Below are 223,800 nucleotides of genomic sequence, written 5' to 3' on the forward strand. Positions count from 1 at the left end.
GCAGGTCAGCCGGCTGACCGGGATCTCCGAGGGCGTCGTCGAGACGGACGCCGGCGACACCGTCTACGTCGCCTTCGACGAGAACGAGCGGGGCTCTAAGGGCCCCTTCTACGTCGCCTACGCCGACCCCGACCGAGAGCAGCGGTACGGCTACTTCTGCGGGAACTGCGAGGGGACCGACATCGCCATCGACACGATGGACCGCATGGAGTGCACCGACTGCGGTAACCGGCGGAAGCCGTCGCGGTGGGACGCCGCCTACTGAGCCAGACGCTCAGTCGCCGAGCCGATTCATAAGGTGTCTTTCACGCCGAGCACCCGCTCCTCCGCCTCGCGGCCGGGGTCCCACTCGCTCCCGTCGCGCTCGGCCTCTCGGTGCTCGGCGACGGTCCGGGCCATCGCCTCCTCGATCGGGGTCGACTCCCAGCCGAGGTCGGCGAGCGCGCACGTGTCGAGCAGGTGCGGGTACTCGCGGTAGAGCGCGAACTCGTCAGGTTCGAGCCCGCCGGCCGCGAGGGCGTCGGCGCTCGCGGGCACGACCTCGCAGTCGGTACCGGCGACCTCGGCGATCGTCGTCACCGTCTCCTCGAGGGTGAGCGCCCGGCGGTCGCCGACGTTGTAGGCGGCCCCGGGCTCGCCGCGCTCGGCGACGATCCGGAGCGCGCTCGCGACGTCTTCGACGTACGCGCGGTGCCAGAGGTTCTGGCCGTCCCCGGGGACGACGACGCGGTCGTGCGAGAGCACGCGGTCGATCCAGTAGTCGAGCCGTTCCGTGTAGTCGTACGGGCCGTAGACGATACACGGGCGGACCGCAGTCGCGTTGACCCCGTTCTCGGCGGCGTCGAACACGACCCGGTCGCCCTCGGCCTTCCGGTTGCCGTACGTCTCCATGCTCTCGTCGGTCGCCTGTTCGGGCGTACACGGCTGGAGCGGCGTCTCCCACTCGCGCTTCGGGATCTCCTCTTCGGCGTAGCTCGACCCCGACGAGACGTACACGTAGCCGTCGACGTCGGCGAACACGTCGACCGCGGCCTCGACGTCGGCCGGATGGTAGGCGACGCAGTCGATCACGATGTCCGGCTCCGCCGAGAGCTTCGCCGTTCGGAGGTCGCGCTCGTTCGTCCGGTCGCCCTCGACGTGCGTCACGCGGTCGTCGCCCGCGAAGGGGTTCTCGTGAGTCCCGCGGTTCAGCATCGTCACGTCGTAGCCGTTCCCGAGCAGATCGGAGACGGTGTGTCTCCCGATGAACCGCGTGCCGCCGATAACGAGCGCCGTGTCGGTCATACCGATCCTCGGGCCAGCGCCCTCAAAAGCGTGACCGAAGCGGACCGGGACAGGCGAGTCGGCGGGAGGATCGGATCTCCGCCCCTCAGTCGTCGGCGCGCGGTCCGTCGCCGCGCCACCGCTTGTAGAGGAGGTACGCGATCCCGAGGCCGAGGACCCACGTTCCGACCCCCACCACCGCGAATCCGATCCCGACGAGAAAGTCGCCGGCCGGGATACCGAGCATACCACGACTCAGCGTCTCGGCCTCATAAACGCTCCGAGCGAGGGGCAGTTACACGGTCCCGGGGTCCGTAGCTCGCGCCATGACAGACCGCAGTCGCCGTCGACCGTGGCTCGCCGTGCTGTTGGCGCTCGTCGTCTCCGGGCTCGGACACGCGTACCTCCGCCGCTGGGCGCGTGCGTTCGGCTGGTACGTCGCGGTCACCGCGACGCTCGTCCTCGTCGTTCCCGACGCGGCGGTGGATCGGCTCGTCGCCGGCGACCCGCCGCCGATCGCCGATATCGCCCCGGCCGTGCTCGTCGTCGCCGCCAGCGTGATCGACGCGTACGTCCTCGCGCGCCGCAACAACCGCGAGTACGAACGCGACAAGCGGACGAAGGCGGGAGCGACCTCGGAGCGAGTGACCTCCGGAACCGCGCCGGAGCGGGCGGACACGGGAGCGTCGACGGGACAGACGGACCCGGGAGCGTCGACAGGCCGGACGGACACCGAGACGCTGACCGATCGCTCCGACCGGTCGACGGTCGACGACGGGGGCGACGTCGAGGCGGTGTCGTGTCCGCACTGCGGCCGCGAGACCGACCCGGCGTTCGATTTCTGTCAGTGGTGCGCCGAGCCGGTCGACGAGTGAGGACACGGGAGAGCGGCGCGGGGGCTAACGGGACGCGGCCAAAATACAAAAGAACCCGACAAAAACCGAATGCGGCGGCGAACGCCGCCTCAGAAGAGGTAGAACAGCGGGAAGATGAACACCCAGACGATGTCGACGAAGTGCCAGTAGAGGCCGAAGTACTCCACCGGCCGCTCGTCCTCCAGGTAGTGCCCCTGGTACGCCCGGACGAACAGGTAGCAGGCGATCAGGAGCCCGATGACGACGTGGAGCCCGTGGAGCCCCGTGGTGACGTAGTAGATCGACGCCTGAACCGGATCTCCGTGGGCGTTCGAGCCGATCATCACGCCGCGGTCGAACACCTCGTGGTGCCACTCCCACATCTTGATGCTGAGGAACGTGAGCGAGAGCAGAATCGTCGCCCCAAGCGAGGCCAGCAGCCCCTGCCGGCTCTTCCGGTGGGCGGCGACGAGCGCCAAGATCACGGTGAACGAGGAGGTGATCAGCACGAACGTGTTGATGAGGCCGGGGAGCGACTCCGTCAGCGGCTCCCACGTCATCCACCCGGCGTTGTACCGGACGAAGATGGCCGCCGAGAGGAACGCGCCGAAGACAATCACGTCGGACGCCAGGAAGAACCACATCCCCAGCTTCACCTTCTCGACGCCGTTGAACGGCCACCGCTCGGCGAACTCACTGGGCGGTGCGTAGAAGTCCTCTAACCCCCACTTCACGCCGCTCGCGATCAGCCCGACGAGTCCGACGACGATGAACACCGGGTACATCACGTTCGAGATCTCGACGCTCGTCGACGCGAGCGACTCGCCCACGATGAACGTGACCGAGTCGGCGAACCCGGAGAGCCCGAACAGGAAGAACCCGGTCATCAACGAGAGGGCGAACGGCCAGATGCTCGCGTGGCTCGGGTGTTTGTCCCAGTACGGGTACTCCTTGATGTGGTCGGAGTGCGTGTCGCCGCCGTCGGTCGCGGCGTTCCCGTCGCCGTCGGTCTTCACCGCCGGACCGCCGTCGGGAACGTAGTCTTTCACGAACTCGAGCTTGCCGGACGCGTACGATGGGCGGTTCGGCCAGTTCTCGAGCGGCGGCGGCGAGGAGACGGCCCACTCGGCGGTCCGCGAGTAGTCCCACGGATTATCGCCCGCCTCCGGTCCGGAGACGTACGACTTCGCGAAGTTGTAGAACATGATGAAGAAGGAGAACCCGAGGATGAACGCCCCGATCGTCCCGATCTGGTGGAAGGTCTGGAACTCGGGGTTGTACTCGAAGACGCGACGCGGGGTCTCCCAGCCGAGGAACATGGAGAAGTACACCATGTTGAAGCTGACGAAGAAGATCACGAAGTGGAGCTTCCCCAGCAGCTCGTTGTACATCTTCCCGGTCACCTTCGGGAACCAGTAGTAGGCGCCGCCGAACAGCGCCGTCGCGCCCCCGAACATCACGTAGTGGAAGTGCGCGACCACCCAGTAGGTGCCGCGGAACTCGTAGTCGAGGACGATGGCGCCGAGGAACACCCCGGTGATGCCGCCGAGGATGAAGAGTAGCAGCGCGCCGAACGCGAAGAGGAACGGCGTCGTGAACTGGATCCGTCCCTTGATCAGCGTGTAGATCAGCGAGAAGACGACCAGGTCGAAGGGGAGCGAGATACCGATGGTCGTCGCCATCATCAGCGTCTTGATCTCCAGGTTGATCGTCGTGAGGAACATGTGGTGCATCCACACGAGGAACGACTGGACGGAGATGAGACAGATGGCGATGATGACCCACTTCCGGCCGACGAGCCGGCGCCCGGAGAACGTCTGGAACAGCTCCAGCATGACCCCCAACGCCGGGAAGAAGACGATGTACACCTCCGGGTGACCGAAGAACCAGAACAGGTGCCCCCACAGGAGGGAGCCGCCCTCGGTCGCGGAGAAGTACACCGAGCCGAGCACGCGGTCGGAGGCGAGGATGAGCCCGACGGCGAGCAGCGCCGCGAACGCGAACAGCATCATCCACACGGTTGCGAGGATTCCCCAGGTGAACATCGGCATGTCCATGATCCCCATCCCCTCGGCCCGGGAGTGGTGGATCGACGTGAGGAAGTTCACCGTCGACGCCGTGATACCGATCGTGAACATCGCCAAGGCGAGCACCGCCCCGGTCGACCCGATGCTCGGCGTGTACATCGGGACGTTGAGCGGGGCGTACATCGTCCACCCCGCGCTCAGCGTACCGCCCTGGAAGAAGCTGATCCCCAGCAGCACGCCGGAGAACAGGTACATCCAGTACGAGAGCGCGTTCAGCCGCGGGAACGCGAGGTCGTCGGCGCCGATCTGGAGCGGAACGAAGTAGTTCGCGAACCCGAAGCCGAACGGCGAGAGGAACCAGAACACCATTATCAGCCCGTGGGCCGTGACCGCCTCGTTGTACGCGAGCCCGGAGAGCACCTGGTTCGCGGGGTCCCAGAGCTGGACGCGGATCAGCAGCGCGAGCACGCCGCCGAACAGCAGGAAGAACAGCGCCGTGATCGTGTATAAGATTCCGATGTCCTTGTGGTTGGTCGTGACGAGCCAGCGCTTGACGGACGTCGTCGGCGGGAGCTCGCTCATGCGGGGACACCTCCGACGGCGGCGGCGTCGATGCTCGCGCTGGAGGAGTTGCCGGACTCACCCTCCGTGTTCTCGTACCACTCCTCCCACTCGTCCTGCGGGATGACCGTGATCTGGCCTTTCATCGCCGAGTGTCCGGAGCCGCACAGCTCGAAGCACTCGACCCTGAACGTCGCCTCGCCGCCCTGCGCCTCGACCTCTTCGGAACTCACGGAGAACCAGTTACTGTTGGACTCTCCGGGGATGGCGTCGGATTTTATCCGTAACTCCGACGAGCCGAAGTTGTGCCACACGTCGCGTGAGGTCACCTCGATGTCGATCCGCTGGTCGGCCGGCACGATCATCTCTCCCGTCGTGGTGTGGCCGTTCGGGTACTCGTACTCCCAGCCGAACTGGTACCCCTCGACGAGGATCTCGATGTCGCCCTCGTCGCCCGTGTCGGGACCCTCCTCGACGTAGAGGAGAATTCCGTACGCGTACACGACGAGACTAATGACGACGATCGCGCTCAGACCGAACGACAGGAAGAGCTTCTTTGCTTTCGGACCGCCCTGTCCCGTCGGGAGCTCGCCGACGGTCGGCGCGTCGAAGTCCTTTCTCGGTTCGCCCCCGTCGTCGCGGTACTTGTACACGTTCCACAGCGTGTACGCGACGACTATCGTACCAACGAGCGTACCGAGCGCGAGGAAGACGAAGAAGATCTCGTCGAAGACCTCCGCCTGCGCGCGCCAGTCGCTCCCCTGTTGCAGGATAATTGGATCTATCATGTTCGTCTCTCTGCTCTTGTTCCTCCCTTGGCGATGGTACACTTAGCTCTTGTGTAGCGAGACCAGAAGCGCCGGTCCGAGCCACCGCGTGAGACGCGTCTGCGACGCCGCGGGCGCGGGGTCGACCGTCCACCGAACCGCACCGGATCGGACGTGTCTTTGAACCGGATCGGACGCGAATCGGGAGCCGAACCGGACGAGTATACGAAGGCTATTTGTACACGCGAACGGACCGGCTAATAACGAAACTCACCATGGTCACACTCTCGCTCTTGAGCACGGCACTAATGGGGCTGCTCGCCGCGGCCACCTTCCTCGCCGTCGCGCAGGTCGGCGCGCAGCGAACGGCGCCCGGAACGGACGAATCGCCCGACAGATACGCCGCGGTCGTCGGTGCGCTCGCCGACATCGTTCGGAAACCGGTCGTCTGGGCCGTCGCGTTCATCGTCATCGCGGTCGGCATCGGCGGCGTCGCGTTGCTCGCGGTCGGCGACTTCGGACTGCCGGAGGGGCTCTCCGGTAGCCTCCTCGGCGTCGCCTACGCCGCTGTCGGACTGCTGGTGACCGGGTTCGTCTTCCTCGGTGCGTACTTCGGCGCCCGCGGGCGCGGGCTGGGCAACGCGCACGGCGTCGCGGCCGGCTCGTTCGCCGCGGGACTCGTCTTCCTCGTTCTCATCGCGGTCCAGCTCCTCGTCGGCGTCGTCGGCTGAGACCGGTTCCGCGTCTCTTTTCTGCAGACCGGCTCGCGCCGACCGCAGGCTCTCCGGCCGTCTCGCGCCGATCGCGGGGGAAGCTCAGCGATTAAAAAAAAAATTCGCTACGCGACCGCGACGCCGTTCCGGGCGAGGAAGTCGCTTGCGGCCTTGATCTCGACGGGGCTGCCGATGATTCGGTAGTAGCCGTCGGCCTCGACGACGGTCACGGTGAACCGGTCCCGGAGCCGCTCTCCGATGCCCTCGAGGGCGTGACACGGGAGGACGATCTGGGTGCTGTCACGGAGGCTCGACGGATCGGGCATTCGACGTGCAGACGGATCGTGCGTCGCGGATATAACCGTGTCGAATCGTCAACACGATGGTGGAGATTCGCACGGTCCGCCGGGGCGTCGGAACCGCGGACGGACCGCCCGGCGGCCCGAAGGAACACCTTTAACGAGCCGAACGGCCGACTGTACGCTAATGGGACTGGAAGAGGAGATTGAGGACCTCCGCGAGGAGATCGCCAACACGCCCTACAACAAGGCCACGGAGGCCCACATCGGGCGCCTGAAGGCGAAGCTCGCGGAGAAAAAAGAGAAGCTGGAGAACCAGTCCTCCGCCGGCGGCGGTCACGGCTACGCGGTCGAGAAGCACGGCGACGCCACGGTCGCGCTGGTCGGGTTCCCGAGCGTGGGGAAGTCCACCCTCATCAACGCCCTCACCAACGCCGACAGCGAGGTCGGCTCCTACGAGTTCACGACGCTCGACGTCAACCCCGGCATGCTGAAGTATCGCGGCGCGAACATCCAGATCCTCGACGTGCCGGGCCTGATCGAGGGCGCCGCGGGCGGTCGCGGGGGCGGGAAGGAGGTCCTCTCGGTCGTCCGGACCGCGGACCTGGTCGTGTTCATGCTCTCCGTGTTCGAGATCGAGCAGTACGACCGCCTCCGCGAGGAGTTATACGAGACCAACATCCGGCTCGACACGGAGCCGCCGAACATCAACATCCGGAAGACCCACAAGGACGGGATCGGGGTGACGATGAGCGACGACGTGAGCCTCGACGAGGGGACGGTCAAGCAGGTGCTCCGCGAGTACGGCTACGTCAACGCCAAGGTGACGATCCCCCACGACCTCACGATCGACGAGCTCGTCGACGCGGTCATGGACAACCGGGAGTACCTCCCGTCGATGGTGACGGTGAACAAGGCCGACCTCATCGACAAGAGCTACCTCCCGACGGTCAAAGAGGAACTCCGCGAACGCGACCTCGACCCCGACGACGTCCTCTTCATCTCCGCGGAGAAGGAGCTCGGACTCGACGGGCTCAAAGACCGGCTCTGGGAGGAACTCGGCCTCATCCGCATTTATATGGACAAGCCCGGCCGCGGCGTCGACTACGAGGAGCCGCTGGTCTTATTCGAGGGCGACACGGTCGGCGACGCCTGCGAGAAGATCGGCGGCGAGTTCGACGAGCGGTTCAAGTTCGCGCGCGTGTCCGGTCAGAGCGCGAAACACGACGACCAGCAGGTCGGCAAGGGCCACGAGCTGGCGGACGAGGACGTGCTCCGGATCGTCGCGCGGAAGTGAGTCTGCGAGTTATCGCGTGAGTCCGTGAGTCAGAGCCCCAGCTCCCGGCCGAGCACGACGTGCTGTATCTCGCTGGTCCCCTCGCCGATCTCCATCAGCTTCGCGTCGCGGTAGAACCGCTGGGGAGCGAAGTCGGTCGTGTAGCCGTAGCCGCCGAGCGTCTGGACCGCCTCCTCGGCGACCTCGCGGGCGGCCTCGCTGGCGTCGAGCTTCGCCAGCGCCGACTCACGCGTCACCGACTCGCCGGCGTCGTACGTCGTCGCGGCCTTGTGCGTGAGCAGCCGCGCACGCTCGGTCTGCCGGTGCATGTGGACCACCTTGTCGCGGATCGCGTCGAACTTCGCGATCGGCTTGCCGAACTGCTCGCGCTCGCCGGCGTACTCCTTGGCGGCCTCGTAGGCGCCCTGCGCGAGCCCGACCGACAGCGCCGCGATGGAGATCCGCCCGCCGTCGAGCGTCTTCATCGTCTGCGTCCACCCGTCGCCCTCCTCGCCGAGCAGCCGGTCCTCGGGGATCCGGACGTCGTCCAACTGGATCTCGCAGGTCGGCGAGGAGTTGAGTCCCATCTTGTCCCAGACGGTCGTGACCTCGAACCCGTCGTCGTTCTCCGGGTCGACGATGAACGTCGAGATGCCGTCGTACCCCGCGCCGGGGTCGGTGACGGCCTTCACCAGCACGCTGTTGGCGACGTTGGCGTTCGTGATGAACTGCTTCGTCCCGTTCAGCACGTACTCGCCCGCGTCGGCGTCGAACTCGGCGGTCGTGTCCATGTCGGAGGCGTCGGAGCCGCTGCCGGGCTCGGTGAGCGCCCACGCGCCGATCCCGCCGCCCTCGGCGAGCGGGCGGAGCCACTCCTCCTTCTGTTCGGGCGTCCCGAACAGCTCGATAGGCTTCGCGCCCAGTGAGGTGTGGGCGGCGTACGAGAGCCCGATCCCGCCGGAGACGCGGCCCAGTTCCTCGGTGACGAGGGCGTACATGAGCTGATCGCCGCCGAGCCCGCCGTACTCCTCGCTCACCGGGACGCCCATCATATCGAGGGCGTTCAGCTCGGCGAACACCTCGTCGGGGAACCGGTGTTCGTCCTCGATCTCCTGGGCGATCGGCCGGATCTCCTCCTCGCAGAACTCCCGGACGGTGTCGCGTATCATCCGGTGTTCCGCGGGTAGCTCGAAGTCCATGGGCAAGAATTGCGACCGCTCGACATAAACGATGCGAACGTTCGTGAATGTTTGGCGGCCGTCTCGGCACGCGCACCGGCCGAACGGCGCTCTGGCCGTTCACCGAGGACGCCATTTAAGCGTCGGCGCCGCGTTCGGTTCCCACATGGAGCTCCGCCGGCTCGTGCGCGGTCGCGTGGACTGGCCCGACATCGAGCGGGTCGTCCGAGAGCTGGCGGACCGGTACGACCGCGACGAGATGCGGGTGCGCTTCCTCGACGCGGACAACTGGCTGTCGACGCCGATGGTCCTCGACGACGACCTGTTCGTGAAGGTGATCACGAGGCAGAACACGCTCGTCCACACGCTGTTCACCACCGGGCGCAACCTCGGCGCCGTCTCCGCCGGCACGGAGGGCTTCTTCGAGCGCTACGAGACCCCCTACGAGATGGCCCGTCACGAGCTGGAGGCGACGCGGAAGGTCCGCGAGCTCGGCGTCAACGCCCCGGAGCCGGTCGAGGCGCTGGAGGTCGGCGACCTCGGCGTCGTCGTGTTGGAGTACCTCCCCGAGTTTCGGACGCTCGACGAGCTCGACCGGGGGGCCGTCGGGGAGCTGGCGCCCGCGCTGTTCGAGACCCTCCGGACGATCCACGACGCCGGGCTCGCACACGGCGACCTCCGGGCGGAGAACGTCCTCGTGCGCGACGGCGACCTGTACGTCATCGACGCGACGAGCGTGAGCGAAGAGGGCCGCGAGTCGGCGCGGTCGTACGACCTCGCGAGCGCGCTCGCCGCGCTGGAACCCCTCATCGGCGCGCCGGACGCGATCGACGCCGCGCTGGAGAGCTACTCCGCCGCCGAGCTGCTCGCGGCCCGGCGGTTCCTCGACTTCGTCGCGATCCGCCCGGACCACGACTTCGAGGCCGCGGAGCTGAAAGGGGAACTGGAGAAGCGGACGACGTAGCGGGACCGCGGACCCGCCGGCCTCTCAGGCTTCTCCCGCGGCCGGCTCCGGCGAATCGTCGGGGGATGCGGCGCGCTCTCGGCTCACGATCCAGATGCCGACGGCCATCAGGGCGCCGCCCGCGAGGAAGCCCGACCCGAGCGCCTCCCCCAGCAGCGCGGCACCGAACGCTGCCCCGACGGCGGGCTGCGCGAAGAAGAAGACGGCGACGGTCCCCGCGGAGACGTACTCCAGGCCTTTGTACCAGAGGAACCACGCCGCCGCCGTCGACGCGAGCCCGAGGTACAACACGGCGCCGGCCGACTCGAGGGTCACCGGGAGGTCGGCCGGCGAGAGCCCGACGTACCACAGCTCGACGGCGGCGGCGACACCCAGCATCGGGACGCTCGCCAGCGACGAGTACGTCGCCGCGCGGAGCGCCCCGTGGCGCCTGACCGCGCGGAGCCCCCAGACGGTGTAGCCGGCCCACCCCGCGCTCCCGACGAGCAGGAGCGCTACGCCGACGAGGTTGCCGGCGGCGATAGACGCGATCTCGTACTGCCCCGCGATGACGACCGCGGTGCCGATCCCCGCGACGGCCATCCCGGCGGCCTTCGTCGCCGTGACCCGCTCGCCGAGCACGAGCGCGCCCAACGCGACGGTGAACACGGGCGTCAACACCGTCAGCAGCGATCCCTGACTGGCGTTCGTCAGCTCGGTGCCGACGAACTGGGTGGCGACCGTCAGCGTCACCCAGCCGCCGAGCGCCGCGAACGTCCGCCACTCCTCGCGCGCCGGTCCGGGACCGCCGCGGCCGGCGACGACGAGCCAGAGCGCTCCGGCTCCGAGCGCGACCCGGAGGAAGCCGAGCGTCATCGGCGGGACCAGCGTGAACCCCCACTTGCTGACGACGTACATCCCGCCCCACAGCGCCGCGGCTGCGAGGGGAGCGAGGGCGAACGCGTACCGTCCGAGCGTGGCTGGCATGGAGTGGAAGACGGGCCGAATCGCGGTCCGTTCGCGGGAGGGCGGCGGCACGTGTTGAATACGGCGATACGGGTCGAAGTCGGTGACGCGAGTCGAAACCGGGACGGGGAGACTCAGCCGCCCAGGTACAGCTGCGAGACCTCCTCGTCGTTCAGCAGCTCCTCGGGCGTTCCCTCGAACCGGACGGTCCCTTGGTCGAGGACGTAGCCGCGGTCGGAGATGCCGAGCCCCTTCGTCACGTTCTGCTCGACCATGAGGATCGCCGTGTCCATGTCGTTGACCTCCCGGACGTCCTCGAACACGTCGTCGGCGGTGTTGGGCGCGAGCCCCGCCGACGGCTCGTCGATGAGGAGCACGTCGGGCTCCATCACCAGGGCCCGGGCGAACGCGAGCACCTGCCGCTGACCGCCGGAGAGCGTCCGCGCCTTCGCGGTGCGCTTCTCCTCGATGATCGGGAACCGGTCGTACAGCGTCCCGATCACCTCGTCGAGGCCGCCGTCGCGGGCGACGCCGCCCATCCGGAGGTTCTCGTCGATCGTCAGCGAGCCGAACACGTTGTCGGTCTGGGGGACGTAGCCGATCCCCTCGCGGACGATCGCCTCTGGCGCCATCCCGCCGATGTCGCGGCCGTGGTACTCGACGGTCCCCGTCCACGGGGTCAACATCCCGAACGCCGTCTTGAGGACCGTCGACTTCCCGGCTCCGTTGGGGCCGACGAGACAGACGATCTCGCCCGGGTCGAGTCGGACCGAGCAGTCGTCGAGCACCTGTACCTCGCCGTACCCGCTGTCGACGCCCGACAGCGAGAGCACGGGGTCGGTTCCGCCGCGAGCCCCGTCCGCAGGCCCGGTTCCGTCGTGAGCCCCGTCCGCAGGCCCGGTTGTGTCGTCGCTCATGTCCCGCCTCCGAGGTACGCGTCGATGACGCGGTCGTCGTTACGGACCCCCTCCGGCGTCCCCTCGGTCAGGACGTGTCCCTGATCGAGGACGACGATCGGGTCCGCCAGGTCCATCACGAACTCCATGTCGTGCTCGATGAGCAGGAACGTCGTCCCCTGCTCGTTGAGCCGCCGGATCTGGTCCTTGAGCTTCTTCGCCAGCGTCGGGTTCACCCCCGCCACCGGCTCGTCGAGCAGCAGCACCTCCGGCTCGGCGAGCATCGCCCGCGCGAGCTCGACGAGCTTCATCTGCCCGCCGGAGATGTCGGTCGCGGGCTGGGCGGCGAGGTGGTCGATCTCGAAGTCCGCCAGTATCCGCTCCGCCTCGGCGAGGTTCTTCGACTCGCTCTCGTCGACCGACCCCGGCGAGGTGAACAGCGTGAGGAACGACTCGCCGGGCTGTTTCCGGGGGCCGACGAGCATCGCCTCGCGGACCGTCATCCCTTCGAGCTTGCGCGGGGTCTGGAACGTCCGAATGAGCCCGTGGTCGGCGACCTCGTACGGTTCCATCCCGGTCACGTCGGTCCCGTTCACCTCGACGGTCCCGCCGTCCGGTTCGTAGAAGCCGGAGATGAGGTTAAAGAGGGTCGACTTTCCGGCGCCGTTCGGGCCGATGAGTCCGGTGATCGTGCCGCGCTCGACCGCGAACGTCGCGTGGTCGGTCGCCGCGAGCCCGCCGAACGACTTCTGGAGGTCGTTGACGCGCAGGACGGCGTCCTTCTTGGGGAGGGCGCCCTCACTCATCGCCGCCACCTCCCTTCTGTTCTCGGACGCCGCTGTCGGGCGTCTCGGGCGTTCCGCCGCCCTCGACCGCGCTCGGCCAGATCAGCTCCCGCTGCGGCGGAAGGACGCCCTGCGGCCGGTAGCGCATCACGGCGACGATCACGACTCCGATCAGCAGCAGCCGCAGCGGTGCGGGGTCGATCGGCAGCGCCACATCGTTTAAGAATCGGGTCCCCTCGCGGATCGTGACGATCACGATGCCGCCGAACAGCGCTCCGCGGTTGGAGCCGCTACCGCCTAAGATTACGGCGACCCACGCGTAGAACGTCGTGATCGGGTCCAGATCGCCCGGCCCGACGTAGAGGTTCAGGTGTGCGTAGAACACGCCCGCCAGCGCCATGATCAGGCTGCCGAGGATGAACGACTGCATCTTGAACGAGTAGGTGTTCTTCCCGAGCGCCCGAGCGAGGTCCTCGTCGGAGCGGATCGTGCGCAGCACGCGCCCCCACGGCGACTGATGTGCGCGCCGAAGGACGAAGTACGCGGCCCCCGCGAACGCCAGCACCAACAGGACGTTCAGCGACGCCTGCCAGAACGCCGTCTCTAAGATTACCGGCGACCCGGGGATCACCTCCAGCCGGAGCCCCGGCATCGCCTCCGGGAACGTCGAGAGCACCGGCCACCCGACGAAGAAGCTCGGGATGCCGCGCAGCCCCGCGCTGCCGTTCGTCAGCCAGCGCTCGTTTAAGACGATCAGCCGCACGACCTCGGCGAGCCCGAGCGACGCGATGGCGAGGTAATCGGCGCGGAGCCGGAGCGTCGGGATACCGATGATCAGCGCCAGCGCGAGCGCGACGACGAGCGCGACGGCGAGTCCGACGAGCGGACTGAAGCCGCCGGCGATCGGCGAGCCGCTCGCGGTCATCAGCGCGGTGCCGTACGCGCCGATGCCGAAGAACGCGGCGACGCTGAAGTTGATCAGTCCCGTGAACCCCCACTGGGCGTTCAGCCCGAACGACAACAGCGAGTACATCCCCGCCAGTCCGACGAGGAACAGGAAGTACGTCGGACCGAGCGCGCCGGTGAGCATCGCGACGAAGAGGAACAGCACGAACGCGACGCTGACGCCGAGCACCCACTCCTCCGGGCGGCTCAGGTCGGCGACCGCCGCCCTCGGGTCGTCGAGGAGGCTCACGTCGCAGCCTCCCCGGCGATCCCGTTGGGCCGGACCAACAGCACGACGACCATGATCACGAACGCGATCGCGTTCGCGTACTCGATGGTGATCATGTTCTCGATCACGGTCGCGAGCCAGTTCGGACGGATCGGTAGCGCCTCGACCACGTTGGAGAAGAACGGCGTTAGCTGGTTTATCATGCCGATGAGGAATCCGCCCGCCATCGCGCCGTACACGGAGCCGATCCCGCCGAGGATCACCGCCGCGAAGATCACCAGCAGGAGGTTAAACCCCATCCGGGGCGCAAGCTGGTTGAAGAGTCCGAGGAACACGCCGCCCGCGCCGGCGAGCCCGGCGCCGATGACCCACGTCCACAGCTTGACCCGCTTCGTTCGGATACCGCTGACCCGCGCGAGGTCGGGGTTGTCCGCCATCGCGCGCATCTTCCGACCGAGGTCGGTGTACTGGAGCAAGACGTGGAGCCCGACCACGAGCACCACCGCCGATCCGAATATCGCGACGTCGTGGAGCGTTATCCGGACGCCGTACGGGACCAACGCCTCGATCGGCCGCAGCGGTTGGAGGTCGAACCGGGTGAAGTCGGAACCGAACCGGATCTGGATCACCGCGCGGTAGATGAACGCGATCCCGATCGACGTGATCAGCAGGCCGATCGAGTCGACGTCGAGCGGCTCGTAGATGAGCTTCTCGGTGGCGACCGCCACCACCGCCGCGGCGGCGATGCCGACGACCAAGGCCACGAAGAAGCCGTACGGGAGTCCCAGCACCGCGCCGCCGAGCCCGCCGACCGCGCCGAAGGTCACGAGCGCCGAGTACGCGCCGATCGTCATCGTGTCGCCGTGTGCGAAGTTCGCGAAGTCCGCGATGCTGTACACCAGCGACAGCCCGATGCTCCCGAGGACGATGATGCTGCTGAACACCAACCCGTTAGCCAGGTATCCGAGAACGGTCATCGGTCGGGATTACCCTTCGATGAAGTCGATGCCTTCGTACGCGTGGTCTTGGACCTCCAAGACCTGAAGGAAGCCGACCGGGTCCCCGTTCTCGTCGAAGTCGATGGGGCCGCTGACCCCCTGGTAATCGACGTCGTCGGGGCCGCCGCCGTCCGCGAGGATCTCGCTGGCGGCCTCGAACGAGGTCACCGTCTCGCCCTCGGGGCCCGAGACGCGCCGAACGGTGTCCTGGAGCGCCTCGCCGGTGAACTCGTCGGCGGCCTGAATCGCGAGCGCGGCGTTGATCACGCAGTCGTACGCGTACGCCGCCCACGAGGTCGGCTGCTGGCCGTACTCGGACTCGAAGGCGTCCGCGAACGACTGGTAGTTCTCCTCCTCGACGGGCGCGGACGGAACGACGATCTTCATCTCCTCGATGCTCCCCTCGGGGGTGTTCTCGAGGACGTTGTCGCCGGAGACGGAGTCGGCGCCGTAGAACTGCGCCTCGTACCCCGAGGAGTACACCTCGTTGACCATCGTCGCGAACTCGGCCTGATAGGTGATGAACAGCCACGCGTCGGCGCCGGAGCTGTTCATCTCCGAGATGACGCTGGAGTACGACTGCTGGTCCTGGTCGTGGGGCGTGTTGTAGACGATCTCGCCGTCGTACGCGTTGACGAACGCGTCGGTGAGGCTCTGGCCGTAGTCGTTGTTGACGTAGGTGATCGCCACCTCGTCGTAGCCGTCGTCGCTGATCAGGTTCGAGAGCGCGAGCGACTGGCTCCGTCCCGACGGCGACATCCGGAGCAGTCCCGGGAACTCGGTGAGGTTGAGGCCGGTGGAGTTCTGGCTCAGCTGGACGACGTCGGACCCCTCGACGACGCTCTCGTAGATGGCCAGCGAGACGCCGGAGCCGACCGCGCCGATCAGGAACGGGACGCCGTCCTGGTTGACGAGCTTCTGGGCGGCAGCGATCCCGCCCTGGTTTTCGCTTTCGGAGTCCTCGACGACGATATCGAGGTCTCGCCCGTTAATGCCGACCTCGTTGACGCGCGAGAGAGCGAGGTTGACGCCGCGCTGGTTCCGCTCGCCGAACGCCGACAGCGACCCGGTCTGCGAGTCGACCATCCCGACCTCGTAGGCCTCCGTGGAGTCGTCGCTGTCGCTTCCGTCGTCGGATCCGTCGCTCCCGTCGTCGCCGTCGCTTCCGTCGTCGCCGTCCGACCCGTCGCTCCCGTCTCCGCCGTCGTCGGTCGTGCTCAGACAGCCCGACAGGGCGACGAGCCCCGCACCGCCGGTCAGTTTCAGCAGCGTTCGCCGGTCCGCCAGATCCGTGGTATCTCGTGACATATGTGACCTGGTATCTCCGTGGACATCGGGGTATCTTAACCCCGGCCCGTCCATGGTCGGGCCGCCCGTACATGTTCCTCTCCGCCGCCGCGATAGGCGGTCGTGGCACGGGCGGGGGATTGGAGTGGAATATTTATTTGGTCTTTTAATACTCGTAATAATTGGTCGGGTGCCCATATATACCGATACGGATCCGCGGTGTGGATATGATACCGCCAATCGCGAGCAACTTCGTCGCAGGGGAGACTCCGGAGGCGGCGCTCGACCACGTCGAGGGGCTCAACGACCGCGGCGTGGCCGGCATCCTGAACCTGCTCGGCGAGCACTACGAGGAGCGACCGCCGGCCGACGCCGACGCCGACGCGTACGTCGACCTCGTCGGGGCGATCGCGGAGCGCGGCGTCGACGCCTGCGTCTCCGTGAAGTCGAGCCAGATCGGCCTCGACGTCGGCGACGACGTCTTCGAGGAGAACCTCGCGCGCATCGTCGAGGCGGCCAACGCCCCGGCGGCGACCGGTCCGGACGGGACGGGGCCGTTTGTCTGGATCGACATGGAGGACCACGAGACCACCGACGTGACGCTCGACGCGTTCGAGCGGCACGCGGTCGCGACCGACGGCAACGTCGGCGTCTGCGTGCAGGCGAACCTGAAGCGAACGCGGGACGACCTCGAGCGGCTCGCCGACCTCCCGGGGAAGGTCCGGCTCGTCAAGGGCGCGTACGACGAGCCAGCCGAACTCTCGTACAAGGAGAAGGCCCGCGTCGACGAGTCGTACCGCGACTGCCTCGCGTACATGTTCGAGGCGTTCGACGACGGGATCGCCGTCGGGAGCCACGACCCCGCGATGATCGAGCACGCGAAGGAACTGCACGCCGAGCACGGCACCCCCTACGAGGTGCAGATGCTGACCGGCGTCCGGGAGTCGGCGCAGTTCGAGCTCGCGGCCGAAGACGACGTGGCGGTCTACCAGTACATCCCGTACGGGACCAAGTGGTTCTCCTACTTCTACCGGCGGATCCGAGAGCGCAAGTCGAACGCGCTGTTCGCGCTGCGAGCGGTCGTGGGGAACTGATCCGAGTCGGCGGTCACGGATCGAGCAGCTTCGCCTCCGCCTTCCGGAGGTGTTCGAGCAGGGTCGTCTTCGAGACGTCCATGTCGTCGGCGAGCTCGCGGGTCGACGTCTCGCGCGGCCACTCGTAGTACCCCGCCTCGCGGGCGTGTTCGTACACGTCCCGCTGGGTTGGCGTCAGCGTGTCGAGCCGCTGCTCGCGGGGAGTCCGCCCCGCGTGCCCCGACGACGACATCGACTCCACGGTCACCTCGGCGCCGGAGTCCGCCTGGACCGCGTCGAGCGACTCCCGGATCTCGGTCCGCTCGCCGACGAAACACACCTGCCACTCCTCGCGGCCGTCCTCGATCCGGACCGGCGCGCTGTGGACGAACCCGTGTTCGAGCAGCGTCGGACACACCATGTCGGCCGGGTCGTACTCCAGGAAGAACTCGCGGACGACGTTGCCCGGGGCGTCCCTCGCGCGCCCGAATCGCTCCTGGAGCTCGAGCAGGTTCCCCGCCCGGTCGGACTCGCGGATCGCGTCGAGCAGCGCCTCGACCTCCTCGTTCGTGTCGGCGAACGCCGTGAACAGGCCGTTCACCGAGTTCGGCGCGTCGCGGTCGGTCCGCGGCGAGTTGTATATCGCGTGGGCGAGGACGCCGCCCGCGGTTCTGTTCGTCGCCTCGATCGCCCAGCAGTTCGGATGCCACAGGTCGAGCGTGAGCCGAGTCCCCGACCACTCGTCCGCCCCGGTCGCGTCTGTCGTCGCCATTACTACCTCTTCCGTGGTACCGCATCACAAAGACTCTGCCGCCCATGGTCGGGTGGGATATTTGGGCGCGGCGACGGTAAGCACCGTCCATGTCGGAGCCGTACCAACACTACATCGACGGCGAGTGGGTCTCGGGCGCGGGCTCGGAGACCTTCGAGAGCGAGAACCCGGCGACCGGGGAGTCACTCGGCGAGTTCCGGCAGGGGACCCCCGAGGACGTCGACCGCGCGGTCGACGCGGCCGACGAGGCGTTCGCGGAGTGGCGCGAGCTCTCCCGAATCGAGCGCGCCGAGTACCTCTGGGACGTGTACCACGAGCTGCGCGAGCGCACCGACGAGCTCGGACGGGTCGTCACCAAGGAGTGCGGGAAGGAGATCAGCGAGGGGAAGGCGGACGTCGTCGAGGCCGCCCACATGGTCGAGTGGGCCGCGGGCGACGCGCGTCACCCGAAGGGCGACATCGTCCCCTCCGAGATCCCGGCGAAGGACGCGTACATGCGCCGGAAGCCCCGCGGCGTCACGGGCTGTATCACCCCGTGGAACTTCCCCGTCGCGATCCCCTACTGGCACATGGCAATTGCCCTGGTGGAGGGGAACACCGTCGTCTTCAAGCCGGCCGAGCAGACCCCGTGGTGCGCGCAGATCATCGCGGAGATGTTCGACGACGCCGGGATCCCGGACGGCGTGTTCAACATGGTCCAGGGGTTCGGCGACGCCGGCAACGCGATCGTCGAGCACGACGACGTGGAGACGGTCATCTTCACCGGCTCGGCGGAGGTCGGCCACCTGATCCAGGACAAGCTCGGCGGGGTCCCCGGCAAGCGCGTCGCCTGCGAGATGGGCGGCAAGAACGCGATCGTCGTCACCGAGGCGGCCGACCTCGACGTCGCGGTCCACTCCGCGGTGATGTCCTCGTTTAAGACGACCGGGCAGCGCTGCGTCTCCTCCGAGCGCCTGATCGTCCACACCGACGTGTACGACGAGTTCAAGGAGCGGTTCGTCGAGATCGCCGAGGACGTCGCCGTCGGCGACCCGCTCGACGAAGACACGTTCATGGGGCCGCTCATCGAGGCCGAGCACTACGAGAAGGTCGCGGAGTACAACGAGCTCGCCCGCAGCGAGGGCGTGAACGTCCTCGTCGACCGCACCGACCTCGACGCCGACGAGGTCCCCGACGGCCACGAGGACGGCCACTGGATCGGCCCGTTCGTCTACGAGGCCGACCCCAGCGAGGACCTCCGGTGTACCCACGAGGAGGTGTTCGGGCCGCACGTCGCGCTGCTCGAGTACGACGGCGACATCGAGCGCGCGGTCGCGATCCAGAACGACACCGAGTACGGGCTCGCCGGCGCGATCGTCTCCGAGGACTACCGACAGATCAACTACTACCGCGACCGCGCCGAGCTCGGGCTCGCGTACGGGAACCTCCCCTGTATCGGCGCCGAGGTCCAGCTCCCGTTCGGCGGCGTCAAGAAGTCCGGCAACGGCTACCCCTCCGCCCGGGAGGCCATCGAGGCGGTCACCGACCGCACCGCGTGGACCCTGAACAACTCGACGGAGATCGAGATGGCGCAGGGGCTCTCGGCCGACATCAAGACGAAAGACGACTGAGGGCGGCCGCCCTCGCGGAGCCGTTTTTAAGTATCCCGCATCAGACCGCGTCCAGCGCCGCCGCGACCGCCTCTATCGGCCCGTCGGCGTCGGCGAGCCCGCCGCGGGCGACGAGCCGCTCTCGAGGGCGACCGACCCGCTGCGGGACCGACTCCGTCCCGAGCAGTCCCGCGTCGCGGAGCTCCCGCTTGATCCGCGTGAACGTCGCCGAGCTCCCGAGCCCGGCGTCCTCGCAGGCGCGACGCAGGTCGCGGTCGAGCGCGCCGCGCTGGACACCGACCACGTACGCGCGGCGGCGCGCGCCGGCCAGATCGAGGGCGTCGCCGTCGACGACTCCGGCGTCGAGCGCGCGGATCGCGTCGCCCGCGACGTCGAGGCCGCAGCGCTCCCGCAGCGCCTCGTACGCGCGACGGCGACTCGGCGTCCGCACGCCGCGCACCTCGGCCGCTTCGACGAGCGGGGCGTAGCGCTCCCGGAGCGTCGGGTCGTCGCCGACTCGACACCACGTCTCGGGACCGTCACCGGCGTCGGTGTTCTCGTGCTTCGAGCCCTCGGCCGGGACGAGCGCGAATCCCGTCGTTCGACCGACGAGAGCCGCGTTCGGCTGTGGCTCCGGCAGCGTCAGGAGGTCCCAGACCTCCGCCTCCACGAGCGCCGCGAGCCGGCTCGCGGGATGGAAGCGGTCGACGACGGCGTCGGCCGCGCGGTCGCTCGCGAGGACGGTGAGCGTCGGAAGCTCCGAGGGGAGCGTCTCCGATAACGCTGGCGAGTCCCCCTCCGCTTCGGCCCGAAGCGTCGACGGGTCTGGGTCGACGAGCCCCGGCGCCGCCTCGCGGTACGCCTCGACCGCCGCCGTCAACAGCGACGGCGACGGGTCCACGAGCACCGGATCGGCGTGGGTCCCGATCGCTCCCGGCCCGTCCGCGAACGGCAGGGTCGGATCGGGGGACACGGCCTCTTCTACGGGACGGACGGAATATAAATGGCAACGGGCGCAGCCGCTTGGCTGTCGGGGGAAGTACGGCGGTCGGTTGGGGGAAGGCCGCTCGTCCGTCCCGCGTTGGCCTTTTAAGAAACGTCCACGCGGGTGACGTGACCGCCGCAGCCGCACCGCTCGACGTACTCCGGGTCGAGGCCATCGCGTTCCTCGCGGAGCGCGTCGTAGAGGAACGCCTCTGGATGGCCGAGGTCGCCGTGGGTGACCAAGTTGACGTGGTTCCCCGGGGTCGTGTGGTCGACGGCCGCGAGCGCGTCGCGGACCGCCAGTTCCGGGTCGTTGGCGTACTTCGGCTCCTCCAAGTTCGCCGACCAGGAGTTGTCGTGGACTCGGTCGGTGATCGGTTCGGCGGTCTCGTCGTGGTCGTGGTCGTCGGTGGGTTCGGTCATGGGGGTCTCGTCGTGATCGAGTCGCGCTATCCGTCGGTCGCCGTTACGAGTCGACGGCCGCGATCTCCGGCTCGTCCTCGAGGGGGCGACTGGGCAGGTCGTCCACGAACTCCCGGATCACCGTTCGCTGGACGCGCTGGAGCGTCTCGCTGCAGGTCGATTTCGCGATCCCGACGTGGTCGGCGACCTCCGTCAGGGTGGCGCGACGCGGCACGTCGTAGTAGCCGAGGTCGACGGCCGCGAGCAGAAGTTCCCGCTGTCGGTCCGTCAGCAGGCGGGCGGGGTTGACGCGCTGACGCACGCGCTCGACCTCGAATTCGAGGCCGACCTCGCGCAGCCGTCGGCCCATCTCGGCGACGCGCTCGTGTTCGCCCGTGACTTCGACCTCCGCCACGCCGTCCTCGATGTCTAAGGGCATCTCGATCGGGAGTCCCGAGCGCTTCGCCGCCAGCAACAGCAGCGGCGCGTCCGTCTCCACCCGGGCCGTGACGACGCCGTCCTCCCGCGCCATCACCGACACGGCGGTCAGCGCGTCGTGGCCTTCCATCGCCGACAGTACCGCGTCGGCGTCGCGTGCGGTGACCCTGACCAGAGCGAAGCCGGCGCTCTCGCCGGGGACCGCGGCGAGCACGCGGAACCCCGTGTCGGGGAACTCGCGCGAGACGTCGGCTATCCACGGTCCGTCGGGCAGGTCGACGAGGAGGCGTGCTTGTGGCATCTGTGTGGGTCGGTGGTGATGTCAGTCGTCAGTCCGCTGCGGTCGGTGGTCGGGGCGGGTCTGGATCCAAATCGATCCTCGGACCATCAGTCGAGGTCGATCGTCGCGGCGTCACTCGACGTAGACGGCGCCCTTCATCCCGACCGCCTCGTGGGGGGTGCACACGTAGGTGTGGATCCCGGACTCCTCGAAGGTGTGCTCGAAGGTGTGCCCCTCCTCGCCGATGGTCTCGCTCTCGAAGTCGCCGTCGGACCCGGACACGTTGTGCTGGCCGCCCTCGCCGGTCCACTCCCACGTGACCGTCGTCCCGGACGACACCGCGACCGCCGCCGGACCGAACGCCAGCCCCTCGCCGGCGCCGACGTCGACGGTCACGGAGTCGGAGCCGGTCATGTCGACCGTCTGCTCGTAGTTGTTGGCGTCGTCGAACCAGCCGTCGTAGTCCGGCTCCTCCGAGAGGAACTGCTGGCCACCGCCGTCTCCGCTCCCGCCGTCGCCGCCGTCTCCGCTCCCGCCACAGCCGGCGAGCGCGGTGGCCGCGCCGAGCGCCGCGGTCGTTCGAACGAAGGTTCTCCGGTCGAGTGTGCGTCGGGTCATGCGCTTCGGCGTAGGGGAGTAGGGGGAATACCTTCGGCGCATATTCCCGGACTGCGGAGGAGTGGACCGAACTGTTCGGCTCGGTGTATATAAACGACGGCAGCGGGCCCGCGCTCGGCGCCGAGGACGCGAATCAGTCGTCCGCCGCGGCCCAGATTGCCGTGACGACGCCGTCGTCGGTCTCGACCGTGTCGTGCGCGTAGCCGCGGTCCGCGAGCTTCGGGAACAGGAACTGCGGAGCCCGGTCGTTGTGTTGCACGAGGACGGTTTCGTCCGGCAGGTCCGCGAGCAGTTCGAGCGTCTGCCGGAGCGGCTCCGGCGGGCCGAGATCGGCCACGTCGAGCGTCTCGACTTGGCGGTCGGTCGGCGCGTCCGTCTCTTCGAGGACCGACGTCTCCGGTGTCATGTCCGGGTATCCGCGCCCGACGGGCCCGTCAGTTATCCCGAACGTGTTCGGTTCCGCCGTCGCGCGCCTCCCGTCGCTCGCGATACCCGCCGAGCCGACGCGCGTCGCTGGCGATTCGCTCGGTGTCGGTTCGGATTGGAGTACAGGGGACGGTGGAGAACGGGAGAGCGGTGGAGTGCGGGAGAGCGGTGGAGAACTGGCGGGCGGTGGAGTGTGGGCCGGAGGTCAGAGCCGACGCCGGCGGACGAGTCGCGCCGCGACGGCGATCGGGGCGACACACCACGCGGCCAACGCGGCAGCGAGGGACGCCGTCGAGAGGCCGCTGCCGGCGAGGACGGCGGTGAACCCGCCGCCAGCGGTGGTCCCGAGCCCGCTCAACACGAGCACGCGGAACGCGCTCACCGGGTTCGAGAAGACGAGCGCGGAGAGGACGGCGTCGGGGAGCTCGAACGCGGCGACGACGCCGAGCGCGATCAGGTCGTGGACCAGGACGAACCAGACCCACACGAGCAGGGCCGCGCCGAGCGCGTGCGTCTTCTCGCGGGCGACGGTCGACAACAGCACCGCGATCGCCAGGAACGCGGCGCCGGCGCCGACGGCGCCGACGAGGAACCCGAGGAAGGACGGCCACTCGCCGAGCCCGAACTCGCGGACGATCAGCACGCCGCTGAACCCGAACCCGAGCACCGTCGCGCCCGCGAGCACCGTCAGCCGACCGAGGTACGTCCCGGCGACGACCTCGCTGCGCCGGACGGGCAGCGAGAACATCACCGCGAGCCATCCCTCGTCCTCGCGGCCGACGACGGCGTCGTACCCGAGCGCGAGCGCCGCGAGCGGGATCAGGTACGCGGCGAGGCTCGTCAGGGACGCCACGACGCGCTCGGCGCCCTCCGGCCCGACCGCCGAGCCGCTGAACGTCAGCATCATCCCGCCGAAGACGACGAACAGGCCGGTCAGCGCGAGCGCCCAGCGGCTCCGGACGGCGAGCCGGTACTCGGTCACGGCGACGACGAAGACGTGACGGAGCGCGCCCCGAACGCCCTCGACGGTCGGGTTTTCGGTCACCCCGGAGGTCGCCGACGGAGACGGGGGCGTCTCGCCGTCGTCGGTCGGCTCCTCGTCCCCCGCGCTGAACACCGCCGCGTCCGGGTGGAGAGCGTCCGAACGCGTCTCCGCGGAGTCCGTCTCGGTCATGACGTCACCTCCCCGCGGTCGGCCCGCGAATCCCCCGCCTGCTCGTCGGCGACCGCCGCTCGGAAGACCGCTCGGAGCCCGCGCTGACCGCGGCGCTCGCCCGTCGGCTCGTCGCCCGATTCCCCGATGTCGGCCGCGAGCTCCTCGATGGAGCCGGACGCGCGCACTCGACCGTCGTGGAGCACTGCCGCGCGGTCACAGAGCCGCTCGACCTCGGGGAGAACGTGCGAGCAGAAGACCACCGTCGCGTCCGTCTCGGCGGTGATCTCCTCGACGATGACGTGGAACTCGTCGACGCCGCGGGGGTCGAGCCCCGCGGTCGGCTCGTCCAGTATCAGAACGTCGGGGTCCGGAAGCAGCACCGTCGCCAGACCGAGTCGACGTTGCATCCCGTTCGAGTAGCCCGAGACGCGGCGGTCGGCCTCGTCCGGGGTCAGCCCGACGCGCTCGACGGTGCGAGCGACCCGTCCGTCCCCCGGGAGCCCGCGGATCGCCGAGTGGACGGCGAGCACCTCCCGCCCGGTGAGCCCGTCGGGGAATCCGACGTGTTCGGGGAGGTAGCCGACGCGCTCGCGGATCCGTCGCCCGTCCTCGGTCACGTCGGACCCGCCGACGGAGACCGTCCCCGCGTCCGGGCGGTCGTGACCCACGAGCAGTCGGAACAGGGTCGATTTCCCGGCCCCGTTGGTGCCCAGGATCCCGAACGTCGACCCGCTCGGGATCGAGAGCGAGAGCCCGTCGAGGGCGGTCACGTTTCCGTACGCCTTCCGAACGTCGCTCGCGTCGATTCTCATGATGTGGCCTCCGTGTCGGTCTCTCGGTCCGCGTCCGTCTCCCCCGTCTCGGTCGGTTCGTAGGCGCGCCAGTCGTGGTTCGGCTCGGTGAGCGGGCGGCGGTCGACGACGCCGGGCGCCTCGATGACGGGGAACGAGCTCTCGGCGAGCCGCACCGCCTCGAACGCCGGGCTGTTCGCGAACACCGCCGCCTGCGGCCGCTCGGCGACGATGTTCTCGACGAGTCCGACGGGGCGGTGGCGGATCTCGCTTATCCCGTCGCCGTCGCGGTCGGCGACGCGGGCGCCCGACCAGTAGTTGCCGCGGTCGGTGTCGTTCCACTCCACGAGCGTGGTTCGCGGCGTCTGGACCGCACGGTCGTTGCGGACGAGGCTGTTGCCCGCGACGACCTCGTTCTCGCTGCCGGCGGAGCTGTGGATCCCGATCGCGTTGCGGTACAACAGGTTGTCGAGGATCCGGTTGTCCTGTGCGTTGTAGATGTACAGCCCGTCGCGGTTGGCGACGAGGTGATTCCCGGCTATCGTCGACTCCTCGATGTCCTTCGCGAGGATGCCGTGGCCGCTGGTGCCCTCGCTCCGCAGGGCGGTGTTGTTCCGGACCGTCAGCCCCTCGCTCACCATGAGGGCGTAGCCGACGCCGTTGTCGGCGGCGACGTTGTCGACGAGGCGGTTGTCGTCCGAGTACATGTAGTGGACGCCGTACCGGGTGTGTCGAATCGTGTTGTTCTCGGCGAGGACGTCCGTCGCCCACGAGAAGTAGATCCCGTCCCGAGTGGCCGTGATCTCGCTGTCGCGGACGACGGTCCCGCTCGTCTCGAACAGGTGGATCCCGTTCCCGCGGTCGGTCACCGGGTAGACGTCCTCGCGGCCGTCGATACGCACGTCTTCGATCACGGCGTCGTCGACCCCGTCAACCCAGATCCCGTAGGCCGTGTCGGTGATCCGGACCGTCTCGATCCGGGCGTCCGCGCCGGCGACGAACACCCCGGCGTCCTCGGTGTCGAGGTCGCTGCCCGAGCCGCGGATCCAGACGCCGGAGACGGTGACGTTGTCGCCGCTCAGCGTGATCACGCGCCCCTCGCCGCCGCCGTCGATCACGGCGCCGTCCTCGCTCGCGACGATCTCGAGGTCGTCGACGCTCGCGTTCACGCGCTCCTCGAACCGGCCGTCGAGGACGACCGTGTCGCCCGGATCAGCGGCGTCGACCGCCGCTTGCGCCGACGCGAACGACTCGCCGTCGACGGCGGCGGTCCCGTCGCGCTCGGGCGCGGTCACCTCGGTCGCCGCGACGTCTGTCGCGACGTTGAGACCGGAGGCGCCGGAGTCGTTCGCCGGGATTCCGGCTCCGACGGCGTTCGTGTATCCGTCGGCGGCGGCGGCCGCGCTGCCGGGCGCCCCGGTCGCACCCGCGGCGAGCGGGAGCGCGAGCGCGATCACGGCGACGACGCAGGCGGCCACGAGGAAGCCGGTTTCGAGCCGGCCGACCGACAGGCCGAACCGGTCACCTGACATGGTCGCCACCACCGATCTCCGGGTTCCGGTCGGCGTCTCGGTCCCGCTCGGACTCATCGCTCGGTTCCTCGTCGCGGTCGCGGATCGCTCCGGGGAATGCGCGGGCCAGTTCCGGGAGCTCGTCGACCGTCGCGTCGAGGTCCCGCGCGAGGTACGCGACGGCGAGCAGCGCGACCGCGACGAGGGTCATGTAGCCGCCCGGTCCGAACCACGCGAAGCCGCTGATGTTGGCCACCGCGTAGGGGCCCAGAAGCGGCGGCGTGAACGATTCGATGCCGCGGAGCGGCGCGTTCGGGTCCAGCGAGTGACCGGCCTGGTAGAGCCGGTACTGGATGAACGCGAACATGCCGACGAAGACGGCGATCGTCCCGACGAGCTGCGCGGTGAGCCCGGCTTTGAGCTTGCGGACCGTCGGCGCGAACGCGACGAAGGCGCCGGTGAAGGCGAGCCCCGCGAACACGACCGGACCGAGCAGCCACTCGGGGACGTCTATCGCCGCCTCGCTGACGTCGTAGTTCGGCTCGATGTACACCGGGTCGGGGTAGTGGAACCCGGCGTACTTGTTGAGCCCCTGTACCTCGGCGAAGTCGCCGCCCAGACGCGGATACGCGTACAGCTCGATGAGCAGCTCCTGGCCGGGATACTGCGGCGCCGTGAGCGTGATCCGCCACATCGGGACCAGCAGCGCGCCGACGAGCAGCACCGCTGCCGCCAGCGGCAGCGCGCGTCGGATCTCGGTCAACCGCGTGAGCGACGATGACATGGCGTTATTCCTCCGGCTCGACGATGAGCCGCGAGCGCATCTCCAGGTGCAGCGCGCTACAGAAGTGCGCGCAGTAGACCCAGTAGACGCCCGGCTCGTCGGCGGTGAACGTCACCTTCCGCGTCTCCTGCGGGGCGACGCGCATGTGGACGTCGTGGTCGGGGATCGCCACCGAGTGGAGCATGTCGCTCGTCGTCTCGATGTTCGTCACCTGCATCTCGACGGTGTCGCCCTCCGTGACGGTCATCTCCTGGAACCCGTAGTGGTTCCGCGTCGAGTACATCTCGATCTCGACGCGGTCGTCGGCGACCCGCTCCATCGACTCCTCGCCCTCGTCGGTGTACTCGAGTTCGAGGTCGTCGGGGTCGTACGTCTTCGCGGGGTCGAGCTTCGAGCGGTGACAGATCGACGCGTCGTGCGGCTCCGCGTGTGCGGGCGAGTCCTTCACGTGTTCCATCCCGGCCTCGTCGTCGCCGATGTAGATCAGCTGGTCGTTCTCGGGGTGCTGCGGGCCGACCGGCAGGAACCGGTCTTTCGACAGCTTGTTGAGCGAGATGAGCCAGTCGCCGGCCGGGTCCTCCGTGTACGACTCCGAGGCGATCAGGTGACCGGGGTTGTAGTGGACGTCGATCTTCTCGATGACGGGGCTCTCGGACCGTGCATCGGCCTCGACGGCCTTCTCGATGTCCCACTTGACAACCTGCGAATCGATGAACAGCGACGTGTACGCGTGCCCGCGGCCGTCGTAGGCGGTGTGGAGCGGACCGAGCCCGAGCTTCGGCTGGCCGACGATGGCGTCGGTCGGATCGTCGACCTCGTCGATCTTGTCGATCTGGATGACCGACGCGGTCGGGTCGAGCTTCCCGCTCGCGATCGCGTACTTGTTATCCGGCGTGACGCTGATCCCGTGCGGGCTCTTCGGCGTCGGGATGTAGTGGACGACCGGGTCGTCGCCCTGGTTGAGCGGGCTGTCCTTTCGGCCGTCCACGACGGGGACCTCGTTTATCATCTCGTAGTCGCCCGCCTCGACGGCCGCCTCGATCCGCGGGATGTCGAACGCTTTGACGTTGTCGCGGTCCGACCGGGTCATCCCCTTCTCGGTGACGGCGCCCTCGCTGTTGTAGCCCGTGGTGAAGAAGTACCGCCCCTCCTTGCTCCCGTCCCCGTTGTCCATGTTGCCGTCGACGAGGACCTCCCACTCGACGTTCATCGACTCGGGTTCGATCGCGGCGAGGACGGCGCCGTACTCGTCGGGGTCGTGTAAGTCGCCCGTCCCGTCGTTGGGGATCGGCGTGCGGAACTCGCCGACGCCGAAGATGAGGTCCGTGTCGGGCAGCTGCGCGCAGGACCCGTGCGTCCCCTGCTGGTTCGGGATGTCGACGATGGCGTCGGTCTCGAAATACGTCAGGTCGATCCGGGCCATCCGGCCGTTCGCCTTGTCGTTGACGTACGCGAACCGGCCGTCGTAGTCGCCGTCGGTCTGGCTGATCCGCGGGTGGTGCGTGTCGCCCCAGGTGTAGCCGCCGGCCTCCTCGAGCATCTCGCGGCTCTCGTCGTCGTGCCCGTAGCCGCGCCCGCTGTCGCGCTGGAACACCGGGATACGGATGAGCTCGCGCATGGACGGGAGCCCGACGACGCGGACGTCCCCGGACTGACCGCCGCCGAGGAACGCGTAGTACTCGTCCATCTCGCCCGGCGGGACCGAGTGACCGGGGGCGGCCGAGACGGTCCCGTCGCCCTCGTCGCTGAGCAGGCTGGTACAGCCGGCGAGCCCGCTGAGGCCGCCGACCGCGGCCCCGGCCTTCATGAAGTCCCGTCGGCGGAGTCCGGGGAGCAGCGAATCGAACCCGTCCGGCGATTCGTTCTGCTGTTCGTCTGGTTCCTCCTCGTTCGCCGGCTGCTGAGTGTGTCGTGTCATGAGCGTTCGTCGATGTCGTCGTCACGCGCTGTTCGGACCGCGATCCGCTCGATCGCTCGATCGCCGAGAACGGCGCGGAGTTCGGCGACGAACTCCGGGATCAGTCGTCGTCGGGCGGCCTCGGCGTCGAACCGGTAGCGGTGCCGCGTCGCCCCGCGGTGGGACTCGGTCTCCCGTTCGACGAGCCCCTTCTCGACGAGGCGGTCGACGGTCCGCTTCACCGTCGTGTACGCGACGTCGTCGCCGCGGCGCGTGACCGCGTCGTGTAGGTCGCGGGCCGCGAGTGTGTCGTCGGCGCGCCGCAGGACGGCGAGAAGCTCGCGTTCCCGCGGTCCGAGCTGTGTCCACTGGGTCATGGGCGGTCGGAGCCGAAGCGATCGGTTCGACCCCGCTACTGATCAGTACGGTCGAACCGTCCGGGTACCTGCCGGCGAACTGTTCGGGGGTTTAAATACGGTCTCCGTTCCCGAACAGCTGCGAAAAGAGCGAAGTCGTCACCGCGCGGAGATGTTCGGAGACGGTCGACTTCGCGAGGTCGAACTCGGCCGCGATGTCGGCGGCCGAGGTGCCGCCGGCCTCGAAGTATCCCTTCTCGGCGGCGACCCTCGCGATCTCGACCTGGCGGTCCGTCATGCCGGCGAGGTCGACGGGGACCACATCGGGACAGCAGTCGTCCTCGTCGCTGCTGCCGCGGTCGACGCAGAGCCGACGGAGCTCCACGTCGAGCCCGGACGCCTCGCACTCGTCGACGATCGCCCGCAGCTCCTCGTGGCCGCTCAGGACGAACGAGACCTGGATCTCGCCGTCGACCATCTCGGTCCGCCGCGGCGAGACCGGGAAGTTCGCGAATGCCGCCGGGAGCCCGCCGCACGTACACCCCGCGCACACACCCTCGCCCTCGGTCGCTGGCGAGGGACCGGGGCCGTCGGTCTCCGACTCGGCGTCCGGCGCCGCTTCGACGACCGCGTCGCCGCCCGGCGGCCAAACGGCCACGCCGCCGTCGGTGGCCGCGTCGGTTATCCCGCGGATCTCGTCGGCGTCGGGGCGTTCGCAGGCGATCTCGTAGCGCCCGTGCGCCCGGCCGCCGAACTCGACGAGATCGAGGCCCGTCGGCGGGTCGGCGGGCGGGTCGGCGGCGACGAACTCGACGCGGTCCTCTCCCGAGTCGACTCGCATCTCCTCCACCGGGGTGCTCGACGAGAGCGCGGCCACGGGACAGCCGTCGCAGGCCGACATCGCTAATTCGACGTGGATCCCGTTGGTCATGAGGGAACGTATGTCAGCCACCGGTGATATAACGCCGAGCGGTTTCCAAGCCGATGAAAAACACCGGACACGCGCCCGTTGCCGGGGCTTCCCGCAGTATGCGGGCGGAACCCCGCGATCCGTTCCGGTGAGCGCGCCCTTTTAAATTCGGGGGCGGAATCGAGCGGCATGCCGCCACTGGAACTGCCGCTCGGACTCGGCACCTCCGGCCTCGACGACCCCGCGGAGTGCGCCGCCACGGTGACCGCCGCCTTGGAGGCCGGCTACCGCCACGTCGACACCGCGCAGATGTACGACAACGAGGCGGCGGTCGGCGAGGGGATCGCCGCCGCCGACGTCGACCGCGACGACGTCGTCGTCGCCACGAAGGTCCACCCGGAGAACCTCGCGCCCGAGGACGTCCGCGAGACGGCCCGCGAGAGCCTCGACCGGCTCGGACTCGACCGCGTCGACCTGCTGTACGTCCACTGGCCGATCCGGGCGTACGACGCCGCCGCGACGCTCCCGGTCTTCGACGAGCTTCGCGACGCGGGGCTCACCGACCACGTCGGCGTCTCGAACTTCACGCCCGAGCTGCTCCGCGAGGCCCGCGAGACGCTCGACGCGCCGATCGCCGCTCACCAGGTGGAGTGCCACCCGCGCTTTCAGCAGCCCGAGCTCCGCGAGCTCGCCGAGGAGTTCGACCACCGGCTCGTCGGCTACTCGCCGCTGGCGCGCGGGGACCTGTTCGACGACGACGAGTTCAAAGGCGTCGCCGATCGCAACGGGCTCTCGCCGGCCGTCCTCGCGCTCGGGTGGGCGCTCGCCCGCGGCGTGACGCCGATCCCGAAGGCGACGGGCGACCACGTCGCCGAGAACCTCCGGGCCGCCGCCGTCGATATCGACCCCTCCGTCCTCGAGGAGGTCGACGCGCTGGAGCCGGGCGACCGGCGGATCGACCCCGACGACGCGGCGTGGAACCGCTGACGGGCGTCCCCCGGAAACCGACCGCGCCTCTCAGACCGCCTCCGACCGCGCCTCTCAGACCGCCTCCGACCGCGCCTCTCAGACCGCCTCCGACCGCGCCTCTCAGACCGCCTCCGACCGCGCCTCTCAGACCGCCTCCAACCGCGCCGCCATCTCCGCCTCCGCCCTGTCGACGAGGGCGGCCAGCGGCTCGTCGAGGTAGGTCGTCCACTGGTCGATAAACCCCGAGCGGCCGAGCATCCGGACGACCTCGTATATCGGACGGCGGGCCGCGAACCCCTCCGGGAGCCCGCCGGCGCGCTCGCGGTACCCCGCGTACAGCGCCGCCGCGTACCGCTCCGGGCCGCGCTCGTCGAACCCGTTGAGGAGCTGGTCCTCCGCCCGGACGAGGTCGCGGGCGGGGTCGCCGACGTGGGCGAGCTCCCAGTCGATCGGGGCCACACCCTCCGGTCCGTCTCCCTCGCGGACGAACAGGTTCGGCATCGCGACGTCGCCGTGGAGGAGCGCGGCGGGGGCGCCGCGGAGGCGGTCGCGGTTCGCCTCCACGCAGTCGACGACGGCGTCGTAGTGGTCGGCGAGCCGCTCGGAGGTGCCGATCTCGCGGGTGCGCTCGACGGTTTTCAAGAGCACGTCGGGCCACGGCGCGCGGTCGAGGTCGAGCTCACCTGGCGCGTCGCTCCCGACGATGTCGCCGTGCGTCTCGAACCGCTCGGCGTGGAGGGTCGCGAGCGTCCTGCCGACGCGGCGGAGGAGCGCCTCCCGTTCGGCGTCCCCGTCTCCGCCCGACTCACCGCCGAGCTCCTCCCACACGCCGAGGAGCTCGCGGCCGGGAGCGGGTCCCGTGACGAGATACGGCGCGTCGGCGTCGGGGTCGGCGGCGAGCACCGCCGGGACGGCGACGGGTCGCTCGGCCGCCACGTACCGCAGCACCGCCAGCTCGCGGGCGATCCGGGTGCCGTCGGCGTCGACCGCCACCTTACAGAACGCCCGGCCGCCGTCGGCGAAGACGACGCCGACGGTCTCGTTGGCGCCGTTCCACGACGGTCCCACGTCGGCGAGCCGGCCGACGCTCCGCCCCGGGAACGCCTCGGCGAGGGCGGACGCCACGGTCTCGTCACGTCCGGACGCCGCGGCCTCGTCCATACCGTCGTGTCGCGTCCGGAAGCTGTTAAGACTGTGCCGTCACAGCTGTTACCACGAGACGGTGAAAAATCCGGTTGTAACGGGAGAGAGACTCCGAAAGGCGAGATTTTCCGACACCCTCATAACTGTTGGAGATGCATCAAACGACAGTGAGAGACGAGTCGTTCGGCGGGCGAGTGGGCTTCGAGGTCGACGGCGAGACCCTCCGCGTCCGCGACGCGCTGGAGGGCGAAGAACTCCGGCTCGTGCTGGACCGCGAACCCGAACCGCGGCCCGCGCTTCCGGAGCTGTTCCCCTTTCCGGTCGACGAGGCGGTCAGCTTCGAGGCGGAGTCGATCTCGGTCCCCGACTACTCTGTGGTGAGTGTCCGCAGAATCGACGGCGAGTTCGTCGCGCAGCTCAGCGAGCCGACGGAGCTCCCCCGGGGGTCGTACTGTTTCGACGTCACCGGCGTGACCAAGGCGCTGGTTCGCGCGCCCGACGTGGCGGTCTCGACGACCGGCATGAACGACGGCGGGGCGGTCGACATCGAGTTCGACCGGCCGGCGACCGTCACGGTCGGCGCACGGTCGCTCCACACCAGACCGGAGGCGACGATCACGGTCCCCGACGACCCGGCCGCGCTGGCCGAGGCGGTCTCTGTGCTCGGCTCGTCGATCAAGGAGTTCTCCCCCGAGCGCTCGTGGCCGACGCTCCGCGGCTACCCGCCGCTGATCGAGCGCGGCGACGAGCTCGACGTCCCGAGCCCGCTGACTCGGCCTGACACCGGCGTCGAGGTGGTCGTCCGACCCGAGTACGCGGACGTCTATCGGCTCTCGACGCTCTCGTACTACCTCGGCGCGGGGATGACCGTCGGCGACGCGCCCGCGATACGGCTCGACAACGGCTACGTCGAGTCGCTGCCGACCGAGGGGGCCGCGCTCGAGGCGCGCGCCGAGGAGCTGCTCCGGACGTGGTTCTTCCTCGACACGCTCGCCCGGACCGAGGGGTACGTCCCCTCGGACCGGTACGAGTACGAGCGGGTCGGCCCGGAGCTCCCCTTCTACCCGCCGAAGCTCGCGGACCGCTCGATGAGCGAGCGGCTGATGGAGTACCTCGAAGTCGACCCGGCGACGGTCGCTCCCTACGCCCCCGACTGGCCGACCGAGGCGGTGCTCCGACCGGATCCCGCCGGCGCCGAGCTGCTTCCCCACCTCGCGCACGTGCTGGCGCCGGTGCGGGTGCGCGGCGCGGCGGAGCCAGCGGACCCGGCGGCGCCGGCTGCGCTCGCGATGTCGCCGTGGTTCGCTCCGGCGGACGGGTCCCCCGACCCCGACGACGACCCGCTCCCCGCGGGCACGTCGGTGTTGACGCCCGCGGGCTACGAGAACCGACTCTCGCGAGAGACCACCGCTCGCGGCGAGATCCGCGTCGTCGCGATGGTCGACTCGGCGGCGCGCGCCGACGCGGTTCGGCGCGCCCTCGCAGAGCCGGCGGTCCCCGAAGGCGTCGGCGAGTGGGAGGTCCTCGATCGACCGGACGCGGACACCGTCGCGACGGCGCTCTCCGACCCCGTCGTCGACGTGGCGTACTGCGGGCTCCCGGTCGGAGACGGGGGCGTCGTCGCGACCGACGGGACGGTGGCGCTCGACGACCTCGAGGACGCGCCGGCGCTGGCGATCTTCGAGGGGACCGACGACGTGCGGGAAGGCCTCAGAGTCGTCGAAAACGGCGGCGTGGGGTCGATCGTTGCCGGGGAATCGTTGTCGTCCACGAGGCTCAGGTCGGCCGTGGCCCTGCTGGCGATGGGGGCGTCGACGAGCGCGAGCGTTTGGCTCTCCGATCTCGCCGACGAGAATCGGATTCGCCTCGTCGGGGACCCCGGCGTCTCGCTGGCTTCGAACGCCGCGTTGGCGACGCAGATGAACCTGGTGCGATCAGAGTCACCGATCTCACATCACGTCGAACGCGGATCCGTCCTCTCGCTGTCGGTTCGGCTCGGACAGGAGCAGAAACAGCTGTTCGAGGAGTTTGATCCCCTGAGCGAACTGGTCGGAACAACGCGGACGGACGGTCCCGTTCTCGACTGCTCAAGGGTCGTCACGATCCTCGATCAGGCCGACTCGATTGTCCGCCTCAACGGTCGCCTGCTGCTTCCGAGCGACGGCCTCACCGAAGCGGACATAGAACGGATGGCCCGGCGCCACCTCGCGGACGACGCGAACGAAATCGCGGGGCCGGACGGTCAACCGAGGCGACATCGCCAGGAGTGAGTCGGGGGTTGGATCTTCCGTCGGCGAAATCCACCGAGGCTTTTTATAACATAGCCGACGAATCTCCGCGTATGCCTCAGATCCACCTCGACGAGGAGACGGTCGAGCGGCTCGACTCGCTCCGCGTCGAAGACGAGGAGTACGACGAGATCGTCAGCGAGCTGATAAGCATCTACGAGGCCGAGGAGCTGACGCTCTTCCACGGCGGCGACATGGATTAGCGACCGGGGGACCGTCGACCGCGTCCGACCGTTTATTCCCGATACGCGAGCCTGACCTGTTCCCAGCGACCGTTGTCCTCGAGGTGCGCCTGCAGTTCGTCCGCGTACTCCTGAACGAGGCGCTCGGCGGCTTCGAGCTCCTCGTCGTCGACGCCGCCGTCGTCGCCGCCGCCGAGTCCGAGCGCGCCCTTGATCGAGTCGACGAGCCCGCCGCCGGAGCTACCGCCGTCGCCCTGCCCTCCCGCGCCGCCCATCGCGGCGACCTGTGACCGGACGTTCTCGAGCTCCGGCATGATCGCCGGGAGGCTGGAGGTGTCGGCGACGAGGCGGGCCTCGTCGGGGTCGGCGGGGTTCTCGATCTCGAACTCCGTCGCCGTCATGATCAGGCCCCACTCCTGGCTGGAGAACCGCGAGGCCGATACTCGGTCCGTGAACTGGTTGTCGACGGTCATGCGCTCGCCGACGATCGCGTCTGTCCACTCGCTCATACCGCTCAGTTCGGTCGCGGCCGTACAAGCCCCTTTCCCTCGTCGACTCGCTCGTCGCGCTCGGTCGTCGCCCTCGTCCGTCGCGCTCGGATCGTTTTATACCGTCCGGTCCGTCGTTCCGGCATGAACGCGCGAACGCGACGTCAGCTGCTCTCGGTCGCCGGTGCCGCCTCGCTCGCCGGGATCGCGGGCTGTGCCGGTGTGCTCATCCCGGGCGACGACGGCGGCGAGGCGGAGACGGTCGACCGAACCGGCGAGGAGACCGTCGCGGTCGCGGTCGGCGCGGACGGCGGCTTCTCCTTCGCGCCCGCGGCTATCCGGGTGGACGTCGGGACCACGGTCGCCTGGGAGTGGACCGGCGTGGGCGGCAGCCACAACGTCGTCGACAGGGGCGGCGCCTTCGAGTCCGGCCTCGCCGCCGCGGAGGGGCACGCCTTCGAGCACGAGTTCGAGACGGCGGGGACCTACGAGTACGTCTGCACGCCCCACCAGACGCGGGACATGGAGGGAACGGTCGAGGTCGTCCAGCGGTAGTCGATCCGACGGCGAATCGGCCCCGTTGCTTACAAGAGCCCGTCGAACGCGTCGCCGGCGAGTCCGGGACCGTCCGGCACCGATATCGCCCCGTCCGCGACCGGACACGGGTCCGGGGCGAGGTCGTCGTCGAGCAGCGCGGCCGTGGCGAGTCCGCAGGGGGCGACGTCGGGGATCGCGGCCGCGACGTGGACCGCGGCGGTCCGCGCGACGACGGCGTCGATCGTGGTGGTGATCACGGGCTCGACGCCCGCCGCTCGCGCTGCCGAGGCGGCCGCCAGCGCGCGGTCCGGTCCCCCGAGCGCCATCGGCTTCAGGACGACGACGTCGGCCGCGTCGGCGTCGAGGAGGGCGTCGAGACCGTAGCGCGACAGCGACTCGTCGAGCGCGATCGGGAGTGTGGGATCCCCACTGGCGTCGGTCGGGTCGTTTCGCCGGTCCCGGAGGGCCGCCGCGCCGTCGAGGTCGTCCGCGGGGAGCGGCTGCTCGACGTAGGCGAGGTCCAGCGGCGCGAGCCGGTCGAGCGCCTCGCGCGCGGTCGACGGGTTCCATGCCCCGTTCGCGTCGGCTCGGAGCGCGACCTCGCTGCCGACCGCGTCGCGGACCGCGCGGAGTCGTTCGACGTCGGCGTCGAGCGAGCGGGCGCCGACTTTTATTTTTAAACAGTCGAATCCGGCGTCGACGGCCCGCGCCGCCGCGGCGGCGGTCGTTTCGGGGTCTGCGTCGCCGACCGTCGCGTTGACCGGGGCCGACTCCGCCGGCGTCGGGAGGTCGCGCTCGGCCGCGAGACGCTCGGCGAGCGAGAGTCCTTCCCCGCGCGCCGCGGCGTCAGCGAGCGCGAGCGCGAGTCCGTGGCGCGCGGCGGGCGTCTCGCGGTCGAGGCGGTCGAGCGCGCCGTCGACGAGGCACCCGTCCTCGTCCCGAACCCCGCGCAGGGCCGACTCGCACGCTGACCGCGATTCGGTCCAGCCGGGGAGCGGGGTGGCCTCGCCGACCCCGGTGGCTGAGGCTCCGTCGTCGTCCGGGCCGACCTCCACGAGGATCCCCTCTCGCTCAGTGATCTCGCCGCGGGCGGTCGCGAGCGGCGCCGTCAGACCGACGGAGAAGGGGCGGAGCCGCATCCTCACAGCGCGAGGCCGACGGCGAACGCGACCGCGTACGCCGCGAGGAGCTTGCCGGTCGATTCCAGCGCGGGGTTGAGCGCGTCGCCCGACGTCTCGGTCAGCACGGTGCGCGCGACGGCGACCGCGAGCGGGAGCGTGACGAGCGGGGAAAGCACCGCGAGGCCGTCTCCGCGGGCGAGGAACCAGAAGGGGGCGAGGTAGGCGAGCGCGAGTAGACCGACGTACTGCGCGCGGGAGAACCCGTAGCCGAACCGGACCGCGAGGGTGCGCTTCCCGGTCGCCGCGTCCTCTTCGAGGTCGCGGACGTTGTTGACGACGAGGATGTTCGTCGAGAGCGCGGCGATCGGGAGGCTGGCGACGACGGCCGCGAGGGTGACGGTCCCCGCGGGGAGCCACAGCGGGAACGCCTCGCCGACCAGGGCGGCCGCCTGCACGTAGTAGGTCCCGGTGACGGCGATCACGCCGAAGAAGACGAAGACGAACAGGTCGCCGAGCCCGTGGTAGCCGAGGGGGTACGGCCCGCCGGTGTAGGCGATTCCCGCGGCGACGGACGCGAGCCCGATAAGGAGGATCGGGACGCCGCCGACGTAGACGAGGTAGGTGCCCACGAGGATCGCGGCCGCGAACGTCAGCCACATCGCCCGCTTCACCTCGGCCGGCTCGATGAGGCCGCTGGCGACGACGCGGGTGAACCCCTCGCGGTCGTCCGTGTCGGCCCCTTGGATCGCGTCGTAGTAGTCGTTCGCGAAGTTGGTGCCGACCTGGATCAGCGCCGCCCCGACGAACGCGGCGAGCGCCGGCAGCGGGGCGAACGCGCCCGTCCGGAGCGCGAGGCCGACGCCGACGATCACCGGCGCGGCCGCCGCGGGCAGCGTCTGCGGCCGCGCGGCGATAAGCCACGCCCGTCGTCGGGACACCTCGGTACTCATTACACGCGATAGGCGCGTCGCGTCCCTTAACCTTACCATCCCGGAACGATCCGGCGGGGCCGTCCGCGACACCCACAGCTATGGCAACCGGCGACGAGCCCCACGCATGGCCCGCGTTCCATACGTCGACGCGTCGGACGTGCCCGAGGAGTACGAGGAGCTGCTGGAGTCGTCGCTGCAGGGGAAGCCCCTCCACGTCTACCGGTCCCTCGGCAACAACCCCGAGGTGCTCGCCGGGCTGCGCTCGTTCCTCGGCTCGCTGTGGACCGACAGCGGCCTCTCCGACCGCGACCGCGAGCTCGTGATCCTCGCCGCCGCGAGCGAGACGCGGAACCGCTACGAGTGGCACCAGCACGTCAACATCGCCCGCGGCGTCGGGATCGACGACGCGGTCATCGCGGGGATCGGCACCGGGGACCTGTCCGCCCTCGACGACGACGAGACGACGCTGGTCGAGTACGCGACCGCGATCGTCCGTCGTGAGGTCGACGCCGTCGTCCACGACGAGATCGCCGCCCGCTACGACGACGAGACGGTCGTCGGGATCGCCGCGCTCGCGCAGGGGTACGCCGGCCTCGGCGGGATGATCGAGGCCTTCGACCTCGAGCTGGAGGCCGGCAGCGAGTTCCACGGCTGGGACCCGCGGTAGATCGCGGCCCCGCTCCCCCGGGGCCCCGCTCCCCCGGGACGCCGACCTCACCGACCGACAGATACGACAGGGGCCGGCCCGTATCCGATGTATGAGCGACACGACGGCCGACGGGGAGGGCGACTCGGAAGGGACCGAGGCCGAGTCCACCGGAGCGGAAGCGAACGGGATCGCCGCGCGCTACGAGGAGGCGGGCGGCGAACGGTTGCTCACGTTCTCCGCCGACGGCGCCGAGGCCACGGTCGCCCAGAACGTCGACGGCTACGCGATGCTGAAGGTCCGACCGGGGCCGACCGGCGACGAGCTGGAGCGGTACTACGGGTTCGACATGGCGCTGGACCACGCCGCGGAGCTGCTCGGCGTCGCCGTCCGCGACCTCCCGGTCCCCGACGCCGCCGCCGACATGGGGATGTGACAGCGGCTGGCTACGACTATTTATAAATGGAATACGGTGGCGTGCGCCTGCGAGCGCCCGATAGGGCGCGAGCAGACCGCACGAGGGAGCCCGCGGCCGCCGGCGGCGGCCGCGGCGAGGCTGGGGAGGCGTGAGGTGCGGTGCTGTGCGGGGCGGGACTCAAAGGGGCAGTCGCCGGCGGCTCCGCCGCCGGCTGCCAGAGGCGCGAAGCGCCTCGCGGCTGGGGCTTTGGAGGTGTTCTCCGTCGGTCCAGAATCAATTATTTATAAACGAGCGGCTGGGGCTTTGGAGACGTGTATGACTCGTCCACCGTCGACTGTTTATAAATGTAAACCGCAGACAAACGGTTATTCGTTCACTTCGACCGTGATCTCGTCGCGTTCGACGGCGAGCTTGAACGTCGGGACGGTCCGGTAGACGACCTCGACGACGTTCTTGCGTTCGAGGGTCCGGAGCGCGCGCCGCACCTCGTCGACCTCGGGGTCGACGTCGAACGCCTCGCGGACGGCGTTAAGCACGCTGACGACCGACTGCGACCGCTCGTCCGGCCCGGCCACCACCTCGAACACCTGCGCCACCAGCTCCGAGACGCGGATCGTGTCGGGCGCGCCGCCCTTCGCGACCGCGTCGGCCTCGATCCCGGGCTCGACGTCGACGAGGTCGTTCGCCTCGGCCGTCGACCGGATCAGGCTGTCGTCGTCGCGGTAGTAGTACTCCTTGAGGTGGTTCTGCAGGTACTGGTGCACCTCGCTGCCGCTGTCGAGCTCCCACGCGTCCTGCAGCTCGCCGTTCTTCGTCGGCTGGAGGCGAACGATGTCGGCGAGCCGGTTCCGCTCCTCGTCGGTCAGCGCCATACGTCTCCGTTCACCGGGGCGGGTATGGACGTTCCGGATCGCGACCCGGGAGGGAGCCGGCGGTCTTACCGACCGGTTCGCCCGGAATAGAGCGTTTCTGGGCAGTTTGGCCGTTCGGTCCGATTCGAGGGGCCACCCCAGTCCGCCTCAGGAGCTCGACGACTCGTCGTCCGAGCCGCTATCGGCCGTCTCCCCGAACTCGTCGTCGACGCCCCATCGCTCCTCGATCGAGTGGCCCTGGGAGTCGGCGGCATCGATCCCGGGGGCTGACTCGCCGGACTCGCTGGACTCACCGGACTCGCCGTCGGTCGCGGGCGTCTCGGACTCGGCCGCGTCGGCGTCGGTGCCCGAGTCTCCCGTCGATTCGGCGCCCGTCACGCGATCGGCGACGAGCTCCGAGAGCGGGTCGACGGTCACGGTCAGCCGCGCCACGACGAAGACGAGCGGGACGAACGCCGCGATCAGGAACGCGGCGTCGTACGCCCACGCGAAGCCGCCGATCAGGGGGACGACCGCGCCGGCGAGCCCGCGGTGGGCGACCAGCACGGCCGCGAGCACGACGAGCCAGTAGGCCATCGCGCCGGCGTTCTCGACGACGCGCTCCACGTGCGCCGCGGCGTCGGTCCGGTGGAGGGCGGCGCGCGTCAGCGAGGCGACCTTCGGCGCGGCGAACAGGAGGAGGGCCACGACCGCGGCCGTCACCACCGCGCTGGCGACCGCGGCGAAGGTGACCGGCGTCAGCGGGACCAGGCGATCGACGCCCGGTAAGAGCGTGAATAGGTACAACACACCCACCAGCGCGAGCGCCGCGATGGCGACCCGACTGGCGGAGCGAACGGCGTCGCGATCGAACGCGTCCGTCGCCGTCGATTCGGTTTCGGTCATGGTGCGCTCGGGACGAGGGGTGCGAGGCACATAACCGGCCGAGACGCTCAAGGCGGTTTTACGCGGATTAAAAACGAGCGGAACGGCCCTCAGCTGGCGTCTTCGACGGCGCTCGCTGCGCGGATCACCCTCTCCTCGCCGAACTTCGGCCCGACGAGCTGGAGCCCGACCGGGAGCCCCTCGGCCTCGCCGGCGGGCACCGAGATCGCCGGGAGGTTCGCGAGGTTGACCGGGGTCGTGTTCGCGTCCGCGAGGTACATCCGGAGCGGGTCGTCGAGGCTCTCGCCGAGCTCGAAGGGGAGCACCGGCATCGTCGGCGACGCGATCACGTCGACGTCCGCGAACGCCGCCTCGAAGTCCTGCCGGACCCACGCGCGGGCGTCCTGCGCCTTCTCGTAGTACTTGTCGTGGTAGCCAGCCGAGAGCGCGTACGTCCCGAGCAGGATCCGGCGTTTGACCTCCGCGCCGAACCCCTCCTCGCGCGTCTCCGCGAACGACTCGTTCCAGTTGCCGTCCGACTCGGCGCGGTTCCCGTACCGGACGCCGTCGAACCGCGCGAGATTCGAGGAGGCCTCCGCCATGGCGATCACGTAGTACGCCTGCACCGCGTGCTCGACCGACGGCAGCGAGATCTCCGTCGTCTCCGCCCCCTGATCCTCCAGGTCCGCGATCGCGGCCTCGACCGTCTCGACGACGCGCTCGTCGGCACCGTCGAACAGCTCCGTCGGGACTCCGACGGTGAGCCCGTCGACGTCGCCGTCGGCGGCCGCGGCGTAGCTCGCGTCGGGGTCGGCGCCCTCGACCTCGCTCAGGTCGCGGGTGGTCCCGTCGTGCGGGTCCGGGCCCGCGATGGCGTCGAGCGCGGCGGCCGCCTCCTCGACGGTGCCCGCGATCGGCCCGATCTGCTCTAAGGAGTTCGCGTACGCGACGAGGCCGTACCGCGAGACGAGCCCGTACGTCGGCTTGATGCCGACGACGCCGCAGAACGCCGCCGGACAGCGCACCGACCCGCCCGTGTCCGAGCCGAGCGCGAGGTCGGCCTCGCCCGCGGCGACCGCGGCCGCCGAGCCGCCGGAGGAGCCGCCCGGGACGCGCTCTGGGTCGACCGGGTTCCGAGTCGGCCCGAACGCCGAGGTCTCCGTCGTCGTCCCCATCCCGAACTCGTCCATGTTCGCCTTCCCGATGACCGTCGCGCCCGCCTCCGTGAGCCGGTCGACGACCGTCGCGGAGTAGGGCGGGACGTAGTCGGCGAGCATCTCGGAGCCGCAGGTCGTCCGGATCCCCTCGGTGGAGATGTTGTCCTTGACCGCGACCGTCGCCCCCGCGAGGGGGCCCTCGGCGTCGGCGTCGCCCTCGATCGTCGCCTCCGTGATGAAGGCGTTGTGGTCGGCCGCCATCTACGACACCTTCGGCCCGACGAAGTAGCCGTCCTCCGTCTCCTCGGCGTTCGACAGCGCCTCCGCCTGGGTGAGTCCCGACTCGACCTCGTCGGGGCGCATCACGTTGACGAGCTCCTCCTCGCGCTCGGTCTCGGGAACCTCGTCGAGGGCCTCGAAGTAGTCGAGGATGTCGCCGAACTGGTCGGCGAACTCATCGACCTCGTCGTCGGCGAGGCGCACCCGGGCCAAGTCGGCGACGTGACGGACTTCCTCGGCGTCGACGGTGGCGGCGTCGGATCCGGCGGACGCGTCGGCGTCGCCCGCCTCGTCCGCACCCGCGTCACCCGTCGACTCGGACGTATCGCTCATACGTCGAGGTGTCTCGGACCGGGAGTAAGGGTTTCGGAACGTCGCATCGGGCCCGTACCGAGCGCCCCTCGATCCTCACCACACCGCGGACCGTGCCGCGGCTCACTGCACCTCATCGACGAACGCCAGCCAGCGCTCGTGCCCGTCGAGCGTGGCGGATCGGTGCTCGTCGGCGAAGTCGGGGTGCCGGATGGTTTCCAAGGCGTTCAGCGCGCGGTCGATGCCGATGATCTCGTCGGCGAGTCGCTCGGCGGCCTCGCGGTCGAGGGCGTCGGGGACCGCCGCGCGGTTCGCGTCGCCCGTTTGGCTCGCGCCGCCGTTGCCTGCCTCGCCCGCGTCCACAGCCCCCTCAAGCCTGTCCAGTCGCCGCCGGCGCTCCTCGCGGAGGGTCGCTTTCACCGACGCCAGCTTCCGGTCCACCGCGGGCGGGACCGTCTCGATGGCGCGCGTCTCGACGATGAACTCGGAGAGGTCGAGCTCGGCGCCGTCGATGGTGACCGTGTCGGGGACTGACGCCCCGATCGTCGCAGTGCGGCTGTTGACGCGTTCGAGCAGCTCCTCGCGCAGGGACTCGTCCATGCCCGTCGGTTGGACCGCGTCGCGAAAATGAGCTGCGGTCGGCGCCCCCTCCGCGGTTTCGAGGGGAGCGCCGGGCTCCGTCGGCTTGCAGCGTCACTCGCCCTCGTCGACGCGGACCGTCACCACCGGCGGGTCCGCGAGCCGCACCACCTTCTCAGTGACGCTGCCGAGCAGGTAACGCTCGACGCCGGTCCGACCGTGGGTCCCCATCACCACGAGGTCGATGTCGTTCTCGTCGGCGTATCGGAGGATCTCCGAGTGCGGCGTCCCCATCTCGACGGCGGTCGTCAGGTCGATCCCGTCGAGCGATCCGGCCGAGGCCTCGACGAGCTCCTCCGCCTGCGCGGTGAGCTCGTCCTCGATCTCGTCCGGGTCGGGGCCCTCCTCGTGCCTCCCGATGTACCCCTCGTCGGGCGACCGCCCGCTCATCGCTTGGCCCTCCTCCTCGAGGAAGGCCCCACTCAGGCCGAGCCCGCCCCCGCGGATGTCGATGACGTGCAGGACGTGGACGGTCGCGTCGAACGCCGACGCGAGTGCCGCCACGTGCGCTGCCGCCGCTTCCGACCCGGTGCTCCCGTCCGTCGGGTACAGTATCTGATCATACATCGTACCACCCAGTTGAAACTTCGCGGAACAGCGATAAAAACGCACCGCAGATTCCCGCTATCGGCGGATCCGCGCTCACGACTGGAGCGGGACCGTCGATCGGTCGAGAGATGGGCTGCCAACTCGGCCGAAAGACCGGCCGCGAAACCGCCCGCGTTTATAAGAGGTCGTTCGAGACGAGCCGGTCGACGGCCTCGCGCAGGCGCTCCTCGCTCGCGGCGTAGGAGATCCGAGCGTGGCCGGGGGCGTTGAACGCGCTGCCCGGGACGCACGCGACGGACGCCTCCTCGATGGCGGCCTCGCACCACGCCTGGTCGTCGTCGTCGACGGGGAGCATCATGTAGAAGGCGCCGTCGCCGACGTCGACGTCGACCCCGTGCTCGTCGAACAGGTCGACGAGGAGGTCGCGGCGGTCGGCGAACGCCCGCCGCATCTCCTCGACGGACTCGTCGGTGTTCTCCAGCGCCTCGACGCCCGCGTGCTGGACGAAGTTGACCGCGCAGGAGACGGAGTGCGAGTGGAGCTTCCCGGCCTGCCCGACGAACTCCTCGGTCGCGTGGAGGTAGCCGAGCCGCCAGCCGGTCATCGAGAACGCCTTCGAGAAGCCGTTGATCGTGACCGTGCGGTCGGCCATCCCGTCGAGGCTCGCGAGCGAGACGTGCTCGGCGTCGTAGACGATGCGCTCGTAGATCTCGTCGGAGATGACGGCGATGTCGTGCTCGACCGCGAGGTCGCGGACCCCCTCCAGCGCGGTCTCGGAGAACACCGCGCCCGTCGGGTTCGAGGGGGAGTTGACGACGAGCAGCTCGGTGTCGTCCGAGACCGTCTCGGCGAGGTCGTCGAGGGCGGGCTCCAGCTGGAACCCGTGGGGCGACAGGTCGACGCGGGAGAGGTCCGCGCCGGCGAGCTTCGCCATCGCCTCGTAGGAGACCCACGCCGGATCGAGGAGGACGACCTCGTCGCCCTCGCCGATCAGCGTTTGGAACGTCTCGTACAGCGCCTGCTTGCCGCCGGGGGTGACGATCACCTCGTCGGCGTCGGCGTCGACGCCGGTGCCGCGGAGCTTCGCCGCGATGGCCTCCTTCAGCTCGGGGATCCCGTTCGAGGAGGTGTACCCGGTGTGGCCCGCGTCGAGGGCGTCCTTGCCGGCCTCGACGATGTTCTCGGGCGTGTCGAAGTCGGGCTCGCCGACCGAGAGGTCGACGATGTCGGCGCCCTCGGCCTCCTTCTCCGCCGCCAGGTTCGATATCGCCAGCGTCGCGCTGGGCTCTACGCGTCCGATCCGCTCTGAGAAGTCGTATGCGTGGCTCATTGTCGTGTGGTCCGTGTGTCGGGTGCGGGGCTCATTCGAGCTCCTCCGCGAGGTCGATCGCGGCCTCGGCCGCCTCCGCGCCCTTATCGATCCGCTCGCGCGCCTCCGCGCCGGACATCCCGGGGCCGCTCACGCCGAACGTGACGGGGGTGTCGCGGTCCAGGCTCACGCGCGTGAGCTGTTCGGCGGTCGCGCTCGCGATGACGTGGTCGTGGTCGGTGTCGCCGGTGACGATGGCGCCGACGACCGCCACGGCGTCGACGTCGTCGCGACGCGCGAGCCGGTCGGCGGCCAGCGGGCTGTCGTACGCCCCCGGCACGCTCACTTCGTCGACGATGACGGCGTCGCGGTCGGCGGCCGCCTCGCGGGCGGCCTCGGCCATCGGCTCCGTGACGGAGTCGTTGAACCGCGCCACCACCAGTCCCAGCGAGACCATACGCTCGCTCACACCGGCGGCGGCAAAGGTCTACCGTTCGACCGCAGGGTTGCCGGGCGAACGTCTTCGGGAACGGCGGCGGAACGGGTGATTATTGCTTATAAATAAACGCGGTGGTCGGCGCGTGCCTGCGAGCGGCCGACAGGCCGCGAGCTAGCACGCGCGAGGGAGTCGGTGGTCCGGAGCGAAGCGAAGGACCACCGACGAGGCTGGGGAGGCGTGAGGTGCGGGGCGGTGCTGTGCAGGGCGGTGCTGTGCGGGGTGGGACTCAAAGGGGCAGCCGCGAGGGGCGCGGAGGCGACGCCAAGCACCGCAAGGAGGGAGCGAAGCGACCGACTGAGGAGCGCAGCGAGCGTGCGCGCCCCTCGCGGCTGGGGCTTTGGAGGTGTTCGCCGGCGATCCGTCAGTTAGCGATTATAAGCGAGCGGCTGGGGCTTTGCAGGTGGTCACCGTATCGCTGGCAGCACCTGATTATTAGCGAGTTCGAGGCCTAACAGGTCCTGAAAAATCGTTAACGCCCTACTTCGCGACCTTCGCCTCGAACTTCTCGCGCACTTTCTCCATCTTCGGCTTGGCGTGGAAGGTGCAGTAAGCGTCGTCCGGGTTCTTCGCGAAGTAGTCCTGATGGCGCTCCTCGGCCCGGTAGAACGTCTCCAGCCGGTCGAGCTCTGTTACCACGTCGTCGTCGTACTCCTCGTCGAGCGCCTCGATGTAGGCCGCGGCGGCCTCGCGCTGGGCCTCGCCGTGGTAGAGGACGATCGAGCGGTACTGGCTCCCCACGTCGGGGCCCTGGCGGTTGAGCTGGGTGGGGTCGTGGATCTCAAAGAACGCCTCCAGCACCTCGTCGTAGGCGATGACATCCGGGTCGAACTCGACCTGCACGACCTCGGCGTGGCCGGTGTTGCCGGAGCAGACCTGTTTGTACGTGGGATCGTCGACGTGGCCGCCCGCGTAGCCGGAGGTGACCGACTCGACGCCGGCGAGCTGTTCGAGGGCCGCCTCGGTACACCAGAAGCACCCGCCGCCGAGCGTCGCGGTTTCGAGCTGATCGGACATATACTCGTCACAAGGGCTCGGAGACGTATTAATGACGCGCGCTCGGACGTGTGTGGTGGTGGCGAACTAGACGCTTATTTATAAGACTCCGACGCTGGATGGACGGTAAACACCTCCAAAGCCCCAGTCGCGACGGCTCGCGCGGCTTGCTGCGTTCCTCGCTCGTTCGCTTCGCTCACTCGCTGCGGTACTTGCTGCGCCGTGCTTCGCCCTCGCGACTGCCCCTTTGAGTCCCTCCCCGTCCCGCACCTCAAGCCTCCCCAACCTCGCCGCTCGCTTAGGGCTCCCTTCGGTCGCCCTTATCGCTCGCGGCGTCCCTCGCACGCGCTGCTCGGCCGCGAGGCGGCCTCGCAGGCGCGCGCCGACCGCCCCCACGATGACCCGTGATGATAACCCGTACCGTCTGCTCACCACCGCGATTTAATTCGGTGACCGCCCAGACACGCACATGGACGAACTCGCGGACCTGACCGAAGAGCTGGTCGCCATCCCCTCCCACGAGGACGAGACCGACGCCGGCGACGCGATCGAGGAGTGGCTCCGCGCGGAGACCGACGCGCAGGTCGAGCGCGACGCGGTCGGTAACGTGATCGCTTATAAAGGCTCAACCGACGATCCCGACGCCGACACCCTCGCCTTCGTCGGCCACCACGACGTGGTCCCGCCGGCCGAGCGCCAGACGACCGGCGACGGCAACGCGGGCGAGTACGTCGTCGAGCGCCGCGACGGCCGAATTTACGGCCGGGGCGCGGCCGACATGAAAGGCGCGGTGGCGGCCTGCCTGCTCGCGTTCCGGGACGCCGAGCCACCGGCCGGCCGCGAGCTGGCGGTCGCGTCGTTCGTCGGCGAGGAGGTCGGCGGGACCGGCGCGCGCCACGCGATCGAGGCGGGGTTCGCCCCCGACCGCGCGGTCGTCGCCGAGGGGTCGACGGACTACTCGAAGCCGGGCGTCACCGACGTCGTCGTCGCGCACAAGGGGCGCCGGGCCTCGACGCTCGTCGCGCACGGGACCGCGGCGCACGCCTCCGAGCCCGAGCGCGGCGAGAACGCGATCTACCGCGCTAGCGACGCGATCGACGTCGTCCGCGACCTCGACGCCCCGGCGGCGACCGTCTTCGGCGAGTCCGTGGCCGGGTCGCTCGCGGTCACGATCGTCGAGGGCGGCGAGACGTGGAACGTGATCCCGGAGCGCTGCGAGGTGACGATCGACGAGCGAACGGTGCCGGGCGACCGCGCCGACCTCGCCCGCGCCGCCGAGGCGGTCCCGGGCGTCGAGTGGGAGATCGAGCAGGACCTCCCGCCGATGGCCTGCGGCGACGACGCGTTCGCGGAGGCGACGCTCGCGGTCGCCCGCGACGTCCACGACGACCTGGGGCTCGATGCGCCGGAACACGTCGTCAAGCCGCACGCGACCGACGCGGGCTGGCTCGCCGAGGCGGGCACCGACCCCCTCGTCTGCGGGGCCTCCGAGCCGGGCGAGGCGCACACCGATACCGAGAGCGTCGGGATCGACGTCCTCGACCGCTGTTACCGCATCTATACGGGCGTCGCCGAGCGGTCGTTCTGAGCGGGCGCGACCGGGCCGCGTCCGATCCGTCTACGCCGCGAGCGGCACGGTATGGAAGGGGTTTTATGCGCCCCGCGGAAACTGTGGGCTACTATGGGAGACAAATCGAAGGCTCAAAAGAAGCGTCTGGCGAAGGCGGAGCGCCAGAACACCCGCGTCCCCGCGTGGGTCATGATGAAGACGGACATGAACGTGACGCGAAACCCCAAGCGGCGCAACTGGCGCCGGAACGACCTGGACGAATAAATGAGCACCAGCGACTTCGAGGAGCGCGTCGTCACCGTCCCGCTCCGCGACGCCAACGACAAGCCGGTACAGGAGCGCGCCGACTTCGCGATGCGGATCGTCCGCGAGCACCTCGCGCAGCACTTCTCCGTCGACGAGGACGACGTCGTCATCGACACCTCGGTCAACGAGGCCGTCTGGGCGAACGGGCGCGAGAACCCGCCGAGCAAGATCCGCGTCCGCGCGGCTCGGTTCGTCGAGGACGGCGAGCCCGTCGTCGAAGCCGAGTACGCCGAGTAACGTGTTACGGGCGACCTTCACCGGCTCGTCGTACGTGGGCGTGTTCGCCCGCGCGATCGACGACCTCCTGTTGGTCCGGCCGGACGTCGACGAGGAGCTCGCCGAGTCGCTCGGCGAGGAGCTGGGCGCGGAGCCCCTCCTCACGACGGTCGGCGGCGCCAACACCGTCGGCTCTCTCGCGACGGGCAACGAGAACGGCATTCTCGTTTCCGCGCGGGCGACCGAACGGGAGAAAACGCGGATCGCCGAGGCCGCCGACCGCGAGGTGGGCGAGCTCCCCGGCGAGATCAACGCGGCCGGCAACGTCGTCCTCGCGAACGACTACGGCGCCTACGTCCACCCGGATCTCCCGCGCGAGTCGATCGTGACGATCAGGGATACTCTCGGCGTCCCCGTGGAACGCGGCGACCTCGGCGACGTCCGCACGGTCGGGACGGCGGCGGTCGCCAACGACACGGGCGTGCTCTGTCACCCCAAGTCGACCGAGTCGGAACTGCAGGCGGTCGAGGAGGCGCTCGACGTGCGCGCCGACCTCGGCACGGTCAACTACGGCGCGCCGCTCGTCGGCTCCGGGCTCGTGGCCACCGACGAGGGGTACGTCGTCGGCGAGGACACCACCGGTCCCGAGCTGGGCCGGATCGAGGAGACGCTCGGTTTCATCGACTGACTCCCGGCGTCGCCGACCCTTCGGCTCTCGGTTCTCCCGCTCTCTCACGGACCGACCGCGAGACGAGCGCTGCCTGTCTGCCCGTCTGTCCGTCAGCGAACACGCCAGCCCTCCTCCGGTCCTGACGCTCCCCTCCTTCCCCCCGAATTCGGGCCCTCCGGCCCGAGCGAATCGGATCCGATCTCGGAGTCGGTTCCTCGCCTTTTAGGAAGATACTTCCCTGTCCCTGCCGGATCGGTGAACATGAGTACCTACACGGTGAGTGGACGGTTCCAGAGTCGAGGCGACTTCCAGCCGTTCACGAAGGAGGTCGAGGCCGAGAACGAGGATCTCGCCCGCGAGCGCATCTACACCACGGTCGGGAGCCAGCACAACCGGAAGCGCACCCAGATCGAGATCGAGGAGGTGTCCGCGGCATGATGGGCGGCGGACAACAGCAGCTCCAGCAGCTCTCCCAGGAGCTGCAGGCGCTCGACGAGGAGATCGAGACCCTCGAAGAAGAGATCGCCGACTACCGCGAGGAGCAGTCCGACATCGACGACGCGGTCGAAGCCATCGAGACCCTCGACACGGGCTCGACAGTGCAGGTCCCGCTCGGCGGCGGCGCCTACGTCCGCGCCGAGGTCCAGGACATCGACGAGATCATCGTCTCGCTCGGCGGCAACTACTCCGCCGAGCAGAGCGAGGGCGACGCCATCGACGTGCTCCGGCGCAAGCAGGAGGCGCTCGACGACCGCATCGAGGAGACGGAAGAAGAGGTCGACGAGCTCGAGTCCGAGAGCGAGGAGCTCGAACAGCAGGCCCAGCAGATGCAACAGCAGATGCAGCAACAGCAGATGCAGCAGATGCAGCAGGGCGAAGGCGGCGAGGAGTAAGGTAGACCGTGTTCGACGGACTGAAAGACAAGCTCTCGGGGTTCCGGAAGGACGTCGAGGAGAGCACCGACGTCGAGGAGCCCGCTGAGGGCGACGAGCCGGACGCCGACGAGACGCCCGCGAGCGACGGCGCCGTAACGGAAGCCGCCGACGTCGGGGAGAGCGCCGGGGAAGGCGCCGCGGTGTCCGCCGCCGCGACTGACGCGGGAGACGGCGACGCGGACGACGACGCTGACGGGTCCGACGACGAACCCAGCACCTTCCAGCGCGCGAAGGCGTTCGCGACCGGCCGGATCATCATCGAGGAGGAGGACTTAGAGGAGCCGCTGTGGAACCTCGAAATGGCCCTCCTCGAGAGCGACGTGGAGATGAGTGTCGCCGAGCAGATCCTCGACACCGTCCGCGAGAAGATGCTCGGGGAGTCGCGCAAGCAGGTCGAGACGACCGGCGAGCTCGTCGAGTCGGCGCTCCACGACGCGCTCCTCGACGTGATCGCCGTCGGGCAGTTCGACTTCGAGGAGCGGATCGCCGAGGCCGACAAGCCCGTCACCATCGTCTTCACCGGCGTCAACGGCGTCGGGAAGACGACGAGCATCGCGAAGCTCTCCGAGTGGCTCGCCGACCGCGGCTACTCCTCCGTCCTCGCGAACGGCGACACCTACCGGGCCGGCGCGAACGAGCAGATCGCGGAGCACGCCGACCGGCTCGACCGGGAGCTCATCTCCCACGACCAGGGCGGCGACCCCGCGGCCGTCATCTACGACGGCGTGGAGTACGCCGCCGCCAACGACGTCGACGTCGTGCTCGGCGACACGGCCGGCCGGCTCCACACGAGCGACGACCTGATGGCGCAACTGGAGAAGATCGACCGCGTCGTCGACCCGGACATGACGCTGTTCGTCGACGAGGCGGTCGCGGGCCAGGACGCCGTGAACCGCGCGAAGGAGTTCAACGACGCCGCCGAGATCGACGGCGCCATCCTGACGAAGGCCGACGCCGATTCCTCGGGCGGCGCCGCCATCTCGGTGGCGTACGTCACCGGGAAGCCGATCCTCTTTTTAGGTACCGGACAGGGATACGACGACCTCACCCTGTTCGACCCCGAGGAGCTCGTCGAGAGCCTGCTCGACGAGGAGTGAGGGCGGTCGGACCGCCTCTTTCCGCTTCGTTCGGCGCTACCCCTCGCCGACCATCCGCTCTTCCTCGTCCCACTCCCGCTCGCGCAGCTCGTACTTCTGGATCTTCCCCGTCGCCGTCGTCGGGAGCTCGGCGACGAACTCCACCTCGCCAGGCGTCTTGTAGTCGGCGACGCGCTCACGCACGAACGTCTTGAGCTCTTCGGACGTCGCGCCAGCGTCGTCGGGGTCGCCGCTCTCCGGGACGACGAACGCCTTGGGGGTCTCGCCCCACCGCTCGTCGGGTGCGGGGATGACGGCCACGTCGGAGACGACGTCGTGCTCGAAGAGGGTGTCCTCCAACTCGATCGAGGAGATGTTCTCGCCGCCGGAGATGATGATGTCCTTCTTGCGGTCCTGGATCGAGACGAAGCCGTCCTCGTCGACGACGGCCAGGTCGCCCATGTGGTAGTATCCCTCCAAGCGCTCGGTGAACGCCTGCTCGGTGGCCTCGGGCTTGTTCCAGTAGCGGTCCATCACCTGGTTGCCGCGGACGACGATCTCGCCGATCGTCTCGCCGTCCGGGGGCACGTCCTCGCCGTCCTCGTCGACGACGCGCACGTCGGTCCCGAGGTAGCCGATCCCCTGCGTCTTCTTCACCGCGAACCGGTCTGGCGAGTCCGCGTCGAAGTGTCGCTTCGCGTCAGAGGTGGTGATCAGGGGCCCGGTCTCGGTCGCGCCGTACACGTGTTTGAGGTCCCAGCCGAACTCCTCCTCGACGGTGCGGATCGTCGCCTCCGGCGGGGCCGCGCCGGCGGTCGCGACCCGCACGTCGTTGTCGCCGGCCGTCGCGCCCCCGTGTTCGGCGTGGTGATCGCCGAGCATGTTGAGCACGGTCGGCGCCGCACAGAAGTAGGAGACGTCCTCCTCGCGGATCCGCTCGAACGCCTCGGCGACGTCGACCCCGCGAGTGCAGATGTGCCGGGCGCCCATGCCCGTGATCGCGTAGATGTGTCCCCAACCGTTGACGTGGAACATCGGGAGCGTCCAGAGGTAGACGTCGTCATCGGCGATTTCCTGGTGGATCGAGATCAGGTACGCGTGGAGCGTCTCGGCACGGTGCGTCCGGCAAACCCCCTTCGGGTCGCCGGTCGTCCCCGAGGTGTAGTTGATCGTGATCACCTCGTCCTCGTCCATCTCCGGGCGCTCGTAGGCGTCGGGGTCCGCGGCCGCGAGCGCCTCGTCGAACGACTCCCACTCGCCCGCGACCGCGTCGGCGTCGTTCGTGAGGAAGGTCTCCGTCGGCACCTCGTCGCGGACGGCCTCGATCCGGTCGGCGTACTCGGCGTCGGCGTAGATCGCGTCGACGCCGGCGTCGGAGAGCATGTACGCGAAGTCGTCCGGCGTGAGCCGGTAGTTCAGCGGGGTGTGGATCGCGCCCACCTGCATCGCGCCGTAGGCGGCCTCCAGGTGGTAGTGCGTGTTCGGGTCCAACACCGCGACGCGGTCGCCCTTCTCGATCCCGCGGGATTGGAGGGCGGCGGAGAACCGGTCCGCGCGCTCGCCGAGCTCAGCGTAGGTGTACCGGGTGCCGTCGGTCGCGAGGACGGCCTCCTCGTCGGCGTAGTGCCGTCGCGCCCGGTCCAAGAAGTCCGTCGTCAGTAGCGGTTTTCGCATCAATTTATCACTATTTATGATTGATAAAAGCGTTTGCGGCCGGCGCAAGACGACACGGCCACCACCGCCGCTCCGATCCCCGCCGTCGCGGCGCCGCGGGGTTTTAGCCGCGCGCCCTCGACGGTGGGGTATGAGCGACGGATCCGGTCAATCGGCGGTCACCGGCGGATACGTGGGGCCCATCTCCGGGCTGTTGGCGCTGTGTTTCGCCCTTATGGCGGGACTGACCGCCGGTCGTGCGCTCTCCGGGGACCCCGCCGACGCGGCCCTCCCGGTCGCGTTCGCGCTCGGTGCGGTCCTCGCGATACGATTCCGACAGCGACACGCCGGGACGGAGTGAGTCGACCCGGCGACGGGACCCGGGTTCGGCGGCGTCTTCCGCCGCGATGAGTATATAAATCGTGCGTGGTCGAATCGCACACGGGCGACGGGATCAGAACCCTTAACAGTCGCAACGGGTTTTGATACGATAGCGGGATGGGATAGCCAGGAGATTCCGCCGGGCTCATAACCCGGAGATCGGTAGTTCAAATCTACCTCCCGCTATTTTCTGGCCGAACGCCACGCTCGTAGTGGCGGCTCCGTCTCCCGCCTCGACCCCCTACCTCGCCGCGGCGCTCTCGAACCCGGAAGCGATTTCCGTCGCCCCGGCGTTCCGTCACGTATGGATTACGAATCGAGCCTCGACCGCGCGATGGAGGAGGTACCGGACCTCGGCGGCTCCGACGAGCGGCTGTCGGTGCCCGACCCGGAGACGCAGAAGGACGGCGCGTTCACCCGACTGACGAACCTCTCGGAGATCGCCGACGCCCTGAGCCGCGACCCCGAGCACGTCCACTCGAAGATCCAGCAGGAGCTCGGGACCGCCGGCCAGTACGAGTCGGGCCGCGCCCGCTACAGCGGCAACTTCCGCGAGCGCGACTTCCAGGCCGCGATCGACTCGTACATCGAGTCGTACGTCACCTGCTCGGAGTGCGGCCTCCCCGACACCCGGCTGGAGACCGAGAACCGCACGCCGATGCTCCGGTGTGAGGCGTGCGGGGCCTTCCGACCGGTCGCGAAGCAGAACACCTCGAACACCCAGCGGCAGGAGGAGGCCATCGAGTCGGGCAAGACGTACGAGCTCGAGATCGTCGGCACCGGCCGCAAGGGCGACGGCGTCGCCGAGGTCGGCGAGTACACCGTCTTCGTCCCCGGCGCGCAGGAGGGCGAGACCGTCAAGGCGTACATCAAGAACGTCTCCGGCAACCTCGCGTTCGCCCGCCGCGAGAACTGACCGGCCCGACGCGCCCGTCTTTTCGACTGAGGCCCGTTCCGCTACCCGACCGCTTATCGGCCCGTTCACGGATCGTGAGCCATGGCGACACGACTCCCCGACGCCGCGTTCGAGGACCGGCTCGCGGCGGTCCGCGACCGGCTCGCCGCGACCGACGCCGACGCAGCGACGTGGTTCGGCGCGACCGCGATCGAGTACCTCACCGGCTTCCACCACATCCAGACCGAGCGCCCCGTCGTCCTCGCGGTGACGGCCGACCGGGTCGAGATCACGGTGCCCCGCCTGGAGGTCGAGCGCGTCGAGCCGAACTCCCGGATCGACGCGGTCCATCGCTACTTCGACTACCCCGGCGGCGACCCGATCCGCGTCGCCGTCGATATGCTGGACGGGCTCGACGTCGACCGGGTCGCGACCGACGCCGACGGCGCCCCCGGTGTGATGGGGTACGACGGCCCCGCACTCTCCGAGTTCGTCGACGTCGAGACGCAGTCGTGGGTCGACCGCATGCGCTGGGAGAAGTCCGACGCCGAGGTCGACCTGATCCGCGAATCGACCAAGTGGGCGAACCTCGGGCACCGCTACCTCGCCGACTTCACCGAGCCCGGCGCGCACCCGGCGACCGTCTCCCAGCGCGCGTCGACGGAGGCCTCGCGGGCGATGCTGGACACGTTGGGCGACACGTACAGCGTCCGGACGCGGGGCGACGGCCCCGTCCACGCCGGCTACATCTCCGGGCGGGAGACCGCGCTGCCGCACGGGCACACCCCGAACGAGCGGCTCGCCGAGGGCGACGTCCTCGTGACGGGCGCGACCGCGAACGTCGACGGCTACCGCTCCGAGCTGGAGCGGACGATGTTCGTCGGCGACTACACCGACGAGCAGGCGCACTACTTCGAACTCATGCTGGAGGCGCAGACGCTCGCGATCGACGCGCTTGGCCCGGGCGTCCCGGTGGCCGAAGTCGACGAGGTCGTCTGGGAGTACTTCGAGGAGCAGGGCGTGGCCGACCTCGCGCAACACCACGTCGGTCACAACATCGGGCTCGGCGCCCACGAGCCGCCGTACATCGACCGCGGCTGGGGAGAGCGCTACGACGGCGACGACGCCGTGATGGCGCCCGGGCAGGTGTATACGATAGAGCCCGGGCTCTACGCCGACGAGTACGGGTACCGCCACTCGGACACCGTCGCGATCACCGAGTCGGGCACCGAGACGCTGACGCACTTCCCGCGCGACATCGACGCGAACGTGGTGTGAGCTACCAAACCCGGCCGACGACGATCCGGTGATCGGTCTCCTCGGCGTGCTCTCGCTCTAGGGCCGTCGCCTCGGCGTCGGACTCGAACAGTCGCTCGACGGAGCAGTCCCGGCAGACGACGTGGTACTTCGCTTCGCGCGTTGCTGGTTCCATGACCGGAGCTACGGCTCAGTCCGTCCTAGTTATTCGTCCCATACCGCGTCAAAGGTGCCGTTATCCGGCGTCATCGAGGAGCCTACCGTCGGGATCGGTCGGAACCGTTCGGAGTCAATCGCCGCCGGCGCTCCGCTCGAACCGATCGAGCGCGAGGTCGAGCATGTCCGGGCTCACCGGCTGGTACTCCTCGCGCTCGTGCTCCGGAAGATACTCGCGGACGCTGTTCCACGACTCGCGGGCGTACCGCGCGTCGAGCAAAACGCGCACCCCGCGCTCGTCCGGCCCCCGGATGACGCGGCCGACCGCCTGCCGGGCCTTCCGCACCGCCGGCACCGTGAGCGCCGTCTCGAATCCGGACTCGAACCGGCGGTCGTAGGCGGTGATGACCGCTCGCGTTCGGGGCCGCGCCGTGTTGATGATCGGGACGCCGCAGACGACGGCGGCCGCCAGTCGGTCGCCGCGGTAGTCGACGCCCTCGGTGAGCGTGCCGCGGAGGCTCGTCACGAGCACCTTCCCCTCGCCGGCGAAGAAGTCGTCTTTCAGCGACTCGGTGGCGCGGTCGCCCGACGACTCGTCGAGCAGCACGGGCTTGTCGAGCCGCTCCGATAGCGACTCGGCCATCCACGTCGCCTCCGCGTAGCTCGGCGTGCCCACGAGGACGTTCCCCTCGCGGGCCGCCACCGCCGCGGTCGAGTCCAAGTGCGCCATCCGGGTGTCGTTCGCCTCGCCCGGCGCGCCGCGGTTCTGGTGGGTGAACTTCGGCGCGTCGACCGCGAAGCTCGCGCGGTTCTCTTCGGGGAAGGAGAGGCCGTACGTCCGTTCGACGACCGGGCGACCACGCTCCTCGAGGTGGTCGAGCCCGGTCACCTCGCGGAACACGTCCATCGGCTCCAGCGTCGCGCTCATGAGGACGCCGCCGCCGAACTCGGCGAGCCGGTCGCCGATGGGCTCGCTCGGCAGGCAGTTGTACAGCGCGAGGCTCGCGTTGTACGCGCGCCGCCACGAGTCCGGCGGCGCCGTCTCGTCCCACGTCCGTTCGAGGTCGATCGCCCGGAAGAACTCCTCGTGGTCCTCGCGGTACCAGGCGTTGAGGGTGCGCCCGACCCCGGGCGCCGCCCGTTTCTTGTCCTCCTCCTCCAGCGAGTCGAGCACTCGCTTGACCACCGCGCCGACCTGCTGCGCGCGGGCCCAGACGCGGTCGCCGTACCCCTCTCGTTTCGCCCACGCCGTGATCTCGTCTTCGGCCGGCTCCTCCGGGTCGCGGAGCGCGACCTCGTCGTCGTCGAGCTCCCGCATCGACGCCCGCCAGTCGGGGCGCTCGCGGTCGAGCCGTTCGGTCACCCGGCGGTCGAGCTCGCCGCGGAGGTCGGCGTAGAACTCGCGGACGGACTCGATCTCCTCGACGGTCACGTCCGCGTCGGCCAGCTCGCCGCGCACGAGCTCCGCGTCGTCCGACTCCGCCCCCGCAGTCTCGAAGGAGAGCGGCTGGACGACGCGGGTGAGCTCGTTCTCGGCGTCGCGGAGGCTGGCGTCGGCGACCGCGTCGCTCACGAGGTCCCGGACGCGGGGCTCCAGCATGTGCGCCTCGTCGCAGACGACGAACGTCGCGTCGTCCAGCAGCGCGCCCGTGAACGTGCCGGTCGTCACCGGATCGAACGCGTGGTAGTAGTTGCCGATCACGACTTCCACCTCGGGGACGAGCGCGCCCATGATCGAGTGAGGGCAGGAGCCGTGGCCGGCGGCGAGCCGGACCAGTTCGTCGCTGTCGACGTGGCCGAGTTCGGTCACGTCGAACGGGACCGCCTCCGCGGGGTCGCCGTCCTCCGGGAGGTCGTCGAGGAAGCCGGCGTAGAAGGGGCAGAAATCGGTCCCCTCGTACTCCTCGGTGTCCGGGCGGTAGGGAGTGGGCTCGCCGTCGACGGAGAGGTAGTCGGCGGCCTCGGCGCCGTCATCGGCGGTCCCGCCGCCGGCGCTCCCTCCCGAGTCCATCAGCCCGACCTGCTGGCTCCGCGCCTCGCTCACGAGGTTCGACGTCGTCGTCGCGCCGCCGTCGCCGACGAGGTTCCGGGTGCGCTCGCGGAGCCCCTCGCAGCGCTCGTACACGTTCTCGCGGTCGATCCCGCCCCGGTTCTCGCGGGCGTACGGGCAGACGTCCGCCTTTCCGACGAGCGTGAGCCCCGAGACCGGGTCGTACCCGTCGGGGAGGTCCGCGTTGATCGCGTTCAGGTCCGTCTCGAACTGGCGCAGCTGCTGTTTGACGCTCGTGAGGACGAGGACGCGCTCGAAGTCGGAGTCGGGGTCGCGGACGCGGTCGAGCCCGGCGGTGAGCGCGAGCATCGTCTTGCCGGTCCCGCACGCGCCCTCCAAGGCCAGGAAGCCGCCGTCCTCGGCGGCGTCGACCGCGGCGTCGATCCCGTCGGCCTGCTCCGGGTACGGCTCCTCGTGGCCGAAGATGTCGGCCCACGGCGGGGGGTTCGTCACTGTGGCGGCGTAGCTCCCGATCGGAGTTAAACCTTGAGAGAGCGGCGGCGGGCGGGGGCGTTAACCGGTGTCCCCCTCCCGCGACGCGCCTACCCGACGATGTCGTGCAGGTCGGAGAGCCGGTCGATCTCCCAGGTCGGCCAGACGTTCAGCTCCCAGTCGCGGCGGTGGGGGCGGCGGATGAACGCCGAGTCGATGCCCGCGTTCTCGGCCGCGCGGACGTCGGACTCGTTGTCGCCGACGAACAGGGCGTTGCCGGCGTCGAGGTCGCCGAGCGCCTGCTCGATGTAGTGGGGGTTCGGCTTGCGGAGCTGGAGCGAGTGGATCGTGGGCTCGCGGCCGTACGCGGCGCCGAACCGCTCGAAGCCGTCGAAGTGGTTCACGAGGAAGTCCACGGTCGCCTGCTGGTTCGAGGAGACGATCCCCATCTCCACCTCGAGGCTCTGGAGCTCGTCGAGGTCGTCGTAGGGGGTCTTCCGCCCCTCGCGGGCCTCCTGCTGTTGGGCCTTCGAGACCACGTCGTCGCGGGTCCGCCAGAACGACCCCGGATCGAGGTCGTACGTCTGGCAGACGGTCCCCACGCTGCCGGGGGTCGCACCGATGGTCATGCGCTCTACGTCGTCCGGATCGGGCTCCTCGACGCCGCACTCCTCGAACGCGTTCCGGGTCGCATCCCGGAGCACGTCGAAGCGCGTGCGGCCCACGAGGACACCGTCGTTGTCGAACACGACGGTATCGTACGTCATACAGTCCGGAGTCGCTCAGCACTTAAAAGGGTTTCACCAACGCCGCGACACGACCGCCGGCTCATTTATATACGTCCGTCCCGCGTCCCGCGGTATGCGCGTCAGCGTCATCGGCGGCAGTTCGGTTCCGCCCGAGACGGCGGCGGTCGCCGAGGAATTGGGCGAACGGCTCGCGAACCGTGGCCACACGGTCGTCTGTGGCGGTCTCGGCGGCGTGATGGAAGCGGTCTGTCGGGGCGCGCGGGAGGCCGGCGGCGAGACCATCGGCATCTTGCCGACCGATCGGCGGTCGGACGCGAACCCGCACGTCACGGTGCCGATCGCGACCGGAATGGGCCACGCCCGCAACGCCGTGGTGGTGATGAACGGCGACGCCGCGATCGCGGTCGACGGCTCGCACGGCACGCTCTCGGAGATCGGAATGGCGCTCGCCCACGGACGGGCGGTGGCGGGGATCGACACGCATGACGTGCCGGGCCTGGAAGCGGTGGGATCGCCCGGCGAAGCGGTCGACTACGTAGAGGAGGCGGTCAGATAGAAACGGACACGCGACGACTCCGACCGCGCTACCAGGTGTCGTGGAAGGTGTCGAACTCGATCGAGTCGAGCGGCTTCTCGCCGATCGCGGCCTCGTACTCGCCGGGCGTCAGCATCGGCTTGTGGAACCGCGGGCCGTCGTCGGTCGTGATCCGGGGACAGCCGGTGTTGACGAACGCGTCCATGTCGAAGTTGCGCAGGCGGTCCGGCGTCACCTCGTCCATGGTGATCAGGTAGGCGTTCTCGTTGTTGTCGACGATCTCCTGGGCCGTCTCCCACCGGCCCTGGCCGATCTTCGTACAGAAGATGACGCCCCACTTCTCGGCGCCCATCGCCTTGTGGACCGAGGCGTACCGCTGCTTGAGGAACTGGTCGTGTTCGGCGACCGAGACGGCGTTGTTGACGGGGTCGGCGATGACCACGCGCTTCTCCGGGTGCTCCATCGCGAGTCCGACCGGGTGGAACTTCCCGCCGCCGACGTACAGCACCTGGTCGGCGTCGATGTCCGCGGAGGCGTAGTTGCAGCCGAGCACCTGCCCCTCTTTGGTGAGCCGATCGTCGCCGCGACGGGTGTGAACCTCGTAGCCGCGCTCCTCTAACCAGTCGGTCATCTCCTCGAACCGGTTCATGTGCTGGGCCGTGGTGACGAGCCCGACGTCGGGGTTCTCCTCGGGGTCGTCGAGCTCCTCGTCCAGCGCGTCCTCCATGATCGGGAACGGGTCGACGTTCGAGAAGAGGGGGACGTAGACGATGCTGTCGGACTCCTTCATCGGCGTGTGGCCGAAGTGGACGAACACGTCCGTCCGACGCATCAGGTACGTGTCGAGGTCGCAGGCGCCGTAGCAGGGCTGCCCGGACAGCATGAAGGTGACGTCGTCGGGGGCCACCTCGCGGAGGTCGTCGGCGACCTTCGGGCCGCGGCGCTTGAGTCCCTCGGGGAACTGGAGACCGACCTTGGAGGCGTCGCGCTCCTCGATGGCCTCGACGATCCGGTCGAGCTCGTAGTCCCACTCGCGGTCGTGTTTCAGGGCCATCCCCGTCTTGGTGAGGTCGCCCTCCGTGGAGCCGCTCATGCACCTGCGTAACGCGGGGGGACGGTTAAACGGCGCGCTCGACGGGTATTCTCGTGATCGTTCGGGATCGAGCGGACTCGAGCGCGGCCGCCGACCGCTCCGACCGCCACCCCGGCGCTGCCGCGGCCGACGGATACAACTCCGGAGCCGACGAACCGGGGAGACATGCCCCAGATTCCGCTCGACCACGTCCACGTCGCCCCCGACGACGACCCCGAGAACGCGCCCGCGGTCTTCGTCCTCCACGGCCGCGGCGCCGACGAGGAGGACCTGCTGCCCGTGGCGCGGCACCTGCCCGACGACCTCCACGTGATCAGCCTCCGCGCGCCGGACCCGCTGCAGGGCGGGTACACCTGGTACGAACTCGACCTGTCCGCGGGCGGGTTAGAGGAGAGCCAGCCCGACGCCGCCGACTTCCGGCGCAGCCTCGATCTGGTCGCCGAGAGCGTCGATGCCGCGGTCGAGTCGTACGCGCTGGACCCCGACCGGATCGGACTGCTCGGCTTCAGTCAGGGCGCGATCACGGGCCTCTCGCTCGTCTTGGAGGAGCCTGACCGCTACGCGTGGGTCGTCGCCCTCCACGGGTACCTCGCGGACGCGCACGCCGACGTCGACCCGGACGGGATCGAGGGGAAGCCGGTCCTCGTCGGTGCCGGAGCGGGCGACCGCGTGATCCCCGAGTCGCGCTCGGCCGCGGCCGCCGATCGCTTCGAGGAGATCGGCGCCGACGTCACCCGCGGCAGCTACCCGGGCGGGCACGGAATCGGACAGGACGAACTCGCCGACGTCGTCGCGTTCGTCGAAGCGCAGGTGGCGTGAGAGCGCTCCCCGCGGAGGCCCGAGAGGGCGCTTCCCGCGCGGCTACTGCCGGCGCTCCCCGCGACCGCTCGCGGCACGGGACCCCCGGCTCCGGCAGGTTCAAACCGCTCCGCGCCAACGGTGGAACATGAGCGTCGAACAGACCTCCATCGAGGACCTCGGTCGCGAGCTCGGCGAGCGGATCGCCCGAACCCCCGAGTACGAGCGCTTCGAGGAGGCGCGCGAGGCGGTGCAGCGCGACGAGGAGGTCCAGGCGAAGATCGACGAGTTCGAACAGCTCCGCGCGGAGTTCATGCAGGCCCGCGAGACCGGGCAGGCGACGAACTCCGGGCTCCAAGAGGTGCAGGCGAAACAGGACGAGCTCCACTCGATGCCCGTCATGCGGGAGTTCCTCGACGCGCAAGACGAGCTGACCGACACCCTCGAAACGGTGAACGAGGCGATCTCGGAGCCCCTCGCGGTCGACTTCGGCGGCGAGGCCGGCGGCTGCTGTCAAGACTGACCGGCCGCGTTCCGACCGCCGGTTCCCGTCCCGTTATTTTTCACCCATAGCGACGCAGCTCGCCGCGTGATCGCAGTCGCCGGCGGCAAGGGCGGGAGCGGCAAGACGACTACGGCCCTCGGGCTCGCGCGGGCGCTGTCGCGTCGGGGCGCGCCCGCGGTCGCGGCCGACGCCGACTGGGACCTCCCGAACCTCGCTCGGCTGGCGTCGGAGACGGCCGACTCGGACCGGGCCTCGACGACAACGGTGGTCGAGGCGGTTCGCGGTCGCGGCTCGGTCGATCCCGACCGCTCCGCGCCCACCGTGCTCGCCGCACCGGACGAACCGGATTCCGTCGCCCCCGAGGCGACGTTCGGTGCCCTCGGAGACGCGGTCCCGGACGAGGCCCCGACGTTCCTCGACTGCCCGGCCGGCGCGTCGCCGGACGCGGCGGCGCCGCTCCGCGCGGCCGACCGGTCGCTCCTCGTGACGCCGCTCCGGCGAACGGCCCTGCGCGACGCCGCGAAGACGGCCGCGATCGCGCGGCGGCTTGACTGTCCACCCCTCGGTGTCGTGGCCGTTCGGGCGTCGTCGGTCCCTGAGCCGGTCGCCGACCTGCTCGGCTGCCCCGTACTGGGCCGGGTCCCGACCGCGGCGCCGGCGCCGCTCTCGGACCCGGCCGTTCGATCGGCGTACGATGACCTCGCGCGGCGGCTCGCCGACGAGTACGGCGCCGGGCGATGGCGGATCGCGTGACCGTCGACCCCGCCGCCCGCTCGCCGTTCGGCGGGCACCGACAGAGCCAAACCTCCGGAGCCGGCAGCGATCGTATGGCGCCGCTCCCGACCGGAATCTCGGTGCTGGACAGGGAGTTCGGAGGGGGGATCCCGAGCGGCAGCGTCGTCGTGCTGAAGGCGGACCCCGCCAGCCAGTCCGAGCTCATCCTCGACCGGTTCGCTCGGGTCCGCGAGTGTCGGTACCTGACGACGGTGCGCTCCGTCGACGCGGTGGAGGACAGCCTCACGCCCGACGGGGAGGAAGACGAGACGGTCGTCCGGGACGCGGGGGGCGACGACCCGGTCGCGACGGTGTTGGACGCGGCCGCGGAGCTGCCCGACGGCGGAACGGTCGTCGTCGACTCCGTCGAGCCGCTGGAAAGCGAAGACCGATCGGACTACGGCGAGTTCCTCGGCGAGCTCCGTCGCCACGTCAACGAGGCCGACGGGCTGGCGGTGCTCCACGCGCTCAAGGGGGACGTTCCGGACCGGAACCGCGTCGTCACCGAGCAGGTCGCGGACGTCGTCTTCGACCTCCGGACCACGGTGACCGGTACCGAGATCGCCAATCGGCTCATCGTGCCCAAGTTCCGCGGCGGCGCGGCGTTAGAGGAGCCGCTCAAGCTGAAGCTCACCGACTCGGTCTCGGTCGACACGAGCCGGGACATCGCCTGAGGCTGTCCGGCGTCGAGGTCCCTCTCACAGCGCCGCGCTCGCGGCGACGACGACCGCGCCGGCGAGCGCCGCGGCGGCCGCCCAGTTCCGCGGCTCGTCGAGCGACCCGTACGGGCCGCCCTTGCGGGAGAAGAGGTAGGCGGCGTACACCGCGAGCGGGACGAGCGTCGGCAACGTCCCCACCTCGACGGCGCCGACGACGCCGGACAGCACCGCGATCGCGATCGTCGTCGCGCCGGCGCTCGCAGCGACGACGAGGTCGTCGCGCGCACGTTCGAGCTCCATCGCTCAGTCGCCCTCCGCGTCGCTCTCCGTCGTCCGATCGGCGCTCATGTCTCTGAGTGGGTCGACCGTCGTTCAAAAGGGATCGGTTCGTCGTCCGTCCGAGACGCCGGCGCGGAGAGCTACTCCTCGTCGAGTTCGTCGACGATCTCGTCGGCGTCGACGTCGACGTCCTCGAGCGCGTCCTCGATGTCGCCGGCGCCGCCGCCGCCCATGCCGCCCATCATGCCGCCGAGACCGCCCATGCCGCCGCCCTCGATGACCTCCTCGACCACGACGCGGTCGAGGTCGAGCCGGCCCATGAGGTCCTGCGCGATCTGCTGTTTCTGGAACATCCACTGCTGGTTCATCTGCATCGCCTGCGTGGCCGTCACGTAGAGGACGTCCTTCTCGACCTCCTCGGTCTCGACGGTCTCCTCGCCGTCGTCGTCCTCGGTGACCGTCTCCTCCTCCTCGGTGACGGTCTCGATGCGGACCTCGGGCGCCTCCTGGAGGTACATCCCGAGCATGCCGGCGGCCTGCTGCTCGCGGTCGTCGATGAGCTCGAGAATCTCGTACTCGTACTCGAGGTCCTCGCCGGCCAGCGGGTGGTTGAAGTCGACGCGGGCGCGGCCGCCGATGATCGTCTCGAGGTAGCCCTGCTGGTTGTCGATCTGGACCTGGGCGCCGGGGTAGCGGCTGTCCTCGGGGATCTTGTCGGCCTTGACCGTCTCGACCTCGTCGGGGTCGTAGGCGCCGAAGGCGTCGTCGGCCGGCACGTCGACGACGCCCTCGTCGCCGACCTCGGCGCCGACGAACGCCTCGTCGACGGCGGGGAACACGTGGCCGGCGCCGAGCGCGATGACGCGCGGTTCGAACTCGTGTTCCTCGGTGTCGATCTCGGCCTCTTCGGCGACCTCTTCGTCGGTGGTGTCGATGACCCGGCCGTCGTCGGCCGTTCGGATCGTGTACGCGACCCGCACGAAGTCGCCGTCCGCCAGTCCGGCGCTCTCGGTCTCGGCTTCGGTCTCGGCCTCGTCTGCGTCCTCGGCCGCGTCCGCTTGCTCCTGATCGCTCATACCCTGAACGTCACCTGTTACACCCTTAAGGCGCACGGTTCGACGCGGCGACGGCCGCGTCGCTCGGGAGCCAGCGTCCCGCGGCGCTTAAGAACGCGCCCGGCGGAATCCGGGTATGTTCGAGGTCGAGATCAAGGTGCCGGCCGACGTCGACGCGGTTCGCGCTCGCCTCCGAGAGGCCGGCGCCGAGCGCGTCGACGCGCGTCGCCAGCGCGACGTCTACTACGACGCGCCCCACCGCGACTTCGCCGAGACGGACGAGGCGCTCCGACTGCGACGGGAGACGCCGCTTCCGGACGGGATCGGATCGGGCGCTCCGGGCGACGGGGCATCCGGGGAGGCAGACCCCGAGACGATCAAGATCACGTATAAAGGACCCCTGCTCGACGAGGGGTCGAAGACCCGCGCGGAACACGAGACCGAGGTGGCCGACCCGGAGGCCGCGACCGGCATCTTCAGCGGCCTCGGCTTCGAGCCGGCGGCGACCGTCGAGAAGCGGCGCGAGTTCTGGGCGTACGACGGCTTCACCGTGACCCTCGACACGGTCGCCGGGGTCGGCGAGTTCGTCGAGATCGAGCGGGCGGTCGACGATGAGGCCGCGATCGAGGCGGTCAGGGACGACGCCCTCGACGCCCTCGACCGGCTCGGCCTCGCCGGCGCCGAGCAGGTCCGCACGTCGTATCTCGGGCTGTTGCTGGCGGGCGAGGGCGCGAGCGACGGCGGGTAGCCGTCGCGGCGGTCAGTTCGCGCCGCTCTCGGCCCCGTCCGGTCGCTTCTTCGAGAGCGCGGTCCGGTCGAACTCGCAGACCAGGACGTCGTCGCCGTCCTCGACCAGCTTGAACGCCTCCACGTGCATCGTGACGATCCCCCGCTCCCCGTCGCTCGTCTCCCGCTTGTCGGTGACGGTCGACCGCGCGCGGATCGTGTCGCCGTGGAACACCGGGTTCGGGTGCTCGACGTTGTCGTACGAGAGGTTCGCGACGATGGTGCCGTCCGTCGTCTCCGGGATCGACACGCCGACCGCGAGCGACATGGTGTAGAGCCCGTTGACGAGCCGCTCGCCGAACTGCGTCCCCTCGGCGAAGTCGGCGTCGAGGTGGAGCGGCTGCTGGTTCATCGTCATGTCGCAGAAGCGCTGGTTGTCGGCCTCGCTCACCGTCCGCCGCTTCGCGTGCTCGATCGTCTCGCCGACCGCGAACTCCTCGTAGTAGCGTCCCGTCATGGGCCGACCGTCGACCCGGCGCGGCAAATCGGTACCGCTCCGGACGCCGGGCGCGTCCCCGATCGGATCGCCCCCGACGCGGCCGCCCCGGTTATTTATAACCGGTCGCGAGGAGTCCCCGACATGGCCCGACGAAGCCTCCTGTTCTCCCCCGGCGACCGCCCGGAGCTCATGCGGAAGGCGCCGACGACGGGCGCCGACGTCCTCTGCTTCGACCTCGAGGACGCGGTCGCGCCCGGCCGGAAAGACGAGGCTCGCACCGCCGTTCACGACGTGCTCGCCGATCCCGACTTCGACCCCGACGCCGAGGTGTGCGTCCGGCTCACGGCGACGGATCCCGCCGCCGACCTCGACGCCTTGATCGGGGGTGGGACGGCCGAAGCGACCGACGGCTCCGACGACGACGAGCGCTCGCCTCGGCTCGACGCGGTCATGCTCCCGAAGGTCGAGGGCGCCGACCGCGTCGAGCGCGCGGCCGGGCTGTGCGCCGACCGCGGCCTCGACCCCGCGGTGTTCGCCTTGGTCGAGACGGCCGGCGGCGTGCTCGCCGCCGAGGCGATCGCCGACGCGGACCCGACCGATGCGTTGGTCTTCGGCGCCGAGGACCTCGCGGCCGACCTCGGCGCGACGCGCACCGACGAGGGGACCGAGGTGCTGTACGCCCGCGAGCACGTCGTCCTCGCCGCGAGCGCCGCCGGCGTCGACGCGCTCGATACGGTGTACACTGACTTCTCCGACGCCGAGGGACTCCGCGAGGAGACGGCGTTCGCGCTCACGCTCGGCTACGACGGGAAGCTCGCGATCCATCCGTCGCAGGTCGACCCCATCAACGAGGCGTTCACGCCCGACCCGGACGAGATCGCGTGGGCGGACAGGGTGCTCGACGCCCGCGACGAGGCCGACCGGGAGGGCCGCGGGGTGTTCAGCGTCGACGGCGAGATGATCGACGCCCCCCTCGTCGCGCAGGCGGAGCGGATCGTCGAGCGGGCCGCGGCGGCCGGGGTCGATCCGCGGTAGCGACCCGCTCGGACTTCCCGCCGCGTGACGCTTCGCTCTCACCCCGCGGCGAGCGGGGTTCGTCACAATTAACAGCCGGCCCTCGGGAGAGTCGGGTATGGGAGATCAGACCAATCCGTTCGAGAGTCTCCGCGAGCAGATCGACGACGCCGCGGCGCATCTCGACGCAGACGAGGGGGTCCTCACTCGGTTGAAGAACCCCGAGCGAGTGCTCGAGACCAACCTGACGTTCGAGCTCGACGACGGCTCGCTGGAGACGGTCCGCGCGTACCGGTCGCAGTTCAACGGCGACCGCGGCCCGTACAAGGGCGGGATCCGCTATCACCCGGGCGTCACCCGCGACGAGGTGAAGGCGCTGTCGGGCTGGATGGCGTACAAGTGCGCGGTCGTCGACATCCCCTACGGCGGCGGCAAAGGCGGCATCGCGATCGACCCGAGCGACTACTCGGAGAGCGAGCTGGAGCGGCTGACGCGCTCGTTCGCGGCGGAGCTCCGGCCGCTCATCGGCGAGGACCGCGACATCCCGGCGCCGGACGTCAACACCGGCCAGCGGGAGATGAACTGGATCAAAGACACCTACGAGACGCTGGAGAACACGACCGCGCCGGGCGTCATCACCGGCAAGGCGCTCGACTCTGGCGGCAGCGAGGGCCGCGTCGAGGCCACCGGCCGGTCGGTCGCGCTGTCCGCCCGCGAGGCGTTCGACTGGCTCGACCGCGACATCGCCGGCGCGACGGTCGCGGTGCAGGGGTACGGTAACGCCGGGTCGGTCGCGGCCGCACTCATCGACGACCTCGGCGGGGACGTGGTGGCCGTCTCCGACTCCTCGGGCGGCGTCCACAACCCCGACGGGTTCGACCCCCGCGCCGTCAAGGCGCACAAGAACGAGACCGGGTCCGTAGTGGGGTACGACGGCGCCGCGTCGGTCACGAACGACGAGCTGCTGACGCTCGACGTCGACCTCCTCGTCCCGGCGGCGCTGGAGAACGCGGTCGACGAGACCCTCGCTCGCGACGTCTCCGCGGACGTGATCGTCGAGGCCGCGAACGGTCCGCTCACCCCCGACGCGGATGACGTGCTCGCCGAGCGCGATGTGACGGTCGTCCCGGACATCCTCGCGAACGCCGGCGGCGTCACCGTCTCCTACTTCGAGTGGGTCCAGAACCGCCAGCGGTTCGGCTGGACCGAGGAGCGCGTCAACGAGGAGCTCGAACGCGTGATCGTCGACGCCTTCGACCGGCTGGTCGAGAGCCACGAGGCGAACGACGTCAAGAACCTCCGAACGGCGGCCTACGTGGTCGCGATCTCACGAATCGTGAACGCGTACGATCAGGCCGGAAACTGGCCCTGACTGGCCGTACGACGGGTCCTCACTCCAGCCGCGCGTTCCGGACCTCGACGTGACCGCGGTCGCCCTCCCACACCGGGTCGCACTCGAACTCGATCCGGCAGTCCATGTGCGGGCCGTCGACGACGTACGTCTCGAACTCGCCGCCCTCGCCCAGCGGGTGGACGCCGTACTCCTCGCGCAGATCGAGCAGCTCCGCCAGCGCGTCGGCGTCGTAGCGCCGTCCGAGCCACGACTCGTCGAGCCCGTAGGCGGCGACCTGCACGATTCGGATCTCGAAGCCGGCGTCGAACATCGCCTCCGCGAGCGCGACCGGGTCCTCGCCCCACAGCGGCGCGAACAGGTCGATCCCGAGCCGGTCGCACATCCCTCGGATCCGGCTGGTCTGGTACTCGCTCTCCACCGCGCCCGCGGTGACGCCCGCGAGGTCGACGCCATCCGCGGCGGCGATCTCCCGGAGCGCGGCCTCCATCGGCTCCAGTTCGGCGTCGCCCTGCGCGCCCGCGTCGTCGACGTCGTCCGCGCCGAAGTCGTCCGGCGAGACCTCGACGAGGTCGATCCCGACGCTCTCCGCCGCGAGACCGGCGAGCTCCGTCGCCGGCGTGTGGTACATGTACGAGTCCCCCGCGGGGTGGACGGTCAGGAGCCGCGAGACGTCGAGTCCCTCCTCGAGGGCGCGGTACAGCGCCCACGAGGAGTCCTTCCCGCCCGAAAAGAGGCTCACCCAGTCGTCGGTCATTAGCGGGGAGACGCCCGGAGCGCTTAAATTGTCGACGGTCCGGGTTGACGACCGTCGACTGACGGGCACCGGACGCGTCGATTCGTCGATCGAGAGCCGATATCCCCGAGAGTTATCCGGCGAATGGGTATTATTAATGAAAAATAATAAGATATTAGCGACGGTGGGTTGGAGTCCGCGTATGGAAGACCGATCGGAGCCGACGTTTGACACGCTCACCGTTTCCGAAGGCGAGGAGCCGTTCGGCAACGGCAGCGAGGCGGGCGACGTCGTCTCGCCGATTCACCTGGCGTCGACGTTCGCCCTGCCGGGCCTCGATACCGAGATGCGACTGGAGGACGTGGACCCGGCCGCCGGCGAGTTCGTCTACGGCCGGCTGTCGAACCCGACCCGGCACGCGCTGGAGACGCGACTGGCCGCGCTCGAAGGCGGCGCTCACGGCGCCGCCTTCGCCTCGGGCACCGCGGCGATTTTCACCACGCTGCTCGCCGGTGTGACTCCCGGCGATCACGTCGTCGCCTTCGAGGACCTGTACGCCGGTACCCGCCGGATGCTCAACGACGTCTTTCAGACGCGTCTCAACGTCGACGTCACGTACGTCGACGCGACGGACACGGAGAACGTGGCCGCCGCGCTCCGCGAAGAGACCGCCGCCGTCTGGATGGAGTCGCCGACGAACCCCAAACTCGCGCTGTGTGACATCGCCGGCATCGCCGAACTGGTCGCGGACCGAGACGTGATGTTCGGCGTGGACAACACGTTCGCGAGCCCGTACTTTCAGCGGCCGCTCGAACTGGGTGCCGACGTCGTCGCGCACAGCACGACGAAGTACCTCAACGGGCATTCCGACGCCATCGCCGGCGCGGTTGTCACCGACGACGACGCGCTGGCCGAGGAGATTCGGTTCCTACAGCAAGTCGGCGTGGGCGCTGTCAGCGGCCCGTTCGACAGTTACCTCGTGTTACGCGGCATGAAGACGCTCGCCGCTCGCATGGAGAGACACGAGGCGAACGCGATGGCCGTCGCCGAGTTCCTCGACGAACGGCCGGAGGTGACCGACGTGTACTACCCCGGCTTGCCGAACCACCCGGACCACGAGCTCGCCCGTGAACAGATGTCCGGCTTCGGCGGGATCCTCTCGTTCGAACTCGACGGATCCATCGACGACGCGAAGCGGTTCGTCGAGGCGTTGACGGAGTTCACCCTCGCGGTCTCGGTCGGTGGCGTCGAGAGTCTGATCGAGCTCCCGGCGGCGATGACTCACGAACCGCTCTCACCGGCGGAACGAGAAGCGCTCGGGATTTCGGACACGCTCCTCCGCGTTTCGGTCGGTATCGAAGGGATCGACGACCTGATCGCGGACTTAAAACGAGGATTCGACGCGACGGGCCGTCGTGCGACCCCGCCGTCGACTGACCACTGACGCCGAGCGAGGTCGTGGCGTCGGGCTCAGTCCGAGATGAACTCGTTGTCGCGCCAGTTGACGCCGCCGTCGCCGTCGCCGGCCCCCTGCGGGCTCTCGACGACCTCGATGCTCGCGGGACGCGGCTCACCCTCGACGATCCGCGTCGCTTCGAGCTCGTCGTCCTCCTCGGTGATGGCGGTCAGCGTCCCCTTCTCGGAGAGCTGCGCCAGCTCGCGGAGCACGAGGAACATGGGGTACTGGAGCGCGGAGTTCTGGAGGACGGTCTCGCGGTCGCCCTTGAAGCAGGCGAACTCGACGAGCTCGGAGGGGATCTCCTCCTCCTCGTCGTCCATCCACTGCGGGCCGCCGGCGCGGGGCGGCTCCTCCTCCCAGACGCGCGTCTCCGTGACTGACGCCTTCAGCTGGGCGGTCGGCGTGTACTTGCTGATCGACTCGTCGTCGGACAGGGCCTTGATGATGAGGGTGTTGTTTCGACGCGTGATATCGATGTCGTCGATCTCCGGCGGGAGGTCGGGGTCTTCTTCGAAGTACGTCTCCACGTCTTCGAGTGGCAGTTCGAGCGTCGAATGAAGTCTGAACACGCGGCCTGTCATTGTTGATTGGGTGAGATGGGTCGAGACGGTCGGCACGGCGGCAGCGGCAACGGCTGCACGTGAGTTATCTAGGCACCGTAGGTTTATATGGCCTGCCCTTCGACTCATCAAGTTCGGGCGTCGCTCCGGTCGATAAGGCGACGACGGCCTACTCGGCGCCGAGCTCGGCCGCCAGCTCGCCGCGCTCGTCCAGCTCCGCGAGCACGTCGCTGCCGCCGACGAACTCGCCGTCGACGAACGTCTGTGGGATGGTCTCCCACCCGCTCTCGGCCTCCAGCGCCTCGCGGTAGTGGTCCAGCGCGGGCAGCACGTCGACAGTCTCGAACTCCTCGACGTGCTTGCCGATCAGCTCGACGGCGCGCTGCGAGTAGCCGCACTGGGGCATCAGCCGGTTCCCCTTCATGAACAGGACCACGTCGTTGTCGGCGATCGTCTGCTGAACGCGGTTCTCGATCTCGTCCGGCTCCGCCTCGGATTCGGGCTGGAACGTCATGGGCGTCGGTACGCGCCGCCGCGGCAAATGGGTTCCGCACGGGACGGCGTCGCTTCGGCGGCGCGACATCCCGGCGTCGGCGTCGTCAGTGGGACCCACGGGCCGGTCGCCCTACTCGTCGCGGTCGACGCGGACGACGTCCACGAGCGAGTACACCGGCACGTCGTCGATCTCGTCGTACCCCATCTTGTCAACGAGCACGACGCAGGCGACGGGCTCGCCGCCCTGTTCGCGGATCGCGTTGATCGACTCCCGCATCGTCGTCCCCGAGGTGATGATGTCGTCGACGACGTAGCAGTCGCGGTCGCGGATCGCCGCGAAGTTGCGCGAGAAGCCGCCGCCGTGCTCGTCGATGTCGCCCTCCTCCCACTGGTGTTTCGCGGGGGCGTACGTGCCGAGGTCGGTGTCGAGCTTGTTCGCGACCGCGGTGGCGAGCGGCGCGCCGGCCTTCTCGATGCCGACGGTGAGGTCCACGTCCTCGCCCTGCTTGGCGAGCAGGTCGGCCATCGCGCTCGCGGCGTATTGGAGCCGCGTCGAGTCGCGTCCCAGCGCCGACCAGTCGACGTGGATGTCGGCGGTCGACCCGGTCGCGGTCGCGGTCGCGGCGTCGTTGCCGCCGCCGCGCTCGACGAGCCAGCTCGCGGTCTCCCGGGAGACGTTCAGCTCGTCGGCGATCTCGCCCTTCGAGAGCCCCCGCTCCGCCAGCTCCGCCGCGCTGTCTATCAGGTCGTCAACGTTCTTCATACGAGTCGAATTCGACCGCCGTTTTAATAGTCGTGTCGTCATCCGCGAAGGCGGCCTCGAACTCGTCGAGCCCGTACACGCCGGTGACGAGGTCGTCGATGAACCCGTCGGAGAACCGCGACAGCGAGTCGACCGCGGCCTCGAAGTGCTCGTAGCCGGAGTTGACGCTGCCGACGAGCGCCTTGTTGTGCAGGACGAACTCCCGGTGGAGGCGGCCGCCGTCGATCTCGAACTCCCAGTCGCCCGGCACGCCGAGCAGGGCACCGACCCCGTTGGGAGCGAGCGCCTCGATGGTCTCGAAGGCGTGGGGCGCGTAGCCGGTCGCCTCGAAGACGAAGTCCATCGGCTCGTACGCCTCCGGCACCGACGGGACCGGCGTCTCGTTGGAGTTGACGTACGTAGCGCCCAGCGACTCGATGATATCGATCGTCGGGTCGGGTCGCTCGCGGCGGCCGAGACAGTAGATCCGGTCGAACTCCTCGTCGAGCGTCGCGACCGTCAGCAGGCCGAGCGAACCGTTGCCGAGCACCAGCGCGGACTCGGGCTCCCAGTGGAACGCCGACCGGCTGGCGAACGCGTGCTCGATCGCCTTCTCCGCGATGGAGATCGGCTCGACGAGGAACCCCCACTCGGCGAGGGCGGGCGGGATCTCCACGAGGAACTCAGCCGGGCTGGTGAAGTACTCGGCCATGAAGCCGTGCGCGCCGACGATGCCGCGCTCGTGGTACTCGCCGTCCGGCGCCATGTCGGGTTCGCCGCGCGCGAAGTACTCGTTCGCGCCGTTGGGCGGGCGCCGGACCGTCGGCACGACCACGTCGCCGACCTCGAAGGGCGTGTCGTTCGGGTCCGCGACGACGCCGACCGCCTCGTGACCCAGCACGAGGTGGTCCTCTCCCTCGGGTGCGCCCCCGTGCCCGCCGTCGATGACCTCGTGATCCGTTCCGTCGACCCCGACCCGGAGCGTCCGGACGAGCGCCTCCCCGGGCGCCGGCTCCGGTCGCGGCTTCTCCGTCACGACCGGTTCGTCGGTCCCCTCGTACACGGCGATCGCGTTCATACACGGACCGACGTGGTCAGCCACCAAAAGATTTCTTTTATTCTGAGTAAACACTGGAGCCCGCCTGACCGCGGGTTTTTCCTCCTCGTCGCTCGGATGAGCGCCCGTGTGCACGCTCACCCTGGCCTGGCGCGCGTTCGGCGACGCGCCGGTCGCGCTCGCCGCCAACCGCGACGAGGCGCTCGACAGGCGGGCCGACCCGCCGGCCGTCCGCGAGCCCGCCGGCGGCGACGGCGGCCGGTACGTCGCCCCGCGCGACGCGGAGGCCGGCGGGACGTGGATCGGCCTCTCTGAGGCCGGCGTCGCCGTCGCGGTCACGAACCGCTGGCTGGGCGCCGACCGCGAGGGGGACCGCTCCAGGGGGCTCCTCGTGCGGGACTGCCTCGAATCGAACTCCGCCGAGGCCGCGGTGCGGAACGTCGAGCGCGACCTCGAGACCCGGTCGTACGACGGATTCAACCTCGTGCTCGCGGACGACGCCGCCGCGTTCTGCCTCTCGTACGACGGCGGCCTCGCGGTCACGCGGCTCGATCCCGGCGTCCACGTGATTGGCAACGTCGGCGGCGTGGTGAACGGCGGCGAGCGGTTCGCGGTCCCGGACCGCCGGCGGGAGTTCGGCGCGGAGCGCGCCGACAGCGCTCGCCGAATCGCCGCCGAACTGGTGCCCGAACCCGGGGAGACGAGCGAGGCGTGGCTCGACCGCGCGAGCGGTGTTCTCGCCGACCACGAGTACGGCGCCTGCCTCCACGGCGACGGGTTCGGGACGCGGTCGTTCACCCGGATCCGGACGACCGCCGACCCGGAGACCGCTCCCGAGTTCGCGTACGCCGACGGCCCACCGTGCGAGACGCCCGCGGAGCCGGTGTCGCTGCCGCCGGAGTTCGGCGGCGGAGCGACGGACGCCGAGGACGGGACGAACGAGTGAGCCCGTCGCGCCCGGAGGGGCCGCGACGGGACGGAAAGCCAGTTTTAAGCGAGTCGCGGGCTGGTGTTCGACCATGAGCGTGTCCGAACTCGAGGCCGAGCTGTCGGAGGACGAGCGCGCCGGCCTCGACCTCATCCGCGAGACCGGTGGCATCCACCAGAGCGACTTCTGGAAGGAACTCGACGTCTCCTCGCGCAAGGGGAGCCGCATCGCGGAAGCGTTGGAGGACTCGGGGCTCATCCAGCGGTCCGACACCGTCTACGACGGGCACAACACGTACTACTTGGAGCCCGCGCCCCGCGACCTCGACTTCTCGCTGCTGATGGCCGGCGACATGCTGTCGCCGTTCATCGGCGAGGAGGAGGTCGACGCGCAGGCCGACGCCTTCTCGCAGTGGATGATGAACCTCGCGTACGAGGAGTACTGAGCCCCGCAGCGTCGAGACGGTCGCACCGCATCGAGGTCGTCACGCGTCTCGTGCGGTCACGCCGTCTCGCCGACCTCGTCTCGGACCGTGACGTAAATGAGTAGCCCGAGCAGCCCGGGGACGAGCCCGAACAGGAACAGCAGCCCGATACCGACTCCCCACTGCCAGGCCCAGTCGCTCCCGCGGGACTTTGCGTCTCGGTACACCCATCGACCGACGAGGCCGAAGGCGAGCAGCAGGATGACGAGGAGGATGAGCAGCTCGGGGCCACCGGGCACCTGTAGCGGTTGGAGGGACACACCCGAACCGGGGGGCGGTCCGGACATAAATTTTCTCACCCGGATTAAATCGGTCTCAGTGACGACCGATCTCCCTCAGATGGCGTCTGAAAAACGGGAGTTCAGCGAACCCGATTGGTAAATCCCGCTCAGGCGAGCAGGAACGCGAACAACGCGACGCCGGCCGCGAGCGTCAGGATGAGGACGCTCCGGCCGATTCCCGTCCGGATCTCGACGTCGACGCCGAGCGACGAGACGGCCGCCCGCGGGTGCATCGCGGTCCGCTTGATGCCGGCGACCAGCCGCATCACGGCGCGGTCGACGGCGGCCCACAGCTCCGTGACGCCCCAGATCGTCCCCCGACCGAGGTAGAACGCGGCCGGGTACGTCACCGCGTCGACGTCGCGCATGTGGTGGGCGAGCCAGCCGAGCGGTCGCTTCAGCGCGAAGAAGCCGACGAAGCCGGTCACGAGCAGCGCCGCGCTCTCGGTCAGATGGCTCTCGCTGTACGGCTTGAAGTAGACGTCCTCGCTGAGGATGATCTCCGTGAACGGCATCAGCTCGATCAGCTGGGTGTAGAACACCCCGAAGAAGATACAAGCGCCGCCCGCGAGCACCATGCCGGCGGTCTGGAACGGGGTGGCGTCCTTCGGCGACAGCGTCGCCGACCCGTGGAAGAACATGTAGTAGCCGAGCTTGATGAACGACATGAACGTCCCGACGCCGCCGAGGATCAGCAGCCACCAGAGGAGCCCGCTGTCCAACAGGAGCACGTAGTTGTGGACCTCGTGGGCGGAGTCGATCACCATCCCCTTCGAGATGAACCCGTTGAACCCCGGGACGGCGGTAATCGAGGCCGCGCCGACGACGTAGAGGAGGAAGGCAACGGGCATCTCCCGCCAGAGCCCGCCCATGTCCCGGATGTCCTCGACGCCGGTGCGGTAGATCACCACGCCGACGGTCATGAACAGGAGGCTCTTGTACAGCACGTTGTTGAACAGGTGCGCGAAGCCGCCGGTGACGGCGAACTCGCCGACGTACGTCGCGAGCCCGAACCCGGCCAGCATGTAGCCGAGCTGCGCCTGGATGTGGTACGAGAGGAGCCGGCGCGGGTCGTACTGCAGCAGCGCGAAGAACGCGCCGTAGACGGCCATGAACCCGCCGAGGTACGCGAGCCACATGCCGCCCTCGGGGAACGTCCGGTACATCACGTACGCCGCCGTCTTCGTGGTGAACACGGAGAGGAACACCGACGCCGCCACGTGCGGGCGCGGGTAGGTGTCCGGCAGCCACGTGTGCAGGAAGATGAACCCGCAGTTGACGCCGACGCCGATCGCCGCGAGCAGCGTCGCGCTGGCGTGGATCCCGGTCGTCGACGAGAACAGGAAGATCTCGGCGGTCGGCACGGCGCCGATCATCGACGCGCCGTGGACGACGACCGCGCCGAGGAAGAACGTCCCCCCGATCCCGTGGAACAGCGCGTAGCGGTAGCCGGCCCGCACCGCCGCGCCGCCGTACTGCCACACCAGCAGGGTGCTGGTGACGGCCATCAGCTCCCAGAAGAAGATCAGGGTGAGCCAGTCGCCGGCGTAGATCGTCCCGAGCGTCGAGGAGACGTACACCAGCGCGAACGCGGTCACCCACTTCGGGGCCTCCGTGCCGTACGCGTACAGCACCGCCGCCGTCGCGAGGAACCCGACGACGACGCCCATCAGCAGGGAGAACTGGTCGACGTTGAACAGGACCACGTCGAAGCCGAACAGCTGCGTCGCGAGGTGGGTTCCCGTGCCGCCGTCGCCGAGCAGCACCGCCTGCGCGAAGGCGAACGCCGTCGCCAGCGCGGCCGCCGCGTGGCCGGCCCGACGCGGGAGCCCGAGCACGAGGAACGCCGCCGCCGCGAGCACGACGTACGGCGGGAGCGAGGTGAGGACTGCGTTCATGGGCGCATCGCCTCCTCGGGGAGCCGCGTGTCGACGATGAGCTCGATCAGCTCCAGGAAGCCCATCTCGTAGGGGATCACGCCGAGCAGCACCGCGAGGCTCATCGCGGTGAGGATCGGCCCGAGCGTGAACCACGACGACTCGCGCCCGCGGAGGGCGTCGAGTCCGTCGATGTGTCGCCAGCCGCCCGCGGGCGGGCCGCCGGCGTGGCCGTGGTCATCGTGTGCGCCCTCGTGTCCGTTGTGTGCGCCTTCGTGTCCATCGCCGTGACCCTCCTCGTCGCTGTGGCCGGTTCCAGCGTCAGCGCCGTCGTCGGTCGTGCGGTCCTCCGCGTCGTCGTCGCCGCGTCCGACCCCGAAGGGCACGGCCGCGTCGGAGGGTCGCGAGTCGACCGCGTAATCCCCGGTGTCGACGCGCTCGGCCGGCTCGGAGAAGTCGCGGTCGCTCGTGTTGAAGTCCGGCCGGACGACGCCCTCCTCGTCGGTCGGGAGGTCGTCGAGCTCCGCGTCGGGGATGTCGGAGTCGTCGGGAACGTCGGCGTCGCCGGCGGGGCCCGCCGGGTCCGCGTCAGCCGGCGAGTCGCCCTCGGCGCTCTCGACGACGTCGTCGATGGCGGCCTCGTCGGCGTTGGTGTCCGTTTCCGCATCGGCGTCGCCGGTGTCCTCGTCCTCGGGTCGGCCCCCGTCGGTGGCCGCGTCGTCACCTGCGCGGCCCCCGTCGGTCGCCGGCAGCGTCGACCGCGACTCCCCGCCCATCCGGAAGTCGACGAGCGGCTTCGCGTCGTGGGCGTCCTCCGCCTCGAAGAAGGCGGTGTAGATCACCGGCCAGAAGTAGGCGATGTTGAGCACGCCCGAGAGCAGCAGCGCGCCGGCGAGGTAGTAGGCGATCGGGGTGAGCTCGGCGCCCATCCGGATCCCGCCGATCAGCATGTAGTACTTGCTGACGAACCCGGCGAGCAGCGGGATGCCGGCCATCCCGAGCGAGGCCACCGTGAACGCCCCCATCGTCAGGGGCATCCGCTTGCCGATCCCCGCCATTTCCGAGATGTAGTCGGTGTGCGTCGAGACGTGGAGGTTCCCCGCGCAGAAGAACAGGGTGAGCTTCATGAACGCGTGCGCCGGGATGTGCAGCAGCGCGCCGACGAGCCCGTACCAGCCGAACAGCCCGAGCCCGAGGATGATGTAGCTCAGCTGACTCACCGTCGAGTAGGCGAGCCGCTGTTTCAGGTGGTCCTTCCGCAGAGCGATGATCGAGGCCGCGGTCAGCGTGATCGCCCCGATGGTTGAGAGGACGAGTCCGGCCGAGAAGCCGAAGGGGAGCGAGAGGTTGAAGACGAGCTCCGGGCCGAACACGTCGAGGACGACCCGCGAGACGCCGAACGCCCCGGACTTGACGACCGCGACCGCGTGGAGGAGCCCGGAGACCGGCGTCGGCGCGACCATCGCCTCGGGGAGCCACTGGTGGAGCGGCATGATCCCGGCCTTCACGCCGAACCCGATCGCGAGGAGGAAGAACGCGAGCATCGCGAGGCCGGGGTCGGCGTTCGCCAGCTCCTGAATCCCGCCGGCCGTGAACGAGACGTTGCCGGCGATCAGGTAGACGAGGGCGGTCCCGGCGAGCACGAGCACGCCGCCGCCGAACATCGTGTACGCGAGGTACTTCCGGCCGGCCGAGCGCGCCTCCGCCGTCTCGTCGTGGGCGACGAGCGGGTACGTCGCGATCGAGAGGATCTCGTAGAAGACGAAGATCGTCACGAGGTTGCCCGCGAACGCGATCCCCATCGTCGCCGACAGCGACACCGCGAACGCGGCGAAGTACCGGGTCTGGTTCGTCTCGTCGTTACCGCGCATGTACCCGATGCTGTAGAACGACGTGACGATCCACAGGCCGCTGGCGAGGAACGCGAACAGCATGCCGAGCGCGTCGGCGCGGAGCGCGAACTCGATTCCGGGGAGGAACGCCCCGAGCGACCACTCGAAGACGGCGCCGTCGAGGACGGCCGGGAGCATCGAGGCGACGATCGCGAACTTCGCGACGGCCGCGACGAGCGTCCACCCCTCGCGGACGTTCGGCGAGCGGTGCGACGCGACGATGAAGAACGCCGCGACGAACGAGACGAGGACGGCCAGTAGGGGTCGTGGGTCAGAGACGAGAGCGTCAGTCATGCGAACACCTCCGTGAGGAACGGACCGAACCACTCGGCCAGCGCGAAGCCGGCGAAGCCGAGCGAAACCGTGACGAGCGTCGTGACGAGGAGCACCGCCAGCGACGCGGGCGGTACCCGGTCGGGGACCAGCGAGGGCCGCGGCGCGCCCTCCACGGGCGCGACCGGCGCGGCCGCACCCGTATCGTTGGCCGCCGGGTCGTCATCGCGACCGCCGTCGGCGGCCACTCCGGCCGGGTCGTCGCCCGCGCCGCCCGCGGAGTCATCGCCGTGGCCGGCCGCCGCGTCGTCGCCGTGGCCGCCCGAGAGCCCGACGCCGGCGAAGTAGAACCGCTCGATCAGGCGCGCGACGTACGACAGCGTGAACAGGGTGCTGACGAAGATCACGGCGGCGACCGCGATCCCGGCCGGCCCGGCGCCGGCCATGCTGGACTCGACCGCGCCGACGCCGATGTACCACTTGCCGAGGAAGCCGACCGACGGCGGGATGCCGACGAGTCCTAAGCCGAGCAGGGCGATCGCGCCGGCCGTGAACGGCGCCTCGCGGGCGGCGCTCGCGGCGTCCTCGATCCGGCGGACGCCGTAGCCGAGCGCGAGGGTGCCGACCCCGAGGAAGAGCCCGAACTTCAGCAGGCCGTGGCCGATGAGGTGGACGATCCCCCCGAGCAGCGCGGTCTCGTTCGCGAGCGCGATCGCGGCCCCGATCATCCCGAACTGCGCGACCGAGGAGTAGGCGAACATCCGCTTGAGGTCGGACTGCATCGCCGCGAGCACCGAGCCGGCGAGGATCGACGTCCCGGAGACGACGAGCATCGCCGTCGTGATCGCGTCGTTCGCGGCGAGGAAATCGACCGTGAAGACGGTGTACGTCACCCGGATCAGCGCGTACGCGCTCGTCGTCGACACGAGCGCGGCCACGACCGCCGTGACGGCGTCCGGCGCGCGCTGGTAGGCGTCCGGCTGCCAGGTGTGGACCGGGAATAAGGCGATCTTCAGCGCGAGCCCGGCGACGATCAGCGCGTAGCTCGCCTGGATCAGCGGGTCGCCGTACCCCGCCTGCGCGAGGATCTGCTCGCGCATGTCGACCATGTTCAGCGTCCCCGTCGCGAGGAACGCGTAGCCGACGCCGACGAGGTATAACGAGGCGCCCACCGTCCCGACCACGAGGTACTTCAGCGAGGCGTAGGCGCTCGCTCCGGAGCGGTCGGCCGCGATGAGCGCGTACGTCGTGATCCCGACGATCTCGAGGAAGACGAACATGTTGAACAGGTCGCCGGTGAGCGCCATCCCCGAGAGCCCGCCGACCAGCAGCAGGTAGGCGCTGTAAAATGGGTTCCCGCGCGGGCCGGCCACGCGCGAGAACGCGAGCGTCCCCAGCGAGACGACCGCGATCAGCACGAGCACCGCGGCCGACAGCTGATCGGCCACCAGCTCGATCCCGATCGGCGGCTGGTACGTGCCGACCGCGTGGTCGAACTGGCCGCCGATCGCGACTTCGGCGGCGATCGCGGCCGCGATACCGACCACCGCGGTCGTCGCGACCGCCGCGATCGGCCACCCCACGTCGTCGAACCACAGGCCGAGCGCGATCGGCAGGGTGGCCGCCACGATCGGGACGGCGATCGCCAGCGGGAGGAGCACGTCAGTCATCGCTCACACCCCCGTCGGTCGCGGGGTCGTCGCCCTCGGCCGTCGGGCCGGCGGGGAGCGACCCCTCGTCCCGCATCAGTTCGCGGAGCGTGTCGGTGCGGAGCGTCCCGTACTCGTCGTAGATGCGGATGCAGAGCGCGAGCCCCACCGCGGTGAGGCTCACACCGACGACGATGGCGGTGAGCACGATCACGTGCGGGAGCGGGCTGACGAACGTCCCGGTCTCCGCCTCGCCGGAGCCGAGGATCGGGATCGCGCCGCCTTCGACGTACGCCGAGGCGATGAACAGCAAGAATATCGCCGTCTGGAACAGGTTGAGTCCGATGATCTTCTTCACGAGGTGTGGGTTGGCTATCATCATGTAGAGGCCGACGCAGAGCAGCAGCGCGAACGTGAGGTAGGCGTGTCTCGTCGCGAATATCTCGAACGCACCCGCGGACGCGACGATGGCGTCGGTTCCGGCGGACGCGACGACGGACGCGACGCTCGTCATCGCTCACCCCCGTCGGCGACCGCAGTGCGGTCCGATTCCGGCGCGTCGGGGTCGTCCGCGGCCTCGTCGGCGTCGTCCTCGGCGGACCCGGTGTCGCCGAAGCCGCTCCCGTCGGAGTCGAACCCGCTCGCGAGCAGGAAGAACAGCCCCATGAGCACGCCGCTCACGATGGCCGCGATGCCGAAGATCTCGACGCTCTCTAACCCGTACTTCACCGGGATCGGCAGCAGGTCGTACTGGAGGAACGCGCCGCCGCGCGCGACCGGGATCAGTCCGATGCCGGCGAACGCCAGCGCGCCGCCGACCGCGAGCGCGACGACGACGGTGTTCGCGAGCCACTCGCGAGTCGCCTCGATCCCGAACGCGAACGCGATCATGAACACGACGGCGGCCATGATCGCGCCGCCTTGGAACCCACCGCCGGGCGATCCGGCGCCGTGGAAGGTGATGAACAGGCCGTACGTGAACGCGAACGGCGCCACGATCTTCACCGTCGGCATGATCACCTGGCTCTCCGTGTACGGGATCTCCCGACGCCGCTCGGAGTCGGGTCGCCCGGACCGGGAGTCCGCCCGGCGGGGCGGGGCGTCGTCCGTGTCGACTGCATCGCCCGGGTCGCCGTCGACGGGAGGCTCTTCCGTACCGGGATCGTCGGCGCCGCCGACGGGGTCGTCCCCGGGACGAGTGTCGCTCATGCGAACACCTCCCGGTGGAGCACGATGAGCGCCGCGATCCCGCCGGCGAAGACGACGACCGCCTCGCCGAAGGTGTCGAACCCCCGGAACGCCGCCAGCACGGCCATCACCGAGTTCTCGACGCCGGTCTGCGCGTACGACTCGCGGAGGTACCACTGGCTCACCTCCGGGTTCGACCACACCGCCGCGTCGGGCGAGCCCACCGCCGGGATGTCCCCCATCGTGAGCAGCAGCCCGCCGAACAGCAGCCCGACCGCGCCGACCGCCGGGAGGTTCACCGACTCCAAGGCGACGTCGTGGTCGATCCGGGTCGTCTTCGCGAGGGTTAGGAGGAGCAGGACGGTGGTCACGCCGGCGGAGATCGCCGCCTCCGTCAGCGCCACGTCCGGCGCGCGGTAGAAGGTGTACAGCGCGGCCATCCCGAGGCTGTACGCGCCGAACACGATGACCGCCGCGAGCACGTCCCGCGCGAGGGCGGTCGCGAGCGCGGTCAACACGACGAACGCGAGCAGGCCTCCCTCGACGGCGGTAACCTGTGCGACGGCGGGGGCCGCCCCTGCGGTGGCCGACGAGCCGACGGACGTCGCGCCGATCATCGGCGGTCGTCCCCCTCGGTCCACGGCACGATCCCCTCCTCGAAGGCCGCCCGGCTGATGGCGTGGGCGGCCGTCGGGTTCGTCACGAAGATGAAGAACAACAGGAGCACCGTCTTGACGCCGGCGCCCTCCAGACCGATGGCCAGCGCCACGGCGGCGAGCCCGAAGCCGGCGCCGAGCGTGTCCGCCTGCGAGGCGGTGTGCGCCCGCGAGTAGACGTCGGGGAGCCGGAGCACGCCGGTCATCGAGACGAAGGTGAAGAACAGCCCGAGCAGCGTGAACGCGACGATCAGCCCGACGCGGATCGCCCCGAGCGGTCCGAGCGTCTCGATCACAGCACACCACCCCGCTCGACCGTGAACTTCGAGATGGCGATCGCCATCAGGAAGTTCAACAGCGCGTACACTAAGGCGATGTCGAGGAACGTCGGCTCCGAGAGCGCCGCGGCCAGGATCGCGAGGATGACGACGGTGTTCGTCCCGAGGACGTTCACCGCGAGCACCCGGTCCTGCATGGTCGGGCCCTTCACCGCCCGGTACAGCATGCCGATCGCGAGCACGGCGAGTCCGGCGGCCGCGAACAGCAGGAAGTCACCGACCGTGTAGCCGGCGGCGACCGTGGCGTCGACGAGCGTCATTCGCCGCTCACCTCCGCGTCGTTCGCGTCCTCGCCGATGTCGCTCTCCGGCGACGCTTCAGCGGCGGGCTCGCCGCCGTCGGCGGCGGCGATGGGCAGCTCCTCGGTCGCGTCGGGGCCCTGCAGAATGGCGTGATCGCCGCGCTCGCGCGGCGTCGGCAGCCGGGCCGCCGAACGGCCGTAGTAGACGAAGCGCGTCCACCGCTCCAGCGAGCCGTCGAACAGGCCCTCGCGGGCCCACGGGACCAACGAGTGGACGTACAGGTCGCTGTCGCGGGCGCGGACCGTCAGCGTTCCCGGGGTCAGCGTGATCGAGTTCGCGAGCGTCATCACCGGGAGCCCGCTGCCGACGATCACGCTGACGCGGTTCAGCGTCGGCTCGATCGGGAGCCGCGGGTCGAGTATCACGCGAGCGACCACCAGGTTCGCCACGATGATCTCGTACAGCAGGACGGGGATGTATATCGCGCCACGGACCAGGCGTTGGGGCGTCCGCGGGATCGACGGGTCGGCGTCGAAGCTGATCCGCGAGAGGGTGATCGAGACGATCGCCGCGGTCGCGACGCCCGTCACCCAGTCGAACCAGTAGAGGGGGTCGCCGAGCACGAAGTAGAAGGCGAGCGAGAGCCCGAACATCGCCGCGAACCGCACGCCCGTCGCCTCGCTCCGGAGCCGCTCCGGTCGGGTCGGTCGCCCCACCGGCGCCGTCTGGACGGTCAGCGGGGTGTTCGAGAGCGCGAACTCCAGCGGCTGGAGCAGCGTCGTGTTGCCGACCGGGGTGTACTCCGGATCGAGCAGGACCGTGTCGGCGCCGTGCTCCTCGGCGTACTCGGCGAGCGCCTCGACGTAGTCGTCCGGACCGAACAGGTACTCGTCGCCGCCGATCAGCGCCGACGCGATCGTCACGCCGACGCCGGCGTCTCCGGTGTCGCCGTCGGCGTCGTCGAGGTCCGCCTCGGCCCACGCGACCACCCGTTCGAGGACGCGCCGGGCCTCGGCGGTGCGGTCGTCGGAGCCGGGGTCGCCGTCGCGCCACGAGGCGATCTCCACGAAGTGGATCGCGGAGAACTCGCCGCCGACCGCGGCCTCCACGACGTGCGCGACCGTCGCGCGGAGCGTCGGTGACGGTTCGACGGGGACGACGACCGTCGACCGGGGCTCCGCGCCGGTGTCGCCGTCGGCATCGTCGACACCGTCGGCCGCGACGCTCCCGTCAGCGTCGTCGCTGTCGTCGCCGGCGTCGTCGGCGTCAGTCACCCACCACACCTCCGACGGGTTCGGGTTCGACCGTCTCTGTGCACATGGGTATCTCTACCCGGATCCTTTCCCTACCGCCTCAAAACAGTTTGTATCCCAGCCGATATCGAACGGACCGACCGCGCCGCCGTCGCAGCGAGTGAGGGCCGCTACGCCGTCGGCTCCCGCCCGAGCGCGGCCGCGAGCCGGTCGGCGATCCGCCCGGCGACGACGTCTTTCGAGCCGACCGCCTCCTCCGGCTCGGTCCCCTCGGCGCCCACGAGGAGCACGCGCGTCTCGTCGTCGCCCATCACGCTCGCGTCGTTGGCGACGACGAACGCGAGGTCGACACGGTCGCGGATCCGCTCGGCCTCCGCGACCATCGCGTCGTCATCGCCCGACGTCTCGGCCTTGAACCCGACGATCGGCAGGTCCGGGTACGCCTCCCGCACCGAGTCGATGAGCTTCGGCGTGGGCCGGAGGTCCACGGAGAGCGGCGACCCCGACCGGATCTTCTGGTCGACGGCGTCGGCGGTGAAGTCGGAGATGGCCGCCGCCGAGACCAGCGCGTCCGCCGTGGCCGCCGTCTGCCGGCACGCCCGCATCATCTCGTCGGCGGTCTCGACCGCGACGACGTCGGCGTAGGGGACGTCCGGGCCGTCCTGTACGAGCGTCACCTTCGCGCCCCGGACGTACAGCGCGCGGGCGACCGCACGGCCGGTCTTCCCGGACGCCCGGTTCGTGAGGATGCGGATCGGGTCGATGCGCTCCTTCGTCGCGCCCGCGGTGACGACGACGTGCGCGCCAGAGAGCGAGTTCGGGGTCGTCGCGCGGGCGACCTCGGTGACGATCTCGGGCTCGGCGGCGATCTTCGCCTTCCCCTCCTCGATCCGGGGGTCCGCGAACGTCACGCCCCACGCCTCCAGCCGGTCGAGCGCCTCCAGCACGCCCGGGTGGTCGTACATCGGTTCGTGCATCGCCGGCGCCATCACCACGGGCATTCCCGCCCCGAGCGCGGTCGTCGCGCAGGTCGTCACGGGCGTGTCGTCCACGGCGGCCGCGATCTTCCCCGCGGTGTTCGCGGTCGCGGGCGCGAGCAGCAGCACGTCGGCCCACCCCTCGCGGCCGCAGAGCTCCACGTGCTCGACATCGCCGGTGATCTCGGTGACGACGGGCTCGTCGGTCGCGAAGTCGACCGCCCACGGATGGACGATGTTCGTCGCCGCCGGGGACATGACGGCGCGGACGCTGGCGCCGTGCCGGCGCAGCTCGTGAGCGAGTTCGACGACCTTCACCGCCGCGATGCTCCCCGAGACGCCGAGCGCGACGTTGACCCCCTCTAGCATTACCGAGACCGTTCCGCCCCCGGCGGCTTATAAGATGCCGTTGCGGAAGGGGTGCGGGGACACCCCCTCGATGCGTCTCTGCGAGGGTGATTTATAAATCGATCTGCGGTGGCGCGTGCCTGCGAGGCCGCATTAGCGGCCGAGCAGCGCGCGCGAGGGAGTCGCGAACGGAGTGAGCGACGAGGCTGGGGAGGCGTGAGGAGCGGTGCTGTGCGGGTGGGTGGGACTCAAAGCCCCAGCCGAGAGGCGGGCGCAGGCGACGTAAGCACCGCAACGAGGGAGCGAACGAAGTGAGCGACCGAGTGAGGAGCACAGCGAGCGTGCGCCCGCCTCTCGGCTGGGGCTTTGGAGGTGTTCTCCGTCGATCCGTTATTAACGGTTTATAAGTAAACGGTTGGAGCTCCAGAGGCGTCCACCGCCGATCCGTCGTCGACAACGAATAACGAACGACGTCCTCGACGCTCTCGCGCTCAAACCCCGCGTCCACCTCGTATCGACCGAACCTATTCGGGCGTCGCTCCCGAACACCGACTCGATGAAGGTGGGGCTCATCTCGGACGTCCACGCGAACCTCCCGGCGCTCGAAGCGGTCCTCGACGACATGCCCGCGGTCGACCGGATCGTCTGCGCCGGCGACGTGATCGGGTACAACCCGTGGCCGGCCGAGTGCGTCGAGCGCGTGCGCGACGTCGCGGTGAAGACGGTCAGGGGGAACCACGATCGCACGGTCGAGTCACCGGAGCGCTACCGCGCCAACCGCATGGCCGAAGCGGGGCTCGAACACGCGAAGACGACCCTCTCCGAGGACCAACTCGCGTGGCTCGACGGGCTCCCGCGCGCCGAGACGTTCGCGGGCGGACGGTACCTGCTCGTCCACTCGCACCCCGCGGCCGAGCGCGAGGACGCCTACGTCTACCCCGAGGAGTTCCCGAATCTGGACCGCCACATGGGCGAGTACGACGGGATCGTCCTCGGGCACACGCACGTGCAGGGGAAGCGGTCCGTCGCCGGCGGGGTGGTCGTCAATCCCGGCAGCGTCGGGCAGCCGCGGGACGGCGACCCGGACGCGGGGTACGCCGTGCTGGACACGGCGACGGACGAGGTCGCGCTCGAACGCGTCGCGTACGACGTCGACCGCGTGAGCGAGGCGGTCGCCGAGGCCGGGCTCCCGGAGCGAACCGCCGCGCGGCTTTATAAGGGCGAGTGAGCGCGGGGACCGGACGGGCGTCGCGCCGGAGCTCCCTCGCCCCGGATCACGGCCAGAGTCCGAGGAGGAGCAGGACGTTCCGCGCGGCGGTCGCCAGCGAGAGGAGGCCGACGCCGGCGCACATCAGCGTCGCGACGAGCCGCCGGGTTCCCCCCGCGACGGCGACGGGGATCCCGATGACGACCATCCCGGCGGCCTTGGTGAGGAGCATCCCGGGGACGAGTCCGAAGGCCGCGATGAACGCGCCGCCGACGGGAGAGCCCTCGACGTACTGGCCGCCGCCGATCGCGACGTACGTGGAGGCCACGTCGGCGGCGACCCCGACGGCGAGGAGGGCGAGCGCGGCGGCGAGTCGCGATGGCACTGCCACACCGGAGGCGGTGAACCGTAATAAGCTTCCGGGGGACCCGCGGAACCGGGGGACGCGACCCCGGTACGCGCCGCCTCTCGGGGTGGCCGCGGACCGCGCACAGCACGATTCCATTTAAACCGATGCGTCGCGTACGATCGGTAATGAGTTCGTCCGACGACGAGTACGAGATCGCTGTGGTCGGCGGCGGGCCGGCCGGGTTGACGACCGCGCTGTACGGGGCCCGACTGGGCCACGAGACCGTGCTGATCGACCGCGGCGGCGGTCGCGCGGCGATGATGGCCGACACGCACAACGTGATCGGCGTCACCGAGGACGTCTCCGGCAACGAGTTCCTCGCGACCGGCCGCGAGCAGGTCCAGTCGTACGGCGGGACCTACGAGCGCGGCTTCGTCACCGACGCCGTCGAGACCGAGGACGGCCGCTTCCGGCTGACGACGAACGACGCCGAGTTCGTCGCGGACCGCGTCGTGTTCGCGACCGGCTTCTCCGACGAGCGCCCGGACCCGCCGCTCCCGCGGACGGGGAAGGGGCTCCACTACTGCCTCCACTGCGACGCCTACATGTTCGTCGACGAGCCGGTGTACGTGATGGGCCACGGCGAGGCGGCCGCCCACGTCGCGATGATCATGCTCAACGTGACCGACGACGTGGACCTGTTGACCCGCGGCGTTGAGCCGACGTGGAGCGAGGAGACGGCGGCCCAGCTTGAGGCGCACCCGGTGGACATCGTCCACGAGGACGTGGCGGGCGTCGAGAACGACCCCGACTCCGGCTGGCTGGCGGCGCTGGAGTTCGAGGACGGCACCCGCCGCGAGTACCGCGGCGGCTTCCCGATGTACGGCTCCGACTACAACACCGCCTTGGCCGAGGGGCTCGGCTGCGACCTCACCGAGAGCGGCGAGGTCGACGTCGACAACCACGGGCGCACCAGCGTCGACGGCGTGTACGCGGTCGGCGACCTCACACCGGGCCACAACCAGGTACCCGTCGCGATGGGCCAGGGCGCGAAGGCCGGGCTCGCGATCCACAAGGAGATCCGCGAGTTCCCGCGCCCGACCGAGGAGATCGCCCGCGACGGCGCCGTCGACGCCGACGAGGTGCCCGCCATCTCCCCCGAGCTCATGGCGACGGCGGTCGCCCACGAGGGCCACGCCGGCGGCCCGCGAGAGGAGGCGAACCGCCGGGGCGAGCCCGAGGCGCCCGCGGCCGACGACGACTGAGCCGAGACGGATCGAGGTCCGGGACGGGTCGACACCCGCTCCGAGGACCGCGATACCGGCCGTTTTTTGATCCGCTGTGTTCGACTGTCGGTATGGGAACGATCGACGCGGACTTCACCGGGGAGACGGTCGTGGTCACGGGCGGGTCGAGCGGGATCGGCCGCGCGGTCGCGACGGGATTCGGCGACGCCGGCGCGACCGTGATCAACGCCGACGTCCGGGCGGCGCCGAAGGACGTCGACGCCGAGACGCCCACGCACGAGGCGATCGAGGAGCGCGGCGGGACCGCCGCGTTCGTCGAGACCGACGTCTCCGAGCCGACGCAGATCGAGTCGGTCATCGAGGCGGCCCGCGAGTTCGGCGGGGTCGACGTGATGGTGAACAACGCGGGCGTCCACCGCAGCCTCGCGTTCCTCGACGTCGCCCCGGAGGACTTCGATTTTGTCCACGGCGTCAACCTCAGGGGCGCGTTCTTCGGCACGCAGCTGGCCGCCAAGGACATGATCGACCGCGGCGTCGAGGGGGCGATCGTGAACACGTCGTCGACGACGGCCGAACGCGCGGAACCGAACCACTCCCACTACGCGGCGACGAAGGGGGGCATCCAGATGCTCACGCGAAGCGCGGCGCTCGAACTCGACGAGCACGGGATCCGGGTGAACGCGGTCGCGCCGGGACCGATCGCCACCGAGATTCGAGAGGGATGGGCCGAGGAGGCGCGCGACATCGACGCCGGCGGCGGGCTCCCGTCTCGCGCCGGCAGGCCCGCCGACCTCCCCGGCGCGTACCTCTACCTCGCCTCCGAGGACGCGAGCTACGTGACCGGTGAGACGGTGTGGGTCGACGGCGGGGCGAGTCTGTAGGGGGCGACTGTAGTATTTAAACCCCTCTCGGCGATTCCTCTCACTTCGTTCGAGAAATGCGCCGGTCGGGACTCCCGCGAGCGAACGGCGTGAGCGAGCGAGTGTACGGGCGGCGCACTCCCTGCAGTCGTGCGCCGCCCGGGATTTGAACCGGAATCAGACGTGCTCGCTCGCTGCGCGCGACTGATAGGGTTCAAATCCCGCTCTGTATTTTCCGAGCGAAGCGAGAAAAATCGCCGGCCGGGACTCCCGCGAGCGCAGCGAGCGGGAGGTCGGCCGGCGCACGACCGTAGGGAGTGCGCCGGCCGGGATTTGAACCCGGGCCATGAGCTTGGAAGGCTCAGGTCCTACCACTAGACCACCGGCGCGCATGGGTGCGTCCGTCGCTGACGCATCTACACGTAGGCCGAACGGTTCTGATAAACGTTCCGTGTCTCGACGACGAGGAGACGATCGCCGCCGAACGCGGCGCCTGTCGGCGCGAGAGGGTATCTCGTTGGGTGTTCGGGGAGAAGTCGGGACCGGTGCCAAGAGAAGGTAAGAGCGGTGCCGAGAGCGGCGGCCTAGACGATAGTGAACTGGTTGGTGACCGTGGTCTCGAGGTCGATCTCCTCGCCGCCCTCGATGTGGACCTCGTACTCGTAGTCGCCCGGGTCGGTGTCCTCGTCGGTCACGATCTTCGAGCCCCACGTCGCGCGGTCCCAGGCCTCGTGGGCGCCTTCCCAGTTGAGTTCGAGCGGGCCGTAGTCCGCGTCGGGGAATTCGACGACGACCGAGTCGATCGCGTCGGCGCCCAGCGGGTCGCCCGTCTCGGGGTCGAAGATGCCGACGTGGAGACCGACCTCCATCCCGGCCGAGAACCGCCCGATGCTGGCGCAGTCCTCGCCCTCGCCGTCACCGCCCGATTCGTTGCCCGACGTCCCGTTGGTCGTGTTGCCGGTCGTCGTCGTCTCGTTGGTGACGGTCGGCTCGCCGTCGTCGGGCTCGACGCCGGGGTCGGTGATGTACGTGCAACCCGCGAGACTGACCGAGGCCCAAGTGGCCGCACCCGCCGCGACCAGACGGCGACGTGACACCGGTGAGTCGGCCGCCTCCGACGACTCGGTGGAGGTCTTGTCGGTCGGCTCCGAAGACTGGTCTCGATTCATACTGGCACATTATCACCGGACACTATATAAATGCAAACACCGGTTACTAGCTTCGCGAGAACCGGGGGGATATTTATATATTGCCGTTAAGACAATCCGAGTATGGTATCCGACAGACGGCAGGCTAGCAAGGCCGACTCACAGCAGACGAGTGCCAGCGATTCAGGGACGGCGTCGACGACGCGTCGGCGGCTGTTAGCCACCGGCGCGGCGACGTGGGCGACGGTCGGGCTGGCCGGTTGTATGGGCGGCGACGACGGCGGTGACGGGTCCGACGGCGAGGACGGCTCCGCCGACGCACAGAACTTCGTCGTAACTGCCGAGACCGGCGCGGGATCCGAAGGCGTACCCGAAACCGCGGGCTTCATTTCGGCGTGTTCGGCGAGTCGGCGCTTCGTGCCGGGGATGCAGGTCGTCTTCTACGTGGGCATCTTCGACCCCGAGACGGGCGAGCAGCTCACCGACGAGGACCTCGGCAGCGTGGTCGTCAACGTCGAAGGGGTCCAGGAAGTCGAACTGGGTTGGGCCGGCGACGACGAGGAGAACCCGGCCGACGAGTGGGGCGGCTCGTTCGTCCTGCCGGGGGACATCGAGACCGGTTCGTACTCGTACACGGTCGAGGTCAGCAACGGCGACGACAACTACCAGACGGTGGGTATCCTCGAGGACTCCTTCGAGGTCATCGAGCAGTCGAACCCGACCAACTACGTCGTCACGACCGAGACGTGGTGGAACAACCAGTCGCCCGAGGGGACGAACTTCGTCGGGAGCTGCGCCCCCGAGCGCCAGTTCACCCAAGACATGGACGTCACGTTCGTCATCGGCGTCTACGACGGCTCGAGCGGCGAGATCGTCGGCAGCGACACCCTCGACTCCGTGACGATCGAATCGACCGATGGCGCGTTCGACCCGATCGAGCTGTCGTGGAACGAGGGCGGCGAGGACTCCGAACCGCAGTGGTCCGGCACGCTTGATACCGCGGATCTGTCGCCTGCGGCCTACGGCTACGAGGTCGTCGTCACCAACGGCGACGCCAACTACTACAACGTCGGTATCGCGTCGAACCAGTTCACGATCATCGAACTGTAAGGCCGCCGCCGACGCGGTTCCGGAACCGGTTTTTATACCGAACACACAGTCATGAACCACAACAACACGCAGTCATCCGGCGGGAACGCTACCGAATCGGCAGACGCGGCGTCAGCCGACGCGGAGCCAGTCGACGCGGACGAACACGGCGAGGGCGGCGCGGAGATCGACGCCGAGGCGGCCGACGGGACGCTGCGGTTTTCGGACTCGGTCGCCGTCGAGACGACTCCCGAGCAGCTCTGGTCCACGATCTCGGACCCGGCGACGCTGACCGAGTGCGTGCCGGGCGCGGAGTCGATCGAGCGCGTCTCCGAGCGGAAGTACACCGTCGAGATCACGCGGGGGGTGAGCCACCTCACCGTCTCGCTGTCGGGGGAGGCCGAGTTCGTCGAGATGAACCCGCCCGACACCGTGGTGACGAGCGCCACGGCCTTCGACTCGAAGACGGGGAGCGACTTCGACATCCTCGCAGGGATGGAGATCCAGCCGACCGACGACGGGGGGGCCGAGCTTGCCTACACCGCCGAGGTGTCGATCAGCGGCGGGGTCGGGACGATGAGCCCGCGGATCCTCCGGCCGATCGTCAACCGCGACATCGAGACCTACTTCGGGAACGTCAAATCGGCCGTCGAAGGCGAGTAGCGGCCGCTCGTCGCGGTTTCGGCGGCCCGTCGCGAGCGGTCGACCGTCACTCGCGGTCCCGACCGCCGCCGTCCGTGTCGGACCGTTTGGCAGACGTATTTGTATCCGCAAATGAATGGACACCTAATGGCAACCGATCCGACCGACGCGTTCGACGAGATCTCCGAGTACGATTCGACCGCCCTCTTCAAGCCGAAGGTAGTGGCGTTGGTCGTCTCCGAGGGCGAGGAGCGGGGCCCGAACCTCATGACCGCTTCGTGGTGGATGTTGGCCGGTTACAACCCGTTTCGCTATCTCCTCGCCGTGAGCCACAAGACGCTGACCCACGAGCTCATCGAGGAGAGCCAAGAGTTCGTGTTGGCCTCGCCCTCGACGGAGATGATCGACGCGCTGACGCTGTCGGGCATGGTCAGCGGTCGAGACATCGACAAGATCGAACACCTAGACATGGAGACGGTGCCGGGGCAGTCGGTCGACGTGCCGCTGTTGGCCGACGCCGCCGGTAATATCGAGTGTTCGGTGATGGAGTCGTTCGAGTTCATGGACTGCACCTACTACTTCGGCGAGGTCGAACACGCCTACGTCACCCCCGGTGGAATGGACGGCCGGCTCCTGTCGCCGGACGCCGACGTGCTGGCCTACATGGGCAGCGACTGGGGCGAAGAGGAGACCAAGACCAAGTACCGCTACTACGCCGACATCACCGCCGACTCGATCAAGCGGTTCCCCGGCGACGAGGTCGTCGACTCCCTGCCGCCCGAGCTCCAAGCGCAGTTCGACGATTGAGGCGGCTCACCACAGCGCCGTCGACCGCTGGATGACGAAGTGCGGCTCGTCGGCGTCCTCGTCGCCGAAGAGGAACGAGAGGAACGACAGCGAGTACCGGTGGCCCGCGATGTCGATGGCGTGTCCGTCGGCGGCGTCGAACCGGTCGGCGTAGCGCGCGATGGTGTCGCGATGGACTTGGAGGCCGTACTGCCGCCGAAGTGTTCGCTCGCAAGCGGTCGGCGACTCGTCGGCGGCGTGGAACAGACAGAGGTCGACGACCGGCTTGGCGTAGGCACAGCCCTCGTAGAACAGCGCCGAGAGGTCGCCCTGAAACGACCGCCCGCAGTCGAGACACTCGTACTGCTGGACGTCGACGCCGACATCTTCGATCCCCTCGGCGGTGACCAACCGCGCGATCGTCTTCGGCTCGTTCTGATAGCCGTTCTTCCGCCGGTCGTCCGACCCGCAGTTCGGACAGGGCCGCGGCTCGCCCCGGCGCTCGTCGGCGACCTGCCGGAGCTCCTCGTGGATCGCGTTGACGAACAGCGGGGAGACGACCGGATCGAACGACTTCTCGTCTGGGCCTCGCATACGGTCCCGTTGGCCCCCGTCGGTATGAAGCTCACGTTATTATTCGATGTTCAAAATCACGTTATTAAGCAAACTATCGTCCCCCAATACCACGTTATCGTTCGTATCCAGAAGGTCAGGAAGTAGAAAAACACGGAAGCAATTTATATATCGGTGATCGAACTGGATCCATGCGCAACGAGAGGTCCGCCAGCGGGACGCTGGACGAGGAGAGAGACGGAACGCAGTCGGGTCACCACCGGTCGGCCTCTCGCCGGACGTTCCTCACCGCCGGGGCCGCGGTGTCGGCCGCGGCGGTCGCCGGCTGTCTCGGCGGGGGCGAAGCCGAATCGGCGGAAGGGCCGGAGCCGCCGTGGACGACAGAAGAGCTGGCCGAACAGGTCGACGACGGCGCGACGATCAACGTCTACGCCTCGACCGGCGCGGATCAGGAGTGGTACGACCTCGTCGACGTGATCAACGACGAATTCGGGACCTCCATCGAACCGAGCGTCTTCGCCACTAACGGCAACGACCTGACCCAGCGCTTCGTGCAGGAGCGGCAGGCCGGAAACGACACGGCCGACGTGTTGAGCAGCCCGACCGGCATCGACGACGACATGCTGGTCACGGCTCGCGAGGAGAGCAAGGAGGCCGCCCTCGACATCGGACGGAAGTACTTCGAGTGGGACCTCGACCAGAAGTTCTGGTTCAACGACGTGCTCGAGGACGTCCAGCAGTACCCCTTCTACGTCACCGGCTACAACGGCGGTCCCGGGCTGACGATGCCGATTAACGAGGACGTGTTCGCCGACCGGGGACTGGACGTGCCGAGCACCTACAACGACCTCCTCGACGACCAGTACGAGGGGATGGAGGTCGCGATATCGAGCGCCTATATCGCCTCCGACATGGTCGGCTGGATCGTTAGACACAACGCCGCAGAGACGGAGCTGACCGAGACGGAGTGGGCACAGCAGCTTCGGGACCACCTCAGCTACACGGGCGTCAGTTCACACACGGCCGGAACGCGGGAGGTCCGCGACGGCAACGTCCCGCTGATGCTCTACAACTGGCCGACGGTGATCGCACCGTTCACCGGTGAGGACTCCCCGCTGACCGGGATCTTCCCCGAGGACGTCCCCGCCTTCATGAACGGCAGTCCGATCGCCATCAACAAGGAGGCCCCGAACCCGTGGGTCGCGCGGTTCTTCCTCAGCGCAACGCTCGAAGAGTCGGTCCAGCGCCGGATGATAAACGACGTCGAACGACAGATCCCCTGCCGGCTGGACCTCGACTACTCGGCCCAGGACCCCGATCCCTACACGGAAAAGCGGTTGAACTCCGACTACGAGGCGGTCGAGTTCTGGGACGAGTGGCGGAACTCCACGGTCGGCCAAAAAGTGAAGGACGCCGGTGCGTTCGATATCTAACGTCGTGGCGTTCCCCACGGGGGCTCCCCCGTCCCGCCAGACGCGGCGTCCGACCGACGAAACACGGCATCCGCTTCACACGACACGGCACCCACTCCACGCAACACGGCACCCGCCCCACGCAACACGGCACCCGCCCCACACAACACCATGACGACCGAACCACAGTTGTCGGTACGCGGGATCACGAAGCGGTTCGGGAGCGCGTTCGAACTCTCGGCGACCGACCTGACGGTCGGCGACGACGAGATCGTCGCCCTGCTCGGTCCCTCGGGCTGTGGCAAGACGACGATACTCCGGTGTATCGCCGGCGTCGAGACCCCCGACAGCGGCAGCGTCGAGATCGGCGGCCGGGTGGTCGACTCGCCCGAGGTCTCGGCGCCGCCGGAGGAGCGCAACGTCGGGATGGTGTACCAGAACTACGCGATCTGGCCCCACAAGACCGTCTACGAGAACGTCGTCTTCCCGCTCGAACACGCCTCTCACGGAATTCCGGAGTCGGAGTACGACGAGCGCGTCGCGGAGATGCTCGAGCTGATGGAGATCCCGGAGCTGGCCGACAAACCGGCGACCGATCTCAGCGGCGGCCAGCAGCAGCGGACGGCGCTGGCCCGCGCGCTCGTCTACGAGCCGGATCTCCTGTTGATGGACGAGCCGCTGAGCAACCTCGACAGGGAGCTGCGCAAACAGATGCGCTACGAGCTACAGCGGCTCCAGCACGAACTCAGCGTGAGCATCCTGTACGTGACCCACGACCAGGAGGAGGCGTTCTACCTGGCCGACCGGGTGATCATCCTCCACGAGGGCCGGGTGGTCGAGCGCGGCAGCCCCGAGGAGCTCTACGAGTCGCCGAAATCGGCGTTCACGCGCCGGTTTATCGGCGCTCGCAACCCGTTCAACGGTCGGATCGAGGTCGATGGCTCCGGCGGCCGAATCCTCACTACCGACTTCCTCGACGTGGAGCTGACGTCGACCAACTACATGTCCAACGGGGAGGGTCCGGGCGAGGTGTCCTGTTTCCTCCGCCCGGAGGACGTCAGTATCTGCGAGAACGGCGACAGTCCGGGGCGGGTCGCCCTCCAGGGAACGGTCGTCGCCGAGGGAATTCTCGGCGACCGCTACGAGGTGACGGTGGGATTCGACGACACTGACACCGAGCTCACCGTCCACTGCGGGGAGTATCGAAACCTCTCGCGGGGCGATCGGCTGGACCTCCGGGTCGACCCGGCGGCGATACAGGTGTACAGGAACGAGACATGAGCTCGAAGCGCTCGCCCGCCGAGGCGGTGGCGGCTCGCCTCGGCTCGCTTCCGGACCGCCTCGGCGCCTACTGGGCCGGGCGAGAGCTGCCGAAGCGGCTGGTGCTCGGCGGGATCGTCCTCGTCGTTGCGCTGCTGACGGTGGTCCCGCTGGTGTTCCTGCTGTGGACCAGCGTCTGGTCCGGCTACCCGGGCGAGTTCGCCGGGGAGCTGACCCTCGACAACTTCGCGGCGGTCTACCTCGGTGACTTCTTCCCGATCGTCGAACTGGTGATCAACTCGCTGACGATCGCCGTCGGGATGACCGCGACGGGGATGGCGTTCGGACTCGGTGCCGCGTGGCTGTTCGTCCGGACGGACCTCCCGACGAAAGGCGAGATGGAGCTGGTGCTGTTGTCCTGTCAGGCGATCCCGGGCTACGTGTACGCGATAATGTACGTGACGACCTACGGCTCGGACAACGGGCTCGTCACGGCCGCGATCGAGGCGACACTCGGCATCGAACAGCTCCCGATCGACATCTACAGCCCGTGGGGGATCGCCTTCATCGCGGGGATCAACGTCGTGCCGACGTTCTACCTCCTGACGGTGCCCGCGCTGCAGAACATGGACCCGATGCTCGAGGAGGTGAGCCGGATCCACGGGGCGAGTATGCTCGCGACGATCCGGTCGATCAGCTTCCCGCTCATCAAGCCCGCGATCCTCTCGGCGACGATCGTCATCTTCCTCTACGGGCTCGGCGAGTTCGCCGTCGTCTCCATTCTCGGGACGAAAAACGGCTTCGACGTGTTCTCGACGGCGATCCTCTCGGCGATCAACGGCCGGTTCCCGCCCGGATACGGCGAGGCCGCCGCCCTGTCGTGTCTGCTGTTGGTCGTGATGTTGGTCTTCGTCTGGTACTACCGACAGGTGACCGCGCGCAAGGAGTCGTTCATGACGTTCACGGGGCGTCGACACCGGAGCCACGTGTGGAGCCTGGGCCGCTGGCGGTGGCCGCTGGCGCTCGCGCTCTGGGGCGGCCTGTTTTTCATCTGGGTGTTCCCGATCCTCGTGTTGCTCGTGGTGTCGGTCCACGAGACGTGGTACGGGCGGCTGGACCCCGCGGCGCTGACGTTGGACAACTACTACCTGGCGGTCACCGACCCGAACATCCAACAGGCGTTCACCAACAGCCTGCTGGTTGCCGTCGGCGGAGCGACGCTCGGCACGGTGCTGGTCGTCGGGACGGCGTACTACACCGAACGGACCGACGGCCGGCTCCGCGGCGTCGTCGACTTCCTGACGCTGACCCCGCTCGCGGTGCCGGGGATCATCATCGGCGCGGGGCTGCTGTTCACGTTCCTGTGGGTCGGCAACGTCCACCCGGTGGTCGACCTCTACGGAACGCTGGCGATCATCATCGTCGGCTGCGTCGTCGTCTTCCTGCCGGTCTCCTCGCGGATCGCCGTCGGGAACATCGTCCAGATCCACTCGGACCTCGAGGAGGCCGCCCGGATCTCCGGAGCGACGTGGCTCGGGCAGATGCGGGAGATATTCCTGCCGCTGTTCAAGAACACGACGGTCGTTATCTGGTTTTTCCTCGCGATGCACGTCATCCAGCTGCTGTCGATCCCGCTTATCACCTACACCTCCGATACCGTCGTCATTCCCGTCCGGCTCTACCAGCTGTACATGTACGAACCGGGTATCGCGCTCGTGGCCGCGATCTCCTCGATCTTCATCCTGCTGACGGTCGGCTCGCTGCTCGGCCTGCGGCGGGTGGGAGTCACGTTCTACGAACTCGGCGAGCGCTGAGCCGCCCGCGGCCTATTTATAAAGTGGACTCGACGAACAGGCGCTCGAGCGGGTACGGCTCGGGGATGAGACCGTGGTCGGCGGCGTACCGCTGGAGCGTCGAGAGGGCGGTCCGATTCCCGTCGGTGAGGCCGTACTCCCACGGGTTCTCGCCCAGCACCTCCCGTTGGTGTTCGACGTACTGGTTCGCCCACGCGAGGGGAGTCCACCGGGGCGCCATCAGTCGGTCCATACAGGTCTCTAGCGACCGTTCGAAGGCCTCGTACAGCTTGTTCGCGGCCCACGGGTACCGATCGAGGACCTCGTCGCTGAGGACGACGGTGTGCATCGGCGGGAAGATCCCCGTCTCTCGGAAGTAGTCGGCCTCGACGGCCCGGGAGTCCTCGACCACCCGTTCGAGCTCGACGTCCGTCGGCCGCCGTTTCTCCCGACGCAGCTGGTCGTGTCGCCCGCCGGTGTAGCGGCCGTCGAGCGGGGCCGTGGCGAAGGCGGCGTCGATCTCGCCGGCGGCGAGCATCGCCGCGAGCGCGGAGGTCGCGCTCCCCTCCCGGTGATCGTGGACGACGTCGAACCGCTCGGGAACGTCGACGGGGACGATGTCGCCCTCGGACTTCGTCGTGTGCCACGTGATCGTCTCGAGGTCGACGCCGTAGCGCTCGCCGACGATCCCGCGCTGCCAGACCGCGGTCGTCGTCTGCCAGTGAATCAGGCCGACGTCTTTGTGCTCTAGCTCCGAGAGGCCGAACTCGTCGTCGGCGCGCCGGTAGATGAACGCGTGACGGAATTTCCGATAGGGGAACACCGGAATCGCGGTGAAGGGGTGGTTCCCCTCGTGGGCCCGCGACGCGAGGTACGACCCCAGCGACAGCTCGCAGGCGTCGAACTCCCCGTGGCGGACCATCCGTTCGAACCGCTCGGGGTTGTGGTAGTCGACCAGGTGGAGGTCGATCCCCTCCGGTTCGATCTCACCGGTCCACAGCGGGCGCGTCCAGTCGTAGTTCGTACACGCGAGGGTGAGGTCGATCGTCATCGTGTGGCTCGTAGGAGGACGTGCGAAACCTCGTTCGGTAAACCTGTCGGTCAGTGGAAATCCGACAGGACGTTTATGATGACGGTTGGCGAACGACCTGACATGAGAGACCTCCGCGAATTCGTCCGCGCCATCGAGGACCGCGGCCAGCTCGAACGGGTGCCGGGCGCCGACCTCGATCTGGAGATCGGCGGCGTCTCGTCGCTCGCCCGACAGGACGCGCTCGACACGGCCCTGCTGTTCGAGGACATCGAGGGGACGCGCCCCGGCGCGCGCGTACTGACGAACGCCGTCGACACCCCGCTGCAGGTGACGCTGGCGCTCGGCCACGAGCCCACCAACGACATCCGCGAGGCGGTGGTCGCACAGAAGGAGCGGGCCGCGGAGATGGAGACGCGGCCGGTCGAGACCGTCGACGACGGGCCGGTCCTCGAGAACGTCCAGCGGGGCGGCGAGGTCGACCTCACCGAGTTCGCCGCGCCGACGTGGCACGCCCACGACGGCGGTCCCTACATCGGGACCGGCGACGTCGTCATCACCGAACACGCCGAGGAGGACGACCGGAACGCCGGGACCTACCGGGTGCAGGTCCACGGGCCGAAGACCGCGACGCTCAACATCCGTCCCGGCCGGGACGGCGACCGCCACCGGCAGTCCTACTTCGAGCGCGGCGAGCCGTTCCCCGCGGTCGTCTCCCTCGGCCACCAGCCGGACCTGTTCATGGCCGCCAACCAGCGGTTCCCCGCGCACGTCGACGAGCTGGAGTACGTGAGCGCCCAGCGAGACCGACCCCTCGAAACGGTCGAGGGAGAGGCGACCGGCCTCCCGTTCCCGGCCCGGTCCGAACTCGTCATCGAGGGGACGGTCCACCCCGACGCCGAGGAGATCACCGAGGGACCGTTCGGCGAGTGGACCGGCTACTACGGCGCTGGAGAGACCCAGCAGCGACCGTTCGAGATCGACCGGATCTACCACCGGAACGACCCGATCGTGCTGGCGTACAACAACGTCCCGATGACCGCCACCGCGATGTCGACGATCCGGTCGGGGGCCCAGCTGTGGCACCAGTTGGAGGACGCCGGGATCACCGGGATCGACGAGGTGACGACGATCTTCCCGGGGATCTGGTTCCAGGTCGTCTCCATCGAACAGCAGTACGCCGGACACAGCACGCAGGTCGGGATGCAGGCCATGTCGCTCCCGTCGGGCGTCTGGGAGGGCCGCATCACGATCGTCGTCGACGAGGACGTCGACGTCTACGACCTCGCGGAGGTCCTGTGGGCGACCGTCAGCCGGTGCGACCCCGCCGAGGACCTCACGGTCATCGAGAACTGCGTGAGCTCGCGGATCAATCCCCGGATGTCCCCCGAGCAGACGGCCTCCGGCGACCACACCAAGAGCCGGATGCTGCTCGACGCGACGAAACCCTATCACTGGAAGGGGGAGTTCCCCGAGGACACCCGGATCGACCCCGAGCTCGAGGCCGAACTCAGGACCGCGTACGCCGAGCTGCTGTCGACCGGCGAGTGACCCGGTAGCGAACGGGTCAGTCGAGGGTTTCGAGCGTCGACACCACGTCGTCGAGCGGGGTGACGTCGGCGTAGCGCAGGTCCATGTCGAACAGCGCGACCTCGTGGGTGGCCGTCGTGACCCCGGCGACGCACTCTTGGGGGACGATCGTCCGGAAGTTGCTCGAGTGGCCGTCGACGACCGTGGCCCGCACGCAGCCGCTGGTGTTCGTCCCGCAGACGACGAGCGTGTCGATCCCGTAGTGGTGGAGCAGGTTCGAGAGGTGGGTGTCGAAGAAGGCGCTGGCCCGCGGCTTCTCGACGACGTGATCGCTCTCGGCGGGTTCGACCGCGGGCGGGAACCGATCGAGCTTCTCGACCCACTCCTCGTGGCTCGCCGTCCGCTCCGACCGCTCGGGACCGCGGTCGGTGCCCGGCGCCGCCTTGATCGGGACCGGGTAGCCGGGCGGGAACGCCCCTCGACCGGCCGGGACCGCGTGGAACACGGGCACGTCCGCGGCCCGCGCCGTCTCCAGTAGTCGGGCGGTGGACTCGACGACGTCCTCGCCGGTCCGCCGCTCCTCGACGAACGCCACCATCATGTCGACGACGAGGACCGCCGGGTTCTCCCCCCAGCCCACCCGGTTCCCGTACCGCGGCTGGGACTCGACGTACTCCCGATCCGACTCCGGAACGATCTCCGGGAGGTACAGCTCCGAGTTCTCGCGGCTCATATCGGCCCGTCGACCCGCGGATCGAACAACGTGTCGGTTCCGGGCGAGTCAGTCGCCCGCCGGTCGGAGTTCGAGGACGTAGCCGTCGGGGTCGCGGGCGAGGAACATCCGACCGCCCCACGGGACCTCCCGCGGCTCGATCAGCGGCTCGCCCGGTTCGCCCTCGAGCGCGGTCGACATCCGCTCGTAGAGCTCGTCGAGGGGCTCGTCGACGGCGAGGACGACGATTCCGCCCTCGCCGCGGCGGCCGGCCGGCGGCGAGAGTCCGAACGCCTCCAGCGTCTCGGGGTCGAAATCGGCCTGGATCTTCAGCTCGCACGCGCCGGTCTCGTAGGCGACGCTGGCGTCGCCGACCCGTCGCGGCTCCAGTCCGAGGGCCGTTTCGTAGAACTCCCGTGCGGTCGAGAGGTCGGCGCTCAACAGAAACAGCTGGCTGAGCTCGGTCATGGCCGACGGATCGTCCCCGGCGTAAATAAGCACCCGACAGTCCCCGCACCCGGGGAACCCGGCGTAAGTGATTACTGCGAAGGGGGAGTTCACCACGCACGGAGTTGTCTTCTATCCATGACAGACCGGGTGATCGTCGGTGTGACGGGAGCGACCGGGCAGGCCTACGCGGTCTCCGCGCTCGAGCTGTTAGACCGGACGGACGTCGACGTCCATCTGATCGTCTCGGACGCCGCCAGGGTCACGCTGCGCCAAGAGACGGACTACGCCGTCGGCGACCTGCTGGAGCTCGGTGACACCGTCCACGACATCGACAACATCGGGGCGAAGACGGCCAGCGGCTCGTTCCGGACGGCCGGGATGCTGATCACGCCGTGTTCCATGAAGACGCTGGCCGCGATCGCTCACGGCTACAGCGGGAACCTCATCACGCGCTCGGCCGACGTGACGCTCAAGGAGCGCCGGCCGCTGGTGTTGATGCCGCGGGAGTCGCCGTTCAACCGCATCCACCTCGAGAACATGCTGACCGTGACCGACGCGGGCGGGATCGTCGTCCCGCCGTTCCCCTCGTTCTACCAGCGGCCGGACTCCGTCGAGGAGATGGTCGACACGACGATGAAGCGGGCGCTCTCCCAGCTCGGCGTCGACCTCGAACACGACGAGTGGGACGGCGTGGGCGCTTGAGGCCCTCGGGCGGCGCTACCGCCGGAGGCCGTCACGCGAAGTAGGGCGTGTCGAGGTGGTCGGTCGCGAACAGCGTTTCGAGGTCGTACCGCTCGTCGGCGACCCCCTGGCGGACGGCGTAGTCGATCAGCGTCTCCAGCGTCGTGACGTTCTCCTCGGTGAGCCCGTACTCCCACGGGTCCTCGCCCATGACCGCGCGCTGCTCGTCGGCGTGGATATCGGCCCAGACGAGCGGGAGGTCGCGGGGGCGGTCGAGAGTCGACAGCCCGGTCTCCTTGGCCCGTTCGAAGGCGTCGTAGAGGTTCTGGACGATCCACGGCTCCGCCTCGAGCAGGCGGTCGTCGACGACGATCGCGTGCATGATCGGGAAGATCGACGTCTCGCGGAAGTACTCCTGTTCGACCGACTTGACGTCGTCGAACAGCCGCTCCGCGTTCGCACCGTCAAGGTCGATCGGATGGAACACCGCGTCGAGCTCGCCGCACTCGAGCATCTCCGTCAGCATGCCGACCATCGACTCCTGGTGATCGAGGTACTCGACGTCGTACCGGTCCGGCACGTCGACGTCGACGATCTCGGAGCCGCCGGCGACCCACTCGATCGACGAGAGGTCGACGCCGTACCGGTCCGCGAGGATCCCGCGCTGCCAGATACCGGTCGTCGTCTGCCAGTTGACGATCCCGACCCGCTTACCGTCGAGGTCGCCGATCGAGTCGATCCCCGCGTCGGTTCGCTTGTACATGTACGAGTGACGGAACTTGCGGAACGGGAAGACGGGGATCGCCGTGAACGGGTAGCGGTCGGGGTCGCTCCGAGTGGCGAGGTACGTGCCCATCGAGAGCTCGCAGGCGTCGAACTCGCGACCGTGGACCATCCGCGAGAAGCGGGTCGGGTTCGGGTAGTCGACGGCCGTCAGGGCTACCCCCTCCGGCTCGACGCGACCGTCCCAGAGCGGCTCGGTCCAGGCGTAGTCGTGACAGGCCAGCGTGAGGTCCAGCGTCATGGGTTATAAATCGAACGGCGAGCGGTTTGCAGTTCCGGTCGGCGGGCGAGCGGTTCGCGGTTCGCGGTCGGCGGGCGAGCGGTTCGCGGTCGGCGGGCGAGCGGCCGAGGGGATAGCGGGGGTCGACCGGCTTACTCCTCGATCTTGAACGCCATGTGGAAGGCGGGCAGCGGCCGGATCGGGTGGTTGTCGAGGTACGACAGGTGGGGTCGGAGCTCGAACTCCGGCTCCTCCTCCTCCATCTCGAAGATCATCGGGACGGCGTCGATGAAGTGCCAGCCGGGCTCGCCGGTCGCCGGCAGCTCGAGGCGGACGGTCCCGCCGCCGTCGTCGTCGGTCAGCCCGCAGACGTAGCCAAGCGGCTTGTTGTCGTAGAGGAAGTACGGGGCGTTCTCGTACACCGGCCAGCCGACGCCCGAGAGCTCGATCTCGATCGTCGTCCCGACGGGGCCGCTGGTCGGCGTGAACGTCTCGATCGAGGGCTGCATCATGAAGCCGGTGACCGCGATCTCGCGGCCGTCGACCGCGGCCGTGATCGGCCGAGTGGAGCCCTCGCCCTTCGGGATCGTGAACTCCGTCTGGAACGCGCCGTCGTCGTCTGTCGTGACCGTCGGGAGTATGTCCGGCTTCGGCTCCGGCGTGATCGGGACCCCCTTGACGCGGTGGCCCTCGTGGCGGTACCAGATCAGGTCGACCTCCTCGTTCGGCGGGAAGTTCTCGCCGGTGATGAACGCCGAGGTGCCGGGCTGGCCCGAAGACGGCGAGATCGACAGCTCGGCGTCGGTCTCCTCGTCGATCTCCGGGTAGTGAATGCTGATCGGGTTCTCGTCGAGCTGCTCGTCGAGCCACGCCGTCTGCGGCTCGCCCTCGGGCTCGGTGACCTCGACGGTCCACTGCGACTGCCGCCCGTCGGCGACCGGACCGTACGGCGACTGGGTGTTGTTCTGGAGGTACGGCACGCCGCGGTAGTTGCGCCACACCTGCAGGACGTGTTTGCCTACGGGGCCGGCCGCGCGGATACGGGCGGTCGCGGTGCCGCGGTTCATCACGCCCGTCATGAAGCCCACGTTGCCGTTGTCCCACGCGACCTGGTAGTTGTTGGTGACGACGTTCGGCCCGATCCCGTAGCCGGTGATCGTGAAGAAGTCGCCGAGGGGGACCTCGGTGCTGTCGATCTCGAAGTGCGGGAGGATCGTGAACGTCGCCGTGGCGACCGTCGACTCCCCGTCGACGACCTCGATCCGGTGTTCGCCGCCGTAGTCCTGAGCGACGGTCCACTCCTCGTCGAACTCCCCCGACCCGTCGGTCGTGACGGTGGCGATGGTCTCCGTCCGGGGGTGGTACTGCGGGCCGACGACCTCGTTCGCCTTGAGGACGCCCCAGCGGCCGTCGCTCGTCTTCCACTTGATCTCGTAGCGCTCGTTGGCCGGGAAGTTCCTACCCTTAAAAGTGATCGAGTCGCCGACGTACCCCTCTTGGTCGCTGACGACCAGCGTCCCCGAGGAGTCACTCCCGCGTCGGTGTCCCTGGAGCGTCTCTTCGAGGTCCGATGATATCGCCGAGTCTTTCGCCATATACGCTCCCTCAACGGCGTGATTTAATAAATCTGGCCAGGCATTCCCAGCCAGTGGAACGCTGTCGTTCCCGGAAGGTTCTCACGAAGTGAAAAAAAGAGATCAACCTTATTGAGAGGGACACAGACGATTCACGTATGTCGTCGAAGACTGCGTCATCCAAACTGTTCGGCCGCGACGTCGAGTTCACGTACTCGGAGCGGTGGATCGCCCAGGCGCTGTTCGTGTTACGGCTGATGATGGGCTGGGTGTTCTTCTACGCCGGGATCGTGAAGGTCATCGACCCGAACTGGAGCGCCCGGCCGTTCCTGCTCAACGTCGACCCGGCGAACCCGCTGGTCGACGTGTGGGTGGCGATGGCCGACTGGGTGTGGCTGCTGACCCCGCTCAATCAGGTCGGCCTGACGCTCGTCGGGCTCGCACTCCTCGCCGGCGCGTTCGTACGGCTGAGCGCCTTCTTCGGGGCGATGATGATGCTGTTCTACTGGGCGTCGGCGTACCCCTTCGCGGACGCGATCTTCATCGACTTCCACCTGATCTACGCGTTCCTGCTGTTCCTGCTGGGCGCGGCGGGTGCCGGTCGCATCCTGGGGCTCGATCAGTGGATCGAGGACTTGGAGATCGTCGAGAACAACCCGCGGCTCACCCTGTTCCTCGGGTAGGTCGCGCCGGAGCGCACCCGGCGCGGCGGTCGGTTCAGTCGCTCGAAGCGGTGACGGTCGCGTAACAGTTCCCGCTCGACACGTCGAACTCGACGACGTCGAGCGCGCTTTCCTCGAGGTCCGTCTCGAACTCCTCCGGCGAGTAGATGTGGTAGTACCGCGGGACGGTCTCGCCGCCCGGGAGCGTCCAGTCGACGGTCGTGTCGAACCCCTCCTCGCGGTCGAAGCGGTCGTGAGCGGTGCTCCACGCGCTCACGAGCGCCGCCCCGCCCGGCGCGAGGACTCTGGCGAGCTCGTCGAGGCTCCCGACGCGGGCGGCCCGTGGCGAGAGGTGATGCAGCGTGGCGACGTACGTCGCGAGCCCGACCGCGTCGTCGGCTACCGGGAGGGCGGCGGCGTCGCCGTGAACGAGGTCGACCGCCTCGTCGAAGCCGCGCTCGCGGGCCCGCGTCGCCGCCTCGCGCAGGAGCTCACGGCTCAGGTCGACTCCCACGACCGACGCGGCGTGCTCCGCGAGCAGCTCCGCGTGGCGGCCGTTGCCGCAGCCGACGTCGAGCGCGCGCGTCGCCGAGCGCCCCGCCAGGAACGACTCGACCTCCGGCCACGCGTACTCGCGGGTCTTCGCGAAGTGCGCGGCGATGCGGTCGTACGTCGACTGCGGGTCCGTCTCCATGCCCGACGGTCGGCGTCGAGCGACATAGCTCCGGTGGACCGCGGTCGCGCGGGAGCGGTCCGCCGGCGCCTCAGAGCCGAGCGATGACGAAGAAGGTGACGAGCGTCAGCGCGAGGAGGACGACAACGTGTTTCACGCCGTCCTTGACCGACCCCTCGCCGAGCTGGCCGGCGACGAGGCCGGAACAGACCGCTTGCACGGCCGCGGCGTGGAAGAACAGCTGCTCGTAGGCGAACGAGTCGATCTCCCCGAGCCCGTCGGTGATCCCGGTCGGCCCGCTCGGCGCGCCGGGGACCTCGCTCGCGCCGCCGGCGCCCGAGACCGCGGCCTCCTCGACGGCCGGGATGAAGGAGACGGACAGCGAGGCGATGATCCCGAGGAAGACGAGGAAGGAGATGTAGATCACGATGAGATACGTGAGCATGACCTGGCGGCGCTCGCGCCGGAGCGACCACGTCGCGCGCGACTCGTCGGCGGCGATCCGGAGGACGGGTCCGATGTCGCCGCTCGCGTGCATCGCGTTCGTCACCAGCGCCACGGCGCGGGAGGTCATCGGCGACCGGACCCGGCGCTCCAGCCGGCGGAGCGCGGTGCTCACGTCGGCGCCCCAGTCGATGTCGCGCCGGGTGCGTTTCAGGTCGTCCGTCAGCGCCGCCAGGTTCGAGTCGGCGACCCGGCGGACGCTCCCGACGACCGAGGTGCCGGCCTCGTTGACGCTCGCGAGCCGGTCGAGGAGGTCGGGCACCGCCGACTCGATCCGCCGGACCCGTCGCTTCCGGACCTCGTAGACGACCGCGTAGACCGCGAGGACGAGCGCGGTCGCGACGACGATCGGCGTCTCGACCTGCGCGACCATCTCGGTCGGCGGCCCGAGCGTGATCGGGAAGACGAAGACGAGTAGCCCGAGGACCGCGAGCGGCACCGTCGCGAGGAACGAGGTCCACGGCGCCGCGACCACGCTCTCGACGGGCGACGCCGCCCACTCGCGCAGCCGCTGGAGCCGGTCGTAGGCCCGCAGTCGCTCCCGGCTGGCGGCCCACTCGTCTCGCCCGGTCCCGCTCTCGACGCCGCCGTCCGCCGCGACGCTCGGAGCGCCGCCGTCGCCGGCGAAGTCGTCACCGGTCGGGCCGTTCCCGACCGCCTCGGACATGTCGACGTCCTCCGTCCCGCCGACGCCCTGCGTCACGCTGTCGACGTAGACGACGAACCCGAACGTCGCGAGCGGGACGCCGAGGTAGACGACGACGCGGAGCAGCGGGAGCGTGTCCTCCAACACGAGCCCGATGACGACGAGGATGGTGATGAAAAAGAGGGGGCCGGCGACCAGCGCCGTGACGTACGCCTCCGCGAACGTCGAGAGCAGCTCCAGGTAGCGCTCCTGTTTCGACTCGGCCTCCTCCTGGTACAGCTCGTACTGGTCGGCGAGGAACGACGAGATGGACTGGCCGGTGCCGAGGACGGACGCGAGGTTCTCGGAGAAGTCGGCGAGGTCGTCGCTCGGCGTCCGGCGCGCGGTGCGCTGGAGCGCCGTCAGCGCGTCCGTGCCGAACGCGTTCATGTCGCGGACGGCGACCGACAGCTCCGTGGCCGCCTCGCCGTACACGGCCTCGTTCTCCGCGAGCGTGTCCATCACCCGCGGGAACGCCATCCCCGACCGCGAGAGCGCGTACATGAACGCGACCGTCCGCGGGAGGGTGGCGTCGATCTCGGCCCCCCGGGCGTGTGCCCGCTGGCGGAGCAGCTCCCACCGGCCGTAGTAGGTCCCGACCGCGAGCGCGGAGCCGAGGGTCGCCGAGGCGAAGGTCAACAGGAGGAACAGCTGTGGGAGGGTGAGCGACCCGATCCCCGCGACGCCGGCGAGGAAGGAGAGCGAGGCCGGCAGCGCCGCGCGGACCGCCGCCTCGCCCACGTCGAGCGCGGAGATGAGCGCGGCGGCCGCGTACACCCCGAGGACGCTGCCGGCGACCCCGAGGACCCCCGCGTACAGCAGCGTCCGGGAGGCGTACGCGCGGTGCGTGCCGGCGACGTGGGCGGCGCGCATCAGGTCGCGCTGGCGCCGTTTGCGGGGCCCCTCCTCGGCGACGTCGTCGCCGAACAGCGACAGCGCGAGCCGAGTGACGAACAGGTCGGCGCGGCGGTCGACGGCCGGGAGCAGCAGCGCCAGACACAGCCCCAGCGCGGCGAAGAGGGGGATCGAGGCGATCATTCCGGCGTCTCTCCGCCCCTCGACGACCCACCGCGGGCCGGGCTCCGCCCGTCGTCCGACACGGTCGCCTCGGCCGGCACGGCGGCCCCCTCCGCGTCGGCCGCCCGGTCCTCCAACCGGTCCATCACGCGGTCGGAGTCGGCGTAGTACTCGTTGACGAGGGCCGTGAACGTCCGATAGTCGGTGATCCCGAGCTCGCGGAGCAGCTGCAGGAACCGCTCGCGGCGCCGGATCTCGCGGAGCAGCTCGGAGCGGGACCAGCCCCGGTCGTCGGCGATCTCCGCCATGAGCGACGAGTCGTTGCGGGTGAACTCGTCGGCCTCCGCGTCCCAGTCGAACGCCGAGGAGTAGTCGAGCTCGCCGGTGCGCTGGTCGATGCCGCCGATCTCGCCGATCGTCTTCGCGCGCCTGACGCGCTGGTCGCCGGAGCGGGTCAGCGTCTGGATCGACAGCATGTCGAGCGACTGCACCATCGCGCGCGGCACGTTGATCGGCTCGTTCTCCAGCCGGTTGATCACCGTCTCGATCGAGTCGGCGTGCATCGTCGAGAAGGTGGTGTGGCCGGTGTTCATCGCCTGGAACAGCGTGATCGCCTCCTCGCCGCGCACCTCGCCGACGACGATGTACTCGGGGCGGTGGCGCAGCGCCGAGCGGAGCAGGTCGTACATGTCGATGTCGGTCCCCTCGTAGCGGCGCTCGCGGGTGACCGAGGAGAGCCAGTTGTCGTGGTATAAGGAGAGCTCGCGGGTGTCCTCGATGGTGAGCACCTTCGCGCGCGGCGGGATGAACATCGACACCGCGTTCATCGAGGTGGTCTTCCCGGAGGCGGTGCCGCCGGCGAAGATGAGGCTCTTGTTGTGCTCGATACAGAGCCAGAAGTACGCCATCTGCTCGACCGAGAACGTGCCGTACTCCACGAGGTCGATCGGCGTGAACGGGTCCTCGGCGTACTGGCGGATCGTGAACGCGGAGCCGCGGGGCGTCACCTCCTCGCCGAGCGCGAGCTCGGCGCGGGAGCCGTCCGGCAGCGTCGTCTCCACGATCGGGTCGCCGACGGAGACGTGGCGCCCGGACTGCTGGGCGAGCCGGATGACGTAGTTGTCGAGCTCCCCCTTCGCGAAGGAGACGTTCGTTTCGATGTCGGTGTAGTCGTCGTGGTAGACGAAGATCGGGAGGTCGTACCCGTCACAGGAGACGTCCTCGATGTGGCGGTCGTTGAGGAGGGGGTCGACCTTCCCGTAGCCGCGGAAGTCGCGGTAGAGGTAGTACGCCAGCGCGTGGAACGTCGCCATCCCGGCGTCGACGCCGTACCCCTCGAGCAGTCCCCGCAGCTCCTCGCGGAGCGTCTCCTCGTCGGTCTTGCCGGTCCCCTCGCGGTACAGCAGGGGGTCGCGGATGTCGTCGACGACGCGGTCGAGGAGGTCGCGCTCGAACTCGTCGAGCTCCGGCTCGACCGCGTAGTACCGGTGTTCGCTCTCCGCGTCGTCGTAGGCGATCACGACGTACGCGTACGGGGCGTTCACCCAGTAGCGGTCGACCTCGCGCTCGCCGTCCGGAACGGAGAAGGAGGCGAGCGGCCCGTCCTCGCCCGGCCGGAACGGGCGGACGTCGAGCGCCGACCCCTGCAGCATCTCCCACGTCCGCGAGAGCCGTCGCCGGAGGGTCTCGAAGCGGTCTCCGGCGTCCTCGCGCGCGTCACTCGCCATCTCGTTACGAGGGCGTATGCGGCGTGGCGGTTTAAATTCCACCGGGTAATTATCAGCCGCGAGTCCGGGCCGAACGCGCGGCGTCTCCCGCCGTCTCGACCGTCCAGTCGCGGATCCGCCCGTTACGTTGATAGGTGCCGACCGCAAAGGAGACGATAGGCAATGCGGCGTGACTACTTCGAACTGACCGTCGAGGGCGTCGGGGACGACGCCGACGACCGGGCGACGCCCCTGGTCCGGATCGATTTCCACGGGCCGGAGGGACTGCTGCGCGACCGGCTCTCGGACACGGACGGCGACCTGCTCGAGGCCGCCGAGATCGACGTGGCGTTCCGGCTCCGGGAGCCGCTCGCGGACGCCGACGACCCGGAGGGTGTGGTCGGCGTGACGAACCGATACACCGGGGACTTCGTCCTCGAGCTCAACGAGACAGCCACGGACGTACTCCCCTTCATCCACGCCGCACGCGACTCGGCCGGCGACGAGGACGCCCGCTACCGCGTCGAGATCGACGTCGACGGCGAGCGGCTCGTCTCGTACGACAAGGACACGTTCCTCGTGTACGACCACGAGGGGAACCTCCTCCGCAGCGAGAGCCTGATCCCTTCCGGCGTGGAACTGTAGCGCAGCCCCGGCTTCTCCCGTTCTCGCGACCGGCTAGATGCTCACGTTGTCGCCGACCAGCCGCACGTCGTCGCCCGGCCGCAGGTCGAACGCCCCGTCGCCGCGGCCGTCGTTGACGTCGCACTCCACGTAGCCGTGGCTCCCGACGGTGACGAGGCGGTCGCCGGGGTCGACCGCGCCGAACGTCTCCGCGACGGGGGTCAGCTCCTCGTTGACCCGGATCCAGTCGCTGCCGCGGACCAGCTCGCCCGGGACGTTCGTGACGACGTTGCCGAACCGGTCGATCACGAGCACCTCGCCGTCGACGGCGACGGGGTCGCCGTCCGCGTCGCGCTCGACTGTCGGCTCGGGGAACGCGATGTCGACGGGGTCGGCCGCAGGCGAGAGGTCGTCCATCGATTCGAGCGCGGCCGCGACCCCCTCGGGGCCCGCGGTCGCGGGCCCGTCGTCGAACCGCGCGCGGATCCGCGCCGCGACCGGGGCGAACACGTCGCGGCCGTGGAACGTCTGGCTCGCGGGCTCGTCGATGTCGACGACGAACGCCTCCACGTCGGGGGCGGCGTCAGGTTCCTCGTCCGCCGCCGGCTCCCCGGCCGCCGCGGCCTCCTCGGCGAGGGCCCGCGCGGGCGGCATCGCGAGCCCGTTGTCGGGCGCGACGAGCACGTGCGAGCCGGCGCGGACGACGAGGGCGTCGCGGCCGGTGCCGACGCCGGGGTCGATGACGGCGCAGTGGACGGCCGGCGGGAACTCCGGGAGGACGAACCGCAGCCAGAAGGCGGCCGCCCGCGGGTCCCCGCGCGGGAGGTCGTGAGCGACGTCGATCATCTCGGCGTCCGTGTGCCGACGGATCACTCCCTTCATCGCGGCCGGATACGGCGAGCCGAAGTCGGACGTGAGCGTAATCACGAGCGATCCGCGGTCCGGCTGGCTCTTAAAAGGCGGCGACTACGCGTCCATCGGCGGCTCGCCGTTCGTGTCGGTCTCGGCGATCCGGCGGATGCGCTCGACGCCGTCGACCTCTCGGATCACGTCGATGACGGCCTCCGGGACGAGCGCCTCCCAGTCGTGGCCGTGGATCATCCGCTCGCGCAGCTCCGTCCCCTCCAGCACGTCGCGGCGGAACATGGGAGAGCCGCGCACCTCGACGCCGGCCTCCTCGAACAGCCGGACGACGAGCGGGTTGTTCGAGTAGGCCACGTCGAACCGCGGGGTCATGCTCTGGACGTGGCTCACCCACACGGAGTTGCGGTCGAGGTCCTCGATGGGGACCACATAGGTGGTGATGTCGAGGTGCTCGACCGCCTTCGTCACCATCATCACGCGCTCGCCGGCCGTGAACGGGTTCCGGGTGGTGTGGGAGTCGCCGGCGGAGCCGATCCCCAAGACGACCTCGTCGGTCTCCTCGGCAATCTCCTCGATCATATGCAGATGGCCGTCGTGAAACGGCTGATACCGCCCGATATAGAACCCGCGCATGGATTCACGTTGGGCGGCCAGCATTTATAAACCCCATGGGAGTGCTCGAACGGCAATATCGTGGGCTCTAAGCGCTCTTGGCGGCGTTTCGCTGTATCCAGTCGCATCGCCCGCGGGGAGAAAGTATATCAGTAGCCGACCCTTCGTTTTTCCTAGCGATACCCGATTCTATGAGCAACGAAAAGGACGCGAACGACCCGCCGACCGAGGACCCCGAGCACCCGGACGAGACCGGCCCCGGGGCCTCGGACTCGGCGGGGAACGGCGAGGACGCCCCCGACGACGTCGCTCCCGACGACGCCGCCCGCGCGCCCGACGAGACCATCCCAGCCGACGAGGATGAGACGGTCGATGCGGCCGGGGAGTCGGCAGACAGCGAGGGGTCGGCAGACGGCGAGGAGCCGGCCGAGGTCTGGGACGACGGGATCGTCGTCGACGACGGTCCGGATCCGGACGACGCCGGAGCGGGCCGCGGGGACGATAGCGATATCACCCCCGAGGGCGTCACCGAACAGAGCGAGGACGGCGACATCGACGAGCTCGGGAGCTCCGTCGAGGTCGAGGGTGCCGAGATCGAAGAGGACCCGGACGAGGACGACCTCCTCGGGGGACTCAAGATCGACACCACCGCCGAACTCGAGATCCCCGACCGCCTCGTCGATCAGGTGATCGGGCAGGAGCACGCCCGCGACGTGATCATCAAGGCGGCCAAGCAGCGCCGCCACGTGATGATGATCGGCTCGCCCGGGACCGGGAAGTCGATGCTCGCGAAGGCGATGTCGGAACTGCTCCCGAAAGAGGAGCTGCAGGACGTCCTCGTCTACCACAACCCGGACGACGGCAACAAGCCGAAGGTCCGGACGGTGCCGGCGGGGAAGGGCGACCAGATCGTCGACGCGCACCGCGAGGAGGCGCGCAAGCGCAACCAGATGCGGTCGCTGTTGATGTGGATCATCATCGCCGTCGTGCTGGGCTACGCGCTCATCATCGTCGGCCAGATCCTCGTCGGCATCATCGCCGCCGGGGTCGTCTACCTCGTCTTCCGCTACCTCAACCGCGGCTCCGACGCGATGATCCCGAACCTGTTGGTGAACAACGGCGACACGAAGACGGCGCCGTTCCGCGACGCGACCGGCGCGCACGCCGGTGCGCTGCTCGGCGACGTCCGGCACGACCCGTTCCAGTCCGGCGGGATGGAGACGCCCAGCCACGACCGCGTCGAGGCCGGGGCCATCCACAAGGCGAACAAGGGCGTGCTGTTCATCGACGAGATCAACACACTCGACATCCGCAGCCAGCAGCACCTCATGACGGCGATCCAGGAGGGCGAGTTCTCGATCACGGGCCAGTCCGAGCGCTCCTCGGGCGCGATGGTCCAGACCGAGCCCGTCCCGACCGACTTCGTCATGATCGCGGCCGGGAACCTCGACGCGATGGAGAACATGCACCCGGCGCTCCGGAGCCGTATCAAGGGGTACGGCTACGAGGTGTACATGGAGGACACCATCGAGGACACCCCGGAGATGCGCCGGAAGTACGTCCGGTTCATCGCCCAAGAGGTCGCGAAGGACGGCCGCCTGCCGGAGTTCACGGCCGAGGCCGTCGAGGAGATCATCCTCGAGGCCAAGCGCCGCTCCGGCCGGAAGGGCCACCTCACGCTGAAGATGCGGAACCTCGGCGGGATGGTCCGCGTCGCCGGCGACATCGCCCGCGGCGAGGACGCCGAGATGACCACCCGCGAGCACGTGCTGCAGGCGAAGGGGCGCTCGCGCTCCATCGAACAGCAGCTCGCGGACGACTTCATCGAGCGCCGGAAGGACTACGAGCTGCAGGTCTCCGACGGCTACGTCGTCGGCCGCGTCAACGGCCTCGCCGTGATGGGCGAGGACTCCGGGATCATGCTCCCGGTGATGGCCGAGGTCGCCCCCTCGCAGGGGCCCGGCGAAGTGATCGCCACGGGCCAGCTGAAGGAGATGGCCCAGGAGTCGGTGTCGAACGTCTCCGCGATCATCAAGAAGTTCTCCGACGAGAACATCTCGGAGATGGACATCCACATCCAGTTCGTGCAGGCGGGCCAGCAGGGCGTCGACGGCGACTCCGCGTCCATCACGGTCGCGACCGCCGTCATCTCCGCGCTAGAGGACGTCGGCGTCGACCAGAGCCTCGCGATGACCGGCTCGCTGTCGGTGCGGGGCGACGTGCTCCCCGTCGGCGGCGTGACCCACAAGATTGAGGCGGCCGCGAAGGCCGGCTGCACCCGGGTCATCATCCCGCAGGCGAACGAGCAGGACGTGATGATCGAAGACGAGTACAAGGAGATGGTCGAGATCATTCCGGTCTCGCACATCAGCGAGGTGCTCGACATCGCCTTAGAGGGCGAGGCCGAGAAGGACTCGCTCGTCTCCCGGCTCAAGTCGATCACCGGCTCGGCCCTGAAGGAGGGGAACGTCTCCGGTCCCTCCAGCCCGAGCCCGCAGTAAGACCCGCGTCCACCCGATGCCCGACTGGGCGGCGTTCGCGGCCGCGACCGTCGCCCTGACGCTGCTGCTTCTCTATTTTACCCGGCGCTCCCAGCGCCTGCTGGAGCGGGCGCGGATCGTCGACTCCCGGGGCGACGTCGACTCCCGAGGTGATATCGTCGACGCCGGCCGCGACGCAAGGGTCGAGAGCGGTGACGCCGAGAGCGACGGCCCCCAAGGAGATAACGCCGAGAGCGACGACATCGAGGGCAGTGGCATCGAAGGCGGTAGCCCCGAGGGAGATGACGCCGAGGGCGGAGACACCGAGAGCGACCGCCTCGACGGCCACCCGCCCGACGACCGCCCGGTGCTCACGACGCGGTTGCTTCTGGCCAACGCCGCGACGTCGCAGGCGGCCGGGCTCGCCGTCCTCGCGGCGGTCGCGTGGTGGACCGCGGTGCCGGCGGCGGCGTTCGGAATTGCCGGGCCACATCCGACGCTCGGTGCGTCGGGAGTCGCGTCGCTCGGAGTCCCCGGCGTCGTCGCCCTCGGCGTCGCCGCCGGAGCGGTCCTCGCCGCGGGCAACGAGGCGGCCGCGCGGCTCGGGTCGCGGGTCGGCCTCGCGCCCTCGGATCGACTCCGCGCGGCGATGGCTCCCGGGACGGCCGGCGAGTGGGTCCTGCTGCTCGGCGTCGCGCTCCCGGTCGTCGCGGTCTTCGAGGAGGCGCTCTTCCGCGGCGCGCTGGTGGGCGCGCTTGCGGTCGGGTTCGCGGTCGAGCCGTGGCTTCTCGCGGTCGTCTCCTCGGTCGCCTTCGGGCTCGGACACGGGGCGCAGGGGCGACTCGGGATCGTCGTCGCCGGCGCGCTCGGGCTGGCGCTCGCGGGGCTGTTCGTCGCCACCGGGAGCCTCCTCGTCCCCGTCGTCGCCCACTACGTCGTCAACGCCGCCGAGTTCGCCGTTCACGAGCGGTCGTAGCGGGTCCCGCGGTCAGAAGCGCCCCGCCCCCTTTTTATTCCACCGGGACAAACGACGGACGATGAGCGGGAAACCGACCGTCGGCGAGTACATGACCCGCGACGTCGAGACCGTGAGCCCCGACGAGACGGTCGGCGAGGTCGCGCAGCGGATGGCCGAGAGCGACGGCCACAACGGGTTCCCCGTCACGCAGGGTCGGACCGTCGAGGGGTTCGTCGCGGCCGCCGACCTGCTGCTCGCCGACGACGAGTCGCCCGTGTTCACCGTGATGTCGGACGACCTCATCGTCGCGCACCCGGACATGAAGGTGACCGACGCCGCACGGGTCATCCTCCGCTCCGGGATCCAGCGGCTGCCCGTCGTCGACGACGCCGACAACCTCGTTGGGATCATCTCGAACACGGACGTGGTCCGGTCGCAGATCGAGCGCGCCACGCCGAGCAAGGTGGGGAAGCTGATGCGGACGCTCGAACAGATCCACGGCGTCGCCCTCGACGAGGAGCGCCGGGAGGTCCGCCTCACCAACCTGATCCCGACGCAGGCGCGGGTGTACGCCGACGAGCTGGAGGGTCGCCAGTACGAGCTGGAGCGAGGACTCGCGGAGCCGCTCGTCGTCATCGACAACGGCGGCACGCTCCACCTCGCCGACGGTCACCACCGAGTGATGGCGGCCCACGAGGCGGGCATCGAGACGATGGACGCGTACGTGATCGTGCCAGAGCGCGCGGTCGATCTCGGGATGGCCCAGACCGCCGAGAAGGAGGGGTTACACGACATCACCGACATCGAGATCGTCGACTACGCGCGCCACCCCCTCGTGGAGACAACGAAGCGGCTGCAGTGACCGGGAAACGCGGACCGAAGGCGTCTGCGGTCCGCGACGGGTGGGGTTTTATGTAATCAGACGGAAATGTATCGGTATGGGATCACGTATCCGACGCGCACTCTCCCGGGCAACGCTCGCCGCGGTCGGCGCGGCCGCCGGCGGTTGGGCCGGCGGACTGATCAGTCGGCAGGCCGCGAGCAGCGGCGCCGCCCTCGGCGCGTTCGCCGGCGCGACTGTCGCGGACGTTCGCTCCGATCCGGGCGGCTTCCTCGCGGCCCTCCGGTCGGACGAGGACGACGAGGCGCTCGACGCGGCCGACGACGCGCCGAGCGCGCAGTGAGGCGGCCGCCGGCCACCCCGCCCCCCGTGGCCGTTCGGGAACGCCTATACGACGGGAACGAGTAGCCGCCGGTAATGACCGACACCGACGCCGACGCGGGCTGGTTCGCGGACCCCGCCGACGAGGCGGCCGGGCGCGACGCGGCCGCCGCCCGCGACCGGATCGCGAACGGAGAGGCGGATCGGCCCCGCGACTGGCCGGCGCTCGCCGTCGAGACCGGGTTCGCCGACTCGACCGAGGAGTACTACGACCGGCTTCACGAGGCGACTGTGGCGGCGACCCGCGCGACCGTCCGCGAGCGCGAGCGCGCCGACGACCAGCAGCTGATCCACGCCGTGCGGGCGATGGACGACTGCGAGCGCACCGCCAACGAGCTGGCCGAGCGCGCCGCCGAGTGGGCGGGGAGCCTGTTCGACGACGCCGAACCGGGGATCGAGGGCGCCCGCGCGGTGGCGGCGCGAGAGCCCGACACCGAACTGGAGCGCCGGGCCGTGTCGCTCGCGGAGCGCGTCGTCGGGCTCGCCGCCGAGCGCGACGCCCTCGCCGAGACGATCGACCGGATCGCGCCCGCGGTCGCGCCGAACCTCGCCGAGATGGCCGGCCCGGAGCTCGCGGCGCGGCTGATCGCGCTCGCCGGCGGGCTGGAGTCGCTCGCGAAGAAGCCCTCCGGCACCGTGCAGGTGCTCGGCGCGGAGGACGCGCTGTTCGCGCACCTCTCGGGGCGCGCGCCCTCGCCGAAACACGGGATCATCTACACGCACGACTACGTCCGGAACACCCGCCCCGAAGATCGGGGATCGGCCGCCAGGGCGCTGGCCGGGAAGCTGACGCTCGCGGCCCGCGTCGACCACTACGCGGGGGAGCGCCGGGAGACCCTCCACGCGGAGCTCCGCGAGCGGATGGCGACGATCCGAGCGCGGGCGGAGGCCGACAGCGCGGCGGACCGCGACGCCGACGGCGACGCGGAGGGCAACGCGTGAGCGACTCCGACCTGCCGGCCGGCGTCGAACGCCGCGAGATCGCCGGCGAGACGCGGCTGGCGACGCGCGGGCCCCCCGTGTACGGCGAGCCGACCGCCGACGGCTGGCGGGCGTGGGACCCCGAGCGCTCGAAGCTCGGCGGGATGTTCGAGCTCGGCCTCGACACCGGCCTGAGCGGGGGCGAGACGGTGCTTTATTTGGGGGCGGCCAGCGGAACGACCGTCAGCCACGTCGCCGACTTCGCGGGGCCGACCTACGCGGTCGAGTTCGCCCCGCGCCCCGCCCGCGACCTCCTCGACGCCGCCGAGCCGCGCGACCGACTGTTCCCGCTGTTGAAGGACGCCCGGAAGCCGGAGACGTACGCGCACGTCGTGGAGGCCGACGTCGACGCGATCGTGCAGGACGTCGCGACGCGGGGACAGGCGACCGTGGCGGCACGGAACGCCCGGTTCCTCGCCGAGGACGGGCGGCTACTGCTCGCGGTGAAGGCGCGCAGCGAGGACGCCACCGCGGAGCCGAGCGACGTGTTCGCGGCCGCGCTCGACGAGCTCCGCGAGACGTACGAGATCCTAGCGACGCAACGTCTCGACCGGTACCACGAGGACCACCTCGGCGTCGTCGCGACGCCGCGCTGACGGGTCGGCGGTGACACGGGAAGAGGACGGTCACGCCGCGGTTCCGGGAACCCCCCGGATCCGCCTACCACGTCGGCGGCGAGAAGCCGGCGTCTTTTAAGATGGGCTTCCAGCGCTTCTGGACGGAGAGCCGGGAGACGCCCATCGCGTCGGCGACGGCGGACTGCGAGCGCTCCTGCCCGCGGATCAGCGCGGCGGCGTAGAGGCTGGCGGCGGCCGCGACGCGCTTCCCGCGCTCGTCGTCCGGCGCTCGCGACAGGAACAGGTCCGTCGCCGTCGAGAGCGCCTCCTCGTCGAGGTCGAGCGTCGCGCACGCGTCGTCGAGCCGGTCGATCCACGCCGCGTTGTCGACGCGATCGCTCGCTCGATACATACCCGTCTCTTGAGCGGTACGGTATAAAAAGGCCGCGCGAGGGGCACCGCCGATCGGGGGTTCGAGCGAGCCCGGGGGCGGGGCGGCTGGCGTCGAGGGGCGGGGGCGATCGCCCCGTCCGTCGCCCTGAAGTCCGCGCCGCCCGTACCGCGGGTATGTCCACGCAAGCGTGGGACGAGACGCGGGTGCGCGAGCTGCACGACGACCTGGTGGCGCTGTACGAGCCGGTGGACCGCGTCGCCGAGCACGGCGCCGACCCGACCGCCGAGCCCGGCGAGGGCGTGCGCCAGCTGGTGACGACGATCCTCTCGCAGAACGTCGCCGACGCGAACACGAGCCGCGCGACGGAGGCGCTGTTCGACCGCTACGACGACTTCGCGGCCATCGAGGCCGCCGACCACGACGAGCTGGCCGAGACGATCCGCGTGGCGGGGCTCGCCGACCAGAAGGCCGCGCGTATCCAGCGCGCGCTCGCAGCCATCCGCGAGGAGACCGGCGGCGCCTACTCGCTGGCGTTCCTCGACGCGATGGCGACCGCTGACGCGAAAGAGTGGCTCACGGCGATCAAAGGCGTCGGCCCGAAGACCGCTAGCGTCGTCTTGAACTTCCACTTCGGCAAGCCGACGATGGCGGTCGACACCCACGTCGAGCGCGTCTCGAAGCGCTTCGGGCTCGTCCCGGCGTCGGCCTCGAATCAGGCCGCCCACGACGCCCTCGACGGGCTGGTGCCCGACGAGCTGATCTACCCGCTCCACGTCCTGTTGATCCGCCACGGTCGGACGCACTGCTCGGCGCGGGGCGCCGACTGCGACAACCCCGTCTGCGAGCGCTACTGCGACTGCGCGTTCTGCGCGTGAGGACGAGCCCGCGCGTGAGGCGAGCGCCTATACTCGTCCGCCGATAGGGACACACCCATGCACGCGCAGATCGGCGAGGTCCTGAGCGCAGTCCGGTGGGTCGACGGCCTCGCGGCCGAGTTCGTCGCCGCGATCCGAACGCCGTTCCTGACCGAGATGATGACGTCGATGACGGGGCTCGGCTCCGTCACGGCCGGCGTCGTGTTCGTCGGCCTCTTCTACCTCGCCGGCTGGCGCGAGGAGTTCGTCAAGGGCGTCGTCGCGCTCTCGCTGCTCGGGATCGTCGTCTGGGCGCTGATGACGCTCGTCGAGCGCCCGTTCCCGCCGAACCCGATCTGCGTGACCGAGGGCGACGCCGGGACCACGAGCTCGTTCCCCTCCGGCCACTCGGCCGCGGTGACGGCCTACGCAGGGATCGCGTGGAACTCCGACGAGCTCCCCTTCGCGGTCGCCGCCGGCTTCGCCGGGCTGATCTCCTTCTCGCGGATCTACCTCGGCACGCACTACCTCTCGGACACCCTCTTCGGGATCGGGCTCGGGATCGCCGCCGTGCTGTTCGCGGAGTGGCTCCTCGGCCGCGTCGGCGAGGAGGCGGTGCTCGATCGGCTCCCGTTCGAGGCGGACATCTGACTCGACGCCCGTCGGAACCCCCCGCGAGGTCGGCCCGGCACGATCCTCCTCCGAGCGATGGGAGCCGAGGGCGCGGAACATTTATCGGATCGAAGTCAGTCGCTTCGCGCATGCCCGGTCGCTCGTCGAACTCCCCGCTCGGCAGGGCCGTCGGCCTCGTCGTCGCCGGCCTCGCAGTCGCCCTCTTCGCGCTGAACCGGTGGACCGGTCTGAACGTTCCGTACGGCTACGACTCGGGAAGCGACGCGTTGTTTCTCGTGGGAGCGGCCGTCGCCGCCGTCGCCGTCGCCATCGGCGGGTACCGGTACCTCTCCGGGAAGTGAGGATGGCGACGAGGCCGGCGCCGGTATTTAAAAAGATCCGAACGCGAACGTCGGTATCGCATAACGCTACGCCGTGGATTACTTTTAAACAAACAAGGTGAGACACCCGCGATACCAGCACGATCACGAGATACGAAATGGCTATAAGCGAGCGCAAAATATGCGCACACGGCGCGTTAGAGCCCTTGTGGTTGGCGATTAAGTGGCTCTGACCGCAAGAATAAGCGCGGGTTGCCGAGCCAGGCCAAAGGCGTAGCGCTTAGGACGCTATCCCGTAGGGGTCCGCCGGTTCGAATCCGGTCCCGCGCATGAGCGAACGAAGTGAGCGAAGAGCAGGAGCGGATTTGAGCCCAGCGAGAAAGGCGCAGCGAACGGAGTGAGCGAGCATTTCTCGCCTCGGTTCGAATCCGGTCCCGCGCATACTGCCTCGAACAAACGTGAGAGCCATGTATGCGCGGAGGATTCGAATCCTACCAGACGCGCGCAGCGAAGCGAGCACGTCTGGTTTCGGTTCGAATCCGGTCCCGCGCATGCCTCTCCGAGCACTTCGCGAGGAGAGGCATCGCGACTGAGAGACGGACGTGGCTGCCACGTACTTGCGTTTTGTTCCCAAGATCACTCACAATCGAAGGAGAAAAACGAGTCAGTCCCACGTTCCGAACCTCGCCGCCGGGCGCGCCGGATCGCTCCGAGAGCCCTCGTCCGATGACGGGCGTTCGAGCGGATACTTGATGTGTGAAGCGGCGGTCTCGCCTATTTTTCGAGCTTCTCGCGTCGGGCCTCGAACTCCTCGTCGGTGAGCTCCCCGCGGGCGTACGCCGCTCGGAGCTCCGCTATCGCGGGGTCCTGTGCCGTCTCCCGTTCGCCCAAGCGCCGGAAGAGGAGATAGCCGCCGACGACGATCACGAGGAGGAAGCTGAACGGGACGAGCATCCCGACGAACGGCCACCAGCCGCCCGTGCTACCGTACTGGCCCATCACACCCCCGTAACCCATCATCCCGCCGAACCCCAGTCCCATCATGAGCAATGGGAGGAGGGCGAAGGCGCCGAAAATTAGGATCAGGATGGTCGTTGCGTCAAGTCGATCGCCGGAAGACATCGGATATCAGTCCTCCGAGACGGATTCGAACTCGCCCGCAACGGCCGCCAAGACGCGATCGATTCGCTCGGTGACCTCGGCCCCGATCGGGTCGAGAGCGTCGTTGTCGGCGATCGCGAGCAGCCGCTTCGGATCGACCGCGCTCACCACGACGTCCCCCTCGTCGCTCTCGTAGACGATGACGTTGCAGGGCAAGAGCGCGCCGAGTTCGATCTCCTCGGTCAGTCCGTCGTGTGCCAGCGGGGGGTTACACGCGCCGAGGATCCGATACTGACGGAACTCCTCGCCGAGCTTCGCTTCGAGCGTCGCCTGGATGTCGATGTCGCTGAGGACGCCGAATCCCTCGTCGCCGAGGGCGGCGATCGTCGCGTCGACGACGGCGTCGAACTCACCGGTGACTGCCGTCTCTCTTGTGTACTCCATGAACTACTACACGCCGGTGCCGTGGTTAAGGGTTTGGTCCGGCGGTCGAGAGAGGCCACGCTCGCACCCACCCCGGAGTCGACGAGGACCATGCCGAGCGAGTCGACGGGGACCATACCGATCGAAACAAGAGCGAAGCGAGAGGGCAAAGAGAAACGATATTCGTGTACACTGTCATGGATTGCTGGTTGCACCAATCCTATGTGGGCGTGTCGTATCGGTTGTCCCATGGCGGGACCGCCGATCCACGACTTGCACTTCGCGGAGGAACCGAGCGTCGATAACGTTCCCGGGCCGAACTCGCGGCGCCTCCTCGACAGACAGGAAGCGATCGACAGCAGCGCGGTCGCGTACCCGAACGACATCCCGCTCGCGTTCGAGGAGGGGAAGGGCGCGACCCTGAAGGACGCGGACGGGAACCTCTTCCTCGACTTCTTCGCCGGCATCGGCGTCTACAACGTCGGCCACGCGAACCCGTACGTCAACGAGGGGGTCCACGAGCAGATCGACAAGCTCACCCACTCGGTCGATTTCCCGACGGAGCCCCGGCTCGACCTCATCGACAAGCTCGACGACATCGCGCCCGGGAGCCTCGCCGGCAACAGCCGCTTCGTCTTCGGCGGTCCCACCGGCAGCGACGCCGTCGAGGCGTCGATCAAGCTCGCGAAGTACAACACGGGCGGCAACGGCCTGCTCGCGTTCCGGAACTCCTACCACGGGGCAACGACCGGCGCGATGAGCATCACGTCGAACAAGAAGTTCAAGAAGCCGTACGCGCCGCTCCTCCCCGACGTGGTGCACGCGCCGTTCCCGTATCCCTTCCGCGAGGGTCGGGGGCCCGAGGAGTCGGTCGACCGCGCGCTCGAGGAGGTCAGGGCGATCGTCGAGGAGCCGTACGGGGGCCTCACGGACCCGGCGGGCATCTTCGTCGAGCCCATCCAAGGCGAGGGCGGCGTCGTCGTCCCGCCGGAGGGGTTCCTCTCGGGACTGCGCGAGATCGCCGACGAGAACGACCTCCCGCTGGTGTTCGACGAGATCCAGGTCGGAATGGGGCGCACCGGCGAGTGGTGGGCGTCCGAGCACTACGACGTGACGCCGGACGTGATGACGACCGCGAAGGCGCTCGGCGGCAACGGCCAGCCGCTGTCGGGGACGATGTACCACGAGGACCTCGACACGTGGGGGTCGGGCGACCACGCGGGCACCTACCGGGGGCACGTCCCCGCGATGGTCGGCGGGCTGCGCGCGATCGAGTACATCCAGTCGCACGACCTGCTCGATCACGCGACGGAGGTCGGCACGTGGATCCGCGACCGCCTCCGCGACGCGGGCGAGGGCGACCCGGGGCTCGGACAGGTCCGCGGCAAGGGGCTGTTCGTCGGCGCCGAGTTCGTCGACGCGAGCGGCGAGCCCGACGACGACCGCGTCGACGCGATTCAGGAGTACTGCTACGAGCACGGCGTCCTCGTCTGGACGGCGGGCCAGTACGGCAACGTCGTCCGGCTGCTGCCCCCGCTCGTCCTGACGCAGCGACAGGCTGAGGTCGGGACCGAAGTCATCGCGGACGCGATCGAAGCGACCGCCGAGTAGCGGCTCGCGGCGCCGGTGAACTACACCGCATCTGGTACATCGATTTCGTTCACAGTCACTACGGGGAACTCACGGCCCACCGCGAGCGCCGCGCTCCCGTGATCGCTCCGTCCCCGACTCGCTCCGTCGTCGCCCGAGACGCCGCCGTTCGATCGACCGCCGTTCTCATACTGCGGGACTATGACTATCGTTTGTTACAGTTGCGCGTTCGACTCTCGGCTATGCCCGGGCTTGATGAAACATCCGTGACGGAACTGCAGCGGTTGCTTGCGGACGTGGAGTCGAAGAGCGCGGCGCAGCAGTTAATGGCCGCTATCGCTTCCAAACAGGGGCTCACTGCGGACGAGATCGTCCGGTGGTTCGGGTTCGACCGCGAGGACGTCGACGAGTGGTTCGCGGCGTTCAGGTCTAAACCGGTCGAGGAGGTTATCGACGAGGTCGAACGGTTCGAACTGCCCGGCCGGCGCGCGAAACCGTTCGTCCGGGTCCCGAATCTGGCCCGGGTCTCCTTCCTCAACTACGAGGTCATCGAGGACCACGGATGGGACGTCGACGATGAGAACCTGTTCGCGAAAGCTTCGAAGGCGGACCTCGACGCCGAGGATTACGGCCGAATCGCGGTCGAGGAAGGCGAGTCGATCCTCGAGGCGGCCGAAGACCGCGGGTTCGACTGGCCGTACGCCTGTCGCGGCGGGGCCTGCTCGAACTGCGCGGTGCTCGTCAAAAACGGTGAGATCGCGATGCCCGGCCAGCAGATCCTCCCCGAGTCGGCCCTCGAACGGGGCGCGCGGCTCACCTGCGTCGGCGTCCCGGCGACCGAACAGGTCGACATCATTTATAACGCCAAGTCCATCGACTTCCTCGACGAGCTCCGCCTGCCCGCGGCGCAGTTCGAAGGGTAACTCGCCGCTAACGAAGCGGCGCGCGGTCACGTCCGGTTCGCTGAAGGCAGGGATTGAGCTCGGCAGCGCGGCGAATCCGGGGCGAACAGAGTTTAATACCGCTGCGTGTCTACTATTTTGGAGAGTAAATGGAAGAACTCGACTCTGTTTTGAAAAAGTACGCCACCAGTCAGGATCTCATGGACCAGATCCGATACGTTGCCGAGACGTTGAGTATGGAATTCGAGAAGTGGGACGACCAGTACGTGAGCGGTCCCAGTCTGTACTTTCTGCTCGTTGCCGAAACTGATTTCGAGGAGTACACCGACCCGCTCGGCGAGAACATCTGGCCGACCGATCGGTGTAAGATCGTACTCGACTCGCCCGAGGCGTTTCGGCGAGTCGCCGAAGACGTCGCGTTCAGCCGGGACGGCGCTATCATCGTGACCGGGGACGGGACGATCCAACGACAGATGGTTCGGGTTCGGAGCCCCAACCGCGCGGAGGTGCCGGCGGTCGAAGAGCTCGAATACCCCGACTGGATGGGGACCAAACACATGAGCGCGCTTGAAACGTCGCTCCGAAAGAACGTCCTGTGGGCGGTCACGCTCAGCGAAGAGGACGGCCGCGTCACCACGTATCTCGACGGCACGTATCAGGACTACCCCCGCGAGGAGATCGGCGGCCGGTGGCGACCCGACCCGTAGTGCCGTCTTCGGCAGCCGTCCGCGGTGCTGAACCGGTCGCTCGCGGCGGCGAACCGCAGCCGCGTGTGTTTACAGGCGATCAAAACAGCCGTCGAACGACCCGAAACGCAGGCGCGCTGGACGCGGCGGTGATCGATCGCGATACTGGAGAGTTGTCGGCGGCGCTGCATACAGCGAACAGCGGCAGTACGCGACACGCGTTCGGTTCGCGCTGACGCCGCTCAGACCGCCGACGTCTCGCGACCGCTCTTCAGAACAGGAGCGCGGAAGATTAGGAACGCAGCCACGTCAGCAGGCGGGCGGCCGGGCTGGTCACTGCCTCGAGGTCCTCGGGTCGCGGGGAGTCTTTCAGTCGCGCGGGGCCACTTTCGAGATTCGACGTGTTGGTCGCCATTACAACAACAAATTATGGACGTACAGTGAAAAACGACTCGGATTGTTAACGTATTCTCTCAAAAAGTACGTTATGTATTGTTATAATCATCACTATCGTTGCGGATCGGATTCGCGGTGGGCGGCGCGCGGCGAACGCTGAACTGAGGTGCGCGGAGGGTCAGTCCGAATTCCCGGAAACGTCTCACCGTAGCCGAGTAGGAACGTTGACGGGCTCAAGGGGAGAGGGAAGAGCCATGAGTCCGACCGTCCACGAACTTCGAAACGCGATCCGAGCGGCGACAGGTCGCTTCGAACGAGAAATCGACGCGTCGTTCACGAAAGAGGAGCTACGAGCGATCTGTGAGGCACTCGGAACCGATGTCGACGAGACGGGGCGACCGTCAACATCGCAGATGCGCCGGCTCATCCGGGCGCACGTCGGCATCGCGGAATCGCCGGAAGCGGCCGACGACTCAACCTTCCGGAAGCCGGATCTCCAAGCGATTGCTGACGGAGTCGGAGCACCGTACGAACCGTAGCCGCCAGTTGCCCGATAAATCCGGCTGCCGCGGTTCCCGACCCGACGCCCCGAGCGAAGTCGCCTCCTCCTGGCCGATTCGCGTCCCGTGTCTCGCACGGTGATCGCCGCATCGCTTTCGCGAGTCAGACCGCGCAGCGAGCGATACGGACCGTCAGCGGTCGGCCGTCGCACGCTGTGTTCTATCGAGAGTTTAGATGCTCAACGGGCTCCAGATCACCGGATCCGACCGGCGCGGTCGCCCTACGCCGGGAGCGCCGACTCGGGCACCGTGCCGTCCGCGTTCCACCCGCGGAGCTCGTAGTACGAGTCGATAGCGTCGTCGAGTCCGGGGAGCTCCTCGGCGTACGGGAGGCGGTCGTCGTCGCCGTCGATCCCGCGCTGATTGTTGAAGTGGCGCTCCAGCGTTACCGTCCGCGCGCCCGCCGCGAGCAGCTCGTCGAAGTCGGCGTCGAACAGCAGCTCGTAGCGCTCGGGCGTCATGAAGTCCCGGGAGAACTTACAGACCACGCCGCTGTCGTTGAGCGCCATCAGGTTCTCGCGCTGGATGAGGCGCTCCGCTTTCCCCTCGAAGCCCGCGGGCTCCATCGCCTCCTCTTCCTCGACTAAGGGGTACTCCACGGAGTAGAACGTCGCGTACATGTGGTCGGCGCCGCGGTTGGCGACGGCGTACGAGAGCGCCTGTCCGTGGAGGAGCCGCCCCTCGTGGGCCGCGAAGTCCATGTTCTTCACCGACCAGTTCCCGACGCCGAGCTGCTCGTGGATCCGGCCGATCCCCTCCGCGAGCGTGTCGCCGACCCCGTCGCGGTGGGCGGTCTTCTCGACGAGGTCCCAGATAAGCTCGCGGTTGCCGAACTCGTCTTCGGCGTCGAGGTACGCGGCGATCGTGTTGCCCGCGGAGATCGCGTCGAGGCCGTACTCGTCGCACAGGCGGTTCGACTCCATCACGTCGACGATGTCGTCGACCCCCGAGTTCGAGCCGAACGCCATCGCCACCTCGAACTCGGGGCCCTCGGTCTCGACGCCGCGTTCCTCGTCGCGGGTCGGGAGCTTGCAGGCGAACGCGCACGCCGAGCAGGTCCCCTTCTTGTACTTCTTGTCGGCGACGGCGGCGCCGTTGATCCCCTCGACCCCCTCGAAGGAGCGCTCCGAGAAGTAGTACGACGGCAGCCCGTCCATCTCGTTCGCGAGGTCCATCACGGCCACCGTCCCCTGCTCTTTCATGATGTGGTCCTCGGTGGCGGCCTCGCGGTGGATATCGTTCGCGGTCGCGTCGATCGAGACCTCGGGCGCCGAGTCGCCCCCGAACGTGACGGCCTTGACGTTCTTCGAGCCGAGCACCGCGCCCAGCCCGCCGCGGCCGAACGCGCGCTCCTCGGTCGTCATGATCGACGCGAACCGGACCGCGTGCTCGCCCGCGGGACCGATCACGGCCGTCTGCTCGCTGGAGAGGTCGTGTTCGTCCGCCAGATAGCCCGTGGTCTCCGGGACGGTCGCCCCGGCGAGGTCGGGCACCGGCTCGACCTCGACCCCGTCGTCGCGCACGTGGACGACGACCAGCTCGTCGCTCGCGCCCGCCAGCTCGATCGCACCGTACCCCGTCGCCGCGAGGTGACGCGAGACGAAGCCGCCGGCGTTCGACGAGAGCAGCCCGTCGGTCAGCGGCGACAGCGCGGTGCAGTTCGTCCGCCCCGTGAAGCTCATCTGGGACGCCTGCATCGGCCCGGTGGTGAACACCGCGCGGTTCTCGGAACCGAGCGGGTCCGCGTCGAACGGGATCCGCTCGTGGGCGAGCCGCGTCGCCACGCCCCGCCCGCCGATGTATCGCTCCTGGACCTCCGTGATGTCGGTTTCTGACGTCGTCCGCTCGCCGACGTCGATCGACAGCAGCGGCCCGGTGCTGTGAAGCATGTCCGATCATCCGTGAAGGCGGTACAAAAAACCGAGCCAAGCCGGAGAAGCTGCGGGTTTCAAGCGCTCTCGTCCGGTCTCACGAGACGGCTCCCGGGGCGTCTGAGCGGCGCTTCGGAGTGAATTCGCGGGATGCGCGGGGTAAATCGTACACAGTATCTGTTTTTAATGTACACGATAAATTTATACTGTTGCTGGCTAATCGGCTTCGTAGACGTTCCGTTACCATGCCACGGGAACACATCTTCGACGAGACCGAGTACGAGCGGCGGGTGGCTCGGACGAAAGAACGGTTGCGCGAGCGGGAGCTCGACGCGATCGTCGTCAGCGACCCGGCGAACATGAACTACCTGACCGGCTACGACGGCTGGTCGTTTTACGTCCACCAGGCGGTCGTGGTCACGCCCGACCGCGACGAGCCGATCTGGATCGGCCGCGACATGGACGGCGACGGCGCGCGGGCGACGACCCACCTCGCCGAGGAGAGCATCCGCGCGTACAGCGACGACCACGTGCAGTCGCCGCGCGACCTCCACCCGATGGACTACGTCGCGGGCGTCCTCGAGGAACTGGGCGTCGCGGACGGGCGCGTCGGGTTAGAGATGGACGCCGCCTACTTCACCGCGAAGTCGTACACGCGGCTGCAGGGGAACCTCCCGGACGCCGAGTTCGCGGACACGACGCTGCTCGTCGGCTGGCTCCGGATCAAGAAGTCCGACCAGGAGCTGGAGTACATGCGGCAGGCCGCGCGGATCTCCGAGAACGCGATGCGGGCGGGCCTCGACGCGGTCGGTGAGGGCGTCCCGGAGTACGAGGTCGCCTCCGCCATCTACCAGCAGCTGATCGACGGGACCGACGAGTACGGCGGCGACTACCCGGCGATCGTCCCGCTGATGCCGTCGGGCGACCACACCGGGACCCCGCACCTCACGTGGACGGACCGGCGCTACGAGGACGGCGACCCGGTGATCATCGAGCTCTCGGGCTGTCGCCATCGCTACCACTCACCGCTGGCGCGGACCACCTTCGTCGGCGAGCCGCCCGCCGAGCTTCAAGAGACCGCGGACATCGTCGTGGAGGGCCTGGAGGCGGCGTTAGACGCCGCGGAGCCCGGCGTCAAATGCTCGGCCGTCGAGGAGGCGTGGCGCACGACCATCGAGCAGTACGGCCTCGAGAAGGAGGACCGCATCGGCTACTCGATGGGGCTCGGCTACCCGCCGGACTGGGGCGAGCACACCGCGAGCATCCGCCCGGGCGACGACACTGTCCTCGAGGAGAACATGACGTTCCACATGATCCCCGGCATCTGGACCGACGAGATTGGCATGGAGATCAGCGAGACGTTCCGCGTCACCTCCACCGGCGCGGAGACGCTGGCCGACTTCCCCCGCGAGCTGTTCACGACCTGACCGGGTTCCGACCGCGCCGCGCTACCCAAGCTACCACACCGCGCTGCCAAGCCGACCGAACCACGACACCCCGACCCATGAACACGACACCCACCGTCGACGACGAACCGGCAGAAGAGGAGTCAGAATCGACGCTCACCACCGCGCGCAAGCAGCTCGAGCGCGCGGCGACCAACGTCGACGTCGATCCCGCGATCGTCGAGCGTCTCAAACACCCCACGCGGGTCCAGCAGGTCTCCGTCCCCCTCGAACGGGAGGACGGAACCGTCGAGGTGTTCACCGGCTACCGCGCCCAGCACGACGACGTCCGCGGCCCGTACAAAGGCGGGCTCCGGTATCACCCGGAGGTCACCGCCGCGGAGTGCACCGGTCTCTCGATGTGGATGACCTGGAAGTGCGCCGTGATGGACCTCCCGTTCGGCGGCGGAAAAGGCGGGATCGCGGTCGACCCCAAATCCCTGACCGACGACGAGCGCGAGCGGCTCACCCGGCGGTTCGCGGAGGAGCTGCGCGACGTCGTCGGACCGACGAAGGACGTGCCCGCGCCCGACATGGGGACCGACGCCCAGACGATGGCGTGGTTCATGGACGCCTACTCGATGCAGCAGGGCGAGACGATCCCAGGCGTCGTCACCGGGAAGCCGCCAGTCATCGGCGGGTCGTACGGCCGCGAGGCGGCGCCGGGGCGGTCGACGGCCATCGCCGCGCGCGAGGCCGTCGGCTACTACGACCGCGACCTCGCGGAGACGACCGTCGCGGTGCAGGGGTTCGGCTCCGTCGGCGCCAACGCGGCCCGGCTGCTGGACGACTGGGGCGCGACCGTCGTCGCCGTCAGCGACGTGAACGGCGCGATCTACGACCCGGACGGGCTCGACACGCACGACGTTCCCACGCACGAGGAGGAGCCCGAGGCGGTGCTCACCCACGAGGCGCCGGAGACGCTGTCGAACGAGGCGGTCCTCGAACTCGACGTTGACGTGCTGATCCCCGCCGCTGTCGGCAACGTGATCACCGCGAGCAACGCCGACGCCGTCGACGCCGACATCGTCGTCGAGGGCGCGAACGGGCCGACGACGTTCGCCGCCGACGCGATCTTAGACGAGCGCGACGTGGCGGTGATCCCGGACATCCTCGCGAACGCGGGCGGCGTCACCGTGTCGTACTTCGAGTGGCTCCAGGACATCAACCGGCGGACGTGGTCGCTCGAGCGCGTCAACGAGGAGCTCGAAGAACAGATGCTGTCCGCGTGGGAAGACGTGCGCGACGAGGTCGACGCGCGGGACCTGACGTGGCGCGACGCCGCCTACGTGGTCGCGCTGTCTCGGATCGCCGAGGCGAAGGGCGCGCGGGGGCTCTGGCCGTAGCCGCCCGCCGAGATTTTCTGACCGCCCGATCAGTCGTCGTCCGGCGTGACGACCGCGTTCTCCAGCTCGCCGCCCGCGTCCAGCGCCGCGACGTTGTCCGCGACGATGTCGGCCAGCCGGTCCCAGTGCTTGGGCGTGTGGCCACCCGTGTGCGGGGTGATCAGGCAGTTCTCCAAGTCCCAGAGGACGTGGTCCGACGGGAGCGGCTCGGGGTCGGTGACGTCGAGGGCGGCGCCCCGAATGCCCTCGGTCTGGAGGGCGGACACCAAGGCGTCGGTGTCGACGAGGCCGCCGCGGGCCGCGTTCACGACGACCGCGTTCGGCGGGAGCGTCGCCAGCTCCGCCTCGCCGACCAGCCCGCGGGTCAGGTCGTTGAGCGGACACGCGAGCACGACGTAGTCGCTCCGGGCGAACGCCGCGTGGATATCGTCGTCGTCGAAGCCGAGCACCTCATCGGTGGGACCCCCCTTCTCCGGCGTGTAGCGGATCCCGATCGTCTCCACCTCGAACCCCGCGAGCCGCTGGACGACCGCCTGGCCGATCGACCCGAGGCCGACGACGGTGACCGTGCTATCGGTGAACTCGCGGGATTGGAAGTGGCGCCACTCGCCGTTCGCCTTCCGGCGGAGCCCCTCGTGGAGGTCCCGCGCGAACACGAGCATGTTGGCGATCGACTGCTCGGCGATCCCCGGCGCGTGGATACCGCCCGCGTTCGTCACCGTCACGCCGTGCTCGCGCAGCGCGTCGGTCGGGACGTGGTCGGTGCCGGCGAAGGTGCACGCGAACAGCTCCAGCCGGTCGGCGCGCTCGAGGAGGTCGGCGTCGAGCGTGATGCCGGTCACGACGCGGGCCTTCGGGACGAGGTCGCGCTCCTCGGCGGGGGTCCGCGCGAGCGCGACCGTCCGGTCCGGGAGCCGATCGCGGAGCGCGTCCGCGTACGACGCCATCGACAGGCCTTCCGTTCCCTCCCGCAACACGACGATATCGGGGTCAGCGGTCTGATCTGAGCTCATGAGCGGTGGGCGCGTCGGAACGACGCGTTGGCGGATCAAGAAGAGGGGCGTTCTTAGCTTTTTGTGTATGTAGTGTACACGACAATCGTATACGATCAACTACTGTTAAGGATGTCGAGCGAGAGAGCCACTCGCATGAACGAACCGATCCGCGATCGGCTCGCCAGCGTCCGCAGACGATTCCACCGGCACCCGGAGCCCGCGTGGCGCGAGTTCCTCACGACGGCGACGCTCGCCGAGGAGATCCGGTCGATCGGCGTCGACGAGCTCGCGATCGGCCCGGACGCGTACGACCCGGCCGACCGCATGGCCGTGCCGGACGCCGACTTGGGCCCGTGGGTCGAGCGCGCCCGCGAGCACGGCGCGGACGCCGAGTTACTCGAGCGTATGACCGGCGGCAACACGGGCGCCGTCGCCGTCCTCGACCGCGGCGAGGGGCCCGCGATCGGCCTCCGCGTCGACATCGACGGGCTGTTCATCGAGGAGTCGACCGACCCCGACCACCACCCCGTCGACGAGGGGTTCCGGTCCGAGATCGACGGGACGATGCACGCCTGCGGCCACGACGTCCACATGACGTGGGGGCTGGCCGTCCTCGAGGCGATCGCCGAGAGCGACTTCGCCGGGCGGCTGGTCGTCTTCTTCCAGCCGGCCGAGGAGACCGGGGGCGGCGGCCACCCCATGGCCGAGAGCCGGTTCGCGGACGATCTCGACTACCTGCTCGCGGTCCACGTCGGCCTCGATCACCCGACCGGCGAGGTGGTCGCGGGGATCGAGAAGCCGCTGGCGATGGCGCACTTGGACGCGACGATCGAGGGGACCTCGGCGCACGCGGGGAAGGCGCCCAACGAGGGCGACAACGCGATGCAGGCGATGGGGACGGCGATCGTGAACGCGTACGGCATCGCCCGCCACGCCGACGGCATGACGCGGGTCAACGTCGGGAAGGCCGAGGCCGGCACCGCCAGCAACGTCATCGCCGAGCGCGCGCACATGGAGGCGGAGGCGCGCGGCGAGACGACCGAGCTGATGGAGTACATGAAAGCGCAGTTCGAGCGCACCGTGCGCGGCGCCGCGACGATGCACGGCTGCCGCGCGAGCGTCGACCTGGTGAGCGAGTCGCCGCGCGCGGACAGCGACCCGGAGCTGCAGGCGCTGGTGACCGAGATCGCCGAGGGCGTCGACGGGATCGACACCGTGCTCCCGGCCGCGGACTTCGGCGCGAGCGAGGACGCGACGTTCCTGATGGAGCGGGTCCAAGAGGCGGGCGGCCTGGCGACGTACCTGATCGTCGGCACGGACCACCCGACGAGCCACCACACCCCGACCTTCGACGTCGACGAGCGGAGCCTCCGGCACGGCGTCGACGTGCTCGTCGGCGCGGTCCGCGACCTCGAACGGCGACACCCCGTCCCGCAGGCCGACACCCCCGCAGCGGCGCATCCGTCTCTCGAATGACCGACGGCGACGCCGACGACTGCGACGCGGCGGGCGACTCCGCCGACGGGGAGGGAGACGCCTCACCGGTCGTCACGCGCGGCGACGTCGAAGACGCCCGCCGCCGGCTCGACGACGTCGCGCATCGGACGCCGCTCGACACCTCGCGCACCTTCGCGGAGATGAGCGGGGCCGCGTCGCTGGGGCTCAAGCTCGAAGGGCTCCAGCGGACCGGCTCGTTCAAGATCCGCGGGGCGTACAACGCCATGGCGCAGCTCTCCGAGGCCGAGCGCGAGGCCGGGGTGATCGCCGCCAGCGCGGGCAACCACGCGCAGGGCGTGGCGCTCGCGGGCGAGATCCTCGGGATCGACGCGACGATCGTCGTGCCCGAGGTGACGCCGGCGGCGAAGATCGCCGCCACGCGGGGGTACGGCGCGACCGTGCTCGTCGAGGGCGACATCTACGAGCGGTCGTACGAGTACGCCGTGGCGCGCGCCGAGGAAACGGGCGAGACGTTCGTCCACCCCTTCGACGACGCGGCCGTCATCGCGGGACAGGGCACGGTCGGGCTCGAACTGCTGGAGCAGTACCCCGCGATGGACACCGTGCTCGTCTCGATCGGCGGCGGCGGGCTCATCGCCGGGATCGGGACGGCCGTGGCGGCCGCGGACCGCGACGTCCGGGTCGTCGGCGTCCAGCCGGAGGGCGCGGCGCACGCCGGGCCGTCGCTGGCGGCCGGCGAGGTTCGCGAGCTCGACGACGTGGACACCGTCGCCGAGGGAATCGCCGACACGCGGCTGTCCGAGACCACCCTCGCGCTCGCCCGCGAGGTCGTCGACGACGTCGTGACCGTCTCCGACCGCGAGATCGCCGCGGCCGTGGCGCTGCTGGCCGAGCGGGAGAAGACGGTCGCCGAGGGCGCCGGCGCCGCGCCGCTCGCCGCCGCGCTCTCGGACTGGCTGGATCTGACCGACACCCACCCGGCCGTCGTCGTCTCGGGCGGGAACGTGAACCTCACCGACCACGCCGAGCTGACGCGCACCGGGCTGTTTGAGCTCGGGCGCTACGCCGAGGCGCGGCTCGCGCTCGCGGCGTGGCCGAGTCAGGTCGGCGACGTCGTCGAGGCGGTGACCGCCGAGGGCGCCGAGCTCGACACCTTGGAGCGCGCGCGTCGCACGGCGACCGACCACCCGAACCGCACCCCCGTGACGGTCGGGATCGAGGGCCGCGACGCCGACCACCTCGACGGGGTGTTGACAGCGGTCTCAGAGCTCGACGGCGTGTCGGTCGTCGAGCGGTCGACGGCGGACGCAACGTCGGACGCCTCGCGGGGCTGAAGCCGCACGCGTCCCGCTCGTCCCGCCGTGACGACCGAATCTCCGTTCGAAGTCTCTCCGGATACGGTTCCCGTCCAGACCGGCGTCCGGACCGCTCTCGGCGCCCTTCTGCGGGGCACCCTCGGCGCTGTTCCGTGATGCGTCGCGGTCACGCCGTTCTGCGAGGCGTCGCGGTCACGCGTCCTCCGGCTCCGGCGCGTACCACGCTAAGATCGCGCCGACCGCCCCGAGGACGCCGGCGACGAGGAAGGCCGCCTCGTAGCCCGCGGCCTCGATGAGCCTTCCGGCGGCGATCGGCGAGAGGAACGCCCCCGCCAGACCGACGCTCGTGAGGAAGGCGACGGCGGTCGCGGCGACGCCCGGCTCGACCAGTTCGCGAACGTACGCGAAGACGAGACCGAGACAGAGCTGGACGGCGAAGCCGGCGACGAGCAGCGCCGCGACGACGACGGAGACGGTTCGGATCGCGGTGAAGCCCGCGATGACCGGCGTCGCCACGATAAAGGAGAGCAGGACGACCGGACGGCGGCGGCCGCCGAAGAGGGTGTCCGAGACGACGCCGCCGGTCACGCGCGAGAGCACGCCGACGGCCGGAAATAGGGCGACGAGCGCGCCGCTGAGCCCCAGCGACAGCCGCAGGTCGTCGACGAGATACGACGGGGCCCAGCTGTTGACGAACAGGTACAGCGCGTAGCCGAGGAAGCCGAGGAGGCCGACCGTCCAGACGCGGCGGTCCGTGACGACGCGGCCGAGGTCCGACGGCGTCGGCGCCGGGGTCCCGGTCGCGCGTCCGCTGCCGCGACTCGTCGGCCAGAAGACGGCCAACCCCACGCACGCGATGCCGGTGAAGACGGGGAAGATCGCCGGCCATCCGAACCGCTGGGCGACGACGGGGCCGGCGACCTGTCCGATGGTGAAGCCCGATCGGCCCGCTCGCGGTGAACGCCGCCACGGCCGTCCCCTGTCTGGCGCGATCGAACGAGCGCCCGACGATGTCGATGCCCGCGTTCCAGACGACGACGTAGGCGACGCCGCCGAGGACGCGTGAGGCGACGAGCGACCAGTAGGCGCCGTCGGTCGCGGCCCGCCAGCCCCACCCCCCGGCGACGAGGAGGAGACCGACCGCCGCCGCAATAGCGTACCGCGAGTTCGTCCGGTCGAGGACGATCCCGACCGGGACGCTCGCGACGACCGCCGTCCCGAACATGACGCTCACGAGGAGGCCGGCCGCCGACGCGCCGATCCCCAGCGACGACCGAACGAGCGGCGTCACGCTCGCCGGGACGAGCTCGTATGCGCCGAGCGCCACGGACATCAGGATCGCCCCGGCGAGCAGCCCCCAACGGGCGCGCTCGCTCGTCACGGCCGGCGTAGCGTCCGACGTACTCCCCTCGCTCGACACGCTGAGGTCGTTCTCACCGGCCCCGTATCAACCCAGCGCGATGCGGTCGAACGACCCTCGTACGCGAGCCCGGGCGAACGACCGATAGCTCCGACTGCCACGACGCTTCCCCTCCCCGTCGGTCAGCCCGCTGCTGGCCGCTGTCTGGGTGTTTCCTAATGGCGTGTCGGATGGGCCGAATTCTGTATGCAGTTGTCTTTGGCCATATTTATTTCGGTGTCAATAACTGGAGTTGTTTATATTGTTGATTAACAAATACGACAGAATTTTTTTATATGATCGAATGGAACCGTGAGGTATGGGATCGGACGGAAGCCGATCGCCGCTCGAACGGCTGAAGCGACACTACGATCAGGAGGAGCTCGTCTGTCCAGAGTGCGGCTTCGAGGACGAGGAGGGCGCGTGGGAGACGGAGGCCGACGGCGCTCAGGTCCTCTACCGCCACACGTGCCCCAAATGCGGCGCGGAACGGGAGCACGAACTGGCGGTGTCGGACCCGGACGCGGCGCGCGATCATGTCCGGACACGGAAGTGACCCCGCCGAACCGAGAGTGACCTCGCCGAACCGGAACGTCCCGCCCGCCTCGGCGTGACCGCCGGTCGAGGCGCGCTCAGTCGGCGCGCGCGGTCGCGCTGACGGCGTCGATCGCGTCGAGGAAGAGCCCCGTGCCGAGCGCGATCTCGCGTTCGGTCGCGTCCAGCGGCGGGAGCAGTCGGATCGTCTTCTTCCCGCAGCCGAGCGTGAGGAGGCCGCGGTCGAGGGCGGCCTCGACGACCGCCGAGCGTCGCTCCGCCGTGTCGAACTCGACCGCGAGCATCAGCCCCTTGCCGCGGACGTCCACGACGGTGTCGGGCGCGTCGTCGCGCAGGAGCTCTTTCGCCTGCCGCCCGCGCCGGGTGGCGTTGGCCAGGAGATCGTGCTCTTGGATCGCCTCCAGCGTGAACGCCCCCATCATCGAGCCGAGGAGGTCGCCGCCGCCGAACGTCGAGCCGAGACGGTTCTTCTCCGTCGGGAACACCTCCGACCGGGAGATTGTCGCGCCGACGCGAAGCGCCTTCGCGGCCGCGATGACGTCCGGCTCGATCGCGTAGTGGTCCGACGCCCAGATCTTCCCCGTCCGGCCGATTCCCGACTGGATCTCGTCGACGACGACCGGGATGTCGTACTCGTCGGTGACGGCCGCCACCTCGTCCATGAACGCGTCGCTCGGGAAGCGGTAGCCGCCGACGCCTTGGATCGGTTCGAGCGTCAGGAAGGCGATCTCGTCGGGGTCGACGTGACCCCCCTCCGGCGCGAGTATATTTCGGAGCCGCGAGCCGCCGCCCGCGAAGAAGCCGCAGTCGCAGCTCGCGGCGTCGCAGCCGCGGTCCGCGCAGAACGGCACCGTCTCGATGCCGCTGATCTCGGGGTACCGTCGGGTGTACACGTCCTTCGATTTGGTCAGCGAGAGCGTCCCGAGCGTGCGGCCGTGGAAGCTGCCGTCGAAGGCGACGCCGTACTTCGCTGGCGCGCGGTGGTCGTGGGTGATCTTCATCGCGTTCTCCATCGCCTCCGCCCCCGAGTTCGAGAGGAACACCGTGTCCATCCCGTAGTGGCTGGAGACGTCCGTCAGCCGGTCCATGAGGTGACTCGACCCCGGGAAGTCGGCCTCGTCCGGGGTCGGCCCGGAGCCGAAGTACATGTCCTGCCCGGCGATCTTCAGCGGCTCGACGAGGTCGAACTCCCGCAGCTTCGAGAGCACCTTCTCGTTGTTGTAGCCGAGCGGGGCCGCGCCGATGTGACAGGTAAAATCGAGGAGGACGTTGCCGTCGACGTCGGTGACGAAGGGCCCGTCCGCCTCGCGGGTCACGTCCCAGACGAACTCGTGGGAGTACTCGCTGGGCGCGGAGTGCGACTGGTGGAAATCGACCCAGCGGCGCGCGTTCGGGCCGGGGAGCGCGTCCGCGTCGGGTTCCGCCGTATCCCTATCCATACACAGTTTATGTATATAGCGTACATTAAAACTTGGTATGGAAACCGCGCGAATCGGGGGCGACGGCGGTCGGTCGTCGTCCGCGACGGCCGTCAGTCGTCGTCCGCGCCGGCCGACTCGACCGGAGCGGACCGGTCCGGGTCGTCGTCCGACCCCCACAGCACGGTCTCGTTCTGGAGGAGCACTTGGTCGTAGTGTTCGCCGAAGTCCTTGATCAGCGACAGCATCGCGAGGAAGCAGACGAACGCGAACGGCGTCCCGGTGATGATCGCCGCCTGCTGGAGCGTGTTCGCGCTGCCGCTGCCGCCGAGGATCATCAGGATCGCCGCCGTCATCCCGAGGACGACGCCCCAGAAGACCCGGTTGATGTTCGACGGCTTGGCCTTCCCGCCGGTGGTCATCATCGAGACGGCCAGCGTCGAGGAGTCCGCAGAGGTGACGAAGAACGTCGTCACGAGGATCATGAACGCGTAGATCAGCACGGACCCGATCGGGATCGTCATCGACGCGCCCCCGACGTTCAGCGAGAAGTTCAACGCCTCGAAGAGGATGAACCCGGACACCTCCGCGCCGGCCTCGCCGGAGATCACCGCACCGAAGTCGGCGATGCCGTTGTGCTGGGCCCAGACCGCGGTGCCGCCGACGAAGGTGAACCACGGGATGGTGGCGCCCGAGGTGGCGACGATGCCCGTGAACGCGACCTCGCGGACGGTGCGTCCCTTGGAGATGCGCGCGATGAACAGCCCCGCGAACGGCGACCACGAGAGCGCCCACGCCCAGTAGAACACCGTCCACGCGTTCATCCAGCTGGTCGCGCTCGCGTCGCCCCCGCCCATCGCGCCGGCGCCGGTGAAGAGGCTCATCGAGACGAAGTCGGTGACCATCCCGCCGAACGCCTGCGTGCCGAGCAGCACGAGGAACAGCGTCGGGCCCACGATGAACGTCACGAACATGAGCACGACGAACAGGATCATGTTGAAGTTCGAGAGCCGGCGGATCCCCTTGTCGACCCCGAGCACCATCGAGGTGGTGAACAGCAGGGTCATCATGGTGACGACCAGCAGGATCCCCAGATCGCCCATGTTGATCCCCCACTGGTAGTCGAGCCCGGTGACGAACTGGCTCCCGATGAACCCGAGCGAGGTGGCGACGCCGCCGATGGTCGCGAAGACGGCGAGGATGTCGACGACCTTCGCGGCCGGGCCGTCGAGGTTGTCGGCGCCGAGGATCGGCGTGAGCGCCGAGGAGACCCGCAGCGGGACGTTATCGTAGTTGTACGCGAAGTAGCCGATCGCGATGCCCATGATGGTGAACACCGCGAGCTGCGGCAGCGCCCAGTGGAACAGCGTCTGCTGGACGGCGACCGTCATCGCCTCGGCCGAGCCCCCCTCGACGCTACCGAACAGCGGCGAGGGGTTGTTGTAGTAGAACAGCGCTTCGGTCGGTCCCCAGAACACGACGCCGGCCGCGAACCCCGCGGAGTACAGCATCGCGAAAAAGGAGAGGAAGCTGTACTCCGGGTCCGTATCGCCGAGCTTGATGCTGCCCCACGGCCCCACGATCAGGAACAACAGGAACAGCACGATCAGGAAGACGATCAGCAGCAGCGCCCAGTTGAACGCGCCGAGCAGCTGGGAGTTCAGCGACGAGATGCCGTTCTCGACGGTCGACGGGCTGATGAAGAACGCCGCGATCACGCCCACGGTTATCAGCGCGCCGAACGCGAAGACGATCGGGTCGATCTCCTCGCGGAACTCGTCGAACACGCCCTGGTCGGAGCCGCTCATCAGGTAACACCCCCGCGACGGCGACGACTACTTGGCCCACAGTGCCTCCGCCGAGTCAGTCCCATGCCACGTGCTGGCATGCACGGTCGATCGAAGTTGTACACAATAAGTGTTTCTCAAAATGCGATATTCTACTCGGTTTTTGTATCCTGTATATATGATCAACATAATTCGAATCCGGGAGATACCAAGACGGGATCGCCAGTTCGATCCGCAAAAATCTGTACGTTCAGCGAGAAAGTGTCGGTATAACCCCAAAGACAGTGGTAAAAACCGATATTCTCGGACAGCACCGAGCGTCCGTGGAATCAGCACCACCGCGGGCGAACGGCCACGAGGCGTCGGACTGTCACCGATATCTGTTACCGTGCGGAGGACAGCATGTTACGGAGAATCGAGGCGAAAGCCTCGCGTTTAGCGCGGGGAGGATGTCGATCGGTCTGTTCGTCGACTCACGCCCCTCAGTTCGTCAGTTCTTCGAGCGTGCGGTCGTGCGTGGCGGCGCTTTCGGTCAGCTTCTCGGCGAACTCGTCGACGCGGTCTTTGATCTCCTCGCCGGCCTCCTCCGGCGAGAACGACTCCGACATCGTCAGCAGGCGGACGAACGCGCGGAGCTCCTCGTCGGTGAGCTCCGCGAACTCGTCGTTCTCGAGCTTGCCGACCACCTCGTCGACGTCGATCTGGCCGACCGGTTCGACGTTGAACTCCACGTTGACCATCCGGTAGTTCGACCCGGCGAGCTGCTGTTCGGCCTTGCCGACCCCCTCGGAGAGCATGTCTTTAAATGGTGTGTGGTACCCCATCGTGCCGAGGTGGAGGAACGCGAGCATGTCGGTGATCCCCTGCGTGTACGCCTCGCGGTCCTCGTCGTCCGGGTCGAAGACGGTCTTTCGGTCGCGCTCCTCGAGACACTCAAAAAGGATACTGAAATCGAGAATGGCGTTCCGGACGCGGCGGCGGATCCGGTTCCGCTTCTGCTTCCGCGAGTGGTCCGTGTAATCCGTCTTGCGCCCGAGCAGAAAGTCGCGGTCGGACGGCGTGAGGATGCCGCGAGGCCGGTCCGACTCGGCCGCCGCCTCCAGCGACTCCGGCACGTCGTTCTGGCTCATGGCCGAAATACCGGGTGCCAGCGGATTAACAGTACTGATCGCTCCAACGAACGCCGCCGTTCGAGCCGAACATCTCCGGTCCGCGCCCCGCTACGGTCGCCGCCGCGAGAGCTCGACGAACGCGTTCGTGAGCAGGTCGACGCCGATCGCGAGGCTCGCCTCGTCGACGTCGAACGTCGGCGTGTGGTGGCTCGTCGGGTGGTCCGTGCCGACGATGAGGTACGAGGCGAGCCCGCCCGCCTCCTGGACCTGCTGCATCAGATACGTGGCGTCCTCGCTCACGCCGAACTCCTCGGACGGGATCACGCGCTCGACGCCGTCGACGTCCCACGCGACGTTCCCGACGAGCTCGCGGAGCGCCGGGTGGCTGTCGACGCACGGCGACTCGCTGATCATCCGCGGCGTGACGTCGCAGTCGTGGAGCTCGGCGGCGGCGTAGAGGACTCGTTCGAGCTCGTCGCGCGCGTACGTCATCAGCGCGGTCGTCTCGCCGCGGACCTCGGCGTCGATCGTCACCTCCTCCGCGATCACGTTGCTCGCGGAGCCGCCCTCGATCTTCCCGACGTTCACCCGGGTCGCCCCGTCGCGGTGGCGAGCGATCCCGTACGCGTTCTGGATCGCGGCCGCGGCGGCCTGCATGGCGTTGGCCCCCTCGTTCGGCGCCTTCCCCGCGTGTGCGCTCGCGCCCTCGAAGGTCGCCGTCAGGTGCGCCATCGCCAGCGGGCTCTCCACGCCGGCGACGATCTCCCCCGTCGGGTGACCGAGCCCGATGTGGAGCGCGAACAGGTAGTCGACGCCGTCGAGGTGGCCGCTCTCGGCCATCGCCTTCCCGCCGCCGGAGATCTCCTCGGCCGGCTGGAAAAAGACCTTGAGCGTCCCCTCGAAGTCGCTCTCCTTGACCGCCTCGATCGTGCCGAGCGCGATCGCGAGATGCGCGTCGTGGCCGCAGGCGTGCATGTACCCGTCGTGTTCCGACCGGAACCCCGCCGCCGCCGGCCGGTGGTCGGGGGCGTCCGACTCGCGGATCGAGATCGCGTCCAGATCGACGCGCAGACCGATACACGGCCCCTCGCCCTGCGAGAGCGTCGCGACGACGCCCGTGTGGCCGCCCGCCGTGCGCTCTAAGAGATCGTCGCTGACCCCCGCCTCGCGGGCGCGGTCGAGCCACGGCTGAATCTCGTCGTCGTCGGGGACGGCCATCCGTGCGTCCGTGGCGAGCGCGTCGCGGCCGACGGCGATCTCGTCGACGCCGATGCGCTCGAGCTCCGCGACGACGCGGGCGGTCGTTCGGAACTCGCGCCACCCCGGCTCCGGATGGCGGTGGAACGCCCGCCGGAGGTCGCTCAGTCTCGCTCGCGCGTCGTGGGACATCTGTACGAAGGAGAGGCGGTCAGGCTACTTAACGGTGACATCCTCCTCGCCGTAAACGGAGAGGGAGCGGATCTCCCTCAGGCAGTCGGGCTACGCCCGACGACAGCGAGGCTTCCCGTGCCGCAGGTGGGATATTTGCTGGTCTACGACACGACCTGCTCTCTCGTGTGAAACGTCCCGCTCTCGCGGTCGAACAAGTGTGTCGATGGCTGTGCCACACAGCCGTTACTCCTATCCTCACCGTGAGGACTCGGAGTTATCTTCTGACGCATGTTCTCCGCCCCGTTACAATCCGCGTTGGCTACCAACTCACACGACGAGCAGACGTACAAGCCACGTTCGACACGGTTCGATTTCGTGTCGTCTCCACAGCGGGAACACGTTTTCGAGGTGTTCCATTCGTTCTCTTTCAGCACCTCAACACCGCACATCTCGCCTTTGTATTCGAGGTACTGGTAGATGCGGTCGAACGCCCACGAGTGTAGTTTCTTGTTACCGGTCTTGCCCCAATCTGACTCACGCACGTCTTCAGGCCAACTCACCGCGAGCGTACCGACACCGCGTTCGACACACTCCGTAATGATGGCGTCCGCCAGCGTGTGGTAGAAGTGTGTCTCACGTTCGGAGAGTTTTCGACGTGCCCATCTCGACTGCGCTGACGGGCCGTTCTCTCCCTCGGTGTCGTACTCCGCTCTGGTGAAGTAGTGTTTGTCTTCTTTGAGCGAGTTGCCGGGGTACAACACGTATTCGTCGGGGAACGCGACCGTGGCGATGTTTGTGATGCCGAGGTCGATCCCTGCCACGCCGTCGCCAGCCGAATCCTCCGTTTCGAGTTCGACCTTACAGACGAAGTGGAGTTCCCATTCGTCACCGTTCCAGACGGCACGAACGTTCTGGACCGCGTTGACCGCCGAGAGGTCAACGTCTGGCCGGGTCTGGTACTCGCAAAGCAGGAAGTCCGAGAAGTGTTCTTTCAGATTCGAGCCTTTCGAGAGTCGAACGCGGTTGTTCTCGGGGTCGTGTTTGAACCCGTCTTCTTTGAACGTGACCGTACTGCGTGGTCGGGTGTCACCGTGTTTGCGGTAGCCGGGGGGGTTCGCCTCACTGAACCTTTGTCGCAGATCGAACCATGACTGGAAAGCGTCAGAGAGTTCTTCGATGACTTTCTGACTGGATTGTGCGTTCAAATCTTTCCAGCACGGCTGGTTCTTCATATACGATTTCAGCACACTACCGGTCGGGATCTTGTCGGTTGCGTCCCAGATACGGTCGGCTGTCCATCGTGCGACGTTCCAGATTTTCGAGGCGGAGTCTCCGAGCGAATCAAGGCCATCGTAGACCTGTTGCGGGTTCTCGATGGAACCAACGTAGGTGCGTGTGGCCTTGATCGCCATACATAGCCTATGTAGACAGAATTGCTTAATGGTGTGGATCGGCATGGAATATCCGACCTGCCGTCCATGATGGATCGTGTCGGTGTTGTCGGATTTACTCCCGGCGTAAACGCCGGGATTCTCTCCTCGTAGAAAGATAGTCGATACCGCGTCTCGCCGGCCGGGCTACAGTTCGACCTCGGTGCCGTCGCCCGCCTCAACCGCTCGCCGATATATCGCCTCGCCCGCCGCGGCGTCCAGCGTCGCGGACCCGACGCTCACGACGACAAGCGTCCCGTCGGGCGATTCCCTGACGTACCCGTCCGCGAGAGGGACGCCGAGCTCGACCACGTCGTCAGCGTCGAGGTCGCTCGCGAGGAGGTCGCCGGTGTCGGCGGCCTCCTCGGGCACGTCGGCGAACACCCGTTCGGCGCGGTCGAGGACGCGAGGATCGAGCTCCTGGGTCTCCGCCGTGAACGCGCCGACCGCGACGACGAGGGCCCCCGCGTCGAGCGCGTCGGGCGGGAAGACGGGCTCGGTCGCGGTCGTCGCGGTCACGACCACGTCGGCGCCCGCGACGGCTTCGCCCGGCGCGTCGACCGCGCGCGCCGGGACCCCCTCGTCGCGCAGGTCCGCCGCACACGCCTCCCGCGAGTCGCTCGGCGAGTGGACCCGCACGTCCGACAGCGTCGCGACGGTCGCGATCGCCCGCGTCTGCCAGCGCGCCTGTGCGCCGGCCCCCACGACGCCGAGCGTGAGCCCCTCGCCGTCCGGATCCGGGGCCAACGCCCGGACCGAGACCGCCCCGATACAGCCGGTTCGGGCGTTCGTGATCGCCGTCCCCGCCATGAGCGCCGTCGGGAGGCCGGTCCGGGCCGCCGTGAGCACGATCTGCGCGTTGATCGTCGGAAGCCCGCGCTCTGCGTTCCCCTCGTGAACGCCGACGAGCTTCGTCGCGTAGTGGTCCGCGCCGTGGACGTACGCCGGCATCGCGATGCCGGTCCCGAGCGGGTCGTCGCCGTCGAGCCCCTCGCCGACCGGGAAGTGCGGCCGGTGGGGTCGTTCGACCTCGCCGGCGGCCTGTTTGACTAACGCGTCGTCCACCACGTCGACGAGCGCCGCGAGATCGAGGCGTCGGTCGACCTCCTCCGCGGAGAGTACGAGCACCATATTCGGGGGTCGCCTCCGGGCGACTTAGCCTGATCGCCGGGGCGACTGACGTCGTCGTACGTTTATCATTCCGGAGGGCGAACGCCGAGCATGGACGTACTCGTCGTGGGCGGGGGCGTCGTCGGGCTCTCGGCCGCGTACGCGTTGGCCGACCGCGGCGCGGACGTGACCCTCGTCGAGAAGGGGTCGCTGGGGAACGCCAGCACCGGCCGCTCGGCCGGCGGGATCCGGTCGCAGTTCTCCTCGCGCGTGAACGTCGAACTCTCGCTCGCCAGCAAGGCCGTGTGGAACGACTTCGAGGAGCGGTTCGGCGTCGACACCGGGCTGCGGAAGACCGGCTACCTGCTCCTGGCTCGGACCGACGCAATCGCCGAGCGGTTCCGCGCGAACGTCGCCATGCAGCGCGAACTCGGCGCGGACAGCGAGTTTCTCACGCCCGCGGCGGCGACGGACCACTGCCCGGGGCTCGACCCGGAGCCGTTCGTCGCGGCGACGTACAACCCCGACGACGGGTTCGCCGACCCGAACCTCGCCGTGCAGGGATACGCCGCGGCCGCCCGCGACCTGGGCGTCGACGTCCGGACGAAGACGGCCGTCACGGACCTCCACCGCGAGGGCGACCGCGTCGTCGGCGCGGACATCCGCGAGACCGGTGCGACAGACGCCGAGCGCCACGCGGTCGACCGCGTCGTCAACGCCGCGGGCGCGTGGGCCGCCAACGTTGGCGCGATGGCCGGTGTCGACCTCCCGATCGCGCCCCGGCGCCGACAGATCGCCGTGGTCGACCCGACGCCCCCAGTGCCCGAGTCGGTCCCGCTGACGATCGACCTCGAGACCGGGTCGTACTTCCGGCCCGAGCGGGACGGGGCGGCGCTCGTCGGCGGCCACTTCGACGCGGCCGACCCCGACTACGACCCCGACGCCTACGACGAGGGGATGGACGTCGAGTGGGCGGCGCGCGCGGTCGAGCACGCTGCCGACTACACCGCCTACTTCGGGCCCGACACCCGGATCAAACGGGGGTGGGCCGGGCTGTACGCGGTCACGCCCGACCACCACCCGATCATCGAGGAGACGCGCCCCGGCCTCGTGACCGTCGCCGGGTTCTCCGGCCACGGCTTCCAACACGCGCCCGCCGCCGGACGGATCGCCGCCGACCTCGCCATCGATGGAGACACGGATCTCCTCGACGTCTCCCCGCTATCGGGCGACCGGTTCGAGCGCGGCGAGACGCTCAGCGAGCGACACGTCGCCTGACCGGCCGCGGCGGGGCTTGGAGAGCGGGAGGGAATGAAAGCGAGAGAAAACGAGAGAGCGACAAGGAGGCAAAAATCGAGGAGGACGTGTCGTGCGTGGAACCGACCCCGCCTACTCCCCGTCCGCCGCTGCCACCTGCACCACCTGCTTGCCGATGTTGTCGCCGGCGAACAGCCCGAGGAAGGCGTCCGGAGCGTTCTCTAGTCCGTCCACGATCGTCTCGCGGTGCTTCAACTCGCCGCTCGCGACCCACCGTCCGAGCCGCTCGCTGGCCTCGCCGAACCGGGTCGCGAAGTCGCCCACGAGCAGCCCCTCGACCCGCGCTCGCACAGAGATGAGCTGGGGCAGCTTCCGCGGGCCGGTCGGGATCGCCTCGTCGTTGTAGTGAGCGATCTGCCCGCAGACGGCGACGCGCGCGTCGAGGTTCAGCTGCGTGAACACGGCGTCCGTGATGGGCCCGCCGACGTTGTCGAAGTAGACGTCGACGCCGTCTGGCGCGGCCTCGTCGAGCGCGGCGCGGTAGTCGTCGGTCGTCTCGTAGTTGATCGCCGCGTCGAAGCCGAGCTCGTCGGTGAGCCAGTCGGTCTTCTCGTCGCTGCCAGCGAAGCCGACGACGCGGCAGCCGGCGCGCTTCGCGATCTGGCCGACGACCGAGCCGACCGCGCCCGCGGCGCCCGAGACGACGACCGTGTCGCCGGGCTTCGGCTCGCCGACCTCGAGCAGCCCGAAGTAGGCGGTCCGGCCCGGCATCCCGAGGACGCCGAGGTAGGCCTCCGGGTCGGCGACCGTCGGATCGACCGGGGCGACGTCGGCGGCGTCGAGGGTCGCGTAGTCGGCCCACGCCCCCTCGCCCGTCACGAGGTCGCCCGCGTCGTACGCGTCGCCCTCGCTCTCGACGACCTCGCCGACGATCCCGCCCTTGAGGGGGTCGCCGACGGCCCACGGCTCAGCGTACGATTCGGCGTCGCGCATCCGCCCGCGCATGTACGGATCGACAGAGAGGAATCGGGTCCGGACGAGGAGCTCGCCCGGCGCGGGGGCGGGAACGTCGGTCTCGCGGAGTTCGAAGCAGTCCGGGTCGGGCTCGCCGGTCGGCCGCTCGGCGAGCAGCCACTCGCGGTTGGTATCTGTCACGCTCGCCGTTGTCAGTTGGAACCCAATAGGGTTGTGTAACTGTTACAGAATTCAGTATTTATAAGCAACTACAAGTAGTAATTAGTAATATCAGAATGCCGCGGTCGTACTCGGTTGGTGAGTTCGCGGACGAACTCGGCGTTCACGCCCAGACAGTCAAACGCTGGTGTCGCAACGACGACCTCGATTACACTCGGACACCGGGCAGGGAACGACGGATTCCATATCGGGAACTCCGCCGACTTGCTGGCGATACTCGCCCGACAGACCGTGTCGCCCTCTACGCTCGTGTTTTCAGTCACGGACAAAAAGACAACGGCGACCTCGACCGGCAACTCGACCGACTCACAGACTACGCGCACGACCATGGCTGGAGCGTCGAAAACATCTACACTGACGTTGGCAGTGGTCTGAACGAAGACCGCTGTGACCTCGACTCACTCCTCGATGACGTGCAAGATGCCGACTACGGGCGCGTCCTCGTTACCTACGAAGATAGACTCACTCGATTTGGTTTCTCGTTTCTCAAACGATGTTTCGACTGCTACAGTGTCACCGTTACCGTCATCGAAGACGAGACTGACAAATCTGCACAGGAAGAACTCGTTGACGACCTCATCAAGCTCGTCGCCAGTGTCACCGGCAAGCTCTACGGGATGCGTTCATCAAAAAACAACAGGTCGTCAACACCGTCGAATCAGCGGTGAAACCCGGTGAGTGACCACCTTTCACTTCCGATTCACCTTCCAGACGAGGACGCCGAGCGATTCAAGCGACTGGCGACACTCACGCAACGAGTCGCCAATCACGTCCTCGAAGACCACTGGACGCCAGCCCATCTCGACGGGATTGCTGACGCATCCCATCAGGCGTGGAAATACTTTGACGAACATGAACCGTTCGGAGAACTCGAACTGTATCTCCCCTCACGGTTTCGACGGTGTATCTTGCAGAAAGTCGGTGAAACGCTTCGAAGTCACGCCGGCCGCCGAGACGCTTTTCAGTCTATTCAGAGCGTGTTGCCTGACCACAAAATCCGACGTATTCACCGCCGACACATCAAAGACCAGCTCTGGGAGGACGGTGATTATCTCTCATCGGGTTACGTTGACATCCTCATCGACCAACTCAACAGCTACTACGACCGTCACGGCACGTATCCAGACACGTATCTGGAGATGCAGGACTGCCCGGAGTATGACAACGGCGTACTCCCGTTCTCTGCGGATGACGGCCCGACATCGGGCCAAGCTGTCAAATACCAGTACGACACCCATAGCGAGACGCTGACCATCCGAATCAAGACGCCAGACACACGTTCACCAGAGACACGCGGCGATTGGTCGTGGACAGAGTACGAGCGCGACGGCTACGAGGCATTTCACAACCTACTTTCCCACGGCGATCTCTCGGCTCCTGAGTTCCAGCCGTCTCATCGCAAAACTGGTGACACCTACTACGAACTTTCGTTCCCCGTCGAAGTCGAACACGCAGAGGCAACTGACGGAACCGACTGCGTACTGGCGCTCGACGCCGGAATACGGAAAGACATGACTGCCGTGGTGGTCACTGACGATGGCGAGCAACTATCCACGCCACATTTCATTCAGTTCACCGACCGTGACGGGATGCGACGACTTCACCGGGAACGCACCCGCCTGAACGACCGCCTTGCCGCGTTGCGCCGTGACGGTCGCTCGCATACTGGCGAGTTCGCTCACATCCACAGTGAGTACGAGCGGGTGAACAGCAAACTCCAAAACAAGCGTGACCAACTGACACACGGCGCAGCCAACCAAGTCCTCGCGCTCGCACTCGCCTACGACGTGGATACAATTGTTCACGAGGATTTGCGCTCGCTCTCACCGCCGGGTGACGAAGGCGCGTTGTCGTGGGAGTTGTCATCGTGGGCACGGCGAGATATCATCAAGAACATCGAGTATCGGGCAGAATGTGCTGGACTCGCTGTCGAGCGGGTCTACCCGGAGGGGACAAGTCGGTCGTGTCCTCGGTGTGGTTCGACCGGCCACACCTGTAAGTCACCCGATCATCACCACGAACAGTGGTGGGGCGGGCACTTCCGGTGTGACAACGCGCGGTGTGGCTTTGAGGGTGACCGGGACTACATCGGGGCGCTAAACGTGGCTCGCGTGTTCTTCAGCGAGACGGACGAGCTAGACCACGGTTTCACATCTTCCTATACGGGGGATTCTGAAATCGTGCTAGCTGGCCGTTCCGCTGGCACGCGGCTCACGTTCGGATCTGGCATCGTCGCCTACGAACCCGAACAGGCAACGGCGACCACTGGTGGTGGGTCGGCTGTCATAGCGCCTGCTGTCGTCATGCCCGAGTCGAACGCAGATGGTAGTAATGGACGTGGCCCAGTCGTCCAGCAGTGTACCCAATTCTTACGGTGTACTACTGAATGCTACTGAAAATTGGAACGGTTTGGACCCCAGCAGGGAGCAAGGCCGACGTGGATGGGACCGATCGATACTGCTGGTTCGCATGACCGTATTGTGAGCACCGGTGACCGCGACATTCATTATGATATAAACGCTTACAGTTGGATTTGAGCAATACTCATGCCCGTCGATCTTCTAAAAAGTGACCCATATGACACGATCAACGTCCGTCTCGGGACAAACAAAGCTGCAATCATCAAACTCCTGTACCAGGATACTAATCTCGCGTACACACCGGCAGATATCCGGGAGGTGCTTGACCTGCCGCGCGGTACAACATCGACGACGTTGTCCCGCCACTACGACGACGGGCTGATCGGAAAGACCAGCGACGGACTATACCACGGGCTTGAGAGTCGGGATGAGGTACGGCGATTCGCGCGGAGTCTCGTTCAACTCGACGACATGGCGACTCGATATCCAGATCCAGGCCTCACCCCAGACGACGTTGAACAGACTGGCGAGGGCGCACGGCTACCACACGACCGTGCCGGCGCCGACAGCGTCAAGTCCGAAGAGGAGCCAGCGCCCACTGAGTGGGTCGACAGTACTGACACCGCATCGAGCCCAGACACTGACTCGGCCTCAGACGGTGTGTCTGATGACGGGCGCTAACAGCTAATTTGACAAGTCGTTTGGCCCCGAGTTTGGTTCATAAGCGCTGCCGTAGAGTGCAAACACATGTTTCAGCAGCCGTTTGTTGTCCTCGTAGCGTTCCCACTGCCGAAGGACGCGATTCCGGTCTCGAATCGCTGTGCTGTCGAGGTCGTCATCCGTGAGTGTCGATTCTAACTCGTCACGGGACTCGACCCCAAAGTCGGCCTTCCACTCGTCGATGTCGTCTTGGATGGCCGCGACCTCCTCACGGAGGTCCGCTCGCGTGTGCGTGTTGATCAGCTCGGTCAGTTCGGTGAAGTAGCGCAGCTGGTAGTTCGGTGCGTACTTGGTGTGCCCGTCATCGCCGTCGACGGCTTGTATCTGCCCGAACTCGACGAGCATCTCGAGCTCATCTTTCGCGGTTTGCCAGGCGGACACCTGCGCTTCCTCGCGAACCCACTCGACGGAGCGCGGTTTGGTGAGCGTTGTCGCAACTTCCCTGACACGCTCGCGAGCGGAGAGGTCGTCCGTCCACGGTGCGAGGCCATGATCGGTCATACAGGGCTGTACACGCGATATTCTGTTATTTTTTGGGATGACTCACACACAGACGAGACCACGGAGCGCAGCGCGACTGGCATCCGCCGACGACTCCGTCACTGGTGGGATGCGCTGAGGGTGTCTCGTCACAGCAGTGTCAACCCCGCCTCCCCAAGACACAGCGAGAACCGGACCGCGTCGGGGCGAGGTAGTCGGGGTGAGCGTGCGCGATACGACAGGTCGACCGTGTCGTCGCATGCGTCTATTCCCACGCGTTGCCCCCGCTGCTCGCCGAGACGCCCGCCGTTCGGCCACCGATCGGCATAATTCTTAATAGATATTAATGACGTTTGGATCACATGACGAAGCGATCCGTTTCCGTCCCGCCGGAGGTCCGGGCGCGGATCGACCGGTACATCGACTCCGTGGACGACCGACTCGCGGGATCGGAGCCGACGGCCGACGTGGTACAGGAGGTCCTCGCCGAGCTGCACGGCGACGGCGACGTGTACGACCGGTGGCAGGCGGGCGAGTCGATCCGGTCGTTCCAGCGGCTGCGTCTCGACCGCTACGACCCGAGAAACGTGCTGGTGAAGGGCGACGAGTGGGCCGAGAAGGACGAGCGGGCGTTCCGCGAGGCGAAGTCGATCAAGTGGCTGTGGGCGGGGTTCGACGCCTCGCCCGCGGCGAACGACCTTGCGTTCGCGCTGCCGTTCCGGGAGATGCTGGCGAATCACCTCTTCGCCGAGGCGGGCGAGGACCTCTTCTTGGAGCGGGGGATCACCTTCCCATGCGGGCACAACATCGAGATGGGCGATCGCACGGTCGTCCACCAGAACGTCCTGTTGGACGACAGGGGCGCGCTCTCGATCGGCGACCGCGTCTCGATCGCCGACGGCGCGACGATCCACAGCCACGGCCACGACGTCGTCGATCAGACTGACGTCTCCATCTATCTGACCGAGATCGACGACGACGTCCGGATCGCCTCCGAGGCGATGGTGGCGGCCGGCTGTCGCGTCGGCGAGAACGCCATGGTCGGCGCGAAGGGGATCGTCCGCGGCGACGTGCCCGCGCACCACGTTGCCGTCGGGACGCCGGCGAAGAGCGTGCGGGTCAAGCCGGGGTGGGAGTCGGTGGCCGCCGACCCCGGCCCGCTCACGGACCGGCGCGACCAGCGACGGATCGACTACGACATCGCCGAGGAGATAGACGTCGTCGACGAGTTCCAGCGGAACCTCTCACCGCCCGACAGCGGCGACACCGCGGGCGACTGACGGCGGGCCTTATCAGCCGGTGTGGGGCGTGTCCGCGGCCGCTCCGTATCCGCCGTGGCGCGTGGCCGCGGTGTCGTCCGCCGCCGAGGGAGCCGACTCGCCGGCCAGCGGGATCGAGACGCGATTGTCGGTCCGCTCGACTGCGATCCCGAACGCCGCGGAGCGCTCGGCGACGGTCTCGCGCACCCACGCGGCGACCTCGGGGCCAGCGAGCGTCGCCGCCTCGTCGGCGATCGCGGTCGGCTCGACGCGCAGCTCGGCGAGGGTGCCGTCGCGGACGACCAGCTCGAACAGCGCGCTGCGCTTGTTGTGGACGCCCTCGCGGTCGGCGTAGTCGACGTAATCGTCCACGAAGTCGCCCGCGTCGTAGATGATCGGGCGGCCCCGATACACCTCGACGCCCTGCAGGACGTGCGCGCTGTGGCCGTGGACGACGTCGACGCCCCGGTCGACGAGCCATCGCCCGAACCGCTCGTGGACCCGCCGCGGCTCGGTCTCCCAGTTCGCGCCCCAGTGGAGCGAGGCGACGACGAGGTCGGGATCGTGTGCCCGGGCGCGTTCGAGGATCCCCTCGACGAGCGACCGGGTCGCGGGGAGCCGCGGATCGAGTGTCGCGAAGGCGGTCCCCGGCTCGTTCGCCGCCGCGGCAAAGGCCGCGGCCTGGTCGGTGAGGCCGAACGCCGCGACGGTGAGCTCGCCCGCCTCGAAGACCGCGGGGGCGAGCGCCGCGTCGCGGTCGGTCCCGGCGCCGGCGTGCGCGATGGCGGCGTCGCGCAAGTGCGTCCGCGTGTCGCGGAGCGCGGGCCCTCGAAAGTCGAGGACGTGGTTGTTCGCGAGCGAGACGAACGACGCGCCGGCGGCCTCCAGCGCCGGTATCGCGAAGGACGGGTCCGACCGGAAGTAGTACACCTTGTCGGGCCATCGCGTGCCGCGGTCGGAGACGCAACACTCGAGGTTGGCGACGAGCCCGTCGAGCGCCTCGAGCTGCGGCAGCGTCGAGCCCCAGACGCCCGCGGGGTCGTCGTCGACCCAGCGCTCGGTGACACTGCGGCCGAGCATGCAGTCGCCGACGAATCCGATCCGCGCGTCGACGTCGGCGGCGTTCGGGCCGTCGTGGTTCGCCCCGTCACCGGCACGCCGACCGGACGGCAGCGCGGCGCAGCCGGCGACGCCGGCGAGTCCGGCGACGCCCGACGCCAGCAGGCTTCGACGCGTTCGCATCGCGTGTGGGTTCGCTGAGAGAGAAGTTGAACCCACCGCTCGGACTGTCGTTTGATGTAGTGGTGGGTTGGTCGCTAGAGTATATGTGTTATGAGGTCATAGAACATAATAGAATTCCAGAATATCACCGCACACATCGCCCGCTTCCTCCAAGAGGTCGCTCAGCTCTCCACGATCGAGGATACAAACTATGACTGAACCCACCGACGACGGCTGGCCCGAGAAGTACCGTGATCCCCGTGATCGCCCCCATCCCAGCGTGCTTCGCGTCACTGTGGAGTCGTTCGAGGAGATGCGTGAGGAGACCCGCAATACCATCGAAACGGTCAGTGAGGGTGACGAGCAGCCTGCGGTCGTCTCGTTCGCGACGGTCGGTGAGCTGCGGACGATCCTCACCGACCGCCGGATCGAACTGCTGCGGGCGCTCCTCGCAATCGGTGGCGCGGCTGAGAGTATCTCAGCGCTCGCAGACGATCTCGGCCGGGACTATCGAGCGGTTCACGACGACGTGTCGCTGCTCGCCGACCACGGCTTGCTGTTCATCGTTGCGGAGGGCGGGTCGAAACGACCGTACCTCCCGTACGAACGCATCCATCTTGACGTCGAACTCGTTGGCGGCACACCCGGCGAAGAGCACGCCCCAACGCGGTAAATCAGCGCTGTCCTTTTTTAATGAGTAATCTAACGTATTGGTATAGAATAGTATGAGTAACACAGAGTCTGAAAAAGTGGTCTCTGTGTCATCGCGGGGACAAGCGACCATCCCGAAAGAGTTCCGTGAGGAGTTGGGTATCGACACGCCCGGCCGTGTAAAGTTCGTTCGGACCGAGGAGGGCGACATCGTTGTGCGTCCGATCCACTCGGTGACAGACTTGCGTGGGATTCTGAAAGACAAAACTGACGACCAGGGGCGCACGGCAACCGAGCGCCTTCAGAAGGAACGCGCAGCGGAATTACTGGACAACTCAAGCTCCTTCTGACCCCGCAGTTAGTACTCGATGGCCGCGGAGTACCGGTCCAACACGAGCACGAACGCCGCGCCGGCGACTGCCGCGAGCGCGAACCGCGGCGCCGCGGCGCGCCACGTCTCGCTGCTCTCGGCCAGGCGGAGCGACACCTCGACGAGGGGCGCCCGGAGCGCGCCCACGACCAGGCTGACGAGAAAGGCGAGCGTCGCGGCCCGGGCCCGCGCGAGCGCGTAGCGGATGGCGTGTGCGACCGTGAACAGCCCGACGACGCCGCCGGCGAGGAACGCCACCACGGGCGGGACGGTCGCGAGGAGCGCGTCGCTTCCGTTGCCGGTGAGGAACGCGACGAGCCCATCAACGGCCCGGCTCACGGTGCCCGACATGTACTCGTACTGACCGAGCACGACCAGCAGAAGCGACCCGGAGATCCCCGGAAGCACCATCGCACTGACCGCGACCGCGCCGGCGACGAAGACGACCGGCAGCGAGCTGCCGAGCGCGGTCGACGCGTACCCCGACGCGAGGAAGGCGAGCAGAAAGCCCGCGATCGCCGCCGCCTTGCGACGGGGCGTGTCGAGCGCGACGCCGCCGAGCAACACGCCCGCCGACGCCGCGATCAACCCGAAGAAGAAGCCGTACGTCGCGACCGGCCGGGTCGAAAGCAGATAGTTGACGCCGCTCAAGACGGCGACGACCGCCGTGCCGATCCCCGCGCCGAGCACGAGGAGGAAGGCGCCGTCGATCTCGTGGAACGCGGCGCGCGCGTCCGGGATGTTGGCGGGTCGGACGCCCGTGAGGATCCGTTGGATCCGTCCGGGATCGATCGCGGTGACGGCCGCGATCAGCCGCTCGTAGATGCCGACGATGAGCGCGATGGTGCCGCCGGAGACGCCGGGGACCGCGTCCGCGCTCCCCATCGCGATCCCCTTCAGATAGAGGGTCGCCCACTCCCGGAGGCCGGCCATCGCTGGTTACGCGCTCGTCCCGTCCCGGGGCGTCGCGACGGTCGCCGTCGCGTCCGCGACAACCGGGCTCGCGGGCGTGATCGCCGCGCTCTCGTTGCCTGAGCCGTCGCCATTAGAGCCGCTCCCGTCGACCGGACAGTCGGGGTCGCCGCTCGGGCAGTCGATGATTTCCTCTTCAAGCTCGACCGTCGCCGCCGCGTCGTCTTCGCCGACGACCTGGCCCTCGGTCACTTCGACCTGCCCGACGCGCTGGGTGGTGTACAGATCGTCGCCGGTCACCTGTTCGGTGCTGACGGTGTACGGCCCGGTCGCGCGGACGCTGGTGTTGGTGTAGCCGTTCTCGGGCCCGAACTCGTCGTACCCCGTCGTGGAGTACGGCACCGTGAGTTCGAAGTTGCCGTTGGAGTCGGCCTCCGCGTACTGCGTGTACTCGAACGTCTGCCCGGAGGGCTTCTGCATCTCGACGGTCGCTTCAACTTCTTGGCCGGGCTGGGCGCCCGACCCCTCGATTGTCGCGCCGGGCACCCGTTCGAACGTCTTCACGTAGTCGTCTTGGAAGGCCGCGAGGAAGGATTCGCCGAGGATGTCCTCGACGCTCGTTCCCTCGGAGACGAGCTGTTGGAGCACGCGGACCTGCAGCGCGGAGGGCGACTGGCCCCGCGCCTGCGAGGCGTGGACGAGCCGGTGGTGTTCGAGGGCTGTGACGCGCTCGGAGGGGAGCGTCCCGACGCCGCCGACCTGGGCGCTGCCGTCCTCCGCGACGTACTCGCGGGCCGCGGTCATGTTGTCGAACTGTTTGATCGTGGCTGTCGGGTCGGCCGGGAGCGTGTTCACCTCGACCTGCTCGCCGCTCTGCGTCTGGGCAGTCCGGGTCTCCCAGTCGACGACGACCGGTTCGGGCTCAACCGCGCTGCCGTAATGCTCGTACAGGCGGATCATCTGGCTCTCGTGGTAGCGCTGGGTGTTCACCTGCATCACCGTCTGGAACCCGCCCTGCTCGGTCTGCTGGTAGAGGACGCGGTTGAAATCGGAGCGCGTCTCGTTGCCCGAGTAGAAGGTGACAGGCGCGCCGAACTTGGAGTTCGGCGAGGCCATCTGCCAGTCGACCATCACGTAGCGGGTGTGTTCGCCCTCGGTGCTCTGGCTCGCGAGAACCTCGCGGGCCTGCTCCTCGCTCGGCGCGAGGAGGTAGTCGGCCGCTTCACCTGCATTTTGTTGGAACGGGTTCGCGTTCGGGATGCGCTCCGCGCGGGTGGTGATCCAGTGGCCGTAGTCCCACCACGACTGCACGCCGTACGCGCCCTCCGGGTACTCAAAGTCGCCGTCGTCGGGGCGCTCGTAGGTGCCGTACAGCTCCATCGGGTTGTCCGCGCCCTCGAGTTCGCCGGGCGTGGGCGTCTCGTCGTTCATCCACTGGAGGCTGCCGTCCCACTGGGTGACGCCGCCGGGGCCGGTGTTCGCGCCGGCGGCCCAGACGGGGGTCGCCATCGCGACGAGCGGGACGATGAGGACGACGACGAGGGCGATCGCCGTCATCGCCTGCCACCCCTCGACGTCGCGGAGGTCGTCGAGCGAGCGGAGGCTGATCGCGTCGAGCGCGACCTGGAGGAAGTACGCCGCGCCGACCGCGACGATCACCGCGAGGTAGTAGTTGAAACGGGTCTGCGTGAACGCGGCGCTTCCGATGAACGCGGCCCAAACGACGAAGTACAGCTCCTCGGTATCGTACTCGACGAGGAACGTCGCGCCGACGAGGAAGGCGGCGGCGATGACGAGCCCGACCACCTGCCAGCTCACGCCGACGACGCCGCCGACCGCGTCGTACAGTTGCGGGACCGCGTAGACGGAGCCGACGACCGCGAGCGCGGCCGGAATGTAGAGGGTGTGGGTGCTGTCGTCGGAGCGGTAGAGGGGGCGCGCGAGGACGTAGAGGATCGCGGCGAGCGCGAGGAAGAACGCGAAGCCGTACTGCGAGAGGACGAAGTCGGAGAAGGCGGCGTTCTGGAGCGGGGGTTGGCCCTCGCCGATCGTCTGGAACGTCGCACGGGCGCTGAACCCGACAAAGTTCAGAAGGTTACTGGTGAGCGTCGACCACAGCGAGGGAAGCGCCAGCCAGACGACGCCGGCGGACGCGAGGATGAGGCCGCCGACGGCCGGCGGGTACGTATTCACCTCGAGTTCGCGCGACTCCCACTGACGGGCGAGCCACGCAAGGAAGACGGCGCCGAGGGCGACTCCGAGCGGGAGCACGACCTGCGTGAGCGAGTAGCTGGTAACGCCGAAGGAGAAATTGTCGAGTGGAATCACCTGCATCAGCCCGGCGACGCCCATCGACACCGCGCCCGCGAACGCGATCGGTTCGGGACTCGTGTTGTGGTATACATCGCTCGTGATCTTGATCGCGAGGAAGACGCCCGTGAACCCGACCATGAGAACGCCGGGCTGCCACGTCCACATGTACAGACCGAGTGCGACGCCCGCGGCAGCCGCGTACGCGGCCGGACGTTTGAGCGCGTCCCAGTCTTGATCGACGACGAGCTCCCAGACGGGCGCTTCGCGTTCGGCGACCGCGAAGGCGACGAGGAACGCGAGCACGGCAAGACTCTGGAAGAGGACTTCGGCCGCGCTGTGGTCCGGGAAGCCGACGAGACTGTAACTGAAGAAGGTGCCCGGGAAGAGAGCCAGGACGACCACGGCGGCGACCGCAGCGAAGCGGTCGACAAACCGGCGCGCGATGAAGTACGTCGGGATCGCAACGAGAGAGCCGGCGATTGGGGCCATGATGAGCATGACCTCTTCGGTGCTGCCCATAATCGGGCGGGCGATCCAAACGCTGACTGCCATGATGTGATCCCATAGCGTTCCGAACTGGCCGGCCGACCGGCCGACCGGGAAGCCGGTCCAGACGTCGAAGGGGAGGGTGTTCGGCCAGTTCTCGAGGAGGTAGCTCGTCTCGCGGAAGTGGTACCACGCGTCGTTACCGCGGAAGTACACTTCGCCGTTCTGAATGAAATTCCCGTACGATCGGAGGCGGGTCCACAGCATGAAGGCCACGGCCACGAGGAGGAGCGGGACGTGGTACCACCGTTGGAGGACATCGAGGGGCGATCCCCCGTCATCCCCGACGGCGTCGGTTTGCTCTCTCATTACACGAAGTCACTTCCAAAACCTCCATAAGGCTTGTTATATACCGCCCGGCGGCGGGTTCAGAATCCTTATTGATCCGGGCGGGAAATTTGGCGCTAATGAAGGTCTCCGTCGTCGTCTGCACGTACACGATGGACCGCTACGACGTGTTCACGGAGGCCGTTGAGAGCGCGCTCGCACAGACGTACGATCCAATCGAGGTCGTGCTTGTGATCGACGGCAATCCCAAGGTGTACGAGCGAGCGGTTGAGGACTTCGGCGAACGTGAGAACGTCGTTATTTCCGACAACGAGGAGAATGAAGGCATCTCCTACAGTCGGACGCGCGGCGCGGAGCTGGCGTCGGGGGAGATCGTCGCGTTCATCGACGACGACGGCGTGGCCGAGGAAGACTGGATCGCGAACCTCGTCGAGGTGTACGAGGAGATGGACGCGATTGCGGTCGGCGGTGACGTGCGCCCGAACTGGCAGGGCGAGCGACCGGACTTTTTCCCGGAGGAGTTTTATTGGCTCGTCGGCTGCGTCGAGCCGGGCTTTGCCGAGGACGGCGAAGAGGTCCGGAACACGTACGGGTCGAACATTTCGTATCGGCGCGAGGCGTTCCTGCAGGTCGGCGGCTACGATCCGAACACGGGTCGGAAGGGGGACAAACATCTGCAGGCACACGAGGCGCCCGTGGGTATTCGACTCATGGAGGAGTTCGGTAAGGGGATGGTGTACACCGAGGACGCCGTCGTGCACCACACCCTGTTCGAGTATCGCGGGGAGTTCCGGTGGTTGGTGTTCAGGTCGTTTTGGCAGGGGTACTCCAAGCGCGTGATGGATCTACTGTACCCGGACGCGCCCGACGCCAAGGGTGACTACCTGAAGTGGTTGCTAACGGAACGGATTCCGCGCCGGTTAGAGGGGTTGGTTCGGTCGCCGTCGACGGCCGCGGTGACACAGCTCGGGGCGATAGGGGCATTTACTGCGGCCGTCGGGTTAGGGTATTTGTACGCGATGGCGACGCCGGGGCTGGTGGGGAAAGCGAATCAGTAGCTAACTCTCGAGACGTTATGTAGTATCTTCGATCAACGGTACCCGAGATCACGGAGGTGTTCTGCAACGTCGGTTTCGACAGAGTCGGATTCAATTTCGATATCGGGCTCTCGGGTGTGCTTGTCTTTTGCGGTGGTCTCTACCCACGGGACCTTTCGAACTACCGGATGAGGGAATCCCTCGGGGTGTCCGTATGCTTTCCACTCGCCGAAGGCTTCGCCATGATCAGACGTGATGACGACCTTTTCGGCGTCGATATTCTCTAAGAGCTCCTCGACATCGTCAAGCACCCACCGGAGCGTCTCCTTGTACGCGTGGTAGACTTCGTCACGAGAATCGTGGCCTTCTTCAAGAAGCTCGTAGCCACGGTTCTCGATGTTAGTCGCCTCTCGTCCTTCGCGATACGCAGCACCGATGTAGGGAAGGTGTGGTTGCGTGTAGTGGGTGATGATGCGATTGGCGTCACCGTTTCGTCCTTCCTCGATAGTGTAGTCCGTCATCGGTTCAGGAAGCACGGAACCGTAGGTATCGTCGTGGTTCGTCTCCCAAACCTCAATATGAGAGTGAAGAGTGTTCTCATCGACAGTAGACCAAGAAGAGATATCTAACGGGATGGTGTTGTTGGCTGGTGGTCGATTTCCACGTTTCAGTATCCCTGCACTAAACCCATTACCTGAGATATATGTTGTACCCTCAATCTCCGCTCGGTATGAATCCGTCAGTGTATTTGCCATCCACTCGGCGGACTGACTGCCGACTGACCAGGTGCTATCGACATTCTCAATAAAACCGTACTCACCGGCGACTTCTCGTAGAGTGTCTACGCGGCACGCATCGAGGATGACGAGCAGATCCCAGTCAGTCTCGTAGACATGCCGTCCGAATGGCCATCGGGAGGTAACGGCGTACCAAAGCGTGAGGTAGAGCGTGAACACGAAGTATAATGGGGCTCGTTTCGGATGCTCGCGGATGTGCTCACGGATCTCCGTGAACCACTCGCGGAAATTCGTCTCCATCACACGCTGGTAGTGAACAGCCTATCAAGAAGACCGTGGTATCTGTGTCGTTGTTTCGATTCAGAGATAGCCGAGTTCTTCCAGCTGAGACTCTACTGCACTGTTGACATCTGTTGTCTCGTTATTGGTGCTCACATCTTTGATATCTGTCGTGAATGGTACCTTGGCGTTTGCTGGGACGCGTTCAAAATCACCCTTGTGTTTGAGTACGTATTCGCCGTTCGTACGTTCGTAGTGGCGTGCTTCACCGTGTGAATTCCATACGTACTTGTCACAACCGGAGTTTATATAGGCGCACCGCGACACCCGGTTCCAGTAGTCGAAATCCTGATGATCAGTTGGAGGATGTGCCACGCCGAGGCCAGCGACTTCTACGGCGATCGGAGACTCCCTCTCGAATTCGGTCCCGGTGGCGATCGCAGTGACTAGCTTTCCAAGGTCAAGGTGTGAGATTGGGGCAGATTCATCCAGTGATAGGTCAGCATTAACAACTTCAAGCGGAACGTGTACCAGCGCCTCCGACATATCCGGTGTGACGTGACCGAAGCGCCGCTCGTCGGTTGTCTCGCCGAGTTGTTCACCGTGATCCGCCGTGATAACGACAGCTGTATCATCAGCCAAGCGTTCACAAAATTGGGCGACCTGTCGAGCGGTGTACTCAACGGCAGCAGCGTAGAGGTCGCGGTAGGCTGCGATGTCTAATTCATGTTCGTCGAACGTCTTGTCCATGTTCATCGACAAGGCACTGATGTCCGGGCTGCTATTGCGGTGATCGTCCGCTATTAGCGACTGATCATATCCATGAACATTCGTTAACGGACCGTGCGCGTCCATAATATTCACGAACACGAAGGTCGGTTGTTCGGACTCGTTCAGTACGTGGCGTGTCCGAGACAGAATTCGCTTGCATCCATCATCGAATGGCTTCGGAAGGGGAAGTTTCTGGAACAGTTTCTCAGTCTGGGATGCGATGCCATTACCGAGGCTCTTCAGAGGGTGGCTGTGCTGTACACACGATGCTAGGAATTCTAGGTAGCGCGTCCAGCCATCTGTTGAGGATTCGTGCCAAAACTTCGATGGCGACAATCCCTCAGCCCAAGGCATCGAGGATTCCACGTGATAGAATTCATCGAAAAGTTCATCAAATCCGAATATCGGACTTGCGTACGGGTTCGCACTTACGCCGACACACTGGAAGCCGTCCAGATTAGAAAGGAACGTATCCTCGGGGCCTAGTTTACCAAATGCTGGAGTGGCAGAATGGAATCCGTGCTGATGTGGTAGTATCTCTGTGAACATGCTCGCGTGGCTCGGGACGCTCCATGTACTTGCAGTACGACACTCCTCAAAAGAATGGTCTACAAGAGCATCAAGATCATCGGCATGTTGGTTGAAGTAGTCGTATCGGACCGTATCAAGACAGAGGAGCACGATATTTCGGGTCATAGGGCATTTACTACAGAAAACGATAAAGAAACCCTGGTATATTATTAGATCGAAGATATTGACGCCCGTACTCCAGATCTTGTTTCTGTTATTAAACCCACATGCGAGCGCACAAAAAACGTTCTCCCAAAATCGCGTAGTTGAGCTGTCGGGGAATTTTGATAACTGATATTAATGAAACTTATTTTGTTTTTGCAAAGAGTGATAATGTTCCATATCCCGCATCGAGAACTGCTCTGCCGGATGGCCGCCAACAATTGCACCCTTCGAAATGTCGTCAACAACGGTCGATCCTGCTTGAATAATGGCCCCTTCCCCGATTTTGACGCCGGGAAGAATCGTTGTCCCAACACCTATCCACACATTATCTCCGATCTCAACTGGTTTTCGAATGTACGTAGAGTCATAAGGGATCGCATCCCCACTGCGATAGTTATGGTTGCGGGTCAATATACGGACATCCGGGCCAGAGTGAAAATTGTCACCGATGGTGAGTTTTCCGTCTCCACGAACATGCAGTCCATTGAAGTTGACATTGTTTCCCAACTTCGTTTTCGAATTAACCGAACTGGGACCATTCACTCTCAGGTTATCTCCCACTTCTTCGGCTGTTTCACGAACTAAATAAGTGTACTATTGTCTGTGTAGGATATCTTTCGCTCCATTAAGCATTTCCCAGAGGCGCTTGATGACTTGTTTGATCACAATTTTATTGGATGCTAGACGGTCAGTTAAATTCTCCGTATATACCATCCACTAATTCATATACGATCTGCTAAATTGTTTCTGGCCACTGGAGTATTGGTATCATATAAAATCATGGAATTGGACGGTGCCCGAGTTTTTAAGCGGTATACTCATTACTTCACTGTGAGCAACAGACACGAAAAATGCGAAATGACTGAACAGAAATGATCTCTTGAAATGTTCTGAGATGGAGTCCACGGAATCAGAAATTGCTTAATCAAGGATGTTGAATAGACACAAAATGACGGGGACTAAGCCGAATATCTTCTGGATTACGCTAGATAGTGTGCGGGCAGATCACACCTCTTTGCACGGATACGGTCGAGATACCACTCCCGAACTTTCTCGAATCGCAGCTAGTCCAAGCGGAGTTCAATTTCAGCAGGGGATTGCACACAGTACCCGCACTCCGGTTTCAGTTCCTTCTATGTTTACTGGTTTGGTTCCCTCCCGTCACCAAATGATCGGTCAGCGGTCCGGTAATGCGCTGCCGGCAGAGGTGGATACGGTTCCCGATCTCTTGTCAGAAATTGGCTATCATACCATCGGTGTCTCTGAAAATGGATATGCTGGAAAAGCTAAGGATATTGACATACGTTTCGACGAATTCGTTAAATCCTCTCCGACAGAACTAAGTGATTTTTTAACCTACGACTTAGGTACTAGCTTTCTAAAATACTGGTTCAATATCCGTGAGCATGGGCCAGGATTTACTGCTAGTATTAGTGCACACGGAAAGCAGAATTCGTTTTTTACCTCAGATATTGCAAAGCGTAAGATTAGGAAATATGCTAACTCCGGCGACCCGATTTTCTGTTATATTCACTACAACGATCCTCATCATCCCTATGTCCCGCCGTCATCATTCGTGAACGAATATATATCTGAGATTGATGCGACAGCTAAAGAAGCAGTTGAGTTCTCTCTCGAAATGCATGATAAAATGTATGAGTGGATGGCAGACGAGTTACCGCTAACAGAGACAGACTGGGGCAAGCTATACGCTATGTACGACGCTTGCATAAAGTATACCGACGCTTGTGTCGGGGCGTTGTTCGATTTTATCACGGAGAGGTTTGACAACGCAATCGTTGTTATCACCGCGGATCATGGGGATCTATTCGGTGAATACGGACTTCTCGGTCATCACATGGTCCTTCACGATGGTCTCATTCATGTTCCTCTAATCACACACGGACTGAAGGAAGTTACTCATCACGCGGATCGACCAACGCAGCATATAGACATCATGAAGACGCTACTCTCTCTTGTCGGTGCCGATACTAGTCAATTTCAAGGATATGACATCCGAACCCAGACAAGGGAAGTCGCCATTAGCCAAGACTATCGCGGGTCGGTTGACAATCCGGACTCTGAGAACTACGAACGGATCAAAAAACACAATCCCAACGTCGATCTCTCCCATCTGCCAGCCTCAATGGTGACAGCTGCAAGAACCCGGGATTTCAAACTGATCCATACGGAGGAGAACACGATACTCTTTCAACTTCCGGATGAGTTAACTGACGTTAAAAATGAATTCCCAAACGTCCATTCTGAACTGTGTTCGTTCGTTAACGAATGGTTGGAGAACGAGGGGGAACCGATTGAGAGTTCGCCAACAGATCCTGAATTGGCCGGTGCGACAAAAAAGCATCTTGAAGAGATGGGCTACCTATGAATCCCAGACCTAAGGACCAATATATGGACACAAAACAAACAGATCTAGATCAAGTAGCAGTTGCTCACTGGGGAGAACACGTCAACGGCGGTGGTGACCGCGTTGCCTGGGAACTCTCACGAGTGTTCCAAGGTGGGCCGCTGTTCGTGGGATGGCAGGACAAGAGTATTGAACCTCATGATATCGAGACGCAGCAACTCATTAACGGTCGACTGAGTAGGTGGGCATTAGAGCGGGGTGGCATCGCGAGGATGGTAGCACACATGCTTGGGTGGCAGGTGGCCGACCCTCTTCGGGATTACGATGTGCTCGTAACAAGCGGGAACGAGCCGCTGTTCTACGTACCACCGACCGAACAGGTCTGGGTGGCGTACATCCATCACACGAATCGTCGTCAATCTGACCAGATTCAAGAGGTTGAGAACGGTAAATTCGGACCCCTAATGCTGCTGTTCTACTACGCGATCCGTGTCGCGTTCGACCACAACACGCACAAACCAGATGTCTTCCTCGCCAACTCTGAACAAGTGAAACGACGGATGATCCGCTACTGGGGGGTTTCCGAAGAAAAAATAGACGTAGTATATCCGCCAGTGAGCACTAACGCCTACTCGCCTCATGATGCCGAGACTGGCGACTACTACCTCACGCTGTCGCGGCTTGATTGGCACAAAAGTGTCGATGACATCCTGCGTGCGTTCGACAATCTTGACGAGAAACTCGTGGTCGCTGGAGATGGTCCCGAACGTGACGACCTCGAGCGAATTGCGAGCGAAAATGTCGAATTCGCCGGCTACGTTAGCGAGGAAAAAAAGAAGCAACTGCTCGCCGGCGCAAAAGCGTTCATTTTCAACGGACAAGACGAGGATTTCGGTATCTCTCCTGTGGAGGCCTTGGCCGCTGGAACGCCACTGCTGGGTGTCGAAGAGGGAATGACACAGTACCAAGTCATCGAGGGGAAAACGGGGTACACATTTGAACGAGAAGAGTCGGGACGCACGATTCGGAGAGTGGTTCAACAGTTTGAGGATAACGGTGTCGACTGGGATACCCAAAAGATCGCTTCTTTTGCGGACCGCTTCTCTGTCCAAGCGTTTCACGATCGTATGCACGAGGCAGTCGCTCACGCAGTCGAGAACGCGGACCTGACTCCGGAGTGGTACTCCGAAGTCGAAAACATATCATCTAATCCGGAGCAAGGCTTCACAGAAAATTAAGTGCGCTTTGTGTGCTCACCGAATGAACTGCTTAACGAACGTCAGCAGCGGGCCATTTCTGTTAACGCCGAACAGCGCGATGATGAACATCGCGTAGGAGATCGGCCGGACCGGATACCGAACAATAGCGAGTCCGAGGTGCTTCAGCGCCTTCCGGCGGTTCCCGTTGGATTCGTAGTCTCGACCGATGACGTGGTGGTGATACGAATAGATGCGGCTTCGGGTACCGAAATCAAGGTCTGCTGCGCGTTCTTTGACCTTCTCGAAGACCGCGAGGTCGCCCTCAATTCGGCTGTCGAAGTCCTTCGAGATGCTGTTCGGTTGTTCGCGCTTGTCAACGAGAACCTCGTCCACGTAATCGACCTCGTAGTGTTCTGTGATGCGGAGCCAGAGATCATAATCTTGGCGGCTTGGCATGTCGGTGTCAAATCCACCGACTTCCTCTAGTACGTCTCGTCGAACCATCACCGTCGAGGTGGGATGGACGCGATCGCGCTCCAGCTCGTCGACGTAGATGTCTCCCCTCGCTTCAGGATATCGTTCCCACTCGGTACCATCGAGTTCGTACTGGACGAATCCAGTGTAAACGAGGCCAATCTCGTCGTATCTCTCTTCGAAGACGCGGTGCTGCTTCTCGAGTTTGGTCTCTTTCCACGTATCGTCTGCGTCCAAGAATGCTAAGAAAGTGCCACGAGCAGCCTCAACACCGGTGTTTCTAGCTGCACCTGCACCCAAATTCTTTTCATGAGAAACAAGTCGAGCATTGGGGAACTCACTCACTACTGCGTCTATGTCTGCACTGGAATTGTCGTCCACTACGACAACTTCGAACTGATCGTAGGTCTGTTGGAAAACGCTTTCAAGGGCATCACTGAGCAACTCTGGTTGCTCGTAAACGGGAATAATGATGGTTGTATCCACAGTATCTACGGTATTCTTTGTTGTCATAATACAGTTCATGTCATTCTCAGTGTGATATTTTCGGACATCGTGTATTCCGTTCGTAGTTCTCCTGTCATTTTCTGTCTATGACTGGTTACGGACTAACGCTAGTGCACGTTCGAAGTTTTTGATTGGGGTATCGCAGAAAAATAACTGAGGGTCGATCTTTGTCTCCTCTACCGACGACAGCGCTGTTTGTAGCTGGTCTACATCTGAAACTACTGGAATATCGTATTCAGCCACTAATTGCTCCATATGACTAATTCCGTTTGTATCCACCAGTACCGTAGGTGTTCTAAATCGGAGACCTTCATAGACAGCAGTTGAGTATACACCAACTTGAGTAGACGCTCGACTCAATAACTCATACAGTGCTACTTCATCAGCGACCACGTTAACGTCAGATTCCAAGAGCCAAGGGTAATTTGTACGCCACCGATTGTACTCTCCTGGATGAAGCTTATACGTTATAGCTACGTCCTGTCGCCATTCCTCGGCCAGCTCGGTAGCTAATTTACTCAGCTGTTCACCAATTGTTCCTTGCGAAATGAACACTATCTCTTCCCTATTCTCAGCATTCCGATACTGCTGATATTCCCGTTCCAAGTACTGATAGCCGACAGGGAACACGTCCTCCTCGTCCACTGGCAGCTCAACACCGTCGGTCCATACCGGCCCGAAAGTGAACAGAAAATCCGGTGCACACTGCTTCTCCCGGTTACCGGGAAAACTATAACCAAGATGGTATTTATCTATAGTCCCATGCTGTAGTTCTACGACGGGGATATCGGCCTCAGAACAGGCTTCGATGAAGGTCTCACGTCCGTATCCAACAACGACGAAGGCGATCTCGGGGGAGACGCGTTCTAGCAAACAACGATATAGAGGTAAATATACGCGCCGATCAGTCAACTCCTCGTACGCGAGTTGGCCGATATCAACATCGACACCGAATCGTTGTTTGAGTTCTGTTTTAATTTCTGCCACCCGCGATGATGTCAGTCGTTCACCCCTCCGTGTGAGTTTTCGATAAATAGTACTGGTGAAGGTGATTACGTCCAAGTAGTCTACGTTATTGGTCTTCGGCGGTCGATGGTGAGTTAGGTTGTGGTCCGACTCGAGGTACTGGTGATCGAGCGGGAGTTTTTCGAAAAGAGGATCGACGTACAGATCCCACCAGTAACCGTCGTTGAGTTGCTTTCGCCGCTGATGGCCCCAAATCAGCAGGTCGTGCTCGTCGCCGAACAGGGGGTTGCGGAACGCAATATTCCGAGCCCACAGATATCCCCCTCGAAGAAAGTCGGTCGTGTCCTTCTCGATCGAGTCCTGAGGCTGGCCGAAGACTCCGCTTGCTTGAAGAACTGAACGGTACACCGAGAATCGAAGACGTTCCCAGAGCGGAATATCGTTCTCTCGCCACTCGAACAACGAGAGGTCGGACTCGAGCTCCAAGAACGCCTGATACACGTCTCGTAATTCATCGCCGTGAAATGAGATTTCGTTACCAGTCATGTTATCACGACTTTTCGGTGAGTCCGAGAATCTATTGGTTTTTATTTTATATTATTTGGGACTGTATATTTGGTCAGCTCCGTCCAATTGAGCCTTGTCTTAGCGGCGACAGAGTTTCAAGTATTTGGATTGAACGATACCAGTTGGTACTGAAAGAGGGTGTCATAGAACGGTTACCACACCAAAGAGCAGGGTGAACGCTGAGGTGGATGAGTTCAGCGACCCTGCAAGATGAGCCTTCGGTAGAGTCGTTCTTCAATGTCGCGGAGACCGAGACACTAGCGTTGTTTGAGCATCTTTCCTTCGAGTTTCTCGAAGAGTTCGACGTGTTCGCCCCGGCGTAGACGGGGCGAACACGAGAACATGAACCACCAGAGCTGATGCGTGGCTTCCTTTATTGCTACTACCACGACATCTACGGGATCCGTCCCGTTGAACGAGAGCTCCGGAACACGGTCGTCTGGCTGAGCTGTGGCTTCGATCGACCGCCGTCAAGAGATGCGGTTGATCGCTTTCTCACCGATCTTGAACACGTCGTAGATGAGGTCTTTGACCGACTCGTCGAGCAGGCCGCTCGGCGCGGCCTGCTCGACTTGACCTACTGTATCGATTCAACTGACGTGAGGGCGATGCCTGCCGATCAAGACGCCTCGAAGTGCTACGATCCAACCGACGACGAGTACTACTACGGCTGTACGATCGTCTCGACCGGGCAAAAGATCCCGATTGCGGCGGAGTTCACAGAGAGTAAGCAAGCGCCAGAGGAGACGGCGATGCGCGTCACGCGTGACGCGCTCGCCGTCGCCACACCGATCTGGATGCTTGGAGACAGCGCCTACGACACGCTCAACTGGCACGACCACCTGCTGGCCGCAGGGGTCGTGCCAGTCGCTCCGTACAACGCCCGAAACACCGACGACCCGAAAGATATCGAGTACAGGGTCGAAGACCGCATTGACGAACACAGCGAAGACGTTCAATTGAAACAATCCACCTTGGATGAGACGTACAACCGCCGTACCGGAGTCGAACGAACCAACGAATCAGTGAAGGACTGCGGCCTCGGGCGAACGCACGCCCGAGGCCGCGTCCATGCACGAGCGCAGGTATTCCTGGCACTCTGTCTGCGTCTTGTCGTCGCAATCACCAACTACGAACGCGGAGACAATCCGGGAAGCACGATCATCACCGTGTGAGAACTCTTCTATGACACCCTCACTGAAAGTTAGTCGCAAACTCAACTTCTGAATACTTCCAGACAAATAGAAAGAGCCGATCTCCCGAATAGACCAAATTACACCTATCTGGAAGGGATATCGTTAATTATCCATAGTACATGCAGGAGGATATGCGTTCGCTAGCGGCAGCATTTATTGACGAGGTTCGCTCTGGGGGTGTTCGCGGCGCAGCAGCTGCCACACATGATTATCTATCGTACCGTCTCTCCCCCATTATCCAGCCGCTTTCTGACACCCTCTATAATTACGTCGCGATCCGGAATGCGCCAGTCGAGCACTATGGCGTTCGACTGCCGACCGACGCAGCAGTCTTCTCGAAGAACGTAAGAGCGCGCTTCGCACGGGGTGACTACGAAGCCGAGGAGGCTGAGGCGCTCCAACAATACTACGATGGTACACATGATTTAATCGACTTGGGCGCCTCAACAGGATTCTTGAGTGCGTTTGCGGACAACCTTGCGGACGCATCATCACAGGTTGTTGCCGTAGAAGCAAACCCTGACCTAATCCCAATTCTCAAGCAAACAAAACAGATGAACGGGGCATCTTACAAGATCGACAATCGTGCATATCAATCGAGTGGTGGCACTGCAACGTTCAATCGGCACAATCTCACTGTCGGTGGCAGTATACAGCGTGAAACTGATGATCAAGTGTCAGTTCCAGCTGTGTCACTCGCTGACCTCATCGATGATCATGGCTTACAGAACCCAGTCGTGATCTGTGATATAGAAGGCGGCGAAGTTGATCTGGTGATGAACGAACTGCATATACTCGAAAATGTCTGTCCGTTATTAATATTGGAAACACATTGGTTCGCCTCCGGTATTGAGGAAGCCGAAAAAGCGCTTACATCTTCACAGTTCAATTTGATTGCAGAATTTGATGGTACTCTTGTATATGAGAACTCAGGGATATATAATTAAATACTACTATTTTCAACCACCAGCGATACAAAAATATGAATTCGTCAATTGAAACCCTATTTACAGGTCTCAGACACCCTAATCGAGCAGTCAAATACATTCTTAGCGGAGCACGCCAAACGGTTCAAAACGCTTATTTCAGGTTGAAGTACGGCGATGGAATTGACGTAACCGACCGTGACTGGGATAATCTTATTTTGTTAGATGCGTGCCGGTACGACTATTTCAAAGAGGAGAACCATATTGAAGGGGACTTAGAGCCAGTGGTTTCTAAGGGATCACGAAGTTGGGAGTTTATGATGAAAAACTTTGAAGGAAATGACTTATCAGATACCGTTTATGTGACCGCAAATCCGTTTGCCGATCAACTTTCAGACGATATCTTCTACACCGTCGAACCAGTGTTTCACGATTGGTACGATGATGCCGGAACGGTTCGCCCTGAAAAAATCGTTGAGGCAGCACGTTCCGCTCAGGAATTATACCCCCAGAAGCGCCTCATCATTCATTTCATGCAGCCTCACGACCCCTATCTTGGTAACACAGGTGCCGAACTCCGAGACCGATTTAACCTTCATGGGTGGAACAAATATCACGGACACAATAATAAAGAGCATAGCCAGTCCGGTAATAGTGTGTGGGACAAAGTGAAAACAGGAGAAATCAGCCATGAAACGCTCCGAACGGCGTATAGAGAGAATCTTAACCTTGTGCTTGAGCACGCAGATACGCTCGTAACGGAGCTGGATGGACGAACCGTCATTACCGCTGATCATGGCGAACTCTTGGGAGACCAATGGATAGGCCCACAGTATGGGCATCCAGGTGGCGTCTACACTGAGGATTTATGTATCGTTCCGTGGCTCGTCATTGAGTCAGAGACTCGTCGTGTTGTTAAATCAGAGGATCCGATTGGGTTCGATCGCCTTGATGAAACGACGAGAAAGGATCGCCTCCGCGATTTAGGCTACATTACGTAGGTACTCATAATGCTTCATGCGAAAAATTTTCACTAATTAATCTGTGAATGTAATTCTTGATGTAATCATTCTAGCCCTTGACCAGATCTACCTCTTAGAAGCGAACTTTGCGAAGTCAACTAATTGCTCACAAAAGCCAAAAGTCATAAAGAAAAGATTAGAATATAGCGTGTGACCGTTTCAATCATCCCCGCACGCGGCGGCAGTAAGGCTATTCCCAAAAAAAATATTGTCGATTTCCTCGGGAATCCCCTAATTGAGTACACCATCGAGCAATCGAAATCTTGCGAGAGGATCGATGAAACGTACGTATCGACGGACGACAATGAAATTGCAGAGGTTAGTCGGGAAGCAGGAGCAACGGTCATTGACCGCCCTGAAGAGATCGCTGGAGACTTCGCCTCCACTGAGGACGCATTGTTACATGCCCTCGGGGAAATGCGAGCAGATGGTGTTCACCCCACAACAGTCGTCCTGCTCCAGTGTACCTCACCACTGCGGCGCGAGAGCGACATCCCCGCGACCGTTGAGTTAGTCGAAGAAGATCGTTTCGACTCGGCACTCACTTGCTGTGAGGACCACAAGTTCTATTGGGAGCTATCCGACCAAGGTGTGGCAGAACCGATCAACTACGATCCGAAGAATCGGTCCATGCGTCAGAATTTATCGAAGCGATATCAGGAGAACGGATCGGTGTATGCCGTACAAACGGAATTGCTCGAGGAAGAGGAGTGTCGTTTAGGCGGAGACATCGGGATACACGAGATGCCGGAGACGCACAGTTTCGAGATCGATACCTACGAGGATTTAGAAATTGTGGAACAACTGGGTCGGTCAGTTGATTTCCATCACTGCGGACTACTAGACTAAAACACGTCCGACAGGCGCTCCGCTGCCTTCTTGAATCCCTCACCACGGCGCTCGTGACCTCGCCAGATCTCTGTGATGATCGGGCCATCGAAATCCTCAAACACTGGGGCGATACGCTCGAAGTCGATTTCCCCGTCTCCGATCTGGAGTCCTTCCCCGTCAACACCTGCAGCGTCGGCTACGTGTAGATAGTCGACGTACGGTCGAAGGGTCTTCGCGTGTTCTCTCAGATCCTCGCCACTGTAGTTACACCATAGTTTTGCGTGCGACGTGTCGTAACAGATCCGCTGACCTGTCCGCTCACAATACGCCGCGATCTCCTCGGCGTCCATGAAATTGTTGTGGTACTGCTGCCCGCCGTAAATCCACGGCAGTGGCGGCATATTCTCCAGAAGCAAATTTACTCCCTCGTCATCTAACTCTGACATGCTGCGTTCAAGCATGTCGTTCATCTCTTCAGTGGCTTCCAACTCCATGTGGTCGACAGTTATTCCACCAGGATGGATGATTATGTACGGCTCGTGGTCGATATCGAAGTGAGGTTTTACGACATTCCTAACTATATCGATGACCTCTTGTATGATTTCGACCGCCTCGCGTCTAGTCTCTTCTGTCCGTGCACTTAGATCAACGAGATCGTGTCCCTTTTGTTCAGGTGCGTGGATACCGAGTCGCTTGTTGATAGTCTGTCCCTCAAGCGCATTCGCGATATCCGCTTCCATATCAGCCCCGTTAATACGGAACTCGTACACGTCGGGATCTCCCCAGTCGTGTTCGATGATGTCAGAAAAGCGTACGACAACCCCCCAGTTTTCGAGGTCTGTCTCGTACTCGTCGTAATCGTCTTCTCTTACGTCCTCCCACTGGATAAGCTGGTCTTCCTGGATATCTCGCACCGCTCGGGAGCCAACGACTTCATACAGGTGTTGTGGAGAGATTCCCTTCGCCGGACTCTTTGCGGTTACTTGTTCACGAGAAATGGTCTCTCCAGACGATATCGGTGCTTCCGAAGCTAGGCTCTTACCCAGTGCTACACGATTGTTGTACTCGCCTCGTGTCATGTATCGTGCGCTGCTACCCATGCTCTCCTCGACATTTCTGATGTCCCGAACGAGTTTCTTGAGGCCCGTTGGCTCTAAGCTGGCGGCGTGGTCCGGGCCTTCCAGCGTTCGATCTAATGTGAAATGCCGCTCCACGAAGCAGGCGCCCATTGCAGCTGCAGCCTCAGTGATTGCGATCCCCCGTTCGTGTCCGGAATACCCAACCGGTACATCGTATGCATTCATCAACTCTTCCATGAACCGAAGATTCAGGTTATGGAAGGGGGCAGGGTATGTACTCCGGCAATGGAGAAGACCGAACTCTACATTATGTTCGTTCAAGAACGAAATTGTCTGCTGAATTTCCTGTTTGTCCGCCATCCCAGTAGAGACCAGAATTGGTTTACCCGTCTCAATAACCCGTTCAAGAAGCACAAAATTTGTCAGATCAGGTGAACCAATTTTATAGAATGGGATGTCGAGAGTTTCGAGAAAATCAACGCTCTCAGAATCCCAGGGAGAGCAAAGAAATTGAATATCGGATTTCTCGCAGTAACGTGCTAGCTCCCGAAACTGCCCGTCTCGGAGAGAGACGCGCTTAAGATTGGATACAGTATACTCAATCCCCATCTCTGCCACAGAGGGATCATCAACAATATCATTAATATATGTCTTTTCCAGTTTTCGCTTTTGGAATTTTACCGCATCTGCATCTGCTTCCACTGCAACATCCACAAGCTCCTTCGCTGTTTGTAGACTGCCATTATGATTGATTCCTGCTTCTGCAATGATGTATGTTGGATCGTTTGGACCCGCTTTCCGATCACCGAGTTGGATGTCCGTCATTAGTATGAGTCTTCCACTAGAGCTATAAAAATGCCATTCAACTGGCTACGAGCATCGTGTTTAGCACACGTCAATTTTACTCAAACTTGTCATGTGGTATATATATATCCCGGAGAATCTACAACAATAGTCAGGATAATTGTCATGTAGAAATTAGAGATGGATGAATAAGAGATTCTCATTCAATGACCGGGTAGAATCTACGAACCAAGTTCACGTGAGTCTCTTCTTCAGCAACGATACATTGAATGGAAGATTCTCCTCAACAGTCGTACGGAATTCCGGTGAAATAGCCATCAGCACAGTGAAGTACACACCTACACCGGTAACAACGAGAATAAGTACGACCGATAGTGTTTCGCCGAATAGGAGTCGGCCTACATACACAACCAGTGCCATAACGCCTGCTGCAGAAAGTTGTTTTCCGACCACATCAATCGGCACAACAACATCGATAATCCGGCTCGTGTAATAATAACCGAACACGAGTCCGAGCGCAGCAGACGCTGTCGTTGCGGCAGCTGCCCCGTACCAACCGTATTGCCAAGTCAATAGAATATTTAAAACAAGATTCACAGCGACAAAGACGCCGTTGATACGGAATGTCAGATCCGGACGATTGACCCCGTCAAGTACAGTCAGAAACTGTCCTTGATATCCGTACAGAAGTCGAGCGAATGTCAAGATGAGCAGAATGTAGTATCCGGTCTGGAACCCCGATCCGTATATTGTCAGAACGACGTCACCCACGATCGCCGCACCGATTAATCCTGGAATGATGAATAGTCCGGAGTACGCGAGGCTGATTCGAAACAACTCCGCAATTTCGTCGCTTGCTCCCTCCGCGGAGGATATTTTACTCATCTCAGGAAACAGCGTGCGACTGACCGATGATCCGAAGATAGCGAATAGTGATGCGAGGTTCCACGCGATCTCGTAAACGGCGATGACGCTGTTTGAGACGAAGACGGCAAGCACGAGCGTGTCCATCGAGAGGAACGTTCGACCTTTCACCGATGCAAGCCACGAGAACTGCGCATACGAGCGCAGCCGATCGAAGTCCCGACGAGAGGGAAGCGACGGATCGAACGATGCAAAGTACACACCGATAACTACTGCAACAAGAGCACCAACGACGTATCCCGCAAACGCTCCGACCACTCCCAGTCCTGATAACACGAGCGCGATCTGGACGACACTCCGGCTAGTCCATTCGATCGGTGAGAGCAAACTCGAGATGTGAACCAAATGTTGGCCGTCAAGAACAGATTGGATAAAATCAGTTGCGAGTTTGACTGCCAGAAGCAGAATAAGAATTGCAGTCGCGTCAATCTCCATGTAAGCGTTCAGATATGGGCGGGCGATCCAGAGACAGATGGCGACAATAGCATACAAAATCAACTGTACGATAGCGCCGGAGACGACGTAGTTCCCGTCGTCAGCTTCGCTCACGCGCTTTTTGATTGCCGGCGATAGTCCCAGATTCCCCGCGATTGCGACCCACGCCAGTACCGAGAGGACGACGACGTATGCCCCGTATCGCTCTTGTCCGAGCGTTCGAGTGAGGACAATCGTCGCGACGAACCCCGAGAATGACATGACGATCTTCGACAAGAAGTCGATCATCGAGGTTCGGCCGTATTTCATGTACGGATCACAGGGGGGTTCGTCAGTTGCTCGCTTTCGACTGACCACGTATCAATACCGCGCTTTCGCAATCACGGAATACAGTCTGTATCCAGGCTCCGAGTGGTATCACAGAATGTCCGGATGGGTAACAAAGTATTTGCAACCCCACCAACACCACCAAGGTATGCAAGCAGTCGTACTCGCCGCGGGCAAAGGAACACGCCTCCGACCGCTCACCGACGATAAACCGAAGGTCCTCGTCGAAGTCAACGGCACACCGCTGATCGAGGACGTCTTCGACAACCTCATCGCCTGCGGTGCGACCGAGCTGGTCGTCGTCGTCGGCTACAAGGCCGAGCAGATCATCGACCGCTACGGCGACGAGTACCGTGACGTGCCGATCACCTACGCCCACCAGCGCGAACAGCTCGGCCTGGCCCACGCCATCCTCCAGGCGGAACCGCACGTCGACGGCGACTTCATGCTCATGCTCGGCGACAACGTGTTCCGCGGGAATCTCTCGGATGTCACCAACCGCCAGCGCGAAGAGCGCGCCGACGCCGCGTTCCTCGTCGAGGAGGTCCCCTATGAGGAGGCCTCCCGCTACGGCGTCCTCGACACCAACGAGTACGGGGAGGTCGTCGAGGTCGTCGAGAAGCCCGACGACCCGCCGAGCAACCTCGTGATGACCGGGTTCTACACGTTCACGCCCGCGATCTTCCACGCGTGTCACCTCGTGCAGCCCTCCGACCGTGGTGAGTATGAACTCCCAGACGCGATCGATCTGCTCATTCAGTCCGGCCGCACCATCGATGCGATCCGACTAAACGGTTGGCGTGTCGACGTGGGGTATCCCGAGGACCGCGATCGCGCCGAGGATCGGTTGGACGAACAGGTTAATGACGATACCGAAGGAGAAGCGGATGGAGATGAAGCCGCCCTCAATAATTGAGTCGGATCGGTAAGGAGGCGCAGTTGCCAGTCGACTTCCTCTACCAATTGTTTGTATCGGTTTGATGTCGAGTCGTTCATCTTGTTAATTCACACGGAGTCATCTTCGTCTCGTACGAGATGAATTAATTATTCGATGAACATACTCGGTAACCGAAGCGGTTTTGCGTTACCACTTTGGAAAGATACTATCAGATGTTACGAGAACTTGAGGACATATTCACAAAATGGAGTATATGTCTGTTGACGATAGGGAGTATTCTATCAGCTCTCTACATCTTCACAGGGGTTCTACACGGAGTCGTCCAAAAAAAATCAATTTTAATGATCTTCGCTATTAGTGGAGTGCTGCTTACTACAAACTTCTACCTCTTCCGTGTACACGCAAACGATCTTGAATTGTATATACACGATATCGCTAGCACGGATCTATGCATAATCCGCAAAAAGAATTTCATAGCGATCACGTGGTTGACCCTTATTGCGCTGCCGTTCGGTGTTCTCGTTTTGAAATTCACCGGGATTGCTGATGGGACGAACTTCTACGACTTCGGTGCGTACTATAATGCTGCCGAACGGGTGATTCACGGTTACCCTCTTTATGACTGGACTTCCTCATACCCGGGCGTTACCGAGCTCCCAGAGTCTCCAGATCGCTACTTGTACGCACCTCTCGTCTCACTCTTATTTGTGCCATTCGGGTTCTTACCCTTTGAGACCGCTGCGCTCGCTTGGTCAACACTCTCGGTCATGGTCTATCTTGCTGGAATCACTGCATTCGTTAAAACACTCACCGCCCCACTTTCCCGACGAAAGTGGGTGGTGATTTATACAGCATCTTTGGGATTCGGTCCCTTCGTAATCACCTTTATCGCTGGGCAAGTAACTGGCATCCTCGCTGGAGTCCTCTGTTTTGCAGCTGCTCGATATCATAATCAAGAGCGAAGAGAGGTGCTTTCAAGTATCCTGACGACGGTTCCAGTCATGTTCAAAGCATACTATGCACCGGTTGGTGCTCCTCTGCTCCGAGATCGCCGCCGTCTTTTGAGCGCGCTTGCCGCCGGCACTAGTATTATTTTTATAGGCGTGCTTGTCTTTGGTTTTCAGACAACTATTGAGTATCTCAAAGTACTCGCAGGGGGCAAGGGTTGGGGATCTGCTATTGACCCACCAACCATGTGGAATATCAACGATTTCCATCCCTTCTACTACTTAGACAGCACAGGGTATATTATCCGCGTGCTCCTCCTCGTAACAATTGCTACGGTTGCGTATCGGGGTCGTCATTATGCGTTCAAATATGTTGATCTTTACGTGTACTCATTCGGGCTGCTTGGAATTGTACTCGGCGCTCCAGTCATTAGTACATCTGGTCTAATAGTTACTGTCCCGGTTATTCTGTTTCTTTTGCTGACAACAATTCATGACAGACCGGGAGTGTTCGTCGGTACGCTCGGCGCTACAATCTTAATTCACATCCACCCGTACACGAATGAGTTCTTGTCAAGCATCCTTCTCCCAGCACTTGACGCAGGCAGGTTTGCGGGCGTGATCCTTCCAGTGGTGCAGCCTGCTGTTTGGGGGGTCTGTCTCCTACTTATCTGTGTGATTTACGAGTACACGCGACGACTCTCAAATGAATCCACTTGATTTTCATAAAACGAAATCTATGTGCTATCGGTAACACTCTCGTCGAAGCCACTACGCAGCATCAACGCGAAAGAGCACATGTTCGATATGGAATTCTCCGGAATCCTCGTTAAAAATTCCAATACGACGGTGTTTTGTTCTGTTTCAATCTTAAGATAGAGAAAAGATAAATTAGTGAAGATTCACTCGGTCCCCTTCTTCAATCCTGATCAGTACCTGGAAGTTGTTCATTCAGCTCTGTTGAATCCGCAGACTGCGTGTTGATCGGGTCTGAATACACGTTCATCAAACTTCAGTGGTGACGGATTCTCACGAGCGGACTTCGAGGGGATAATTTTGGAGAGCGAAAGGCGGTCCCGACCAGCTATCTGTCGCTGATTCCTGCTCAAACACTGGATGCTAGTCCGCCGATCCGACCGCAGTCATCGGATTCAACACAGCAGTTCATTCCTTACTCTGCGTGGGCCTTGTTTAGACGGGACACGGCTCTCCCGCTACACTCGTACCCAAAAAGACAAAATCGAACTAAGAGGGTTCACAGCCAATCTTACCCTGTAATACAGTCATTAATCAAGATTTTTCAGGAACGTTCAAATAGGGTCTCAGCTCAGGATAGAGTCATATTCTATATGTCCCAAGTAATCAAAGACTCAGCAACATAATTAAGAACCATTCCGACACCAATACCAATAAAATTCGCGACTGCTGGCCAAAAATCCGCACCATATATCGTTATTGACATTTCCAAAAAGCTAGTTAATAGATACAACGTAGTGAATGAGACTGCAAGGCCTCCAGTTCGAACAAGATGAGACTTCATCCATCGTTGGAGTACCGCACGCAATTCAGTGCTCCCTTCCGTGGCAAATGTCCATTTATCATTAATACCAAACATTATCGAGATCGATACCTCAGCACCGATCGCCTTTGCGAAGAGTGGGCCGATACCAAGTCCAGCAGTTAAGATGGTTACAATAATTGTCTCAATAGTTGCACCAATTGCACCGACGGAAACAAACTGACCAATTCGCGTTGTATGAATAAGCCGATTAATCTTTGATTCAGTCGTCATCCCAACCCTTTTCCAATCTATCTGATTTATCGGTTGTTTCAACACCATGGTATCGTGGGCTTACCGCAATTGCATCTGTCCGTCGCTTAACATCGATTAATGCAGTTGCCAACTCAATAGAAGTGGAGATCGGTGCTACTGATGAATCTGGATGGTCCTCCCACGTAATCGGAACTTCTGAAATGTTGTAGCCTAGGGACCCAGCAACAGACACAAATTCAAGATCCCACGCAAATCCAGGTTCATAACAATGATGCCCTATTGATGACCACGCGTCAGCAGTTACAGCCTTTGCACCGCACTGGTAATCCATACACTGGGTTGGAAGTAGATATCGAGCACCTCTCGCAAAGATATCTCCAAGAAATCGCCGCAGGATAGTTTGATGGTTAACAATAATTGAGTCTGGATGGCGCCGGGAACCAATACTTACATGAGCGGTAGATTCTAAGATTGGCTGGAGAATACCTTTAAGCGAACTGGCGGGAACTGACCCGTCAGCGTCAGTGAACAGACAAATATCAGTATCTAACGCATCAAATCCAGCCATAACTGCAGCTCCTTTCCCGCGACGATCCGGTGAGACAGAGATATCAACATCGTATTCTGAGAGTATGTCAACAGATTCTGGAGAGGGAGAGTCTACCTCAATTCGAATTATTTCTGGAGAGAGGCTTGATTGGATATTCGAGATATAATCTGTTAGTAATGATAGATCTGGCTCATATGCTGGTATAACCACTCCAATAGATGTACTCATCTCTGTAGTCACTTACTTCTCTAGCGTATTGGATGCCACTAAAACGTATTCATATTCAATATTGTGTAGTAATTCCCGTGAGATAATCATGCACAACTATCATCTAGAATAAAATTAATATTTACAATTGTATTTATATTCGATTGGGTTTCGCCAATATGCTATCAGATATTATCATTCTCACTCGATTGTGTCCGATAACAGTGCAGGGATCACCTATGAATAGCACCAATCTCTTCTGGATATATTGCTCTTTTTGCTCGATTTAAATTGCCCGTACATACTACTCATCTCGATAGTCGACGAGTTTGAGCGAGGAGTGTGACGGATGTATCATCGACATACTACATGAGCTTCCTAAACAACCCGTTCCAAAACGATTATCTCGAAGACAGAGGTGTCGTGGCCTGCTGCTGGCGTGAGAACCGTCCTGCCGACAAAAGTTAGCGATCACGTGTGATCGCAAAGAGATGCACTGAAGTGCGCTAGATCCATCGCTTGTACGCCAACAGGAATGCCTCGCTAGGAATTGCGGTGCCACCACCACAGACTCGACGTTCGAGATAGCCCATCCGGCGTCCGGTGACGAGGACGTGGCGAGCCCGGATATCGTCGCGGTTGAGCCTGCGCTCGATCGCGGTTCACAGGGGGTACTCGGCGACACCGAGTGTGCATCCGATCCCGTTGTGGAGGGTGGGATCCACGAGTTAATTAAAAGACTACAGCGATCGGAGTGAGACGATGAGTACGATGTAGGCGAGCCCGAGACGCGCTGCCCGACACCGAGCGGTCTCGATCTGTTGGAGGGGAGTATCTGGGCGCCCATGCGAAGCGACACCGACAGCAGTCGCTCAGCTGTCGAGGCGCGGCGCGATAAAGAAAGACCGCGAAGGAGTCGGCCCGTGAGAGCCGATGGTTAGCAAGTGTGAAGCGTCGCAGTCGCGTTACTCGTTACGCCGCGTAGCGAGGAGCGTGGATACGATCCGGCGGTCCTCAACGCGGCGGTAGAGGTCAACGATCGATAGCCCGAGCGCCTAGTCGAGCTCCTCGCCGGACACATCGATATCGACGGCGCCAAGATTGCCGTCCTCGGTCTCACGTTCAATCTCGGCACCGACGACATGCGGAACTCCCGTGCGATCCCGGTGATCGGCGATATCCGAGCGCGGCGCGACGGTCGCCGCCTACGATCCGGTCGCGATGAAGAACGCCCCAAACTACGTCGACGGCGTGAAGTACGCTGATTCGGCCGCGGCGGCGCTCGCCGGACGGGTCGGTCGTCGTCACCGACTGGGACGAGTTCGCCGCCCTCGACGATGAGTTCGACTCGATGGCCGACTCCGTCATCGTCGACGGCTGCGGATCGTCGAGCGGCGAGACGGGATCACGTACGAGGGACTGACCTGGTAACCGCTTTCTCCAACTGTCAGTTCGGTAGTCAGAATCAGTGGCTCACCGTTTCGGGCGCCTCGACGTACGCCCGGACGTGCTCGTGGTACGGCTCGGGCAGCGATCGGAACGCTCGAAATGCGTCGTGCTGGTCGTCCGGTTCGGACTGGCCGTCGACGACGTCGACCACGTACCCGTTCGCGAGATAGTGCTTCGAGTCGACGCCCGGGGCGTCCGACGTGTCGTACAGGTGCTCGAACGCCCCGAGCGACTCGACGGCCTCAACCACGACCTCGATTCCGAGTTCCCCGGCGGCGAACCGATGGACCGCTTCGCGACGCGTTTCTCCCTTCAAGACACGCCCGCCGAGGACGAACCAGTACCCCTTGACCGGCTCGTTCGCCCGTCCGCCCGAGCACCACGCCGCTGTCGCGCCTGATTACCTGATCGACGGAGACGATCGGCACGTTGGCGACGATCCTTCGGCAGTCCCGTCCACCACTCTACCAACACGAATAGGTGAGTCTAGCCCAATATTATATTTCAAATATCTATAAGTAAATTTCCGCAAACGACCAAGCGTCGGTCCCCTACCAGTACTTAGTCGTGTGCGGGAGCAAAGTGCCCGGATTCACGTTGGGATTCAATCGGCCTAACCGTTTCGGTAGTTTGACTCCCGGAGTGATATTAGGTTTCCAGACGGTTACCATCAGGTGGTACCAACAGTCACTTATCACTTGTAGAGTACAGACCTGATTAGGTCTAAGAGACAATCTGGTGGCAGACACCGTCAGAGTCTCCCCAATCTTCTCACAGACTGATTACTGCCTATTGCGTCGCTCATCATTTTGATCAGGTGCCAGGCCACGGTATGGTAATAGTGTGTGCCGCTGCTCAGCGGGTGAGTCCAATAAAGAAGTGCGGCAAGGGGTCGGCCCGCGAGGGCCGATAGTTAGCGAGTGTGAAGCGTCGCAGTCGCGTTACTCGTTACGCCGCGTAGCGAGGAGCGCAGCCGCGATGAGAGCGACGAGGGCGACGAGCGCGCCGAAGCCGGGCGTGCTGTCGTCCGTGCCGCTATCGTCACCAGTGTCGTCACCAGTGTCGTCACCAGTGTCGTCACCAGTGTCGTCACCAGTATCGTCACCGGTGTCGTCACCAGTGTCGTCGCCGGTGTCGTCACCAGTATCCTCTTCGATGGTGAGCGTACCGGTCTCTTCGTCGTTGTCGGTGGCGATACCGTGTTCGTAGTCACCAGCGTCAAGGCCGGACGTGTCGGCAGTGAACTCAACGGTGGTGCTACCGCCGGCCTCCAGAGTGGTCTCCTGGCTGTCGAGCTCCTCGCCGTCAAGCGTGAGCGCGACATCCTGAGTACCCTCTGCGTTGCCGGTGTTCTCGATCGTCGCGGAGACGGTCACTGAGTCGCCAGCCGTCGCGGTGGCTTCCTGCGGGCTGAGGTCCGAGACATCGAAGCTCGCTCGCTCCTCAACTGTTTCGACGACCGTCCCGTCAGAAGTGGCGTCGAAGGCAGCCTGGCGCACAGACGCCTCGAACGTGTCGTTCACTTCGGTTTCACTGAAGTCGAAGGTGGCCTCGAACGTGCCGTCGGGCGTCACGATGAGGTCCTCGTCGTTCTGGATGAAGCTTGTCGACGCGTCGTCGTCGCTGCGGACGCGCACGTCGATTTCCGTCCCGGGCGCAACGTTAGTCGTACCCGTGATGGACTGCTCTTCAGCGGCTTCGACTTGGATATCGTCCTCGTTGTCGAACTCGCCCTCGGCTGCTTCAGCCGTGAACGAGGCCGAGTTCTCGAGGAACGCATCCTCGAAGGCATCTTCGTCATCCTCTTCGAGAGTGTCCAGCAGCCGCGCGTCCTGCACGTTGATCTGGACCTCGTACTCGTCCTCATCCTCGATGTCCTCACTGACCTCATCGTTGAGTTCATCGGTGTTTGCGACGATGTAGTAGTTGTCTGTGTCCTCGTCGTAGACAACCGTGAAGATGTCCGAGAATGCAGTACTACTGATGTCCTCGTTCACGTCGATCGAGGTGGTCGGCTCGTTCGGACCGGGGTTCTGGAGTTCCAGAACCATTTCGACCTTGTCATCGCTACCGTTGGCAAGGTCGGAGTAATCCGATTTGCTGTCGTAATCGTTCGTCTCCTGGAGAAGCGCGTAGAGCTGGGTCGTCCGATCGCCCTGGCCGAGGCTATCTCCATCGGCGCTCTCGAGGACGCCCTCCAGCCCACTCGCGGTGAGCTGGTGGACGAGCACGTCGCTGCGCGAGCCGTCGTCATCGACGGCAAGCGTGTCAGTCTCCGTGACGAGGTCGCCTTCGACGGCGCTGTTGATCAGTTCGACCGTGGCGCTCTCGTTTTCATCGCCGAGTTCCTCTGCGACGTCTTCCTCAACGCTCTCGCTGGTCCGCCAGAGCGCGAGGCTCGTCTCGGACCGCTCCTGAATTGAGAGCGAGGAGATCGTGTCCGGATCCTCGATCGTGTCGATGAACCGCTGGCTGTCACTGCTGTTGGTGTACGGGCCGACCGCAAGGTCGTACGTACCCGTATCAAGGATGTCGGTCAGGTCCGAATCATTCGCAAGTGACACTTCCGCGTCGTCATCGTCCGTGTAGACGATGTCGTCCGGACTCGCGTTGGCGTCTCCAGCTGCGTACGTGTTGAAGAGGACAACCACTTCGTCGTCTTCCTCGTCCTCAATAGTCACGTTCGCCTGGTATCCGTCGTCCTCTTCGTTACCGATCACGAGTGTACCCTGATCGGTGTTGTCGAGTTGGACGGTGATCTCGGCGACGTCACCCTGCTGCTCAACGACCGAATCAGCGATGTCGAGTTCGCCTTCATCGGCCTCGGTGACGTTGATCGTATCGGTGTCCTCAGCAGTCGAGTCAACTACGCTCACTTCGAACTCGTACTCGTCCTGATCGATATCAGTGAAGTCAAGTTCGTGATCGCTGTCCTCAGCGTCAAACAGCGTGATGATGTCATCATCTTCGTTGAGCGCGTAGTCTACATCCTGCTGACTAGAATTGTTAGCCCAAGCGGAGACTTCATAGCGGTCCCAGTCGCCGTCCTCGTCCGTGATGTTCTCTGTAACATCACGGTCGTAGGACGCGTTCCCGCTACCGGTGAAGATGTCTTCAAGATCGCCCGCGTCGAGGCCGTCTGCCTGGACGTTGACGACGTATTCGTTACGCGCGTCTGAATCGATCTCGTAATCGACAAGCGCGTCGTCACCAGAGTCGCCGACTTCGTCGTCGTCAAACTCGGTCGTCAGATCTTGGGCGACAACTTCGAACCGGATGTCGCCCTCACTAGTGTTGAACTCGTCACCGCTGCTCTGCGTGGTGATGACGTATTGGCCAGCCTCACGGTTGGAAGTATCGATGACGACGTAGTCGCCATCCTCGGGGTCAAGTGCTGCTTCCAGACCACCGATCTGGGCTGGGCTCTCACTTGTGTCAAGCTCTCGGAGCTCGAGGTTTTCGTCAGTGTTACCCTGAACACTGCTTATGTCGAAGATGAGCTCTTGGCCCTGGTACGCAGTATCGCCGCTATCTGCTTCTTGGTCGTACTCTGCAGTCTGAATATTGGCTGCAGCTGCGGGAGCAGCTGCAAAGCCAACTGCGACCATGGAGATAACCATGACCGCTGCGAAGAAGACTGCATTAGCCTTCTTGCGTGTTGTATTGTCGTTTGTCATATTGTTGTCGTTGTGTTCTACGTCGCGACAGTCTGCTTTGTCCTCGCCTGAGTCGCCCGTTCATCACCACCCTACACACCCGATGTGGTACAGCCGGACTTGACGCGGATTACTTGCGGTCGTGTCGCATTGTGGGGTAGGGGCTGCGACCAGTTGTTAAAGCGGTCAGTATAAGTACTTTGTGTGAAACCGAGATGTGTGTGAATGTGTCTCAAGGCGTTTTCAGTGGGTTGAGACAGCCGTTTTCAGATTTCAGATCATGAGCCCAAACTGAAGCCAAAATAAGCGAGTTAGCACAGAGCGCAAATGAGTGAGACTATCTCTGGATACCGAGTTTCAGACGGCTATGCGGATGAGATATTTGTCTGATTACCCTCAAGGACATGCTTGTCAGTTACGGAGACGGTCCGGTTACCAATCGTGTATTCACCAGGGTATGCAACCCGGATCACAGCGGTACCCTCTGTCACCGTAGCATTCCGGGTATATTCATACGTCTCATCAGCGAGCGACATCGACGTACTGGCAGCCACGCGTTCACCGTTCGTGCCACTCACTCGTAAGGTCGCACCGGGGACGACTGCAAAGGTCCGAACGCCGTCATCAGCTGCAAGCAGCTGATAGTGGCCAGTAGTGGCCGTCCCGTTGGCGCCGACACCCAGTCCCTCATAGAGCGCCCCGTAACTGGAGTTTGTCGGTGGGGCATTCTCCCGATCAGCGATGACAACGTACCCGACGCGATCTTGGAAGCGATCGTACCACGCGTCTGGGTCTGGCGCGGCGAGGAATGGGTCATGAGTACTCTGTGCATAGCCGTAGCTTTGTGACTCACCGCTCACGAAGTAGTTGTACATCCGGTTGTCGCCCCACCGGCTCAACACGAAGTTCTGTGGATACTCACGATCGACAGCGTCGGCATGTCCGTCGATCGTTTGTGCGGCCTCAAACTGTGCCCGGTCGTGGGTCATTTGTCCGACAAGCGGTGGAATGAGAATGAGATTAAATACGAGCACAAGGGCTACTGCGGCAACAAGAAGACCACGTAGGCGGGTTTCACTAGGGAGCTGGACGGAGGTGATGCCATGGGCTGTCTCAGCGTCACCGATGCGGTCAAAGATAGAGCTGTCCTCACTGGTGCCTCCATCCCACTCCGAGTAGAAAGACCCCTCCGTGTCACCGGTCCTGCTTGCGGGGCCAAGCACCTCAACAGGCCGAGCGATATCGATCGCGGCGAGCAGGTATACCAGTCCGATCCCCGCAAATGGAGCAATAAAAATCGCCAACTGGCCCGCGAACCGAACCTGGATCGTCGCGAGCAGCGTGTAGTACCACGCGAAACAGACGGGGACGAGCCACCCCGGTTCATATCGACGAGCCACAACCCACGTCGCAACCCCGAGGACGGCGATCCCGAAATAAAATCCGAGGCCGAGCTGGATGAGCGGGCCGAATACCACCGCGAAATCGGGACTGAACAGCGAGGCTGTCTCAGTGGCGCCCTCACGGAAAAAGAGATCCTCCGCACGGGTCCGAAACCGCTCAATCTCGGCCGGGCGAAGCTGCCAATACGCAAAGAGCCCACCTGCAGCGACAATCGCCTCGACAACGACGAAGCCCGACGCTGGAAGATCCGTCCGGCGCCACAGCTCGCCGGCGGCGACGACTGCGACGGCGCCGCCAGCGACGAGCACGGGCGTGACTGCCGCAATCGATTCATGCCAACTGAGACCGAGATGCGCGGCGAGTGCGAGTCCGGCGCCGACTATGAGCCCCACAACCAGAGGCACGTTTCCAAAGGCTGGCGAACCGCCATGTCTGATGTCGAGTGCGACGCGAAAGCCGACCACAGCAGCAACCGGAATGAACGTGAGCGGCGATCCGCCCCACAGATGTGCGGAGGCTGCGACAGCAACTGCCAGACCAGCGGCAATACCCCATGATCGCGGGGCGCGTGCGTGGGCGCGTGCGGCGCTAGCCGGATCCGTCTCGCGGGCGCGACGGGCAACGTCTGTCGCAAGGGTAGTCAACGCAACAACGAGCAATCCGAGCCAGAGATACTGATGAGCCTGGTGGTCGAGAAAGCCGACCGTCGTGTACACCACGTTGGCGGGAGCAAGTCCGTAAAAGAGGACGGCGGCGAGTGCCACGCGAACGTCACTGGTGAGCAGGTAGGTAAGTCGGTAGACAACGTATCCGAGACAGACAGCCGTCACAATCGGCAGCCACGCGGCAACCAGTGGGGCGGCATCAACCCCACCGAGCAACACGGTCACCCACCAGTTGATGGCGTGCGAGAGCGGCCGCGTGCTCGCAGCCCCACCCATATCAGCGAACAGCGCGAAATCAAAGATACCGTCTGCACGAGCGGCCAGTTGCTCCTGCCAGTAGCGGAAAAAGTAGGTGTCGTTGGCGGGTGACACGACGTATCCATCCCGGAGCACAGCCGGCGCAGCGACAAGCCGTGCCGCAACCACGGTGAGGAGTGCGCCGACTACCGCGAGACGCGTTTGAAAGTCGCCAGCGAGACGATCAGATAACATTTCAGACAGGGAGACCCCCTTCGCCGCTGTATTCTCAGCGGTCGCAGGATTGTTGCCTTCAGTCGATTCAGCCATATCGGCTCCATCGAGCGCAGCGCGAATCGCAGCCGGCCGCTGGAGGCGATACCCATCATCGACAGCAGTCGCGAGATCACGCGAGACGAGCTCACCAAACTGGCCAGAATCAAGATTCGTCTCTGCAAATGTCCAGGGATTACCATCAGCATCGCGCTCAAGGAGTGACCCGAGCGCGTCTTCGGCCTCCGGGTGGTCCGCGAGATACTCGCGGGTGCGTGCGGTTGTCTCCTCGGGCGAGGGCATTAGCGTGCAACTGTGGCGGGCCCGGATTAGCGTTTTCGTTCGATACGATTCACTGACGAGGGCTGTCAGGTCAGCAACACCAACAGATGGTTCCCAGACCAGACGCCAATAATAACATGAATCTTATGTCGTGACAGAGTCTCGTCGGTGTATGCGCCGACTGCGGCTCCCGCTCATCCCGAATACAGTTCGATGGGGGGCTGTCCTTGTAGTTGTAGGAGTTATCCTGTACTATTCGATTCAAGCCGGGCCAGGCACACAGACATTTCAGACCGGACCGCTTGGCTTGTTCCCTTACTCAGACTGGCTCCATTTTCTCGCGTACGCCTGTCTTGCGGTCATGCTCGCGTACGCCCTTCATGACTCTCGCCTGCCGGAGTGGCAAGTGTTCGTCCTCGTGTTCGGCTGTGCGGTTGGCTACGGGGTGACGATTGAACTGTTGCAGTCGAGACTGCCGTCACGAACGTTTGCGTTCGGCGACATGGGCGTGAATGCAACCGGGGCGGCGGTGGCAGTTGTTTGCTGGCGGATTCTCATGCGGTACGTCCGATTCTATCGAGTGGCGCGAGCAACTGAAGTTGAATCGCCACTCAGCTAAGCTCCCGCAGGTGACACAGTTGTCAGCTGCTCCTGCAGCCACACCACCTCGGTTACATGTCTCAGTGTCCCCTCTGGAACAGCCATTACCGCGATGTCCGTCGGTTTGTAAGACGATCTTAACGCAGATTCGACACTCCTTACAATCCCTCTCGGTTGTGTTGTGCGCCTATGTCCAGCCGCAAGGCTGCCGCCATCTGTGGTTGCGCTCTAGTTATTTTTGCAGCGGTTACCCTCGCAGGAGGGATTGGCATCGGAGGCTCAGCCGCCGCCGTTAACGCCGAGTTTGAAGTGACGAACGCCAACCTTGCGGAGACGGAAATCGTAGAGGGAGAGGCCGCCACGATCACAGCAGACATCACGAACGACGGTACGGAGTCCGGAACGTTCACGGCCAAACTTCAGAGCGATGCAGAGGGCGTCATCAACACCACAGACGTTGAGGTCGGAGCTGGTGAGACGCAGACCGTCGAGTTCACTCAACCGTTTGAGGCAGCAGGAACCTACGAACTCAGCGTAAACGAGGTGGCTGCAGGAACACTCACCGTCGTCGAACCAGAGCCGGCAAACATCTCGGTCACAGATGCGGAGCTTTCACCAACGCGCATCAATCCAGGCGAGACAGTAACAGTCACGGCGACCGTCGTAAACGACGGCGGCAGTGCAGGCGATTTTACTGCCGATCTCAACATTAACGGGATGACGAATGAGTCGGAGACAGGGACACTTGGTGCCGATGAGCAGACGACCGTTGAGTTCACGCCGAGCTTCGAGGAGGCGGGAACGTACGACATTACTGTCAACACTGAATCGGCTGGAACCCTCACCGTTTCAGAACCTGCGGCGTTTGAGATCTCCAACGCACAGCTCGCTGAGAACACCATCTTGGCAGGCGACAACGCAGTCGTCTCCGCCGAGGTAACAAATATCGGTGATACCGAGGGGGAATTCACTGCCGAATTCCGCGCGACAGACGAGGATGAAAACACCCAGACGGTCGATACACACTCGGTGACGCTTGCAGGTGGCGACTCACAACAGGTCGAACTCCGTGGACCTGTCGAGCAGCCCGGCGAGTACGATATGCAGGTCAACCAAACGGATGCTGGGACACTAACAGTCGAGTCGCCGGCCAATTTGACTGTCACAGATGCGGAACTCGAGGATGACGTGGTATCCGTGGATGATGAGGTCACCGTCAACGCCATCATCAAGAACACCGGTGACCGTGAGGGGAGCCTCTCAGTTACGGTGGCGGCCGACGGAACGAGCAAGACAACCAAAGAAGTGACTCTTGGCCCCGGAGAGCAGAGTACGGAACAACTCACCTACATAGCGACTGCCGCCGGGGAGTCCGAAATCATGGTTAACGGTGTGACTGCCGGAACGCTCACTGTGGTCCGCCCGGCGACGTTCCGAACGACAAATGCGGATCTCGAGCCAGACACAGTCCTTGAGGGCGAATCCACCGAGGTAACTGCAACCATCGTGAATGTTGGGACCGAGTCAGGAACACACACCGCAACGTTGGTCGCCAACAACGAGTCGGTCGCGAGCCAAGAGCTCGATATCGGTCCTGGCGGCAGCGAGACCGTCGTCTTCTCACAGGCGTTCGACACGGCAGACGAGTACGCGATCGCGGTGAACGACAACCCGGCTGGCACGCTCCGAGTCCTCGAACCCGCGAATGTCACGATCCGTGAGACGACCTTGTCGGCCGAGACGATTACCACCGGTGAGTCTGCCACAGTAACCGTCGAACTCGCAAACGATGGTGACGTGGACGGCGAGTTCACGACGGAACTTCGAGACGACAACACCACACTCGAGAGTGATACCCGGACGGTCGGCTCGGATGCGAGCGAGACGGTTCGCTTCAATCGGACGTTCGAACGGGGAGAGTACAATCTCAGCGTTAACGACGATCCTGTTGGGACCCTTGCCGTCCTCGAACCCGCAGATGTGTCGCTTGGAGCGACAACAGTTGCTCCCGAATCAGTTGAGGTCAACGAGTCGGTCACACTCACTATCGAACTGCGGAACGACGGTGAAGCCACAGGCCAACGAGACGTCGATATCGCGCTTGGTGACGGCACTACTGTCCAGCGAACCCCCGACGTGCCCGCAGGCGGAACGACACTGACGATCAGCCATGCATACAACGCCACCGGCGAGTACCCCGTCACGGTCGATGAGACGACCGTCGCGAACGTCACCGTTGTCGACCCGCAAAATAACGGCGGCTCCGGTGGCGGCGGCGGATCGTCCGGGTCATCGGGGTCGTCAGGATCGGCTCCGACGGGCGGGCCAGAGCCAACCGTGATTCGGTCTGAGTCGAACGAGGGCGTCACGGTCAGCGTTGCCGGTGCGACTGGCGAGCGCTACGAGATCGCCGTCGACCTTGCCGGCCCGTCGGACTCCCAACCCGCCGTGTCAGTGTCCTCGGTCGGAGTGGATCCAGTTGGAGATCCTGCGGTGTACGAAACAACGATCGGCCGACCAACAGCCGACCCAGCTGGTCGCGATCCCGTCCCCCATGGGGTGGCACTCGGGTACATGGGATTCAATTCGTCGCTTGGCGCAGCCGACACGAGTGCGGCGACACTCCAATTTACGGTCGATGAGGAGACGATCCCGGATGGGCTGGATCAAACGGATATCGCCGTACTGCGGTACTCTGACGGCGAGTGGACAACGGCGACCGTCACCCATACGATCGAGGATACCACCCACTCCGTGACGCTGCCACACGCTGCGCCCGTGGCTGTGGTCGCACTCGAACCGGGGCGAGTCGATATCGTCGAGAGTGGAGTGCCAGCCGATCGGGTGCGGGCGGGCTACGAGACGACGCTCCGAACGACCGTCGAAAATCCCGGTGACCGCTCGGCAACCCGAACACTCACCGTCAGCATGAATGGTGAGGCGGTCACCGAACGAGAGGTGACACTCGGCCCCGGTGAGAACACGACCGTCGAGATCAGGTTCCAACCACCCGAAAGCGGACCAGTCTCACTCGAGGGGAGCGAGGTCGGCGCGATCTCCCTGTTCGGTGACGACGGAGGCGACGCGACGTCACCGGGCGCCGAGACGGACGAGAGCGCGCCGGGGTTCGGTGTGATCGCCACGGTGCTTGCACTCGTTGTGACAGCACGTGTGGTCCGGCGTCGACGATAGTGGGTGACGATTCGAAAAATTCGGCACGCAGAATTCAACGAGCAGTCGAGTCGTCGGCGCGTCCGGCTCGCGTCACACGACGACTGAGACGATCCCACCGCCGACGACTGCGAGCCCGCCAAGCCCGAAACAGACGGCCCAGAACGGGACACGTTCGACGACGCGCATGAGCGCGTCAATCGTGAGATAGCCGACGAGAGCACTGACGCCCAGTGCAACGGCCGCGGCTGTGGGACGAATGCCGGGGAGCCCACCTGCACTCAGCAGCGTGAGGACTGCAGCGCCGAGACTCGCCGGAATAGACAACAGAAACGAGAGTCTGAATGCGGCCGGTGGTTCGTAGCTGCGGAACAGAAAGACACTCGTGGTCATTCCCGATCGCGAGATGCCGGGCAAAATCGCGAGCCCCTGAACGGCGCCGACGAGAACTGAATCCGTGAGTGTTGGGGCTGTATGGCCACCCATCGAGACGGATTCGGAGGCGAGCTGGAGAACCCCAGTTGCGATCAGTAAGAGACCGATCACGGCGATGAACACGCCACCTGTGAGTTGCCCGGCCAAATCGACGGCAAAGATGTAGAGCGGGATGCCGACGATGCCCGTCATGAACGACGCGATCACGATATACGACGCGATCGCGTTGTCGCCCTCGTAGGCAGCACGGGGGCGCCAGCCCGGCACCGCCGCGAGTGCGGTCTGGAGTTCGTGTCGGTAGTACGTCGCCGCCGACAAGGTCGTGCCGACCTGCAAAAAGAGCGCGAGCTGGATCGCAACCGCGGGGTCGGTCCCAACCAGCGTCAGGACCAACGACAGATTCCCCTGACTGGAGACGGGAAGCCACTCGACGATGCCCTGCACAATCCCGGCGAGGATCGCAATCAGCAGATCCGAGAGCGTCACTATTGGGAGTGGGTCGGGCTGGCTACTTAAGCGACACAGATTCGCGGTGGGTCACTACGAGTGGGTCGCTCACTCGGTCTGGAACTGTTGCTGAGTGAGCGCCCCTGCCGATTAAAACAGAGATTCCAAATCGTTGTCGTCGCCGAGCAGATCCTGTCGCTTGTCCTCGCTTTCGTCCTGAATCGTGTCTATATTTTGTTTCGCTTCGATAGCGACCTGCTGGAGTTCTTTGACACGGGGTACATTCGTGACCCCTGCGAGCAAGACGACCGTCGCGACGACGCCACTACCCTGTCGTGGATAATCTCCGCCCCGAACCTCCATCGACCCGGTCTGTTCTTCGAGCCACTTGCGGCTGCGCTCGATGCCTTTGCGGTTGAGGAGGGGCCCGGCGCCGGCGACCACAAGGAGGGCGCGTTCGGTACCCTGAACCTCACAGGGGAGGGTCAGGCGGCCGAGAGTGGCTTTCCGAACGAGACTCGTGATCCGGTTGGTGGTGTCCGCACTGTCGAACGACTCACTGCTGTTACCGCCACCCGAAAGCCGCGAGAGCAGACCCTGCCGTTGTGGCTCGTCGACAGCCGCCTCCGCGTAGCCGAGCGTCGAGATGCCCCCGCCGGCGAGCGTGTTGATGATCTCCGAGGAGTCGACGACGCTCTCCGCAACGTCGTTGCCAGCGTGGATCTCGCCGGCGCTGAACAACAGCCCGAACCGCTGGACAATCTCCTCGTTGATCGCTGCAAAGCTCTCAGTGACGGATTCGGCTGTTTGCCGCCAGGCGTCGTTGTCGAACAACAGTAGATTGTCGACCTCGCGCACGAACGTCTGCAACGATCGCGCCGCATTAAGCGTGTAGATCCCACCCTCATCGCTGCCGGGCAAGATGCCAAGCCCGTAGACGGGCTCGGTGTAGATTCGCTTGAGGTATTTGCTAATGACTGGCGCCCCGCCCGAGCCCGTCCCGCCGCCGAGGCCGGCCACGACGAGAAAGGCGTCAATTTCATGCGACGGGACCGTATCCAACGCGCCCTGTATCTCGCCCAGATCGCGTTCAATCACCTCGGCGCCGAGCTCGTTGTCGGCGCCAACCCCGTGACCCTTCACCTCCGCTTGGCCGACGAGAATCCGCTTGTCGTCGGGGATGTGAGTGAGCCCGCGCAGATCCGCTCTCGCGGTGTTGATGGCGACCGCACCACGGACGATGTTGGCACCGTGTGTTTTGTCGTATTCGATGAACCTATCAACGACTTTCCCGCCTGCTTGACCGACGCCGATGAGTGCGAGTTTCATAGGAGGGCTCGGTACGCAGATTCTTTGCTCTGAGATAACATAAAGCCGGCTCTCGTGACGGGGTCTCGCGTGTGCGATTGCCGTCGCGCGCGGCGAGCATCAAATCGTGACCGGAGAGAGGTGACGCGGTTCCACGTCGTTCCAGGTCACTCAGTCTGGGTCGGCTCTGAGTCTGCTGGCTCGGTGTCGTCAGTTTGTGACGACTCAGTCGGCGCGGATGGGTTGGCGTCCTCCCGTGAAGGCGTCTCGTTATCAGCTGCGGTCTCTGGGGGCTCCGGCGGCTCTAACGCGGCAATCATGAGAGTTACCGGCCGTGTCTCCCGCAGTGTGGCCCAGTCACGGTCGTCTCGCATCGCGATGAGCCCGCCAACGGCGAGGCCCACCCCGACAGCAAGTGGCGTCGTCGAGACACCACCGAGAAGGCCGCTGCCGGCGACGGCGAGGCCGACCAGCACGGTCAGGAGTCCGGCCACACGCAACGGCGCCGCACGCGTTGCGATGACCCCACGCTGCGCGACGGCGACGGCACGGGAGTCCTCGGCCGCATCGACGAGTCGATCGACGACCCAGTCGAGCACGCGCAGGAACGGGCCGACGGTCCACGTCTCGCGGAGATCGATCACGATGACCTCCGGGTCGGGCTCGGCAGTGAGCCACTGATACAGCGCCGAGTGGCGCACCCACGACGCACCGCGCGTGCTGGCGGCCCGTAATGCCGACACGAGCCGGGAGCCAGCCAGCGTGGCTGGGAGATCCGTTTCTGCGGACGCTGGCGTGCCACTATCAGACTCATCTGGAGAGTGTGTGCTCATATCGGACGCCCCCCTGTCGGAGCACGTCGGGCGAACAAGGAGACCTGTGGAGAGCGACCACGCACAAGCATCAGGTGACGCTCACCACCTCGGCTTCGATGATCCGCGTCCCGAGATCGAGCGTGATGGTGGTCCCGCCGCGGAGCGGCTCGCCTTTGAACTGGACGCCAGTGGGCGTGTCGCGCACCTGAATGTCGGCAGTGATCGTCACGTCTCGGTTGATCGGGTGGTCCACGACGTTAACACTCCCGTCCTCACCGGTGGCGATGATGAGCGACGGTTCGGTGTCGACGTCGGTAATCTCCGCCACGGGATCGGTGACCGAGCCTTCGGTCATCCCCGGGCGAATAGCGTCGGCGGTGTCGTCACGCACCTCCGTCATCCGGAGTGTGACCCGTCGCGTCGACGTTTCGCCCAGCTGGAGATCGCCGTTCACGCGTTCGATCTGGCCAGTAATGGTGTACTCGTCAGCTGGGAGTGTCAGCGACTGGCCACGCTGGAGGGGGACACCGCCGAAGCGGGCCTGGCCGCCTTCGTAGTGTGTCGTCAGATTCGTTTCGACGAGGACACGCGTGCGGGCAGGATTGTTCGTGGCGTACGTAGCGACGTCGTCGATGGTTGCGACCGTGCGGCCTGCAAGCCGTATCTCATCGCCTGGCGTGACCGCAGTAGCGGTCTCAGCGTCGAGTGTGTCGCGAACGATGACCTGTTGGCGGTCGCCAGCGAGGGCGTCGGCATCGCCGGTGTCGCGGATCTGGCCGCTCACCTCGTACTGCGACGTCTCGATAGCGAGTGTCCGGCCCAGCCGTGGTGGGGCGTTTGCGTAGGTGATCGCGTCGCCGTTGGTCTCACCTTGGAGTTCAACGCGGAGGGTGACGCCGATATCGTTTCCGCGCGGCGTGAGGTGGACATCCGTGATCGTGATCGTGGATGTATCGTCGGGCGCGTAAGTGTCACCCTCGTTGATCGCGTCGACGATATAGGCTGGTTGCGTGCCCATATCGAGGGTGGCGTACGTTGTGTCGGTGTCGGGTTCTGGCGCTGGATCATTCGAAAAGACGAGTGCGACGCCAGCGACGACGACTGCAAGCACCACCAGCACGACGAGTGCGTCGACGACGTTGACGACACCAAAGAGATCGCCGTCGTCGTCGATCAGTTCCATGAGAGACCACCCGTGAGTCGCATTAATGCGTGGGTATTGGGCGGGGAGTAAAACGGTTCCCCTTTTGAGAGCGTGAAGATTCGGGCGTACTGACGTTCATAGATGAGAGCGTACATTTCGTGTGCTTTCGATCGACGACGGTGCTGAGAGAGAGTGGATTTCGTGTGTTGTCCCTCTCATCCTCGGAAAGCTACGAGGAGACAACGGATGAGCCAGCGGGTCGGTGAAATAAAGGGATAGAAGTGCTTGGCGCCCCACCGTGTCAAGTGCTTGCCTCATCGGAGCAGCAGTTGGATACCCCACCATGTCGAGTGTTTCGTCCGTGGGGACCGTCTGGGGCACGTTGATCGGGCAGTTACTCGGTGGACTCGCATACGATGACGCCGTTCGTCCGAGTTTGCGGTAATCCGCCAGCGTCTCACTGAACCGGATGGAGGACACGTATCCGGATCCTCACACCCTGTACCGTGTAAAACTGGTTTCAGACGTCGTGTCGCGGGAACACCCACTCCACCGTGTCAAGTGTTTTTCGAAGGCAACCACCGACAGTTTTCTACCAAATTCTACTGCGTCGAGTAGTCGATATCGATGGCTGGACGTCTCCATGTCTCACCCCACCATGTCGAGTGCTCTTGGAGATCACCAACGACAGTTCTCGTACCATACCCCACGGCGTCAAGTGTTCGGTGTGGATGACTGAAGATCCCCATGCCCCACCCCACCGTGTCGAGTGTTACTCGGAGTTGCTCTCGGTGCGAACTGATCAGAAGTCACTCCACTGTATCAAGTGCTAACCGGAAGACCCCAATCATCTGTGTTTTCATACGATACACTCGACGCAGTGGTGTTATACGTGTAGACCGAGTCGAACACAGTAGAGGATGGCTACGTTCACACGAGACACGGAGATCTTCCGCAACGAGGATATGCTCCGTGAGGATTACCAGCCGGATTCGATCACCGCTCGCGAGGACGAGATTTCGACATACACTGCTGCGCTTCAGCCGATCGTCAACGGCGCACAACCCCGGAACATCTTCTTGTACGGAAAGACGGGCGTTGGGAAGACCGCGGTATCTCGGTACCTACTGGAGCAGCTACAGCGGGACACGGAGCAGTACGACGACGTCGATCTCTCGGTCTGCTGGCTCAACTGTACGAACCTCTCGTCATCTTACCAAGTCGCGGTTAACCTCGTGAACCAGCTGCGACCCGCAGACGATCAGATCAGCACGACCGGGTATCCCCAACAGCGCGTCTTCGACATTCTATACGAGGAATTAGACCAGGTCGGCGGGACCGTTCTCCTCGTCCTCGACGAGATCGACCACATCGGCAGCGACGACGAGATCCTGTACGAGATCCCGCGAGCCCGGTCGAACGGTTACCTCTCGAAAGCGAAGCCGGGCGTGATCGGCATCAGCAACGATTTTGGCTTCCGCGACGACCTCTCTCCGAAGGTGAAAGACACCCTCTGTGAGGAGGAGATCCACTTTTCGCCGTACAACGCCCCGGAACTGCGAGCTATTCTCGACGGGCGAGTGGCCGGTGCCATGTACGATGACGCGGTGGACGATGCCGTGATCGCCTTGTGTGCTGCCATCGCAGCACAAGACACGGGAAGTGCCCGTCAGGCGTTGGATATTCTGTACAAATCTGGTGAGATCGCACGGACGAACAGCGAGAAGCGACTAACAGAGGAGCACGTCCACCAGGCTCGTGAGAAGCTCGAACAGAGCCAAGTCGAACACGGGATGCGCGAACTAACGAAACACGGACATCTTGCACTCGTAGCGATGTTACAGCTCGCGTTCGAGCAGGAGACCCCGGCACGGATTCGCGACGTATACCCGTTGTATCGACGTATTGCAGACGCTTCTAACGTCGACCCGCTCGTTCGTCGTCGCATGCACGACCATCTCGCGGATCTAGCGATGCTTGGCATCCTCGATCGGCAGATGAAAAATGAGGGACGGGCAGGTGGACACTACTATCAGTACAAGTTCGACGTGAACTTAGATATCGTCGGCGACGTCGTTCGAGATTTTGACTCGATTGTGCTCCCGACAGGTGTGGCGACACGGGTCACATGACGCTGTAAATTTGGTCGGAGGCTGTTCGAATGGTCCCCGGATCGTCCCATCCGAACACGTGACGCGGTGGGGTGTCGGGGGATAGAGTTCCATCCATTCTCAGAGAGAACACTCGACACAGTGGGGTGGTGACGAGAGTAACAGAGAGCAGTCGAGCTGCAGTCCCTACGACGCCGTGACTGCGAACGATTCTGGAGTATCTAGCGGATCGCGCCTTTGCGGACGAGACACGTCGCCGATCGCGAATGTGACCGAACTGGCCGCGCAAGACAGGGAAAACGCGCGGCAGGGCGCTCAAAACTGCTCCGCGTACGGAGTTAGCTGAACAGAACGGTGAGACGCCAGTCACGGACGAGTACATCGAGACCGCACGGGAGCGAGTATAGCTCGGTCGGGTGGAGACCGATATCCAGAACCAAACGGAACACGTCCAGCACACCTTAGAAACGATCGCGAACCTCCAGACCAGCGGTGAGGCTCTGGCGCGGTCGAAGGAGATCCAACAAACGCACAAGCAGATGGCGGACTCGCATGCCGTGTCCTCCCTGTCGACGCTAAAGAGCATCCCGGACCGGATCTCCCGGAGGACGTCTTTCACGCGTGTGCGCTGCTCCGGCCATCGGCCGAGGGCGAGTACCAGCTAAGCGAGGCCGTGGGCTGTTGGTGCGGGCGGGCTACGACGTTGCGACGGTTCGGTTGGGTGAGCGCGTGAACGTGAACACGCCCGCAGACGTGGAGCGGGCGAGCGGGTTAGTGTGTAGGGAGTGAGGGCTGGCAGTTAATATCGGCAAGTGTATGATCCACAACAGGGGTGCGAAACTCGACATCCTCCACAAAATTCCGAACGATCCCAAATCCACGACTCGAAATGTCGCTGAGGCGTCATCTATAGGTCGTCTATCCAATCTCTCGATTATTTAAATCGAGGTCTGATATTTTCCGCGTAGAATTCCTGGTCATCCTGTTCGATACCCAACAAAACTAGCACTGCGACGAACACGAGGGCTCCTGTTGCAGCTCCGATTATTAGTAACGGGTATCCGGAAAGGAACGATCGCCACCCGAGCATGACGAGAATACTAATCAGACCAGCAATTATTGGTTTCCAATATTTTTTCGAATACGGAGTCATTCCTTCGACGTACCAGACCTCAATCACCCGAACGACGTTGATGACGGTCAACGTCCCTGCTGTCGCTACTGCTACACCAATGAATCCGAACTCGAGTATAAGTACGTAATTGAGAACGACGTTTAGCACTCCAAGCACCCATTGGTTGACCAAATTCAGATATTGATGATTCGTCATCATGAGCAACAATCCACTTGGACCAACGGCACAGTTGGTCAGTTGAGCGATCCCGAAGAAGAGTAAAACGAGCCCGCCCCCAGAGAAATCGTCGCCAAAGATACGCAGTACCTCAGAACTGTAAACCGTAAGCACCAGCGCGGCAGGAATCACTACGGTGAACACCCACCGCGTTACGATTTTATAGATCGATTCGAGCTCGTCTATCCTTCCATTAGAATACAGTCCGGAAGCGATAGGGGGAAACAGTTGGTTGATCCCGGACAGGGGAAGCGTGAGAAACGTTGCGAGTAGGATCGAAACACGATACACACCGACGACTGACCCGGACAAGAAAAATCCAACCATGAGAATATCAACGCGGGTGTAGAGTTTCTGTCCGAGATCCTTCAGAGTCAGCGGAAGTGAGAAGTTGTAGAATTCGGAGACGCTTCCTCGCGATCGCTTTCCGGTTGGATGAATATCTGTTCTCGAGTATAGAAGCGAGATAGCGATCCCGAACGTCAGAACGCCTCCGATAGCCAACGCGGCAACTGCTCCGATCAGGGAATACCCCAACGTGAACGCCGACAGAACGGCAAGAATCCGGATTATCGGCTTGAGGACGTTCGTTATGATGATCTGATATTCAAGTTGTTCCGTGGCGCGAAACACGGAATTAGTGAGATTACTGAGGGTATTGAACGGAAGGACGATTGCCAATATCCGGAGTACGTCGACTAGAAGTGGTTCTTCGAGAGTGAGAGTGTTAATTATCGGTGCTAACACGAACAGTGCAGTTCCGATCACGACACTTCCGAGTAAGGCAGTCAGGTACGCGAGACCTGTCACCCAATTCTGTCGAGCAGGTTCGTTCGACGAACTGGGAATGAATCGGAGTAGTGATTTTCCGGTTCCGAGTCGGGCAAAAACGACGAAGAAGCCGGTGATCGTGTTCGCGTAGGTGTAAATCCCGTAAAGCGTCGCTCCGAGAACACGGGTTAAAATCAGATTGAAAACGAATCCGAGACCGTTCGATAGGACCTTTCCTCCGAAGAATAGCGACGCTCCATCGGTGATCGAGCGTAACGAATCACCTTTTTCAGATTTTGTTTCAGTAGCTTCCTCAGGCATCTGTGAAGCCTCGTTACTCGAATTCTAGGGTCACGTGTTTACGTATCCGAGATCGGCGAGGCGATCAACAACGACATCCGAGTCCCCGTTCGTATGCTCCTGTGGTTCCTCCTCATGGATCTCCTTGCGAGTTTCGCCGCTAATGACCAGCCACGGTACTTTGCGTAATTCGTCCGTGTACGTCTCGATCGGATGTCCGGATACCCGCTTCCCGAATGGAGTGATCCGTTCGTTCACAAGATTGCCGTGATCGGACGTAACCACTACTTTCTCGTCGAATGTGTTCACTAACCGCTCGACATGAGGAAGAGCGATTTCCAAGTTCTCGTCATATGCCCTCCAGACGGCTTCCACGTCGACTTTACCCTCGTCAAGCAGCGCCCATATAGTCGAATGATCCCGCGTAGCGTCCTCTCCTTGAACGCGTCTGTATGCCCATTCGTATCCAGCATGGTCTCCTATTTCGCGTGCGGAGTCCCCAATAAAGGGGTAGTGAGGCTGCATGAAGTGTGATATAATCCGCTTACCCGGGAATTCCTCATATGCCTCCAAGGTCGCCTCAGCCATCTTCTCAGGTCGGACAGTCTTCTGTTGATCGTCCCACTCGGACCCCCACACGTCAATCACCTCATGAAAGACGTCCTTGAGGCTCTTTGTCCGGTACATGGGATTTGCGGTAATGTACACCGTATCGTGGTGCGTTGTTCCTTCGAAGTTCTTTGTCAGAAACTCTGGCGTACCAGATCCAAGAGACGTTCGCGTTTGTAGGTCTCCATTAATAGTGTTCAAGCGTTCGAACTGGTCAAACCGACACGCATCGAGAAGTATCAGATTATCCCAATCCTCGGACATTAATCGACAGATTGGTGCGTCCGGGTCATAACGAATAGAAGAATAACTCTTGGCCGTCTGAGATCGAGCGAAAGGTATCGCCGATTCTACCCACCATTTGGGTTTGTGAAAATTCTTGAGTGCCTTTTTCATCATGTTTTTTTAACTTGAGATCGGACAAACATGTCCAGAATCGCTTCGGATTTGTAAAGAGACTACTTTGACGCCCGTAAAAAGACATCGCTTCCACGCTGGAAGGTCTCTGCCACTTCAAACCCAGCATCTGTGAGGAGTGTTTTCACCTCAGATACTTCTCCATCAAAGTCCTCGATCTTTTCCTTGTGTACTTCGACGTACACCAGTTGACAGTTCTCGCGAAGGGTTTCTCGAAGTCCTCGGAGTACGGAGAGTTCGGCTCCCTCAACGTCGATCTTGACGACTGTGGGTTTCGGCAGTTCGCGTTCCTTGATTATCGAGTCACCTCTGGCAGTCTCAACTTCAAGAGTCTGTCCGTCATCACCGGTCGCGATGGCGTGTTTACCCTCGCCTGCCTCGTCGCCAGTGAGAGCGAGATCGACGGTACCGTTAGTGTTAGATAGCGCGATCTGAACGATTTCGGCGTCAAGATTGTTCAGGTCGAGGTTTTCTCGTAGTCGATCCGCATTCTCTGGTTCGGGTTCGAACGCGAACGTCCTACCAGGACCAAGTTTGGCAGCAGCAAAACAAGTGTAGGTTCCGACGTTGGCACCGATGTCGTAGAAGATGTCGTCCGAATCGAGATCGTTTAGCAGATCTTCAACGACGGAACGTTCGCCAGCAAGATCGCGAAAGCGCATGAATTCCGTGAACGTGTTTGTCCAGAAGTCTATCGAATGATTGGCAAGGTCGTGAGTTTGCGTGTTTTCAGAGAGAACATATACGGGCCGCCAGTATGGCCCAGAAAGAAGTTTGTTGAGGCCAATCCAGCGAATCGATTGACGGACCAATCCGGAATAAAATCGATCATGTGCACGGCGTAGAATCGTTGCGACAAGACTCATAGGTATGATGTTAATAAACGATAGCTGATGGAGTGTATTAGAATTTCCGCATTATCATTCCCGGTTCCGCTGCCAGTCATCAAAGATATCTTGAGGGATTGTAATGCGCGAACAACCGGTGACGCAGCAGGAGTCGGACGCCCGCTGATCGGAGAGCGTCCCGGAGCGGTTGGTCATCATAGCCCTTGTCGGCGGCGAGACACTCGATTTTTCGGTGTTATGAAGGGCAACACTATGGCCGGTTTGGGGGTTGTGAGGCTAGTGCGCCGAGTAGTGAATATCGAGAATGGCACACGAGTCTGTATCGCTCAGGGCCGTCGTATTAACCGTATATATATGGCGATCCGAGCGGCATCAATAATGCCTCGATGCCGTTCGCGGTCGAAGAGCATGGCATCGATGGCACCGTGCGAGCCCTGATCACAAATGTTCGCGGACTTTCGAAGGAATCCACGCCACACCGACATGAGAACCTTCTCAAACGACCGATACAGCGTTGAGGGTGCGGGAAATGCCGTTCGAGCGAGATGAACAGACCACGAACGCGATCCATTTCACTCGCCCAATCGACGATCTCGCGGTACATCGCATCCAGGTGAAGCCGTACCAAGTGGAGCGTAACATGCTTCCAGCCGGGAAATCCGTGGCCAGTCAGATCACTCAGCTCCGTTGGCTGGCAGCACAGATTTTAACGCCAGCGACGCGGCTTAATTAACAAAGCGGAAGAGTAGGTTGGCCACATTCGACTCTTCCGCTTAGCTACTGCCTTCAGAGCGACGCTATCCTGTCGCCTTCTGTGGATTAAACAGAGCAGAAGTAACCTACTGTATCCAAATCATATTCTAATTCGAAACAAATGAATTCACACATATTGTATCAGTAGTTTAGACTCAGAATCGTATTGAGCAGAGTAAGAAAACATATTAGTCCCACCAATTCAGATGCCTATCACGTGCGAGTTCGAAACTTGAACAGCAATTTTAGATCAGGTCTTATTGTTCTAATACTTATATTTTCTATTAGACTTATTGGTGTTGGAGTCACAATTTATACTGGACAGAATCCGTATGCCCAGGCCGATGTTATTGGATTTATTGCGAGCGCTGAAGAGATAGCAATAGGGTTAGAGAACGGAAATTATGTTAATGTTGATCGGCCGACGGCGTATCAACGGTGGGGGGCTTTCTTAGCACCATTCTGGTTACTACCAGGTCCCAGTCTAGTGTATGCCAGCATTGTGAATGCTCTCATCGGATCACTAGCCGCATATAACGTCTATACTATCGCTCAATACTACCATTCACGTTCTGCTGCAGTAGTTTCTATCGTCCCCCTAATGATTTATCCGAGTATTGTGCTTGTACACTCTACACTTCTCCGGGAAGCCGTTGTTCTGTTCGGAATAACCGCCGCAACAAAATCTCTATTAATACCCAACCATCGAAGTCAAAGTAAAAATATCATTATTGTCGTAGGTGGGCTTTTCGTCGCAGGGATTCTTCGGCCAGACAATATACCACTGTACATCATAGCAATCGGTGTTGGGACTTTTGTCCATATATATTATTTAGATATAGTCCGTAATATTATCATGTATATGATTATACTCGGAGGAGCTACGAGTACGTTATTCTTTTTAAATCGAATACAAGAGGGTATCTCGTATTTAGCCAATCTGCGGGAGGTGCGGACTCGAGGTCGAACCGCATACCTAGTAGATATATACGCAACACAGATCCCGGAAGCGATTGCGTTTAGTGGAATCGGGGTAGCGTACTTTTTGTGCTCTCCATTTCCTTGGATGATCTCAAATGTAAGTGATTTCGTAGTGGGTGTAGAAGCTCTCGTTAATTTAATATTTATTTTGATAAGTCCGCTTGGCTTCCGAGTTTTATTTCAACGAAATCCAGCTGGGGCAGTCGGATTAGGGACTGGAGTGATCGTTGGAGTAATACTCTATGCACTAGCAACTGGGAATGTAGGTACAGCAGTCCGACATAGACAAATGTTCATGTGGGTTTTCTTCTTGCTAGGTGGTATAGGAATCACACAGCACACGCAAATCAAAACGAACAACAATAGTAGATGATCTCAAATCAGATAGTAATTATCTCTGTTGATTCTGCGGAATCATGAAGTATAAATAAACTCGTTATATATCCTCTAAGAAATGCCAAGAGTAAGTGTAGTCATACCAGTATACAATTCATCAGATACTCTCCCCCGAGCACTTACGAGCGCTCTGTCTCAAACTTATGATGATATTGAAATAATCGTAATTGATGATGGATCAATTGATGATACAGAAGAAGTCATGGCCTCTTTTGACGATCGACGTATTCGGTTCTTCCAGCACGAAAAAAATCGGGGTGGAAGTGCTGCGAGAAATACAGGAATTGAACACGCTACCGGTGAGTATATTGCCTTTTTAGATGCAGACGATGAGTGGTTTCCATCTAAAGTAGAACGGCAGGTTAATGTGCTAGAATCCCGCTCTGACCAGTGGATAGCTACATATTCTAATTTTAAACAGAAACGTTCGAATGTCATTATCGAGTTCATAGACAAATATATTTCTCGCCCAACTGGATTTGAAGGAGACGACATCATTATCGACAATATATTGAGAAGAACGTTTTCGCACGGGGGGACATCTTCACTACTAGTTAAGAAAAGCGCTATCAATTTGATAGATGGGTTTGATGAAATGTTCCAAAGACATCAAGATCTGGAATTTATATTAAGACTTCTCCAAGTAGGAAAGATGGCCTTTACCGACGAGATATTGTTCAAAAAGTATGACACAGGTTCCCCAGAAGGAGACAGTGTCGCAGAAGCTATCGATCAATTCTACGATAAGTTCTTAGACTTGATTCGAGAACGCGGTATGGAAGAAGAAGCGAAGGGAGTGCTCCGATATATAAAAGCAAAGCAATATTTATCTAGTGGACAGTTTCGTGAGGGATTTGCGTATCTCTGGAGTTCCAGCATCCCACATAAAAGAGATATACTTGGAGTCGGATTTGCGATCTTCAGAGGAGTAAGAACACATCTTGATAGATTGTCATAATGATGTGTTTAATATCACCAATATTCTGTTAGAAACCTGTCAGCGACAGGGTGAGCAACAATAAACAGAATGGTATTAACAACCACGAATCACAATAATCCTCATTCGGAATATTCACCCATTGGGACACATTTGATCAAATCTTCTCGAACAAGTTCATCTACTATCATAAGTATTCGTTCGAGCCTGTGACAATCTTTTTCAGGAGAATGTCCAAGGTTGAACGGATGGAACCACAGGTGAAATGTCTTACCTGTCCGAGCAGCACGTTCCAGTCCTTTTTTTGCACGCTCCACGCTGCACTCGCCGGGTGTGTATTGCCACCCATCGTGTGAAGGACGAAAAGTCTGTGATCCCGGAATTTCGAGGATACCGTTATGTTCGATGGGTTCAGTTACTGGTGGAGTTCCACGGACAGCCTCGTCGACAAACCTACACGGTGGTTTTATTATGTTCGGTACGGACGCGCGCTCATACCAGTATGCATCTCTTCCTCGATAAACCTTGATCCCATGCTCCCTTAGAACGTCCACGTGGCCGACATCATTTCGTGGAAACACGAAACTTTTCGGCTCAAGGCCGTGTTCACGAAGTGTTTTGACCGCAACATCTATTTCTTCCTCCGCATGCTGCCGCGAACAGCCATCGGCACCCAACTGCATGTGAGTCGAGCCATGTAATCCGATCTCTTGGGCGGTCTCGCAAGCCTGTAATCGATCGATGAGCCACGGAGCAAACCATAATACATCATCGAATCCGTTCACGCATGGGAGTTCAGCAAACCAGTCATCGATCCATTCGAAGTTTGGAGATGTTCGGTCGGTATGGGCCTTGTCACAGTCCATGAGCAAATGAGAGACGATCGCCCATGTAGCAGAGATGTCATATTCATCAAACATATTACATAGATGATCTACCACATCGGGCGTATTTCGATAGGCATTCTCATAATCCCCGACGTTGTCCTTGTCGAACATTCCCCACGCGAGTTCCGTATCTAGTGAAAGAGTGAATATCCCTTTGTTATCAGTCATACTACTCCATGTACCCGAGATCCTCGAGTCGGTCTGTTACGTTATGGTCGATGGTTTGTGTATCTACGCTATCCCCATACTGAGCGTCGGTTTGAGTTACTTCTTGAGTCGCTGGAACCGAGTCTGGCTCAAATAACTCTCGACGGACTTCACCCTCCATCACCCTTGGGACAGCAGCACCGTGTAAATGAAGCAGTGTCGGTGCAAGATCTAGAATGTGTAGGTCGGATAATTCAGTCGTTCCATCGATATCCGATCCGTATGCTATGAACATTCCCGTGTCTTTGTTTTCACCGTGCCACTTGCTCGGCGATTCGAACATCGATTCATTACCGATCTTCCCCTCAATATGGACACCAGAGGCCTGATCGAGGACGACATCTGGGCCCAGATCCGAGTATGGTCCATCGTATACTTCACTACCAGGAAGCACCTGGTCAAAAACAGGATTCCCGTCTTCATCAGTCAAGTCTTCAAGATCGTTGACTAATTCGTTAGCGATTTGCTCCCGTTGCTGAGGATCTTCAGAGAGGACGTATACTGGCCCCTGACCGCTTGCGACCGCCCGTGAGCGTTCCCAGTTGATAACGTCTTCTTTAGCGCTCTTGTCAACGGATCCCTCTTCACTAGGGAGGTACATCTGGACTCGCTCCGGGAGCAATCGCCGAGCCCACCACTCGACCCCAAGTTTCGCCAGTATCGGCCGTACACGTTCTTGAGTAATTCCTGCCCCATAGAGGTAATCACTAATTCCCGATTCCGTCTGTAAATAGTCGTGCTGTTCCAGCCATGTGTTGATACGGAATGTCGTTCGGATCTCGTTTGAGCCGTGATCAGACATCACGAAGAGATTGTCGAGCTCCTCGTGTGATAGAAGACGAGCGACACGGTCGTCGATTTTCTCCCATGCTTTCTTAACCACGCCCATGTCCCAATAAAAATGCTGGAGGACGTTCAAGTAGAATACAGTTATATGGATGAGTTCGTACTCTCCGGTTGAGAGTTCACTCTCTAACACGTCAAAACGCATCTCGATCAGATCATAGATCTCTTCGACACATTCGTTGTCCGGATCGTTCCCTGATAGCAACGACATCTTCTCCGGATGTACCGCATAATCGTATTCCTCCTTGAGTTGTACCTCCAAAGATTCGGGATATGTGTATCCAGTCTGTTCGGCACCGGGGCCGCCGGCAATATGGATACCATCGATCTCAGCGGGTGGGTATGACGTTGGTAGATTAATGACCGCAGTCTTATCCTCAAGCAGATGCCAATAGTGAACACCGTTGAAGTCGCCCGCTGTACTCCTATTTTCTATCTTCTGTTTCTCGCGATCAACGCTCTCCCACCAGAATACACCCAATCTGCCCGGATTCGTTCCAGTCGCATAGCACTGCCAGTTCGGACACGTAACTGGTGGTAGACAACTCTGCATATCCTCTGCGACGCCGTCTTCGGTCATTTTGGCGAACGTGGGAAGTGAATTATCGTCGATCCACGGCTGTATCAGTTCGAAACAACCCCCATCTAATCCAAGAACGATCGTCGTCATTTGCTGGTACTAGTTATTCAACGATTTAAAACCATAATAACTGTTTGGATAAAATCCTCTGAATAGTTATATATTTGTGAACATTCGGCAAGACATTCGAGATTATTTGCCTACTATGACGTCAAATCTGTATACATATTTCGATAATCAGACACCATACGTTTCGTCTCGAAATGATCCGATCGATTTTGACCAGTGTGACCAAATTGTTCACGCTGGTTCAAGTTTTGTATAAGCTCATTCATTCGAGAAGCCAACACATCGGAATTGCCTGGTTCAATAAGGTAACCAGTCTTTGCATCGTCTATAAGTTCCGGAATCCCCGAAATATTCGTCGCGATGACTGGAAGTCCAGCTGCCATCGCTTCAATAATCACGAGTGGAGTTCCCTCACGAAACGATGGGAGAACGAGGATATCGGATCCTGCCATCACGTTCGGTATATCGGTTCGATAGCCGAGTAGATGGACGGTATCCTCGAGATCCCGATCATGGATCTCATCTTCGAGGTGGCTCCGTAATAGGCCGTCACCGGCGATCAGCATCGAAACATTCTTTTTTTCGAGTGATTCCACTGCATCGAGTAAGACATCGAATCCTTTCCCTTCCGCGAGTCGACTCACCATCAGGACACGTGGTTCCGTCCCTGGGAGATCTGTCGCGGGTTCCACGTCTCGAAAGTCGTCGAGATCGATACCGTATCGAATCGTCCGATACTGCTCCTCTCGGCCGATCCCACGGGAGAGGTACTCCTCAGCGATGACTTCGGCGATCGAGACCTGGACATCGGTCCATCGAGCGGCTACCCGTTCACATCGTTCGACGAACCAGTTCAGGAGATCGTTCCGGTCTTCTGCGAATGGAACGCCGTGGATCGTGTGAATCACGTGGGGCACGCCAGCGAGACGCGCGGCCGCACGGCCGATGATGCCCGCCTCGGTACTGTGAGTGTGTACGATGTCAAAGTCCTCTCGGTTAATGAAACGCGCAACGGTAAAGACCGCGCCAATAGCAGTGACGGGATTGTAGTGTCGAATCAGCGGGAACTGCCTCGTCTGAACGCCGGCCTCGTGAAGCGCATCGATGTTGTGTTGATCCACTTCCGAACCGTATCCGACGGTCACGTCGAACCCGTCGATTTCGGTGGCGATCGGGAGAAGCGCGTTGACCGCTCCCCCGTCGATGAGTCGGGTAATGAGGTGAAAGATGCGGGGTTCCGACGACATTAGACCGTCCTCTTTCGGCGAGATTCAAAACAATCCCGATCCCGAACCCGGAGGCTATTAAACACTCACTCGAGAGGATTCCGTATGACCGCTACTCCAACGGATCGAAACGTCCTCGTCACCGGTGGCGCGGGATTCATCGGGAGCCACCTGGTGGACGCGCTCGTCGGAGCCAACGACGTAACGGTCCTCGACGACTTCTCGACCGGCTACCGTGAGAACGTCAATCCGAAAGCGACCGTGATCGAGGGCGACATCCGCGACCGCGACACCGTCGAGAGCGCGATGGACGGGATAGATTTGGTGTTTCACGAGGCCGCCCTCGTCAGCGTTGACAAGTCGGTCGAACAACCCCAACTCTCCCACGAGACGAACGCGACACCGACCCTGTCGATCCTCGACGCTGCCCGCGAGAACGACGCTCGCGTCATCCTCGCGTCGAGCGCTGCGATCTACGGTCGACCGTCGAGCGTTCCGGTCACTGAATCGGAGCCGAAACGCCCGAACTCGCCCTACGGGATCGATAAACTCTACCTGGACCATCACGCGAGGACGTATCACGACCTGTATGGGCTCGAAACGGTCGCCCTCCGCTATTTCAACGTGTACGGCCCCCGCCAGCGAGGAGGACCGTATAGCGGCGTCATCAGTATCTTCGCGGATCGATTGGCGAACGACGAACCGGTGACCGTTCACGGCGACGGCACACAGACGCGGGACTTCGTTCACGTCTCAGACGTCGTCCAGGCGAATCTACTGGCCGCGGAGACGGACGCCGTCGGGGAGGCGTTCAACGTCGGAACCGGGTCAAGTATCTCGATCCGGGAGCTGGCGGACTTGATGCGAGAGTCGACGGAGAGCACGTCCGAAATCGTTCATACTGAGGGCCGGTCCGGAGATATCGAACGGAGCGTTGCGGACATCCGAAAGGCGAAAGACAAACTCGGATACGATCCGACGATCGATCTCGAAGACGGAATTCGAGACGTTGTGTAATCCGATCTCCCGATCACAGCGCGACCCGGAGGATCCACATTACGCCTCCCCTACCGAACGCCCGCAAACAAACGTACCGATCCGCACTTCTCGAACAATATCCACCGGCCAATACCGACAATCGATGACGTAATGCGAATTCTGTCCGAGGATCGGACATGAACGACAAGCGTCCTCGTCACCGGCGGCGCAGGCTTCGTCGGCTCGAACCTCGCGAACCGCCTCGCCGCCGACAACGACGTGATCACCGTCGACGACTGCTACCTCGGCGACCCGAACAACCACACGGACGACGTGGAGTGCGCGAGGTGTCCGTCCTCGGGAACGACTACCCCGCCGACATCAACGCCGTCAAGAATGTCATCGAGGTAGTCCAGAACCTCTGTCATACCCTGACGAGATCGTCACGAACACGAGTCTCAATCGGTGGGCGAACTTTCAGAGGCGGAGCGATTCGGCAGAGGAGTATACAGATGAGCCGTGCACGTTTCCGTCAGAAGTTCCGACACGCCTTGTTTGGGAGATCATGTTTGTCTGAGCAACTTGAGTCGGAGTAGCCGCCCAAGTCATTCACTGTACAGGTGAATCTTTTTGATGACATTAGGAGACATTCCCACATGGGCAGACTCGGAACGCAGTCGACAACCGCGGATCGGCAGTTTGCGCTCGCCTGGGTCGGCATGGGGTTCGTGATGTCACTGGCTGTCGCCACGATCGATTTTTTGCCGCTCCCGTTGGAGGCTGTGTATGTCTTCGCCGCTGGCGTCATGCTTCGTGAGACCCTTGGTCTTGCGTATTGGATCCTGCAGAAATAAAGAGGCCTCCGAACAGTTCAGTACCGACACCGAAGCGGAATTTGACGAGCAGCGTGAAATGCTTCGCCGTTACCAGCGGGCGGTCATCGATTGAATAGCGGAGGTAAGGTTGCGTGGTCGACGAACGGGTCGTCTCTGTCAGGCTCGAACAGATTGAACAGTACGACCAGCCAACTAGCGAAGGCAGAATCCTTATCATTACCTGAATTGAATGATTTGCTTATGAAAGCAGTCGTACTCGCAGCCGGAGAGGGCACGCGCCTTCGTTCGCTCACAGAAGACAAGCCCAAGGGCATGGTTGAGGTCGCCGACAAACCACTCATCACGCACTGTTTCGATCAGCTGATCGAACTCGGTGCGGACGAACTCATCGTAGTCGTCGGCTACATGAAAGAGAAAATCATCGACCACTACGGCGACGAGTACGATAGCGTCCCGATTACCTATACTCACCAGCGCGAACAGAAGGGGCTCGCCCACGCGCTGCTCACCGTCGAGGAACACATCGACGACGACTTCATGCTTATTCTCGGCGACAACATCTTTCAAGCAAACCTCCAAGACGTGGTCCGCCGCCAACGTGAAGACCGTGCAGACGCCGCGTTCCTCGTCGAGGAGGTTCCGTGGGAGGACGCCTCTCGCTACGGTGTCTGTGATACCAACCAGTACGGCGAGATCACAGACGTTGTTGAAAAGCCGGAGGACCCACCGAGCAATCTCGTGATGACCGGCTTCTACACGTTCACGCCCGCCATCTTCCACGCGTGTCATCTCGTCCAGCCGTCGAACCGCGACGAATACGAGATATCCGACGCGATCGATCTGCTCATCCAGTCGGGGCGGACCATCGACGCCATCGGTCTTGACGGGTGGCGCATCGACGTCGGCTATCCCGAAGACCGTGATGAGGCCGAGCGCCGCCTCACCGGCGAAGACACCGACGACACCACCGAAGAGGTTGTTGAGTCCGACGCGTAGCGAATCACCGACGAGAGCTGGCTCGACCGGAGTTCGGGTCGTCTTCGCCGCCGTTCGTGAGAGCATGTGTAAGCCACAGTATTCCAACGCGAGAATCCTTGCACTAAAGATCGATATGAATGTTAAGAAATGAGAGAGATCAGCCACGTTTCAGTAGTCGTCGCTCCGATTTAGTGTATTCACCGTTTGTCTTCCCGTTCATGATCGTTGCAGGAGCGATCGTGTGGAGTGCCTACGGCATCAGATACGACGTGTCAGGGAATGAGATGCTCATCTTTGAGCTCCGGCGTCCACGCTCGCGATCTTCCACGCCTGCTATCTTATTTGGCCCTCAAACCGCGACGAGTACGAGATCGCCGATCCGATCGAACGCTTCATTCAGTCTGGCCGAAGCACCGACACTATCGGGCTTGAGACGTGGCACATCGCGTCAACTACCCCGAGGACTATGATGAAGCGAAACAGCGTCTCTCGGAGACCGCTAACGCGGACTTGGTACACTGGGGTGCTGTCGAGACAGGTGACCGCTCATTACACGTTGGGCCTAACTATACTTGAAAAGACACGGTGGAGTATCGTCGTTTTTGTTTTTTGATTTGTATGACTCACAAGCTTAAGGTATCTCTATCCCGCAGTCCATCTTAATACATGACCGTTTTAGTCACCGGCGGGGCCGGCTTTATCGGGTCACATCTCGTCGATCACCTCCTCACAGAAACCGACGAGAACATCACCATCCTCGACAACTTTTCGACAGGAAGCGACTCGAACCTCTCGCATCTTGAGACCGATCGCGTTGACACGGTTGACGGTGATATCCGCGACGCATCACTTGTTGCTGACCTCATCGCCGACGCCGATACAGTATATCACCTCGCGGCCGCGGTCGGCGTAAAACGTATTGTCGAGAACCCGCTCGACTCCCTACGAACGAATCTTGAGGGCACAAAGAACGTGCTCGAAGCAGCCGCTCAGGATGCGACGCCAACGTTTATCGCCTCGTCCTCAGAGGTATACGGCAAATCGGAAGCGATTCCCTTCGCAGAAGACGACGACCGCGTGTACGGATCAACGGCATCACCGCGCTGGGGCTACGCGACTGCGAAGGCAGCCGACGAGTTTCTAGCGGTAGGGTTTCAGAAGGAACACGGACTGCCCGTTGTCGTCGGTCGGTATTTCAACATTGTCGGGCCGCGACAGACCGGACAGTACGGCATGGTGATCCCGACGTTCGTCAAGCAGGCACTTGCTGGGGACGATCTGACTGTGTACGGCGACGGCACACAGATCCGAAGTTTCACGCACGTGGCAGATGCGGTCTCGATCACACACGAACTCTTGTCGACGCCCGCGGCGCATGGTGAGGTCTTCAATATTGGTGCTCCGGGACCCACATCGATCAATAATCTCGCAAAACGAGTCATCGAGCTCACTGACAGCGACTCTGCGATCACACACATCCCGTTTGAGGAAGCGTATGATGAGGACTTCGAAGAGCCCGATGCCCGTGAGCCCGACATCTCTAAGCTCCGCGCAACGATTGGACGTGAACCAGAGGCTGATCTCGATCGGATTCTCCGAGATGTTATTGCCAACCGGACTGATAGGGTGAGTATCGAATGACCGATATTGAAGAACGGCTCGCCACTCGTGACGCACAGGTTGGTGTCATCGGCCTCGGATACGTCGGGCTCCCCCTCAGCCTCGCGTTCGTTGAGGCCGGATTCGATGTTCGTGGCTTCGATATCAACGAAGAGCGCGTCGACCAGCTCCAAGCTGGAGCAAGCTACGTTGACGATGTGACCGACGCCGACCTCAAGAACGGCCTCACCGACGGCTTTACCCCTGATTCCAATCCCGATGTTGTCGCCGACTGTGACGTATACATCATCGCCGTCCCGACTGGTGTTGCCGATGGAGAGCCAGCGATGGGCGCAGTGAGAGCAGCAGCCCAAACCGTTTCAGAACAGTCAGGCTATCGCGAGACACTCGTTGTCGTCTCAAGTACGGTGTATCCAGGCGCGACACAGGAAGTGGTCAAACCGATTATTACTGACGAGCGACCCCCTGCGTTGACGCAGTTTGCGATGGTTCCAGAGCGACTCAACCCCGGTGGGGATCATGAGATTAGTGAGATCCCACTCGTGGTGGGTGCAGATGACGCCCCTGCACGAACCGCAGCCAGTACCCTCTTTGGAGCGATCACAGACACAGTTCCGGTCGCCGCGACGGAGACGGCTGAACTCTCGAAAACACTCGAGAACACGTATCGAATGGTCAATATCGCGCTCGTGAACCAACTCGTCGCTCTCACAGAGCGGTTAGATGCCGACGTGTGGGAAGCGGTCGACGCAGCTGGGAGCAAACCGTTTGGGTTTCAAGCATTTGAGCCCGGCCCAGGCGTTGGCGGCCACTGTATCCCGATCGATCCACAGTTCTTGACATGGCGCGCAAATGAGTTGGGGACCGAGTTGCCGTTTATTGACCACGCACAACAGGTAAATGAGGAAATGCCAGATCGAGTTGTCGAGGGGGTCATCACCGCACTCAAGGCCCGCGGCGTGACCCTTACTGACGCGTCAGTCCTCGCCTTGGGGGCCGCCTACAAGCCGAACATTACCGACCCACGAAATTCACCCGCAATTGAAGTGGTGAAGTCGCTCCGTCAACAAACCAACGTCACTCTTGTTGATCCCCATGTCGATTCTGAGGAAGCACGTATCCCACTCACAAATACCGTGAGTGACGAGACGGTACAGGCGGCTGACGCAGTGGTCCTTCTCGTAGACCACGATGCGTTCAATCTCACACGGCTTGGCAACCAAGCGTCGTTTGTGTATGACGCAAAAAATGCGATGCCAGAAGACGCTTCCGCGACAGTAGTGACGCTCGGCGAAACAGCCGAAGCTGCTGATGTCCTGGCTAAAAGTCGAGTAATCAAATAAGTATGGCAACTGCGTTGCAGTAGTGAGGTATCACTGAAAATATTCTGGCTACCGATGGATTCATCGACCGCAACGTGATTCGGAGCGGCTCCATCTGTCAGCTGTAGATCGACCTTCTGTACCCACGGGCCGTGGTTCGATGGCGATCGATACCCAACCTCTCAAAAATCGGGACGGTATCCGACAGTGATACTCCAGCCAGCTGAAGTCGGATACTGAACTTCATCGCTGGCTCGGGTGTCGCCTCTCGTCCCAGAAAATCTAACTCGATACAACCGTTGTTGGCACTGAGCCGGTCGAAACCGAGCATGAACCACTCAATTTTTTGACCGCCTCATCCTTTGACCTTATTTCAACACAACCAGCAATTACGACTTTAGGTGATACTGCGCCAGCCAGAAAACAGAATGAGTGAACGATAAGACAATTCTACTCTGTTGAATCCGCAGAAGGCATCGGGATCGGATCTCTGTGGAGTCGGTTCAGCAGTACTGTCAAGTGAATTTCAGATGATTCTCGAAGGAAGCAGACATCGTCGAGAGACCGATCAATACTTGACGGCGAAGTGCAGAACAATCCTAGTTTAGATATTGTGATCATTAATGTATTCTGATTTAACAGAGTAAACTTATATTTTGGCGTTTCCATACTGACCGCTCTTATCTCACCTCTAAATCCGGTATGATTACCGATCGGGGATCACCGAACCGTTTGCAGCACGTCTACCATTACCTTCCAGATTTGTCGTACGACCAGCTTCATATCATAAGTGAACGACTGCTGTTTGACATACTGGAGGTCATACCGAAGCTTCGTATCCGGCTCAGCACCGGTCACGTCGTTCACCTGCGCTAGGCCGGTCAGACCAGGTTTCACAAACCAGCGCTTTCGCCAATCAACAACTCCCGATTGGATATCAGAATCAAGCTCTGGCCGCTCAGGTCGTGGACCAACCACACTCATATTACCCTTCAATACAGCCCAGAGTTGCGGGATCTCGTCAAGATGGGTCTGACGCAACACGCGTCCAACGCGGGTTACACGCGGATCAATCCCACCATCATCTTCATCACTAATTGTCGCACCAATCTCATCCTCAGCGTTTTCGATCATCGACCGAAACTTGAACACCTCGAACGTCTCTCCGAACACCGCAGTCCGCTCCTGACTGTACAAAATTGATCCACCATCATCGAGCTTAATTGTCACTACGATTGCACAGATGACGGGACTCAACACCACTAACCCAAACAGTGAGAACAAAACATCAAAGCTGCGTTTGAGGATGTGGTCTTGGATATCCCACGGTTCAATATCGACGGTGACGAGAGTCCCGACATTAGTGTCAGCACTTAACACCTGATCGGCGTGATCACGGTGGACGAGAACATCGACACCGTGTTCGTAACATGCATCAAGTGCGCCGAAGAACTCTGCGCGGTCTGTGTGCCCAAATGTTAACACGACAGTATCAATATCGTACTCAACAAGGACGTCCTCAATTCGAGAGAGGCCACCTAACCGGTCTAGCCCGTTTAGCTGAAAACCTCCATCGGCAACAGCTGCTATCCGGTTCGGCGATTCAGTAGTCCTGTAGGCGCTCGTGGGACAGAGATACCCGAGGAGTGGGATATCGATATCGGCTGCAAGCTCTTCGATCGAACTCGGATCGTCCCCGACGATAATCGCACGCTCTGCATCACCATTCGGTCGCTGCCGAATCCACACGAACCACGCAGGCAACACCACGAGTAACAGCGGCGTGATCGCGATGAGCGTCGCCCGCGGCAGCCGATAGGTATAATCAAAATACCCGATCGCAGCGAGGGTCACCATCGCGACCATGACCCGCTTTTGGGTAAGCGCCACCGTATCGAGAATGCGTCGCGGCCGTGGCTTGTACAACGGGAGAAACGCCGCCGTGACGATGACGACCGTCGTAAGCATCTCGAACACGAGTTCGGCACCCATCGGCGCATCCGCTGCCAGTCGCCCAACAACTGGCAGCCGCGTGAGCAGCGCGTGGGCGACTGTGCTGTTGGCGACCACAACCGCGAGGGCAGTAATGACTGCGACGCCGCTGACGCTGCGCAGCCGATACTGCCATCCGGAGAGCATTAGCTGTACATTAGGATGACACTATATAAATGAACTACGATGTCCGTGACTGCAGCGTGGTAGTCTCAGAATTACGGTCCGCTAGGGGAGGAAAAAACGATTAGTGGCCAGCCTAGTAGCGCCTTCGACAATCTAATCGTGAAGGTATGACCTACGTTGCTATGGAAGCCCTGAGCATGTTCTGACAAGCACAGACATGATCTGGAAGAGCCCAGATTGGGTGTGTTCAAACGGAATGTGTGTTCTCAATCGTACTCGTTCTCGATTACGGCCGCTTCAGCGTCCAACGCCCGCACCTCGATCCCGCGCCACTCCCCGTCAACCCCAACGAGCGCCTCCGCATACCCGAGTTCCTCATTTCCCGGCACCGCCTCCTGCACGAACCGCTTCTGGGCGTGATTTAACCCGAATTCGTCGGCCCAGTGGTCGTCCATCCCATCCAACCGATGGAAGTACTTGATCGCACACTGGTCGAGGATCATCTCAGCTTCGGGCCGCTCAAAGAACTCATCGACGGTTTGGGTAACCAACTGCAGCGACAGATCGTGGTGGCGGTGATGCCGAAAGATGGTCTCTAAGAAGGCGAGATTCTCGGCATCACGCAACACGTACCGCGCTTCATCAATCACGAACACCACCTCCTTGTCCGTCTGTTTGGCTCGCTCGTATACCAACGAGATTAACAATTGCATCACCAGCGTCGTACGCCCGCCGACCCGCCCCTCCTGCTGGGCTAAATCCAAATAGAGCAGATCGGTATCCGCAAAATCGATCTCGCTCGACCGACCGAGATGTGCAAACTGCCCGTCCGGCGCAAACGGCCGCAACTGGTCGATAAGCCACGTGGCATCCGCCTGCAGCTTCTCCGCTTCGGCCTCGATCCGGAGCGTCTGCTGTTCTGGGGCCGCCACAAACGCTTCAAGCACATCAATTACATCCCGCAGCGTCGGACTCTCGCGATCGTGGGTCGTCAGATCCTCCGTAATGCCCGCCTCCCGGTACGCGGCATCAATCGCTAACTCCAGCGTCGTGCGCCGATCCCCAAGCGTGATCCCCCGCTGCGCGAAGAAGTTCGTCAGAAAGCTCACCACGCGCTCTTTCTTTTCGGTGAAGGGACTCGCATCGGCCCCCAGTTGTTCGCGCACCGGTTGTGGCATCGGCGTAATCTCGAGCGGATTGATTCCCCGGGTGCCACCCACGGTAATGCGCTGGGCACCTAATGCGTCTGCCACCCCCGCCCAATCGTTGAGCGGCTCTAAGATCACCCCAATTCGGTCCTCGTGATGCGCCACCGACCGAATAAACCGCTGTTTCGCGCCGAAGCTCTTCCCGGAGCCCGGATCCCCAACAGTAAACGTCGCGTACCCGTTCTCACGCGCAAACGGGTCGATCACCACCGGCGTGTCCGTATGTCGATGCACCCCCACCTCGACGCCATCTGACTCCAATAACGTGGGGCGATGCGGCGACGCCAACAGCGCGCCCACCGCGCCGCTGACACACGTCGTCCTGCGATCCAACACGGGCCCGCCGAGCGGTGCCGCCCCGCGCAACGCCCGGTCCTGCGCGCAGATTGCGGTCTTCGGCGCCAGCTCCGCCGGCTGCTCACGGAGCGTGCGCTTCACGCGGCGCACATCCCGATCAAGCGTCTCCCGGTCGTCGGCCCGGACGGTCACGAGCAGCGCCTGTGAGAACACCCGCGCCCCGGCTTCGACAGCCCGATACATCGCCGCTGCCTCACTCGCCCGATCCTGCAGATACGTGCTGCGGACGCTCGACTCGAGATCCGCATCCACTTTCAGATCGTCGGCGGTCGCCTGCAGCTGGTCGAGCGCCCGCTCCTGATCCTGCGGTCGGAAATGCGCCATCACGTGAAACCGGACGTCGGTGAGGGTGAACAGCTCACTCAGGTACCCATCGCTCGGATAATCCGGCCAATCCGCGATATAGAGCGTGGTCGTCCACTCATCGCCGACCCGTGCGCACCGACTCTCCCACTCGACAGCTGCCGGCGCGACCGCAGCCTGTTGGCGCTCCCGGGGTGGGGCCACCTCCGTATCCCGCTGTGGCGCTCTCTCAGGCGGCTCAACGAACGCCGACAGATCCACCTCCGGATCACGATCGGGTTGGCGCGCCTGCATCCACACCCCCAACAGGAGCCCCACAACGAGGATGCTACCCCCCGCCATCAGCCCGCCGACGAGCAGCGACGGCGAGAGCGACTCAACGCCACTGATTACGAGCGCCTCACGCATCAGATCCACCTCGCTCCGTGTGGTCCACACCCGCCCGGTCAGCGACGGGCGTCTCTGTGAGCTCAGTCCCGTTCCAAAACTGCGTGGCCAACCCTAGAATCTCCGCTGTTGACAGTCGGCGCGCCGTACAATCACTCGTTTTGGCGACGAACTCTGTCTCAACCGTCCGCACCCGCTCGCGCAGCTTTGCGAGCTGGGCGCCCCGCAACTCCGCGTCGGTGAGCCGATCGCGACGCGTCACGAAGGGCGTCGCCAGCACGCCAACCACCGGCAGCGTGGTGAGTCGTTCAGCTGGCGTGCGCTCCTCGGGATGCCGCTCGTACACCTCGTACGGCGCCACGGACACCCCCAGAAAGTACCGCACCTGCTGGGTCTCTGCGAGCTCGGCCGGCCGCTGATCACGGTAGGCGGCGATCAACGCCCGCACCGACTCCCGCTCGCTCACGTCCGGGTCGGCGAGGCGATCATCCAACTGGTTGACCAGCGTCGCCGCCGGGTACGGATCGGTCGTGGTGTACAACGTGAGCTCGAAGGTCAGCTCCTGATTCGCGAACGCCTCACCCACGGCCTGCCGGGCGGCCCACTCGTCAGCCATCGCGAAATCCATGTTGCCCGGCGTCAGCTCAAGAAACGTCTCCATCCGCCCGTCCGTTCGTTCAACGGCGCCGTGGCCAGGCCACGCCCGCTTGAGCGCGGTCAACTCTTGGGTGTGCTCGTCGACGACAAACGGTTGTGGGACCGTCGTCTCACTGTCCGGGTCCGGTGTCGACGCGGCCCCCACCGCCTCATGGAGGGTCACCCGCGGCCGGCGCAGATAGAACCGCCCCAGATCGGCGAGCCACGTGCTCGCCGGGAGCTGTCTGGGAGCCGCATACACAACAGCCACCCCGATCGCAAAGCCGACACACACCAGCGGGAACACGAGCGGCTCGACCCCCAGCGCCGCCCCCACCACGAGCCCCGCAATCGGAAAGCTGAGCAACACGTACAGATCGCGTTCATACACGCCGACGATCGGGAGTCGCCGGTCGGCGTCAAGCGAGCGCATCACGCGACGGGTCGCGGGGGTGTCTGAATCCGTGCTCATGGACGTGGTTCATTTTCCGTGCGGCGGTACGACGCCCATCCCCCCTCGTGACTGCGCACGGTGGGGGATGACGTCGCTGCCGTCGAGGTTGGCTCACTGGTTGAATCAGCATTCGAGTCCGAACTGGTCTCGGTCCGAGCGACCCGCTTGGCGACGGTATGGCCTACAGCCGCTTTCGGCCCCCACCGGGCCGCCGTGGCGCCAGCCCACGGCCCCGCGACCGTCGCAGCCCCAGCCACGGCGCCGGCGGTCACGGTGAGCCCGGTCACACGACTGACGCTCCGAACCAAGCGTGGCGTCGTATACGCAAACAGCTTCCAGATGATCCAAACGCTGAGCACCGGCAGCGAGACCGCGATGATGTATCTAAAAAATGCGCTGTCAGGAGTAAGAAGTGAGTCTGGACCGTTAGGAAACAGGAGTCCATAACCGCGAAATAACAGCCCAACTGGTAGTGGCATTATTGCAAGAGGGATGAATTTGACAGCAACACGTGTTGCTAAATTCGATATAACTGGCAAACCACTGTATGCCACCGCTATTGCTATCGGCATAGCATAGGTCGCGACGTACAAGAGGATCTCCCGGAGGAACAACAGTGCTTGGAGTGTCCACATCGCTACCGCGCCTATAAAAGTGAGAAAGAATCCAAGAGGTGGATTCGAGATAGTGACTGTGAAGAAATCGGCTAAACCAGTAGCCACAGTACCTATAGAAGGAACAAGCAAAATCGCAAACCCATCAACAAGATATAATGCAATCACAGCAACCCAATACCAAGTCGCTATCAGAATTCCCCCTGTCCATGCAGACCGGCGAACCTGTCTGCTCCTAATTGGATCTGTGAGATTGAAAATTCGAAGTGTGTGACGTCCTTGGACACATACGAGTAGAATCAGGAAGGCAATTAGTGTCACATCACCAGCGACTAGTGACTCATGAATGCGTATCCATGGCGTGTTTTCCGGCGGTCCTAGAGGAAGTCCATTTGAAGTTTCTGGCACGGGAGTACCGAATAGTGCCTCCGTGAGATCGCGATACCCATTTGTGATAGCCTCTGTGAACCATTCGATTAGCTGGCTGAGAATATCGATAAACCACTGAAACCCAACATCAACAAGTGAGACCCCACTCATTAGGTCTCCCTCTCAATAGTTATCTGACAGTCTGAGAGGCTACTCCCTCTGTAGGTGACGTTGTATGTCTGTTCAGTATCTTGTTCAACTACATTACTGGATAGCGAGATTCTAAATTGGCCACTATTTCCTTCAGATGTACATTCTACCTCACTTCCGCTTGGTGAAAACGGGAGGCTTTCAGAGTAGATGGTAAGGAGTTCATTTGGCTCAATAATGGGATTAGTATATCGTACAGGCTTCTCTATCGCTGCAATCCCGCTCCCAGAGAACTCATCGGGTGTTGGGTTAGGAACATCACCGCTAAATCGTAGTTGGGTGATTTTCTCTGGACCAGTACCTGTATTTTTGACATCCAAAATGACTTCTGTGGAGATGGTTAGCTCCTCAGCCTCTTCGTACATTTCCTCAGGGTGATTTCGACCGAGTTTCAGATCCTGAATCACAAGCTCTGGTCGCAACAACTTCTCAACGGCAGCCACAACGCGATCAGCATCAACCAGCTGGACGGTGTACGTCCCCGGCGGGTACGACGTCCCGATCGGAATTGTCTCCTGACTCGCCCCCGGCGTGAGCTCCCGCTCGGCAAACGCCTCGCCGGAGGGCGCAATCACAGCCAGTCCGGTGGCGCTCGTCTCCGCGTCGTACTCGACGACCAACTCGGTGCCCTCGACATGGACGTCCGATAACGCGCCTTCTCCGGGCTCGCTCGATTCATCGCTGGCACAGCCGACGACAGAGACGAGTCCGCCGGTCGCGATCGTTGTGAGCACGGTGCGACGTCGTGGGGATGATAGTGTGTGACTCATGGCGGTGATTCACGGGACAGGAGGTGGGCCAGCTGCCGGCCGGCAACCCACGCGACAGCGATCGGGATCACTCCCCACAGCACGGTCTCAAGCAGCTGCACCCAACCGGCGACAGTACTGAGCGGATGCCAGCGCACGGTGTCGCTGGCGGCCACATACGCGGGCGTGGTGGCGCGCCACGAGGCGGGCTCGAACCGAACCGTGTAGAGGCCGGGCTCCGAGAGCGTGCGTCGCGCCGTGCCGTTCGGCCCGAAGGTGAGCCGCTCGCCGTTGAGCCACAGCTCGCCGGGCGGCGCGTCGGCCACAATCGGGCGGGTGGCGTTCGACCGACGTGGTCGAATCGGCGCGCCCGTCACGGGATCGGTCAGCGTGACCACCAGCGTCGCGGAGGCCACACGCCGATCCGTGAGCCGTACCGACAGCTCGGGCCGGCGAATCGGTCGCTCGGTCGGCGTGACTGACGTCACGGGAGCCGACACGCCACGCACGATGCCGTGGAGCCGGACCGCCTCGAGCTGCATGGCGTCGCTGCGCACTGCCAACCCATACGATCGGGTGTATTCGCCGTCGACCACACCAACAGAAACGTTCTCGTGGAGCCGCGCGGCCGGCGTCGCCGTCTCCACACCCCACACCGCGGTTAGGGTGGGGCCATCACGCACCGGCATCGTACGCGGGCCGATCCGTGACGGGTACGCGACCACCTCGAGCGATGGCACCCCCTGCTCGAGGCGACTCGTTCCGGTCGCTCGCGCCACCCGAAGCCGCTCCCAACGAGGATCCCGCGCCGTATAGTAGCGCCAGACGCCACGGACGCGGTGGGTATCATTCGCAGTGAGCGTGAGCCCATGCCACGGCTGGCCCTGATACACGGCGAGCCCGCGACTCCCGTCCGGATACTCGGCGGTGTACGCGTCCGGGCGGAGCCGATGAATCCACACCGACCGCGTGTCGCTGACCGTCACCGTCTGGGTGGTCGCGTTCGCCGGCGTCCCGTTGGGCGCGGTCGTCACCGCAATCTCGGCCGTGACGGTGAGCGGCTGGTCGCCGGTGTGGGTCGTGGTGTACGAGAGGGCAGGCGTCTGTGTTCCGGTGGTCGTAGCGACCGCCTCATCGCCGATCGTGACGGTGACACGCTGCACTCTATGACCGATCAGCGACCGATTCGGGCCAAACGCTCCCCGCACCCGGTAATCGACGAGCGCCCGAACGGTCCCCGTCGGCGCAATATACTGGCGAGTGGTGGTCGCATCGAGCTGGACCCGGGTTGCAGGATGAATCGCGACCACGGTGGCGTGCGCGTCAGCGATCGCGCCCCGCGAGACGCGGTCGGCGTGTGGAGGATAGACACTCGCGTTCGCACCGCCCGGCTCGAGCGCCGCAAACGCCTGGGCAGTCATGGTCGCGGCGTGGGCGGGTGGCGCGTCGTACGTCAGATCCGTACATGTCGCCAGCTGTTGGGTGGGGGTGGGCGCCTGACCGTACGTGGCGTTATACTGCGCCGGCGACAGACACGGATCCGGATCGCGGGCGTCGACAGTCCGGGTCTCGTTCGCGGGCGGCGGCTCTGCGGGCGTCGCGGCGGCACTCACGGCCAGCACCGACACGAGAGCCACCAGCGAGAGTGCGAGCCGGGAGCCCCAGTGGCGCACGCGCATCGCTCACCACGGAGTCAACTCCACACACTCCGCGAGCGGGAGGTTCATCACGCTACCGGCAACCGTATACAGC

210 protein-coding genes, 3 tRNA genes and 6 pseudogenes (2 of these 219 running past the window's edge) are annotated in these 223,800 nt (G+C 64.6%); 95 read left to right on the top strand and 124 right to left on the bottom strand.

Going from position 1 to position 223,800, the window contains the following annotated elements; genetic code table 11:
- Window positions 1–265, top strand: partial view of a GNAT family N-acetyltransferase gene (locus Hrr1229_RS00285; RefSeq protein ID WP_123114740.1) — the end only. It extends 485 nt beyond the left edge of the window; only the last 265 of its 750 coding nucleotides appear in the window; the start codon falls outside the window, past its left edge; the stop codon is at window positions 263–265.
- Window positions 266–291: 26 nt separating this feature from the next.
- Here the strand turns inward: Hrr1229_RS00285 and Hrr1229_RS00290 are convergent, their stop codons facing one another.
- Window positions 292–1,284, bottom strand: a complete 993-nt coding sequence (locus Hrr1229_RS00290) for an NAD-dependent epimerase/dehydratase family protein (RefSeq protein ID WP_123114739.1) — start codon at window positions 1,282–1,284, stop codon at window positions 292–294.
- A gap of 85 nt (window positions 1,285–1,369) precedes the next feature.
- Window positions 1,370–1,510, bottom strand: coding sequence for a hypothetical protein (locus Hrr1229_RS00295; RefSeq protein WP_176329310.1), 141 nt, complete (start codon window positions 1,508–1,510; stop codon window positions 1,370–1,372).
- A gap of 79 nt (window positions 1,511–1,589) precedes the next feature.
- Between Hrr1229_RS00295 and Hrr1229_RS00300 the strand changes: the two genes are divergently transcribed.
- Window positions 1,590–2,138 carry a zinc ribbon domain-containing protein gene (locus Hrr1229_RS00300; protein WP_123114738.1) on the top strand — a complete coding sequence of 183 codons (549 nt, stop codon included), beginning with the start codon at window positions 1,590–1,592 and terminating at the stop codon, window positions 2,136–2,138.
- Between the two features lie 89 nt (window positions 2,139–2,227).
- On the opposite strand, the gene Hrr1229_RS00305 is transcribed toward Hrr1229_RS00300, so the two are convergent.
- Both Hrr1229_RS00305 and coxB read right to left on the bottom strand, forming a co-directional pair.
- Window positions 2,228–4,726, bottom strand: coding sequence for a cbb3-type cytochrome c oxidase subunit I (locus Hrr1229_RS00305; RefSeq protein ID WP_123114737.1), 2,499 nt, complete (start codon window positions 4,724–4,726; stop codon window positions 2,228–2,230).
- Window positions 4,723–5,493, bottom strand: coding sequence for a cytochrome c oxidase subunit II (coxB, locus tag Hrr1229_RS00310; protein ID WP_123114736.1), 771 nt, complete (start codon window positions 5,491–5,493; stop codon window positions 4,723–4,725). Before coxB ends, Hrr1229_RS00305 begins: the two co-directional genes overlap by 4 nt.
- 254 nt (window positions 5,494–5,747) lie before the next feature.
- On the opposite strand from coxB, the gene Hrr1229_RS00315 reads away from it, so the two are divergent.
- Window positions 5,748–6,203: a hypothetical protein gene (locus Hrr1229_RS00315; protein ID WP_123114735.1), complete on the top strand. Its 456-nt coding sequence runs from the start codon at window positions 5,748–5,750 to the stop codon at window positions 6,201–6,203.
- A gap of 107 nt (window positions 6,204–6,310) precedes the next feature.
- Here Hrr1229_RS00315 and Hrr1229_RS00320 read toward each other — a convergent pair whose 3' ends face one another.
- Window positions 6,311–6,511, bottom strand: a complete 201-nt coding sequence (locus Hrr1229_RS00320; protein WP_123114734.1) for a hypothetical protein — start codon at window positions 6,509–6,511, stop codon at window positions 6,311–6,313.
- A 160-nt stretch (window positions 6,512–6,671) separates the two neighbouring features.
- On the opposite strand from Hrr1229_RS00320, the gene Hrr1229_RS00325 reads away from it, so the two are divergent.
- Window positions 6,672–7,781, top strand: coding sequence for a GTPase (locus tag Hrr1229_RS00325; RefSeq protein WP_123114733.1), 1,110 nt, complete (start codon window positions 6,672–6,674; stop codon window positions 7,779–7,781).
- Window positions 7,782–7,810: 29 nt separating this feature from the next.
- Here Hrr1229_RS00325 and Hrr1229_RS00330 read toward each other — a convergent pair whose 3' ends face one another.
- The gene (locus tag Hrr1229_RS00330) at window positions 7,811–8,959 is read right to left on the bottom strand and encodes an acyl-CoA dehydrogenase family protein (protein WP_123114732.1); all 1,149 of its coding nucleotides are present in this window, start codon (window positions 8,957–8,959) and stop codon (window positions 7,811–7,813) included.
- Between the two features lie 145 nt (window positions 8,960–9,104).
- Between Hrr1229_RS00330 and Hrr1229_RS00335 the strand changes: the two genes are divergently transcribed.
- Window positions 9,105–9,902 (top strand): RIO1 family regulatory kinase/ATPase, encoded by a 798-nt coding sequence (locus tag Hrr1229_RS00335; RefSeq protein WP_123114731.1) that lies wholly within the window; start codon window positions 9,105–9,107, stop codon window positions 9,900–9,902.
- Window positions 9,903–9,926: 24 nt separating this feature from the next.
- Here the strand turns inward: Hrr1229_RS00335 and Hrr1229_RS00340 are convergent, their stop codons facing one another.
- The 6 genes from Hrr1229_RS00340 to Hrr1229_RS00365 all read right to left on the bottom strand — a co-directional run bounded on the left by Hrr1229_RS00340 (window position 9,927) and on the right by Hrr1229_RS00365 (window position 16,008).
- Window positions 9,927–10,868 (bottom strand): DMT family transporter, encoded by a 942-nt coding sequence (locus Hrr1229_RS00340; RefSeq protein ID WP_123114965.1) that lies wholly within the window; start codon window positions 10,866–10,868, stop codon window positions 9,927–9,929.
- A gap of 113 nt (window positions 10,869–10,981) precedes the next feature.
- Complete coding sequence (locus Hrr1229_RS00345) at window positions 10,982–11,764, bottom strand: ABC transporter ATP-binding protein (RefSeq protein ID WP_123114730.1); 783 nt, start codon at window positions 11,762–11,764, stop codon at window positions 10,982–10,984.
- A complete protein-coding gene (locus Hrr1229_RS00350; RefSeq protein ID WP_123114964.1) occupies window positions 11,761–12,549 on the bottom strand; it encodes an ABC transporter ATP-binding protein in 789 nt (262 codons plus the stop codon). Before Hrr1229_RS00350 ends, Hrr1229_RS00345 begins: the two co-directional genes overlap by 4 nt.
- Window positions 12,542–13,723 carry a branched-chain amino acid ABC transporter permease gene (locus Hrr1229_RS00355; RefSeq protein ID WP_123114729.1) on the bottom strand — a complete coding sequence of 394 codons (1,182 nt, stop codon included), beginning with the start codon at window positions 13,721–13,723 and terminating at the stop codon, window positions 12,542–12,544. Before Hrr1229_RS00355 ends, Hrr1229_RS00350 begins: the two co-directional genes overlap by 8 nt.
- Window positions 13,720–14,679, bottom strand: a complete 960-nt coding sequence (locus tag Hrr1229_RS00360) for a branched-chain amino acid ABC transporter permease (protein WP_123114728.1) — start codon at window positions 14,677–14,679, stop codon at window positions 13,720–13,722. Before Hrr1229_RS00360 ends, Hrr1229_RS00355 begins: the two co-directional genes overlap by 4 nt.
- A gap of 9 nt (window positions 14,680–14,688) precedes the next feature.
- Entirely contained in the window at window positions 14,689–16,008 is a 1,320-nt protein-coding gene (locus tag Hrr1229_RS00365) for an ABC transporter substrate-binding protein (protein ID WP_123114727.1), read from the bottom strand.
- 206 nt (window positions 16,009–16,214) lie between these two features.
- Here Hrr1229_RS00365 and Hrr1229_RS00370 point away from each other — a divergent pair, with 206 nt between their 5' ends.
- The gene (locus Hrr1229_RS00370; RefSeq protein WP_123114726.1) at window positions 16,215–17,081 is read left to right on the top strand and encodes a proline dehydrogenase family protein; all 867 of its coding nucleotides are present in this window, start codon (window positions 16,215–16,217) and stop codon (window positions 17,079–17,081) included.
- 13 nt (window positions 17,082–17,094) lie between these two features.
- Here Hrr1229_RS00370 and Hrr1229_RS00375 read toward each other — a convergent pair whose 3' ends face one another.
- Window positions 17,095–17,832 (bottom strand): helix-turn-helix domain-containing protein, encoded by a 738-nt coding sequence (locus Hrr1229_RS00375; RefSeq protein ID WP_123114725.1) that lies wholly within the window; start codon window positions 17,830–17,832, stop codon window positions 17,095–17,097.
- An 89-nt stretch (window positions 17,833–17,921) separates the two neighbouring features.
- On the opposite strand from Hrr1229_RS00375, the gene Hrr1229_RS00380 reads away from it, so the two are divergent.
- The gene (locus Hrr1229_RS00380) at window positions 17,922–19,442 is read left to right on the top strand and encodes an aldehyde dehydrogenase family protein (protein WP_123114724.1); all 1,521 of its coding nucleotides are present in this window, start codon (window positions 17,922–17,924) and stop codon (window positions 19,440–19,442) included.
- 40 nt (window positions 19,443–19,482) lie between these two features.
- Here Hrr1229_RS00380 and Hrr1229_RS00385 read toward each other — a convergent pair whose 3' ends face one another.
- The 12 genes from Hrr1229_RS00385 to Hrr1229_RS00440 all read right to left on the bottom strand — a co-directional run bounded on the left by Hrr1229_RS00385 (window position 19,483) and on the right by Hrr1229_RS00440 (window position 29,995).
- On the bottom strand, window positions 19,483–20,394 hold the full coding sequence (locus Hrr1229_RS00385; protein ID WP_123114723.1) for a DUF5821 family protein: 912 nt from the start codon (window positions 20,392–20,394) through the stop codon (window positions 19,483–19,485).
- A 116-nt stretch (window positions 20,395–20,510) separates the two neighbouring features.
- Window positions 20,511–20,828: a CGCGG family rSAM-modified RiPP protein gene (locus Hrr1229_RS00390; protein WP_123114722.1), complete on the bottom strand. Its 318-nt coding sequence runs from the start codon at window positions 20,826–20,828 to the stop codon at window positions 20,511–20,513.
- A 43-nt stretch (window positions 20,829–20,871) separates the two neighbouring features.
- A complete protein-coding gene (locus Hrr1229_RS00395; protein WP_123114721.1) occupies window positions 20,872–21,546 on the bottom strand; it encodes a helix-turn-helix domain-containing protein in 675 nt (224 codons plus the stop codon).
- A 111-nt stretch (window positions 21,547–21,657) separates the two neighbouring features.
- A complete protein-coding gene (locus Hrr1229_RS00400) occupies window positions 21,658–22,143 on the bottom strand; it encodes a halocyanin domain-containing protein (RefSeq protein ID WP_123114720.1) in 486 nt (161 codons plus the stop codon).
- 133 nt (window positions 22,144–22,276) lie between these two features.
- Window positions 22,277–22,549: a DUF2249 domain-containing protein gene (locus Hrr1229_RS00405; RefSeq protein ID WP_123114719.1), complete on the bottom strand. Its 273-nt coding sequence runs from the start codon at window positions 22,547–22,549 to the stop codon at window positions 22,277–22,279.
- Window positions 22,550–22,774: 225 nt separating this feature from the next.
- Window positions 22,775–23,743 (bottom strand): ABC transporter permease, encoded by a 969-nt coding sequence (locus Hrr1229_RS00410; protein ID WP_123114718.1) that lies wholly within the window; start codon window positions 23,741–23,743, stop codon window positions 22,775–22,777.
- Window positions 23,740–24,537: an ABC transporter ATP-binding protein gene (locus Hrr1229_RS00415; RefSeq protein WP_123114717.1), complete on the bottom strand. Its 798-nt coding sequence runs from the start codon at window positions 24,535–24,537 to the stop codon at window positions 23,740–23,742. The genes Hrr1229_RS00410 and Hrr1229_RS00415 overlap by 4 nt, the downstream gene beginning before the upstream one ends.
- On the bottom strand, window positions 24,534–26,048 hold the full coding sequence (gene nosD, locus Hrr1229_RS00420; RefSeq protein ID WP_123114963.1) for a nitrous oxide reductase family maturation protein NosD: 1,515 nt from the start codon (window positions 26,046–26,048) through the stop codon (window positions 24,534–24,536). Before nosD ends, Hrr1229_RS00415 begins: the two co-directional genes overlap by 4 nt.
- Window positions 26,038–26,811 carry a hypothetical protein gene (locus tag Hrr1229_RS00425; protein ID WP_123114716.1) on the bottom strand — a complete coding sequence of 258 codons (774 nt, stop codon included), beginning with the start codon at window positions 26,809–26,811 and terminating at the stop codon, window positions 26,038–26,040. Before Hrr1229_RS00425 ends, nosD begins: the two co-directional genes overlap by 11 nt.
- A gap of 4 nt (window positions 26,812–26,815) precedes the next feature.
- Entirely contained in the window at window positions 26,816–28,729 is a 1,914-nt protein-coding gene (gene nosZ / locus Hrr1229_RS00430; RefSeq protein ID WP_123114715.1) for a TAT-dependent nitrous-oxide reductase, read from the bottom strand.
- A complete protein-coding gene (locus tag Hrr1229_RS00435; protein WP_123114714.1) occupies window positions 28,726–29,085 on the bottom strand; it encodes a BlaI/MecI/CopY family transcriptional regulator in 360 nt (119 codons plus the stop codon). The genes nosZ and Hrr1229_RS00435 overlap by 4 nt, the downstream gene beginning before the upstream one ends.
- A gap of 91 nt (window positions 29,086–29,176) precedes the next feature.
- Complete coding sequence (locus Hrr1229_RS00440) at window positions 29,177–29,995, bottom strand: helix-turn-helix domain-containing protein (protein WP_123114713.1); 819 nt, start codon at window positions 29,993–29,995, stop codon at window positions 29,177–29,179.
- 168 nt (window positions 29,996–30,163) lie between these two features.
- Here Hrr1229_RS00440 and Hrr1229_RS00445 point away from each other — a divergent pair, with 168 nt between their 5' ends.
- The gene (locus Hrr1229_RS00445; protein ID WP_123114712.1) at window positions 30,164–30,961 is read left to right on the top strand and encodes an aldo/keto reductase; all 798 of its coding nucleotides are present in this window, start codon (window positions 30,164–30,166) and stop codon (window positions 30,959–30,961) included.
- A 126-nt stretch (window positions 30,962–31,087) separates the two neighbouring features.
- Here the strand turns inward: Hrr1229_RS00445 and Hrr1229_RS00450 are convergent, their stop codons facing one another.
- A complete protein-coding gene (locus tag Hrr1229_RS00450; RefSeq protein WP_123114711.1) occupies window positions 31,088–32,104 on the bottom strand; it encodes an aminoglycoside phosphotransferase family protein in 1,017 nt (338 codons plus the stop codon).
- Window positions 32,105–32,238: 134 nt separating this feature from the next.
- Between Hrr1229_RS00450 and Hrr1229_RS00455 the strand changes: the two genes are divergently transcribed.
- Window positions 32,239–34,356 carry a hypothetical protein gene (locus Hrr1229_RS00455; RefSeq protein ID WP_255212536.1) on the top strand — a complete coding sequence of 706 codons (2,118 nt, stop codon included), beginning with the start codon at window positions 32,239–32,241 and terminating at the stop codon, window positions 34,354–34,356.
- A gap of 71 nt (window positions 34,357–34,427) precedes the next feature.
- Window positions 34,428–34,577: a hypothetical protein gene (locus Hrr1229_RS00460; RefSeq protein WP_176329312.1), complete on the top strand. Its 150-nt coding sequence runs from the start codon at window positions 34,428–34,430 to the stop codon at window positions 34,575–34,577.
- 32 nt (window positions 34,578–34,609) lie between these two features.
- Here Hrr1229_RS00460 and Hrr1229_RS00465 read toward each other — a convergent pair whose 3' ends face one another.
- Window positions 34,610–35,065, bottom strand: a complete 456-nt coding sequence (locus Hrr1229_RS00465) for a DUF5799 family protein (protein ID WP_123114709.1) — start codon at window positions 35,063–35,065, stop codon at window positions 34,610–34,612.
- Window positions 35,066–35,188: 123 nt separating this feature from the next.
- Between Hrr1229_RS00465 and Hrr1229_RS00470 the strand changes: the two genes are divergently transcribed.
- Complete coding sequence (locus tag Hrr1229_RS00470) at window positions 35,189–35,599, top strand: halocyanin domain-containing protein (protein WP_123114708.1); 411 nt, start codon at window positions 35,189–35,191, stop codon at window positions 35,597–35,599.
- Window positions 35,600–35,628: 29 nt separating this feature from the next.
- Here Hrr1229_RS00470 and Hrr1229_RS00475 read toward each other — a convergent pair whose 3' ends face one another.
- A complete protein-coding gene (locus tag Hrr1229_RS00475) occupies window positions 35,629–36,720 on the bottom strand; it encodes an enolase C-terminal domain-like protein (protein ID WP_123114707.1) in 1,092 nt (363 codons plus the stop codon).
- Window positions 36,721–36,722: 2 nt separating this feature from the next.
- A complete protein-coding gene (locus Hrr1229_RS00480; protein WP_123114706.1) occupies window positions 36,723–37,652 on the bottom strand; it encodes a 1,4-dihydroxy-2-naphthoate polyprenyltransferase in 930 nt (309 codons plus the stop codon).
- A 106-nt stretch (window positions 37,653–37,758) separates the two neighbouring features.
- Here Hrr1229_RS00480 and Hrr1229_RS00485 point away from each other — a divergent pair, with 106 nt between their 5' ends.
- Both Hrr1229_RS00485 and Hrr1229_RS00490 read left to right on the top strand, forming a co-directional pair.
- Window positions 37,759–38,301, top strand: a complete 543-nt coding sequence (locus Hrr1229_RS00485; RefSeq protein WP_123114705.1) for a carboxymuconolactone decarboxylase family protein — start codon at window positions 37,759–37,761, stop codon at window positions 38,299–38,301.
- A 91-nt stretch (window positions 38,302–38,392) separates the two neighbouring features.
- Entirely contained in the window at window positions 38,393–38,716 is a 324-nt protein-coding gene (locus Hrr1229_RS00490) for a hypothetical protein (protein WP_123114704.1), read from the top strand.
- Between the two features lie 347 nt (window positions 38,717–39,063).
- On the opposite strand, the gene Hrr1229_RS00495 is transcribed toward Hrr1229_RS00490, so the two are convergent.
- From Hrr1229_RS00495 to msrA, 9 genes are all read right to left on the bottom strand, one after another.
- On the bottom strand, window positions 39,064–39,570 hold the full coding sequence (locus Hrr1229_RS00495; RefSeq protein WP_123114703.1) for a DUF5797 family protein: 507 nt from the start codon (window positions 39,568–39,570) through the stop codon (window positions 39,064–39,066).
- Window positions 39,571–39,717: 147 nt separating this feature from the next.
- Complete coding sequence (locus tag Hrr1229_RS00500) at window positions 39,718–40,455, bottom strand: hypothetical protein (protein ID WP_123114702.1); 738 nt, start codon at window positions 40,453–40,455, stop codon at window positions 39,718–39,720.
- A gap of 89 nt (window positions 40,456–40,544) precedes the next feature.
- Window positions 40,545–41,852 carry an Asp-tRNA(Asn)/Glu-tRNA(Gln) amidotransferase subunit GatA gene (gene gatA, locus Hrr1229_RS00505; RefSeq protein ID WP_123114701.1) on the bottom strand — a complete coding sequence of 436 codons (1,308 nt, stop codon included), beginning with the start codon at window positions 41,850–41,852 and terminating at the stop codon, window positions 40,545–40,547.
- On the bottom strand, window positions 41,853–42,203 hold the full coding sequence (gatC, locus tag Hrr1229_RS00510; protein WP_123114700.1) for an Asp-tRNA(Asn)/Glu-tRNA(Gln) amidotransferase subunit GatC: 351 nt from the start codon (window positions 42,201–42,203) through the stop codon (window positions 41,853–41,855).
- Window positions 42,204–42,305: 102 nt separating this feature from the next.
- A complete protein-coding gene (locus Hrr1229_RS00515) occupies window positions 42,306–42,782 on the bottom strand; it encodes a DUF5788 family protein (protein ID WP_123114699.1) in 477 nt (158 codons plus the stop codon).
- A gap of 93 nt (window positions 42,783–42,875) precedes the next feature.
- Window positions 42,876–43,388: a universal stress protein gene (locus tag Hrr1229_RS00520; protein WP_123114698.1), complete on the bottom strand. Its 513-nt coding sequence runs from the start codon at window positions 43,386–43,388 to the stop codon at window positions 42,876–42,878.
- 157 nt (window positions 43,389–43,545) lie between these two features.
- On the bottom strand, window positions 43,546–44,700 hold the full coding sequence (locus Hrr1229_RS00525; protein WP_123114697.1) for a pyridoxal phosphate-dependent aminotransferase: 1,155 nt from the start codon (window positions 44,698–44,700) through the stop codon (window positions 43,546–43,548).
- A 31-nt stretch (window positions 44,701–44,731) separates the two neighbouring features.
- Window positions 44,732–45,136: a 6,7-dimethyl-8-ribityllumazine synthase gene (gene ribH, locus Hrr1229_RS00530; protein ID WP_123114696.1), complete on the bottom strand. Its 405-nt coding sequence runs from the start codon at window positions 45,134–45,136 to the stop codon at window positions 44,732–44,734.
- A 519-nt stretch (window positions 45,137–45,655) separates the two neighbouring features.
- Window positions 45,656–46,192 (bottom strand): peptide-methionine (S)-S-oxide reductase MsrA, encoded by a 537-nt coding sequence (gene msrA / locus Hrr1229_RS00535; protein WP_123114695.1) that lies wholly within the window; start codon window positions 46,190–46,192, stop codon window positions 45,656–45,658.
- 448 nt (window positions 46,193–46,640) lie between these two features.
- Between msrA and Hrr1229_RS00540 the strand changes: the two genes are divergently transcribed.
- The 7 genes from Hrr1229_RS00540 to ftsY all read left to right on the top strand — a co-directional run bounded on the left by Hrr1229_RS00540 (window position 46,641) and on the right by ftsY (window position 50,965).
- Complete coding sequence (locus Hrr1229_RS00540) at window positions 46,641–47,759, top strand: M20/M25/M40 family metallo-hydrolase (RefSeq protein ID WP_123114694.1); 1,119 nt, start codon at window positions 46,641–46,643, stop codon at window positions 47,757–47,759.
- Window positions 47,760–47,852: 93 nt separating this feature from the next.
- The gene (locus Hrr1229_RS00545; RefSeq protein WP_004050128.1) at window positions 47,853–48,005 is read left to right on the top strand and encodes a 50S ribosomal protein L39e; all 153 of its coding nucleotides are present in this window, start codon (window positions 47,853–47,855) and stop codon (window positions 48,003–48,005) included.
- Window positions 48,006–48,284, top strand: a complete 279-nt coding sequence (locus Hrr1229_RS00550) for a 50S ribosomal protein L31e (RefSeq protein ID WP_123114693.1) — start codon at window positions 48,006–48,008, stop codon at window positions 48,282–48,284.
- A 1-nt stretch (window position 48,285) separates the two neighbouring features.
- Window positions 48,286–48,951, top strand: a complete 666-nt coding sequence (locus Hrr1229_RS00555) for a translation initiation factor IF-6 (RefSeq protein ID WP_123114692.1) — start codon at window positions 48,286–48,288, stop codon at window positions 48,949–48,951.
- Window positions 48,952–49,194: 243 nt separating this feature from the next.
- Window positions 49,195–49,371 (top strand): 50S ribosomal protein L18Ae, encoded by a 177-nt coding sequence (gene rpl18a, locus Hrr1229_RS00560; protein WP_094523821.1) that lies wholly within the window; start codon window positions 49,195–49,197, stop codon window positions 49,369–49,371.
- Window positions 49,371–49,826 (top strand): prefoldin subunit alpha, encoded by a 456-nt coding sequence (gene pfdA, locus Hrr1229_RS00565; RefSeq protein ID WP_123114691.1) that lies wholly within the window; start codon window positions 49,371–49,373, stop codon window positions 49,824–49,826. Before rpl18a ends, pfdA begins: the two co-directional genes overlap by 1 nt.
- 8 nt (window positions 49,827–49,834) lie before the next feature.
- The gene (gene ftsY / locus Hrr1229_RS00570) at window positions 49,835–50,965 is read left to right on the top strand and encodes a signal recognition particle-docking protein FtsY (RefSeq protein ID WP_123114690.1); all 1,131 of its coding nucleotides are present in this window, start codon (window positions 49,835–49,837) and stop codon (window positions 50,963–50,965) included.
- A 36-nt stretch (window positions 50,966–51,001) separates the two neighbouring features.
- Here the strand turns inward: ftsY and Hrr1229_RS00575 are convergent, their stop codons facing one another.
- On the bottom strand, window positions 51,002–52,618 hold the full coding sequence (locus Hrr1229_RS00575) for a long-chain-fatty-acid--CoA ligase (protein WP_123114689.1): 1,617 nt from the start codon (window positions 52,616–52,618) through the stop codon (window positions 51,002–51,004).
- 130 nt (window positions 52,619–52,748) lie between these two features.
- Here Hrr1229_RS00575 and Hrr1229_RS00580 point away from each other — a divergent pair, with 130 nt between their 5' ends.
- The 4 genes from Hrr1229_RS00580 to Hrr1229_RS00595 all read left to right on the top strand — a co-directional run bounded on the left by Hrr1229_RS00580 (window position 52,749) and on the right by Hrr1229_RS00595 (window position 55,151).
- Window positions 52,749–52,958 carry a hypothetical protein gene (locus Hrr1229_RS00580; RefSeq protein ID WP_123114688.1) on the top strand — a complete coding sequence of 70 codons (210 nt, stop codon included), beginning with the start codon at window positions 52,749–52,751 and terminating at the stop codon, window positions 52,956–52,958.
- A 131-nt stretch (window positions 52,959–53,089) separates the two neighbouring features.
- A tRNA-Met gene (locus tag Hrr1229_RS00585) sits at window positions 53,090–53,164 on the top strand.
- Window positions 53,165–53,282: 118 nt separating this feature from the next.
- Complete coding sequence (locus Hrr1229_RS00590; RefSeq protein WP_123114687.1) at window positions 53,283–53,894, top strand: translation initiation factor IF-2 subunit beta; 612 nt, start codon at window positions 53,283–53,285, stop codon at window positions 53,892–53,894.
- A gap of 81 nt (window positions 53,895–53,975) precedes the next feature.
- Window positions 53,976–55,151, top strand: coding sequence for a Xaa-Pro peptidase family protein (locus Hrr1229_RS00595; RefSeq protein ID WP_123114686.1), 1,176 nt, complete (start codon window positions 53,976–53,978; stop codon window positions 55,149–55,151).
- A 1-nt stretch (window position 55,152) separates the two neighbouring features.
- Here the strand turns inward: Hrr1229_RS00595 and Hrr1229_RS00600 are convergent, their stop codons facing one another.
- The 3 genes from Hrr1229_RS00600 to Hrr1229_RS00610 form a co-directional block, all read right to left on the bottom strand.
- Complete coding sequence (locus Hrr1229_RS00600; protein ID WP_176329314.1) at window positions 55,153–55,305, bottom strand: hypothetical protein; 153 nt, start codon at window positions 55,303–55,305, stop codon at window positions 55,153–55,155.
- Between the two features lie 114 nt (window positions 55,306–55,419).
- Complete coding sequence (locus tag Hrr1229_RS00605) at window positions 55,420–57,789, bottom strand: ATP-dependent DNA helicase (protein ID WP_123114685.1); 2,370 nt, start codon at window positions 57,787–57,789, stop codon at window positions 55,420–55,422.
- Between the two features lie 89 nt (window positions 57,790–57,878).
- Window positions 57,879–58,535, bottom strand: a complete 657-nt coding sequence (locus Hrr1229_RS00610) for an HAD family hydrolase (RefSeq protein ID WP_123114684.1) — start codon at window positions 58,533–58,535, stop codon at window positions 57,879–57,881.
- Between the two features lie 94 nt (window positions 58,536–58,629).
- Here Hrr1229_RS00610 and Hrr1229_RS00615 point away from each other — a divergent pair, with 94 nt between their 5' ends.
- Window positions 58,630–59,073, top strand: coding sequence for a TIGR00725 family protein (locus Hrr1229_RS00615; RefSeq protein ID WP_123114683.1), 444 nt, complete (start codon window positions 58,630–58,632; stop codon window positions 59,071–59,073).
- Between the two features lie 28 nt (window positions 59,074–59,101).
- On the opposite strand, the gene dph2 is transcribed toward Hrr1229_RS00615, so the two are convergent.
- Window positions 59,102–60,145: a diphthamide biosynthesis enzyme Dph2 gene (gene dph2, locus Hrr1229_RS00620; RefSeq protein ID WP_123114682.1), complete on the bottom strand. Its 1,044-nt coding sequence runs from the start codon at window positions 60,143–60,145 to the stop codon at window positions 59,102–59,104.
- A gap of 165 nt (window positions 60,146–60,310) precedes the next feature.
- Between dph2 and Hrr1229_RS00625 the strand changes: the two genes are divergently transcribed.
- The 4 genes from Hrr1229_RS00625 to Hrr1229_RS00640 all read left to right on the top strand — a co-directional run bounded on the left by Hrr1229_RS00625 (window position 60,311) and on the right by Hrr1229_RS00640 (window position 62,896).
- Window positions 60,311–60,964: a dienelactone hydrolase family protein gene (locus Hrr1229_RS00625; RefSeq protein WP_123114681.1), complete on the top strand. Its 654-nt coding sequence runs from the start codon at window positions 60,311–60,313 to the stop codon at window positions 60,962–60,964.
- A 127-nt stretch (window positions 60,965–61,091) separates the two neighbouring features.
- Complete coding sequence (locus Hrr1229_RS00630) at window positions 61,092–61,466, top strand: YlbF family regulator (protein WP_123114680.1); 375 nt, start codon at window positions 61,092–61,094, stop codon at window positions 61,464–61,466.
- A 66-nt stretch (window positions 61,467–61,532) separates the two neighbouring features.
- Entirely contained in the window at window positions 61,533–62,201 is a 669-nt protein-coding gene (locus tag Hrr1229_RS00635; RefSeq protein ID WP_123114679.1) for a P-loop NTPase, read from the top strand.
- Between the two features lie 74 nt (window positions 62,202–62,275).
- The gene (locus tag Hrr1229_RS00640; RefSeq protein ID WP_123114962.1) at window positions 62,276–62,896 is read left to right on the top strand and encodes a transcriptional regulator; all 621 of its coding nucleotides are present in this window, start codon (window positions 62,276–62,278) and stop codon (window positions 62,894–62,896) included.
- Between the two features lie 24 nt (window positions 62,897–62,920).
- Here the strand turns inward: Hrr1229_RS00640 and Hrr1229_RS00645 are convergent, their stop codons facing one another.
- On the bottom strand, window positions 62,921–63,181 hold the full coding sequence (locus Hrr1229_RS00645) for a hypothetical protein (RefSeq protein ID WP_123114678.1): 261 nt from the start codon (window positions 63,179–63,181) through the stop codon (window positions 62,921–62,923).
- A gap of 119 nt (window positions 63,182–63,300) precedes the next feature.
- Entirely contained in the window at window positions 63,301–64,236 is a 936-nt protein-coding gene (locus Hrr1229_RS00650; protein ID WP_123114677.1) for a peptidylprolyl isomerase, read from the bottom strand.
- 115 nt (window positions 64,237–64,351) lie between these two features.
- Between Hrr1229_RS00650 and cyaB the strand changes: the two genes are divergently transcribed.
- Window positions 64,352–64,963, top strand: coding sequence for a class IV adenylate cyclase (gene cyaB, locus Hrr1229_RS00655; protein ID WP_123114676.1), 612 nt, complete (start codon window positions 64,352–64,354; stop codon window positions 64,961–64,963).
- A 12-nt stretch (window positions 64,964–64,975) separates the two neighbouring features.
- On the opposite strand, the gene Hrr1229_RS00660 is transcribed toward cyaB, so the two are convergent.
- Window positions 64,976–65,458, bottom strand: coding sequence for a MaoC family dehydratase (locus tag Hrr1229_RS00660; RefSeq protein ID WP_123114675.1), 483 nt, complete (start codon window positions 65,456–65,458; stop codon window positions 64,976–64,978).
- A gap of 123 nt (window positions 65,459–65,581) precedes the next feature.
- Here Hrr1229_RS00660 and Hrr1229_RS00665 point away from each other — a divergent pair, with 123 nt between their 5' ends.
- Both Hrr1229_RS00665 and Hrr1229_RS00670 read left to right on the top strand, forming a co-directional pair.
- Entirely contained in the window at window positions 65,582–66,475 is an 894-nt protein-coding gene (locus tag Hrr1229_RS00665; RefSeq protein WP_123114674.1) for a CoA ester lyase, read from the top strand.
- A 97-nt stretch (window positions 66,476–66,572) separates the two neighbouring features.
- Window positions 66,573–67,826 carry a Glu/Leu/Phe/Val dehydrogenase gene (locus tag Hrr1229_RS00670; protein ID WP_123114673.1) on the top strand — a complete coding sequence of 418 codons (1,254 nt, stop codon included), beginning with the start codon at window positions 66,573–66,575 and terminating at the stop codon, window positions 67,824–67,826.
- Window positions 67,827–67,845: 19 nt separating this feature from the next.
- On the opposite strand, the gene Hrr1229_RS00675 is transcribed toward Hrr1229_RS00670, so the two are convergent.
- Complete coding sequence (locus Hrr1229_RS00675; protein ID WP_123114672.1) at window positions 67,846–68,562, bottom strand: diphthine--ammonia ligase; 717 nt, start codon at window positions 68,560–68,562, stop codon at window positions 67,846–67,848.
- A gap of 181 nt (window positions 68,563–68,743) precedes the next feature.
- Here Hrr1229_RS00675 and Hrr1229_RS00680 point away from each other — a divergent pair, with 181 nt between their 5' ends.
- Window positions 68,744–69,985, top strand: a complete 1,242-nt coding sequence (locus Hrr1229_RS00680; protein WP_123114671.1) for a PLP-dependent aspartate aminotransferase family protein — start codon at window positions 68,744–68,746, stop codon at window positions 69,983–69,985.
- A 26-nt stretch (window positions 69,986–70,011) separates the two neighbouring features.
- Here the strand turns inward: Hrr1229_RS00680 and Hrr1229_RS00685 are convergent, their stop codons facing one another.
- The 4 genes from Hrr1229_RS00685 to Hrr1229_RS00700 form a co-directional block, all read right to left on the bottom strand.
- On the bottom strand, window positions 70,012–70,581 hold the full coding sequence (locus Hrr1229_RS00685) for a hypothetical protein (protein WP_123114670.1): 570 nt from the start codon (window positions 70,579–70,581) through the stop codon (window positions 70,012–70,014).
- A 148-nt stretch (window positions 70,582–70,729) separates the two neighbouring features.
- Window positions 70,730–71,074, bottom strand: a complete 345-nt coding sequence (locus Hrr1229_RS00690; protein ID WP_123114669.1) for a glutaredoxin domain-containing protein — start codon at window positions 71,072–71,074, stop codon at window positions 70,730–70,732.
- 111 nt (window positions 71,075–71,185) lie between these two features.
- On the bottom strand, window positions 71,186–71,818 hold the full coding sequence (gene gfcR / locus Hrr1229_RS00695; protein WP_123114668.1) for a transcriptional regulator GfcR: 633 nt from the start codon (window positions 71,816–71,818) through the stop codon (window positions 71,186–71,188).
- A complete protein-coding gene (locus Hrr1229_RS00700) occupies window positions 71,805–72,875 on the bottom strand; it encodes a glucose 1-dehydrogenase (protein ID WP_123114667.1) in 1,071 nt (356 codons plus the stop codon). The genes gfcR and Hrr1229_RS00700 overlap by 14 nt, the downstream gene beginning before the upstream one ends.
- 106 nt (window positions 72,876–72,981) lie before the next feature.
- On the opposite strand from Hrr1229_RS00700, the gene Hrr1229_RS00705 reads away from it, so the two are divergent.
- A complete protein-coding gene (locus tag Hrr1229_RS00705; RefSeq protein WP_123114666.1) occupies window positions 72,982–73,800 on the top strand; it encodes an NRDE family protein in 819 nt (272 codons plus the stop codon).
- A gap of 73 nt (window positions 73,801–73,873) precedes the next feature.
- Window positions 73,874–74,227, top strand: coding sequence for a MarR family transcriptional regulator (locus tag Hrr1229_RS00710; RefSeq protein WP_123114665.1), 354 nt, complete (start codon window positions 73,874–73,876; stop codon window positions 74,225–74,227).
- Window positions 74,228–74,283: 56 nt separating this feature from the next.
- On the opposite strand, the gene Hrr1229_RS00715 is transcribed toward Hrr1229_RS00710, so the two are convergent.
- The 11 genes from Hrr1229_RS00715 to coaBC form a co-directional block, all read right to left on the bottom strand.
- Complete coding sequence (locus Hrr1229_RS00715) at window positions 74,284–74,526, bottom strand: hypothetical protein (RefSeq protein WP_255212537.1); 243 nt, start codon at window positions 74,524–74,526, stop codon at window positions 74,284–74,286.
- Between the two features lie 128 nt (window positions 74,527–74,654).
- On the bottom strand, window positions 74,655–76,445 hold the full coding sequence (locus Hrr1229_RS00720; protein ID WP_123114663.1) for a Na(+)/H(+) antiporter subunit D: 1,791 nt from the start codon (window positions 76,443–76,445) through the stop codon (window positions 74,655–74,657).
- Window positions 76,442–78,610, bottom strand: a complete 2,169-nt coding sequence (locus Hrr1229_RS00725) for a proton-conducting transporter membrane subunit (RefSeq protein ID WP_123114662.1) — start codon at window positions 78,608–78,610, stop codon at window positions 76,442–76,444. The genes Hrr1229_RS00720 and Hrr1229_RS00725 overlap by 4 nt, the downstream gene beginning before the upstream one ends.
- Window positions 78,607–80,259 (bottom strand): proton-conducting transporter membrane subunit, encoded by a 1,653-nt coding sequence (locus Hrr1229_RS00730; protein WP_123114661.1) that lies wholly within the window; start codon window positions 80,257–80,259, stop codon window positions 78,607–78,609. Before Hrr1229_RS00730 ends, Hrr1229_RS00725 begins: the two co-directional genes overlap by 4 nt.
- Complete coding sequence (locus tag Hrr1229_RS00735; protein WP_123114660.1) at window positions 80,252–80,752, bottom strand: cation:proton antiporter subunit C; 501 nt, start codon at window positions 80,750–80,752, stop codon at window positions 80,252–80,254. Before Hrr1229_RS00735 ends, Hrr1229_RS00730 begins: the two co-directional genes overlap by 8 nt.
- Window positions 80,749–81,447 carry an MnhB domain-containing protein gene (locus Hrr1229_RS00740; protein ID WP_123114659.1) on the bottom strand — a complete coding sequence of 233 codons (699 nt, stop codon included), beginning with the start codon at window positions 81,445–81,447 and terminating at the stop codon, window positions 80,749–80,751. The genes Hrr1229_RS00735 and Hrr1229_RS00740 overlap by 4 nt, the downstream gene beginning before the upstream one ends.
- Window positions 81,444–82,043, bottom strand: a complete 600-nt coding sequence (locus Hrr1229_RS00745; RefSeq protein WP_123114658.1) for a DUF4040 domain-containing protein — start codon at window positions 82,041–82,043, stop codon at window positions 81,444–81,446. Before Hrr1229_RS00745 ends, Hrr1229_RS00740 begins: the two co-directional genes overlap by 4 nt.
- Window positions 82,040–82,375: a monovalent cation/H(+) antiporter subunit G gene (gene mnhG, locus Hrr1229_RS00750; RefSeq protein ID WP_217920705.1), complete on the bottom strand. Its 336-nt coding sequence runs from the start codon at window positions 82,373–82,375 to the stop codon at window positions 82,040–82,042. Before mnhG ends, Hrr1229_RS00745 begins: the two co-directional genes overlap by 4 nt.
- On the bottom strand, window positions 82,375–82,680 hold the full coding sequence (locus Hrr1229_RS00755; RefSeq protein WP_123114657.1) for a cation:proton antiporter: 306 nt from the start codon (window positions 82,678–82,680) through the stop codon (window positions 82,375–82,377). Before Hrr1229_RS00755 ends, mnhG begins: the two co-directional genes overlap by 1 nt.
- Window positions 82,677–83,936 carry a monovalent cation/H+ antiporter subunit E gene (locus Hrr1229_RS00760; RefSeq protein ID WP_123114656.1) on the bottom strand — a complete coding sequence of 420 codons (1,260 nt, stop codon included), beginning with the start codon at window positions 83,934–83,936 and terminating at the stop codon, window positions 82,677–82,679. The genes Hrr1229_RS00755 and Hrr1229_RS00760 overlap by 4 nt, the downstream gene beginning before the upstream one ends.
- A 149-nt stretch (window positions 83,937–84,085) precedes the next feature.
- Window positions 84,086–85,261 (bottom strand): bifunctional phosphopantothenoylcysteine decarboxylase/phosphopantothenate--cysteine ligase CoaBC, encoded by a 1,176-nt coding sequence (gene coaBC, locus Hrr1229_RS00765; protein WP_123114655.1) that lies wholly within the window; start codon window positions 85,259–85,261, stop codon window positions 84,086–84,088.
- A gap of 535 nt (window positions 85,262–85,796) precedes the next feature.
- On the opposite strand from coaBC, the gene Hrr1229_RS00770 reads away from it, so the two are divergent.
- The gene (locus tag Hrr1229_RS00770) at window positions 85,797–86,468 is read left to right on the top strand and encodes a metallophosphoesterase family protein (protein ID WP_123114654.1); all 672 of its coding nucleotides are present in this window, start codon (window positions 85,797–85,799) and stop codon (window positions 86,466–86,468) included.
- A gap of 46 nt (window positions 86,469–86,514) precedes the next feature.
- Here Hrr1229_RS00770 and Hrr1229_RS00775 read toward each other — a convergent pair whose 3' ends face one another.
- Entirely contained in the window at window positions 86,515–86,832 is a 318-nt protein-coding gene (locus Hrr1229_RS00775) for a hypothetical protein (RefSeq protein ID WP_123114653.1), read from the bottom strand.
- Between the two features lie 149 nt (window positions 86,833–86,981).
- Here Hrr1229_RS00775 and Hrr1229_RS00780 point away from each other — a divergent pair, with 149 nt between their 5' ends.
- Entirely contained in the window at window positions 86,982–88,061 is a 1,080-nt protein-coding gene (locus Hrr1229_RS00780; RefSeq protein ID WP_123114652.1) for an NAD(P)/FAD-dependent oxidoreductase, read from the top strand.
- 92 nt (window positions 88,062–88,153) lie between these two features.
- Window positions 88,154–88,924: an SDR family NAD(P)-dependent oxidoreductase gene (locus tag Hrr1229_RS00785; RefSeq protein WP_123114651.1), complete on the top strand. Its 771-nt coding sequence runs from the start codon at window positions 88,154–88,156 to the stop codon at window positions 88,922–88,924.
- 297 nt (window positions 88,925–89,221) lie between these two features.
- Here the strand turns inward: Hrr1229_RS00785 and Hrr1229_RS00790 are convergent.
- Window positions 89,222–89,292 (bottom strand) — tRNA-Gly (locus tag Hrr1229_RS00790).
- 195 nt (window positions 89,293–89,487) lie between these two features.
- Entirely contained in the window at window positions 89,488–90,072 is a 585-nt protein-coding gene (locus tag Hrr1229_RS00795; protein ID WP_123114650.1) for a hypothetical protein, read from the bottom strand.
- Window positions 90,073–90,174: 102 nt separating this feature from the next.
- Between Hrr1229_RS00795 and Hrr1229_RS00800 the strand changes: the two genes are divergently transcribed.
- From Hrr1229_RS00800 to Hrr1229_RS00810, 3 genes are all read left to right on the top strand, one after another.
- Entirely contained in the window at window positions 90,175–91,161 is a 987-nt protein-coding gene (locus Hrr1229_RS00800) for a hypothetical protein (protein WP_255212538.1), read from the top strand.
- Window positions 91,162–91,212: 51 nt separating this feature from the next.
- On the top strand, window positions 91,213–91,803 hold the full coding sequence (locus Hrr1229_RS00805) for an SRPBCC domain-containing protein (protein WP_123114648.1): 591 nt from the start codon (window positions 91,213–91,215) through the stop codon (window positions 91,801–91,803).
- A gap of 126 nt (window positions 91,804–91,929) precedes the next feature.
- On the top strand, window positions 91,930–92,589 hold the full coding sequence (locus Hrr1229_RS00810; protein ID WP_123114647.1) for a flavin reductase family protein: 660 nt from the start codon (window positions 91,930–91,932) through the stop codon (window positions 92,587–92,589).
- Window positions 92,590–92,595: 6 nt separating this feature from the next.
- Here Hrr1229_RS00810 and Hrr1229_RS00815 read toward each other — a convergent pair whose 3' ends face one another.
- On the bottom strand, window positions 92,596–93,162 hold the full coding sequence (locus tag Hrr1229_RS00815) for a hypothetical protein (RefSeq protein ID WP_123114646.1): 567 nt from the start codon (window positions 93,160–93,162) through the stop codon (window positions 92,596–92,598).
- Between the two features lie 170 nt (window positions 93,163–93,332).
- Between Hrr1229_RS00815 and Hrr1229_RS00820 the strand changes: the two genes are divergently transcribed.
- From Hrr1229_RS00820 to Hrr1229_RS00830, 3 genes are all read left to right on the top strand, one after another.
- Window positions 93,333–94,574 carry an ABC transporter substrate-binding protein gene (locus Hrr1229_RS00820; protein ID WP_123114645.1) on the top strand — a complete coding sequence of 414 codons (1,242 nt, stop codon included), beginning with the start codon at window positions 93,333–93,335 and terminating at the stop codon, window positions 94,572–94,574.
- A gap of 150 nt (window positions 94,575–94,724) precedes the next feature.
- Complete coding sequence (locus Hrr1229_RS00825) at window positions 94,725–95,834, top strand: ABC transporter ATP-binding protein (protein ID WP_123114644.1); 1,110 nt, start codon at window positions 94,725–94,727, stop codon at window positions 95,832–95,834.
- A complete protein-coding gene (locus Hrr1229_RS00830; RefSeq protein ID WP_123114643.1) occupies window positions 95,831–97,627 on the top strand; it encodes an iron ABC transporter permease in 1,797 nt (598 codons plus the stop codon). The genes Hrr1229_RS00825 and Hrr1229_RS00830 overlap by 4 nt, the downstream gene beginning before the upstream one ends.
- 16 nt (window positions 97,628–97,643) lie before the next feature.
- Here the strand turns inward: Hrr1229_RS00830 and Hrr1229_RS00835 are convergent, their stop codons facing one another.
- Window positions 97,644–98,657, bottom strand: a complete 1,014-nt coding sequence (locus Hrr1229_RS00835; protein ID WP_123114642.1) for a 4,5-dihydroxyphthalate decarboxylase — start codon at window positions 98,655–98,657, stop codon at window positions 97,644–97,646.
- A 102-nt stretch (window positions 98,658–98,759) separates the two neighbouring features.
- On the opposite strand from Hrr1229_RS00835, the gene Hrr1229_RS00840 reads away from it, so the two are divergent.
- Entirely contained in the window at window positions 98,760–100,187 is a 1,428-nt protein-coding gene (locus tag Hrr1229_RS00840; protein ID WP_158606089.1) for a UbiD family decarboxylase, read from the top strand.
- A gap of 16 nt (window positions 100,188–100,203) precedes the next feature.
- Here Hrr1229_RS00840 and Hrr1229_RS00845 read toward each other — a convergent pair whose 3' ends face one another.
- On the bottom strand, window positions 100,204–100,899 hold the full coding sequence (locus Hrr1229_RS00845; protein WP_123114640.1) for an isochorismatase family protein: 696 nt from the start codon (window positions 100,897–100,899) through the stop codon (window positions 100,204–100,206).
- Between the two features lie 48 nt (window positions 100,900–100,947).
- Window positions 100,948–101,346, bottom strand: coding sequence for a VOC family protein (locus tag Hrr1229_RS00850; RefSeq protein ID WP_123114639.1), 399 nt, complete (start codon window positions 101,344–101,346; stop codon window positions 100,948–100,950).
- Between the two features lie 117 nt (window positions 101,347–101,463).
- On the opposite strand from Hrr1229_RS00850, the gene Hrr1229_RS00855 reads away from it, so the two are divergent.
- The gene (locus Hrr1229_RS00855; protein WP_123114638.1) at window positions 101,464–102,030 is read left to right on the top strand and encodes a UbiX family flavin prenyltransferase; all 567 of its coding nucleotides are present in this window, start codon (window positions 101,464–101,466) and stop codon (window positions 102,028–102,030) included.
- 31 nt (window positions 102,031–102,061) lie between these two features.
- Here the strand turns inward: Hrr1229_RS00855 and Hrr1229_RS00860 are convergent, their stop codons facing one another.
- Both Hrr1229_RS00860 and Hrr1229_RS00865 read right to left on the bottom strand, forming a co-directional pair.
- Window positions 102,062–103,033: a 4,5-dihydroxyphthalate decarboxylase gene (locus Hrr1229_RS00860; RefSeq protein WP_123114637.1), complete on the bottom strand. Its 972-nt coding sequence runs from the start codon at window positions 103,031–103,033 to the stop codon at window positions 102,062–102,064.
- Window positions 103,034–103,164: 131 nt separating this feature from the next.
- Complete coding sequence (locus Hrr1229_RS00865) at window positions 103,165–104,607, bottom strand: hypothetical protein (RefSeq protein WP_123114636.1); 1,443 nt, start codon at window positions 104,605–104,607, stop codon at window positions 103,165–103,167.
- A gap of 137 nt (window positions 104,608–104,744) precedes the next feature.
- Here Hrr1229_RS00865 and Hrr1229_RS00870 point away from each other — a divergent pair, with 137 nt between their 5' ends.
- The gene (locus Hrr1229_RS00870; RefSeq protein ID WP_123114635.1) at window positions 104,745–105,269 is read left to right on the top strand and encodes a DoxX family protein; all 525 of its coding nucleotides are present in this window, start codon (window positions 104,745–104,747) and stop codon (window positions 105,267–105,269) included.
- 34 nt (window positions 105,270–105,303) lie between these two features.
- Here the strand turns inward: Hrr1229_RS00870 and Hrr1229_RS00875 are convergent, their stop codons facing one another.
- The 3 genes from Hrr1229_RS00875 to Hrr1229_RS00885 all read right to left on the bottom strand — a co-directional run bounded on the left by Hrr1229_RS00875 (window position 105,304) and on the right by Hrr1229_RS00885 (window position 109,854).
- Window positions 105,304–105,942: a class I SAM-dependent methyltransferase gene (locus tag Hrr1229_RS00875; protein WP_123114634.1), complete on the bottom strand. Its 639-nt coding sequence runs from the start codon at window positions 105,940–105,942 to the stop codon at window positions 105,304–105,306.
- Window positions 105,943–106,012: 70 nt separating this feature from the next.
- Window positions 106,013–108,148 carry a type II secretion system F family protein gene (locus Hrr1229_RS00880; RefSeq protein ID WP_123114633.1) on the bottom strand — a complete coding sequence of 712 codons (2,136 nt, stop codon included), beginning with the start codon at window positions 108,146–108,148 and terminating at the stop codon, window positions 106,013–106,015.
- Window positions 108,145–109,854: a type II/IV secretion system ATPase subunit gene (locus Hrr1229_RS00885; RefSeq protein ID WP_123114632.1), complete on the bottom strand. Its 1,710-nt coding sequence runs from the start codon at window positions 109,852–109,854 to the stop codon at window positions 108,145–108,147. The genes Hrr1229_RS00880 and Hrr1229_RS00885 overlap by 4 nt, the downstream gene beginning before the upstream one ends.
- A 162-nt stretch (window positions 109,855–110,016) precedes the next feature.
- On the opposite strand from Hrr1229_RS00885, the gene Hrr1229_RS00890 reads away from it, so the two are divergent.
- Window positions 110,017–110,478, top strand: coding sequence for a DUF5793 family protein (locus Hrr1229_RS00890; RefSeq protein ID WP_123114631.1), 462 nt, complete (start codon window positions 110,017–110,019; stop codon window positions 110,476–110,478).
- A 33-nt stretch (window positions 110,479–110,511) separates the two neighbouring features.
- On the opposite strand, the gene Hrr1229_RS00895 is transcribed toward Hrr1229_RS00890, so the two are convergent.
- Both Hrr1229_RS00895 and Hrr1229_RS00900 read right to left on the bottom strand, forming a co-directional pair.
- On the bottom strand, window positions 110,512–111,384 hold the full coding sequence (locus Hrr1229_RS00895; protein WP_123114630.1) for an SAM-dependent chlorinase/fluorinase: 873 nt from the start codon (window positions 111,382–111,384) through the stop codon (window positions 110,512–110,514).
- A gap of 39 nt (window positions 111,385–111,423) precedes the next feature.
- Window positions 111,424–111,954 (bottom strand): nicotinamide-nucleotide adenylyltransferase, encoded by a 531-nt coding sequence (locus tag Hrr1229_RS00900; RefSeq protein ID WP_123114629.1) that lies wholly within the window; start codon window positions 111,952–111,954, stop codon window positions 111,424–111,426.
- Window positions 111,955–112,124: 170 nt separating this feature from the next.
- Here Hrr1229_RS00900 and lonB point away from each other — a divergent pair, with 170 nt between their 5' ends.
- The 6 genes from lonB to Hrr1229_RS00930 all read left to right on the top strand — a co-directional run bounded on the left by lonB (window position 112,125) and on the right by Hrr1229_RS00930 (window position 118,170).
- Entirely contained in the window at window positions 112,125–114,434 is a 2,310-nt protein-coding gene (gene lonB, locus Hrr1229_RS00905) for an ATP-dependent protease LonB (protein ID WP_123114628.1), read from the top strand.
- Between the two features lie 16 nt (window positions 114,435–114,450).
- The gene (locus tag Hrr1229_RS00910; RefSeq protein WP_123114627.1) at window positions 114,451–115,389 is read left to right on the top strand and encodes a CPBP family intramembrane glutamic endopeptidase; all 939 of its coding nucleotides are present in this window, start codon (window positions 114,451–114,453) and stop codon (window positions 115,387–115,389) included.
- A gap of 61 nt (window positions 115,390–115,450) precedes the next feature.
- Window positions 115,451–116,233: a CBS domain-containing protein gene (locus tag Hrr1229_RS00915; protein WP_123114626.1), complete on the top strand. Its 783-nt coding sequence runs from the start codon at window positions 115,451–115,453 to the stop codon at window positions 116,231–116,233.
- 76 nt (window positions 116,234–116,309) lie between these two features.
- Window positions 116,310–116,555, top strand: a complete 246-nt coding sequence (locus Hrr1229_RS00920; protein WP_123114625.1) for a hypothetical protein — start codon at window positions 116,310–116,312, stop codon at window positions 116,553–116,555.
- Between the two features lie 74 nt (window positions 116,556–116,629).
- Window positions 116,630–117,535 (top strand): NOP5/NOP56 family protein, encoded by a 906-nt coding sequence (locus Hrr1229_RS00925; RefSeq protein ID WP_123114624.1) that lies wholly within the window; start codon window positions 116,630–116,632, stop codon window positions 117,533–117,535.
- Entirely contained in the window at window positions 117,532–118,170 is a 639-nt protein-coding gene (locus Hrr1229_RS00930; RefSeq protein WP_123114623.1) for a fibrillarin-like rRNA/tRNA 2'-O-methyltransferase, read from the top strand. Before Hrr1229_RS00925 ends, Hrr1229_RS00930 begins: the two co-directional genes overlap by 4 nt.
- Window positions 118,171–118,234: 64 nt before the next feature.
- On the opposite strand, the gene Hrr1229_RS00935 is transcribed toward Hrr1229_RS00930, so the two are convergent.
- The gene (locus Hrr1229_RS00935; RefSeq protein ID WP_123114622.1) at window positions 118,235–118,543 is read right to left on the bottom strand and encodes a transcription initiation factor IIB family protein; all 309 of its coding nucleotides are present in this window, start codon (window positions 118,541–118,543) and stop codon (window positions 118,235–118,237) included.
- Between the two features lie 155 nt (window positions 118,544–118,698).
- Here Hrr1229_RS00935 and nth point away from each other — a divergent pair, with 155 nt between their 5' ends.
- From nth to Hrr1229_RS00955, 4 genes are all read left to right on the top strand, one after another.
- Window positions 118,699–119,400, top strand: coding sequence for an endonuclease III (nth, locus tag Hrr1229_RS00940; RefSeq protein ID WP_123114621.1), 702 nt, complete (start codon window positions 118,699–118,701; stop codon window positions 119,398–119,400).
- 57 nt (window positions 119,401–119,457) lie between these two features.
- Window positions 119,458–120,030, top strand: a complete 573-nt coding sequence (locus Hrr1229_RS00945; protein WP_123114620.1) for a phosphatase PAP2 family protein — start codon at window positions 119,458–119,460, stop codon at window positions 120,028–120,030.
- Window positions 120,031–120,140: 110 nt separating this feature from the next.
- Complete coding sequence (locus tag Hrr1229_RS00950) at window positions 120,141–120,353, top strand: hypothetical protein (RefSeq protein WP_123114619.1); 213 nt, start codon at window positions 120,141–120,143, stop codon at window positions 120,351–120,353.
- A gap of 224 nt (window positions 120,354–120,577) precedes the next feature.
- Window positions 120,578–120,662 (top strand) — tRNA-Leu (locus Hrr1229_RS00955).
- Window positions 120,663–121,106: 444 nt separating this feature from the next.
- On the opposite strand, the gene Hrr1229_RS00960 is transcribed toward Hrr1229_RS00955, so the two are convergent.
- Window positions 121,107–121,454 carry an SHOCT domain-containing protein gene (locus tag Hrr1229_RS00960; protein WP_123114618.1) on the bottom strand — a complete coding sequence of 116 codons (348 nt, stop codon included), beginning with the start codon at window positions 121,452–121,454 and terminating at the stop codon, window positions 121,107–121,109.
- A 6-nt stretch (window positions 121,455–121,460) separates the two neighbouring features.
- Window positions 121,461–121,877, bottom strand: coding sequence for a DUF302 domain-containing protein (locus Hrr1229_RS00965; RefSeq protein WP_123114617.1), 417 nt, complete (start codon window positions 121,875–121,877; stop codon window positions 121,461–121,463).
- 228 nt (window positions 121,878–122,105) lie between these two features.
- Between Hrr1229_RS00965 and Hrr1229_RS00970 the strand changes: the two genes are divergently transcribed.
- The 4 genes from Hrr1229_RS00970 to Hrr1229_RS00985 all read left to right on the top strand — a co-directional run bounded on the left by Hrr1229_RS00970 (window position 122,106) and on the right by Hrr1229_RS00985 (window position 125,969).
- Window positions 122,106–123,467 (top strand): aspartate aminotransferase family protein, encoded by a 1,362-nt coding sequence (locus Hrr1229_RS00970; RefSeq protein WP_123114616.1) that lies wholly within the window; start codon window positions 122,106–122,108, stop codon window positions 123,465–123,467.
- A 494-nt stretch (window positions 123,468–123,961) separates the two neighbouring features.
- Window positions 123,962–124,369: a ferredoxin Fer gene (gene fer / locus Hrr1229_RS18380; protein WP_217920706.1), complete on the top strand. Its 408-nt coding sequence runs from the start codon at window positions 123,962–123,964 to the stop codon at window positions 124,367–124,369.
- A gap of 128 nt (window positions 124,370–124,497) precedes the next feature.
- Window positions 124,498–125,055, top strand: coding sequence for a diadenylate cyclase (locus Hrr1229_RS00980; RefSeq protein ID WP_123114614.1), 558 nt, complete (start codon window positions 124,498–124,500; stop codon window positions 125,053–125,055).
- A gap of 629 nt (window positions 125,056–125,684) precedes the next feature.
- Window positions 125,685–125,969, top strand: a complete 285-nt coding sequence (locus tag Hrr1229_RS00985; protein WP_123114613.1) for a hypothetical protein — start codon at window positions 125,685–125,687, stop codon at window positions 125,967–125,969.
- A gap of 242 nt (window positions 125,970–126,211) precedes the next feature.
- Here Hrr1229_RS00985 and Hrr1229_RS00990 read toward each other — a convergent pair whose 3' ends face one another.
- Window positions 126,212–127,879, bottom strand: a complete 1,668-nt coding sequence (locus Hrr1229_RS00990) for an aldehyde ferredoxin oxidoreductase C-terminal domain-containing protein (protein ID WP_123114612.1) — start codon at window positions 127,877–127,879, stop codon at window positions 126,212–126,214.
- Between the two features lie 227 nt (window positions 127,880–128,106).
- On the opposite strand from Hrr1229_RS00990, the gene Hrr1229_RS00995 reads away from it, so the two are divergent.
- Both Hrr1229_RS00995 and gdhB read left to right on the top strand, forming a co-directional pair.
- Window positions 128,107–129,288, top strand: a complete 1,182-nt coding sequence (locus tag Hrr1229_RS00995) for a M24 family metallopeptidase (protein ID WP_123114611.1) — start codon at window positions 128,107–128,109, stop codon at window positions 129,286–129,288.
- Window positions 129,289–129,365: 77 nt separating this feature from the next.
- Window positions 129,366–130,652 carry a glutamate dehydrogenase GdhB gene (gene gdhB / locus Hrr1229_RS01000; RefSeq protein ID WP_123114610.1) on the top strand — a complete coding sequence of 429 codons (1,287 nt, stop codon included), beginning with the start codon at window positions 129,366–129,368 and terminating at the stop codon, window positions 130,650–130,652.
- Window positions 130,653–130,681: 29 nt separating this feature from the next.
- On the opposite strand, the gene Hrr1229_RS01005 is transcribed toward gdhB, so the two are convergent.
- Window positions 130,682–131,665 carry a D-2-hydroxyacid dehydrogenase gene (locus tag Hrr1229_RS01005; protein ID WP_123114609.1) on the bottom strand — a complete coding sequence of 328 codons (984 nt, stop codon included), beginning with the start codon at window positions 131,663–131,665 and terminating at the stop codon, window positions 130,682–130,684.
- 135 nt (window positions 131,666–131,800) lie between these two features.
- Here Hrr1229_RS01005 and Hrr1229_RS01010 point away from each other — a divergent pair, with 135 nt between their 5' ends.
- Complete coding sequence (locus Hrr1229_RS01010) at window positions 131,801–133,123, top strand: amidohydrolase (RefSeq protein WP_123114608.1); 1,323 nt, start codon at window positions 131,801–131,803, stop codon at window positions 133,121–133,123.
- The gene (ilvA, locus tag Hrr1229_RS01015; protein ID WP_123114607.1) at window positions 133,120–134,439 is read left to right on the top strand and encodes a threonine ammonia-lyase; all 1,320 of its coding nucleotides are present in this window, start codon (window positions 133,120–133,122) and stop codon (window positions 134,437–134,439) included. Before Hrr1229_RS01010 ends, ilvA begins: the two co-directional genes overlap by 4 nt.
- Before the next feature lie 174 nt (window positions 134,440–134,613).
- Here the strand turns inward: ilvA and Hrr1229_RS01020 are convergent, their stop codons facing one another.
- The gene (locus Hrr1229_RS01020; RefSeq protein WP_255212599.1) at window positions 134,614–135,414 is read right to left on the bottom strand and encodes an MFS transporter; all 801 of its coding nucleotides are present in this window, start codon (window positions 135,412–135,414) and stop codon (window positions 134,614–134,616) included.
- A gap of 4 nt (window positions 135,415–135,418) precedes the next feature.
- Window positions 135,419–135,754 (bottom strand): annotated as a pseudogene (locus tag Hrr1229_RS18085) (MFS transporter); the annotation flags it as partial.
- A gap of 385 nt (window positions 135,755–136,139) precedes the next feature.
- Here Hrr1229_RS18085 and Hrr1229_RS01025 point away from each other — a divergent pair.
- Entirely contained in the window at window positions 136,140–136,376 is a 237-nt protein-coding gene (locus Hrr1229_RS01025) for an HVO_0649 family zinc finger protein (RefSeq protein ID WP_123114606.1), read from the top strand.
- Between the two features lie 76 nt (window positions 136,377–136,452).
- Here the strand turns inward: Hrr1229_RS01025 and Hrr1229_RS01030 are convergent, their stop codons facing one another.
- The 6 genes from Hrr1229_RS01030 to Hrr1229_RS01055 form a co-directional block, all read right to left on the bottom strand.
- Entirely contained in the window at window positions 136,453–137,814 is a 1,362-nt protein-coding gene (locus tag Hrr1229_RS01030; protein WP_123114605.1) for an aminotransferase class III-fold pyridoxal phosphate-dependent enzyme, read from the bottom strand.
- A gap of 92 nt (window positions 137,815–137,906) precedes the next feature.
- The gene (locus Hrr1229_RS01035) at window positions 137,907–139,601 is read right to left on the bottom strand and encodes a BCCT family transporter (RefSeq protein WP_176329315.1); all 1,695 of its coding nucleotides are present in this window, start codon (window positions 139,599–139,601) and stop codon (window positions 137,907–137,909) included.
- Window positions 139,602–140,062: 461 nt separating this feature from the next.
- The gene (locus Hrr1229_RS01040; protein ID WP_123114604.1) at window positions 140,063–140,710 is read right to left on the bottom strand and encodes a hypothetical protein; all 648 of its coding nucleotides are present in this window, start codon (window positions 140,708–140,710) and stop codon (window positions 140,063–140,065) included.
- Window positions 140,711–140,800: 90 nt separating this feature from the next.
- On the bottom strand, window positions 140,801–142,081 hold the full coding sequence (locus Hrr1229_RS01045; RefSeq protein WP_123114603.1) for an amidohydrolase: 1,281 nt from the start codon (window positions 142,079–142,081) through the stop codon (window positions 140,801–140,803).
- Window positions 142,082–142,224: 143 nt separating this feature from the next.
- Entirely contained in the window at window positions 142,225–143,475 is a 1,251-nt protein-coding gene (locus Hrr1229_RS01050) for an RNA-guided endonuclease TnpB family protein (RefSeq protein WP_123114602.1), read from the bottom strand.
- Between the two features lie 165 nt (window positions 143,476–143,640).
- A complete protein-coding gene (locus tag Hrr1229_RS01055) occupies window positions 143,641–144,624 on the bottom strand; it encodes an ornithine cyclodeaminase family protein (RefSeq protein ID WP_123114601.1) in 984 nt (327 codons plus the stop codon).
- A gap of 90 nt (window positions 144,625–144,714) precedes the next feature.
- Here Hrr1229_RS01055 and Hrr1229_RS01060 point away from each other — a divergent pair, with 90 nt between their 5' ends.
- Window positions 144,715–145,881: an FAD-dependent oxidoreductase gene (locus Hrr1229_RS01060; RefSeq protein WP_123114600.1), complete on the top strand. Its 1,167-nt coding sequence runs from the start codon at window positions 144,715–144,717 to the stop codon at window positions 145,879–145,881.
- Between the two features lie 111 nt (window positions 145,882–145,992).
- Here Hrr1229_RS01060 and Hrr1229_RS01065 read toward each other — a convergent pair whose 3' ends face one another.
- Window positions 145,993–147,015, bottom strand: a complete 1,023-nt coding sequence (locus Hrr1229_RS01065) for an NADP-dependent oxidoreductase (protein WP_123114599.1) — start codon at window positions 147,013–147,015, stop codon at window positions 145,993–145,995.
- Between the two features lie 95 nt (window positions 147,016–147,110).
- Here Hrr1229_RS01065 and Hrr1229_RS01070 point away from each other — a divergent pair.
- The 3 genes and pseudogenes from Hrr1229_RS01070 (at window position 147,111) to Hrr1229_RS01080 (ending at window position 150,095) form a co-directional block, all read left to right on the top strand.
- A pseudogene (locus Hrr1229_RS01070) lies at window positions 147,111–147,736 on the top strand (IS607 family transposase).
- Complete coding sequence (locus Hrr1229_RS01075; RefSeq protein WP_123114597.1) at window positions 147,729–149,450, top strand: zinc ribbon domain-containing protein; 1,722 nt, start codon at window positions 147,729–147,731, stop codon at window positions 149,448–149,450. The pseudogene Hrr1229_RS01070 and the gene Hrr1229_RS01075 overlap by 8 nt, the downstream one beginning before the upstream one ends.
- A gap of 150 nt (window positions 149,451–149,600) precedes the next feature.
- Window positions 149,601–150,095: a PaaX domain-containing protein gene (locus Hrr1229_RS01080; RefSeq protein WP_123114596.1), complete on the top strand. Its 495-nt coding sequence runs from the start codon at window positions 149,601–149,603 to the stop codon at window positions 150,093–150,095.
- 3 nt (window positions 150,096–150,098) lie between these two features.
- Here the strand turns inward: Hrr1229_RS01080 and Hrr1229_RS01085 are convergent, their stop codons facing one another.
- Complete coding sequence (locus Hrr1229_RS01085) at window positions 150,099–150,635, bottom strand: hypothetical protein (protein WP_255212540.1); 537 nt, start codon at window positions 150,633–150,635, stop codon at window positions 150,099–150,101.
- A gap of 341 nt (window positions 150,636–150,976) precedes the next feature.
- Here Hrr1229_RS01085 and Hrr1229_RS01090 point away from each other — a divergent pair, with 341 nt between their 5' ends.
- Window positions 150,977–151,894, top strand: coding sequence for an acyltransferase (locus tag Hrr1229_RS01090; RefSeq protein WP_123114595.1), 918 nt, complete (start codon window positions 150,977–150,979; stop codon window positions 151,892–151,894).
- Window positions 151,895–151,906: 12 nt separating this feature from the next.
- Here Hrr1229_RS01090 and Hrr1229_RS01095 read toward each other — a convergent pair whose 3' ends face one another.
- The gene (locus tag Hrr1229_RS01095) at window positions 151,907–153,115 is read right to left on the bottom strand and encodes a CapA family protein (RefSeq protein WP_123114594.1); all 1,209 of its coding nucleotides are present in this window, start codon (window positions 153,113–153,115) and stop codon (window positions 151,907–151,909) included.
- A gap of 190 nt (window positions 153,116–153,305) precedes the next feature.
- On the opposite strand from Hrr1229_RS01095, the gene Hrr1229_RS01100 reads away from it, so the two are divergent.
- Both Hrr1229_RS01100 and Hrr1229_RS01105 read left to right on the top strand, forming a co-directional pair.
- Entirely contained in the window at window positions 153,306–153,767 is a 462-nt protein-coding gene (locus Hrr1229_RS01100) for a hypothetical protein (protein ID WP_123114593.1), read from the top strand.
- 52 nt (window positions 153,768–153,819) lie between these two features.
- The gene (locus tag Hrr1229_RS01105; protein WP_123114592.1) at window positions 153,820–154,095 is read left to right on the top strand and encodes an AbrB/MazE/SpoVT family DNA-binding domain-containing protein; all 276 of its coding nucleotides are present in this window, start codon (window positions 153,820–153,822) and stop codon (window positions 154,093–154,095) included.
- 8 nt (window positions 154,096–154,103) lie between these two features.
- Here the strand turns inward: Hrr1229_RS01105 and Hrr1229_RS01110 are convergent, their stop codons facing one another.
- Together Hrr1229_RS01110 and Hrr1229_RS01115 are read right to left on the bottom strand one after the other, a co-directional pair.
- Window positions 154,104–155,048 carry a DUF368 domain-containing protein gene (locus Hrr1229_RS01110; protein ID WP_123114591.1) on the bottom strand — a complete coding sequence of 315 codons (945 nt, stop codon included), beginning with the start codon at window positions 155,046–155,048 and terminating at the stop codon, window positions 154,104–154,106.
- 6 nt (window positions 155,049–155,054) lie between these two features.
- The gene (locus Hrr1229_RS01115; RefSeq protein WP_123114590.1) at window positions 155,055–158,195 is read right to left on the bottom strand and encodes an oligosaccharyl transferase, archaeosortase A system-associated; all 3,141 of its coding nucleotides are present in this window, start codon (window positions 158,193–158,195) and stop codon (window positions 155,055–155,057) included.
- Between the two features lie 98 nt (window positions 158,196–158,293).
- On the opposite strand from Hrr1229_RS01115, the gene aglG reads away from it, so the two are divergent.
- Window positions 158,294–159,232 carry a glucosyl-dolichyl phosphate glucuronosyltransferase gene (gene aglG, locus Hrr1229_RS01120; RefSeq protein ID WP_123114589.1) on the top strand — a complete coding sequence of 313 codons (939 nt, stop codon included), beginning with the start codon at window positions 158,294–158,296 and terminating at the stop codon, window positions 159,230–159,232.
- A 32-nt stretch (window positions 159,233–159,264) separates the two neighbouring features.
- Here the strand turns inward: aglG and Hrr1229_RS01125 are convergent, their stop codons facing one another.
- The 3 genes from Hrr1229_RS01125 to Hrr1229_RS18365 all read right to left on the bottom strand — a co-directional run bounded on the left by Hrr1229_RS01125 (window position 159,265) and on the right by Hrr1229_RS18365 (window position 162,294).
- Window positions 159,265–160,248: a hypothetical protein gene (locus tag Hrr1229_RS01125; RefSeq protein ID WP_123114588.1), complete on the bottom strand. Its 984-nt coding sequence runs from the start codon at window positions 160,246–160,248 to the stop codon at window positions 159,265–159,267.
- A 60-nt stretch (window positions 160,249–160,308) separates the two neighbouring features.
- The gene (locus Hrr1229_RS01130) at window positions 160,309–161,694 is read right to left on the bottom strand and encodes a sulfatase-like hydrolase/transferase (protein ID WP_123114587.1); all 1,386 of its coding nucleotides are present in this window, start codon (window positions 161,692–161,694) and stop codon (window positions 160,309–160,311) included.
- Between the two features lie 171 nt (window positions 161,695–161,865).
- Window positions 161,866–162,294, bottom strand: coding sequence for an acyltransferase (locus tag Hrr1229_RS18365; RefSeq protein ID WP_123114586.1), 429 nt, complete (start codon window positions 162,292–162,294; stop codon window positions 161,866–161,868).
- Window positions 162,295–162,682: 388 nt separating this feature from the next.
- Between Hrr1229_RS18365 and Hrr1229_RS01140 the strand changes: the two genes are divergently transcribed.
- Window positions 162,683–164,122 carry a sulfatase-like hydrolase/transferase gene (locus Hrr1229_RS01140; protein WP_158606088.1) on the top strand — a complete coding sequence of 480 codons (1,440 nt, stop codon included), beginning with the start codon at window positions 162,683–162,685 and terminating at the stop codon, window positions 164,120–164,122.
- A 23-nt stretch (window positions 164,123–164,145) separates the two neighbouring features.
- Entirely contained in the window at window positions 164,146–165,339 is a 1,194-nt protein-coding gene (locus Hrr1229_RS01145) for a glycosyltransferase (protein ID WP_123114584.1), read from the top strand.
- Between the two features lie 15 nt (window positions 165,340–165,354).
- On the opposite strand, the gene Hrr1229_RS01150 is transcribed toward Hrr1229_RS01145, so the two are convergent.
- Together Hrr1229_RS01150 and Hrr1229_RS01155 are read right to left on the bottom strand one after the other, a co-directional pair.
- Window positions 165,355–166,287: a glycosyltransferase family A protein gene (locus tag Hrr1229_RS01150; RefSeq protein WP_123114959.1), complete on the bottom strand. Its 933-nt coding sequence runs from the start codon at window positions 166,285–166,287 to the stop codon at window positions 165,355–165,357.
- A 78-nt stretch (window positions 166,288–166,365) separates the two neighbouring features.
- Window positions 166,366–167,793 (bottom strand): hypothetical protein, encoded by a 1,428-nt coding sequence (locus Hrr1229_RS01155; protein ID WP_148041773.1) that lies wholly within the window; start codon window positions 167,791–167,793, stop codon window positions 166,366–166,368.
- Window positions 167,794–168,002: 209 nt separating this feature from the next.
- On the opposite strand from Hrr1229_RS01155, the pseudogene Hrr1229_RS01160 reads away from it, so the two are divergent.
- The 4 genes and pseudogenes from Hrr1229_RS01160 to Hrr1229_RS01175 all read left to right on the top strand — a co-directional run bounded on the left by Hrr1229_RS01160 (window position 168,003) and on the right by Hrr1229_RS01175 (window position 171,807).
- A pseudogene (locus tag Hrr1229_RS01160) lies at window positions 168,003–168,989 on the top strand (transposase).
- A gap of 152 nt (window positions 168,990–169,141) precedes the next feature.
- A complete protein-coding gene (locus Hrr1229_RS01165; protein WP_158606087.1) occupies window positions 169,142–169,957 on the top strand; it encodes an FkbM family methyltransferase in 816 nt (271 codons plus the stop codon).
- A gap of 35 nt (window positions 169,958–169,992) precedes the next feature.
- Window positions 169,993–170,937 carry a hypothetical protein gene (locus Hrr1229_RS01170; RefSeq protein WP_148041772.1) on the top strand — a complete coding sequence of 315 codons (945 nt, stop codon included), beginning with the start codon at window positions 169,993–169,995 and terminating at the stop codon, window positions 170,935–170,937.
- Window positions 170,938–171,108: 171 nt separating this feature from the next.
- Window positions 171,109–171,807 (top strand): acylneuraminate cytidylyltransferase family protein, encoded by a 699-nt coding sequence (locus tag Hrr1229_RS01175; protein ID WP_123114580.1) that lies wholly within the window; start codon window positions 171,109–171,111, stop codon window positions 171,805–171,807.
- Here the strand turns inward: Hrr1229_RS01175 and Hrr1229_RS01180 are convergent.
- Window positions 171,804–173,693, bottom strand: a complete 1,890-nt coding sequence (locus Hrr1229_RS01180) for an N-acetylneuraminate synthase family protein (RefSeq protein WP_123114579.1) — start codon at window positions 173,691–173,693, stop codon at window positions 171,804–171,806. The genes Hrr1229_RS01175 and Hrr1229_RS01180 overlap by 4 nt on opposite strands.
- A gap of 213 nt (window positions 173,694–173,906) precedes the next feature.
- Complete coding sequence (locus Hrr1229_RS01185; RefSeq protein ID WP_123114578.1) at window positions 173,907–175,319, bottom strand: polysaccharide biosynthesis C-terminal domain-containing protein; 1,413 nt, start codon at window positions 175,317–175,319, stop codon at window positions 173,907–173,909.
- A gap of 187 nt (window positions 175,320–175,506) precedes the next feature.
- Between Hrr1229_RS01185 and aglF (Hrr1229_RS01190) the strand changes: the two genes are divergently transcribed.
- Together aglF (Hrr1229_RS01190) and Hrr1229_RS01195 are read left to right on the top strand one after the other, a co-directional pair.
- Window positions 175,507–176,274, top strand: coding sequence for a UTP--glucose-1-phosphate uridylyltransferase AglF (gene aglF, locus Hrr1229_RS01190; protein ID WP_123114577.1), 768 nt, complete (start codon window positions 175,507–175,509; stop codon window positions 176,272–176,274).
- Between the two features lie 194 nt (window positions 176,275–176,468).
- Window positions 176,469–177,923, top strand: a complete 1,455-nt coding sequence (locus Hrr1229_RS01195; RefSeq protein WP_123114576.1) for a glycosyltransferase family 87 protein — start codon at window positions 176,469–176,471, stop codon at window positions 177,921–177,923.
- Window positions 177,924–178,548: 625 nt separating this feature from the next.
- Here the strand turns inward: Hrr1229_RS01195 and Hrr1229_RS01200 are convergent.
- On the bottom strand, window positions 178,549–178,995 hold the full coding sequence (locus Hrr1229_RS01200; RefSeq protein WP_158606086.1) for a GtrA family protein: 447 nt from the start codon (window positions 178,993–178,995) through the stop codon (window positions 178,549–178,551).
- On the bottom strand, window positions 178,985–179,767 hold the full coding sequence (locus Hrr1229_RS01205; RefSeq protein ID WP_217920699.1) for a glycosyltransferase: 783 nt from the start codon (window positions 179,765–179,767) through the stop codon (window positions 178,985–178,987). Before Hrr1229_RS01205 ends, Hrr1229_RS01200 begins: the two co-directional genes overlap by 11 nt.
- Before the next feature lie 950 nt (window positions 179,768–180,717).
- Between Hrr1229_RS01205 and Hrr1229_RS18095 the strand changes: the two are divergent.
- Window positions 180,718–181,165, top strand: a pseudogene (locus tag Hrr1229_RS18095) (UDP binding domain-containing protein); the annotation flags it as partial.
- A gap of 34 nt (window positions 181,166–181,199) precedes the next feature.
- Here Hrr1229_RS18095 and Hrr1229_RS01210 read toward each other — a convergent pair.
- The 3 genes from Hrr1229_RS01210 to Hrr1229_RS01220 form a co-directional block, all read right to left on the bottom strand.
- Window positions 181,200–181,499, bottom strand: a complete 300-nt coding sequence (locus Hrr1229_RS01210; protein ID WP_255212541.1) for a hypothetical protein — start codon at window positions 181,497–181,499, stop codon at window positions 181,200–181,202.
- A gap of 625 nt (window positions 181,500–182,124) precedes the next feature.
- Window positions 182,125–184,860, bottom strand: coding sequence for a BGTF surface domain-containing protein (locus Hrr1229_RS01215; protein WP_123114574.1), 2,736 nt, complete (start codon window positions 184,858–184,860; stop codon window positions 182,125–182,127).
- 344 nt (window positions 184,861–185,204) lie between these two features.
- On the bottom strand, window positions 185,205–187,721 hold the full coding sequence (locus Hrr1229_RS01220) for a hypothetical protein (protein ID WP_123114573.1): 2,517 nt from the start codon (window positions 187,719–187,721) through the stop codon (window positions 185,205–185,207).
- A 340-nt stretch (window positions 187,722–188,061) separates the two neighbouring features.
- On the opposite strand from Hrr1229_RS01220, the gene Hrr1229_RS18100 reads away from it, so the two are divergent.
- Window positions 188,062–188,319 carry a VanZ family protein gene (locus Hrr1229_RS18100; RefSeq protein WP_255212542.1) on the top strand — a complete coding sequence of 86 codons (258 nt, stop codon included), beginning with the start codon at window positions 188,062–188,064 and terminating at the stop codon, window positions 188,317–188,319.
- 170 nt (window positions 188,320–188,489) lie between these two features.
- Complete coding sequence (locus tag Hrr1229_RS01230) at window positions 188,490–191,492, top strand: CARDB domain-containing protein (protein WP_123114571.1); 3,003 nt, start codon at window positions 188,490–188,492, stop codon at window positions 191,490–191,492.
- Between the two features lie 72 nt (window positions 191,493–191,564).
- On the opposite strand, the gene Hrr1229_RS01235 is transcribed toward Hrr1229_RS01230, so the two are convergent.
- From Hrr1229_RS01235 to Hrr1229_RS01250, 4 genes are all read right to left on the bottom strand, one after another.
- Window positions 191,565–192,392: an undecaprenyl-diphosphate phosphatase gene (locus Hrr1229_RS01235; RefSeq protein WP_123114570.1), complete on the bottom strand. Its 828-nt coding sequence runs from the start codon at window positions 192,390–192,392 to the stop codon at window positions 191,565–191,567.
- A 111-nt stretch (window positions 192,393–192,503) separates the two neighbouring features.
- Window positions 192,504–193,682 carry a tubulin/FtsZ family protein gene (locus tag Hrr1229_RS01240; protein ID WP_123114569.1) on the bottom strand — a complete coding sequence of 393 codons (1,179 nt, stop codon included), beginning with the start codon at window positions 193,680–193,682 and terminating at the stop codon, window positions 192,504–192,506.
- Between the two features lie 146 nt (window positions 193,683–193,828).
- Complete coding sequence (locus Hrr1229_RS01245; RefSeq protein WP_255212543.1) at window positions 193,829–194,494, bottom strand: hypothetical protein; 666 nt, start codon at window positions 194,492–194,494, stop codon at window positions 193,829–193,831.
- A 70-nt stretch (window positions 194,495–194,564) separates the two neighbouring features.
- On the bottom strand, window positions 194,565–195,659 hold the full coding sequence (locus Hrr1229_RS01250) for a DUF4330 domain-containing protein (protein ID WP_123114568.1): 1,095 nt from the start codon (window positions 195,657–195,659) through the stop codon (window positions 194,565–194,567).
- Between the two features lie 881 nt (window positions 195,660–196,540).
- On the opposite strand from Hrr1229_RS01250, the gene Hrr1229_RS01255 reads away from it, so the two are divergent.
- Window positions 196,541–197,752 carry an orc1/cdc6 family replication initiation protein gene (locus Hrr1229_RS01255; protein ID WP_123114567.1) on the top strand — a complete coding sequence of 404 codons (1,212 nt, stop codon included), beginning with the start codon at window positions 196,541–196,543 and terminating at the stop codon, window positions 197,750–197,752.
- A 913-nt stretch (window positions 197,753–198,665) separates the two neighbouring features.
- Here the strand turns inward: Hrr1229_RS01255 and Hrr1229_RS01260 are convergent.
- The 3 genes from Hrr1229_RS01260 to Hrr1229_RS01270 form a co-directional block, all read right to left on the bottom strand.
- On the bottom strand, window positions 198,666–200,174 hold the full coding sequence (locus Hrr1229_RS01260) for a flippase (RefSeq protein WP_123114565.1): 1,509 nt from the start codon (window positions 200,172–200,174) through the stop codon (window positions 198,666–198,668).
- A gap of 30 nt (window positions 200,175–200,204) precedes the next feature.
- Window positions 200,205–201,026: an LTA synthase family protein gene (locus Hrr1229_RS01265; protein ID WP_255212544.1), complete on the bottom strand. Its 822-nt coding sequence runs from the start codon at window positions 201,024–201,026 to the stop codon at window positions 200,205–200,207.
- Window positions 201,027–201,220: 194 nt separating this feature from the next.
- On the bottom strand, window positions 201,221–201,841 hold the full coding sequence (locus Hrr1229_RS01270; RefSeq protein WP_217920700.1) for an FkbM family methyltransferase: 621 nt from the start codon (window positions 201,839–201,841) through the stop codon (window positions 201,221–201,223).
- A gap of 1,156 nt (window positions 201,842–202,997) precedes the next feature.
- On the opposite strand from Hrr1229_RS01270, the gene Hrr1229_RS01275 reads away from it, so the two are divergent.
- Both Hrr1229_RS01275 and Hrr1229_RS01280 read left to right on the top strand, forming a co-directional pair.
- Window positions 202,998–204,134 (top strand): hypothetical protein, encoded by a 1,137-nt coding sequence (locus Hrr1229_RS01275; protein WP_148041771.1) that lies wholly within the window; start codon window positions 202,998–203,000, stop codon window positions 204,132–204,134.
- 81 nt (window positions 204,135–204,215) lie between these two features.
- Window positions 204,216–205,115 (top strand): glycosyltransferase family 2 protein, encoded by a 900-nt coding sequence (locus Hrr1229_RS01280; protein WP_123114563.1) that lies wholly within the window; start codon window positions 204,216–204,218, stop codon window positions 205,113–205,115.
- A 101-nt stretch (window positions 205,116–205,216) separates the two neighbouring features.
- Here Hrr1229_RS01280 and Hrr1229_RS01285 read toward each other — a convergent pair whose 3' ends face one another.
- From Hrr1229_RS01285 to Hrr1229_RS01295, 3 genes are all read right to left on the bottom strand, one after another.
- A complete protein-coding gene (locus Hrr1229_RS01285) occupies window positions 205,217–206,149 on the bottom strand; it encodes a polysaccharide deacetylase family protein (RefSeq protein WP_123114562.1) in 933 nt (310 codons plus the stop codon).
- Window position 206,150: 1 nt separating this feature from the next.
- Window positions 206,151–207,704, bottom strand: coding sequence for an alkaline phosphatase family protein (locus tag Hrr1229_RS01290; protein ID WP_123114561.1), 1,554 nt, complete (start codon window positions 207,702–207,704; stop codon window positions 206,151–206,153).
- 113 nt (window positions 207,705–207,817) lie between these two features.
- Window positions 207,818–208,930, bottom strand: coding sequence for a glycosyltransferase family 4 protein (locus tag Hrr1229_RS01295; protein WP_123114560.1), 1,113 nt, complete (start codon window positions 208,928–208,930; stop codon window positions 207,818–207,820).
- 84 nt (window positions 208,931–209,014) lie between these two features.
- Between Hrr1229_RS01295 and Hrr1229_RS01300 the strand changes: the two genes are divergently transcribed.
- The 6 genes and pseudogenes from Hrr1229_RS01300 to Hrr1229_RS01325 all read left to right on the top strand — a co-directional run bounded on the left by Hrr1229_RS01300 (window position 209,015) and on the right by Hrr1229_RS01325 (window position 214,664).
- Window positions 209,015–209,926, top strand: a complete 912-nt coding sequence (locus Hrr1229_RS01300; RefSeq protein WP_123114559.1) for an NAD-dependent epimerase/dehydratase family protein — start codon at window positions 209,015–209,017, stop codon at window positions 209,924–209,926.
- Between the two features lie 171 nt (window positions 209,927–210,097).
- A pseudogene (locus Hrr1229_RS18105) lies at window positions 210,098–210,279 on the top strand (NAD-dependent epimerase/dehydratase family protein); the annotation flags it as partial.
- Between the two features lie 264 nt (window positions 210,280–210,543).
- Entirely contained in the window at window positions 210,544–210,741 is a 198-nt protein-coding gene (locus Hrr1229_RS01310; protein WP_123114558.1) for a hypothetical protein, read from the top strand.
- Window positions 210,742–210,963: 222 nt separating this feature from the next.
- Complete coding sequence (gene aglF, locus Hrr1229_RS01315) at window positions 210,964–211,719, top strand: UTP--glucose-1-phosphate uridylyltransferase AglF (protein WP_123114557.1); 756 nt, start codon at window positions 210,964–210,966, stop codon at window positions 211,717–211,719.
- Window positions 211,720–212,367: 648 nt separating this feature from the next.
- On the top strand, window positions 212,368–213,342 hold the full coding sequence (locus Hrr1229_RS01320) for an NAD-dependent epimerase/dehydratase family protein (protein ID WP_123114556.1): 975 nt from the start codon (window positions 212,368–212,370) through the stop codon (window positions 213,340–213,342).
- Complete coding sequence (locus Hrr1229_RS01325) at window positions 213,339–214,664, top strand: nucleotide sugar dehydrogenase (protein ID WP_123114555.1); 1,326 nt, start codon at window positions 213,339–213,341, stop codon at window positions 214,662–214,664. Before Hrr1229_RS01320 ends, Hrr1229_RS01325 begins: the two co-directional genes overlap by 4 nt.
- Window positions 214,665–214,717: 53 nt before the next feature.
- On the opposite strand, the pseudogene Hrr1229_RS01330 reads toward Hrr1229_RS01325, so the two are convergent.
- The 8 genes and pseudogenes from Hrr1229_RS01330 to Hrr1229_RS01365 all read right to left on the bottom strand — a co-directional run.
- Window positions 214,718–214,974 (bottom strand): annotated as a pseudogene (locus tag Hrr1229_RS01330) (IS6 family transposase); the annotation flags it as partial.
- 389 nt (window positions 214,975–215,363) lie between these two features.
- Window positions 215,364–216,782, bottom strand: a complete 1,419-nt coding sequence (locus tag Hrr1229_RS01335; RefSeq protein ID WP_123114554.1) for a sugar transferase — start codon at window positions 216,780–216,782, stop codon at window positions 215,364–215,366.
- 245 nt (window positions 216,783–217,027) lie between these two features.
- Entirely contained in the window at window positions 217,028–219,037 is a 2,010-nt protein-coding gene (locus tag Hrr1229_RS01340) for a VirB4 family type IV secretion system protein (RefSeq protein ID WP_123114955.1), read from the bottom strand.
- On the bottom strand, window positions 219,030–220,085 hold the full coding sequence (locus Hrr1229_RS01345) for a hypothetical protein (RefSeq protein ID WP_255212545.1): 1,056 nt from the start codon (window positions 220,083–220,085) through the stop codon (window positions 219,030–219,032). The genes Hrr1229_RS01340 and Hrr1229_RS01345 overlap by 8 nt, the downstream gene beginning before the upstream one ends.
- 35 nt (window positions 220,086–220,120) lie before the next feature.
- Window positions 220,121–221,260, bottom strand: a complete 1,140-nt coding sequence (locus Hrr1229_RS01350) for a hypothetical protein (protein WP_123114552.1) — start codon at window positions 221,258–221,260, stop codon at window positions 220,121–220,123.
- Window positions 221,260–222,033, bottom strand: a complete 774-nt coding sequence (locus Hrr1229_RS01355; protein WP_255212546.1) for a hypothetical protein — start codon at window positions 222,031–222,033, stop codon at window positions 221,260–221,262. The genes Hrr1229_RS01350 and Hrr1229_RS01355 overlap by 1 nt, the downstream gene beginning before the upstream one ends.
- A gap of 32 nt (window positions 222,034–222,065) precedes the next feature.
- On the bottom strand, window positions 222,066–223,727 hold the full coding sequence (locus tag Hrr1229_RS01360) for a hypothetical protein (RefSeq protein ID WP_123114550.1): 1,662 nt from the start codon (window positions 223,725–223,727) through the stop codon (window positions 222,066–222,068).
- Between the two features lie 3 nt (window positions 223,728–223,730).
- On the bottom strand, window positions 223,731–223,800 hold the end of the coding sequence (locus tag Hrr1229_RS01365) for a hypothetical protein (RefSeq protein ID WP_217920701.1). Its footprint extends 332 nt past the window's final position; only the last 70 of its 402 coding nucleotides appear in the window; its start codon lies beyond the right edge, outside the window — the gene reads right to left on this strand; the stop codon is at window positions 223,731–223,733.

Source organism: Halorubrum sp. CBA1229, from assembly GCF_003721435.2.
In the GTDB taxonomy this organism is placed as follows: domain Archaea; phylum Halobacteriota; class Halobacteria; order Halobacteriales; family Haloferacaceae; genus Halorubrum.

What these genes read in the sequence shown, in the direction of transcription:
- Hrr1229_RS01310 (WP_123114558.1), top strand. Translation starts at nt 210,544, where the DNA reads ATGGGCAGACTCGGAACGCAGTCGACAACCGCGGATCGGCAGTTTGCG.
- Hrr1229_RS00330 (WP_123114732.1), bottom strand. Translation starts at nt 8,959, where the DNA reads ATGGACTTCGAGCTACCCGCGGAACACCGGATGATACGCGACACCGTC.
- Hrr1229_RS00475 (WP_123114707.1), bottom strand. Translation starts at nt 36,720, where the DNA reads ATGCGGCTCCGCCCCTTCTCCGTCGGTCTGACGGCGCCGCTCGCGACC.
- Hrr1229_RS00965 (WP_123114617.1), bottom strand. Translation starts at nt 121,877, where the DNA reads ATGGAGTACACAAGAGAGACGGCAGTCACCGGTGAGTTCGACGCCGTC.
- Hrr1229_RS00830 (WP_123114643.1), top strand. Translation starts at nt 95,831, where the DNA reads ATGAGCTCGAAGCGCTCGCCCGCCGAGGCGGTGGCGGCTCGCCTCGGC.
- Hrr1229_RS01050 (WP_123114602.1), bottom strand. Translation starts at nt 143,475, where the DNA reads ATGGCGATCAAGGCCACACGCACCTACGTTGGTTCCATCGAGAACCCG.
- Hrr1229_RS00435 (WP_123114714.1), bottom strand. Translation starts at nt 29,085, where the DNA reads ATGACCCAGTGGACACAGCTCGGACCGCGGGAACGCGAGCTTCTCGCC.
- Hrr1229_RS00875 (WP_123114634.1), bottom strand. Translation starts at nt 105,942, where the DNA reads ATGGAGACGGACCCGCAGTCGACGTACGACCGCATCGCCGCGCACTTC.
- Hrr1229_RS00455 (WP_255212536.1), top strand. Translation starts at nt 32,239, where the DNA reads ATGCATCAAACGACAGTGAGAGACGAGTCGTTCGGCGGGCGAGTGGGC.
- Hrr1229_RS00640 (WP_123114962.1), top strand. Translation starts at nt 62,276, where the DNA reads ATGGCGCCGCTCCCGACCGGAATCTCGGTGCTGGACAGGGAGTTCGGA.
- Hrr1229_RS00460 (WP_176329312.1), top strand. Translation starts at nt 34,428, where the DNA reads ATGCCTCAGATCCACCTCGACGAGGAGACGGTCGAGCGGCTCGACTCG.
- cyaB (WP_123114676.1), top strand. Translation starts at nt 64,352, where the DNA reads ATGTTCGAGGTCGAGATCAAGGTGCCGGCCGACGTCGACGCGGTTCGC.
- Hrr1229_RS01010 (WP_123114608.1), top strand. Translation starts at nt 131,801, where the DNA reads ATGAACGAACCGATCCGCGATCGGCTCGCCAGCGTCCGCAGACGATTC.
- Hrr1229_RS00855 (WP_123114638.1), top strand. Translation starts at nt 101,464, where the DNA reads ATGACAGACCGGGTGATCGTCGGTGTGACGGGAGCGACCGGGCAGGCC.
- aglF (WP_123114577.1), top strand. Translation starts at nt 175,507, where the DNA reads ATGCAAGCAGTCGTACTCGCCGCGGGCAAAGGAACACGCCTCCGACCG.
- coaBC (WP_123114655.1), bottom strand. Translation starts at nt 85,261, where the DNA reads ATGCTAGAGGGGGTCAACGTCGCGCTCGGCGTCTCGGGGAGCATCGCG.
- gfcR (WP_123114668.1), bottom strand. Translation starts at nt 71,818, where the DNA reads ATGAAGAACGTTGACGACCTGATAGACAGCGCGGCGGAGCTGGCGGAG.
- Hrr1229_RS01320 (WP_123114556.1), top strand. Translation starts at nt 212,368, where the DNA reads ATGACCGTTTTAGTCACCGGCGGGGCCGGCTTTATCGGGTCACATCTC.
- Hrr1229_RS00340 (WP_123114965.1), bottom strand. Translation starts at nt 10,868, where the DNA reads ATGCCAGCCACGCTCGGACGGTACGCGTTCGCCCTCGCTCCCCTCGCA.
- aglF (WP_123114557.1), top strand. Translation starts at nt 210,964, where the DNA reads ATGAAAGCAGTCGTACTCGCAGCCGGAGAGGGCACGCGCCTTCGTTCG.
- Hrr1229_RS01145 (WP_123114584.1), top strand. Translation starts at nt 164,146, where the DNA reads ATGGACACAAAACAAACAGATCTAGATCAAGTAGCAGTTGCTCACTGG.
- Hrr1229_RS00400 (WP_123114720.1), bottom strand. Translation starts at nt 22,143, where the DNA reads ATGACCCGACGCACACTCGACCGGAGAACCTTCGTTCGAACGACCGCG.
- Hrr1229_RS00600 (WP_176329314.1), bottom strand. Translation starts at nt 55,305, where the DNA reads ATGGAACCAGCAACGCGCGAAGCGAAGTACCACGTCGTCTGCCGGGAC.
- Hrr1229_RS00795 (WP_123114650.1), bottom strand. Translation starts at nt 90,072, where the DNA reads ATGAATCGAGACCAGTCTTCGGAGCCGACCGACAAGACCTCCACCGAG.
- Hrr1229_RS00900 (WP_123114629.1), bottom strand. Translation starts at nt 111,954, where the DNA reads ATGCGCGGGTTCTATATCGGGCGGTATCAGCCGTTTCACGACGGCCAT.
- Hrr1229_RS00835 (WP_123114642.1), bottom strand. Translation starts at nt 98,657, where the DNA reads ATGACGATCGACCTCACCCTCGCGTGTACGAACTACGACTGGACGCGC.
- Hrr1229_RS01085 (WP_255212540.1), bottom strand. Translation starts at nt 150,635, where the DNA reads ATGACCGATCATGGCCTCGCACCGTGGACGGACGACCTCTCCGCTCGC.
- Hrr1229_RS00890 (WP_123114631.1), top strand. Translation starts at nt 110,017, where the DNA reads ATGCGGCGTGACTACTTCGAACTGACCGTCGAGGGCGTCGGGGACGAC.
- Hrr1229_RS01360 (WP_123114550.1), bottom strand. Translation starts at nt 223,727, where the DNA reads ATGCGCGTGCGCCACTGGGGCTCCCGGCTCGCACTCTCGCTGGTGGCT.
- Hrr1229_RS00360 (WP_123114728.1), bottom strand. Translation starts at nt 14,679, where the DNA reads ATGACCGTTCTCGGATACCTGGCTAACGGGTTGGTGTTCAGCAGCATC.
- Hrr1229_RS00680 (WP_123114671.1), top strand. Translation starts at nt 68,744, where the DNA reads ATGGAAGACCGATCGGAGCCGACGTTTGACACGCTCACCGTTTCCGAA.
- Hrr1229_RS00980 (WP_123114614.1), top strand. Translation starts at nt 124,498, where the DNA reads ATGGAAGAACTCGACTCTGTTTTGAAAAAGTACGCCACCAGTCAGGAT.
- Hrr1229_RS00410 (WP_123114718.1), bottom strand. Translation starts at nt 23,743, where the DNA reads ATGACCGAGACGGACTCCGCGGAGACGCGTTCGGACGCTCTCCACCCG.
- Hrr1229_RS00825 (WP_123114644.1), top strand. Translation starts at nt 94,725, where the DNA reads ATGACGACCGAACCACAGTTGTCGGTACGCGGGATCACGAAGCGGTTC.
- Hrr1229_RS00415 (WP_123114717.1), bottom strand. Translation starts at nt 24,537, where the DNA reads ATGAGAATCGACGCGAGCGACGTTCGGAAGGCGTACGGAAACGTGACC.
- Hrr1229_RS01170 (WP_148041772.1), top strand. Translation starts at nt 169,993, where the DNA reads ATGAATTCGTCAATTGAAACCCTATTTACAGGTCTCAGACACCCTAAT.
- Hrr1229_RS00690 (WP_123114669.1), bottom strand. Translation starts at nt 71,074, where the DNA reads ATGACGTTCCAGCCCGAATCCGAGGCGGAGCCGGACGAGATCGAGAAC.
- Hrr1229_RS00580 (WP_123114688.1), top strand. Translation starts at nt 52,749, where the DNA reads ATGAGCGACGGATCCGGTCAATCGGCGGTCACCGGCGGATACGTGGGG.
- Hrr1229_RS00465 (WP_123114709.1), bottom strand. Translation starts at nt 35,065, where the DNA reads ATGAGCGAGTGGACAGACGCGATCGTCGGCGAGCGCATGACCGTCGAC.
- nosD (WP_123114963.1), bottom strand. Translation starts at nt 26,048, where the DNA reads ATGTCAGGTGACCGGTTCGGCCTGTCGGTCGGCCGGCTCGAAACCGGC.
- Hrr1229_RS00935 (WP_123114622.1), bottom strand. Translation starts at nt 118,543, where the DNA reads ATGTATCGAGCGAGCGATCGCGTCGACAACGCGGCGTGGATCGACCGG.
- Hrr1229_RS00350 (WP_123114964.1), bottom strand. Translation starts at nt 12,549, where the DNA reads ATGAGTGAGGGCGCCCTCCCCAAGAAGGACGCCGTCCTGCGCGTCAAC.
- Hrr1229_RS01055 (WP_123114601.1), bottom strand. Translation starts at nt 144,624, where the DNA reads ATGGTGCTCGTACTCTCCGCGGAGGAGGTCGACCGACGCCTCGATCTC.
- Hrr1229_RS01080 (WP_123114596.1), top strand. Translation starts at nt 149,601, where the DNA reads ATGCCCGTCGATCTTCTAAAAAGTGACCCATATGACACGATCAACGTC.
- Hrr1229_RS00325 (WP_123114733.1), top strand. Translation starts at nt 6,672, where the DNA reads ATGGGACTGGAAGAGGAGATTGAGGACCTCCGCGAGGAGATCGCCAAC.
- Hrr1229_RS01030 (WP_123114605.1), bottom strand. Translation starts at nt 137,814, where the DNA reads ATGGATAGGGATACGGCGGAACCCGACGCGGACGCGCTCCCCGGCCCG.
- Hrr1229_RS00885 (WP_123114632.1), bottom strand. Translation starts at nt 109,854, where the DNA reads ATGGCGAGTGACGCGCGCGAGGACGCCGGAGACCGCTTCGAGACCCTC.
- Hrr1229_RS01165 (WP_158606087.1), top strand. Translation starts at nt 169,142, where the DNA reads ATGCGTTCGCTAGCGGCAGCATTTATTGACGAGGTTCGCTCTGGGGGT.
- Hrr1229_RS01230 (WP_123114571.1), top strand. Translation starts at nt 188,490, where the DNA reads ATGTCCAGCCGCAAGGCTGCCGCCATCTGTGGTTGCGCTCTAGTTATT.
- nosZ (WP_123114715.1), bottom strand. Translation starts at nt 28,729, where the DNA reads ATGACACGACACACTCAGCAGCCGGCGAACGAGGAGGAACCAGACGAA.
- Hrr1229_RS01195 (WP_123114576.1), top strand. Translation starts at nt 176,469, where the DNA reads ATGTTACGAGAACTTGAGGACATATTCACAAAATGGAGTATATGTCTG.
- Hrr1229_RS01140 (WP_158606088.1), top strand. Translation starts at nt 162,683, where the DNA reads ATGACGGGGACTAAGCCGAATATCTTCTGGATTACGCTAGATAGTGTG.
- Hrr1229_RS00550 (WP_123114693.1), top strand. Translation starts at nt 48,006, where the DNA reads ATGAGCACCAGCGACTTCGAGGAGCGCGTCGTCACCGTCCCGCTCCGC.
- Hrr1229_RS01335 (WP_123114554.1), bottom strand. Translation starts at nt 216,782, where the DNA reads ATGCTCTCCGGATGGCAGTATCGGCTGCGCAGCGTCAGCGGCGTCGCA.
- aglG (WP_123114589.1), top strand. Translation starts at nt 158,294, where the DNA reads ATGAAGGTCTCCGTCGTCGTCTGCACGTACACGATGGACCGCTACGAC.
- Hrr1229_RS00490 (WP_123114704.1), top strand. Translation starts at nt 38,393, where the DNA reads ATGAGCGACACGACGGCCGACGGGGAGGGCGACTCGGAAGGGACCGAG.
- Hrr1229_RS01060 (WP_123114600.1), top strand. Translation starts at nt 144,715, where the DNA reads ATGGACGTACTCGTCGTGGGCGGGGGCGTCGTCGGGCTCTCGGCCGCG.
- Hrr1229_RS00300 (WP_123114738.1), top strand. Translation starts at nt 1,590, where the DNA reads ATGACAGACCGCAGTCGCCGTCGACCGTGGCTCGCCGTGCTGTTGGCG.
- ribH (WP_123114696.1), bottom strand. Translation starts at nt 45,136, where the DNA reads ATGGTCTCGCTGGGACTGGTGGTGGCGCGGTTCAACGACTCCGTCACG.
- Hrr1229_RS00730 (WP_123114661.1), bottom strand. Translation starts at nt 80,259, where the DNA reads ATGACTGACGTGCTCCTCCCGCTGGCGATCGCCGTCCCGATCGTGGCG.
- Hrr1229_RS00320 (WP_123114734.1), bottom strand. Translation starts at nt 6,511, where the DNA reads ATGCCCGATCCGTCGAGCCTCCGTGACAGCACCCAGATCGTCCTCCCG.
- gdhB (WP_123114610.1), top strand. Translation starts at nt 129,366, where the DNA reads ATGAACACGACACCCACCGTCGACGACGAACCGGCAGAAGAGGAGTCA.
- Hrr1229_RS00525 (WP_123114697.1), bottom strand. Translation starts at nt 44,700, where the DNA reads ATGAGCCACGCATACGACTTCTCAGAGCGGATCGGACGCGTAGAGCCC.
- Hrr1229_RS00960 (WP_123114618.1), bottom strand. Translation starts at nt 121,454, where the DNA reads ATGTCTTCCGGCGATCGACTTGACGCAACGACCATCCTGATCCTAATT.
- Hrr1229_RS00480 (WP_123114706.1), bottom strand. Translation starts at nt 37,652, where the DNA reads ATGAGTACCGAGGTGTCCCGACGACGGGCGTGGCTTATCGCCGCGCGG.
- Hrr1229_RS00440 (WP_123114713.1), bottom strand. Translation starts at nt 29,995, where the DNA reads ATGACCAACGGGATCCACGTCGAATTAGCGATGTCGGCCTGCGACGGC.
- Hrr1229_RS00915 (WP_123114626.1), top strand. Translation starts at nt 115,451, where the DNA reads ATGAGCGGGAAACCGACCGTCGGCGAGTACATGACCCGCGACGTCGAG.
- Hrr1229_RS00985 (WP_123114613.1), top strand. Translation starts at nt 125,685, where the DNA reads ATGAGTCCGACCGTCCACGAACTTCGAAACGCGATCCGAGCGGCGACA.
- Hrr1229_RS01255 (WP_123114567.1), top strand. Translation starts at nt 196,541, where the DNA reads ATGGCTACGTTCACACGAGACACGGAGATCTTCCGCAACGAGGATATG.
- Hrr1229_RS01265 (WP_255212544.1), bottom strand. Translation starts at nt 201,026, where the DNA reads ATGTCCGAGGATTGGGATAATCTGATACTTCTCGATGCGTGTCGGTTT.
- Hrr1229_RS00995 (WP_123114611.1), top strand. Translation starts at nt 128,107, where the DNA reads ATGCCACGGGAACACATCTTCGACGAGACCGAGTACGAGCGGCGGGTG.
- Hrr1229_RS00345 (WP_123114730.1), bottom strand. Translation starts at nt 11,764, where the DNA reads ATGAGCGACGACACAACCGGGCCTGCGGACGGGGCTCACGACGGAACC.
- dph2 (WP_123114682.1), bottom strand. Translation starts at nt 60,145, where the DNA reads ATGAGCGGCTCCACGGAGGGCGACCTCACCAAGACGGGGATGGCCCTG.
- Hrr1229_RS00675 (WP_123114672.1), bottom strand. Translation starts at nt 68,562, where the DNA reads ATGACCGACGACTGGGTGAGCCTCTTTTCGGGCGGGAAGGACTCCTCG.
- Hrr1229_RS00755 (WP_123114657.1), bottom strand. Translation starts at nt 82,680, where the DNA reads ATGACGCTCGTCGACGCCACGGTCGCCGCCGGCTACACGGTCGGTGAC.
- Hrr1229_RS00990 (WP_123114612.1), bottom strand. Translation starts at nt 127,879, where the DNA reads ATGCTTCACAGCACCGGGCCGCTGCTGTCGATCGACGTCGGCGAGCGG.
- Hrr1229_RS00870 (WP_123114635.1), top strand. Translation starts at nt 104,745, where the DNA reads ATGTCGTCGAAGACTGCGTCATCCAAACTGTTCGGCCGCGACGTCGAG.
- Hrr1229_RS01090 (WP_123114595.1), top strand. Translation starts at nt 150,977, where the DNA reads ATGACGAAGCGATCCGTTTCCGTCCCGCCGGAGGTCCGGGCGCGGATC.
- msrA (WP_123114695.1), bottom strand. Translation starts at nt 46,192, where the DNA reads ATGTCCGATCAGCTCGAAACCGCGACGCTCGGCGGCGGGTGCTTCTGG.
- Hrr1229_RS00970 (WP_123114616.1), top strand. Translation starts at nt 122,106, where the DNA reads ATGGCGGGACCGCCGATCCACGACTTGCACTTCGCGGAGGAACCGAGC.
- Hrr1229_RS01295 (WP_123114560.1), bottom strand. Translation starts at nt 208,930, where the DNA reads ATGTCGTCGGAACCCCGCATCTTTCACCTCATTACCCGACTCATCGAC.
- coxB (WP_123114736.1), bottom strand. Translation starts at nt 5,493, where the DNA reads ATGATAGATCCAATTATCCTGCAACAGGGGAGCGACTGGCGCGCGCAG.
- Hrr1229_RS00650 (WP_123114677.1), bottom strand. Translation starts at nt 64,236, where the DNA reads ATGAGCGATCAGGAGCAAGCGGACGCGGCCGAGGACGCAGACGAGGCC.
- Hrr1229_RS00630 (WP_123114680.1), top strand. Translation starts at nt 61,092, where the DNA reads ATGAGCGTCGAACAGACCTCCATCGAGGACCTCGGTCGCGAGCTCGGC.
- pfdA (WP_123114691.1), top strand. Translation starts at nt 49,371, where the DNA reads ATGGGCGGCGGACAACAGCAGCTCCAGCAGCTCTCCCAGGAGCTGCAG.
- Hrr1229_RS00470 (WP_123114708.1), top strand. Translation starts at nt 35,189, where the DNA reads ATGAACGCGCGAACGCGACGTCAGCTGCTCTCGGTCGCCGGTGCCGCC.
- Hrr1229_RS01025 (WP_123114606.1), top strand. Translation starts at nt 136,140, where the DNA reads ATGGGATCGGACGGAAGCCGATCGCCGCTCGAACGGCTGAAGCGACAC.
- Hrr1229_RS00735 (WP_123114660.1), bottom strand. Translation starts at nt 80,752, where the DNA reads ATGACGAGCGTCGCGTCCGTCGTCGCGTCCGCCGGAACCGACGCCATC.
- Hrr1229_RS00910 (WP_123114627.1), top strand. Translation starts at nt 114,451, where the DNA reads ATGCCCGACTGGGCGGCGTTCGCGGCCGCGACCGTCGCCCTGACGCTG.
- Hrr1229_RS00925 (WP_123114624.1), top strand. Translation starts at nt 116,630, where the DNA reads ATGACCGACACCGACGCCGACGCGGGCTGGTTCGCGGACCCCGCCGAC.
- Hrr1229_RS01245 (WP_255212543.1), bottom strand. Translation starts at nt 194,494, where the DNA reads ATGAGCACACACTCTCCAGATGAGTCTGATAGTGGCACGCCAGCGTCC.
- Hrr1229_RS01110 (WP_123114591.1), bottom strand. Translation starts at nt 155,048, where the DNA reads ATGGCCGGCCTCCGGGAGTGGGCGACCCTCTATCTGAAGGGGATCGCG.
- Hrr1229_RS00390 (WP_123114722.1), bottom strand. Translation starts at nt 20,828, where the DNA reads ATGACCGAACCCACCGACGACCACGACCACGACGAGACCGCCGAACCG.
- Hrr1229_RS00545 (WP_004050128.1), top strand. Translation starts at nt 47,853, where the DNA reads ATGGGAGACAAATCGAAGGCTCAAAAGAAGCGTCTGGCGAAGGCGGAG.
- Hrr1229_RS00780 (WP_123114652.1), top strand. Translation starts at nt 86,982, where the DNA reads ATGAGTTCGTCCGACGACGAGTACGAGATCGCTGTGGTCGGCGGCGGG.
- Hrr1229_RS01300 (WP_123114559.1), top strand. Translation starts at nt 209,015, where the DNA reads ATGACCGCTACTCCAACGGATCGAAACGTCCTCGTCACCGGTGGCGCG.
- Hrr1229_RS01155 (WP_148041773.1), bottom strand. Translation starts at nt 167,793, where the DNA reads ATGACTGGTAACGAAATCTCATTTCACGGCGATGAATTACGAGACGTG.
- Hrr1229_RS00395 (WP_123114721.1), bottom strand. Translation starts at nt 21,546, where the DNA reads ATGCCACAAGCACGCCTCCTCGTCGACCTGCCCGACGGACCGTGGATA.
- Hrr1229_RS00805 (WP_123114648.1), top strand. Translation starts at nt 91,213, where the DNA reads ATGAACCACAACAACACGCAGTCATCCGGCGGGAACGCTACCGAATCG.
- ilvA (WP_123114607.1), top strand. Translation starts at nt 133,120, where the DNA reads ATGACCGACGGCGACGCCGACGACTGCGACGCGGCGGGCGACTCCGCC.
- Hrr1229_RS01115 (WP_123114590.1), bottom strand. Translation starts at nt 158,195, where the DNA reads ATGAGAGAGCAAACCGACGCCGTCGGGGATGACGGGGGATCGCCCCTC.
- Hrr1229_RS01260 (WP_123114565.1), bottom strand. Translation starts at nt 200,174, where the DNA reads ATGCCTGAGGAAGCTACTGAAACAAAATCTGAAAAAGGTGATTCGTTA.
- Hrr1229_RS01345 (WP_255212545.1), bottom strand. Translation starts at nt 220,085, where the DNA reads ATGCGCTCGCTTGACGCCGACCGGCGACTCCCGATCGTCGGCGTGTAT.
- Hrr1229_RS00660 (WP_123114675.1), bottom strand. Translation starts at nt 65,458, where the DNA reads ATGACGGGACGCTACTACGAGGAGTTCGCGGTCGGCGAGACGATCGAG.
- Hrr1229_RS00380 (WP_123114724.1), top strand. Translation starts at nt 17,922, where the DNA reads ATGTCGGAGCCGTACCAACACTACATCGACGGCGAGTGGGTCTCGGGC.
- Hrr1229_RS01095 (WP_123114594.1), bottom strand. Translation starts at nt 153,115, where the DNA reads ATGCGAACGCGTCGAAGCCTGCTGGCGTCGGGCGTCGCCGGACTCGCC.
- Hrr1229_RS00770 (WP_123114654.1), top strand. Translation starts at nt 85,797, where the DNA reads ATGAAGGTGGGGCTCATCTCGGACGTCCACGCGAACCTCCCGGCGCTC.
- Hrr1229_RS00860 (WP_123114637.1), bottom strand. Translation starts at nt 103,033, where the DNA reads ATGACGCTGGACCTCACGCTGGCCTGTCACGACTACGCCTGGACCGAG.
- Hrr1229_RS00515 (WP_123114699.1), bottom strand. Translation starts at nt 42,782, where the DNA reads ATGGACGAGTCCCTGCGCGAGGAGCTGCTCGAACGCGTCAACAGCCGC.
- Hrr1229_RS00405 (WP_123114719.1), bottom strand. Translation starts at nt 22,549, where the DNA reads ATGACACCGGAGACGTCGGTCCTCGAAGAGACGGACGCGCCGACCGAC.
- Hrr1229_RS00820 (WP_123114645.1), top strand. Translation starts at nt 93,333, where the DNA reads ATGCGCAACGAGAGGTCCGCCAGCGGGACGCTGGACGAGGAGAGAGAC.
- Hrr1229_RS00700 (WP_123114667.1), bottom strand. Translation starts at nt 72,875, where the DNA reads ATGAACGCGATCGCCGTGTACGAGGGGACCGACGAACCGGTCGTGACG.
- rpl18a (WP_094523821.1), top strand. Translation starts at nt 49,195, where the DNA reads ATGAGTACCTACACGGTGAGTGGACGGTTCCAGAGTCGAGGCGACTTC.
- Hrr1229_RS00425 (WP_123114716.1), bottom strand. Translation starts at nt 26,811, where the DNA reads ATGTCATCGTCGCTCACGCGGTTGACCGAGATCCGACGCGCGCTGCCG.
- Hrr1229_RS01185 (WP_123114578.1), bottom strand. Translation starts at nt 175,319, where the DNA reads ATGATCGACTTCTTGTCGAAGATCGTCATGTCATTCTCGGGGTTCGTC.
- Hrr1229_RS01105 (WP_123114592.1), top strand. Translation starts at nt 153,820, where the DNA reads ATGAGTAACACAGAGTCTGAAAAAGTGGTCTCTGTGTCATCGCGGGGA.
- Hrr1229_RS00500 (WP_123114702.1), bottom strand. Translation starts at nt 40,455, where the DNA reads ATGACCGAAACCGAATCGACGGCGACGGACGCGTTCGATCGCGACGCC.
- Hrr1229_RS00365 (WP_123114727.1), bottom strand. Translation starts at nt 16,008, where the DNA reads ATGTCACGAGATACCACGGATCTGGCGGACCGGCGAACGCTGCTGAAA.
- Hrr1229_RS00725 (WP_123114662.1), bottom strand. Translation starts at nt 78,610, where the DNA reads ATGACTGACGCTCTCGTCTCTGACCCACGACCCCTACTGGCCGTCCTC.
- Hrr1229_RS18100 (WP_255212542.1), top strand. Translation starts at nt 188,062, where the DNA reads ATGCTCGCGTACGCCCTTCATGACTCTCGCCTGCCGGAGTGGCAAGTG.
- Hrr1229_RS01130 (WP_123114587.1), bottom strand. Translation starts at nt 161,694, where the DNA reads ATGACCCGAAATATCGTGCTCCTCTGTCTTGATACGGTCCGATACGAC.
- Hrr1229_RS00685 (WP_123114670.1), bottom strand. Translation starts at nt 70,581, where the DNA reads ATGACAGGCCGCGTGTTCAGACTTCATTCGACGCTCGAACTGCCACTC.
- Hrr1229_RS00595 (WP_123114686.1), top strand. Translation starts at nt 53,976, where the DNA reads ATGGCGACACGACTCCCCGACGCCGCGTTCGAGGACCGGCTCGCGGCG.
- Hrr1229_RS01290 (WP_123114561.1), bottom strand. Translation starts at nt 207,704, where the DNA reads ATGACGACGATCGTTCTTGGATTAGATGGGGGTTGTTTCGAACTGATA.
- lonB (WP_123114628.1), top strand. Translation starts at nt 112,125, where the DNA reads ATGAGCAACGAAAAGGACGCGAACGACCCGCCGACCGAGGACCCCGAG.
- Hrr1229_RS01340 (WP_123114955.1), bottom strand. Translation starts at nt 219,037, where the DNA reads ATGCGTGAGGCGCTCGTAATCAGTGGCGTTGAGTCGCTCTCGCCGTCG.
- Hrr1229_RS00785 (WP_123114651.1), top strand. Translation starts at nt 88,154, where the DNA reads ATGGGAACGATCGACGCGGACTTCACCGGGGAGACGGTCGTGGTCACG.
- Hrr1229_RS00540 (WP_123114694.1), top strand. Translation starts at nt 46,641, where the DNA reads ATGGACGAACTCGCGGACCTGACCGAAGAGCTGGTCGCCATCCCCTCC.
- Hrr1229_RS00520 (WP_123114698.1), bottom strand. Translation starts at nt 43,388, where the DNA reads ATGTATGATCAGATACTGTACCCGACGGACGGGAGCACCGGGTCGGAA.
- Hrr1229_RS00295 (WP_176329310.1), bottom strand. Translation starts at nt 1,510, where the DNA reads ATGCTCGGTATCCCGGCCGGCGACTTTCTCGTCGGGATCGGATTCGCG.
- Hrr1229_RS00865 (WP_123114636.1), bottom strand. Translation starts at nt 104,607, where the DNA reads ATGGCGAAAGACTCGGCGATATCATCGGACCTCGAAGAGACGCTCCAG.
- Hrr1229_RS01325 (WP_123114555.1), top strand. Translation starts at nt 213,339, where the DNA reads ATGACCGATATTGAAGAACGGCTCGCCACTCGTGACGCACAGGTTGGT.
- gatA (WP_123114701.1), bottom strand. Translation starts at nt 41,852, where the DNA reads ATGGCGGCCGACCACAACGCCTTCATCACGGAGGCGACGATCGAGGGC.
- Hrr1229_RS00575 (WP_123114689.1), bottom strand. Translation starts at nt 52,618, where the DNA reads ATGCGAAAACCGCTACTGACGACGGACTTCTTGGACCGGGCGCGACGG.
- Hrr1229_RS00335 (WP_123114731.1), top strand. Translation starts at nt 9,105, where the DNA reads ATGGAGCTCCGCCGGCTCGTGCGCGGTCGCGTGGACTGGCCCGACATC.
- Hrr1229_RS00845 (WP_123114640.1), bottom strand. Translation starts at nt 100,899, where the DNA reads ATGAGCCGCGAGAACTCGGAGCTGTACCTCCCGGAGATCGTTCCGGAG.
- Hrr1229_RS01280 (WP_123114563.1), top strand. Translation starts at nt 204,216, where the DNA reads ATGCCAAGAGTAAGTGTAGTCATACCAGTATACAATTCATCAGATACT.
- Hrr1229_RS01125 (WP_123114588.1), bottom strand. Translation starts at nt 160,248, where the DNA reads ATGGAGACGAATTTCCGCGAGTGGTTCACGGAGATCCGTGAGCACATC.
- Hrr1229_RS00815 (WP_123114646.1), bottom strand. Translation starts at nt 93,162, where the DNA reads ATGCGAGGCCCAGACGAGAAGTCGTTCGATCCGGTCGTCTCCCCGCTG.
- Hrr1229_RS01350 (WP_123114552.1), bottom strand. Translation starts at nt 221,260, where the DNA reads ATGAGTGGGGTCTCACTTGTTGATGTTGGGTTTCAGTGGTTTATCGAT.
- Hrr1229_RS00610 (WP_123114684.1), bottom strand. Translation starts at nt 58,535, where the DNA reads ATGACGTACGATACCGTCGTGTTCGACAACGACGGTGTCCTCGTGGGC.
- Hrr1229_RS00375 (WP_123114725.1), bottom strand. Translation starts at nt 17,832, where the DNA reads ATGGCGACGACAGACGCGACCGGGGCGGACGAGTGGTCGGGGACTCGG.
- Hrr1229_RS01150 (WP_123114959.1), bottom strand. Translation starts at nt 166,287, where the DNA reads ATGACAACAAAGAATACCGTAGATACTGTGGATACAACCATCATTATT.
- Hrr1229_RS00445 (WP_123114712.1), top strand. Translation starts at nt 30,164, where the DNA reads ATGCCGCCACTGGAACTGCCGCTCGGACTCGGCACCTCCGGCCTCGAC.
- Hrr1229_RS00370 (WP_123114726.1), top strand. Translation starts at nt 16,215, where the DNA reads ATGATACCGCCAATCGCGAGCAACTTCGTCGCAGGGGAGACTCCGGAG.
- Hrr1229_RS01250 (WP_123114568.1), bottom strand. Translation starts at nt 195,659, where the DNA reads ATGGAACTGATCGACGACGACGGCGATCTCTTTGGTGTCGTCAACGTC.
- Hrr1229_RS00670 (WP_123114673.1), top strand. Translation starts at nt 66,573, where the DNA reads ATGGGAGATCAGACCAATCCGTTCGAGAGTCTCCGCGAGCAGATCGAC.
- nth (WP_123114621.1), top strand. Translation starts at nt 118,699, where the DNA reads ATGTCCACGCAAGCGTGGGACGAGACGCGGGTGCGCGAGCTGCACGAC.
- Hrr1229_RS00745 (WP_123114658.1), bottom strand. Translation starts at nt 82,043, where the DNA reads ATGATCGGCGCGACGTCCGTCGGCTCGTCGGCCACCGCAGGGGCGGCC.
- Hrr1229_RS01200 (WP_158606086.1), bottom strand. Translation starts at nt 178,995, where the DNA reads ATGACGACTGAATCAAAGATTAATCGGCTTATTCATACAACGCGAATT.
- Hrr1229_RS01220 (WP_123114573.1), bottom strand. Translation starts at nt 187,721, where the DNA reads ATGCCCTCGCCCGAGGAGACAACCGCACGCACCCGCGAGTATCTCGCG.
- Hrr1229_RS01005 (WP_123114609.1), bottom strand. Translation starts at nt 131,665, where the DNA reads ATGAGCTCAGATCAGACCGCTGACCCCGATATCGTCGTGTTGCGGGAG.
- Hrr1229_RS00625 (WP_123114681.1), top strand. Translation starts at nt 60,311, where the DNA reads ATGCCCCAGATTCCGCTCGACCACGTCCACGTCGCCCCCGACGACGAC.
- Hrr1229_RS00920 (WP_123114625.1), top strand. Translation starts at nt 116,310, where the DNA reads ATGGGATCACGTATCCGACGCGCACTCTCCCGGGCAACGCTCGCCGCG.
- Hrr1229_RS01100 (WP_123114593.1), top strand. Translation starts at nt 153,306, where the DNA reads ATGACTGAACCCACCGACGACGGCTGGCCCGAGAAGTACCGTGATCCC.
- Hrr1229_RS00710 (WP_123114665.1), top strand. Translation starts at nt 73,874, where the DNA reads ATGAGCGTGTCCGAACTCGAGGCCGAGCTGTCGGAGGACGAGCGCGCC.
- Hrr1229_RS00810 (WP_123114647.1), top strand. Translation starts at nt 91,930, where the DNA reads ATGGCAACCGATCCGACCGACGCGTTCGACGAGATCTCCGAGTACGAT.
- Hrr1229_RS00665 (WP_123114674.1), top strand. Translation starts at nt 65,582, where the DNA reads ATGGCCCGACGAAGCCTCCTGTTCTCCCCCGGCGACCGCCCGGAGCTC.
- Hrr1229_RS01045 (WP_123114603.1), bottom strand. Translation starts at nt 142,081, where the DNA reads ATGTCCCACGACGCGCGAGCGAGACTGAGCGACCTCCGGCGGGCGTTC.
- Hrr1229_RS00645 (WP_123114678.1), bottom strand. Translation starts at nt 63,181, where the DNA reads ATGGAGCTCGAACGTGCGCGCGACGACCTCGTCGTCGCTGCGAGCGCC.
- Hrr1229_RS00315 (WP_123114735.1), top strand. Translation starts at nt 5,748, where the DNA reads ATGGTCACACTCTCGCTCTTGAGCACGGCACTAATGGGGCTGCTCGCC.
- Hrr1229_RS01240 (WP_123114569.1), bottom strand. Translation starts at nt 193,682, where the DNA reads ATGAAACTCGCACTCATCGGCGTCGGTCAAGCAGGCGGGAAAGTCGTT.
- Hrr1229_RS00615 (WP_123114683.1), top strand. Translation starts at nt 58,630, where the DNA reads ATGCGCGTCAGCGTCATCGGCGGCAGTTCGGTTCCGCCCGAGACGGCG.
- Hrr1229_RS00740 (WP_123114659.1), bottom strand. Translation starts at nt 81,447, where the DNA reads ATGAGCGACACTCGTCCCGGGGACGACCCCGTCGGCGGCGCCGACGAT.
- Hrr1229_RS00485 (WP_123114705.1), top strand. Translation starts at nt 37,759, where the DNA reads ATGGCCCGCGTTCCATACGTCGACGCGTCGGACGTGCCCGAGGAGTAC.
- Hrr1229_RS00495 (WP_123114703.1), bottom strand. Translation starts at nt 39,570, where the DNA reads ATGGCGCTGACCGACGAGGAGCGGAACCGGCTCGCCGACATCGTTCGC.
- Hrr1229_RS01285 (WP_123114562.1), bottom strand. Translation starts at nt 206,149, where the DNA reads ATGACTGATAACAAAGGGATATTCACTCTTTCACTAGATACGGAACTC.
- Hrr1229_RS00305 (WP_123114737.1), bottom strand. Translation starts at nt 4,726, where the DNA reads ATGAGCGAGCTCCCGCCGACGACGTCCGTCAAGCGCTGGCTCGTCACG.
- gatC (WP_123114700.1), bottom strand. Translation starts at nt 42,203, where the DNA reads ATGAGCGATACGTCCGAGTCGACGGGTGACGCGGGTGCGGACGAGGCG.
- Hrr1229_RS01215 (WP_123114574.1), bottom strand. Translation starts at nt 184,860, where the DNA reads ATGACAAACGACAATACAACACGCAAGAAGGCTAATGCAGTCTTCTTC.
- Hrr1229_RS00840 (WP_158606089.1), top strand. Translation starts at nt 98,760, where the DNA reads ATGAGAGACCTCCGCGAATTCGTCCGCGCCATCGAGGACCGCGGCCAG.
- Hrr1229_RS00950 (WP_123114619.1), top strand. Translation starts at nt 120,141, where the DNA reads ATGCCCGGTCGCTCGTCGAACTCCCCGCTCGGCAGGGCCGTCGGCCTC.
- Hrr1229_RS00590 (WP_123114687.1), top strand. Translation starts at nt 53,283, where the DNA reads ATGGATTACGAATCGAGCCTCGACCGCGCGATGGAGGAGGTACCGGAC.
- Hrr1229_RS00945 (WP_123114620.1), top strand. Translation starts at nt 119,458, where the DNA reads ATGCACGCGCAGATCGGCGAGGTCCTGAGCGCAGTCCGGTGGGTCGAC.
- Hrr1229_RS01040 (WP_123114604.1), bottom strand. Translation starts at nt 140,710, where the DNA reads ATGAGCCAGAACGACGTGCCGGAGTCGCTGGAGGCGGCGGCCGAGTCG.
- Hrr1229_RS00450 (WP_123114711.1), bottom strand. Translation starts at nt 32,104, where the DNA reads ATGGACGAGGCCGCGGCGTCCGGACGTGACGAGACCGTGGCGTCCGCC.
- Hrr1229_RS01035 (WP_176329315.1), bottom strand. Translation starts at nt 139,601, where the DNA reads ATGAGCGGCTCCGACCAGGGCGTGTTCGACGAGTTCCGCGAGGAGATC.
- Hrr1229_RS01270 (WP_217920700.1), bottom strand. Translation starts at nt 201,841, where the DNA reads ATGCGCTTTCGCGATCTTGCTGGCGAACGTTCCGTCGTTGAAGATCTG.
- Hrr1229_RS00800 (WP_255212538.1), top strand. Translation starts at nt 90,175, where the DNA reads ATGGTATCCGACAGACGGCAGGCTAGCAAGGCCGACTCACAGCAGACG.
- Hrr1229_RS01180 (WP_123114579.1), bottom strand. Translation starts at nt 173,693, where the DNA reads ATGACGGACATCCAACTCGGTGATCGGAAAGCGGGTCCAAACGATCCA.
- Hrr1229_RS00720 (WP_123114663.1), bottom strand. Translation starts at nt 76,445, where the DNA reads ATGAACGCAGTCCTCACCTCGCTCCCGCCGTACGTCGTGCTCGCGGCG.
- Hrr1229_RS00880 (WP_123114633.1), bottom strand. Translation starts at nt 108,148, where the DNA reads ATGATCGCCTCGATCCCCCTCTTCGCCGCGCTGGGGCTGTGTCTGGCG.
- Hrr1229_RS00290 (WP_123114739.1), bottom strand. Translation starts at nt 1,284, where the DNA reads ATGACCGACACGGCGCTCGTTATCGGCGGCACGCGGTTCATCGGGAGA.
- Hrr1229_RS00850 (WP_123114639.1), bottom strand. Translation starts at nt 101,346, where the DNA reads ATGACCGAGCTCAGCCAGCTGTTTCTGTTGAGCGCCGACCTCTCGACC.